Here is a 230,686-nt window from a genome sequence, read left to right as displayed (position 1 = left end):
CGTTGTCGAGGTTGACCGAATTGGCCTTGTTGGTATACGGGTCATAGGCCGCTTGCGATGAGGTGGGACTACCCAGCGCCAGCATACTGCCCGTTCCGGTCACGCTGATGGGCGTACCATCCAGGGCCGTCAGCGACCCCACCGCCGACGAAGCCGTCACGGTTGTCCAGTTAACCAGATTGGCTCCGCTACAGCGGATGTCGGCCTGCGCCTGAGCGGTTGTGCCGTTGGCAAACAGCCCCATAACCACCCACACCCAGGCCCATACTATGGCCCGGATGCGGTTCATGAATGCATAGCTACCCCGGCCGGGAAGGCTACTCTTCATGGTGGTTATGTAGATGTTTACGTGCATGTTACGGTGTTTATTAGTGTTCACTCTTACTCCCTTCTTTTCGCCCCTTCGATAGACTTTTCCCAACCTCAAAAGGGGACCAAAAGCTGGCGCTTCCTGAACTCCTTTTAAGGTTGGGAGTATTCCCTTAGTTTTTGTTAATCGTTCCCGGCTTCACGTCGCAATCCACCGAACAGGCCGAGGCACTGGTGAGCGTGACAAACGGCGCGGAGTTTGCATCGGCGCAACTGCCACCCGCGTTCACCACCGCCCGGAACTGCTGATTATTCTGCGCGTTGGAGAAGCTGATTTGTGTCAGCCCCGCCGTGTTACCAATGTCAGTCCAGCTTGTGCCACCGTTGGTAGAGGTTTGCCACTTCACCACCGTGCCCGTCTGGCCCGATAGCGTGAGAACGCCCTGGTTACTCACCGAGCAGAGCGGCAACGTACCTACCAGGGTCAGCGAACCACCCACCGATGGGTTGGGGCAACAGGCCACCGTGGTGGCCGTTACCTGCGTCACCGCCGTACCGCTGAAGCAGTTGGCCGTGGCGTCGAAGAAGGCCGCGAAGTACGTTCCTGCCGTTACACTGGTGATGTTAGTGATCCGGTTAGCCGCTGTAGCGGGTGTACCCGTGTGCCAGGTCAGCGTCGTGCTGGCAGGCTGGTTGGTCGCCGTGATCGTGCTCAGGTCGACCGTCGTGGCCGGACAAGTGTTGGCCTTGCTGGTGGCCGACAGGGCCGGAGCCAGTGTAGCTGAACAGCAGACCGTCGTGGTGGCCGTCACCTGCGTCACCGCCGTACCGCTGAAGCAGTTGGCTGTCGCGTCAAAGAAGGCCGCGAAGTACGTACCTGCCGTTACGCTGGTGATGTTTGTGATCCGGTTGCTCGCCGTAGCCGGGCTACCCGTGTGCCAAGTCAGCGTACTGCTGGCAGGCTGGTTGGTCGCCGTGATTGTGCTCAGGTCGACCGTCGTGGCCGGACAAGTGTTGGCCTTCGTCGTGGCCGACAGGGCCGGAGCCAGTGTAGCTGAACAGCAGACCGTCGTGGTGGCCGTCACCTGGGTCACCGCCGTGCCGCTGAAGCAGTTGGCCGTGGCATCGAAGAAGGCCGCGAAGTATGTACCTGCCGTTACGCTGCTGATGTTAGTGATCCGGTTGCTCGCCGTAGCCGGGCTACCCGTGTGCCAGGTCAGCGTCGTGCTGGCAGGCTGGTTGGTGGCCGTGATCGTGCTCAGGTCGACCGTCGTGGCCGGACAGGCGTTGGCTTTGCTGCTGGCCGACAGAGCCGGAGCCAGCGTGGCCGAACAGCAGACTGTCGTGGTAGCCGTTACCTGGGTCACCGCCGTACCGCTGAAGCAGTTGGCTGTCGCGTCGAAGAAGGCTGCGAAGTACGTGCCCGCCGTTACGCTGGTGATGTTGGTAATCCGGTTGCTTGCCGTAGCTGGGCTGCTCGTATGCCAGGTCAGCGTACTGCTGGCAGGCTGGTTGGTCGCCGTGATTGTGCTCAGGTCGACCGTCGTGGCCGGACAAGTGTTGGCCTTCGTCGTGGCCGACAGGGCCGGAGCCAGTGTAGCTGAACAGCAGGCTGCTGTAACCGCCGTGACGGGCGTTGTGGCCGAACCGCTGTAACAATCGGTCGACGCGTCGTACAGAGCCGCGAAGTACGTACCTGCCGCAACGGCCGAGACTGACGTGATGCGGTTAGCGGCCGTAGCTGTTGCACTCGTATGCCAGGTCAGCGATGTGCTGGCGGGTGCATTGCTCACCGTGATCGTGCTCAGGTCGACCGTCGTGGCCGGGCAGGCGTTGGCCTTGCTGGTGGCCGATAGCGTAGGCGCAATACCGGTAACCAGACAGCAGGCTGGGTCTTTTGCCGACGAATTCTGGCTGGTACCTGTCGTCTGCCCTGTTCCGGCAATGGTAGGTACACCCATCGTAGCCGTGGTGCTGCCAACTGGTGTTGGCAGGTTTTTGGTCACGTTGGTACTGCCACCGGCCATGGTGCTGCTCACCAGATTGCTCGTGGTAAAGGCCGCGCCACCTTCAAGGGCGTCCGCACATCCGTCACCGTCCGAATCGAGATCTAGGCTGTTGACGATACCGTCGCCGTCCAGATCACAGGCTCCCGGAACAGAGACACCATTTATAATAAAATCAAACTGGGTCGCAACGGTCGATACATCGGTGAACCGTATGGTGGTCGACGTAGAGGTTGGCGTGAAATTAAGCGTCTCAATCGTCCAGGGAATTCCGAACGTTTTCGTGACTGTCTTCGTGGCTATGACCGTACTACCAGCCAATACATCCACTCGGACGCTCACGTTACCGGCCGTGTTTCCGCCCCATCCTACGGCGTTGAATTTCAGTTGTAAGCCCTGATTCGGAATCGTTGAAATCGTCTGGCTCAGTACGCCGGTTGGCGCAGAATCGCCGTAATTGAAGGAGAATTGAGGTAACAAATTGTAGAATACGTTGCCGGTTTTCGTCCAGCCGGTAAATCCATTGGCACCACTGCCATTAATGATTTTCTCGCAGTCACCTTCCTCAACCGTATCCAGAATACCGTCATTGTCGTCGTCCAGATCATCCAAATCCAGTACGCCGTCGCCATCGGTATCGATACAGCCATTAACCGCCCCGTTTTGACTGATTCCAATCGTTTGACCCATACCGGCAATCGTCGGCACACCCATCGTAGCAGTCGTACTGCCAACGGTATTACCTAAGTTTTGCGTAACCGGCACGGGAGACGTACCGTTGAAACCGGCACCGCTGTTACCACCCGACATCGTACTGCTCACCAGATTGCTGGTGATAAAGGCCGCGCCACCTTCAATGGCATCGGGGCAACCGTCACCATCTGAATCCAGATCCAGACTATTGATAATGCCGTCATTATCTGCATCCGCATTGACACAGGATAGCGATGATACCGATTGAATGGCAATATCATCCGCCAAGCCAGGAGAGGGACCACCCGTGAACAGGAGTTGGAACACACCCGACGGAGGCACGCCGGTCGGTAGCGTAATGACCAGGTTTGACTTAGCCGAGACAGCCCCGAGGATTACCCCAGGCAACGACGTGATGTTGACCGTCGCGCCATTATTACCCACGATTGTGGGTGAGTTGAGCAAGCCGGTATTGACCGTGGCATAGGTCACCCCATTGTACTTGACCTCCAGCACCGATTGGCCCGCAGGATCAGAAACAGACGAGGTATTTTGCCAGGCCAGTCCATTCAACATGATGGTCCCCCCCGGGTAAATGCCGGAAATCGGTTGAGAAATGAACGACGTAACGTTGTCGCGCAGGAAGTAGAGACCATCCGGCACAAAGGCCACCCTTCCGTAGGTCGACGGATAGTTTGCTGAATACGTACCACCGACTGTCCAGCCAGCCAGCACATCAACCGATCCACCCGTGGTGGGGAATACGCCGTTTTGAATGAGTTCTACACAAGATACCTCGGCCACATCCAGAATGCCATCGTTATCGTCGTCCAGATCGTTGATATCTGCAACGCCATCACCATCCGTATCGATACATTCGTTCAGCGACGAGTTCTGACTGTAGCCGACGGTCTGGCCGGTGCCCGCCGTGACGGGTACGCCCATCGTAGCCGTGCCGCTGCCGACAGGTGTGGGCAGGTTTTTGGTCACGTTGGTACTGCCACCGGCCATGGTACTGCTCACCAGATTCGACGTGGTAAAGGCCGCGCCACCTTCAAGGGCATCGGGGCAACCGTCACCATCCGAATCCAGATCCAGACTATTGATAATACCATCATTATCTGAATCAAGTCCACACGCACCAACCACCGATATGCCTGATATGATCGGGTCAAATTGGCTGGTAACCGTCGACAAATCCGTAAAACGAATGGTGGTTTGATTCGTCTTCGGTAAGAAACTCAGCGTTTCGTTGGTGAATGGATTACCAAACGTCTTCGTGACCGTTTTGGTGGCAATTACTGTGCTGCCCGTCAGCACATCCACTCTGAGGCTGGCGTTGCCAGCGGTATTCGACCCAAACCCTACCATATCAAACTTCACTTGTAAGGGTTGATTGGGAACCGTTGAAATCATCTGACTCAGTACGCCGGTGGCTGGAGTCTCGTTATTGTTAAAAATAATTTGCGGATTCGTGTTCGACACGACGTTGCCCGTAACCGTCCAGCCTGCCAGGTTATTCTGACCACTGCCGTTAGCTACTTTCTCACAGGCAGGATCTTCCACCGTATCCAGAATACCGTCGTTATCATCGTCCAGATCGGTGCTGTCGAGTACGCCATCACCATCATAGTCAGGTTGTGGGCAGGCCGCATCCTGAACGGCCCCATTCTGGCTGGTACCGACAGTCTGCCCTGTACCCGCCGTTACGGGCACACCCATCGTGGTGACGGTGTTACCCACTACGTTGCCCAGGTTGCTTGTCACATTAGAGGAACCACCCGCCATGGTGCTGCTCACCAGGTTGGCTACCGTGAAGTTGGCTCCCCCTTCAATGGCATCGGCGCAGCCATCACCGTCTGAATCCAGGTCAATGTGGTTAGGGATATTATCACCATCCGTATCACATTTAGCAACAGTTAAACTGAACGTAGATGTTTGACCAGCAAACGGACTTGCGATAAAATCTTCACTGGTTCCGAAATTCCCAGCAAATGTCTGCACACTCCACGTACCGGTCTTTGAATACCCCGCTCCTGCATTATCCACCACAACTGATGAAGTTCCGTTCGTAAACAAGAAGGCATCCGATAGTAAGAAGGCGTTATTTGCCCCTACAGAGGATATGGTTGCCGTGATTTTCCCGTTTGCATCTGGCATCACATTAGAGGCAATGGGTGTCCAGTTAAATCCTCCGTTATTAAATGTGCCAGCAATCGTCTGATTCCAGGTCACGGTCGATGAGGAAAACCCAGTGACTATGACTTGTACATTTGTCGCAAAAGTTGATGCTGTCCTGGCAAAAGCATATACATTCCAGGCACCCAGATTAGGACATTCAGCCGTATCCAGAATACCGTCGTTATCATCGTCGAGGTCGGACAAATCGACCACGCCGTCTGCATCGCTATCTGTACACTCGTTTAATGCTCCGTTTTGACTAATGCCAACAGTCTGACCCGTTCCCGCCGTGACGGGTACACCCATCGTGGTTGTCGTACTACCTACCACATCACCCAGGTTTTGTGACACGCTGGTCGAACCGCCGTCCATGTCGCTATCGACCAGATCGGTTACCCTGAACGACCCACCGCCTTCAACCGCGTCGGCGCAGCCATCGGCGTCCGAATCCAGATCCAGCGAGTTTGGAATGCCATCGTTGTCGGTATCACAATACAGAATCGATACGTTATCGAGCTGCACATCGATTCCCAATGTTGCCTGACTGATATCCGTGAACCGGATGCGGGTAGTGGTACCCGTAGCCACAAACCCCAACGCACCGTTTACAAGAGGTGTGTTGGCCGCGCGTTGTAGCGAGGTAGTAGCCAGCACCGAACCGGTAGAAACATCCAGTACATCGACCTGCACCCCTACCGAACCACTATTTCCCCCAGAAGCCAGCATCTCAAACGTCAGCGTAGCCCGTTGCCCAACCCGGGTCTGAATGACCTGTGACGCCACTCCATTGGGCGTCGTGTTGGAGCCGTTGAAATACAGTTTACTGTCTGTGCTAAAAACCCCTACGTTCCCTGTAAACGTCCAGCCCGCTGAGATGGAGCTGAAATCACCATTGTTCACCAGTTGGCAGGCCATTTCGGCCGTATCCAGGATGCCATCGTTGTCGTCATCCAGATCAACAACGTCGTCATAGCCGTCAGCATCCGAATCCGTACAGCCGTTCAGGCCAGGCGTTTGGCTGATACCCAGCGTTTGACCGGTACCGGCTACCGTTGGTATGCCGGTTGCGCCTACGGTGGTACCCAGATTTTGGTTGACCGGCGAGGGCGAAGAGCCGTTGAAGCCCGTGCCGCTATTGCCGCCAGCCATGGTACTGCTGACCAGGTCGGTCAGCTTAAATGGGCCTCCGCCTTCGACGGCATCCGGGCAACCCTCACCGTCGGAGTCCAGGTCCAGTTGGTTGGCAATCGCATCGCCATCGGTATCGGCCAAACAGGTTGCTAAAAAGCCGAAAGAATCAAAGATAGTTCCTCCCCCACCATACGGATAAACCCGCACAAAGTAGGTTGTTCCCCGAGCCAGTTTAAAGGGGTTGGGCAGGCTTACACTGAAAAAGTTCGAGTTGGCATTGTTGGGGTTAGCCCCGTCGTAGAGCAGCGTGCTGGTCGCAAACGTCGGGTCGCTCGAGATGCGAATACCTATTTTCTGGAACGGAGCGGTACTCTGGAACGATGCCCACTGGTCCAGGGTATAATCGACCGTAGCCGTGGCCGAGGTGGCCATTGTAAACTGCATGTAATCGTTGCCGGCTACTGCCCCGGCCAGATTGGTGGCGGTAGCACCACTGATAACCCAGGAATCTCCCGAAGATCCCAGTGTAATGCCCGGTCCAGTCGTGATCGAAGTTGTTTCCAAAACAACCGGGCTTAAGCTGTTGATCTGAAGGGTGCCGGGCAGTGGAATGCCATTGTTATCCCAGCTTAAGTGGGGCGTACCGGTTAACGGAAGCATGCAGGTGTTTTCGGCCGTGTCCAGAATGCCGTCGTTGTCGTCGTCGAGGTCCTCGATGTCGGCTACCGTATCGCTATCGCTGTCGGTACAGCCATTTAATCCTGCCAATTGGCTAACACCCACCGTTTGGCCAGTGCCTGCCACGGTTGGCACCCCGTTGGTTCCTACGGTAGTACCCAGATTCTGGGTGACTGGCGATGTCGACATACCTATGTAGCCAGTGCCACTGTTACCACCCGGCAAGATACTATTGACCAGATCGGCTACTTTGAACGACGCTCCGCCTTCGACGGCATCCGGGCAACCGTCACCATCGGAGTCCAGATCGAGCGAGTTGGCAATACCATCGTTGTCGGTATCGCAATAGAGAATCGATACATTATCAATCCTGGCATCGATTACTAACGTAGCCTGGCTAATGTCGGTGAACCGAATGCGGGTGCTGGTACCCGTAGCCGTAAAGGCCAGAGGAACAGTAACAGTAGGTGTATTGGCCGTCCGCAGCAGCGAGGTGGTGGCCAGTACCGTGCCCGTACTCACATCCAGTACATCGATTCGAACCCCGACCAAACCGGCCCCGGCTCCGGCTGCGACAAAGTCGAACGTCAGCATAGCCCGTTGCCCAGCCCGGGTCTGAATATCCTGCGTAGCAATCCCGTTTGGAGTGACATCGGAGCCATTGAAGAACAGAAAACCGCCGGTAATACCTACGTTATTCGTAAATGACCAGCCTGCGGTAGTAGACGCAAAATCACCGTTCTCTATCAGTTGGCAGTTCATTTCATCCGTGTCCAGAATGCCGTCGTTATCATCGTCGAGGTCCTCAACGTCGGCAACCGTATCGTCTTCACTGTCGATACAGCCGTTGAGTGATCTAAACTGGCTGAAACCAACCGTTTGGCCCGTACCAGCCACAGTAGGTATACCGGTTGCGCCTACGGAGATACCCAGATTCTGGGTAACCGGCGATGTCGATATGCCGTTATATCCCACACCGCTGTTGCCGCCAGCCATGGTGCTGTTAACCAGATTGGTCGATCTAAACGGCCCACCGCCTTCGATGGCATCGGCACAACCGTCGCCGTCGGAGTCCAGATCGAGTGAATCAGGAATACCGTCGTTATCGGTATCGCAATACAGGATCGATACGTTATCAATCGCTACGTCAATTGAGAGCGTAGCCTGGCTAATGTCGGTAAACCGAATACGAATGCTGCTCCCCGTAGCCGTAAAGGGAATGGAGATATTGGAACTGGGCGTGCCCGCTGTGCTGGTGAGCGATGTCGTTCCCAGTACCGTGCCAGTGCTTACGTCCAGTACATCAGCCGTAACACCTATCGTACCGGTACCTGCCCCGGCTGCGACAAAGTCGAACGTCAGCATAGCCCGTTTCCCCGCCCGGGTCTGAATATCCTGCGTGGCGATCCCGTCCGGCGTGGTATTAGTACCGTTAAAGAAAAGCGTGCCGCCGGTAATGCCCACGTTACCCGTAAACGACCAGCCCCCTGTGGTAGACGCAAAATCGCCGTTGGTCACCAGTTGGCAGGTCATTTCGGCCGTATCCAGAATACCGTCGTTATCGTCGTCGAGGTCAACGCTATCGTCTACATTGTCGCCGTCACTATCTAAGGCCAGCGCGCTTCTGGCGCGCATAAAGCTGGCGGTTGCCGGGCTTTTATGGCCAACCGGTTCCGGAGCCACTGTACCGGTGTAGCTCCGCACAGCCGTCAGTACAGCTGGTTTCCGTTCGGCCAGCGCAGGCCAGCCCATGTTCAGGAGCATGAACGCGCAGAGAACCACAAAGCGTATGACAGCAGGCTTCAGGCCAGGCCAGTCTAACGCACAAAGGGCACGAAGAAGCGTCCGCACCTGTAGTTTGCTGTATGTCTTGAAGGTAAAAAGATCCATTCCTGTTACGGTCTAAATGAATGTGGTAGGTAGTTCGACTTTATATATAGGCATGCATGTAGCGACATGCAGTCTGGCGATGAAGCTGTGGGGGATGGTCCGGCGCGTAATAACCTGGCTTAGGACTAACAGCATAGAAGCTGTCCCATCGATAAAAATCGGTACGGGCTTCAGCCAGATCAGCCCCATCAACAAGAGCAGGCAGCAGACCCGTAATGGCTGCATATAAGAAGCCGACTACATATAACCAGGTTCTGAAAACCCGAGCTGCGGCTTCTTCCTTAGTGTATCGAGCGACGGTAAATCTGGTCATGCACTCCTCCCTGTCTGCGTTTGTTTGCTGTTCCTTCTGTACGTCACCGAGTCTTTGTAAACCAGCGGTCCTTTTTATGCGGGGACACTGGTTTAAAAGAAGCCATCAACAGCCGGCAACACTCCCGGCTCCCAATCGCGGAACAGATGAACATTCCTGGGGTCGCCTACAGTATGCGCTGCTGCATCTGGCAAATCGATACGTATGTAAAATGATGTTGATAAACAGGGGTCGGTGAGTCATGCAACTCACCGACCCCTCGCATACTCAGGATAAGCCAAACTATTGCCAACCGGGACCAACGAACGCTCAAATCATACGTGTGTGCAGATTTTCTATCTGAATGATCTTTTTATATCATGAATGCCCATTTTCCTGATTCGAGTGAGCCATACTGTAGTGACTTAATTCTACCGAATAATGACATACGCTGACTTTAGGCCTTTTTTACACGAAATCAGCTTTTTTATATACGTACCTAAAAGTTTGTGATATGTATTTGAGTATTTTTACCCAGTTTTTTGATTATATGCCATGATTTTTGCTTATGCCTGTCAGGTATAAGCACAATGTGTTGTACCCGTAACTTGACTCATGTATGTTTTCCTGCCTAATCGTTGAAGACGATCCGTCGTTTTCTGATCAACTCACTACGTATCTGGCAAAAACAACGCTCTTCGATGCACCCCTGATTTGCCGCACGGCCAGGGAGGCTTTCTCGCTGCTCAATACCATCCCGATCAACCTCGTTTTACTGGATTACGACCTGCCGGATATGAACGGTCTCGATTTGCTGGCTTGCCTGCCGCAACCTCCTCAGGTTGTGATGACAACCGCGCATACCCAGCCAGCCGTGGCGTGTTTTGATATCGATGCAGTGGCGGATTTTCTTACCAAGCCTTATAGCTATCCCCGCTTCCTGCGTGCTGTTCGCCGGGCGCTCGGTAATCAGCTGCAGCCGGCCGAGAGCCAGCCAGCCAGCAAGGCGCCAGCCGCCCGCGAAGACAAGTACATCTATTTTAAGTCGGGCCGGAAACTGAACCGATTCGTGCTCGACGATATCGTCTATGCAGAAGCCTATGGGGCCTACACCAAGGTCCATACCCTGACGGGTTCAGTAGCTATCAACCAGCGGCTGGCTACACTCCAGAACGAATTACCCCGCAACCGATTCCTGCGCGTCCATAAGTCGTTTATTATCAATTCGTTGCACCTAAGCAATCTGGAAACAAACCGGTTGCATGTATTGTCGTACAAGATCCCGATCGGTATCACCTATCGGCCAGCCGTACTTCAGTTCATGCAGCAGGCAGGCATTACAGCTCCTATCAGCTGATCTGACCCGACAGATAACCTCTCCTCTCCCCTACCATGAAAATGTTACTTGCGGGCATCACTCTGCTCGTACTTCAGACAGCTCAGGCTCAGTCGTCCCGACTTGCTCAACTACGCCATCAGCTGACGAAAGCACAGCATGATACAGCACGCATACGACTCTATATAGAACTGGCTCAGCTTTACTCTAAACATGTAACGCCCGACAGCGCTTACTATATGGCAATGAAAGGCATCAGCCTGGCCCACAAACATGGGTTATCCCTTCAGGAAAGCGCGCTGTATCTGCATCTGGGTTATTACTACAAACGCAAAGCCAACTATCCAGAAGCACAGTCAGCTTTACAAACGGGCCTGCGCTTATCCGAAAAAAACAAACCCGACAGCCTGAGAATCAAGTTACTGTACCGGCTGTCCTGCATCTATGGCGATCAGGGGATGTATGAGAAAACGATAGAAGCCGCAACGGCAACCCTACGCCTGGCCACGCAACTCAAGGACACGGTGCAGATGTGCTATGCCAGCAATGTGCTTACCTCGGCTTATCTCGACACCAGGAACAAAGAAATGGCCCTGACGTATGCCCACTCATTTTATCAATTGGCTAGCCAGATTGATTCCCGAAACCCCAGGCGGCAGGCCCAACTCATCATGGCCGGGCTAACCATTGCCGATATTTATGAACAGACCGGGCAGTATGCTGAAGCGTACCCGTATATCGAACGCTCGTTTGCCCACACAGTTTCCCTGGGTGACTTCATTCAGACTTCTGAAATAGCTATTCGGCTTGGTAAGAATCTAGTAAAACAGCGTCGATCCGGAGAGGCTATTCGCCATATCGACAAAGCACTCCGTGAGAATCTCACAAACCCTGATGCTTCTGAACCCTACGAAACCTACGCACTGGCCTATCGGCAGCTTGGCCAGCTGAGTACAGCCCTGGCTCACGCCCGTAAAGCTCACCGGATTGCCTTGAAGAAAGGGCACCTCAAACAAATACAGTCGACTTTAGAAACGCTGGCCCTGTTGGAAGAAGACCAGCATATGTATGCCAGCGCAGTGACTCACCTGCGTCAGCTAAACACTATCAACGACAGTCTGTTTACCGTTCAGAAAGCCGAAGCCATTGCCCGGGTAGAAACCAGATATCAGGTAACTCAGCACGAACAAACCATTCAGCTTTTACAAAAAGACGCTTCTCTACGCCAGGTTTCGCTGGCCCGTAAACAGGCTGATTTATTGGCCCATCAGGAACGTCAGACGCTGCTGATACTGCTGACAATCTTTTTGCTGACGCTGGCGGGCGGGTTGCTCATTGTTTTCCTCCATGAGAAAAACGTTGCCCGGCTGCTCGCAGCCCAGAAAGCCGACATTGAGGATAAAGCCCGGCAGCTGGAAGAAGTCAATTCCATTAAAGACAATCTGTTCGCTATTCTCGGTCACGACTTGCGCAGCCCTATCGCCAACCTGAAAACTCAGCTCAACGGTATCAAGGAAGGGTTCATTTCTCCCAAAGAGTTCAGATCACGCATCGATGGGTTGCGCCAGAAAGTAGACAGCGTATATACTACGCTCGATAATCTGCTTCATTTCTCACTGCTCCAGCGAAAAGGCATGCGCTCTTTTCTGACACAGGTTGACCTGGCCGAAACCATAGAATCTGTCGTTCAGCTGTACGACGCCGATATTATGGCCAAGCGCCTGACCCTTCAAACAGCCTACAGTGCAACGCCGGTTTGGGCTGATGAGCATCAGCTGCATATTGTAGGACGCAATATTCTTCAAAACGCCATCAAGTTCACGCCCGTAGGGGGGTCTATCCATATTATTACCCAATACCAGAGCAACCGCTCCAAACTAATCATCAAAGACTCAGGGGTTGGTATGGAAATCAGTCACCAGCTCAATCCGACCGATCAGAACCTCAACAGGCGAGGTACGGCGGGTGAGCGCGGCACGGGTCTGGGGCTACAAATCTGCCGGGAGCTGGTTCAGCTGAACCAGGGGCAACTGCATATCGAAAGCCAACCCGGCCATGGCACAACGGTAACGGTCGAGTTTGGGGAGCGTCAGCAGACAACTTCGACAGTATCTGCTTTTTTACAGTAGTCAGCCTATACGTTTGGCCATATAAACGAATCCGCCTTTTCATCGTACTGGTTTTATCATGCTGATCCAGGAAACATCTCACGGGTGAATATTCGGGATGCTTCCTGCCGCACCGGTCAGCATGACAAAAAACAGCCGTGACAAAAATGAGCAGCACAAAAAAAACAGCAGAGCCGACAAAAATTGCGAACTAGAAAAATCAGCTATGCGAAAGGCTGGTATGGCGCTGGCTGAACGTTTAAACGCCCTTTACCCAAGCTGGATGCCGACCGCTGTTCGAGACAGGGGGCGGCTGCCTTTTTGCGTATATACCGGCCAATCCGTTTCAGATGAGTTACGTAATGGCACTGGTAACGTCTACTATACCTTAAACAACACCCCCCTGTCGGGAAAGGCGTTTACGTTACTCTTTGTACATGCAAAACCAACTCAATCAGGCAATGCCCTGGCCATTCAGACTTCCTCGACGGATGCTGCTGAACGGCAATTTTTCATCTTTATCTCCTGTCGACCAGCTCCGGCTGATAACCCTGCTGCATATCGGCTGGTACGGCATGGTACTGCTCGTACTGATCGTATCGGTCAGTATGGCAAACGGTCAGTATGATCGGGCTCAGTACAACCTGATTGCTGTTCCTGCCTTTCTGGTGCCTACGCTCTGGCTGGCCTACAAACACAAGGTACAGCTGGCTTCCTGGTACCTGCTCATCGCTATGTACGCTACTACCATCTGGGGTATCTATGTCCGGCTTCTGGATAAGGCCGACGTACACGTTGAGTTGCTCTTTATCATGATCGGTATCTTCTCTATCATACTGATCAATAGCAGAGCGTCACTCGCACTGTGCACCTTACTGGCTATCAGTTATTTAACGGCCAGGATAATTACATTTCAACAGCTACATCTCCACTTTGAAATGGGCCAGCTTATTACCGGTATGGCCACATTTATAGCGCTTACTTATGTTAGCTATACTGTCAAAAAAACGGCCATGCAGATTCAGCGAACCATAGCGGTCCAGAATCAGGCGCTCAGCGAGTTGAATACGATGAAAGACAACCTGTTCGCTATCATCGGTCATGACTTGCGAAGTCCGGTAGCGGGATTGAAAACGCAGCTCATGGCCGTAAAAGCAGGCTATACTTCGGCCGGTCAGTTTGAGCAACGTATCGATCAGCTGGCTCAATCCGTCGATGGTGTTTACCTTACCCTCGATAATCTGCTCCACTGGGCCATGCTACAGCGTGAACGGATCAAGCCCAACCCCATTTCGCTCGATCTGTCGAAAATAGCGGAACCCATATTGTTATTATATGTATCGGATATTCAGCGTAAGCAACTTACGGTAACCACCCACCTCGATACGGCTCCTGCTGCCGTTGACGAACATCAGCTGTCTATCGTTGTTCGGAACCTGATTCATAACGCCATTAAGTTCACCCCCCAGGGCGGTACTATTCGCCTATCAACCTCGTCCGATAAAGGACAGGCCCGGCTGACGGTTCAGGATTCAGGCATCGGCATGCCCGTCGCGAACCAGACGGAATCCCGCGAGTCAGCCGTTCAGAACCGCGGTACATCGGGCGAACGGGGAACCGGGCTGGGCCTGCAAATCTGTCGGGAATTCATGCGGCTCAACCAAGGAACCCTTCACATTCAGAGTGAACCCGGAAAAGGCTCAACCATAACGATTTCCTTTATGCTGGATAAAAGCAAAAAGTCTGCCAATCGATCAAATTCGATACCCAAACTTGACCCGGTAGAATCTACCTGACCGGAAACCCGGCCGAACGCCAGTGTCGCTGCCGTCCGTTCTTTACATCGATCCGGTACAGCTCGGCATCGGGAAACCGTTTCAGTAGCCGCCGACTCCGACGCAGCCCCGCTACACTGAATACTTTCGTGAGGGCATCGGCCCGCCAGCCGTCGGAGGCCAGCACGGTAGCCCGTACCGACTGCCGAAGGCCCAGCCCCGAACGCGGGTTCATGATGTGGGAGTAGCGCCGACCGTGGTAGTCGAAGTGGCGGTACAGATCGCCGGAGGTGGTTATGGCGGCCCGGTGCAACCGTATCGTTGTGGAGTCGAATCCAACCCGCCACGGCCCCTCACCCGCCAGCACGTCGCCCCCCAGATCGAGCAGGAAAGCGGGCAGGCCTAACCGACGCAGCAGCCCGGCGGCTTCGTCGATGGCAAACCCCTGCCCAATACCGCCCACATCGAGTCGCATACCGGATCGGGTCAGGCGCACCGCCCGACGTCCACTGTCCAGCTCCAGATACCGATATCCCACCGCCCGGCGCGCCCGCCGGCGTTCAGCCCGGTTCGGCAGCGCCCGTTGCCGCACGGCCCGTCGCCAGAGCTGCGACAGTGGCCCGATGGTAGGATCGTAGCGCCCGCCAGAGAGCCGGGCAATCTGCCGGGCTTTCCACAACACCCGAAACAGATCAGCCGATACGGTAACCCATTGGTTCGAGCCACTGGTGCCGGACAGCCGGTTGATCTCCGACCCGTCGAGGTAATCGCTCATCACCTGGTTGAGCGTATCCATCCGGGCACTCACGGCCGCGTTGGCGCGTTGTGCAGTCAGGCTGTCGGGCGCGTAGACCGTAAGCGTAAATTGCGTACCCATCAGCCCCCGCCGAAACGTAAACCGCTCCGAACGAACTGGCTGGGCCAGCGCAACATTAGCCAGACACAGAACAAGCAAACCAAACAACCGCACCGGGAAAACCATTATTTTTAACATGAGGTCGTAGGATGACGCTACGTTTACCTCTAATTATGATGCCGCATGATCACGATCCGCAATAAATTCATTCTACTGGCCGCCGGCTTCTGGCTGGTCGGCATTTTGCTGGTGTTACTGGGTGCCTACGGCAAAAGCGCGGGCTGGGAAGCCACCGGCCTCCTGCTCACGATCGGCGTTACGGCGCAGGCCATCGGGTTCGGCTTTCTGGGCTATGTGCTGATGCAGGCCGTTTTTTCCCGGAGAAAGTAACGCGCCCGCCCGGATTTTTTACACCCGGGCTGCTTTGTTGCGGAGCATCATGTCGGCCAGTACCAGCGCGGCCATCGACTCAACGATAGGAACCGCCCGCGGCACAACGCAGGGATCATGCCGACCTTTTCCGGATACCGTTACCGGCTGACCGTGTACATCGACGCTGTCCTGGTCCTGCATGATCGTGGCAACGGGTTTGAAGGCCGTCCTAAAGAAGATATCTTCGCCGTTGCTGATTCCGCCCTGAACCCCGCCCGAGTGGTTGGTTCGGGTCCGTACGGCGCCCTGGGCATCGGTATAAAATTCGTCGTTATGCTGCGAACCGTATAGCGCGGCCCCGGCAAATCCGCTGCCGTATTCAAAGCCTTTCACGGCGTTGATACTGAGCATGGCTTTTCCCAGTTCGGCATGGAGCTTGTCGAAGACCGGCTCGCCCCAGCCCGCCGGAACGCCCGTTACCACACAGTCGACCACGCCCCCGATCGAGTCGCCCCGCTTCCGGGTTTCGTCGATGTACTGAAACATCTGCTCCGCTACCGCCGGATCGGGGCAGCGCACCGCGTTCTCTTCGGCCAGCGCCAGCGTCAGTTCCTGATAGGGCGTATCGAGTTTCAGCGTACCGACCTGCGATACGTACGCCTGGATCTGCACGCCCTGCTGAGCGAGCAGCAGCTTGGCTACCGCACCGGCGGCTACACGGGCGGCCGTTTCGCGGGCCGACGACCGACCGCCCCCCCGATAATCGCGGGAGCCGTATTTGGTCTGGTAGGTGTAGTCGGCATGCGACGGCCGGAACTGTTCGGCAATATGCCCGTAGTCTTTACTCCGCTGGTCGGTATTGCGAATGATCAGCGCAATGGGCGTTCCCTGCGTCTGTCCGTCAAACACGCCCGACAGCACCTCGAACTCATCGGCCTCGCGCCGTTGGGTCGTGATGCGCGACTGCCCGGGTTTGCGCCGGTCCAGTTCGTGCTGAATGAAATCGGTGTCGAAAGGCAAACCAGCGGGGCAGCCGTCGATAACGACGCCGATGGCGGGTCCGTGCGATTCGCCGAAAGTAGAAATCTTAAATAGGGTTCCGTAGGTACTGCTCATTTTCTAAAAAAGACAAAAATCATTCCCAGGAGCATCAGCACAATCAACACGTTGGCGATGGCCCTGATCAACGCTGAGACCTGAATGGGTTGCTCTGTACTATCCAATGCATCGATGCCCGCGTATAACGACCGCCCACCGCTGGCATCCGTCGGCTGATCAGCCGGGAGGGTATCCGCAGCCGCATCGGCCGTCGTGTTCAGCGACGCCCGCCCGCCCACCAGCAACTGCAGTCGGGAGCGCAGGGTATCATAACGGGCCCGTTGCGGGTCGAAATATATCCATTGAAATCGGTTTGCCAGCGCAACGGACCCGTTTCGGTGGGGTACCAGAAAATACGAGAACGATTTTCGGCCCGTAATCCGGTCGCCGGTCCGGTTGATGACGTGCCGCGATTCGGGCGGAAACACCTCCAGCTCGGTCGGGTTACCAGTCGTTACCGGGTTGGGCAGGGTGGCTATGTTGCCTTCACCGGCTATGGCAAATGAATAGCGGACGCTCTGCCCCAGTCCAACCCGCTGTCGGCTCAGCTCTTCTTCGAGCCGAAACAGACCAACCGGCACGCGCCCCCGCAGCGGATGCACCGGCAACGCCCGCACGGCTACCGTAACGGGTCGGCTGGTAAAGGAAACCGGCTCGGGCTGGGTAGTGGCCGGGCGGGTCTGGGTGAGCTGGAGGGTAACGGCCGGAATCCGCAGCGGCCGAACGGCCAGCGGGAAAAACTCGGCCCGGTACAACTGATATTGCCGGTATTTTTTTCCGGCTATCAGCACGGGCGAGGGCTTCAGATCGGTTATGTTCCAGTTCTCTTCCCAGGCGTTAACGGGTCTGATCTGCTTGACGATTGTCTGGAGCTGCTTGTCGAGCGCGGTGAAGCTCAGTTCGTAGGGGTAATTATCGGCTACGAAAAACGACAGTGTCATGCCGACCCCTTCGCCCGCGTAGATCGCCGATTTGCTGGTCTGGAGCTGGAGGAAAGCCGCGTTGCCCGAAGGCACTACCGGCGCGGGTGGCGGGGTCTGGAGCGATGACGACACCACGAGTTCCGCCCCCTCCGATCGAACCGGCGTACCGTTTATGACAATCACAAACGGCGGCAGGCGATAGCGGCCGGGCGCACGGGCCTGGTAATTCTGGGTAATGATCTGATTGGTAACGGACTTACCCCCCACCTCGGTCGTGGTTACGCTGGCCGAGGTTCCTTTTTTTACAAAGCCCGCAATATCCGGAAACGCCAGTACCGGCCGGGTGTCGCTGTTGGGAATATTTACCGTAATGACAAATGGCCGTTCGATCGGAAAATTAGATTGGCCCAATTCTATAACTGCTCCATTATCAATTTGTTGCCCAAACGACACTATTTGTAAACAAAAATATAATCCAAGAAATTTGCGGAATATTGCAAAGAACATAGCTATTTTTGGGCAACAAATTCGCGAACAAGCCGTTCCATTTTTAGTTAGATACGCGTACCAAGAACCTACAAACCTCTTTTTTCATTCATCGGCTCCTCTAACCAGAAAACGTTCAAACGTATGCTTTCCATGCTCGAGTACATCAAGACTATCCTTCAGAAGGTGAGTTTTGACAAAGCCCTGTTCGAGAAAGAGTTGGCGAAGGCCATTCAGATGCTGATTCCAGATGAAGTAAAACAGCTCAAACGCTGGTGTTATGCCCAATTCGGCAAAGTTTATCGCGCCGTACTGAACCGTTGCTTCGCCCGGGTTCGCTTTACCTGACGACTCTTTCTTTTTCCTGACCGCTCTTAGCCCCCGGCCACCAGGCCGGGGGTTTTTTATGTCTACCCGGCGTCTTACAAATCGACTTTATCCATCATGTCGGGAATCTGCACGTCGGCAAATCCGGCGGCTTCGAGCTTTTCTTTCCAGACCAGCTGTTTGTCATACTCGCCATGGACCAGAAAAACGGTTTTGACCCGGGCCGGATCCTGGCAGCTCAGGAAGTCGAGCATCTCCCGGTAGTCGCCATGGGCCGAAAAGGAGTCCATCACCTCAACCCGCGCGTTTACGGGGTAGCGTTCGCCGAAGATCGTTACCTCAGCATCGCCCCGTTTCAACGCGCCACCCAGGCTGCTGGGCGATGCGTACCCCACCAGCAGAATGGTCGTGTTCGGGTTCTCAATGTTATTTTTGATGTGGTGTTTGATGCGCCCCGCTTCGGCCATGCCCGAGGGTGCAATGATGATACACGGCTCCCGCTGGTCGTTGATGGCTTTGGATTCGTTGACGTCCGACACGTAATGCAGGTTCGGAAACTCAAACGCATCGCCGTCTTTCTTGATGTAAGCCAGAATCTCGGGGTTGAAATCGTCTTCGTGATCACGCATGACCTCGGTTGCTTTTACCGACATGGGACTATCGATGTAGACCGGCAGCCGCGGCAGCAGGCCTTCGCTCGATAGCTGGTCGAGGGCGTAAATCAACTCCTGCGTCCGGTCAACGGCGAAGGCCGGAATCAGAAGTTTGCCCCGTTTTTTTACGCAGGTATCCTCTACAATACGCAGCAGATGGGCTTTCATGTCGGGTTCAGCTTCGTGAATCCGGTCGCCGTAGGTCGATTCGCAGAGGATGTAATCGGCCTGCGGAAACGGATCGGGCCGACGCAGGATTTTATCGTCAGGACGGCCAATGTCGCCACTGAAGAACAGGCGTTTTTCCGCGCCCTGCTCCCGGATGGTCAGGCTTACGGCCGCGCTGCCCAGCAGGTGGGCCGCATCGGTCAGTAAGCCCGTTACGGTATCGCCGATGGCAAAAGGCTGGCCGTACCGAACCGGCTGCATCTGGCTGAGGGCCTGCTCAACGTCCTGCTCGTCATAGAGGACGTCGAGTTCGGGCTCACCGCGCCGGGACCGACGTTTGTTGACCCGGTCCAGGTCGCGCTCCTGAATGCGGGCGCTGTCCATGAGCATCACGTTGCAGAGATCGATGGTAGAGGCCGTCGTATAGATCGGTCCCCGGAACCCCTGCTTAACGAGCCGGGGAATAAGGCCGGTATGATCGATGTGAGCGTGCGACAGGACCATATAATCGACGCGGGCCGGGTCGAAGCCAAAGGTCTGGTTCAGCTCGTCGGTATTGATACCCTGAAACAAGCCGCAGTCGAGCAGAATCTGCACGCCACGGTCGGTCGTAATGAGATGTTTGCTACCCGTCACGGTACGGGCGGCACCGAAAAATTGAATGGTCATTGGCAGAACAGCCGGGTTTAGGTATCTTTCTTCGTGAATATGTCAAGGCTTAACGAAGCAGATCGACGCCCTAAGTTACGCCGTTGGGTGCAGGAAACAGCAAGCCCCTGGCTGAAACGCATCGGCAAACCCACCTGGGTTCGGGTTGTGGCGGCTGGCGGACTGCTGGCTACCGGGCTCGACCTGGCCTTCCCGATCCGAACTACGGTCCCGTATGCCACCCTGGTTACGGCCCGCGACGGGCAGATTCTGCACGCGTTCCTGAGCCGCGATGACAAGTGGCGTATGTACGCCGAGCTGAACGACATCACGCCCGCCCTGCGCGACGCCATCCTGTTCAAGGAAGATACTTACTTCCGGTACCACCCGGGGTTCAACCCGGTATCCCTGCTGCGGGCGGCCGGGCGGAACCTCCTCAACGGCCGGCGCACCTCCGGAGCTTCGACCATCACGATGCAGACCGTACGGCTGCTCGAGCCCCGCCCGCGCACCTACGCCAGCAAGCTGATCGAGCTATTGAGGGCGGTGCAGCTGGAAATTCGTTTGTCGAAAGACGAGATTCTGCAACTGTACCTGAACCTGATTCCCTACGGCGGCAACATCGAAGGGCTCAAATCGGCCTCGCTGCTGTACTTCGGCAAGCCACCCGCGCTGCTGAGTCTGGCCGAACTGACTACACTGACCATCATTCCGAACCGCCCGTCGAGTTTGCGGCTCGGTCAGAATAACGCCCGGATCGTGCAGGAGCGCAACCGCTGGCTGGCCCGCTTCCGGTCGGCGGGTCTGTACGATGACGCGACCATTGCCGACGCCCTGGCCGAACCCCTTACGGCCTACCGGCGAGCCGCGCCCCAGCTGGCTCCGCATCTGGCGCGACGGCTCCGGGCCGAGTATCCGGAAGTTCCTATCATTCGATCGAGCCTCCATCCGGCGGCCCAGGCCACGGCGGAGCGGCTCGTGCAGAACTACGCCAACCGAATCCGGGCGCTGAATATTCATAACGCGGCCGTGCTGGTACTCGACAACCGAACCCACGAAACGGTAGCCTACATCGGCTCGGCCGACTTCGCCAACACCCTCGACGGGGGGCAGGTCGATGGGGTGCGGGCAGTACGTTCGCCGGGAAGCGCCCTCAAGCCGCTCCTGTACGGACTGGCCTTCGACGGGGGGCAGATCACACCCAAAACCAAACTGGCCGACGTGCCGACCAACTTTGGCGGGTATGCCCCCAGCAACTACGACCAGCGGTTCAACGGCCCCGTTACGGCCGAGTTTGCGCTGGCCAATTCGCTCAACATACCGGCCGTGGCGCTGCTGAACGACATCGGCACATCGACGCTGGTAGCAACCATGCGCAAAGCAGGCTTCTCGACGGTGAAGAAGCAGGCCCGCGACCTTGGCCTGTCGATGATTCTGGGCGGCTGTGGCGTTACCCTCGATGAAATGACCCGGTTATATGCGGGTTTCGCCAACGGGGGTGTAGTTACCGACGGGCGGCTCACCCCGGCCGCTGCGGGTCAGCAAACGGCCGGATCGCGGATTCTCTCGGCCGAAGCAGCTTACCTGATTGGCCACACGCTCACCCAGATCACCCGGCCCGACCTGCCCAATAACTTCGACAACAGCTACCATCTGCCGCGGATTGCCTGGAAAACCGGCACCAGCTACGGCCGGCGCGACGCCTGGAGTATCGGCTACAACCAGCGGTATACGATCGGCGTGTGGGTCGGTAACTTCTCGGGGGTGGGCGTTGCTGAACTGAGCGGGGCCAACACCGCCACTCCGCTGCTGTTTCAGCTCTTCAACGCCCTGGACTACAACGCCCCGAGCGGCTGGATACGCCCACCGCGTACGCTGGCCATGCGGCTGATCTGCCCCGAAACCGGCGATATTCCCGGCGACTCCTGCCTGAACCCCATTACCGACTATTACCTCATGGGGGTGTCGCGGCACCGGTATTGCCAGCACCGCAAGCCCATCTGGACCAACCAGACAGGTACGCTGGCCTACTGTGCCCACTGCCGCCCCGACAGCGGAGCCGTTCGCCGGATGTATCCCAACCTGGCTCCGAACGTACTGGCTTTCTACCAGGCCCAGCGCATACCGGTGGCCCGTATACCACCCCACAATCCGGCCTGCGAGCGGGTGTTCGGGTCGGGTGGTCCGCTGATTACCAGCCCCAGCGAAGGCAGTGAGTATTATATCAACCCCCGCCAGCCCGCCGAACTCGAGCTAAGCTGTCAGGCCCCCAACGATGTGGAAACCGTTTTCTGGTACCTGAATGATAAACTGTACCGCAAAGCCAGTCCGCAGGAAGCCGTGTTTTTCAAACCCCGGCCGGGTGCGCTGAAAATTTCCTGCGCCGACGACCGCGGCCGACATACCGACCTGCGCATCCTGGTCAGGGCCGAGTGAGGATTTGTTCATTTTGCGTTTCCACAAATTCTTCACACTTTTCCACCTTAAAAGCCAACATACTCCTATGAAACCCCTTTTATCCGTTCTACTGGCGCTGCTACTGACAAGCGCTGCCTTTGCCCAGACCACCCCTACCGACCCCTCGCAGGACCCAACAGCCCTGACCAACGCGTTCTTCAAAGCCATGCTCGACGAAGATGGTACCATCAGCAAATACATGACGTCCGATTTTACCATTACCAGCTTCGACGGCGCAACGGTAGACGGCGATCTGCTGGCCCAGGGCGTGGGCGGGGGGTATGTCATCATCGAAACCGGTACGCTATCCAACGCCCGGACCCGCCAGTACAACAGCGACGCGGCCGTAACGACCGGCAGCTGGAAAGCCAAAGGCAGCATTCAGGGGCAGAACTTCGAGAATACTGTCTCTTTCTCGGTCATGAGCGTGAAGCAGGGATCGACCTGGAAAATTGCCAACGTTCAGTTTACGGCCACCAAATAGCGACTATCTCTGGTTGCCGATCACTCAATACCTGCGGCAACTTCTTTGAATTCAGTACCCACTCCGCGTAGTTAGAGTGGGTTTTTTCGTTCCCTATCGTACTCCTGTCCTGACCCCATGAAAATCCGTCGGTTACTCCCCGTTCCTTTCTTCTGTCTTCTTCTTTTCCAGTGCGCCCGGCTTTCGTTCAACGAGGTCAGCGTAGTGGGCCGCAACTTCGACGATGAAGTACAGCAGACGCAGAACCTGACGTTTACCTTCAATAAAAACGTTGGTCCCGCGGCCGCGCTCGACGAATGGGACTCGACCCAGTACGTACGGTTCATTCCGGCCGTTCGGGGTAAGTTCAAGTGGGTGGCTCCCAACGAACTGATCTTCTCACCCGCTACCGCCTTCGATGCGGCCACCGACTACCGGGCCGAACTGACCGACCAACTGCTGAACCAGGCAACCGACAGGGACATGAAGGTTTCGAGCGAAGAAATCGCTTTTCACACGCCCTATCTGCAACTGACCAGCACCGAAACCTGGTGGGCCAAAGCGCGCGAAACCGGACAGCCCGTTGCCCGTACCCGGCTGAACTTCAACTACCCCATCAGTGCGGGCGAAGTAGCCGGTAAAGTAACCGTCAGCACCGACGACAAAGGCCTCCCGACGCAGCTCAGCGCCAGCGAGGCCGGCAGCAGCGTTGTTATGACCCTCATGAACGCGCCCGCCGTCCGGAACGAGCAGCCGCTTCAACTGAAAATCGACAAGGGGCTGAAAGTAGCCAACACGGCTTATGTCAGTAAGGATGTTATTGACGAAACGGCCTCGTTACCTGCCCAGACCAGCGTTGACGTGGTAGATGTTCAGACGCGTTTCGAAGCCAGCCGAACGGGCGGCCCAGCGGGGGTTGTTCGGGTTATCACCACCCAGGAGCTGCAACCGGCCGATGCGGGCTCGGGCGGGCTGAGCCAGTACTACACCATTCAGCCACAGGTCGAAACAACGGCCGAACTGACCGAGAACGGCTTCATCATCCGGGGTAATTTTACCGAAACCGACACCTATGTACTGACGCTGACCGATCAGATCCGCGGTACCCTGGGCACCCGACTCAGCGAGCCCGTTACCAAAGATCTGTTTTTCGGGAAGATGCCCGCCAGCATTGCGTTCGCCAGTCAGAAAGCCCTGTATTTATCCTCGAAAGGGTCGCGAAACGTTGGGCTGAACATCGTCAACGTGCCGAAGGTGCAGGTCAAAATTGCCAAACTGTACGAGAATAACCTGCTCAACTATTTCCGGTCGTACCGCTACGAACAGTACGCCGAGAAAGGCGATGGCTCCTGGGGCCCAACCGGCAGCTACAGCTACAACGGCGATGACGAAAACGACCTCAGCCAGGTGCTGGTCAGCAAAACCGTCGACACCGAAGACCTGCCTAAGGTGCGGGGCGTTTCGGCGCTCAACATTGCCCTGCCCGATCAGAACAACAACTTCAAGGGTGTTTATCTGGTATCGGTCGGCTCCAAAGACGAAGCCTATCTGCAAAGCACGCAGCTGGTTTCGGTATCGGATATTGGCCTGGTCGCTCACCAGACCGATACCGACGTGCTGGTCTGGGCCAACTCCATCCGAACGGCCGAACCGCTGCAGAATGTAGAAGTAACCCTCGTCAGCAGCAACAACCAGTCGGTCTATACACTCACCACCGACGGCAGCGGCTTTGCCCGCTTCGAGAAAGTATACGAGAAAGCCCCCGGCTTCACGATCCGGATGATCACCGCCCGAACCGACAGCAAAGCAACCGACGGGGGCGACTTCAATTTCCTCTTCCTGCCCGACGCCCAGGTAGAAACATCACGCTTCGAAGTAGAAGGCAAACGTGATAACCCCTCGGGTTTCGACGCCTTCGTCTACGGCGACCGCGACATCTACCGCCCCGGCGAAACGATTCATATCAATACCCTGGTTCGGTCGCTGGCGTGGCAGAGCGTGGGCGAGATTCCGGTGCTGATCCGGCTGCTGGCGCCCAATGGCCGCGAGGTACGGGCGTTCCGCAAAACAACCAATGCCCAGGGCGCGGTGTCGACCGACATCCCCCTCGACCCGGCCGCCGTTACGGGCAGCTATACCATCGAAATCCTGAACGCCAACAACGTACTGCTGACCGCCCAGCCCATCAGCGTCGAAGAGTTTGTACCCGACCGCATCAAAGTCGACGTGCTGACCGACCGCACCAGGTATCAATCGGGCCAGACCATCACCCTGTCGGCCACGGCTATGAACCTGTTTGGCCCGCCCGCCAGCGACCGGTCGTACGAAATGGAATTTCAGCTCAAACGAAAAACCTTCGCGCCCAAAGGCTTCGAGGACTATTCGTTTGCCATTCCCAGCGGGCAGGCGGGGGCGCCCGGCACCTTTCCGAAAGAGGTACGGCAGGGCAAAACCAACGCCAACGGGCAGGCCACCGAACGCTTCCAGATTCCGGCCACCTACCAGGACATTGGCCTGCTGGAGGGTAAGCTCTTCGTAACGGTATTCGACGAAAACGGGCGACCCGTAAACCGGCTTCGGCGTTTCGAGGTACAGACCCAGCCGGTTCTCTTCGGCATACGCCTGGCCGACTCGTACGTAACGACCAACTCTCCCCTGGCCGCCGAACTGGTAGCGGTCGATGCCAGCGGTTCGCTGCGCCCGTCGGCATCGGCCAGCGTGGAGGTCGTTCGGTTCGACTACCAGACCGTAATCGAAAAACAGGAAAACGACCAGATCAAATACACGACCAAAAAGCGCGAGAAAACGGTCTATACCAACACCCTGCTCTTCAAAGGGGGCAAAGCCTCGTTCCGCTACGTGCCAACGGTATCGGGCGAGTACGAAATCCGGGTCCGGCGCCCGGGTGCGTCGGCCAGCGGGTACGCAGCCACGCCGGTCTACGCCTACGGTTACGGCAGCACCTCGGCTTCGTCGTTTGAGGTCAGTCAGGAAGGGCAGGTGCTGATGACCCTCGACAAACCCGCCTACCAGACCGGCGACAAAGCCAAAATTCTGTTCAAAGCCCCCTTCGACGGGAAGCTGCTGGTAACCATCGAGCGCAACCGGGTCATGGAGCAGCAGTGGCTGACGACCAACAACAAGTCGGCCGAGTGGAGCTTCGCGGTTGGTGCCGACCACCTCCCGAATGTGTACGTAACGGCCACGCTGATCCGGGCCATGGACAACACGAACCTACCGCTCACCGTAGCCCACGGTTTTGCGCCGATACCCGTAACGGACAACAGCACCCAGCTGCCTGTTGCGATTACGGCCGCTACCCAGTCGCGCTCCAAAACGAAGCAGACCATCCGCATCAAAACAGCCCGCAACGCACAGGTAACGGTCGCCGTTGTGGACGAAGGCATCCTGCAGCTGAAAAACTTCAAAACCCCCGATCCGCACGGGTTCTTCTACCAGAAACGCGCCCTCGAAGTCAGCAGCCACGACCTGTACGCCCTGCTCTACCCTGAACTATCGCTGCGCTCGGCATCGAGCGTAGGGGGCGATGGTTACGATCTCGAACGGCGGGTCAACCCGCTCAGCAACGGCAGGGTCAGGCTGGTAGCGCTCTGGAGCGGCATTCTGGAAACCGGCCTCGACGGCGAAGCCGAGTTTACGGTCGATGTCCCCCAGTTTTCGGGCGATCTGCGGGTAATGGCCGTAGCGTACAAAGACAACGCCTTTGGCTCGGCCAACACGAATATGAAAGTGGCCGACCCGATCGTTATCAGCACCGGCTTACCGCGCTTTCTGACCCCCGGCGATCAGCTCGACCTGTCGGTCAACCTCAGCAACACGACCACGCAGGCCGCCGTCGTAACGGCCCGGCTCGGCCTGAGCGGCCCACTCTCAGCCGACAGCCTCACCACCCGAAAACTAACCATTGCGCCGGGTCGCGAGAGCCGGCTGACGTTCGGAATCGCGGCCAAACAAGCCATAGGTGCCGGAGCCGTAACGATTACCGTTACGGGTGTGGGGGCGTCGTTGCGCGGAGAAACCTTTACCGAGAAAACCGACATCACCGTGCGGCCGGGCGCTTCTCTGCAAAAAACTACTGCTTCGGGTGCCGTAGCGGCCGGGAAATCAGCCACCATCAACCTAGCAGGCAATGGTTTTCTGCCCGGTACCGCCCGGGCCAGCCTGACCCTCAGCCGATCGCCGGTGGCGCAGTACGGCCGTGAGCTATCGTTCCTGCTAGGCTACCCACACGGTTGTCTGGAGCAAACCATTTCAAAAGCGTTTCCGCAGCTTTACTTCGCTGACCTGACCAGGCAGGTGGCAACCAACACCTATTTTGTCCGCACCGGCGACAGCGACCTGAACCCGGCCACCAACGTGCAGCAGGCCATCCAGAAGATTGGGAGTTTACAGGCCGCCAGCGGTGGGTTTTCGATGTGGCCCGGGATGGAAGGCACCAGCGTAGACGCCTGGGCTACGGCCTACGCGCTGCATTTTCTGGTCGAAGCAAGTCAGGCGGGTTACGAAGTTTCGCCGGCAGTGACCAGTAAAGCGATCGACTACCTCACCAACCTGGCCAACCAGCCGGCCAAAGAAGAGCAGGTAGCCTACGATGAAACCGGCGGCCGGACGGTTCGGTCGGTGACCAGCCGAACCAGTTTGTACAGCCTGTACGTACTGGCGCTGGCTGGCAAGCCCAACCGGTCGGCCATGAACTACCATAAACAGAATGCAGCTGCCCTTACCACCGACAGCCGTTACCTGCTGGCTTCGGCCTTCGTTCGTACCGGCGACACCCGATCGGCTGCGGCTCTGTTGCCCAAACGCTATACGGATACCATGACCGGCCGCGAAACCGGTGGCAGTTACGCATCACCCCTGCGCAATCTGGCCCTGTCGCTCGATGCCCTCGTAGCTACGGATCGGGATAACCTTCAGATTCCGGCCCTGGCCCGGCAGCTGACAACGGCCCTCCGCCAGAGTCAGTATCTGAATACTCAGGAAGCGGCCTTTGCTTTTCTGGCGCTCGGCAAGCTGGCCCGGCAGAACGCGGGCAGTACCGCCACGGCTACCGTATCGGCAGGGGGTAACTCGCTGGGCACGTTGGCTGCCGACTACCTGAACCTCAAACGGGTACCGGTTGGTCAGCCGATCAGCCTGAACGCCAAAGGTACCGGCAACGTATACTACTTCGCGGCCAGCGAAGGCGTACCGGCCTCGGGGCAGGTAACCGAAGAAGATAACGGCCTGCGGGTTCGGCGGACCTATCTGAACCGCGACGGCGCCCCCATCAGCGAAGCCCGGCAGAACGATCTGGTTGTTGTGCGGGTATCGGTAGCGAGTACCAGCGGGCTGGCCGTCGACAATGTAGTTGTGACCGACCTGCTGCCGGCCGGGCTGGAGGTAGAAAACCCGCGTTTGACCGAACAGCGCGATCTGAGCTGGGTCAAAGGAGCCAGCACCCCGCAGCATTTCGACCTGCGCGACGACCGCATCAACTTTTACACAAAAGCAACCGGTACCGAACAGGTTTTCTACTACCTCGCCCGCGCCGTGTCGAAAGGTCGGTTTGTGGTGGGTCCGGTTTCGGCAGATGCCATGTATAACCACGAGTATCGGAGCTATAACGGGGCGGGTACAATAACAATCAGGTAAGCGCTTTCCAGTTGACGGAACCCTTGTTTGTATCCTGATCCGGGGGCTACCGAACACAACCGGCATCCCCCGGGTACGTGTGATGCCACGGGACTATACTCTACGGTTACCGTAGAGAAAAATCCTAACATTTACGTATGTGTCAGGGTTTATAGGTCTGCAAGCGGGTTGGTATGTTTTTTGACCTGTGCAGACTGATCTTACCAACAAAACTCAACGCAACGATATGAAACGAAGGACATGGGTAGTTGCCTCCCTGCTGGCTGCTACCGTAGGTTTATCTTCCTGCGCCACCGTAGAAGGGTGGCTCTATGGCGACTCGAACGCCAGCCGGCAGGAAATGGTACGCAATGACCGCAACGCCCGCGGCCGAACCGCCGACTACCGTCGGGATGAGGACGATCGCAACGATCGGCAAACCTCGTATAACGACCGCAACCGTTCCAGCCGCGACCGCGACAATGATCGCGACAGCGAGCGGGGCGAAGGTATCTTTAGCCGCAACCGGAACAACCGGAACGACGAGCGGCTGAGCCAGAACGACTTCCGCAACAGCCGCTCGTACAACAACCGGTACCGCGATGCTGACAGTGACTACGACCGCCCGAGCCGTATGTCGGGGGGCAGTTCGTATAATAACCGCTATTCCTCAGATGATCGGGACGACCGCGACAGTCAGTATGACGACCGCGACGATGACCGGTACAGCCGGTACGACGATCGCAACGACAGCCGCTACAGCGACCGGGACGACCGCGACCGCTACAGCAGCCGTTCAGATTACGACAGCTATCGCTCGCGTGATGACCGGGATTCGTACAGCGACCGCGATCGCAGCCGGTATGACGACCGGAACCGGGATCAGTACAGCGACCGCCGTTCAGACGACCGCTACGACGACCAGCGCAGTCGCGACCGCTACGATGACCGGGATAACCGTCGCGACGACCGCGACAACGATCGTTACAGCCGACGGGATGACCGAAACGACGATCGTGACAGCAGCCGAAACGATGACCGCGACAACCGCCGGGAAGATCGCCGGAACGACGACCAGGATAACCGCCGGAACGACGACCGCGATAGTCGCGACGATCGGGATAACAGAAGTGGCATAGCCGGTATCTTCAACAGCCGTAACGACCGCAACGAGGCCGGCGATCGCGACGACAGCCGGACCAACAACCGCCGGGACGACCGGAATGACCGCGACCGGATGGACGATCGGTCAGACCGGGATAACGACCGGAACAGCCGTCGAAACCGCGACAACGACAGCGATTTTGAACGCGACCGGCGCGACCTGGCCGACCGCATCGACGAGCAGATGGACAAACTGGACGACCAGCTCGACGAAGCCAAAGAAGAAGTAAAAGGTGAAAGCAAGAAAGCCCGCAAGGAGCGCGAAGACCGTGTTAAAGACCTTGAAGACAAGCGTCGTCAACTGACCGATTCGTACTATAAAGTGCAGCGGGCGGGTGAAGATGACTTCAAGAAAGTAAAACGCGAAGTGAACCGCTCCGTCGACGACGTTGAAGAAGCGCTCGAAAAACTGGTCGATAAGATGAAGAAGTAATCAGCCAGAAACAACTCCGGAAGAAGCCGGCTCGCAGGAGTCGGCTTTTTTCATTACAGGAACTACCTTTGCCGCATGGCTTTGATTAAACCTGTACGCGGCATAGAGCCGCAGGTCGGCAATAACTGCTGGTTTGCCGACAACGCCACCCTGGTTGGTGACGTAACTATGGGAGATGACTGTACGGTCTGGTTCAACGCCGTTGTGCGGGGCGATGTCAACCGCATCCGCATCGGCAACCGGACCAATATTCAGGACGGAGCCGTTATTCACTGCACCTACCAGAAATACGCCACGACCATTGGTAACTCGGTCAGTATTGCCCATAATGCCGTTGTACACGGCTGCACGATCGAAGATCGGGTGCTGATCGGCATGGGGGCTATCGTCATGGACGGCGCGGTGGTCGGAACAGGCAGCATCATTGCGGCTGGCGCCATCGTCACCCAGCATACGGTCGTTCCGCCCGGCTCCATTTATGCCGGCAACCCAGCCCGTTTCCTGAAAGCGGTTTCTCCGGAACAGGCCGAGATTTTTGATCGCACCGCCAATAATTACGTCATGTACGCCGAGTGGTTTAAGTAAGTATGGACGAGTTTTTCATCTACCTGCGCCTGGGTTTCGACCACATCACCGATCCCGGTGGTTACGACCATATTCTGTTCGTGATAGCGCTCTGTACGGTCTATACCCTCCAGCAATGGCGGCAGGTACTGGTGCTGGTCACTGCCTTTACCATTGGTCACTCCATCACGCTGGCCCTGGCTACCTTACAACTGATCGACTACAGCACGGCGCTCATCGAGCTGCTGATTCCGGTTACGATCCTGATCACGGCCATAACCAACCTGTTTTATCAGGAACCCCGCTCCCGGCTGCAATCCACCACCCCGTCGCCCAATCGCTACTGGCGGTACGGCCTGGCTCTGGTCTTCGGGCTGATCCACGGCATGGGCTTCTCCAACTACCTGCGCAGCCTGCTCGGCCGCGAAGTCAGCATTGTTCAGCCGCTGCTGGCGTTTAACATCGGGCTGGAGCTGGGGCAGCTGCTCATTGTAACGCTGGTTCTGGCCATTGCCTTCGTGGTGCTGGATATCCTTCGGCGGAGCCGGCTCCGGTGGGTACTGGTCGTTTCAGGAATCGTGGCCGGCATGGCTATTTCCCTGATTCTGAACAATGAGTTAGTAGCGGGCAAGTAGCTACGCGGTTCATGAACCCGATGATTATATGCGGCTATATAGAAAAAGCGCAATGGGCATATTACGCTTTTTCTATAATTTTACTCTCCTAATCCAAATTCTGACAAACTCACTTCATGCAAAAGATAATTTTGCTGGCGATCGGTGTTTCCATCGGATTCACAACGGCGCAGGCACAGGCGCCATCAGCGCCAACTCAGAAGGCCAACACCCGTTTTGAGCAACTCGGGCCTATGCTGCCCACCCCCAATACCTTCCGTACCGCTTCAGGCGCTCCCGGCAAAGACTATTTCCAGAACCGCGCCGACTATGACATCAAAGCCGAACTCGACGATACCAAACAACGGATAACGGCTTCGGAGAACATCACATACCAGAACAACTCATCCGACGCCCTTCGCTACCTCTGGCTCCAGCTCGACCAGAACCTCTTTAAGCCCGATGCCGACGGCAATACCACCGAAACCAACAGCATCAACGCCGAACGGGGCGCGTCGCCCGGCCAGCTGGACCCCAGCGCTGCGCTGCGGAACAAGGAGTACGGCTATACAATCACATCGGTACGCGATGCGGCTGGTAAAGCGCTGAAGTACACGATTAACCAGACCATGATGCGCATCGACCTGCCCACGCCCCTGGCGCCCGGCAAGTCGGTTTCGTTTGCGATCGACTGGAATTTTAATATCGTCGACGCCAAATCCGTTGGGGCTCGTTCGGGCTACGAGTTCTTCCCGAAAGACGGCAACTACGTATACGAGATAGCGCAGTGGTTTCCGCGGCTTTGCGCCTATGACGATGCAAATGGCTGGCAGAACAAACAGTTTCTGGGGCAGGGTGAGTTTACCCTTATCTTCGGCAATTACAAAGTGGCCATCACCGTTCCGAACGACCACGTAGTAGGCGCCAGCGGTGAACTTCAGAACCCGTCGCAGGTGCTGACCGCTGCGCAGCTGACCCGCTGGAACAGCGCCAAAGCCAAAGGTGACAAACCCGGCGAAAATCCGGTACAGATCGTAACCCCGGCCGAAGCCGAAGCCGCCGAAAAAGCCAAGCCGACCGGCAAGAAAACCTGGATCTACAAAGCCAATAACGTACGCGATTTCGCCTTCGCAACCAGCCGTAAGTTTATCTGGGACGCCCTCCAGCCCAACGTAGGTGGCAAGCGCGTATGGGCCATGTCGCTCTACCCCAAAGAAGCCAATCCGCTCTGGGGCCAGTACTCGACCCGGCTGGTGGCGCATACCCTGCGTTCCTACTCGCGCCGTACGTTCGACTATCCCTATCCCGTAGCCTACTCCGTACACGGCCCCATTGGCGGTATGGAGTACCCCATGATCTCGTTCAACGGCGCCCGTCCGCTGGCCGATGGTACCTATTCGCAGGGAACCAAGAACTTCCTGATTTCGGTGGTGATCCACGAAGTAGGGCACAACTTCTTCCCCATGATCGTCAACTCCGACGAGCGCCAGTGGTCCTGGATGGACGAAGGCCTGAACAGCTTCCTCGAAGGGCTGGCCTGCCTGGAGTGGGATCCCGATTTTCCGGCCCGGGGTATCGAACCGCAGTACATTGTCCCCTACATGCAGCTCGACTCTACGCAGCAGGTGCCCATCATGAGCAGTTCCGACAATATTCTGCCCAACACCTTTGGTCCCAACGCCTACAGCAAACCTGCCACGGCGCTCAACATCCTGCGCGAGACGGTGATGGGCCGCGAACTCTTCGATTACGCCTTCAAGGAATATTCCCGCCGGTGGATGTTCAAGTCGCCCACGCCCGCCGATTTTTTCCGGACCATGGAAGATGCCTCGGGTGTTGACCTCGACTGGTTCTGGAAAGGCTGGTTCTACGGTGTTCAGCCCGTCGATCAGTCGCTGGTAAAGGTAGACTGGTTTCAACCCGCCAGCCAGAACCCCGAAGTAACGAAGGCCGAAGCACGGGCGGCTGCCCAGCGCCGGGCTAATACCATCAGCAAACAGCGCGATGCGGCTACCAAAGATCAGAGCGTGGTGGCTCAGGACAGCACCATGAAGGACTTCTACAACTCCTACGACCCCTACGCCGTTACCGACGAAGACAAGAAGAAGTATCAGGACTACCTGGCCACCCTCACCCCCGACGAGCGGAAACTGGCCGAAGCGGGCACCAACTTCTATACCTTGTCGCTGAAAAACAAAGGCGGGATACCCATGCCCGTGATCGTACGGATGCAGTTCGAAGACGGCACTGACTCGGTAGCCCGCTTCCCGGCCGAAATCTGGCGCTTCAACGATGTTCAGATTCGGAAAGTCATTACCACCAGCAAGAAAGTGACCCAATGGACGCTTGACCCCTACCGGGAAATTGCGGATATCAATACCGACGACAACAGCTTCCCGGCCCTGGCCGAGCCAAGCCGTTTCCAGCTGTTCAAGCAGCAGCGGGGGGGCGGAGCAACCGCGCCGAACCCCATGCAGCAGCAACGCCAAAGCCAGTCGACACCCCCGCGTCCTGCCGTTCAGGGAAGCGGTCGAAACTAGAACCAAACAACCTGCAGCAAACTATGAGAAAAATCCTTCTTTCCTGCCTGGCCCTCTGGTCGGCAACCGTACTGGCGCAGCAACCCGCTCCAACGCAGAACGCCAACTCGCGTTTTGAGCAGCTCGGGCCCATGCTCCCAACGCCCAACACCTTCCGTACGGCCGCGGGCGCTCCCGGCAAAGATTACTTCCAGAACCGCGCCGACTACGACATCAAGGTCGAACTCGACGATGCCAACCAGAAGATCATCGGTTCTGAAACGGTCACCTACCACAACAACTCGACCGACGTACTGCCTTACATCTGGCTCCAGCTCGACCAGAACCTGTTTGCCAAAGGCTCGACCGGCAGCGTAACCCGCACCGGTGGCGTGAGCGAAAACGGCATGAGTTTCGCCCAGTTGCAGAACCTGACCTCGGTTCGTGAGCGGAGCAACACCCAGGCTACCGACAAGTACGGCTACAAGATCACGGCCGTTACCGATGCCAAATCGCGCACGCCCCTGAAGTACACCATCAACCAGACTATGATGCGTATCGACCTGCCGGCCCCCCTCAAGCCAGGCACCAGTTACTCATTCAACATTGACTGGAACTACTTCATTACGGAGTACTACGGCCGCAGTGGCTACGAGTTTTTCCCGAAAGACGGTAACTCCAACTACTTCATTGCCCACTGGTTTCCGCGTTTGTGCGCCTATAGCGACGTAAATGGCTGGCAGAACAAGCAGTTTCTGGGGCAGGGTGAGTTTACCCTCATTTTCGGCAACTACAAAGTGGCCATCACTGCCCCTGCCGACCACATCGTCGGTTCTACCGGCGAATGTCAGAACTACAAGCAGGTGCTCACGGCGGCTCAGCAAAAACGCATGGCTCAGGCCGCGAACTCAAAAACGCCGGTCGTCATCGTAACCCAGGCCGAAGCCGAAGCCGCCGAAAAAGCCAAGCCAACCGACGTAAAAGCGAAGAAGACCTGGATTTACAAAGCCGACAACGTACGTGATTTTGCGTTCGCCAGCAGCCGTAAATTCATCTGGGACGCCATGCAAACCGACGTATACGGCGACGGTCGTAAGATCTGGAGCATGTCGTTCTATTCGAAAGAAGGCAACCCGCTCTGGGGCCAGTACTCGACCCGCGTCGTAGAACACACGCTCAAATCGTACGGCAATCGTACCATCAAGTACCCGTATCCGGTGGCAATCTCGTGTCATGCTACGGCAGGTGGCGGCATGGAATACCCCATGATCTCGTTCAACGGCGGTCGGCCCGAGCCCGATGGCACGTACTCCGAGCGCACCAAAGCCGGTATGATCGGCGTAATTATCCACGAAGTAGGGCACAACTTCTTCCCCATGATCGTCAACTCCGACGAGCGCCAGTGGACCTGGATGGACGAAGGGCTGAACACGTTCTGTCAGTATCTGGCCGAAAAAGAATGGGATTATAACTTCCCGACAAGCCGGGGTGAGCCGCAACAGATTGTCGACTACATGAAGTCTGACAAGTCGGTACTGTCGCCCATCATGACCAGCTCCGACAACGTTATCAGCCTCGGTCCCAACGCCTATGCCAAGCCCGCCACGGCGCTCAACATCCTGCGCGAAACGGTCATGGGCCGCGAACTCTTCGACTACGCCTTTAAGGAATACGCGCGCCGGTGGGCCTTCAAGAGCCCCGAGCCAGCCGACTTCTTCCGGACGCTGGAAGATGCCTCGGGCGTTGACCTCGACTGGTTCTGGAAAGGCTGGTTCTACGGCGTTGAGCCCGTTGATCAGGATTTGGTAGAGGTAGACTGGTTCCAGGTCGACAACCAGGATCCGGTTGTGGCCAAAGCAGCCGCTCGTGAAGCCGCCCAGCGCCGGGCCAATACCATCAGCAAACAGCGCGATGCGGCTACCAAAGACAAAAGCGTGGTGGCTCAGGACAGCACCATGAAGGACTTCTACAACGCCTACGATCCTTACGCCGTTACCGACGCCGATAAGAAGAAGTATCAGGATTACCTGGCTACGCTGAGCGAAGAAGAGCGCAAAACGCTGGAAACAAACACGAAGACTAACTTCTACACCCTCTCGCTGAAGAACAAGGGGGGCGTACCGATGCCTGTCATTGTACGGATGCAGTTTGAAGATGGCACCGACTCGGTGGCCCGCTTCCCGGCCGAAATCTGGCGCTTCAACGACGTTCAAATCCGGAAAGTCGTTGCCACCAGCAAGAAAGTAACCCAGTGGACGCTGGACCCCTATCAGGAAATCGCCGACATCGACACCGAGAACAACTCGTTTCCGCGTTCGTCGCAACCGACCCGCTTTCAGCTGTTTAAGCAGCAGCAACGGGGTGGTGGAGCCCCCCCGAACCCCATGCAGCAGCAACGGCGCACTACGCCCCCGCCCGCCGTACAGGGTACCGGCCGGAATGAGTAGAGGCTGACCAAAGCCAAATGCGCAATGGATATTGATGAGTATCGCTCAATATCCATTGCGCATTTGGCTTTATTAATTACCTTTGCAGACCTCATTCGGGATGTGGCGCAGCCTGGTAGCGTGCTTGCATGGGGTGCAAGAGGTCGTGGGTTCGAATCCCGCCATCCCGACTTAGTTGAAAAGCCAATCGATCCGATTGGCTTTTTTTGTATCCATACCGCAGGGATTTGTCTGGGTGGCCTCGGTTACTACGACCTGTCAGGCCAACAAAAAAGGCACCCGTAGGTGCCTCTCTCACAATCTATAGAAACTTGACCAAGCCTATTCTGTACGTCCTGCCTGCACCGGTTCGTAATCGATCAGGTCGGTAGCCAGATTGGTTCCCTGCCACAACGACAACGCGGCATGAGCGACCAGCACAACCGACAGAAATACGGCCACCAGTTTACCAATCAACGGCATAGATAGCCCCGGCAGTAATACTAAACCCATCAAGCCGGCAAAAACAATAAAAACAGTAATGGTGGTGGTACGGTAGCTGCTCATGGTCGTTTCCAGTGAATGGTTTGGGAATGATGGAGGGAGTGAAACTCCTGTTTCTTTTGACGATACAAACATCTCGTTACCGGATTAAGATGACGTTTAGTTCGGGTTAAAGTAGGGTTAAAGTTGTTAGACTGCGCCGTTTGCAATTCGTCATCTGAGCCGGAGAGAATATCCAGGTTTTACAGTCGCAAACCTGCCCCTGGGCCATTATGCCCATTACAGGCAACGCTTCTGCGAAAAAATATAGGGTACATCGTGTGGATTCTGATACTGGTACGCATCTAAAAGGCATAGCTCTGGCTGGACAAACGAGTAGGGAGCATCAACCTTAACAATTATTTTATGAAGAGAGCCCCGCCCAAACCCGTTGAATGTAGCTCACTCATAGCCATACAATTGTACTTCGGACGGTTGAAAAACAAGGCTTTACCGCAGGAGAGGGTCATTCAGGAGCATTTGTAGTCAGTCGAATATATCCAAGTATTTGTTGATGGATTGCCATTAGAATGAAAATTTTGGATAATAGGGATGCGTTGTATTCATCGGAAAAACTATAGTTTTGTGGAGGTTTCGATCGCTTGCGGTCAAATTTTTGACTGACAAAACCCAAACAATCTAAAATTTTCACTTTTTTTACCGGGCAAACCAACTTTTAATTTTAACCCTACAGTCCAGTTCCAATGAAAACACAAACACCCTCTCCAGCACCAGCCAAAGCAGCTGCACCTAAGAAGAAGTCGGGCGGTCTGAATCCAGCACTCGTGATTCCGGTTCTGCTGTTGATCGGTATCCTGACGTACATGTTTGTCTTCGGCGATGGTAGCCACTTCCAGGAAGGCGACAATACGAAAGAGCCGCTCCCAGGCGATTACTTCGGGACTGTGTACAAGGGCGGTTTTATCGTGCCGATCCTGTTCACATGTTTCCTGACGGTGTTGGTGTTCTCGATTGAGCGCTTCATTACCATCGGCCGCGCCAATGGCTCAGGTTCGATTGATGACTTCGTTCGGAAGGTGAAGAGCCAACTCGACCGCAACGACGTATCGGGCGCTATTGCCGAGTGCGATCGTCAGAAAGGTTCGATCGGTAACGTAGTAAAGACCGCCCTGCTGAAATACCAGCAGCTGTCGACCGACACCGAACTGAACAAAGAACAGAAACTGGTTGCGCTGCAGAAAGAAGTAGAAGAAGCGACGACGCTTGAACTGCCAATGCTCGAGAAGAACCTGACGATCATTGCTACGCTGGCTTCGGTTTCGACGCTGATCGCCCTGCTCGGTACGGTACTTGGTATGATCCGGGCTTTCGCAGCTATGGGTGCTACTGGCCAGCCTGATACGGCTGCTCTGTCGACGGGTATCTCGGAGGCCCTTGTAAACACGGCTCTGGGTATCGGTACGGCTGCTATCGCTACGATCATGTACTCGTACTTCACCAGCCGGATCGACGTACTGACGTACAACATCGACGAAATCGGTCTGAGCATCCAACAGAATTTCGCAGCTCACTACTAGGCCATACGCGCTTAGGTGACGTTTTCATTAGCCAGTCTGCCCAGCAGATTCGCAGAAACAGATTAAAATATGCCAGCAGTTAAAATCAAACGTGCTAGTTCTTCGGTGGACATGACGGCGATGACTGATGTGGCGTTCCTGTTGCTGACGTTCTTTATTCTGACGGCCCAGTTCCGGGCCCAGGATGCCGCCAGCATTGAAACCCCTTCGTCGATCTCCGGGATCAAAGTCCCTGATAAGAATATCATGACCATCGGCCTGGGTAAAGACGGCAAGGTTTATTTCGGTATCGACAACCAGCAGGAACGCATGGAAATGCTGGAAAATGTCGCGGCAGCAAAAGGCATTACCTTCTCGCCAAACGAGAAAAAAGAGTTTGCTCTGATGTCAAACTTCGGTATGCCCATCGCGCAGTTGAAGCAGTATCTGAACCTGTCGAAAGAACAGCAGGGGAAGATCAAGCAGCCAGGTATTCCGACCGATTCGACCGGTGCCGGTGCGAACAATGAACTGAAAGATTGGGTGTTCAACTCAAGAAAGGCCAATAACGACCTGCGGATCGCTCTGAAGGGGGATAACCTCGCCAAGTTTCCGGAGTTCAAGAACGTGTTGGCTACGCTCCAGGCGCAGAATATCAACAAATTCAACCTGATCACGGGCACGGAAGCGCCCCCGGCTGGTTGGAAGGCAGACTAACAACGTCTACAGCTTACGGTACCTGGCACATCGGTAGCCAGGGCCGTAAGCTGTAAACCGAAAACCAAACAAGCCATGGCAGAAATTAACACTGGCGGTGGTGGTGGACATGATGGTGGTAAGGTACGGTCCAAGAAACAGTCGACCCGCGTTGATATGACGCCGATGGTTGACCTGGGCTTCCTGCTGATCACATTCTTCATCCTGGCTACCACCCTGAGCAAGCCATCTTCGATGACGCTCAACGTGCCAGATAAAACCAAACAAGAGGAAACGGAGCCTATCAAGGCCTCTAACGTAATGACCGTTTTCCTGGGTAAAGACAACAAGGCGCATTACATTTTCGGTAAGGCGGCTAACGAAGACCCAGAGCTGAAGACGGTTGGCTACGGGTATGAATTCCGGCAGGCCATTCAGGAAAACGCCCGCAAAGTAGGCAGTGACAAATTTGTCGTGGTTATCAAGCCAACCAAAGAGTCGACCTACAAGAACATGGTCGACGTGCTGGATGAGATGGCCATTACGAAAACCAAACGGTACGCGCTGGTTGACCAGTTGACCGCGGATGAGAAAACCCTTCTCAAAGACAAAGTTAAAATAGACGCATAACACCATGGCAGAAACTCCCAAAAACGCAACACTGGATGATATAGTGTTTGCCAACCGGAACCAGGCGTATGGTGCGTACGATCTGCGGAAAGCGTATCCAAAGACCGTTACCCGTGCGTTAATCATCGGTGGTGTGCTGTTTACGCTTGGCGTACTGGCCCCAACGATCATTACAGCCCTGACTCCGGAAGTTGAAGAACAGGCAATGGTTGAGGTGGACCTTATGAAGCTCCCCCCCCCGCCAATTGACCCCAACGAACCACCGCCACCGCCACCACCGCCGGTAGAAGTACCGAAGGTGAATACGGTTAAATTCCTTCCGCCGGAAGTTAAGCCCGACGAGGAAGTACCCGAAGAAACACCACCGCCGGCCGTTGAAGAGCTGAAAGAAGCCGTCGCTGCCGAAAAAACCCAGGAAGGTGACCCTAACGCTGAAGAGGTAATTGCTGCCCCCGAAGCGAGTGCCGGCCCAACCAAGGTAGAGGTAGCCGTTGAAGCAGCTCCCAAAGAAGAAGAAATCTTTACGGTGGTTGAACAGCAGCCCGAATTCCAGGGTGGTATGGCCGCACTTGGTCAGTTCCTGCAGAAAAACCTGCGTTATCCGGCTGCGGCTCAGCGTGCAAACGTATCGGGCCGGGTATTTGTAAGCTTCGTTGTTAATACCGACGGTAGTATCCAGGATGTTCAGGTTCTGAAAGGACTGGGCTTCGGCACCGACGAAGAAGCAACCCGCGTGGTAAAAAGCATGCCGAAATGGCGTCCCGGTAAACAGTCGGGCCGTCCGGTTCGGGTAAAGTATAACCTACCGATCAACTTCACGCTGGAATAAACCAACATGCGCGGACGAAATCGTGGTCTGGCGCAGCTAACACTGTACATCGCAGTGCTGGCTTCGCTGGCATACATGGGAGGAGGCATCGCACTGATAGCCTCCTCTCAGTCTTTTGGCGTGTTCCCTGAACCGGGACCTCTCCGGTACGGAATGGCCACACTATTGCTTATTTATGGTATTTTCAGGGCCTATCGCGCCTATCAACGTTTTCAGGGACATGATTAAGCACCTTCTTTGGCTGGGCGGATTCCTGACGATGCTGTTCGGCTGTACGAACGAAGCCACCAAGCTCGACAATCCGGCACGGGGCACCATTACCGTGGCGGCTGACGAATCGTTTCGCCCACTGGTTACGCAGCTGACCTCCGCCTACGCCGGAATCTACCCCGACGCGCATTTCAAAATCGTTTTCAGACCAGAACAGGAAGCCATCAACATGATGCTCCGCGACAGCGCCCGGATTGCTTTTACCACCCGGACGCTAAAACCAAACGAGCGGGGCGTACTCAATCAACTGAAGATCAAAGGCAGTACGACCAAGATTGCCACTGACGGCGTAGCGCTGATCATCAACCGGGCCAATACCGATAGCCTGATGACTATGAACGAACTGCAGCGCCTTTTCCTGGGTCAGATAAAAGACTGGTCGCAGCTGAAAGGCGGAAACCAGTCCAGCCCGATTACGCTGGTGTTCGACAACAACAACTCCAGTAACCTGGCATCGATACTGACTAAATTCAACATAAGCGACGTAAGTAAACTACGCATCTTCACGACCCGATCGAACCGGGAGGTCATCGATTTTGTTCGTAAAAATCCGTCGGCCCTCGGTTTTATCGGTGTGAACTGGATCAGCGATGGCGACGAACCCCTTACGGCTGAATTGTCGCGCGATCTGCGGGTTGTGGGAGTCTCTGACAAGCCCAACCCTACGCAGCGGTCTGATTATTATCAGCCGTTTCAGGAAGATCTTGGTATGTTGCGCTACCCACTCCGTCGGCCGGTTTACGTACTTAGCCGGGAAGCCCATCCGGGTTTGGGCGGAGGCCTGATAAACTATGTGGCGCGGGATGCCGGTTCGCTGATCATTTACAAACTTGGACTTTGGCCTACGATCCCGTATAACCGCGAGATTAATCTGAAAAAGTCATAGTCGGAGAGCCTCAGGATGGATGGCCCCAGGGGCCCCAAGTTGTAGGTTGACGGATCGGCTTCTGGCGGGTCGATGTGGAAAATCACCCTTTTTATCATCAGCTGGAATACTAGGTTTCTCGAAAATGGAGCCAGTAGAAAGCCAGCTGACCGGCACATCGGCTCTTACTTAAAAAGTGGATTTCTGGCTTCTGAGGCTATTGTTCTTGACGTTTAATCGGTAAGTCAAACCTTTTGCTCGGAAAACAGTCTATTGTTTGGCAACTCAACTAAATAGACAAACTAAGTCTAAGTTTTTCGGTTTGTGTGCAATTTTTTAGTTTTGCCTTATGTTAACTAAACACGAAGTACTTTTTCCCATTACCAACCTGAAATACATGATGAACACCCCAAAAAAACTGCTGTTCACCATCTTGTTCGCAGGAGCGTCCTTAACTGCTCCGGTGGTAGCGCAGGATGTTCAGACAGCGCTAAAGGACATAGAAGCTGACCGTTTCCCGAAAGCGGAGCAAACGCTGACCCAACTGGCATCGAGTGCCCCTACGGCCGACAACCAGTTCTACCTCGGCTATTTCTACCTGCGTACCGGTCAGATTGATAAAGCAAAGGCTGCTTTCGAGAAAGGCGCAGCGGCCGACGGTAAAAACCAGCTCAATAATGTTGGTCTGGCCGGGGTTGCGCTGGCGAAGAAAGACCGTGCGACGGCTAAAACCCTGATCGACAATGCTGTTTCACAAACTAAAAGCAAGAACCAGGATGTTCTGATTCGTGCTGGTGAAATGTATACGCTTTCTGAAACCAATGATCCGGCCGAGGCTCTGCGTCTGCTGACCATTGCTGACGAGAAAGACAAGAAGAATGAGAACGCCGAGATCGAAATGTTGCTGGGCGACGCGTATTTCCTGAAAAATGACGGTGGTAACGCCATCACGAAATACGAGAACGCGCTGGCCGTTAGCCCGAACCTGGCTGAAGCTAATTACAAAATTGGTCGGCTTTACCTGCGTGGTAAAAACTATACCAAAGCGCAGGAGTACTTTAAGCTGGCTATCCAGAATGATCCTGAGTTTGCTCCGACCTATCTGGCTTACGCCGATGCGCTGGCTAACTCACGGGCCTATAAGAGTGCAGCCCAGAACTATGAGCTGTACGTACAGAAAAGCGGCACGAACGACCCTGAGCGCCTGCTCGACGTAGCTCGTTATCGCTTCCTGGCCCAGGATTATCAGGGGGCTACCACCTACCTCGATCAGCTGAAAGGTAAGGTGAACAACCCGATCGCTGACCGGATGTACGGTTGGGCTTACTATGGCCTGAACCAGCCCCAGCAGTCGGTAGACGCGCTGAACCGGTTTATCTCGTCGGCTCCCAACAAGGTAATCTATGACGATTACAAGTATCTGGGCCGTTCGTACGGCTTGTTGAACACCCCGGAAGCAGACTCGCTGAGCATTGTGAACCTGGAAAAAGCAGCTACGCAGGATACGACCGAGAACCTGTATCGCGATATCGCTAAGAAATACTACGATATGAAGCGGTACGACAAGGCGGCTGCCTACTACACCAAAACGATCCAGAACGACAAAAAACCGCAGAACAATGACTACCTGTGGCTGGGTCTGGCTAACTACCAGTATGCTCCGCGTGTAGGTCGGGATAGCCTGGCCGCTCCGGTCGATTCGGCTTCGATTCCGCAGGTGAAGCAATCGTACTACCTGCGTGCCGATTCAGCCTTCGCGCAGATGTCGCAGAAGATCGAAGCAGACGGCAAGAAGTATCCGCTGGCTTATTACTACCGCGCTCAGTCGATTTACTACGCCAACGCTACCGATCCGATCAAGGCTGGCGAAGCAGCTACGCCGATTTACCAGAAGTTCATTGAGCAGGCCACCGCACCTGATTCAACGGACAAAACGGATTATAAGCGTTACCTGATCACTGCCTACAAGGCACTGGCAGGCTTCAACATAGCCAAGAAGGATGATGCCAAAGCGAAAGAATATTTCGACAAGGTACTGGAGCTGAATCCGAATGATGCAGACGTGAAGAAGGCGCTGGAAGGACCTAAGGTAGCTCCGACGCCAACGACCCGACCGGGTGCAAAACCGGCTACGAAAGCACCAGCCAAGAAGAGTTCGGCCAGTAAGTAGTCCGCTTACATACATAAAGAAAAAGGCGCAGGCAAGTTGTCTGCGCCTTTTTCTTTATCCAGAAAATAAATACCCTTGGCGCTGAAGCGTGTAGGTTATTATTTTCTAAGGGGCTATCGTAACTTTGCGGGCGCAATTTTTTACAGAACGACACTACCCCGTAAGGCCGTATGCTTAACCTTGTACTGTTTGGCCCACCGGGTGCCGGAAAAGGTACCCAAAGTGAAAAGTTAATTCAGAAATACAACTTAGTACATCTGTCTACAGGAGATCTTCTCCGCTCGCAGATTGCAGCCGGTACGGAGCTGGGCATGCGGGCTAAGCAGTTGATGGACCAGGGCCTGTTGGTACCAGACGAAGTGGTGATCGGCATGATCGACTATAAACTCCGGGAGAATCAGGATGCCGCCGGCTTTATTTTCGACGGTTTTCCGAGAACAGTGCCGCAGGCGCAGGCGCTCGATCGGCTACTGGCTCAGTACAATACGCAGATCACCACCATGATTGCGCTGGTTGTTGATGATGCCGAACTGATTCGCCGACTACTGAAACGGGGAGAAACCTCAGGCAGACCCGACGATCGGGACGAAACAACGGCCCGCCGACGCGTTAGCGTATACAACAGCGAAACCGCGCCCGTAGCCGATTACTATAACCAGCAACAGAAATACATAGCCGTTGATGGCATTGGTGAGATCAGCGAAATTTTTGAACTGATCTGCCAGAATATTGAAACAGCTGTTGCAAAAACAGCGTGACCCCGCTAACCTGATCGGTCTTAAGTTCAGGAAAGCAACTCGTATGGCTTCATCAAACTTCATTGACTACGTTAAAATAAACTGCCGTTCGGGAGCAGGCGGTGCAGGTTCGGTTCACTTTCGGCGCGAAAAGCACGTTCCTAAAGGTGGTCCTGACGGGGGCGATGGGGGCCGTGGCGGGCACATTATCCTAAAAGGCAATGCCCAACTCTGGACATTGCTCCACCTTAAATACCGGAAACACGTCAAAGCCGAGAACGGTACAGCCGGCGAAGGTGGCCGTCGGAGCGGCCAGCAGGGCGAAGATGTTTTTCTGGAAGTACCGCTGGGAACCATTGCCCGCGATCCGGACACCGGCGAAAAGTTGGCCGAGATAACCGAAGAGGGTCAGGAACTGATTCTGCTGCCGGGCGGCCGGGGCGGGTTGGGTAACGACCACTTTAAATCAGCCACCCAGCAGGCTCCGCACTATGCCCAGCCGGGCGAGGCCGGGCAGGAAGCCTGGGTGGTTCTGGAACTGAAACTACTGGCCGACGTAGGGCTGGTGGGCTTTCCCAACGCCGGTAAGTCTACCCTTTTGTCAGCTGTTTCGGCAGCCCGGCCCGAAATTGCCGACTATCCATTTACAACGCTTGTCCCCAATTTAGGGGTCGTAGCATACAGAGACTTCAAATCATTCGTAATGGCCGACATTCCGGGTATTATTGAAGGAGCCTCACAGGGTAAAGGGCTGGGACTGCGTTTCCTGCGTCATATCGAGCGAAACTCGATCCTGCTATTTCTGGTACCGGCTACCAGCGACAACATTCGACAGGAGTATAATACGCTGCTCGATGAGCTACACGCCTACAATCCGGAGTTGATGGATAAAAAGCGGCTGCTGGCCATTACCAAGATTGACTTATTGGAAAATGAAGAAGCCCTGGCGCTTCTGAAAGAAGATTTACCAAAAAAAGTGCCGGTCACGTTTATATCCTCGGTTAGCCAGCGCGGCCTCACAGAGTTGAAAGATCTTATCTGGCAAAATCTGACAACAACAGCTGAAGCAACCTGATTTACTCTCAATCAATATGGCTGGCTGCCAACCTGCCATTTTAACTACTTATGAAAAACCTATCCGTAGCGTTTGTTCTGACGGTTTGCCTGTTTATTCCGCTTGCAACGATAGCTCAGATTCAGATTTCGTTCCCGACCACACGGGCGGTGTTTCAGCGTAATAACGCGAACCAGGCTACCATTCGGGTCTCCGGCTATTATACCACTCCCATCACACGGGTAGAAGCCCGGCTCATTGCGCGGGATGGCGTTGGCAGCTCTACCGACTGGCGTACCATTCAGGGAAACCCGACGGGTGGCGTTTTTGCCGGTGATCTGGCCGGACAGGGTGGCTGGTATAACCTGGAAGTCCGCGGCATGAGTGGCGATCAACAGGTAGGTACTGCGCAGGTCGAACGGGTAGGTATTGGAGAAGTATTTGTCATTGCGGGCCAGTCAAACGCGCAGGGGGTTCACCAGAGCGCCCCAAACCCCGGTAATGATCTCGTCAACTGCGTCAATTACCGCTATCCGGACAATGGATTTCCGAACGACCCGCCCAAACCCGAATTTACGCGGCTGGATAACTCGCCGGGTTTTACCATTGCTCCGCGTGGTACGGGCAGCTGGTGCTGGGGCCAGCTCGGCGATATTCTTGTGAAGCGGCTCCGGGTGCCGGTCATGTTCTTCAATGCAGCCTTTACCGGAACCGCCGTGCAGAACTGGAGCCAGAGCGCTCCCGATGGTGGTATCGCCTACGGCGTTTATAACGGCGACCCTTACCCAGCCCGTCAGCCGTATATCAACCTGAAAATTGCGCTTCAGTACTACGCCAATACCCTGGGTTGCCGGGCTGTACTGTGGCATCAGGGCGAAGCCGATAACCTGATCAAGTCGCAGCAGAGCTTCTACGTAAGTCAGCTACAGATCGTAATCAGTCAGAGCCGTCAGGATTTTGGCCGAAACGTACCCTGGATGGTGGCCCGGGCTACGTATGGCGATTACATCGGCCTGAGCAATCCAACCATCATTGCGGCTCAGAATCAGGTGATCGCATCAACAGCCAACGTATTCGCCGGCCCCAATACGGATAACATCCAGGTACCCCGTCTGCGCCCTCCGCTCAACGACATCGAAGGCGTTCACTTCGACAACGACGGCCTGGTTGAGGTAGCCAATGCCTGGAACAATAGCATGACCGATGCGTTCTTTCAGCAGGCCAACCCCATTGGACCGGCCGCAGCCCCGACCCTGTCGGTAGCCTGCGCGTCGAACAATAACCTGACCGTTACGGTCAACGGCGATTTCCCAACCGTTCAGTGGACGTCGGGCGAAACCGGGCGTAGCATTACCCGGGGTGCGGGCCTGTATCAGGCAAAAATTAAAGATGCCCTGGGCAACACATACTTCTCCGGACAGGTGCGCATATCCGATGCTCCCGTCGCAGCCGTTGCGGATAACCGACCGCCGTCTATCTGCATTGGCAGTAGTCTGGCGCTGACTGCCAATTACGACAATGTTAGCTGGTTCAGAGGTGGCGACAATACCGGAACCACCAGCCGCACCTTCAGCACATCGACGGCCGGGGCCTACTCGGTTCGCTATGCCGACGTGAGTGGCTGTACCTTCACCTCAAATACCATCAACCTGTCGGTCAACCCGCTCCCGGCCACCCCCACCGTGGCGAACGAACGACCCACTACGTTCTGTCAGGGCGACAATACCGTATTACGGGCCAGCAGCGATAATGTTCAGTACAACTGGAGCTCCGGCCAGCGGGATAAAGCCATTACGGTGGGCACATCGGGCAACTATTTCCTGACCGTTACCGACCAGAACGGTTGTACATCCTTCGCGTCGAATACCATTGCGGTAACCGCCAATCCGGTACCCGCCAAACCGACCGTTACGACCAACGGCCCGACCACATTCTGCGCCGACCGAAACGTAACGCTGACGTCTCAGGAAAATACCGCCTACACCTGGAGCAACGGCCAGACAACCCGCGCCATTACGGTAAACCAGTCCGGCAATTACTCGCTACAGGTACGCAATCAGTTTGGCTGTGCTTCGGTCAACTCAGATATAATCACCGTATCGGTCAACCCGCTGCCGCCCACCCCCACGGTTACGGCGGCTGGCCCAACTACCTTCTGCGAAGGCAACCGGGTGACGCTGAACTCGACCAGCCCCTTTGAGGTGGTTTGGGCCAGCGGCCAGACCGACAAGTCGATCACGGTTAGCTCAAGCGGCAACTATGCCGTACAGGCCCGCGATCAGAACGGTTGCCTGTCGCCCTATTCACCCATTATCGTTGTACGGGCCAACCCATTACCCGCTACACCAACCATCCTGACCAATAAGCCATCAACCATCTGCGAAGGCGACCGGATCACCCTGCGCGTCGATGGTCCCTTCACCGTTTTCTGGAGCACCGGCGATTCTACAGCCAGCATCACGACCGGCCAGCCCGGTGGTTATTCGGCACGCGTACGGGACGTAAACGGCTGTATATCGGCTCAGGCCGGTAGTCTGACCGTGGCAACCCGTCCGTTACCGCCGGCACCATCCATCAATCAGATTGGTACCTATACCCTCGAAGCCGTAAGCTCGACCAATGGCACCGAGTTCCGCTGGCGCCGGGATGCTGATTCGCTGGCCGTACAGACGGGCATCATCAAGGCCAATCAGGCCGGCAACTATACTGCGCGGGCGTCGATCGTCTACTCAAACTCGCTAACCTGTTTCTCCCTGCCGTCGGCTCCGCTATCGTTTACGATCGACCTTAGCAACGGGGGCGTCAGTATTTATCCTAACCCCAGCCCTGACAAGAGAGTGGTACTCGAAACGCTGGAAAACCACTCCAATGTGTCAGTAACGCTGTACTCGCTGACGGGACAACTTATCTCAACGTATAGGGTTCCCCTGTTCGATGAGCGGAAGCAGCTCGAATTAACGGGTGTTCCATCGGGTAGTTACGTATTACGCCTGCAGGCAGCCGACCTCGACGTTTCAAAACGAATTATTCTAGGCTTGTAATATTATTGCCAAACTGACCGTTCAATCATTGAAATTAGCCTTATTTTTGCATTTTACCGGGATACGCATTTCCCGGAAGGCCATAGATTGAACAGGGTCTGATTTTTGCTGTGAATTGGCTGGTAAGTATATAGTCTAGCAGGTGAACAGCAGAAATGGCCGCTTACAGGCATCGAATGAATAAGCATTATTTTCTACAGAGAGTACTGGTAACGGGCAGTTTGATGCTGGCACTGGTGGGGTTACAGTGGATACCCACCTTTGGGCAGAGTATCAAAATCACCTATCCCGAGAGCCGGGCCGTTTTTCAGCGGGAGAACGACAATACAAGCACTATTTTTCTGTCGGGTAACTATTACCAGCCCGTCGACAGCGTTCAGGCGCGGGTTCAGGCCGAAGCGGCCGGGCAAGGGGTAAACACCGACTGGGTAACGATTCAGCGAAACGTTCAGGGAGGTCTGTTTCAGGGCGCTATCCGGGTGCGGGGCGGCTGGTATCGGCTCGAAGCGCAGGCTTTCTACAAAGGGGTACTAGTTGGCTCCGACGTAGTTCGGAAGGTCGGCGTAGGCGAGGTGTTTATCATCACCGGCCAATCCAACGCGCAGGGCTTCCAGAACTTTGGCGCTACCGGCGCTTCAGACGACCGGGTCAACTGCGTTACCTACGACAACACAACGGCCAACTCGCTCAACGATCCGCCAGCGCCGACCTTTCAGCAACTGAGCGCCACCTCCCTCATTGGGCCCCGCGGCCAAAGCGCCTGGTGCTGGGGCGTACTCGGCGACCTGATTGCCCGACAGTACCAGGTTCCGGTGCTGTTCATCAATACCGCCTGGCAGGCTACCGTCATCAAAAACTGGCGCGAAAGTGCCGACGGGCAGATCACTAAAAACATTTTTGCGCTCGGAACGCCCAACGAAAATTTCCCGCCGGGTATGCCTTATGCCAACCTGGTAATTGCCCTTCGTTATTACTGTTCGTTACAGGGCCTGCGGGCCGTGCTCTGGCAGCAGGGCGAAAACGACAACGTGCCGCTTAACTCGACCCGGCAGGCCTACGGTCGCGACATGCAGTATCTGGTCAACAAGACCCGCTCCGATACCGAGCGTTATCCGGCCTGGGTACTGGCGCGGTCTTCGTACAATACCGGCAAAGTCAGTCAGGACATTATCCAGGCGCAGAACGACGTTATCAACACCTTCAACAACAACGTATTTGCCGGTCCTTTTACGGATAATATCCAGGTACCCCGCTACGAGGGTGAAGTACACTTCGGGGGCGATGGGCTGCGGCAACTGGGCCAGGCCTGGTTTGAAAGTCTGAACTCCGCATTCTTCGCCAGTTCGAGACCCCTCCCGCCACTGCCTCCGCCGGCCGCTACGGTAACCTGCGCCAGCGGCAACAACGCCCTGACCGTAACGCTGCCCAACCTCTACCAGTCGTACAGCTGGAATACCGGACAAACCGGCCGAACCATCAATGTGACGCAGCCGGGTCTCTATCGGGCAACGCTCAAAGACCGCAACGGGAATACGTACCTCTCGCCGGTTATCGATGTGCAGGGAACCATTCAGCCGACTACCCCAACCATCTCGGTGTCGGGGCAGGAAGGGCGGCCCGCCAGCAGTCAGCTGCAGGTCTGTTCCGACTCGTCGTTAACACTCGTGGCCAATACCGCTACCAATAGCATGGCCGTCTGGAGCAACGGAGCCACCACCCCGAATATCCGTCTGACTCAGGCCGGCAACTATTCACTACAGGCCGTCAACGTGTACGGCTGCCGCTCCGGCCAGTCGTCGTCCGTCAGCCTGACCGTACGGCAGAAGCCGGCCGTGCCTACCATCGAGCAAGTGGGGGCCTATACCCTGCAGGCGGTATTACCAGCACCCACGGGAGGCCAGTCAGATCTGTTCGACTGGCGACGGGCCAACCAGCTTCTCCCGCAGAATACGGCAACCGTTAAAGTCGTTGTGTCGGCCGACTATGCTGTGCGGGCCCGGACCAACTACGTTCTGGGAACCAGTAATCTGACCTGCACTTCGGATTTCAGCGCGCCCAAGCCTTTTGTATTCGACCTGTCGAACGGCGGGCTGACCGTTTACCCGAACCCATCGAGCGACGGTAAGGTAACGATCGAAACGGCCGAAAACCTGCGTAATGCCGATGTTCAGGTGTTCTCGCTGATGGGCCGTCGAATCTTCGGAACGGTTGTTCCCATACTCGACGAACGCAAATCCGTCGACTTATCGAGCCTGTCGCAGGGTGTTTATATCATCCGGGTCCGATCGGCGGGTTTCGACGTGTCGCAGCGGGTAATCATCAATCGCTAAGCCGATCCTGTACAAATGCCGAAACGCCTTCCCTAACCGGAGGGCGTTTCGTGTTTCTTCACCGATCAGCGGGGCGCTGTAATTGCGTAAACAGCGCTGGTGTCGTATCTTTGGAAGACTATTCGCTGCGTTTGTTGGCGGTTGTGAAGCACAACGCTTAATAGTTTTATCACTACCTTTGCAGGGTTCTCTATCAATAAATTATATGGATACAACCTACGTGCCTGCCGACTATCTGCCGGTGCTGATTCAGCTGGGCTTAGCCTTGGGATTTATCGTTACAACGATGATTGTAACGCACTCGATCGGCCCCAAGCGGAACAGTGTGAAAAAGGACGATCCGTTCGAGTGTGGTATTCCTGTTCAGGGAGATGCCCGCACGCCGATTTCCATCAAGTATTTCCTGATTGCCATCCTGTTCGTTCTGTTCGACGTGGAGGTAATTTTCCTGTACCCATGGGCCGTTAACTTCAAAGGGCTGGGCATGACCGGCTTTATTGAAATGGTTCTCTTTATGGGACTGTTGCTGGCTGGTTTCTACTACATCATCCGTAAGGGTGTATTGAAGTGGGAATAAGGCCAATAAATGAATTTTCAAACATATTTATTCGTTGTTACAGTAACTAACTGCAACGTAATGTATGGCAACTGACATCAAATTGGCCGAGGCTCCGGCGAGTTACGACGGACCTGGATTTTCGGCTACTTCGTTCGATAAAATCATTGGTCTGGCCCGCGCCAATTCGCTCTGGCCGTTGCCGTTTGCGACCTCCTGCTGTGGCATCGAGTTCATGTCGACCATGGCTTCGCATTATGACCTGGCCCGGTTCGGTTCGGAGCGGCCCAGCTTCTCGCCACGCCAGGCCGATATGCTGCTGGTAGCCGGCACGATTGCCAAGAAAATGGCGCCCGTGGTGAAGCAGGTCTATCTGCAGATGGCCGAACCACGCTGGGTCATTGCCATCGGTGCCTGTGCGTCGAGCGGTGGTATTTTTGATACCTACAGCGTATTGCAGGGTATTGACCGGATTATTCCCGTCGACGTGTACGTACCGGGCTGCCCACCTCGCCCCGAACAGATTCTGGACGGCGTCATGCAGGTGCAGGAGCTGGCCAAGAACGAATCGTTGCGCCGGCGAAATACCGAAGAGTACCAGAAGTTGCTCAATTCGTATAGCATTCAATAAACAGCGCCCGATCGGGCTGTCGAGCGGCTCCGTGTGGTCCTATCACGCGCCGACTCAGCCTCCCAGCCCGGTTTTTCGCTCATTCACCCACTGCCAGAAATGCTGACCAACGAAGAAGTTGCGCAGACCATCATCAATCAATTTGGAGAAGCCGTCGGTGAGTTCGACGATCCGTTCGACCTGTTAACCTTCACCGCCAGCCGCGACCAGATCGTTCCGTTGGTTCGGTTCCTGAACGAGCATACGACCTACCAGTTTAGCTTTCTGACCGACATCACGGCTATACATTATCCTGACTCGGCCGGTCGGGAGTTTTGCGTTGTGTACCACCTGCACAGCCTCGTCAACAACTTCCGGCTGCGAATCAAGGTGTATCTGGCCGCAGAGGACATTCATATTCCCACGCTGACGCCCCTGTTTGCGAGCGCCAACTGGATGGAGCGCGAAACCTTCGACCTGTTCGGCGTCATCTTCGATGGGCACCCCGACCTGCGCCGGATCCTGAACATGGAGGAGATGGATTATCACCCCATGCGCAAGGAGTACCCGCTCGAAGACGCCACGCGCGAGGACAAGATTGACGCTTTGTTTGGACGATAACTACTGAGTGATTGAGTGATTGAGTGTGGAGTCGCGTTTGCCTCTCACTCAATCACTCAATCGCCCACTCACTCAATTACCCATGGTTTCTGAAGAACTAGATATAGCCAAGAAGAACCTGCCTGCCGAACAGGGACCGGTTCAGTACGTCAATGAGTTGACGACGCTCAACCTCGGCCCAACGCACCCCGCCACCCACGGCATCTTCCAGAACGTGCTGCAGATGGACGGGGAGAAAATCGTATCGGGCGAGCAGACGATCGGGTACATTCACCGGGCGTTCGAGAAAATTGCCGAACGGCGACCTTTCTATCAGATTACGACCCTGACCGACCGGATGAACTACTGCTCGTCGCCCATCAACAACATGGGCTGGCACATGACGGTGGAGAAACTGCTTGGCGTTGACGTACCCAAGCGGGCTCAGTACATCCGGGTCATCATGATGGAGCTGGCCCGTCTGGCCGACCACCTGATCTGTAATGGTATTCTGGGCGTTGATACGGGTGCCTTTACGGGCTTCCTGTACATCTACCAGGAGCGCGAAAATATCTACGAAATTTACGAAGAAGTCTGCGGAGCCCGCCTGACCACCAATATGGGTCGCATCGGCGGTATGGAGCGCGACCTGTCGCCTACCGCCATCCGTAAAATCAAAGAACTGATTCCGCGATTCCGGAAAGTCTTGACCGAGTTCGAAAACCTCTTCAACCGCAACCGGATCTTTATGGACCGTGTGGTGGGCGTAGGCGGTATTACGGCCGAGCGGGCACTGAGCTACGGCTTCACGGGTCCGAACCTCCGGGCAGCCGGTGTGGACTACGACGTGCGGGTCATGAATCCGTATTCGTCGTATCAGGACTTCGAATTCGATATTCCCGTTGGCCAGAGTGGTGATACTTACGACCGGTTTATGGTCCGTAATGAAGAAATGTGGCAGAGTCTGCGGATTATAGAGCAGGCCATCAACAACCTGCCCGAAGGACCCCATTTTGCCGACGCTCCGCAGTACTACCTGCCGCCCAAGCAGGAGGTTTACAAAAACATGGAAGCGCTCATCTATCACTTCAAGATTGTGATGGGCGAAATTGATGCACCGATAGGTGAAGTGTATCACGCCGTAGAAGGCGGCAACGGGGAGCTGGGCTTCTACCTCATCAGCGATGGGGGCCGCGCACCGTACCGGCTGCACTTCCGCCGTCCGTGTTTCATTTATTACCAGGCCTATCCTGAGATGTGTAAAGGCCTTACTCTTTCCGACGCCATCGTAATCATGAGTAGCATGAACGTGATTGCGGGCGAGTTAGACGCTTAATTTACGGATACCTATGACAACCGAGAGCAAACCCACCATACAATTCACACCGGAGCGGCTGGCCAAGGTGCAGGAAATCATTGCCCGTTATCCCGAAGGAAAACAGAAGTCAGCGCTGCTTCCCCTGCTGCATCTGCTGCAGGAGCAGGAAGGCTGGACCAGCCCCGAAGGCATGGATTACGTGGCGAGTCTGCTCAACATCGAACCCATCGAAGTATACGAGGTGGCGTCGTTCTATACGATGTACCACCTCCAGCCGGTTGGCAAGCACGTGATCGAATACTGCCGGACGGGCCCGTGCTGCCTGATGGGGGGCGAAGAGGTATACGCTCACCTGAAGCAACGGCTGGGCATCGATACCGGTCAGACAACCGTCGACGGGCAGTTTACCCTAAAAGAAGTAGAATGTCTGGCGGCCTGTGGCATGGGGCCGGTATTCCAGATCCGGGAAAAATATTACATGCACCTGACTAACGAGCGCGTGGACGAAATCATTGACGAACTGTCGAAATAAAACCCACACATGGCTACCAAGATATTAACTGAACATATCAACGTTCCCGGCATCGAAACCTTCGATGTATACCGGAAGCAGGGCGGCTATACGGCCGTTGAAAAAGCGCTGAAAACGATGACGCCAGAGGCCGTTGTCGAGGAAGTGAAAAAGGCGGGGGTTCGGGGTCGGGGCGGTGCAGGCTTCCCGATGGGCATGAAGTGGAGCTTCCTGGCGAAGCCGGAGGGCGTTCCGCGTTATCTCGTCTGCAACGCCGATGAGTCGGAGCCGGGTACGTTCAAGGATCACTACCTGATGAAAAACATCCCGCACCTGCTCATCGAGGGAATGATTATTTCGTCGTTTGCGCTCGGTGCCAACAAGTCATTCATCTACGTACGCGGAGAGCTGATGTACGTCATTCATATCCTCGAAAAAGCCATCGCCGAAGCAAAAGCGAAGGGATTCCTGGGTAAAAATATTCTGGGTAGTGGCTACGACCTCGAGCTGGTTGTTCAGCCCGGTGGCGGAGCTTACATCTGTGGTGAAGAAACGGCCCTGCTCGAATCACTCGAAGGGAAACGGGGTAATCCACGGAACAAGCCGCCTTTCCCGGCCGTAAAAGGCTTGTATCAATCCCCAACGGTGGTTAACAACGTTGAGTCGATTGCAACTACAGCCTGGATCGTTAACAATGGGGGCGATGCCTACGCGGGTATTGGCATTGGCCGCAGCACGGGCACCAAACTGATTTCGGCGTCGGGTCACATCAACAAGCCGGGCGTGTACGAAATCGAGCTGGGCGTTCCGGTCGAAGATTTTATCTATGCCGACGAATGGTGTGGCGGTATCCGGCCGGGCCATAAGTTTAAAGCCCTCGTGGCGGGTGGCTCATCCGTGCCGATTCTGCCCGCTAACCTCGCGCTGACCCTGGCCAACGGCGAAAAACGACTGATGTCGTATGAGTCGCTGTCGGACGGTGGGTTTGCTACAGGTACTATGCTGGGCTCGGGCGGATTCATCGTGTTCGACGAAACGTCCTGTATCGTGCGCAACACCTGGAATTTCTCCCGGTTCTACCACCACGAGTCGTGTGGCCAGTGCAGCCCCTGCCGCGAAGGCACCGGCTGGATGGAAAAGGTGCTGCACCGGATCGAACACGGCCACGGCCACCAGCACGACATCGACCTGCTGGTCGACGTCGCCAGAAAGATCGAAGGCAACACGATCTGTCCCCTCGGCGATGCAGCGGCCTGGCCGGTAGCCAGCGCTATCCGTCACTTCCGTGACGAATTTATGTGGCATATCACCAATCCGCAGGAGGCCACCCAGCCAGGTGCCGTTTATCGCGGAGAAATGGCCTTAGTTTAATAGAATACGGCAGCTAAGCCGTACTGTACTGATTGACCTGCGGCTTCAGGGCCGCATTACGATACATGGAAGAGACAAAGCCGCAACTGCTGAGAGTTACCATCGACGGTATTCAGGTCGAGGTAGAGCCGGGAACAACGATATTACAGGCCGCCCGCAAAATCGGCCCGGAGGTAGCGCCCCCCGCCATGTGCTATTACCAGCCGCTAAAAGGAAGTGGCGGTAAATGCCGCGCCTGTCTGGTACGGGTAGCGGCCGGCTCGGAGAAAGATCCGCGGCCAATGCCCAAACTTGTTGCCTCCTGCCTGACCCCCGTTCAGGATGGTATGATTGTCGAAAACAAAACGAACCCGCAGGTCATTGACGCCCGGAATGGGGTAGTCGAGTTCCTGCTGCTGAACCACCCGCTCGACTGCCCGGTCTGCGATCAGGCGGGCGAATGCGATCTGCAGAATTTTGCGTTCGACCACGGCAAGGCAACCACCCGCTACGAAGAAGACCGGCGGACGTTCGAAAAAAACGACCTGGGCCCGTATATCCAGCTGCACATGACGCGCTGCATCCTGTGCTACCGCTGCGTCTATACAGCCGATCAGATTACCAACAAGCGCGTACATGGAGTACTGAACCGGGGCGATGCATCGGAAATCAGCACCTATATCGAGAAAGCCATAGACAACGACTTCTCCGGTAACGTAATCGACGTTTGTCCGGTAGGGGCGCTGACCGATAAAACGTACCGGTTTAAGAACCGGGTTTGGTTCACAAAGCCCGTTGACGCCCACCGCGATTGCCCGACCTGTTCGGGTAAGGTGACGCTCTGGTACCGGGGCGACGAGGTAATCCGGGTAACGGCCCGCAAAAACGAGTGGAGCGAAGTAACCGAGTTCATCTGCAACACCTGCCGGTTCGAAACCAAGAAAACCAGCGACTGGACCATTGAAGGCCCAACGAAAGTATCGCGGGCATCGGTGATTTCGGCCAATAAGTACCGCGCTGATGCCATTAAACCCAGCTTTGGCCAGCGTCTGGCAGCCGCCGAATACAAACCGATCCATGACGAGCGCGACACTACGCAGCTAAGCATTCAGCAGCTGCCGCCCGAGCGTTTCGCCAAGCTGCCATCCGCAGAGAGCTAACCTGTCAGAAAACTAACCAGATTGGGATTACGGGTATGGCCTTCCGTACAAACCGAGCCGACACGTAAACCAACTATTGAAACCTACTAAACATGGATTTAACCATATTATCGGCCAAAGGGATCATTATCCTGGCCGTATTTGGGATAACGCTCCTCATTGCCATGTACTCGACCTATGCCGAGCGCAAGGTAGCGGCATTTCTGCAGGATCGGATCGGACCGAATCGGGCGGGGCCGTGGGGGCTGCTGCAACCGGTTGCCGATGCCGGTAAAATGTTCTTCAAAGAAGACTTTATCCCGTCGCAGGCCAGCAAGTGGCTGTTTATTCTGGGCCCCTGTCTGGCTATCCTGACGGCGCTGATGTCGAGCGCGGTTATTCCGTTTGGCGATACGATCCGGTTCAGCTGGGACAGTAAGAACTATGAAGTAGCGGTGCAGGCCATAGAAATCAACATTGGTGTGCTGTACATCTTCGGGGTTGTATCGCTGGGCGTGTATGGCATCATGGTCGGTGGCTGGGCCTCGAACAACAAATTTTCCCTGCTGGGCGCTATCCGGGCAGCTTCGCAGAATATCAGCTACGAAATTGCGCTGGGTCTGTCGCTGATCGCCATCCTGATGATGACGGGTTCGCTGTCGCTGCGGGCCATTATCGACGAGCAGGCTTCTTTCTTCGAGTGGAACGTGTTTACCCAGCCGCTGGGGTTCATTATTTTCCTGACCTGCGCCTTTGCCGAGTGTAACCGTACGCCGTTCGACCTGCCCGAGTGCGAAACCGAGCTGGTCGGTGGCTACCATACCGAATACAGCTCCATGAAACTGGGTTTTTATCTGTTCTCGGAGTACATCAACATGTTCGTATCGTCGGCCTTTATTTCGGCCCTGTATTTCGGCGGCTTCCACTACCCGTTCATGGATCTGGTGGGCGGAGCGCTCGAAAACTCACTGGGCGCGGTAGCGGGCCATAACGTAGCTACCCTGATCGGCGTCGTGGTGTTCTTCGCCAAGATTTTCTTCTTTATTTTCTTCTTTATGTGGGTTCGGTGGACGCTGCCGCGTTTCCGCTACGACCAGCTGATGAATCTGGGTTGGAAAACCTTTATTCCGCTGTCGATTCTGAACGTGGTCATCACGGGCGCCGGTCTGCTGTTCAACTTCAAATACTCGACCTGGCTTATTGCCATTGTCATGATCGTGCTGGCGGTGATGTCTTCTGCCCGCGCTCCCAAACGGACTGTTGTACCACAACAAACAGTTTAAACGATGCAACTCACGAATCGCTCCAAACAAGTCAGCAATAAAGAAATGACGCTGGCGGAAAAGATGTACCTACCTGCCGTTATTGGCGGGCTGGCCATCACGATCCGGCACTTCTTTCGCAAAAAGCCGACCATACAATACCCGGAGGTTAAGAAGTACCTCGGCCCCATTTACCGGGGTCACCACGTGCTGAAGCGCGACGAGCAGGGCCGCGAGCGCTGCACGGCCTGTGGCCTCTGCGCGGTAGCCTGCCCGGCCGAAGCCATTTCGATGGTAGCCGCCGAGCGTAAAAAAGGCGAAGAATCGCTGTACCGGGAAGAAAAATACGCGGCCGTTTACGAGATCAACATGCTGCGCTGCATCTTCTGCGGTCTCTGCGAAGAAGCCTGCCCCAAACAGGCCGTCTACCTGCGCCACGATCGTATGGTGCCGGTTTTTCAGGAGCGCGACGAGGTTATCTACGGCAAAGATCGGCTGGTTGAGAAAATGGATGATCGATACGTTCGTATTGCCAGTTCAGAAGTGCAGGCCACCCCAACCGAGCCGAGCCTGACCCGGGCCGCTACCTAGCGTTTGTCCGCGAGGGTCATGCGTAGTCTGGTTGTGCTAACGTAAAAAGCAGGCTACGCATGACGATCTCCGATGACAATCTCCGACCATTAATGACTACACGTCCATGACTGAGACTATTACTTTTTTCAAGACACTTACGCCAACAGGCTACCTGTTTCTGGCGTTGACCGCCCTGACCCTGTTGAGTGCTATCAGCGTGGTAACGGCCCGTAACCCGATCTACAGCGTACTGGGACTGATTGCAACGTTCTTCTGTCTGTCGGGGCATTACATTCTGCTGAATGCTCAGTTTCTGGCAGCCGTCAACATCATCGTATACGCCGGGGCTATCATGGTTCTGTTCCTGTTTACGATTATGTTTCTGAACCTGCGGAAGGAAGATGAAGAATCGAAAACGAATCTAACCAAAATGGCGTCCGTTGTGGTGGGTGGCATACTCATGGTCATGCTCATTACCATCTTCAGAGCCAAAAGTGCGCAGGTGCCGGTCGTGAACGCAACCACCTTCGACGCCAAAACGGGTCTGGTCGAAAATCTCGGCAACCTGCTCTACAGCGATTATATTCTGCCCTTCGAGCTGGCGTCAGTCCTGTTCCTGGTGGCTATGGTCGGCGCCGTTATGCTGGGCAAACGCGAAGCCGGCGACCGCCATTTTTAAACGATTAGGCTTTTCATAAGCGCTAAGCCACTCTTTAGGGAGTGGCTTTTTTTATGCCCGCCCCACCGCCAGACCGGCATCTGATCGAAACCTGGCATAAACCGTATGCTTGCATAACAATTTTGTGTAGGTTTGTAATTATTCCCCCAGGCAATTAGTTAACAGACTAGATGCCTGCTTAACCAGTAATCTAGACAAACATGGACGCATACATTGTTGCCGGATATCGCACAGCTGTGGGCAAAGCTCCGCGTGGTGGTCTCCGCTTAACTCGCCCCGATGACATGGCGGCCGAGGTTATCAAACATTTGCTGAGCCAGGTCCCCAATCTGGATCCGGCCCGCGTAGAAGACCTTATTGTTGGTAATGCCGTACCGGAAGCCGAGCAGGGCATGCAGATTGCGCGGTACATTGCGCTGTTGTCGTTACCGAAAAGTGTGCCCGGCTTTACGATAAACCGCTACTGCGGCTCAGGGCTGGAGGCCATCGCGATTGCCTCTGCCAAGATCCACGCGGGTCTGGCCGACTGCATCATTGCGGGGGGTACGGAGTCGATGTCGCTAGTGCCGGTGATGGGCTGGAAAACCGCCCTCAACTACGAAATAGCCAAGCAGAACCCTGACTACTATATCGGCATGGGCCTAACGGCTGAGCAGGTTGCGCAGCAGTTTGGGATCAGCCGCGACGCTCAGGACGAATTTGCCTATGAGTCGCATCAGAAAGCGCTCGCAGCCCAGGCCGCTGGCAAATTCACCGATGAGATCGTACCCATCAAGGTCAGCGAAACCTATTTCGACGCCGACAGTAACAAAAAGAAGACCCGCGAGTGGACGGTAGCGCAGGACGAAGGTCCCCGTAAAGATACCAGCGCCGAAGGGCTGGCTAAGCTAAAGCCCGTTTTCGCGGCTGGCGGGTCTGTTACGGCCGGCAATTCCTCGCAAACCTCCGACGGAGCCGCTTTTGTGCTGGTCATGTCCGAAAAGCTGGTGAATGAACTAGGCCTGAAACCGGTTGCGCGCATGATGTCGTACGCATCGGCCGGGGTCGAACCCAAAATTATGGGTATCGGTCCGGTAGCGGCTATCCCCATTGCGCTGAAAAAAGCCGGCCTTAAGCAGGACGACATTGAACTGATCGAGCTGAACGAAGCCTTCGCGGCTCAGTCGCTGGCCGTTATTCAGGAGCTTGACCTCGACCGTAGCCGGATCAATCCAAACGGAGGAGCTATTGCGCTCGGCCATGCCCTCGGCTCAACCGGGGCCCGGCTATCCGTGCAGCTGCTAAACGAGATGCGCCGTCAGGATCAAACCTACGGCATGGTTTCGGCCTGCGTGGGTGGCGGACAGGGAGTGGCCGGTATTTTTGAGCGACTCAACTAAGTTGGCCCGACCGCGGTATACGCACTGGAAACGAGTTTTACAGAAGTCGGGGCGCGGGGGGGGGGTGTTGAAAAAAAACCCCGCCCCCCCGGGTGTGTGTTTTTTTTTGCTTCTAAACCCCCGTCCCCCCGACTTCTGTATGCCAGCGTATTACTGTTTCTTCCGGATAATGAGCCGCTGGCCTACTTCTATAGAGTAATTCTTCAGGTTGTTCCAGCGCATGAGGTCGGGAATGGTTACGTTGTTGATCAGAGCCACCCGGTACACCGTCTGCCCGGGCTTCACGACGTGGTACGTCACTTTATCGGGCCGTTCTACAACGTAGGTGTTCACGATGCGCTCCGGCGCGGGCCGGGGCGCCGGTGGCGTAACCGACGGACTTGCGCCCCGGACGGGGGGTACCGCCACGGCCAACTCCTGCCCGATCTCGAGCGGAATCTTTTCAGAGAGGTTATTCCAAAAGTACAATTGCTGGGGCGTCACTTTGTACAGCTTTGCAATGCTATAGTACGTCTGGCCCGCTTTCACGACGTGTATCCGAACCTTGTCCTGTGGCTGTTTGATAACGGGAGCCACCGTAGTCAGCACTGGCGTTGGTGTCCTGGCTATCGGTGCGGCCACCCGTGGTGCACCCGCTGTATCGACAGCTGGTTGACTACGGGGTACCTGCGTTACCGTGGGCGCTACCAGCCTGGGCGGCTGAGCGGTTGTGTCCACACGCGGGGGCTCTTTTTTGGCCATCAGCGTATCGGCCACAGGGGCTGGCTCTGGTTCGGGTACGGGAAGCGGCAGCGCCTGGTACTCGACCGGCTGGTTACTGGGTCGCTTTTTTTGCAGCCATAGAATTCGACCGGCCCGCACCCGCTGCCTGGGTTCGAGCCGGTTGAACCGCAGCAACGAACTCAGCCGCACCCCGTACATGTTCGACACATCGCGCAGGGTCTGGTTCCTCTGTACAACGTGGAACGGTACTTTGGCCCGCTTTGCCTTCCGTTCCAGGTAATAAACCTGACCCGGCCAGATTACGTCCTGCTCGGCCAACTCGTTGTAATCCAGAAATTTTTTCACCGACAGGTCGCCGTAGTAAGCCAGCGTGATTGCGTTCTCACACGGTTGGGCCTGAACGCCCCGCATGTCGTTGATTTTGTAGAAAACGGCCGACGATCGCAGCCCTTCTTCCCGGTAGGGCATTTTGAGCAACAGCGGGAATCCCACGTCTCTAAGCCCCCCCACCTGGCTGGCCGCCCCCGCCATCGACGCAGCCCGCACCAGCGGAAACTCGTCGGTCGTTAACCGGATCAGCACCGGATAGTCGTCGCCCACGGGTACGGTCTGCTCTTTCAGCCATCTGTTATAGGGCGAAAACCGGTCAATCCTGAGTTCCAGCTGTTTGGCGATGGTTACCAGCGACTTCCCCCCGCTGTTCCGATACGGATAAACGACAAACGAAGCCGCCGGTTTATAGATGGGCTCCTCATGCTCGACGGCTATCTTTCGGGCCAGAATTTTCCAGAGCAGCGGAGGACTGCCTGGCTCAACCAGCAGCGTAGTATTGTTGTCGGGAACGGGCTCGCTGGTCGAAGCACGAACGTACCGCAGCAGCAGCTGAACGGCATCGCCCCGACTCCGCTCCTGCAGCCGCTTGATGTAGGTAGCAACGGCCTCGGTAGCCAGCATCGGGTGCAATCGGGTATCGACAGCGTTGTCGATGCGCAGGCCCAGCCGCCAGGCCTGCGCCGGCGATAGCGACCAGTAGGCAGGTTCGGCAGGGCTAAAGGGCAGGGCCGCGTAGCGAAAATCGACGGCCAGATCGGCATCGTCCAGATACGGTTGCAGCAGCGGAGTCAGCTGCCGGAGGGCATCAACATCCTGCTCCAGCTGGCTTCGATTGGCGTAGATCTGCCGGATTTCCTGCTGAATCTGGTAACGGACCGGTTCGCTTACGTAGATGGTAGCGCCACCAAAGCGAATCTCAGCAGGCACTTCGGGTAATGACTGGGCAACCACTAATTCACTACATGTAGCTACGGCAAGAAAAACTCTTAATACTTTACTTACTGCCCAGTGTTTAATCATAAAAAAGTTGATTAGGCGCTAATACCTAAAAACTGTGGTAACATACTACTAGCCCTATCACTCAAATGTAATCAGTTTCACTATATCTTACCTGCATGTTAAAGAGGCTACATAGGAGTATTTATTGAAAGGCCGTTACCTTCTTTTGGTAGCAGACCCAGATTTTGCAGGACTTTTTTGCGGCTTTTTTTGTTATTAGTATGCTTGCATACCATTAACAAACTTCTTTTCTTTGTACTAGATTAGTATGCAAGCATAACAACCCTATTAACTATGATTGCGACAGAGCCCAAAGCCTCCATCAAGGGTGGTGAGTTTTTGATTAAAGAAACCGATGCTGCCCAGGTATTCATTCCTGAAGAGTTTACCGAAGAGCAACAGATGATTGCGGCAACCTGCCACGAATTTCTGGAGCGCGAAATCTGGCCGCGGCTGAACGAGATCGATACCGCCAAATCGCCGGAGTTGATTTCTTCGCTGATGGACAAAGCCGGTGAGTTGGGCTTGCTCGGTACGGGTGTACCGGAAGAGTACGGCGGTTTCGGTATGAACTTCAACACCTCCATGCTGGTAGCTGAAGTAACCGGCGCGGGCCACTCGTTCTCGGTTGCCCTGTCGGCCCATACCGGTATTGGTACCCTCCCCATTGTCTACTACGGCAACGACGACCAGAAGTCGAAATACCTGCCCAAACTGGCAACCGGCGAGTGGAAAGCCGCTTACTGCCTGACCGAGCCCGACTCAGGTTCAGATGCCAACTCGGGTAAGACCCGCGCGGTACTGAGCGAAGACGGCAAACACTATATCCTGAATGGCCAGAAAATGTGGATTACCAACGGCGGTTTTGCCGACGTCTACATCGTATTTGCCAAAATAGACGACGGCAGCGGGCAGCCCGACAAAAACCTGTCGGCTTTCATCGTTGAAAAGTCATTCGAGGGAATTACCATGAATGAGCCGGAGCACAAGATGGGAATCAAAGGCTCCGATACGCGCCAGATCTTCTTCAACGACACCAAAGTACCGGTAGAGAACCTGCTGTCTGAGCGTGGAAACGGGTTCAAGATCGCCGTAAATATCCTCAACATCGGCCGGATCAAGCTGGGCGTTGCCGCTATTGGCGGGTCGAAAGAAGTGATCAACAACGCCATCCGCTACTCGAACGAGCGGAAGCAGTTTAAAACGCCCATCTCGCAGTTTGGTGCCATCAAGCATAAACTCGCCGAGATGGCCATCAAAGTATACGCGTCCGAAACGGCCAGCTACCGCGCCGGTCAGAACATCGACGACCTGATCGAGGATCTGAAAGAACAGGGTATGGACGATGCGTCGGCCAAGCTGAAGGCGCTGGAGCAGTTTGCGATCGAATGTGCCATCATGAAAGTGCACGGCTCGGAAGTGCTCGACTACGTGGTAGACGAAGGTGTACAGGTATACGGTGGTATGGGCTACTCGGCCGACGCGCCGATGGACCGCAGCTACCGCGACGCCCGCATCAACCGAATCTTCGAAGGCACGAACGAGATCAACCGGATGCTGGTGGTCGATATGCTGCTGAAACGGGCCATGAAAGGTGAGCTCGACCTGATGGGCCCGGCTATGGCCGTTGCCAAAGAGATCATGTCGATTCCGGATTTCAACGCCGAGGAAGAAGAAGGGCTGTTCATTGCCGAGAAGAAAGTACTTCGGAACCTCAAGAAAGCAGCCCTGATGGTAGCCGGTGCCGCCGTGCAGAAATTCATGGCCAACCTCTCCAACGAGCAGGAAATCCTGATGAACGTAGCGGACATGGCCATCGAAATCTACGTAGCCGAGTCGGTGCTGCTACGGATCGAGAAGCTGATTGGCACCAAAGGAGAAGCCGCCGTTGACCTTCAGAAACAAATGGCGCTGGTCTACCTCCACGAAGCCGTTGAGAAAGTAAACAACGCCGGCCGGGCCGCCATTACGTCCTTCGCCGAAGGAGACGAGCTGCGCGGTATGCTGATGGGACTGAAACGGTTCACCAAAATCGAGCCGATGAATCTCAAAGATGCCCGCCGTCAGATTGCCGACGCCATGATTACCGAGAACAAGTATATATTTTAATCCTGAGAGGTTTTTTTCTGAACTTTCAGTTGGAGGTTGCCGCCAGAAAGTCGCTTTCCAGTTTGGGAAGCGACTTTTTTTTGTTCGGCGCTGACCCTGCTGACATAGGGCTGTCACTAGTCAGGCTGATCTTTGTTGTAGTTATTTACTAAACACAAATACACATGACAACTGACGTACTTATTCCCGAAAAAGCCCTCGCCGAAAGTAATGTTGTCCCGTTCACCGCCCTCACCGTTGGGTTACGCGCCACCCTGCTCACAGCGGCCGATCGGGGCGGGGCAGCTACCCAGCAGTTGCTGTCTGAAGCCGCCCGGCTGGGTCTCGACATGACCCAGCCCGTTCAGTGGATGTACACCGGCGTCACTGGCGACGAAACCAACGAATTCGATCTGGAGATTGCCCTGCCCATCGGGTCAGCGGCTCCAGTTCTGCCAAACCATCCGTTTCAGGTCAAAACGTTCCCCGCTTTTCACTGCCTGCATTATACCTACACCGGCCCCTGGAGCGAGTTTATGCCGGTTTATGACGCACTCTTCGCGCAGGTAGAGGCCGGAAATTACCGCCACAATCAGTGCGTTCGGGAGGTCTACAGCGTCGTAAATCTGGAAGCGCCTGACCAGTGCGTTACCGATATTCAGATCGGCCTGACTAAGTAACCGGTCGGCCCGATGCCTGTTGATAGAAAAGAGCTGTATACGCGGGTAAAGTACCCGTATACAGCTCTTTTTGCAGTATGAAAACACCGACTCCACTCTCGCGCCGAACCTTCCTCAACACCCTGGGCGCATCGGCCATTACCCTTCCCGCTCTGACCGACGTCCTGGGTCGGCCCATCACGACCGCGGGCAATCAGGATCGCAAACTGGGTATTGCCCTGGTTGGCCTGGGCAGTTATAGCAAAAACCAGCTCGCCCCGGCGTTGCAGCAGACCAAACACTGCCGCCTGGCCGGTATTGTGACGGGTACGCCCGCCAAAGCCGAGGAATGGATGCAGAAATACAACATTCCGAAGGCCAACGTGTACGAATACAAAACCTTCGACCGGATTGCCGATAACAAAGATATCGACGTCATCTACGTCGTACTGCCCAACTCGATGCACGCCGAGTTTGTGATTCGGGCAGCCCAGGCCGGTAAGCACGTCATCTGCGAAAAGCCCATGGCCATCACCGAGAAAGATTGCCAGTCGATGATCGATGCCTGCAAAAAAGCTAATAAACAACTGGCCATCGGCTACCGCCTGCATTACGAGCCCTTCACGAAAGAGGTGATGCGGCTAGGCCAGGAGAAAGTATTCGGCCAGGTCAAGTTCATCGAGAGCAGCGATGCGTTCCGGATTGGCGACCCCACCCAGTGGCGGATGAAAAAATCGATGGCGGGTGGCGGGCCACTGATGGACGTAGGTATTTACGCCGTTCAGGGCGCGCGCTACGTAACGGGCGAAGAACCGGTTTCGGTTACGGCCCAGTTCTCCCCGAAAACCGAACCGCAAAAGTTCAAGGACGTGGAAGAGACCCTGTTCTGGCAATTCCGGTTTCCCAGCGGGGCCGTCAGCAACTCGACAACCAGCTACACGGCGGGTGTGGAGCGGCTCTACGCATCCTGCGAAAAAGGCTGGTTCGAACTGTCGCCCGCCTTCGGCTACGGTCCCCTCAAAGGCCGCACCAGCAAAGGCCCCATCGAACAGCCCGTTGTGAACCACCAGGCCATGCACATGGACGGCGTCTGCAAAGACCTGCTCGACGGTAAGACCCTGCCCGGCCACATCACGGGCGAAGAGGGCAAACGCGACGTTCGGCTGCTCCAGGCCATCTACCGCGCGGCCGAAACCGGCAAAACGATCTCCCTGTAAGGCCTATATGAGCTGATTTCCCGCCGTCGACGTAGAAGCGGGTCAGACCGAAAGCCGTATCTTTGTAGCCTTGTATCTCCGGTAGCAGGATGCTGCCGGAGATAAGGCTCTTATGACAGACGTAGTAATTATTGGGGGCGGCATTGTGGGGCTGGCTACCGCCCTGCAAATCAAACAGCAGCGACCCGGTCTGAGCGTTGTTCTCATCGAAAAAGAACCCGCCGTAGCCCGTCACCAGACCGGCCATAACTCGGGCGTCATTCATTCCGGGCTGTACTACAAGCCCGGCTCGCTCAAAGCGACCAACTGCATCCGTGGGTATCAGATGCTGCTCGACTTCTGCCAGGCCGAAGGTGTACCCTACGAGCTGTGCGGCAAGATTGTAGTAGCTACCAAACCCGACGAGTTACCACAGCTCGATATTCTGTTCGAACGGGGCCAGCTGAACGGGCTGACCAACATCCGTAAGATCTCCGCCGGAGAAATGCGCGACATTGAGCCGCACGTAGCCGGCATAGCGGGCATTGCCGTGCCGTATACCGGCATTATCGACTACACCCAGGTTTGCGAAAAATTGGCCCAAAAGTTTCAGCAGCTCGGGGGCGAGTTGCGCCTGAACGAGCGCGTTGAGCAGGTAACACCCGGCACCAGCCTGAGCATTGTGGTGACCAACCGTAGCCGGTACGAAACCAAACTCGTTGTGAACTGCGCCGGTCTCTACTCCGACAAAATTGCCCAGCTGACGCAGCGCGACCCTGTCGATGTTCGGATTGTGCCCTTCCGGGGTGAGTACTTCAAACTCAAACCGCACAAGGAACACCTGGTCAAACATCTGATTTACCCGGTTCCCGACCCGAATTTCCCGTTTCTGGGCGTTCACTTTACCCGCATGGTTCACGGGGGCGTTGAAGCCGGTCCGAATGCGGTACTGGCGTTCCGGCGCGAGGGCTATACCAAGTCCGATGTGAATCTGAAGGAGTTGTACGAAACCCTGTCGTGGCCCGGTTTTCAGAAAGTAGCCGCCAAATACTGGCAAACGGGCCTGGGCGAAATGTACCGCTCGTTCTCGAAGGCGGCTTTCACCAAAGCGCTTCAGGCGCTGATTCCGGCCATCCAGGAAGACGACCTCGAAGAAGGGGGTGCGGGCGTACGCGCGCAGGCCTGCGACCGTACCGGCGGGCTGCTCGACGATTTCGCGATTCTGGAGACCGACAAGGCCATCAACGTGGTCAATGCCCCGTCGCCGGCAGCCACCTCGTCGCTCTCGATCGGGCAGACCGTGTCGGAAAAAGTGTTGAGCCGATTCTGAGCAAACAATAGCCGCCGGGCGGTGTTTTCTGGTTGTACCTTTCACGAAACTAGACGTACTCATGAACGCCATCAATCCCATCGAAGCCCTCGAAACACCGTCTGATCTGGCCGAATCAGGCCGGGAGAAGGTTGCCGAAGCGCTCAACCGGCTGGTAGCCGATTCGTTTGCACTGTATATCAAAACCAAAAACTACCACTGGCACGTATCGGGTCGCCATTTCCGCGATTATCACCTGCTGCTCGATGAACAGGCCGACCAGATTTTCGCCACGATCGACCCGCTGGCCGAGCGCGTCCGCAAGATCGGCGCCAATACCATCCGCTCAGTAGCTCATATTGCCCAGCTCCAGCGCGTCAAGGACAATGACGATGATTTCGTTGCGCCGAAAGATATGCTGCTCGACCTCATTGCCGAAAACAAAAAAATGGCCGGCAACATGCGCGATACCCACAAACTGGCCGACGAAGCCGAGGATGTAGCCACGGCCAGCCTGCTCGAGAACTTTATCGACGAAACCGAACGACGGACGTGGTTCCTCTTCGAAACCACCCGCGACCTGAACTAATTTATCGTTGTCCTGGTCGGTTTACGGGCTGGCGCGTATATTGGCCAGCCCGTAAACTGACCATTTATTTCGCATATCCCCACCATGAAAGTTCGTCCTTCTGCTTTGATCTGGCGATATTTCGAGAACCAGACCGAAGTCCTGCTCATGCGCTACCAATACGGCGGGCAGGATGTTTTTGCGCTGCCCGGCGGCAACTGCGACCGGGGCGAAACCCTGCCCGAAACCGTTACCCGCGAACTCCGCGAAGAACTGGGTGTCTCTGTCGATATTGGCGAGATGATTCTGGCGGGCGAGATGCTGCTGACCGAGCGTAACGATGATGTGCTACACGTCGTTTTTGCGGCCCGAAACCTGCAGGGCGAACCCACGCTCAACCCCGCCGAAACTACCGCGCTCGAGCTGGTCTGGGCGCCCGTTGTCGGTCTCGATCAGCTGAACCTATACCCCAATATCGGCGCCAAAATTCAGCCCTGGTTTAGTACCGCAACGTATCTGGGCTATGTGGGTCGGATTGAGCAGAAGTATTTCGGATGAAGCTCCCTCCTGCCATAGCTACGGTGCTGGCCAGCAATCCCCACATCATGGGCGAGTAGTCGGTCTCGAGCCAGATACAACCCAGCCAAACCACCAAGCCGGCCGCCATTGACCACAGGCAGCCGGTCAGGTTGGCGCGTTTCCAGTAAATACCGGCCGTAAGCGGCACGAACAAAGACACCAGACTAAACGCCGACGACTCACCGACGAGATCGAAAATGTTGGTATCGCGGGCGGTGCTCATGATGACGCAGATAAGGGTAATCACCACAATAGCCCAGCGAATGACACGCAACAGCGCCTGATCGGGCAGGTCGGGCCGAAAAAACTTGACAATATTTTCGCCGAAGACGGTAGCCGGCGCCAGGATAGCCCCGCTCGACACGCTCAGGATGGCCGACGATACCGCCCCGAAAAACAGAATCTGTAACGGCAGGCTTCCGTGCTGCATCACCATGTTCGGGATAATCAGCTGACCGTCGCCGGGCAGGTTCGGGTGCAAAATCCTGGCGCTCAGCGCGATGAACAGCGGGAGCATTGCAATGGTCAGGTACAGGCCCGACGCCAGGTACGACGCCCGAACGGACGTATCTTCTGTTTTTGCGGCCATAACCCGCTGAAAAATATCCTGCTGCGGAATACTGCCCAAGCCGATGGTGAACCAGGCCGCCAGGTACTCGACCCAGCCTTTCAGCGTCGGATGAGGCAGAAACCGAAAAAAGCCCGGCCGGGTCCGTTGCTGAATGGTTGCCCAGCCACCAACCTCCTGCCACAGAATGACGCCCAGCACGGCCAGCGCCACCACGATGATCAGGTTGTGGAAAAAGTCGGTTATCGAGATGGACCACATACCGCCCAGCAGCGTGTAGATCATGACCACCAGCGCACTGAACAGAATACAATACTCGCGGGGCACGTCGGTAACCACACTCAGCACAATACCGATGGCAATCAGCTGGGCCGCAATCCAGCTGAAGTAGGACGGAATCATCATAACAGCCGATAACAGCTCGGCCGATCGCCCGAACCGAATCCGGAAGTAGTCGCAGAAGGTGGTAATCCCCATCCGGTAGAGCGGCCGCGTAAAGAAAGCGCCCACCAGAAACAGACACAGGGCCGACCCGAACGGCTCTTCGATAACGGCCTGAACGCCCCCCTCTACAAACATGGCCGGAGCACCCATGAGCGTCTCGGACCCGAACCAGGTGGCAAACGTTACCGAAGCCGCCAGCACCAGCGGCAACCGCCGACCGGCCAGCACAAAATCCTGCGAGGTCGTTACGCGCCGGGATGCCCATACACCAACGCCAATATTAGAGAGCAGGTAGAGCGCAATACAAAGCAGCAGCATTGGCTAAGGGAGTAACTATAAAAACACAGCCTGCACAAGGTAAAGACCTCTGTGCAGGCTGTGCTTATCAATACATATTGGCAATCAGAGCTTAAGCGTAGCGGGCAGGTACTTGGCAATCAGATCTTCGTAGTACGGTTTCAGCTCGCTGACAACGGGTGGCTTCGGGCTTTTCGAGTACAGATCATACGGGTTGAACTTCCGCACCCACTCAAACATCTTGTGATCGTGCTCGTCCATGAGGTGGCTATACGCTTCTTCGCGGTGCTGCGCGTAGAACGAGTGGTAACGCATCATATACAGCGCAGGCTCGGGCATATAGTTCTTCATCATCTGATACAGGTACTCGTCATGGCCCCACGACATATGCACGTTACGCAGGCCGCAGTTGGGCTCGTATACGCCATATTTGGTATTGTAGCGCTCGTCGCGGCTGTCAGGATTGTTGGCAAAGTATTCGGGGTAAACGACCCGGTCGGAATGAGCGCAGCCCACCGGGAACGTATCGCCCACCACGGCCCACTGCGGTTCGCCAAACAGGCAAAGTACCTTACCCATGTCGTGCAGGAAGCCCGTCAGCACAAACCAGTCGGGATGTCCGTCGGCCCGGATGGCTTCGGCAGTCTGGAGCAGGTGTTGCAGCTGATCGAGGTCGGTATCGGGATCGGAATCATCGACAAGCGTATTCAGAAACTCCATGGCTCCCCAGACCGGCAGCTCTTTTTTATCGAACGACAGAAATTCCCGTTCTTTCTCCAGTACGAAATCGTACGTCTGGTACGTATGATTAAGCCGGTAGAACTCCCGCACCGTATCCCGCTCAGGATTGTCGTAGTTGCGGTAGTCTTCTTTGGCCTTATGTTCCGGTTCAGGATAGCGTGTCAGCAGGTCGTCTTCCCACTGATCGAGGCTGGCAAGGGGGCTCGGGTTGGCGTCGTTAAGAGCTGTCATGGCAAACGAGTTGATTTACAGCCGTGAATGTACAAAAAAATGCTATGCAGCAGAAAGCCCGCGTCGGCTCATCCCGGAAAATCTATGGGATGAGCCGACGTGGGCTTTCTGCTGGGTACTTACTTTATCGTACTGAAGTCGAACGTGTCGAGGAAAGCCGTTGTGAACTGACCGGATTTAAAGCCGGGATCGTCCATCAGCTTGATATGGAACGGAATGGTTGTCTTGATGCCTTCGATCACAAACTCCTGCAACGCCCGTTTCATCCGGGTAATCACTTCCTCACGCGACTGGCCCGAAACGATGAGCTTCGCGATCATCGAGTCGTAGTTTGGCGGAATGGTATAGCCAGCGTACACGTGACTGTCGACGCGGACACCGTGGCCGCCCGGCAGGTGCAACACCGTAATCTTACCCGGCGACGGGCGAAACCCGTTGGCGGGATCTTCGGCGTTGATGCGGCACTCCATGGCGTAGAGCTTCGGCGTATAGTTCCGGCCCGAAATTTCGGCGCCGGCCGCTACCTTGATCTGTTCTTTGATCAGGTCGAAGTCCGTTACTTCTTCCGTAATCGGGTGCTCGACCTGAATGCGGGTGTTCATCTCCATGAAGTAGAACTTCCCGTACTTGTCGACCAGGAACTCGATGGTACCGGCGCCTTCGTAGCCAATGGCCTGCGCGCCCTTGATGGCCGCTTCGCCCATTTCCTGACGCAGCGCATCCGATACAATCGGCGACGGCGTTTCTTCGACCAGCTTCTGGTGCCGGCGCTGGATCGAACAATCGCGCTCCGACAGGTGGCAAACGGTACCGTACTGGTCACCAACGATCTGGATTTCGATGTGGCGTGGTTCTTCTACGAACTTCTCCAGGTACAGCCCGTCGTTGCCAAAGGCAGCACCGGCTTCCGTACGGGCGTCGTTCCACGCTTTTTCGAACTCGTCTTCCGACCGGATGATCCGCATACCACGCCCACCACCACCGGCGGTTGCTTTGATAATAACCGGATATCCCATGTCGGCCGACAGGGTTTTACCTTCTTCGATGGATTCGAGCAGGCCTTCCGAGCCCGGAATAACCGGCACACCGGCTGCGCGCATGGTGGCTTTAGCCGTGGCTTTATCGCCCATGCCGTTGATCTGCTCGGCCGTAGCCCCGATAAACTTGATGCCGTAATCGGCGCAGATCTGAGAGAATTCGGCGTTTTCGGACAGGAATCCGTAGCCGGGGTGAATGGCGTCGGCGCCGGTTACTTCGGCCGCCGATATAATACTTGGAATGCTGAGGTATGACTGCCGACTGGGGGGCGGGCCGATGCATACAGCCTCATCGGCAAAGCGCACGTGCAGGCTGTCACGGTCGGCCGTCGAGTAAACGGCTACTGTCCGGATGCCCATTTCGCGGCAGGTCCGGATGATCCGCAACGCAATCTCGCCCCGGTTGGCAATGAGTATTTTCTTAAACATATAAATTGAGTGACTGAGTGATTGAGTGATTGAGTGATACGACGATACAAAGTTTCACTCAACCACTCAATCACCCAATCACTAATTAAATGGGTTCGACAAGGAACAGCGGCTGGTCGTACTCGACCGGCGTGGCATTTTCGACCAGTACCTTCACGATCCGGCCCGATACTTCAGACTCGATTTCGTTGAAGAGCTTCATGGCCTCGATGATACAGACCACCTTACCCTCCGAAACGTTATCGCCGACTTCAACAAATGAGGGCGTTTCGGGGCTCGACGACCGGTAGAACGTACCGATCATGGGCGACTTGATGGTCACATAGTTCGACGTGCTGGCCGGTGCTGCGCTGGGCTGGCTGGCAGCTACCGCAGGCGCAGGCGCTGACACCGACGGTGCCGCAACAGGCACCGGAGCCGGAACCGGCGCTACGGTAGTGGGCGATAGCTGCGCAACGGGCGAGGCCGTGCCATAGCGTTTCACGCTGATTTTCAGATCAGTCGTTTCGATGTTAACCTCGTCTAAACCCGACTGCGAGATGAAGTCGATTAGTTGCTGAATGTCCTGGGTGCTCATGCTAGTAATGATGAATGATGAACGATGAGTGATGAGTGAGTTATCGAAACAACGACGAACAGGGAAAAGCCCGAACCATCGGTGGTCATTCACCATTCATCTTTCCAAACCTTATTTCACTCGTTCTACGTAATCTCTCGTGCGTGTGTCGACCCGAATTTTCTGCCCCGAATCGATAAACAGCGGCACCATGATTTTAGCGCCCGACTCGACCTCAACCCGTTTTTTAGGGCTGTTGGCCGTATCGCCTTTGATACCGGGTTCGGCATAGGTTACTTCCAGTTCAACGAACGGGGGCAGTTCGCACGACAGCGGAGTTTCCGTATCGGCATTGATTACGATTTCCACTTCCTGCCCTTCTTTCATCAGATCGGCTCCATCAACCAGTTTTTCGTCCAGGTTGATCTGGTCGAACGTTTCCTGGTCCATGAAGTTGAAGCCGGCTTCGTCTTTGTAAAGGTACTGGAACTTCCGGCGTTCTACCCGAACCGGATAGATGGTAACGCCCGAGTTGAAGGTATTATCGATAACCCGGCCCGTTGTCAGGCTTTTGAGCTTGGTGCGCACAAACGCTGCGCCCTTACCCGGCTTGACGTGCTGGAATTCAGTTATCTGAAAGAGATCGTTGTTGTAGTTGATGACCAATCCGTTGCGGATATCTGCAGTTGTTGCCATTACTCACTTATGGTTTTCTATGTACAGGGTTCGGTTTTCGATAGAGGTGCGTCTGCACGTTAAACCGAAAACCGAAAACTCTTTACTCACTTAATACGCCCACTTTACGTAAGCGGCTCCCCAGGTAAAGCCACCGCCAAAGGCCGCCAGCACCAGGTTATCGCCTTTTTTGAGCTGCGATTCGTAATCGTGCAGGCACAGCGGAATGGTAGCCGCGGTTGTATTGCCGTACTTGTGAATATTCATCATGACCCGGTCGGCTTCGATACCCATCCGGTTTGCGGTAGCGTCGATGATGCGTTTGTTGGCCTGATGCGGCACCAGCCAGGCCACGTCGGAGCCCGCCAGGTGGTTCCGCTCCATGATTTCGGCTGATACGTCGGCCATGTTTTTCACGGCAAACTTAAACACCGACGGACCGTCCTGGTATACGTAGTGCCAGCGTTTCTCAACGGTTTCGTGGGTGGGTGGGTAACGGCTGCCGCCGGCTTTCTGGAACAGGTGGTTCTGCCCCACGCCGTCGGACCGGATAATGGAATCGAGGACGCCGAAGCCATCGGCATTGGGTTCCAGCAAAACCGCGCCGGCTCCATCGCCGAAGAGGATACAGGTTGTTCGATCGGTATAGTCGGTAATTGCCGACATCTTATCCGCCCCTACAATGACGACCTTTTTGTATTTGCCGGTTTCGATAAACTGCGTGCCGATGGTCAGCGCGTAGAGGAAGCCCGAGCAGGCGGCCTGTATGTCGAAACTACCTACGTTCCGGATACCAACCATGTCGCAGATCAGGTTGGCCGTACACGGAAATACGTAGTCGGGGGTGGTGGTAGCGCAGATCAGCAAGTCGATCTCTTCGGGTCGGGTGTTTGTCTTCTCGAGCAGGCCTGCCACCGCTTTGGCTCCCATATGCGACGAGCCCATGCCCTCCCCTTTCAGGATATGCCGTTCTTTAATGCCCGTACGGCTGGTGATCCACTCGTCGTTGGTATCCACCATACGCTCCAACTCAGCGTTGGTCAGCACGTAGTCAGGAACGTAACCGTGAATTCCAGTGATGGCAGCTTTAGTCATAAGTTGGTGGTAATTCGGAGCAGTAGTCGGTTAGGCGGATCTCGTTTGACGGAGGCCCCGCTTAACAAACGGCTGTCAACTCAGTGCTTGTGCAATTTTGGTGTACGCATCAGACTCAACCTGCCGGATTGCCAGTCCAATCATATTTTTGATGGCCAGGGGCGACGAGATGCCGTGGGCGATGATCACGTTGCCGTTTACGCCCAGGATGGGGCTACCCCCTACGGACTCGTAATTGGTTTTATCGATAAACTCATCGCTGATACCGCGCTGGGCAGCCATCGAGTAAAACGACTCACCCAGCTTAAACATGGTATTGCCCGTGAAGCCATCGGTTACGATAACGTCGGTTTTACCCGCGAAGAAATCGCCCCCTTCCATATTACCGATAAAATTGATCCGGCGGTTGTCTTTCAGGAGTTGGTGGGCGGCCTGGGCAACCAGAGAGCCTTTTTGCTCTTCGTGGCCGATGTTCATCAGCGCCACCCGGGGCCGGTCGATACCGAACGTATGCTGCGCGTAAAGCGACCCGATTTCGCCGAACTGAGCCAGCATTTCGGGCTTGCAGTCGGCGTTGGCGCCAATGTCCAGAATAACGGCATGACCACCGGTTATCTGGGGCACGAAGCCGGCAATACAGGGCCGCAATACGCCTTCTATCGCTTTGATACTGAACAGGGCACCAACGTGCATGGCGCCCGTATTGCCGGCGCTGCAGAAAGCCTGTACCTGTTTGTCTTTCAAAAGCTTAAACCCAATCCCGATGCTGGAATTGGGTTTCTGGGAGAGCGCCTTGGTGGGGTGCTCACTCATTTCGATTACGTCGTCGGCATTGACCAATTCGATTCGGGCACGGGCGCCAGCGGTGCCCTTATGCACTAACGGTTCCAGTACGGCTTGCTTGCCAATCAGGACAATAGCAACGCTTTCCGGCAATTCAGCAGCGGCTAGCAACACTCCATCCACAATCGCTTCCGGAGCGAAATCGCCACCCATTGCGTCCACTGCAATTTTCATTGACTCGGTCTGTTCAATAACTTACCCAGCTACGCCGGTTAAAAAAAATACGCGTAAAAATAGGCAGGCTACGGGCAATAAAAAAGTATTTCGCGTTCATCTTCAGGAAGACGTCAACGAAATACTTTCTATAAGATGCTGATAATTAAGCCGTTTTGGCGTAATTCTCGATGATCATCTGCCCTTTGTAAAACAGGTTACCCTCGAAAACGTGAGCGTGGTGACGCTCATGAACTTCGCCAGTCTGGGCGTCGGTCGAGAGGGTTACGGCCGTAGCCTTGTAGTGCGTTCTGCGCTTATCGCGCCGGGTGCTGGAGTGGCGTCGTTTGGGATGTGCCATGTTTTCTGAATTCTACGTTCTAAAGTTGTCTGGTCGTATTTTGTCGAGTTGGCAGCGCCGGAGACAACCAGTATACCCGGAGCGCCCTGCACTCTGTACTTCGTTAATTGTCGCTCAGCTTGCGCAAGGCAGCCCAGCGGGGGTCAATCGTATCGGGCTGATCGTCCTGATTAGCCTCGGGCTCTGCGTCTGACCGATAAACGAGTTTACCCGTCGATTCATCGTCCTCATCGTCTTCGTTCCGAAACCGGGGGTGAAGGCGTTTCATGGGCAATGAAAGACTCAGAAAATCAAATATGTACCGGGCCACGTTGATGGTCGCCGTGTTCCGTTCAATCAGTTCAATTTCATCGCTCAGCTCCTCGTTATGGTCGCCGAACTTAAGCAGCATCGTTTGCCGGGCATCGACCGGCTGATCATATTCATCGAGGCTACGGTCGCAAAGCTGCTCGACCGTGCCGGTAATATGAAAATCGAGACGGATCATCGTTTCCGACTTATCCAGAACCAGATGCGTCTGTATACTGCCTTTCTCGATCAAATCCTGCTCCAGCGCAGCAAAAAACGCGTTGTCCGACGTGAAGTCGTACTCGTGCCGTTTGTTTTCCAATCCAGCAATATGGATATCGTATGCGCGTAATGCGTTCACCTTTCTCTCTCCTCTTAAAACAGGACCGCAAAGGTACGAAACGTTTGTCAATCAGGAAAGTGCTAGCCAAAAAAGTAAAACAGGCTGATTTTTATTCACTTAATTCCCCGCCCGAACCAGCCCCGGCGCGGTCATTTCTGGCTCGTGACTGGCTGTTGCACACGCAGATTGTAGAACAGCGCGCTCAAATGCTAGTTTATCTGGAAACAGTGCTAACTTTAACCAGTACGATTATGGCCCAGTACCAGCTTGTCGAAAAACACGACATCGAACACCACAACGAATATTTTGAAGTGCGGACTACGCAGACCGACAATCCGCGCAGCCTGTTTTTTATTACCAACGAAGAAAATCTGGAAGATACGGCCGCCAGCATCATCACGGACCACCTGCCCGATGCCAAACACTGGACCGTTATCCCCCACCGCAAAGACCGCGACAACTTAATGTACGATATACAGTAGTGAGTGATGAGTTAGGAGCGATGAGCGATGAGTAATAAACCAGCCTGGCTCTCCACCACTCATCGCTCATCGCTCCTAACTCATCATTCAGAACACTACTCTTTCCTGCCCGCCCGATGGAACCTTTATTTGCTACTGACCAGACGAAAGCGCTGGTGCCCCGCATCCGGGAGTTCGTGCTGAACGAGCTGGTACCGCTCGAAACGAGTGAACACCTGACCGGAAATTTCTCAAAAGTAGCCGCTATTCTCGATCAGAAGCGGGAGCTGGTTCGTAAAGCCGATCTGTGGGGGCTGCAACACAGCCTCGACGAAGGCGGGCTGGGGTTGTCGCTCTGCGAGTTTGGCCAGGTCAGTGAGGCCCTGGCCTGGTCGCCGTTTGGGCATTACACCTTCAACTGCCAGGCGCCCGACATCGGCAACATGGAGCTGATGCACAAGTACGCGCCCGAGCCGCTGAAACGCCGGTACCTCGAACCCCTGCGCGATGGGCATATCCGCTCGTGTTTTTCGATGACCGAACCGGAGTTTGCCGGGTCGAACCCCACCCGCATGGGAACAACGGCCGTTCGGGTGGGCGACGACTGGGTCATCAACGGGCATAAGTGGTTTACCAGCTCGGCCGATGGGTCGGCGTTTGCGGTGGTGATGGCCGTTACCAACCCCGACGCGGCTCCGCACCGCCGGGCCAGCATGATTCTGGTCCCGACCGATACGCCGGGGTTTGAGCTGGTTCGTAATATCAGCATTATGGGCGACGGCTCCGACCACTGGGGCAGCCATGCCGAAGTGCGCTACACCGACGTGCGGGTGCCGGCAACCAACCTGATCGGGGGCGAGGGCATGGGCTTCGTGCTGGCGCAGGAACGGCTGGGACCGGGCCGCATTCACCACTGCATGCGCTGGATCGGTATCAGCGAGCGCTGCTTCGACCTGATGTGTCGACGGGCCGCTACCCGCGAGATGGAAGACGGTGTCATGCTGGGCGAAAAGCAGTTTGTTCAGGGCTGGATTGCCGAAAGTCGCGCGCAGATCGACGCGGCCCGGCTCATGGTGCTGCGAACGGCGCAGAACATCGACCAGTTTGGAGCGGCTGCGGTGCGTAACCAGATATCGGAAATCAAATTCTTCGTAGCCGACATCATGCTGAACGTGGTTGACCGGGCCATACAGACCTACGGCGCCATGGGCATCACCGATGATGTGCTGCTTCCCTGGTATTATCGCCACGAACGCGGAGCCCGGATTTACGACGGGGCCGACGAAGTACATAAAACCGCTCTGGCCCGGAGTATCCTGAAAGAGTATGGCCTCGACACCAAACGCAACAAACCCGCAGACCTGGCAGCCGCCCGCGCCTAGCGTACCGTTTTTTTCTGCATGACGATCATCCAACCCGATACGCCGACCCGTACCCGCCCCGGCGAAGAACTAGACCGGGCGGCTCTGCAGGCTTACCTGTCTGACCAGATCCCCGCCCTCGGTGCCATTACCAACATTGCCCAGTTTCCCGGCGGCTACTCGAACCTGACCTACCTGCTAACCACCAGCAACCGGGAGTACATTCTCCGGCGCCCGCCCTTTGGGGCCAAAGACATCAAGGGCGGCCACGACATGGGCCGCGAATATCGGGTGCTCACTATTCTGCAACAGTCGGGCTACAAACCGATTCCTGAGCCCGTCGTTTTCTGCGACGACGAGTCGATCCTGGGCTGTTCGTTTTACATCATGGAACGGGTGCAGGGGGTGATTCTCCGCGCCCAGACGGCTCCGAAACTCGGTATTCCGGCCGATGTGATGCAGCAGCTGTCTCTGGCTCTGGTCGATAGCCTCGTCGACCTGCATGCAATCTCCCTTCACTCGACGGATCCGACGCGGCTGGGCCTCATTCAGCTGGGCAAACCCGAAGGCTACGTACAGCGGCAGGTGGCGGGCTGGCACAGGCGCTACGGGGCCGCTCAAACCGACGTGATTCCGGACATGGACGCGCTGGCCCGCTACCTGACCGACCAGCTCCCGCCCGACAACCCGAACCCGACCCTGCTCCACAACGATTTCAAATACGATAACGTAGTCCTGAACCCCGACAACCTGCCCGACATCCGCGCCGTACTCGACTGGGAGATGTGTACCGTGGGCGACCCGCTGATGGACGTAGGCACGTCGCTTTCCTACTGGGCCGAACCGACCGACGATCCGTTCCGCAAAACGTTCAACCTGACCTGGCTACCCGGCAATCTGACCCGCCAGGCATTTGCCGAGCGGTATGCCGAGCGGAGCGGTCGAAACATCGACAACCTGCTCTATTATTACGTATTCGGCCTGTTCAAAAACGCGGTCGTTATTCAGCAGATCTACGGTCGCTACCGGAAAGGACTGACGCAGGACCCGCGCTTTGCGGGTTTGCTGGCGGGTGTACAGGCGCTGGCCCGGGCGGGCGTACAGGCGCTGGAAGCCGGCCTCATCTAGTGTGCTGCGCTCTCCACGGTTTACCCGCGCGTAGGGCTGTTTCTTAAACCGGCATAGTTCTTGCAATAATCCTGATTACTCTCAAAATCAGATTAGTATGAAGACCGTGCGGTTTATTGTCAATCTCGTGGTGGCCATTCTGCACATCACCCTAACGCTGGTACTGGCCATCGGCTTTCTAGCGTTCATCATTCCCGGTGTCCTGGCCCAGCAGTCGCTGAAATCGTAGTATTTTGCTACCACCGTGGTCCGTGTCCTCACGGACCACTTACCCGGCAGGTTTTGTTGCTGACGCATATGAGACGCAAGGGATTGCGTCTCTACCGGCGGACGGCGCTTTCGGTGACTTTGGTGGAACGGGTGCGGACGGCTGAAGCGATGAAGAATCCGGTGGCCTGGCGGCCGTTCGGGTTGGTGTTCACAATATTGGTCGGTACGTTGGCGGGCGGGGTGGCAAACAGGCCGCCGTTGGTAATCTGCTGGCTGAACTGCTGCCAGAAATCATACGCTTCGACCGTCAGCGACTGTAGCTCGACCTTGACCGAGTCGTTCAGCGCGTAGAGGCTATCCGGGTTGATCGACTGCCGGAACGGGCGGATGAATACCAGCCCGTCGGTATCGGCGCTACCCGAGAACGACGCGTCCTTCAGGGTAATAATGTCGCTGGGTTTGTTGGCCAGCACGCCGTTTCGGTAGTATTTCACCCGATAGTAGTCCGTAGCGCCCCGAAAATCGCGGGCAAAAAACTCGGCCTGGTACCCTTCTGTGGCTGACAGGGGGTTAATCTTCTCTTTCCGGAAAATAATCGAATCGATTGCTGGCACCCGGTTCATGCGTGAGCTGGCTGTGTAGGTGTCGCCCTGATAGGTAATCGACAGCCGGTACGTTCGACCGATGCGGCCCAGCGTGTCTTTGGCGGCCGGTGTCCAGGTGTAGTACCCGTCATTGTCCGAATCGGTAAAGGCGTAGGTCTTGCCGGTATTGTCGGTTACGACCACCGTTGCGCCCGCGGCTACCGGCGGAGCGCTGTTATCGAAATAACCGGCCGTTTGGGTAAGCCGGATGGTTTGCGGGCCGGGCTGGTCGGTCAGTGTGCCGTCTACAGACAGCTGGGCCGGACCCGTATCGAGCCGGGCATCAATAACCGTTTCGCAGCTGGCCAGCGTGATACCGGCCAGTATCGTGAGGACGTAGTAACGTGTGTGTTTCATAAGCAAACGCCAGTTTCGGAGAGCTGGCCGGGAAAACGCGTTATTGCCGAACCTGCCGGAGCGGTTCGGCACCACCCTAGAATTTGAAGTTATAGGTCACCGACGGAATGGCCGTGGCAAATACCGAATACCGGATAGCCTGCGTCAGGCGCGGGTTATCGGCATCGGGCTGGAAGAACACCGAAAATGGATTCTTGCGGGCGTAGACGTTATAGACCGAGAAAACCCAGTTGTCGGTTTTTCGTTTGCCGGGCCGTTGCCGCCCCTGTAGGGTAGCCGCCAGATCGAGCCGGTGGTAGGGCGGAATACGGTAGTTGTTACGGCCCGAAATGACCTGCCCCGTAAAGCCACCAAACTCGAACCGGTTGGTCGGGAAGGTAGCGGGCGTTCCGCTGGCCAGGGTAAACGTAGCCGAGAAATTCCAGCGTTTGGCCTGGGGCGGATCGACAAGCAGTACCGTTGTGAGCGTGTGGGGCTTATCGAAACGGGTCGGGAACCAGCCGCCACCGTTAATACCGGCCACCTGCCGTTCGGTACGGGCCAGCGTGTAACTTACCCAGCCGTTTACCGTTCCGCGGTTGCGCTTGATATAGAACTCGGCCCCGTAGGCCCGGCCTTTTCCGCTGAGCAGATCACCTTCCAGAAACTTGTTCAGAATCAGGTTCGCCCCGTCGATGTAATCGATCTGGTTTTGCAGCCATTTGTAATACACCTCTACCGACGCTTCGAATTCACTACCCGATCCGTTCGAGCGGCCAAAGTTTTTAAAGAATCCACCCGCAATCTGGTCGCCGATCTGCGGTTTGATGTTGTTGGTCGATGGCGTCCAGATGTCGAGCGGGGTCGAGGCCGTCGTGTTCGAGATCAGGTGAATGTACTGCGCCAGCCGGTTGTAGCTGAGTTTGAGCGAGCTGTTGTTACCCAGTTCGTACTTGGCCGAAAAACGCGGTTCCCAGTTGCCGTAGGTCTGAATGGTTTCGCCCCGTTTGTACTGTATGGTCGTAATGGGGAAGCGGCTCGTGCCCAGCGGTACGTCGGTCGTGAACGCATAGGCATCGCCGGGTCCGACGTAGTTGAAGAGCGAGTACCGGAGGCCGTACTGCAGCTGAAGTTTGGGCGAAACCTGCTGCTCGTTGCCGATATAGACCGCATTCTCGAGCGCGTACTTGCTGGTAAGCCCGAAAGTACGAACGTCGCCCGAGCTGGCGGCCGTAGCCGTTCCGGGCTGGAAATCGTGCAGAATACTCTGCCCACCGAACGTAATGGTGCTCTTGCCCAGAAACAGCGTAAAATCGGGTTTGATGCTGTAGTCGACGATGCGCGAGTCGGTCCGGAAATAGTCGTTGGCGTTTTCGGGACGGCGTTTCAGGTCGGAGTCGAGCGAGTAGTCGTAGTTGCTGTAATAGGCCGTCGTATTGAGGAATAACTTGTCGCTGAAGACGTGGTTCCAGCGGGCCGAGGCTGTGGTATTGCCCCAGTTGAACCCGAAATCGGCCCCGAACACATCGCGTCCGAAATAGCCCGACAAAAACACCGTGTTCTTGTCGTTGAAGCGGTAGTTGGCCTTGGCCGTAAGGTCGTAGAAATAAAACTTGGCGCCTTTCAGATCATTGTTCAGGAACGGCTGGGCCAGAATATCGGCGTACGACCGGCGCCCCGCCACGATAAACGACCCTTTGCCTTTGAAGAGGGGCCGCTCATACGATAACCGGCTGAAGATAAGCCCGATGCCGCCGTTTAGCTCCGGTTTCTTGGCGTTTCCTTCTTTGAGCCTGACGTCGAGAATAGACGACACACGACCGCCGTACAGGGCCGGTATGCCGCCTTTTACGAGTTTCACATCTTTCACCGCGTCGGGGTTGAAGACCGAGAAGAAGCCGAACAGGTGGCTGGAGTTATAGACCGGCGCTTCGTCGAGCAACACCAGGTTCTGGTCGATACTACCTCCGCGCACGTTGAAGCCCGTAGCGCCTTCGCCCACGGTCGACACGCCGGGCAGCAGCTGAATGCTCCGCACCACATCGACTTCGCCCAGCAGCGCCGGAATCCGCTGGAGGGTTTTCACATCGATGCGGTTGACGCTCATCTCGATGTTTTTGACGTTGTCATCGTCGCGTTTGGTCGACACGACAACTTCCTGCAGCTGCCGGCCTTCTTCTTTCAGCTCCAGGTCGAGCCGGATGTTCTGGTCGGTCAGGGTCAGGGTTTTGTTTTGTTTCTCGTAGCCAACGTAGGTGATGACCAGGTTGTAGGTACCGGCCGGCACCGTAACGGCGTAGAAGCCGTAGCTGTTGGTTACGGCCCCCGTGGCGGTTTCTTTGACGTAGACCGATACGCCAATCAGGCCTTCTCCATTCGATGCATCTTTTATATACCCGCTGATGGTAAACTTGTCCTGGCTGGCCGCTCGTGGGCTGGCGTTCTGATCAGCCTGGGCCTGCGCATATACAGTGGGCATGAGCAGAACAGTCAGGCATAACAGCCTGATTAATACAGTTTGTTTCATGGTGGTCGTGAGACTGGCCTACCTACAGGTTGGCAGGCTGGGCGTATCCGTTGATGACAACGCAAAAGTAGACCCCTATAAGTTCGGACTAACCGAAAAATAGACAAAGCCGTCTTTTTAGAGGGTGAACGGCACGCTGGTCTGTATGAAGCATCTGTATATATACTCAGCCCGCCATCAGTTACCGGCGTCCTGTTTCTCGATTTTGCGGATCAGAACAGCAGCTTCTTTGGCGGTTTCCTGCGGAAATTCGGTCGGCAGGTTCTCCAGCAGGTCGGCCACAATATGTCCGATGATGATCTGCTGATTGAGCCGGTCGTCGCTGGGTATTACGTACCAGGGATTGTTGCGGGTAGCGGTCGCGTTGATGGTATCGGCATAGGCGCGTTCGTAGTCGGGCCAGAACTGGCGCTCTTCCAGGTCGTTCTCCGAGAATTTCCATTGCTTTTCGGGATCCTTCAGCCGCGCAATGAGCCGCTGGCCCTGCTCTTCTTTCGACACGTGCAGATACAGCTTCACGATTGGGAATCCATTCCGAAACAGGTAGTCCTCGAAATGTACGATGTCGGCAAACCGCTGTTTCCAGAGATCGGTGTCGCTTTTGGGCAGCAGGTTAGCCGGAATGTATCCTTCGCGCAGCCGCTCGGGATGCACCCGCATGGCCAGCACCTCTTCGTAATAAGACCGGTTAAAGACCCCGATATAGCCCCGCTCGGGCAGCTCCTGCCAGAACCGCCACAAAAAGTCGTGCTTCATATCCTCTTCGGCCGGTTTCTTGAAGGGAGCGATCTTGAACCGCGATGGGTTCACCCCCCGAAACACCCGCCGGATACTGCTGTCTTTACCCGCTGCGTCCATAGCCTGGAAAACAACCAGCAGGCCATATTGGCCGTGGGCGTGCATTCGGTTCTGGGCCTGGTCGATGCGCTCGGCCAGGCGGGCCAGCTGCTCATCGCGGTCGGCCTCGTCGGTATAGAGCGGGTCGGTTCGGGTAGGAACGTCTGGGGAGAATGTCTGGCGACCGTCGTAGCGGAACCGCCTGATGTTGAGTTTTTTCATGGCTGCTGGCGGCTCCTCCGGTTGGTAGTAGCCGCATTTTACTGACCCCGAATAACGGGGATCAGTTTCTGTAATTCCTCAAACCGCTTTTTGTCGGGCTTGGGCTCTTTGATGGGTAATTTTTTCAGTTCTTCGATGATGATCCGGCCTACGAGCAGCCGCATATTTTTCTTATCATCGGCCGGAATAACGAACCAGGGCGCGTATTTGGTAGCCGTTTCGTTGATCGCTTCTTCGTAGGCCTGCTGGTATTCATCCCAGTAGCCGCGCTCTTTTACATCGCCTTCGTCGAACTTCCAGTTTTTGTCGGCGTCTTCGATGCGGGCAATGAGTCGGTCGGCCTGTTCGTCTTTCGACACGTGCAGGTAAAATTTGAGCGTAACGAAGCCATTGTGATGCAGGAACTTCTCTACGTCGCGGATGCCTTCGTAGCGGTTTTTGAAGAGTTTATCGAGGTCTTCGGTTTCCGATTCGGGCAGGCGCTGGCTCTCGGTCAGGATCTCGGGGTGGACCTTCGTCACGAGCACTTCTTCGTAGTAAGACCGGTTGAAGATGCCGATCGTACCGCGCTCGGGCAGCTCGCGCCAGCTGCGCCACAGCCAGTCGTGATCGAGTTCCTGTTCGGTAGGCCGTTTGAACGAGTAGACCCGTACGCCCGTTGGGTTAGTACCGGTAAATACGTGCTGAATGGTTCCGTCTTTTCCGGCCGCATCCAGCGCCTGGAAAACCACGACCAGACCATACTGGTTATGGGCGTACATCTTTTCCTGCCACGAGTCGATCTCGGCGGCCTGTTCGCTCCGCCTGCTTTCGTAATAGTCTTTGTCGGCGTACAGATCGTCAACTTTGGTAGGGGCTTTTTTGATCCTGAACGGCTGGGAGCCATCGTAGCGGAAACGGTCGAGGTCGAAGTCTTTCACGGCAAACTTTACGGGAAGCAGTTACGTTATGGAGATGGTGCTGACAAACTCAGCCTACTTCAATAACCTCTATTCAACCGAATGGTTGCGATCTCCCTTTGTCGGCGCCTGACTGCCTTCTCGATAGCCTTGCTTTCGGCCACCGGACTATCGGCGCAGGCGCAACCGGCCGTTGCGAAAAAATCGACTGTTATGACCACAAGCCAATCAGCAAACGTTGAAAAAGCAACCTTCGGAACAGGCTGCTTCTGGTGTACCGAGGCCCTGTACGAATCGCTCGACGGCGTCTATGACGCGGTATCGGGCTACGAAGGCGGCCAGAAACCCAACCCGACCTATAAAGAGGTATGTACCGGTACAACGGGTCATGCCGAATGCGTTGAGGTCACCTACGACCCGGCCAAAATTACGTACCAGGAGCTGCTCGAAGTTTTTTTCCGCAGCCACGACCCAACTACGCTCAACCGCCAGGGCGCTGACGTAGGCACGCAGTACCGGTCGGTTATTTTTTACCACAACGAGGAGCAGAAACGCCTGGCCGAAACGGCTAAAGACGAGCTCAACAAAGCGGGCGCCTACAACAACCCCATTGTGACGGAGATCAGCCCGGCCACGACTTTCTACGAAGCCGAAGCTTATCACCAGAGTTATTTTGCCAACAACCCCGAGCAGGGCTACTGCGCGTTCGTTATCGCGCCCAAGCTTGACAAGTTCAGAAAAGTATTCAAGGAGAAACTGAAAACAGAAGCTGCTCACTAAGCGCCTTCGTCTCCTCCAGAAAAGGCCCCGAATCCGGGGCTTTTTTTATAGGCGTACTTAAGTAAAAATACGCACACAGCCGATATAGACCGGGCAGTCAACAAAAAAGCAGACTAACATAATCAGCCTGCTTTCCAATTCTATCCACACCATTGGGGTATGAAGACCCCTTTGATACTGTACACAAGCGATTATTTGTCAAAATTGTTCGACATTGACTCGATTAGCTCTATAAAAGTGCAATATTGACTCACTTAAGGCTCAGGCCTAAGTTCTTATCCACTGAGTAATAAGTAAGTATGCGTGCATCCGTAGCGGCACCGATCAGGCGGGCAGGTACACGTGGAATGTCGATCCTACGCCCGGCTGGCTGCTGGCGGTTATGTAGCCGCCGTGGTTGGTGACCACTTTCTGGCAGATGGCCAGCCCGACCCCCGTACCTGCATAATCCTGCTTGCTGTGGAGCCGCTGAAATACCTGGAAGATGCGGTCGGTATACTTGTCGTCGAAGCCAATGCCATTGTCAGAAATGGTAATCCAGCAGTACACGTCCGACGCCCGGGCCGGGTGAACCGGGGGAGGCAGCTCGGTTGCCTGTACAGACCGGGCGGCAATAGACACCTCCGGGCGGACCGCCGGGCGCCGGAACTTGAGCGCATTGCTGAGCAGATTCTGAAACAGCTGCCCCAGCTGCGTTTCGTCGCCTTCTACTATGGGCAAATCGCCTACCCGAATCTGCGCTTTACTTTCTTCGATGGTGATCGATAGCGTATCCAGCGTTTGCCGGACAATTTCCTGAAGCGACACCCGATTGAGCGTAGCCTGCCGGGTAGCTATCCGCGAAAAGCTCAGCAAATCCCGAATCAGCCGGGACATCCGGTCGCCCGAGCGGGTGAGCCGCTCCAGCAGGTCGACCCCGTCGTCGCCCAGCCTGTCGCCGTAGCGCTCCTGCAGGATAGACGAGAAAGACTGGATCTTACGCAGCGGTTCCTGCAAATCGTGCGATGCGATATAGGCAAACTGTTCCAGGTTTTCGTTCGACCGGCTCAGGTCCTGATTGGCTTCGTTAAGGGCGCGGGTGCGCTGCTTTACCCGCTCGTCCAGTTCCTGAGACAGGGCCCGGTAGCGCTCCTGCCCCCGCTCAATGACCTGGCGGGCCAGCACCTGATCCGTTACGTCGATAACGACCCCCATAACGCCGGTAATTTCGCCGTCGACCTCCCGAAGCGGATAATACAGATAGTCGAAGTATAACGACTGCCGCTGCCCACCGCGCACCAGCTCGACGGGGGCGGCCCGCTGCACATACGGTACCCCCGTGGTGGCCACCTGCTCGAGCAGTTTATCGAATCCCTGTCCTTCTATGTCGGGCAGGGCGGTGAGCAGGGGTTTGCCGACGATCTGATCGAGCGGCCGATCGACCAGGGCCGCAAAAGCCTCGTTGGCCATGCGGTACACAAAATCGGGTTCGCGCCCTACGATCGACAACACAACCGGCGCCTGTTCGAATATTTGCTGCAGGCGTTTTTCGTTGGCCTCCAGCTGCTGGCGCGCCCAGATTGTCTCGCTGACATCCTGAACGATACCGGCAAACCGAATAATGCGCCCCATCGAATCGGTAACGGTTCTACCTTTGGCCTGTACCCATCGGTACCCACCGGTTTCGGTTTGCGTCCGGAAGGTAATGTTATGCTCACCGGTACCCTGCGGATCGAGCGCCTGTTTGTTGGCCAGCCGAACCGACTCCCGATCGGCCGGATGAACGCGCTTCAGCAGGGTATCGGCCGTTATGGTTGCCTCGGGAGGCAGGCCGAATAGCTGCTTGCATATACCCGACCACTGGGCCTGGTGCGTGTTGAAGTTATAATCCCAGGTACCAACCTGGGCGGCTTCCAGAGCCGCTCTCAACTGCTCGATTTCCAGGGCATTTTCAGGCTCTAATGGTTGGCTCTCGCTACTCATATCCCCACCGGCTCATTCCATCCGGCTCATCTGACGGCTAATGTAACACAATCAGAGCGAGCGATTCTATAGTTAAAAGGTATTTTAACTATACGACTAATGTCCAACCGTATCGTAGCGGATTATACCGGCAGAAAAACGCTGAAGGTAGCGCCCTGGCCGGGCTCACTGGCAGCCGTAATAGCCCCGCCATGGTTGACCGCCACTTTTTCGCAGATGGCCAGTCCGATGCCCGTACCGGCGTAGTCGCGCTTGTTATGCAGCCGCTGGAATACCTGAAAAATACGATCCAGGTACTTCTCATCGAACCCAATGCCGTTATCGACCACATCGATCCGGTAGTAGCTGCTGGCCAGCCGCGCCGGTTTGACGGAGGGTGGCAGCCTGAACGCCGACAGCGTTTCCAGCCGAACGTCGATCTGGGGTACGCGCCCGGGCTGGGTAAACTTGAGCGCGTTGCTGAGCAGGTTCTGAAACAGCTGTTCGAGTTGCGACTGATCGCCCTCAATGACCGGAAGCGGCTCAACCCGCACCACCGCGCCCTTTTCCTGAATAACCAGTTCGAGGTCCGTCAGCACCGTATTGACTACGTCGGTCAGCGGTACCGATTCGACCATTTCCTGCCGCATGGACACCCGCGAGAAATTCAGCAGATCGCGGATCAGGGTAGACATCCGGTTGGCGGCAGCCTGCATACGCTCTACATACAGCCGCCCCTCGCCCAGCTGCTGGCTGTATTCGGCCTGCAGCAGATCGCCAAACTGCTGCACCTTCCGGAGGGGCTCCTGCAGATCGTGCGACGCGATGTAGGCAAACTGTTCCAGATTCTGGTTCGACCGGCTGAAGAGTTCATTGGCCTCGCCCAGTTCGTCGTTGAGCCGGGCGTATTCGTCGTTGGTCGAGGCCAGCTCCTCGTTGGTGGCCGCCAGCTCTTCGTTGGCGGCCATCAGCTCTTCGGTTCGGCGCTGTACTTCCTGCTCCAGCTCACCCGACAGGGTTCGGTAGCGCTCTTCGCTGTCTTCGATCTTACGGCGGACCATCACCTGCTGCGTCACGTCGGTAGCCACCACCAGTATTTCTGAAACAATTCCCTTTATATCGATTCGGGGCTGGTACAGAAGATCAACGTAAATCCGGTCGAGCCGGTCGTTGCGGACCAGATCAACCGCAACTTCGTTGGCACTGAAGGGAACACCGGTCTCGATCACCTCCCGCAGCAGCAGGTCGAAACCCTGTCCGGCCAGCTCCGGCAGGGCTTCAAGCAGCGGCTTACCAACAAGCTGCTCAGGCCGGCGCCCTACCAGAGCCCCATAAAAGGGATTGGCCATCTGGTAAGTCAGGTTCTCTTCGCTGATGATAGCAATACCCACCGGCGACTGTTCGAACAGCGACAGCAGTTGCACCTGGCTTTCTTTGACGAGCTGCTGGGCCAGCACCTGGTCGGTCACATCGACCGCCATATTCATAACCCCGTATACCTGTTCCTGTTCGTCGAATATGGGCTGGTAGGTGAAGTTGAAATAAAACGTACGCAACTCCCCGTCGATGATCAGTTCACACCGATCCGCAACGGCCTGGTAGGGATTACCCGTTGTATATACGTTGTCCAGAATAGTCAGGAAGGGTTGTTCGCGGAGTTCGGGCAGTACCTCGGCCAGTGGCTTACCCAGCACCCCGCTGCCTTTGCCCCAGAACTGCAGCATGGGCTCGTTAGCGATGGAAATAACCAGGTCGCGCCCGACAAACAGGCTGGTAGCAACGGGGGCCTGCTCAATCAGCGACTGAAATCGCCGTTCGCGTTCTTCTACCTGCTGACGGGCCAGTACCTGTTCCGTAACGTCCTGCGCCACACCGGCCAGCCGGTAGGCTTTACCCTCCTCGCCAAAGTAGGCCTGCCCCCAAAAACGCACCCAGCGTAGCTGATTATCTTCGGCTCCCAGGGTTCGGTGGGTAATATCGTAACGCCCGTCGGCCTGGGCTGTCAGGGCGTGTTGTACCGCTTCTTGCACCCTACCCAGATCGTCGGGATGGATATGACGAACGGCCTGTTCGTACGATAGTGAATCCGTATTTGTTACGCCAAACAGACGCTGACACCGGTCATCCCAGTCTACCTGGTTCGTCTGGGGGTCCAGCTCCCAGACGCCCAGCCCAGCGGCCTGCAGTACAAAATTAAGGTCAAGGCGCTCAGTCAGGGATTTGAGGCCCAATGGATTAACGTCACCATTCATTGAGTAAGTGGGAAGGCTTGTCAGCTAACCTAATAATAGATTAACGAAATATATTAACCAGATAACGACGTCAGGTATCCTGCTGTTTTGGCAGATTACCTACCGATCAGGATACACTCGTTCAGAGGCCGTTTTCAAACCCGGCTTTTCTCATTTTATCGTGATCCTATCGACAAAGACGACTTACAAGAATAACAAGATTACTGATTATCAATATTTTAATTGGCAATTAATTTGCTTATTATAATTTACGTACACATTTGCGTAACTAAACATACCTGCCATGAATCACTTTGCAACCTCTAAGCCTTCTGCGGATTTTTATGATTTACTGGCCACCTACGTGGAACAGGTGCGTCTGTCTTATCAACTTCCCAAACAATCGGCTCTACTGGCTTCCCTAAAGGCCCGAAATCAATCAGGTAGGCCGTTGAATTTCAGACACAAGTAGATCAAATCCCTTATCAGCGACACGTTTATGGTCTAGCTTTACAGCCTGCACATTGGCCTGGCCGGACCAAATAGCAAACGGTAAAGCTGTACGGTCCATCGTAGCAAGATCAGTTTCTAACAATAGTCATACCGTTTACTAGTATAACCACCAGGTTACCCACCGTTCAGTTAATTTACTAATCTGGTAATCCCAACAGGCAGCGACCTTAGCGATCAACAAAACCAGCCCCGATTGTAGTCGATTGTACAAATCATTTACAAATCGACCAGTCAGGCTGCTAACTCGCTGCTGGTATGAATGGGTTGCTGAAAACGACGGGGTTCCGGTACATAAGCTGTTTGATAGCTATACACGTTGGGTACTGGCAGGGAACCACGCCCCAAACGGACCGGCACAAACCCGTTTTGCGACCGGCTACCGCTACGGCAACCGTACTGATCTGCGAAAGTCGCAGCGCCTATGCCTACCATAGTCACGAGTGCCACGGCCTGGCCCGCTGCCGATCAACCATAAGCCGCGTCAGTACGGGCAGTGCCCGCAGCCTTGGTTACAAACCCTGCCGGATTTGCTACTGATCGGTCGGGCTTTCAGACCGGGAGGTACAGGCTGAACGTAGCGCCCTGGCCGGGTTTGCTGGTGGCGGTAAGGGCTCCCCCGTGGTTTTCGGCCACCTGCTGGCAAATGGCCAGTCCAACGCCCGTACCCGGAAATTCGCTCTTGCTGTGGAGCCGCTGAAACACCTGAAAAATACGATCCAGGTACTTCTCGTCGAACCCGATACCCTGGTCAGCCACGCTGATCCGATGAAACTGCCCGGCTTCGCTGGCTACGCTGATCGTGGCCGGTAGTTCGCTCACCTCACAAATGCCGTATGTTACCTGTACGCTGGGCGCCCGATTAATGGGGGTGAACTTGAGCGCATTACTGAGCAGGTTCTGGAACAGTTGTTCCAGCTGCGACTGATCGCCGTTGATGATCGGCAGCGGCTCGATCTGGATGCTGGCATTTCGCTCGTCGACGATTACCTGTAGGGTATTGAGTACTGTGCTGATGACCTCGTTCAGCGAAACCGTTTCCAACACCCGCTTGCGGGTTGTAACGCGTGAGTAGGTCAGCAGATCGTGGATCAGGGTAGACATACGCGAACCGGCCGCAGCCATCCGCTGAAGCAGGTCCTTTACCTCGTCGCTCAGCCCGGTCTGGTAGTGTTCGGTCAGCAACGACGAAAACGACTGAATCTTGCGGAGCGGCTCCTGCAGGTCGTGGCTGGCTACGTAGGCAAACTGCTGGAGGTTATCGTTCGAGCGTTTCAGCTCCTGGTTAATCTGGCGTAACTCCTGGGTCCGTTCCTGCACGCGCACCTCCAGCTCACCCGCCAGGTTCCGGTAGCGGCTTTCGCTCTGCTCAATCTGCTGGCGGGCCATCACGCGTTCCGTTACATCGACCGCCATATTCAGAATGGCATAAACCCGGCCATCGAGGTCGGTCAGCGGCTGGTAAACGAAGTTGAACCAGAACGTCTGTAGCTGGCCACCAACAATCAGGTTGGCCGGCTGCTCGTTGGTACGGTATAGCTGACCGGTCTGGAAAACGTTATTCAGCAGCGGAATAAATGGCTGGCCTTCCAGCTCAGGCAACGCTGTAGCCAGTTTCTGCCCGATTACAGCCGGAGTTTTGCCCCAGATCCGGATCATCGACTCGTTGGCAACCGATATGATCAGGTCTTCGGACTCATAGACCGCTACCGCAAAAGGCGCCAGCTCAACGATGTTTCGAAAACGGGCCTCGCTGTCTTCCAGCCGGCGCCGGTCCTGCAACTGCTGCGTAATCTCCTGACTGAAATCAACGATGCTGACGCTGCCGTCGGGCTCCTGAACCGGTTCAAAACTGGCGTAGAAATAAGCCGTCTCCAGCTGCCCGTTACGTTCGAGCATGACCGGCAACTCCGGCGCCACAAACCGCTGCCCCGTCTGGCGCACGGTATCGAAAATAGCCTTCAGCCCCTGCTCCGACAGTTCTGGCAATGCTTCGAGCAAAGGTCTGTTTTTCAGCTGGCTCGATGGGCGACCCGCCATCCGGGCCAGCTGCTCGTTAACCAGCTCGAACGTTAAGTCGGGGCCGCTCAGTAGTCCCAGGCCGATAGGCGCGTGCTTCAGAATGGTCTGCAACCGGTCTTCGCTTCGTTGCAGGGCCTCCCGATCCAGCATCTGCGAGGTTACGTCCTGAACGATACCACTCACCCGGTAAGCGACCTGTTCGGCGTTGAAATAAGCCTTTCCCTGACAGTGAAGCCAGCGTAGCTGACCATCGTTGGCCGCTACAGTACGAAACCGGACATCGTACTGCCCCCCCGAGTCGGGGTTTACGGCCCGCGTCAGCGCGTCACGAAGTCGGGGCAGATCATCGGGGTGAACCTGATCGATCACATGCTCGTACGGCACCAGATCGTCGCCTGAGAAGCCGTAGAGAGCTTTGCATCGTGCATCCCACCGAACCCGTTCGCGGATCGGGTCCCAGTCCCAGGTACCTACACCAGCAGCCTGCAAGGCAAAGCTCAATCGCTCATTCTCAGTTAGTGAATCAGGATTAAAAAATTCAGTCTCGCCGGCCATAACGTGTAGATATACTAATCGCTAAATTATACAGATTTAGTCATATAACTAAGGCCAGACTCGTGTTTGCCCTGGCCCGAAGCGGTTTGGGGCTTCATCTATCGAACCAGATTCAGGCCGAAGAGTTCGGATACGATCAATAGCGAGCCGATTGGGGCAGAAACGCATTGACCGGGGACTCGGTTAGCCAGGCTGATTGCTTCTGGCCAACGGTCTTTGTCCGGTTTTGCAGTGCCTGAATTAGTGCTTTTGGTGAAGGCAGCCACTAACCTATCGGCAAACGACTGCCTCGTAAACGACTTCTTATCGATATAGTTCAGCCGATCAGTACCCTGTGCATAACTGCCCCGTATTTTCCCGCTATCGGCCGGGTATTTTCCGGCTGGGTTCCGACCGGATTAACCCGGAATTATTCATATGGCCCAAATTACTTTCTACAGGGGGCGTAAGGGCCTCTGATCGCATCGTCAGGAAACGAGCATAACCTAACCCACTGATTAAAAGCTATTTCATATATCGCTCTGTTCGTCTATCTGTTTACTCGACACCGTTTGTGCTTAGGGTACACATTTCGGCAGCGTACCGATAAATAAGTGGCCTGCAGGCTGGTTTGTTAGCTGATAGAAATGCCCATTACTTTGCCCTCAAATTCTACTTAAAATCAGATTTGTGACATGAAAAAATTCAACTTATTAATGCTGCTGGTCATTGGCTTGCTGGCAGGTACCCAGTCGTACGCACAGATGGCCATTGATAAAGGAACCAAACTTTTGAACGCGGGTATTGGCGTTGGTGGAGGCTACGGGTACGGCGGGCTTGGCGGATTCGGGGGTTACAACAGAGGTATCTTACTCGGCGCTTCGTTCGAAGTTGGCTTGATGAAAAATATTACGGTCGGTGGGTTTGCCGATTATCGTCGTCTCAGTTTCAACGGTATTGGGGTAGATTACGGTGTCAACTACATCTATTTTGGCGCTCGTGGTTCTTATCACTTTAATGAACTTCTCAGCGTACCTGACAACATTGACCTGTATGCCGGCATAGGACTGGGGTATCTAAGCGCGAACTACGACGATGCTTATTTCGGAGGTTACAATGCAGGGGGCGTCTTTCTTCCCGTACATGTTGGCGGTCGTTATTTGTTCACGGAGAAAGTTGGAGGATTTGCGGAGATAGGATCGGGTGGAGCCCCGCTGAAACTCGGCGTTACCTTCAAGCTGTAGCAGAAGACCGAAGCAGGTAGCTATATCACTGGCGTAGGGCTGGTAAAACAATCCCGGTTGTCGTACGATGACCGGGATTGTTTATTTTTGGAACCATCTGATACCCACCTACCCATGAAAGTTAGTCTAGTCCTGCTTATCCCTGCGTTCCTGTGCCTGTCTCCCCAGACCATTAACCGACTGTCAGCTACGGTCACTACCCGACAGGTTCAGCAGGGGAAGTCCATTACCATCAAAGGAGAAGTGTTTTACCAGCGGAATGGCAACATGGTTACCCATTTCTCGTTTCCGCGCCGGGTGGTTATTCTGGCCAACAAGCTCGGCGAAACCAGCATTTACGATCCTGTCCGAAACGCGGTCATTCGCTACCAGAACGAAGCCTTCAGCACCCAAACGACCCAGATTTCTTTTTTCCTGAACGGTACTACGTCCGATATGGGGCTGATTCAGGCCGGCTTCGTACAGGCTAAAACCACCAATACGGGCAAACTGCTGGTTACGGACTGGCGGCTTAAAACCCCGAACAAAAAAGCACCTGTACAACACGTCAGAATCGTATACGACCGGGCCAACCCGATCTACATGCACTACGAAGACGGCGCCGGGAAGGTAATCCGGAAGGTCTATTTTTACAACTACCAGCCTCTGGAAGGTCGCCCTTTCCCGACTACAACCACCGAAATCGTTTACCAGAACCGCGATTCAACCGTTTCTAAAACGGTTTATTCAGATTTCCGGCTGAACAGCGCGGCTTCCAGTCCTTATTTCGATTATTCTATTCCGGCTAACGCTACCGTTGAGCAATGAACCGCTGGCTTTCAGGGCTCGTAGTTGCACTGGGTGTAACTATCGGCAGCCGGGCGCAGACACCGGTTTCAGATCTACAGCTGCTGGCTGATCGTGATTTTCAGAACAGTGCCGTGTTTGCCCAGTACCGCCGGGCCGGCAATTCGCAGCGACCGGTGCAGTATCGCCAACGGAGCTGGGTAGCACGCTACAATCCGGTTTCGCTGGTGCTGAAAGGTTCTCTGCTGGGGTATCAGCGGCTCATGTCGCAGCAGCTGGCCCGAAACTGCCCCTATCAGATCACCTGCTCCAACTTCAGCAAACTGGCCATTGAACGATACGGCCTCGTCAAAGGCGTGTTTATGAGCGCCGACCGGATTATGCGCTGTAACCGCATAGGCTTACTCGATGTGCCAGCCGTTGATCTCAACCCGGCCGATGGCACGATCATTGACTCACTGAGCCGCTACCAATGACGACATCTGTTTACTGGATACTGCTGGCCGGTTGGTTGCTGGCAGGCCGGGCCTGCGCTCAGCCATCGGTGTTTAGCCAGGAGTGGCAGTTTGCCCACTACCTGGCCGATAAGGAAGAGGTAGACGAAGCCTCGTTTGTCTTACAATCGATCGATACACGCCAGCTGAGCAGACCTCAGCTGGATTCGCTGGCTTACCTGACCGGCTGGCTCGCCTACAGCGGAAAATCGCTCGAACTTGCCAGCCAGCACCTGCTGTCCGTATCGTCGGGCTCGCCTTTTTACATCAAATCGCAGTATTTTGGCGCTTATTGTTTAACCTTCCAGCAGAAGCTGGATGCGGCTTCGGCGGTGGCCCGGCAGTTACCGGCACCGGATTCAACACTCCGCGAGCTTAGGGCTTTCGAGGAGGCTGGCATCGCCCTGCTGCAACGTCAGTTTCAGCGCTACGACACGCTGCGCCAACAGTTTCGGTATTCGTCCTATGCGTTGAGCGCGGAAGAAAAACACCTGGATAGCTACCGGGCTGGCTTGCAGGCGCAGAAACGCCGTTCGCCCGCAGTAGCCGGTCTGTTGAGTGCCGTTGTGCCGGGCCTGGGCAAACTGTACGCGGGGAAACCAAAGCAGGGTATTGCGGCTTTCTTACCCGTTCTCACTTTGGGGCTGCTCACCTGGGAGGGCTACCGGAAAGATGGGCCCAAGAGCCTGCGGTTTCTGGGGTTCGGCTCTCTCTTCACTCTCTTCTACGGGGGCGCCATCTGGGGAAGCACCCTGGCCGTACACGTGCAGCGCGATCAATTTAACCGGACTTATGATAACAAGATTCTGTTTGATATGCACATTCCTTTGCGTAACCTGCTTAACCGGTAGGGCGCAGAGCCGGCTTCAGACGGCCGATTCACTCTATACATCGGGGCAGTTTCTGGCGGCCCGGGTGGCCTACGAGCGCGCCATCTTCATGAGTTCGGACCCCGGCGAGCAGTTCACGGCCGCTTTGGGGAAGGTGCAGTGTCTGAAGCAGCAGGGTCTTTATGCCGCATCGGTACCCTTTCTGAACAGCCAGCTGCAGCTTCTTTACCCCGACAGTCTGCTGTACCGGCTCCGGTACGAACAGATCCTGTGTGCTTACCTGGCCGGGCAGTTCGAGAATACCCTATCGCTCCTCGATCGTTTACCCTACTTACACCCGACCGTTCGGGCAACGCCCCTGCTGTTGGCCATCCGGATTCTGGCCCTCAATGAACTTCAGCGCTGGCAAGAGGCTCAACTACACTTTCGGGAACTGCTATCGGCGCTGCCCGACTCCGCCACGACCCGGCAGGACCCTTACCAACATCTGCCCCAATTGAAGAACGCCAAAAAAGCGCAGTGGCTCGCTACGTTTATTCCGGGCGCCGGCCAGTTGTACGCGGGCAAACCGGGCGAGGCTGCCTTATCGATTCTGGTTCAGTCGGCGGGTTTGTATTTTGGGCTTACGAGCTTCCTGCAAGGGTATTACCTGTCGGCCTGGGGGATCGGAGCCGGCCTGTTTGGTTCGTTCCAGGCAGGGGGCGTTCGCCGAACCGACGTGCTGATTCGGGAAGTCAACACCCGGCGGGCCAACGCGTTTAACACGCAGGTACGCCAGCAGATACTGACCCTGGTCCGGTAAAAAAAAGCGCCTGCCTTCTCGATGAAGGCAGGCGCTGGATCGATCAGACAGGCCCGACTAGTTTTTGGCCCACATGAAAAACTTCGGATTGTCGATATAAGGCGACAGGTTATCGTGGTTAACAATCAGGACAACGAAGTCCACCAGGGGTACAATCCCGAAAATACCACCGCAGGTAAGAATGTAGCCCACCCAGGTCAGCGTTTCGGTACCTAAGTAAAACCGGTGAATACCTAGTCCTCCCAGAAAGAAGTTCAGCAGCAAAGCCGGTACAAACTCTTTACCACCGGCTTTTACCCGGGCCGCGCCCGTCAGGTCGGCGGTCAGTTGCTGGCTCTGTAAGAGGTTAGTACTAACGGTGGCCAGGCTAACGTCTTCGCTTTGAGCAAATAGCTGCTCAACCTGCTGATCATCAACTAGGTAAGCGTCTACCGACAGATCAGCAGCGCGAGTGGTGAGGGTTGCTACGGTGAGCAGGCAAAAAACAAGTAACTTTTTCATGGTACGTATGGTATAGTGGGACTTTTGTAAACAGCCAAAAATAAGGCTTATTCCCAGACATCAAACGCACCTCTCCAAAAAGCAGCCTGTTTAAGTATTTATACCCAACTTACCCTATCGACCTGCCACCTCTTTCAGCGTTGTTATGCCCATATTCCAGAGGATGAACGAATAGATATCGGCCGTCGTCTCGATGTTCTTCTTGGTATTGCTGGCCCCGTGCCCGGAGTTGACATCGACCCGGATCAGCACCGGGTTGGTGCCTTTATATACCTCCTGCAGGGTAGCCGCGTATTTGAACGAATGGGCCGGTACAACCCGGTCGTCGTGATCGGCGGTGGTGATCAGGGTCGCGGGGTAGTTAAGGCCCGGCTTCAGGTTATGCAGGGGCGAGTAGGCATACAGTGCCTTGAACTCGTCGGCATTGTCGGCGCTGCCGTAGTCGGCAATCCAGTTCCAGCCAATGGTGAACTTATGGAAACGAAGCATATCCATAACGCCTACCTGCGGAATAGCCACCCGGAACAGCTCGGGCCGCTGGTTCATAACGGCGCCGACCAGCAAACCGCCGTTCGAGCCGCCCTGGATGGCCAGCCGGGCCGGGCTGGTGTATTTCTGGGCAATCAGGTACTCGGCCGCGCCGATGAAATCGTCGAATACGTTCTGTTTCTTCAGCTTCATCCCCTGCTCGTGCCAGGTTTCGCCGTATTCGGAGCCGCCCCGCAGGTTAACCTGCACGTAAATACCGCCCTGCTCTAGAAACGGAATCCGGAGCGGGTTAAAACCGGGAGGCAGGCTGATGTTGAACCCACCGTAGCCGTATAACAGCGTCGGGTTGGTACCGTCCAGCTGCAGGCCTTTGCGGTAAGTCAGGAACATCGGCACCCGTGTACCGTCTTTGCTGGTGAAAAACACCTGTTTGGTTTCGTAATCGGTTGGTTTGAAATCTACCTCCGGCGCCCGGAACACCGTACTTTTCCGGCTGGCCAGATCGTAGCGGTAGATCGTGGGCGGGAAGGTAAACGACGTAAAGGTGTAGAATACGAACTTGTCGTCTTTCTCGCCCCCGAACCCATCGGCCGAGCCGAGCGTAGGCAGCTTGATCTCGTTTTCGAGTTTGCCCTGGTAGCTGTATACGTATACCCGCGAAGTGACGTCCTTCGAATATTCGGCGAAGAGTTTGCCGCCAGCCGTACGGGCGCTGACGAGCGGTTCGGGCTTTTCGGGCAGCACCGGCGTCCATTTCTTCGATGCGGTGCTGTAGCGCATGATTTTGTTGTTGGGCGCGTCGGCGTTGGTTTCTATGAGCAGGTCGGCCCCGTCGTTGTCGAGTACGCTGTAGGTGAAGTTGGTCACCTCCCCAATCACCGGCACGAAGCCCGTGGTTTTGGCCCGGGCGTCCATCACCAGGAGCGCGTTGCCGTCTTTTCCTTTGCCGCGGTCGCTGATCGTCAGCAGTGCAAATCGCTCGTCGTCGGTGGTGCCGACGATATGAAACCGCTGCGGATTGGCGGCATCTTCGTAGACCAGCCGGTCGGCGCTCTGGGGCGTGTTGATCGTGTGGAAGAAGACCTGGTGGTTTTCGTTTTTAGCCGCCAGCGCCGATCCTTCGGGTTTGGGATAGCGGCTGTAGTAGAAGCCGTTACCCTGCCAGGCCGCCCCCGATACCTTTACCCACTCGAGGGTTTCGGGCAGATACGTCTTGGTAGCCAGGTCCATAATACGGTACTCCTGCCAGTCGGAGCCACCCTTCGACGTGCCGACAACGGCGTAGGCGCCATCTTTCGAGAGCGAGAACGCGCCCAGCCGGGTTGTGCCGTCGGTCGAGAGTTTGTTGGGGTCGATGACTACTTCGGGCTTACCGTCGAGCCCCCGCTGCCGGTACAGCACCGACTGATTCTGCAGGCCGTCGTTCTTGGAAAAGTAGTACCAGTCGCCCTTGCGGCTAGGGGCCGAATATTTGGGGTAGTTGTAGACCTGTTCGAGACGGGTCTGAAACTGACGGCGGTACGGAATCTGGGCCAGGTAGTCGAAGGTGACCTTGTTCTGGGCAGTCACCCAGGCCGCTGTTTCTGCCGAGCGGTCGTCTTCGAGCCACCGGTACGGGTCGGCTACCGATGTGCCGTGATACGTATCGACCTGGTCGATTTTTTGGGTAGCCGGATACGATAAGGACGGATTGGTCTGGGCCTGAGCGGCCGATGAACTGAGCATAAGCAATACGGAAAGCGAAGCAGGAAGGCGCATGATGAAGTATTGATAAATACCGGGAGCAAATATAACCCATAAGTTCGGGCTGGCGCTTCGGAAAGGCAAGGCCGTCGGTACATTCGTTTTTGTTTGTAGCCGCTTGCAATTACGATAAATACTTATCTCATTTACAAATAATTACTCATTCCTTCCTTCCTCATGTTACGACTCCCGGCTGGCATTCTGATTGGCCTGATGTACCTATGGTGCATCCTGACGGGTCAGGTGTCGGCGCAGTCGGCAGGCGGAACCAACCAGGTTCATTTTCGAGTCGATCACATCAGTGTCGACGACGGGCTAACCCAGGGCTCGGTTTATTACATGCTCAAGGACAGCCGGGGGTTTTTATGGCTCGGCACCCAGGACGGCCTCAACCGCTACGACGGGCACCGCTTCCGAACCTACCGGCCTGCCCTCGATGAGCGCGGCACCCCGCTGCCCGGCACCCTGCGCGGGGTCAATATCTTCGGCATCATCGAAGCGCCCAACGGCGATCTGTGGGTCGGTACCGAAGCCGGCCTGAACCGGTACGACCGGCGTTGCGACCGGTTCGAGTTCATGAATTCGCCGGGCAAACAGCTCATCGCCAGCCGTACCCTGCCTTTCTTTGTCGACACCACCAGCCTGTTGTACCTCAGCGACCGCGAGGGACTCGTGCATTTCGATTACCAGACCCGACAGCGAACGGTGCTGGACCCCAGCCTGCATCCGACCAAAGAGTACGACCTGCAAAGCTCAACCGTTCGCACACCCGAAGGCGACATCTGGCTGCACGAACCTAAAGGCCTGCTCCGCTACAACCTGCGCACCCGTTCGTATGTGCGCTATTTCAGCGACCGGCCCGGCAATAAACTCGGGTCGGTCCAGGCCGTTTTCTCCTTTCTGATCGACAAAGACAGCGTGGCCTGGATCGGAACCGCCCAGGGGCTGATTCGGCTCGACTACCGGCATAATACGTTCCAGACCTACGAAACGGCAGGCGCCAAGCCGATCAGTGCCATCTACAGCATCAGCGCCGATCAGCGGGGGCGGCTCTGGCTCGGTACCCAGCGCGATGGTGTGCTGTATTTCGACAAGCGGTCGCGGTTGTTTGGCCGGGTCAACGGTTCGCTCGACAACGCCCGCCCGCTCACCGATTTCAAGATCACCAAACTGTACGTCGACGATCTCGGCATCGTCTGGGCCAACGTCGACCCCGACGGGCTGGCGCGTATCGTTCCCGATGCGTTTCAGTTCAACGGCATGATCAAACGGCTGGCCGTACCTACCCTCCCCCCCGACCAGACCCTGAGCAACTACACCATCCGGGGTTTTCTGGAAGAGCGCTTCGACCGGCTCTGGATCGCTACCGAAAACGGCATCGACGTACTCAATCCACAAACCAACCGGATCGTTCAGCGCTATCTGACCAATATAGGCCGGAACGATCTGCCGGTAAACACCTTCGTAAAATGCCTCTACCGCGACCCGCAGCGCCGGATCTGGGTAGGCACCACCGGTGGGGTGATGGTTTACCAACCCCAGACCCAGACCTTTGACCCGATCCGGTTCGAGCCCACAACGAGCCTGGTGGCCGGCAACTACACCCGAAACCTGGTCAGCCTAGCCGACTCCCTGCTGATTGCTGCTACCGAAGACGGCATGTACGCGCTCAACACCATCCGGAAACGCTGGAGCCGGGTAACGCACCTGGCCGGGCAAAATATCTTCAGCTTCTGGTACGATGCGCCAGCGCGCCAGCTCTGGATCGGTACGTACCTGAACGGTTATTTCTGCTACCAGCTCCCGTCAGCCAGGCCCGGTGCCGGACCGGTCAATCCGCTGGCCTGGCGGCTGATCCGGACCGGCCTAAACGGCTATACTATTCTGCACATCCGGCCCGGTCCGAACGGCAAAACCCTCTGGCTGGCGTCTGACCGGGGGCTGGTCGCGCTCAAACCCCATACGGGCCGCTTCCAGCTGTACGCCGAACCGCAGGGGCTGGCCAATTCATTCGTGTATGGCTCCCTGACCGATGTTCAGAACCATATCTGGCTCAGCACCAATCGGGGCCTGTCGCGGATCGATCCGGTTACGCAGACCGTCAAGAACTTTACGCCCGCCGACGGCATTCAGGGCTACGAGTTCAACGGAAACGCATTCGTACGCGTGGCCAACGGCGACATGTACTTTGGCGGGGTCAACGGCTTCAACCGCTTTCAGCCCGACCTGTTCCGCAGCAGTTTTTTCAATCCGCAGGTTCATATTTATTCGTTCTCGGTCAACGAGATGCCGCTGGCTGCCTACGCCTATGTCGATGAGGTAAACCAGATTGACCTGACCCACGATCAGAACACCCTCTCGCTGGAGTTTGCCGCGCTCGATTACGTCAGCAACGGCCGCAACACCTACCAGTACCAGCTGAGCGGGTACGATGAGAAATGGGTATCGGCGGGCGAGCGGAACTACGTCCGGTACGCCAACCTGCCCCCCGGCAACTATACTTTTCAGGTCAAAGCCGCCAACCGCGACGGCCACTGGAGCAACCACGTCCGGAAACTGGCCATTCATATCAGCCCCCCTTTCTGGCTGCGGTGGCCCTTCGTGCTGCTGATGAGCCTGCTGGCCGCGCTGCTGATACTGGGCTGGATACGCCGGCGCGAAAACGCCATCCGCACCCAGCAGGCCGAACGGCTCCGGCTGGCGTACGACATTCAGGAACAGGTTAAGAAAGATATTGCCCGCGACCTGCACGACGAGATCGGCACCCGGCTGGCGACCATCAAACTGTATACGACCCAGCTAACGCAGCAGGTAGGCGAAACGCCGGGTATCTTATCCCTGAAAACCACCATTTTCAGCCTGATCAACGACACCATCGGCGACATCAGGAACCTGCTCCGCAAGCTGAACCCCAAAACGCTGGAGCAGCATGGCTACCTGCCCGCCATCGAGGAACTGATCAACCGGATCAACGCCAGTGGTATCGTACAGGCGCAGCTCCTGCTCGATCAGTCGATGGAAGACAACCGCCCCAATACGGTGCTGACCAACCGGTTACCGACCGACGTAGAAGTGATGCTGTACCGGATTACGCAGGAACTGCTGAGCAACTCGCTCAAGCACGCCAACGCCCGCTACATTGCCCTCCGGGTGCACCAGTCGCAGCACATGGTGACGCTGGTTTATACCGACGACGGCAACGGGTTCGATTACGAGGTCATCCAGCAGAAAGGAAACGGCCTGGGTTTGGGTAGCATTGAGTCGAGGGTGGCGCTTCTGAACGGGAAGATAGACTGGCAGACGCAGCCCGGCAAAGGACTCAGCGTCACGATCGACATCCCGATCGGGGCCTTACCCGGCCGACGGCTCTACCAGGCGCTGATTAATTTATCGGGGCTGGAAAATTAAGCTTGCTTCACCCGCGAAACAACGTTGAACTGCCTATCCTTAATTACGGCCTCATAAACAGTTGCCTATATACGCTGCGGCCTAACTCAGCCACTCACGCGTTACGGCATTAAACCAACCAGCACCCGACGGCATCGGTGCTATGACTGCGAACGCATGTTCGTCTAAACCTAATACGCTAAACCTGCGATCCCAGCGTCTAAAAGCAGGTTGTACTGATGATACTTAACGGAACAGTTATTTGTGATGCTTCTCGTATGCTTGGCATCAATCGCAATACCGTCATCGCCACAATTCTCTAATATTTAGTTGGCAGTTAAATCTATTTTGTTTATGGACATAAAACCTGATACACATACAGAACAAGGATTAGTTATGGCTCTGTTGAAGGTGTGAAGATTGTCACTGGCTTGAATCGTTTATGCAACAATCTATCTTATATTTATTTTATTTTAATATATATATACATATATTTCGACCAATCATTCACTTAATCAAGCTTCTGATATGAAAAAGAAAATGTAACGTGCGTTACGTATCCTGGGCTGTATCACGCTGTTTACGGGGGTTACATATGCAGATACAAATGAAACCTTCAGCAGTGAAGAATTAGGCATTCTTGGCAGATTCTGGGGAACAAGTTGTACAACTATATTTGAGTATAGTACAATTAATGCTGGGCAATGTGTAAGTGCAAAATCGTGTACCAAATATAGACTCTTCTTTAAGATGGGCACTACAGTTCAGTGGGAAAGTGTCGGCCCTTGCGGACCTGCCAACTAATCTGAACTGTGGGACTAGTTTATTAAAAGTAAACTAGTCCCACAGTTTCTCTGTTTCTTATTAGGAATAAGTATTGCCCCGGATTTTGTCAATGCAAAACAGAAAACAGACTGAAGTAATTAGCTTCCTGATTTATTTTTTAGCTTCTGTCTCGGCGCTTGCTCAAAAAACGTTGACAGGCCATGTCATAGACCAAAAAGGTAGCCCTGTACCTTACGCTAATGTTCATAATGTGAGCAGATCTCACGGAGTTATAGCAGATTCTTCTGGCGCATTCGTATATTATAATAAAGAAAACAGCGATACGTTAATTGTGAGTGCTTTAGGTTATACATCTGAGAGAATAGTTATAGGGAGCGATACTACTTCAAAGATAGTTTTAAAAGAAAAATCTATTGCTATTAATGAAGTCAAAGTGAGTAATAGAAGAGTGTATAAAGTAAATACGTTTGGTATAAATAAGAATAAGCCAGACGGTAAACATTCGAATTGTACACAAAATAATCTTGAGTTATCTTTTTTAGTCAAAAGTGAACCTGTTTCCGATAATTCTTATATTGATAAAGTCGTTTTTTTTATAGAAAATGACAGGTTTTATAATACACCTTTTAGAGTGAAGGTCTATAGTAATAAATCAAATTTACCCAATGAACTAGTTATACATGACAATATAGTAGTGCATGCTTTAAATCCGGGATGGGCGGTAGTAGACCTAAGACCTTATGCTATAAAAACGCCATCAGACGGGTTTCATATAGCTATGGAGTGGTTATACGCTGATTCCGATGATTTAAAAGATGTACAGGGAAATAAAATATGTTTTGGGCAAAGTATAGGGATGGCAAAAGGTCTTAAAGAAATCCTTTCCTGTACTCGAGTCAATGGTGGTTCCTGGTCCCCATGCTCATTTTACCAACTTCCCAATGGAGATATTTATAACCCGATGATCAGGGTTGTCGTTAATTCTTATGAATAAGGAGTTTACGGTATGGTAAGTGGACTATTCAACAAGCCGTTACTCGTTGGCAGCCAACCGTATTGAGCCATTCCTATTTACTTCACCCGCGGAATAAGCCCGTTTTTGTCGTGCTGAAGCAGCATCTCGAACAGCAGTACGGTAGCGGCTGCATCGCCCTGGGCGCGGTGGCGGCCGTTGAGCGGAATCTCCAGCGCCTGACAGAGTTTGCCGAGGCTGTAGGAAGCATGACCGGGAATGAGCTTGCGGCTGGTTCGAACGGTGCAGAGCGTGCGCCGGAAATAATCGTACCCCAGCCAGTTCAGTTCTTTCTTGATGAAATTGAAATCGAAGGAGACATTGTGAGCTACAAATACGGCGTCCTGCGTGATGCGGAGCACGTCGGCAGCCACGTCGGCAAAGACCGGGGCGTCGGCAACCATTTCGTCCGAAATACCGGTCAGGTGACGAATAAACGGCGGAATCGGGCAGCCGGGGTTCAGCAGCGAGTGAAATGAATCAACTACCTGCTGGCCATCGTGGCGAAAGATCGCGATTTCAGTAAGTCGGGACGGTCCGTTTATACCCCCGGTGGTTTCAACGTCGACAATGCAATACACGGGTTAAAGATAAGCTTTTTTCGCGAGATAGGCGCTCCTCCAGTCACCCGTGTCCGTGTCCCCACGGACACCTACCCGGATGGTTTTGCTGACGCATAAGTGTCCGTGAGGACACGGACACAGGTGAACGTACTGGAGAGGGCGGCTTATTGCGTCCGTGTCTTTACCGCGAGGCCTGTAGAGGGCGGGTTTTGAGAGCGGGCTTGTCGAGGCCGGGGCGGACAACGACGCCATCGCGGATCAGCCGGAGGGTGTAGTCGAGGATATAATCCCGGTTGGTCATCAGGTCGTCGTAGGAGCGGGTCACTACGAAATCGGGCTCTACGGTAAAGCCATTGGCCCGGCCGGGGTCTACGGCATGGTACAGCTTTTTGAGCGGAATACGAACCTGTATGCGTGAATTGGGTAGCGTAACGGTTTTGAAATGACCCGCAAAATCACCCCAGTAGGCGCTGCCGCTGGCTTCCCCAACGAACGTACCCAGACCGGCATCCAGCGTTTTGGCCAGCACCGAGGTCGTGGCCGAGAACGACGCGCCGTTCATCAGGAAATACAGGTTGCCGCGGAAAGCCAGCCGCTGGCGGGGTCGGAACCGCTTATGACCCGACCGGCTGGCAAAACCACCCCGCTTGTCCTGGCGGTAGTGCAGGCTGAAGTTCAGGGCCGACAGCGGATTCCAGCGGGTAACGAGTTCGGCGCGGGCCGCCCGCTTCATTTCTTCGTGCTGCATGATGGTAAACGGCTTCGGCATCCAGTAGCGCAGCAGCCGAGCCGAGTTCAGCACGATGCCTCCGCCGTTGCCCTGCATGTCGACGATCAGATTCTGCACATTATCTTTTCGCAGCTGCCGGAAGGCTTTTTTCAGCTCGCGGTTAAAGGCCAGTTGCAGCGGGTCCGTTTTCTTCAGGCCCATGAACGTCGATACGCGCAGTACGGCCGTCTGGGTCAGGGTATCAACGATCCGGACCGACAGGTTGGGCCGGTTGCTGATCTCGTGGCGGTAGCGTTTGTGGAGTACGGCCCGGAATCCATTCAGCGTGGGGCAGCGCAGGCTGGTATGCCGGATCAGGGTATCGTCGGGAAAGCGGTAGGTGATCCGAATGGAATCGGCCGAACCGTACCAGGCCGCGTAATAATCGGCAAACTGCACCAGACTCCACTGCCGGCGACCGGTCAGGTTATCGCCGTCGGAGCCGGAATGGTCGGCGTTCATCAGCTCCCGGTGCAGATCAGCCACGGGGCGGCCGTTGATGGTGAGCAGTTCCGTACCGCGCCGAAGCGTGGTATCGGGCGATACGTTATGGCTGATGAAATACTGATCGCCAACGGGCCGGATGTAGAACGGAATGAACCGGGTGGTGCGGCCAATGTAAGATTTGCGGTGGTTGAGGTTGGTATGCCCGTCTTTGATGGCCGTGACGAGCGGACTGACGTGCCGGTAGAACGCCAGATAGTCCATGGGGTCGGTCAGGCGGTTGTAGAGCGAATCGTACAACTGCTCCATGCGGGCTTCGGACGTGTAATACCCCATGCCGGGATGCAGCATGTCGAGCTTCCGTTTCAGAAACGTCAGGTCAGCGTGGGTTTGCGCGGGGGTAAGTAGCTGGGCAGGGGCCGTCAGGCGGCCAAACACAACAAGTACGCTTACAATCAGAATAACTCGGCCAATCTTCATCACTCGCAGTCACGGTATAAACTGACCCTCACAAGCCAGGCGTTATTTGTAAGGTGAAGATAAAATCAACCGTAACTAATTGCAAGTATTTTTGTTTAAAACCCTATTAAAATTTCGTATCCGATGGATTAGGCAGAAATAAACGCAGCAGTCCGTACAGCAGGAGCCCGATCGGCCCGAGCAAAAAACAGAAAAACAGGCAGGGAATCAGCCACCCGTGCGCAATGCCCCGCTCCTGCCCGTCGCGCAGCACGTAGCTCCCCGCCACCAGATCGAAAGCCAGGTAGTGTATCCAGCCGGCCAGTACAGCCTCTTTAGCGCCCGTAAACAACGACTGCACCCCGGCCAGCGTCGAAAACGCCTGCAGATCGAAGCCCGGTCCCTCACCAGCCGCGGGTGAGCTGTTGAACAGCCAGTAGATATACATGACCCCGAGCGTCATCGGAATGGGCAGCATGCGCGCCAGCATCTGGGTAACGCGCCAGCGGGGCGCAACGATCATCAGCATCCACTGGGGCAGTACCAGCAAATTCGCATATTGAAAAGCGGCATCGGGGGTCATAAACGGGCTTGGTTTTGGTTGAGTGAAGCTAAACAAATTAGCCGTACAGATGCTTGTATCAAGCCTGGCAGTATGAATAATAAACCAGCCATCAACGTCCTCTGGCTCAAGCGCGACCTGCGCCTGCGCGACCACGCTCCGCTGGCGGCCGCCCTCTCGGCCAACCGCCCGCTGCTGGTGCTGTACTGCTTTGAGCCAACGGTAATGGCCGACCCCAACTACGACGAGCGCCACTGGCGGTTTGTCGCTGAATGCCTGACCGACCTGAATCAGCAGCTACGGACCTGGCAGCCCGCCCCAGCGGCTCCACTCGTTCACGAATGGCTGCCCTTCACGTTCGAGGATGAACCGGCCGAACCCCGGGAAGCCGGCCAGCCCCAGCTCTGGATTTTCGTGCGTGACGCTCCCGATGTACTGCGGGCGTTGCTGACCCAGTGTCGGATCGAGACGCTTTTTTCGCACGAGGAAACCGGCCTGCGAGTCACCTACGAGCGCGACAAAGCCGTTACGGCGCTGTGTGGGCAGCACGGCATCCGCTGGCAGGAGTTTCCCAGCAATGGCGTTATCCGTCCCCTGCGCAACCGCGAAAGCTGGGCCGACGACTGGCAGCGAACCATGCGCGCGCCCCAGCAACAGCCCGACCTCAGCCGCTGGCAACCGGCCCGGATTCCGGCCGACTGGTACGAAGCCGAGCGGGGCCCGGCTCTGCCCGATGCCTGGCGTCGGCCCAATCCGCTGTTCCAGCCCGGTGGTGAACATAACGCGCACCGCTACCTGAACAGCTTCCTCAACGACCGGATTACCCAATACGCCCGCTCCATCTCGAAACCCCTCGACAGCCGTCGGGGCTGCAGTCGACTGTCGCCGTATATAGCCTGGGGTTGTCTGAGTATCAGGCAGGTATTTCAGGCGCAGCTGGCAGCCGCCAAACAGCCACCGGCGCCCGGCCTGGGCCGACAGTACGGGGCGTTTGCGTCGCGGCTCCGGTGGCACTGTCATTTTATTCAGAAGTTCGAAAGCGAGGACCGAATCGAGTTCGAAAACGTGAACCGGGCGTTCGATGCCATCCAGAAGAACAGTAACCCGGCGCATTACGCAGCCTGGCGCGACGGCCAAACGGGCTACCCACTGGTTGATGCCTGCATGCGGTGCCTGGCCGCTACGGGCTATATCAATTTCCGGATGCGGGCCATGCTGACGTCGTTTCTGACTCATCATCTGCTGCAGCACTGGCAGGAAGGCGGCTGGCACCTGGCCCGGCTCTACACCGACTTCGAGCCAGGTATTCACTATGCCCAGATTCAGATGCAGGCGGGTATGACCGGCACCAATACGGTTCGGATTTACAACCCCGTCAAACAGTCGCAGGATCACGACCCGGAGGGGGTGTTCATTAAACAATGGGTACCCGAGCTGGCCAACTGCCCGGTGGCCTACATCCACGAACCCTGGACCATGCCGTTGCTGGAGCAGACGATGTACCATTTCCAGGTCGGCGTCGATTACCCCGCTCCGATCGTCAACATCGCCGAAACCGCCCGCCATGCCCGCACCGAGTTGCACCAGCCTCGCCAGACCGACATGGGTAAAGCCGAGCAGGCCCGCATCCTGAAAACCCACACCATGCCGAAACCACCGGCCGCGCCGAAGCCCCGAAAGCCCCGCTCCTCCGCTGGTAAACCAACCGGTAAACCATCGGCCCAGCCGAATGCGCCCGGCCTTCTCAGCGAAGCAGCGCCTGCACCGTCGGCCGATACCGGGGCGTCTGGATACAGTTGATCAGAAAGGTATTCAGATTCTTCTGCAGCAGCACGTTTTCGCTGGTTGTCAGGTTATTGAAGAACACGACCAGCTCCGACCGGTTACCGGCTTTATCGGTAGCATAGAGCGCATTGGTCAGCACAAAAGCCGTGGAGCCTCCCTTCATGCCAATATGTTCGTAGACCTGCCGGTTACCGGGGTTAACTGCAAACGGCCATTCCATAATCTGATCGAGCAGGGTCTGCACCGCGGGCTCAAAATAGACCCGGCGATTGAGCTTCTGCATAATGGAGGTGTACTCGCGGGCGGTCGAGGCCGTGAGCCGGTCAGACCAGACCTTCTGCAACTCCAGATCGGGAAAGATAAACTGCTTCCGGAGCGAGCTGTCGGCATCGACTTTGAGTTGCGCGTGCAGGGCCATACTTTGCGCTTCGTAGTCGCGGCTGTTCATGGCGCGCAGCCGCGCCAGCGTAGCGGCCTTATCGGTGGTGGAGTACAGCAGCAGCGGGGCTACCACCGGCAGAACCGGCTCATGTTTAGGCAGCTTCAGGCTGCGCCGGTTGGCGTTGACGGCCCTGAAGCCGAGCCGGTCGGTGAGGTACTCGGTATTGGCGTTACTGCTGTACCGAATCATGCCTTTGGCCACGTCGAGCAGCGTGACCCGGCCGTTCTGTATGGCCTGTCGGGCGGTCAGTTCTGCTTTCCAGGCGGGTTGAGCGCCCCCGTCGGTGTTGGGCAGGTAGTACCGGTCGATGTCGCTCAGCAGAACCAACTCATCGGCGCGTATTTTTCCGGCGGCTGCCTGCCGGGAAAACTCGATGGCCACCATGATTTTGACGGTGCTGGCTAGCGGAAAGAGCTGATCGGCCCGCAGGCTTACCAGTGTGGTATCGTTGCGCACCAGCATCACCGCCGACCGCTCCGGATTGGCCCGGATAAACGCCACCACCGGGTCGTCGGGTTTGGGCTGGGCGGTCGGGTAGCTGCCGAACAGCCAGACGAGCGATACAAGTAAACTGATCATGGTAAACGCGGGAGACGGGGTTTGTACCGGGTAAAGATACCAGCCCCACCTGTCAACTCTTCTCCCATCGGATAACCGGTGTCAGGTCAGGATCTACGGAAAAAGCCAGGCTACAGGCGCTTACTCCCCCCATACGAACGGGCGGGCTGTAACACTCGTACCCGGTAAAACCAACCTGACGAAGGGCAGGCAGGCTAACCGGCTTGCCCTTTTTTTGTTACTTTGACGTATGAATTACATAGAACTGCAACTGACGGTTTCGCCCGACTATACCGACATCCTGACCGCCGAGCTGGCCGAGCTGGGATACGAATCATTCGTAGAAACCGACGAGGGGCTGAACGCCTACATTACCGAAGATGACTTTGCCGAAACACCGGTTGGGGAAATAGTCACAAAATACGCCGACCAAACGGCAATAGCTTATACGTTCAGTTCGTTAGAAAAACGAAACTGGAACGCCGAGTGGGAGCGCGATTACGAGCCGATAGAAGTTGCTGACCAGGTTCGGGTCCGGGCGTCCTTTCATTCATTGGACGCCCGGTTTCGTTACGACATCGTGATCAACCCCAAAATGTCGTTCGGAACGGGCCATCACGAAACCACGGCCATGATGCTCCAGCAGCAGCTCAGCCTTGATTTTGTCGAAAAAACTGTCCTCGATGTCGGCAGCGGCACGGGCATTCTGGCTATTCTGGCGGCCAAAATGGGCGCCCGGTCGGCCCTGGCGTTCGACATTGAAGAATGGGCCGTAGAAAACGCCCGCGAAAATGCCCAGCTGAACGACTGTCGGCAGGTTTCCGTGTTTCAGGGAACCATTGCCGACGTTGACCCCACCCATCGCTTCGAGATCATTTTAGCCAACATCAACCGCAATGTGCTGCTGGCTGAAATACCGACCTACGTACAGTTGCTAACCCCCGGCGGACACCTGCTGGTCAGCGGTTTCTACGAACACGACGCCCCTGATATCGAGCAGAAAGCCCATGAAACGAATTTAATCACAAAAGATCGGCTCGTTAAAAATCAATGGACCTGTCTGTCGTTTTTATAAACAGTAAAGCAACGGTAAGGTCGTGCTGAATGAGGACACGGACCATGTGGTGTAGAGAAGCAATCGCTCCTTCACCGTGGTTCGTGTCCTCACGGACCACCTGACCGGATGGTGTGGCTGACGCCTGTCCGGATGGTCCCGTGGCCTGCCGTAAAGAACAGAATTATAAAGATATCGATACACAGTACGCTGACCGGCACCGGTCTTATAGATGATGAAACGCTGCGTTTACCTTATCCTGCTTCTGACCGCACCCCTGGCTACGTTTGCCCAGGCCGTGCGTATTTCCGATAAGCCCGATCAGTTCATGGCCGACGTACAGAAGCTGATGGCTACGGGCGGACCGGCAGCCGTACGCGCGGGCACGAACCTGCAGACGCTCTGGTCCGAAAACCGGCTGTCGGCGGGGCAGCAGGACCGGGTGATGGCCCTCAGCCGCCGGATGAACCAGAAACGACTACAGGCGGCCACCCACTTCGGACCGTTCTACGACGCGCTCTATCACGCCGTTTATACCCAGCAGCCCGCCCTGTCGGCCAGCGGAATCGACGGCCTGCTGACGGTGGTCGAAAAACTGTTCGAGACAACCGATCCCCGCACCCTGGCCCGTACGCTCGAAACCACCCGCCGGTTTCTGGAACGGCGCGAACTCTATAGCGGCAACGTCAATAAACTGGCTACCCAGGGCGGCACCTTTCAGTTTCGCTACGTAGATAACGCTCCGGTCAGCACCACCTCGGGCGCTCCAGCCACACCGGCCGACTCGCTGGCCCTGGCCCAGGCAGCCGCCGAGCGGTCAAGGTTCGACGGTTGGGACGACCCTGTCTCGCCCGATTCTACCCAGCCGCGTCAGCTGGGGCCGCGGTATATTCCGCAGCGCCGGCCTATTCCGACCGTTTCGGGGGCGGTTATTACCCTCACGGGTGCGTCGCTGGCGATGGTGGCCAACGGCGACTCGGCGGTGCTGGCCAACACCAGTGGCGACCTGCTGCTGAAAGAAGGCATTTTTGTGGGCAAGGGGGGCAAATTCAGCTGGGAAACGGCCGGGCGCCCCGACATCTTCGTCACCCTGGCCGACTATTCACTGGTAGCCATGAACCCGCGCCTGCAGGCCGACGATGTAACGCTGACCTACGAGCAGGCCAAGCCCATCAAAGGCACCTTCGAGTACGTCAGCAAGAAACGCAGCGGCCCGGCGGTGTACCCGCGTTTTCTGTCGTGGGAGAACAACGTGACCATTCCCGGCCTCGGCACCGACATCGACTACCGGGGCGGGCTGGCACTGGCCGGGGCACAGATGGTCGGCTCGTCGGCCAGCGGACAACCGGCGCTGCTGATCGTGAAACACAACGGCAAACCCGCCTTCAAAGCCAGCAGCCGCCGGTTCGACTTCCGCGACTCGACCATTACGGCCCAGGCCGCGGCTTTTGTAGGTTACATCGAGACCGATTCCATCACGCACCCGGCCGTCCAGTTTCGTTTCGACAAAACGCAGCGGGTGGCCTGGCTGAACCGGCCCGACCGTACCGAATACATGCGCGTTCCCTACGCCGACTCCTACCACAAATTTTATATCCAGCCCGAGGTGATGCGCTGGGATGTGCCGCGCCGGAAAGTCGACTTCTACCAGGTCGGGGCCAAACGCGAGGTGCCCGTCCGGTTCGAGTCGTTCGATTACTTTCAGCCCCAGCGCTATGCCGACCTGACCCTCGACTACGGCTTTCACCCGCTGCAGATCGTGGCGAACTACGTATCGACCAAAAAGCAGCAGAGCTTCTTCGACGACGATATCGTTCAGTTTGCCAAAGGGAACCCCAAGGCCAGTCCGACGGCCCTGCGGGGAGCGCTGAACCGCATGGTGCTGGAAGGCTACCTCGACCGCGACGCCAGCGGTATGCTCCGGCTGAGCCGGAAGGGCGTGCTATACGTTCTGGCCTACACCAACAAACGCGACTACGACAACTTCCAGATCCAGTCGACCTTTGCCTCGAACGACAGCACCAAAAACGCCACCATCAACCTCGACGACAAGATCATGACCATTCGGGGGGTTGACCGCTTCACCCTGTCCGACTCGCTGAAGATTTTCGGGGTCCCGTCCGACAAAACCATCCGCGTGGGCAAAGGCCGGGCCTTTACGCTCAACGGCCAGCTCAAAGCCGGTACCCTGCGCTACGCCGGCCGCGATATGCAGTTCGACTACGACAAGTTTGCGATGAACCTCAACAAGATCGACTCCATCACATTCTCGTCGCAGAAACTGGCGGCTCAGGGCAAAGACGGCGAAGTAGGGGGCGATATCAAGTACGAGAATCCGGGTACGGTATTCCTGGGCAGCGCCGATAACAAGTCGGGCAAGATCAACGGCAAGAAAACCACCCAGCGACTCGTGATGCCGCAGGGTATGACGGTCTATTTCGATCAGCCGGTGCGGGGCAATCTGGTCTATAACCGGAAGGTCTATTTCAAAATACCGGCCATCGACAACGACAGCATCGGCAAGGGCGATATTTCCTTCATGGGTACGTTCTACTCCGACGGCATCTTTCCGCCCTTCAAAGCCGAGTTGAAAACCATGCCCGACAATACGCTGGGCTTCGTTCAGAAACCACCCGCCACGGGCTACCCGGTCTACGGCAGTAAATCGACCGTAAAGCTCACCAGCGATATCGTCATGGACAAGAGCGGGCTCCGCGCCGAGGGCGTACTCAACCACCTGACAGCCAGCCTCAACACCCAGGGCATTCTGTTCATGACCGACTCGCTGCTGGCGTCGGGCGAGAAAGGCGAGGTTAAGGAAGGGCTGGTTGGGAAGGCTTACTTTCCGCAGGTGCAGCTCAACAACTTCAGCCTCAAATGGTGGCCCAAAGCCGACAGCATGGTCATCACGACCCAGAAGAACAACTTCAATTTCTACGGCGCCACCACCAACCTGGACGGTAGCCTGGTGATGCGGTCGGTGGGTCTGTTCGGCAACGGCACCCTGCGCCGGAAAGACTCCGAAGCCATCTCGAACAGCATCAAATTCAACAAAGAAGGGTTCATTGCCGACAACGCCAAATTCACGATCACCTCAGACAAGGAAGGCAACAAACCCATTCTGGTCGGCAACAGCGTCGATGTGGATTTCAACCAGACCAAGGGTATCGTTGGGCTGGCCATCAACAAACAGCAACAGAGCATCAGCGACACGCTCGGCTCGAGCATCGAGTTTCCGTTTGCGGCCTACAAGACCAGCATCAACAAGGCCCAGTGGAACATCAACGCCAAAACCATTGCCATGAAAGCTGGCCCCACGGCCGGCGACGTGAAAAGCTCGGTCTTTACCGCCACCGGCGACGAGCAGGAAGGGCTGACCTTCAACGGTGCCGCGGCCCTCTACGACGTAGAAAAGATGGTCCTCAACATCAGCGGGGTTCCGTACGTTACCTCGGCCGACGCCCGTATTTACCCCGACAAAGGGCTGGTCACCATCCGGCGCAACGGCGAAATGCTGGCCCTCAAAAACGCCCGGCTCGAGCTGGATACGGTTAGCCTGTTCCACAAACTGAAGAATGGCAATATACAGATCGTGTCGCGAACGCGCTTTGCGGGCGATGCCAGCTACCAGTTTGCTACCATGAAGGGCGATACGGCCATCATCAAGATGCAAAGCTTCGAGCTGAAAGAGGCCCCGGCCGTGGCCGGTGCTTCGCTGACGGCCGACACCAAAAAGCCGGCGCGGGGTAAACGAAACGCAGCCAGCACCAAAGCGGCTACTACCTATTTTACGGTAGCGCGCGCCGAAGTAGACGAAGACGACAACCTGCAGCTGGCCCCCAAAATGCTGTACAAGGGGCTCATAACGATGCAGGCCCCCGAAAAAGACCTGGCGCTGGATGGCTATATCAAACCGGCCCTCAAAAAGCGAAAAAACCTGGTGGGCGACTGGCTGCCCTTCAAGGAAAAAGTAGCCGAGCGACTGGAGATCAAAGTCGATAAAAACCTGAAGAACGAAGGCGGGCAGCCGCTCGTGGCCGGTATTCATTTCAGCGTGGGCGGCACCCTCTACCCCACCTTCCTTTCGCCCAAGGAAGACAACCGCGACCAGGATCTGTTTGCCGCCACCGGGGTGATGCGCTATGACGAAAAAGACAAGCTTTACCGGATTACCTCGGGAAGCCCTGACGAAGCCCAGGCCGTTGCCGACAGCACCAGCGACGAGGTAGAGAACGCCTTTACCTTCAACGATACCCGTGGCCTGATGACCTACAAAGGCAAGCTGAACCTGCTCACCACCAGCCCGGCGCCCTACCTGCTGGCGGCCGGGTCGGCGCGGGTCAACATCGACAGTGCGCTCTATCGGTTCAACACGCTGCTGGCATTCACTTTTCCCGTTCCCGAAACCGTGAGCAGCTCCATTGCCAGTAAGCTGATCACGACCAACCAGGACGAGAAAAACGACGAGGCCGCCGACGACGACCTGAACCGACTGTCGGACAAGCTGCTGCCGCTCATTGGCCAGCCCGCCGTCGATGCCTACCGGACCAAAGCCCAGAACCAGCACGTGCCGCTCAACCAGGCCTCGCCCAAACTGAACGCCATGCTCGTGCTGGCTAACGCCAACCTGCGCTGGTCCGACAAGTTCAATGCATTCTACAGCATCGGCCGACTGGGCGTGTCGAACATGATGAGCGCCGACATTAACGCTCAGATGGACGGGTTTGTCGAAATCCGCAAGGGAGCCGCCGGCGACGAAGCCAGTATCTACCTCGAAGCCTCGCCCGACGTCTGGGTCTTCTACGACTTCAAACCCGGCAACAGCCCATCGGCACCGGGTCAGCTGGCCATCGTAACGTCGGAGCAGGAGATCAACGACCGGCTGCTGGCGGGTTCAAAAAACAGCAGCAAGGCCGCCCTGGAGCTGGTTCCGGCTACTGTCGATGAGAAAGAGCTGTTCGTTGACCGCTACCTCGACCAGTACAAGACCCGGCCCAAAGCAGCCCCCCGCCCGAAAACCCAGCCGAAAGCGGCCACCCCGACCGTTGCCGCCACGCCCGCCGTTGACCCGAACGACGAAACGGTAGAGCCCGCAGCCGAACCGGAAGCTGCACCGGCCGCTACCAAGCCCGGCACAAAAGCGAAGGCGACATCGAAAAAAGGAAAAGCCGGGGCCTTACCCCCCGCAGCCAAGCCTGCTCCCAAAGTGGCGAAAGAGACGCCGAAGCCTGCCGAGAAGAAGAAAGACAAGGAAGACGAACGCGAAGGTTTCTAACAGCAACAGCCCATCTGCACCGTGCGGATGGGCTGTCTGGTTAAGGGAGAGGAAGGTAAGGGATAAACTAAGATCGGTTACCCGGCCGGGCCGGTTGGGTTACTCTCGTTAGTTCATGGCGATCCGGCGAGTGGTTTCGGCGGGCTGGGCCGTGGCAATCGTCAAAGCGTGGGTCGTCGTCTCTACCCCGTTGCTGATCAGCAAGCTGTACGAGCCGTCGGGCAAACTGCTCACGTCCAGCCGCAAACGAACCTGCTGCTGGCGCTTGCCTACCTGCTCCTGGTAGACCTCCTGACCCTGGCTGTTGACCAGCCGGATACTGACTTTGCCTCCCGGCTGCTTGTCCAGACCGATCTGCACTTTGCCTTCGGCCGTGGTGTAGACCCCGCTCTGGTAGCTGGCCACGTTGGCGGGGCGGGCAGGGCGGGTGATGGGGTTGGCGCTGGCAGGAGCGACATTGGCAACGGTGAGAGACAGGGCAACGACGAAGGCGGTGATGAGCGTTTTCATGACTGGTAGTGTTTATGCGGGTTGGTGATTTATGTCCGTTTTGATGAATCAAAGGTCGGCACCCACCCGCCCCCGCCCTGTCACAAATGGGTCAATCCCTGCCACTTTTGAGAAAACCACCCCAATAGCCCTACTTCGAGTCGATTCGCTCACCCTCCTCTTATCTGGAGGAGACACATCCCTGCCCGATAGTTAGCCTAATCTGATTCAGAAAACAGTTGTAAAAAGCAAGAGGCTTACCGCAATGAAGATATGTCTTGGTACGAAAAACCGTTTCACCCCCCAGCCCCCTATAGGGGGAGCTGTCCGCGCTGAGTCAGGAGCCTGGCTTATAGTATAGCCAGGCGATGCTACTGGCTGATTTAGCAGATACATCAGCGCTATTCCCGCTCGACGAACGGGAGGAATATCGCCCGGCCGGTCAATGCCGGCAGGTCGGTATTAACCGTATGTGAGGTGTATAGGTGTGTTGGTTGTTATGGAGTGGTGATTACGGTCAAGAGGTTGTCCGAATGATAGGGGCTGGCGTAGCAGGTATGTTTGTGCCCACCTCCACAAATAATTTCACTAAGGGCTGATTGATGTAGTAATTGCAACGCCCGATTTTCTGTTTATGTACAAAGCCCTGCTCTGTCAGCAAGTCCAGGTAGCGGGTAGCCGTCAGACGCGTTACCCGCAGATCGTCAACCAGAAAATCGATCTTGGTGTAGGGATGGCGAAACAGATTATTGAGCAAGTCCTGACTGTATAGCTTGGGTAACTGGAGCCGCAGCGTGTGCTTGTACTGCTGCATCAGGTCCCGGATGGCCTGCACCAGCACAATGGTCTGACGAGCCGTTTGTTCTACACCATCCAGCATATACAAAAGCCACCCTTCCCAATCCTGTTGGTCGCGCACGGCTTGTAAGCGTTCGTAATAGCCGCTCTTGTGCTGAATAATGTAGCGGCTCATGTAAAGAATCGGCAGATGAAGCAGGTCTTTCTGCACCAGATACAGCATATTGATGATCCGGCCGGTACGTCCATTGCCGTCGTAGAACGGGTGGATGCTTTCGAACTGGTAGTGTACAATGGCCATTTTCACCAATGGGTCAACATCAAGTAAGGTGTCGTCATTGATGAACTGCTCCAGGTTGACCATCAGGCTTACTACCCGATCGGCCTCCTGCGGGGGTATATACACGACCTCACCGGTTTGGCCGTTGCGGAGTGTTGTGCCGGGCACTCGCCGAAACCCGGCGCTATTCTGCTCTAGTTCCTGCTGAATAGCCAGAATATGCCGCAATGTGAGGAGCTTTTGCTGACGCACTAACTCAAACCCCTTTTTTAGCGCATTGGCGTATCGTTGTACTTCTTTCGTTGCCGGGCTGATAAACGTATCTGTCAAAAGTTCAGCTCTAAACAGGTCATCATGCGTGGTTATTATATTTTCAACGGCCGATGAGTCCTTGGCTTCCTGTAGCGCCAGGGTGTTGATGAGGATCGACTCATTCGGAATAGTGGCCGCCACGCCTTTCAACTCGGCCAGATACCGGTGGGCTGCTGCTGCTTTGCGTAAAACAGCGCGGCTTTCTAAATCAACGGGGGGCGGTAAGGGCGTTAAAATAAATGACATAGAAGCGGTGTCAACAAAGAGTACTCGATACAAGTGTATAAGAAACAGGCCTTTTCTATGTGTGTTGAACGCAATATATATAGAGAACAGGCCTTTTCTATATATATGTTACCTGCCAATACCGCCTAGGCCTGACTTGATCCGGCGCGAGCCCATCAGGAAAAGTAGCCTTTAGCTGCGGGTAAACCGGGATTAGCCATACGGTCTACACAGCAACAGCCCATCTGCACGGTGCAGATGGGCTGTCTGGTTAAGGGAGAGGAAGGTAAGGGATAAACTAAGATCGGTTACCCGCCGGGCCGGCTGGGTTCATCTGGTTAGTTCATGGCGATCCGGCGAGTGGTTTCGGCGGGCTGGGCCGTGGCAATCGTCAAAGCGTGGCTCGTCGTCTCTACCCCGTTGCTGATTAGCAAGGTGTATGAGCCGTCGGGCAGACCGCTCACGTCCAGCCGACGACGTACCTGCTGCTGGCGCTTGCCTACCTGCTCCTGGTAGACCTCCTGACCCTGGCTGTTGACCAGCCGGATACTGACCTTGCCCCCCGGCTGCTTGTCCAGACCGATCTGCACTTTGCCTTCGGCCGTGGTGTAGACCCCGCTCTGGTAGCTGGCCACGCTGGCAGGACGGGTAGGGCGGGTGATGGGGTTGGCGCTGGCAGGTACGACGCTGGCGATGGCAAGAGAAACAGAAAGGGTGAAGGCGGTGATGAGCGTTTTCATGACTGGTGGTGTTTATGAGGGTTGGTGATTTGTGTCCGTTTTGATGAATCAAAGGTCGCTATCACCCCGCCCCGGCTCTGTCACAAATGGGTCAATCCCTGCCACTTTTGAGAAATGACCGAAAATCACAGCCGAATTGCCGGTTCAATACCCGTCTCAGCCTTACTCCGGCGGCTCACTTAACCCCACCAATACCAACTTACTATCAGCTACTTACCCACCCTTCGCTGATTGAATTGGTAGCCAATCATAGCGCGCACGCCTTCATACCCCGTGTTAAACCGAAACGACTGGTTCTGATCAGCTATAGCCCGATTGAGAGAGGTCATAGTTTGCTCCCATGTCGTTGTCAGACTCCAGCGATCGAGCCGTATAGCCATCCCGGCCGCATAGGCCAGCGAAAACCGGTTCAAACTTTCGAAAACAGCCCTGCGGTACGGATCAGCAACGTTTTGATTCCGCGAACCATACCAATTCAACGAAGGCGTAAGCCCACCAAAAACGTCCAGGTGCAGAGCCGACCTGTCGCCTACCCGAAACCCGGCGTAGACCGGCAGCTCTAGCTGACGAAGCGCCAGCCCGACCCCCGGCACCGCTTCGTCGGGAGCAGGCAAATCAGGACGTGTATCCGTAAACTGAACGCCTATAGGCTGGTTTGAGAACCGTAAACCGGCCTGCCCGAAGAAAGCGCCAGCCGTTGAAATCCGGGCATTTGTTCCGATCGAAAAACCCGTAGGATCTACCGGTTTCAAGACGGTCAGCTTATACCGTTGTAGCTGACTGCTACCGTACTGTCTGTAGCCAAACCCGCCAACCTCGGCCGCTATGGCAATACGCTGTGCCCGGGCGAATACGGGTAGCAGGAGCAACAAAATCAACCCCAATCGAGTCATAACAGTTGGGTAATCAGGCTGGGTCCCGGATTCTGCACACTTGCGCCCGTAAGCTGTACCGTTGTCGTATCGATATAATCGCCCTTGTCCAGAAAATACCGGATGTTCGTAAGTACGTACCGATGCGGGGTAGACGCGCCGGGAACAACCGGTTCGGGGCTGGTGCAGCTACTCAGCAGAGCGGCAACGACCAATACCAAAAGCGGGTAGCAGCGCTGATGCATTTGAGTCGACCCAATAACCATGTATGTCTATTGAATTGATGAAGTTAATTAAGCGCACTAATCATACTTTATACTGGCTTTATCGGATTTTCAGGAAGTAGAAAATGCCTTTCGTTTGGCCGCACCCATCAAAAAAAGCGGTGCCAGCTTTCATTGACACCGCCTGGGTAAGTTGATGAGTACGTAATCAAACCGCCCGCTTAGTTCATGGCGATCCGGCGGGTGCTTTCCGAAGGCTGGGCCGTGGCAATCGTCAAAGCGTGGCTCGTCGTCTCTACCCCGTTGCTGATCTCGACCGTGTACGAGCCGTCGGGCAGGCTGCTCACGTCCAGCCGCAAACGAACCTGCTGCTGGCGCTTGCCCACCTGCTCCTGGTACAATTCTTTGCCCTGGCTGTTGACCAGCCGGATGCTGACTTTGCCTCCCAGCTGCTTGTCCAGACCGATCTGCACTTTGCCTTCGGCCGTGGTGTAGACCCCGCTCTGGTAGCTGGCCACGCTGGCGGGGCGGGTAGGGCGGGTGATGGGGTTGGCGCTGGCAGGAGCCACGCTGGCAACGGTGAGAGACAGGGCAACAACGAAGGCGGTGATAAGCGTTTTCATGACTAGTGGTGTTTATGAGGGTTGGTGATTTGTGTCCGTTTTGATGAATCAAAGGTCGCCACCACCCCGCCCCCGCTCTGTCACAAATGGGTCAATCCCTGCCACTTTTGGGAAATGCAGACCATACAGGCCCGTTTCGGGTTGATTCGCCGGTTTTTTTACCGCCATTTTACGTCTATGTGACTACGGTTCAGTCAATGGCTGCTGCCAAAAAAAGGCCTGCACTTTTGACAAGCACAGGCCTTTTTCCGTTTCAGATACATTATTTCAGCTTAGTTTGCCAGGAGTCGGGTGCGGCAGGGGCTTGATGAAGATGGTCAGCCAGGTCCGGCGCGCCATACGGAAGAAATAAGGAGTCAGTATAATCAGCGTAGGCACCAGCCCGACGAGGTAGTAGTTCAGATCGACCTTCAACCCGATGACGACAATAAAAAAGGTCAGCAGGGTCCAGATCGTGAAGAACGCGTAACTCACAAACATGGAAGCCCAGTAGAACCCCGGCTCCGGCATGAAATTCGTTCCGCAGTGCGGACAGTGATCGTGCATCTGGTCAAAATGCCGGCTGAAGGCGCTCTTGGTCACGAAGAAATCGCCCTCATGGCACCGCGGACATTTGTTGAACAAAATACTGGTTAATCGGCTATCGGAAGACATGGCTATTGGCGTAATTAGCGAGGCTGCCAGAGCGGTTACGTGCTCTTAATCAACCCCTATTTTATAAGACAAAGGTACACCCGCCCCTGGCCCCATGCCATGACAAATTAGCCCGGCTATGGTACAAATCAACGATACTGACGTACCGCCTGCCTGAACTCGGCGGGGGTCAGTCCGGCCTGCTTCCGGAAGAACCGGACGAAATACGACCCATCGTCGAAGCCGAGCTGGTAACCGATTTCCTTGACCGACCGGGTCGTATGCGTCAGCAGACGCTGGGCTTCGATCAGCAGGCGGTCGTGAAGCAGCTGGCTGGCCGTTTTGTTCAGTACCTTTTTACAGATATGGTTGAGGTAATTGGGACTAACTCCCATCTGATCGGCATAGGCGCTGACTGCGCGGGTGCGGACAAACTGCGCTTCCAGCAGCTCTTCGTACTGCCGGATTCGGTCGTAGAGGTGTCCTTCCGTTCCGCTCAGCTGCTGGCCGTAGAGCCGGTTGGCCGACTCCAGCAGGATATGAACAAACGACAGAAACACCTCGGCCTGATGGGTCCGGCGCTGTTCGTATTCCTCATAGGCGTAGGCAAACAAATCACCGAACAGAGCCGCCTGCTGACCAACCTCCAGCAGGGGGAGGTGCTGATGCGAGTGATAAAACGGGTACTGATAGAGCCGGTTTCCGAAGCGGGCCCGGAAAAAGCCCGGCTCAAAAAACAGGTTGAAACCCCGAATATCGGCCGACAGCTGCCAGCTATGCACCTGCCCCGGCGTCAGGAAGTACAGCTGGTGTCCGGTAACGGGGTAGGTTTTGAAGTCGATCGTATGGGTGCCGCTGCCCTGGCTGATCCACATCAGCAGGTAGAACGTATGCGAGTGGGGCTTGTCGATGCCTTTGAACTCCTGAACCAGTTTTTCGAGCCGGGTCATGTAGAAGAGCGTGTCGGGCTCATGACGCGGAAACGACTGGAGTTGATAAACAGGTACCGATGCAGACATGACAGACCGGGCGGGCCGGGGGTTACTGACCGTAGTAAAACTGGTACTCTACCGTCCAGGGATCGTTGGGCGTCAGGCGAATAGAGCGGGCAGCGATCCGGCCAGCGGCATCGTAGTCCAGTTTGTATTCACGCCGGTAAACTCCAAACTGCCCTTTGGTTTCGATCAGGTTACTGGCATAGCCCATATTAGACGGATCGAGACCCGGAAAGTACAGCCCCGCGTAGGGATTGCGCTTATCGTCGTAGGTATACTCGGTAGCGTCGTCGAGCGTGCCCTGCCGGCTGAAGCGTTTGGTGCTGGCTGGTTTTCCCTGACTCCAGGTGGTAATCTGATAGCTGCTGTCGGCCAGGGTTGTCCGGCGATTGGTCGCTACGCTGCCCGCTGCATCGTACTGGTATTCGTCGACCTGTACAAGCCGGTACTGGCCTTCGCCGTCTTTCAGCCGCTGGTAGTGCAGCACCTGACCGATCTGGTTCTCGCCGTTGTAGCGGTACCGGATCACGTTCTGCGAATAGCTGGCGGGGCTAAGAGCCGATTGATTGGTGGCCCAATAGACCTGAACCAGCCGGTTTTGCTGGTATACGCCCAGGTAGTACTCATAGCCGAAGACCGTGGGTTCCAGGCTGGCCAACAGCCGCCCCTGCGCGTCGTAGGTGAATGTTTTCCGGGTCGGCTGGGTTCCGCGGCTTACTGCAATGGGTTTGTTGGCCGGGCCGCGGCCGTTGACGGCAATCTGGGTCACGTCGGGGCGCTCGAACCGGGCCAGGGTGTCGGGGTTGGTGGTCAGTTCGGTGGCAAGAACGAGGGACTGATCGGCCTCGGGTTCGGGTACAGAACAGTTGATCAAACCCAGTAGAAGCAGAGACCATAGGAGCCCCTTACGGATTGTTGGTTGCATAGGAACGTTGAGTCTGGAAACGATAAAGCGGTATTGAGTAGAACCCTGTGTTACTAAAATCGAAATAGTAGTTCTATCTACTAAACAGCAAAGAAAGCGAATCGGTTGGCTTTTCCCGATTTCTGCGCGGTAGTTTATAAAACAGATCAGCCCCAGACACAGCCGTTGCGTTGGCTATATCCGGGGCTGACCCCGTGTTCAGGAAGGTGGATGGTAGAAGCGGAGCCGCGTCTGTTGTTTAATTCATGGCGATCCGGCGGGTGCTTTCCGAGGGCTGGGCCGTGGCAATCGTCAGGGCGTGGCTCGTCGTCTCTACCCCGTTGCTGATTAGCAAGGTGTATGAGCCGTCGGGCAGACTGCTTACGTCCAGCCGACGACGTACCTGCTGCTGGCGCTTGCCTACCTGCTCCTGGTAGATCTCCTGACCCTGGCTGTTGACCAGCCGGATACTGACTTTGCCCCCCGACTGCTTGTCCAGACCGATCTGCACTTTGCCTTCGGCCGTGGTGTAGACCCCGCTCTGGTAGCTGGCCACGCTGGCGGGGCGGGTAGGGCGGGTGATGGGGTTGGCGCTGGCAGGAGCCACGCTGGCAACGGTGAGAGAGAGGGCAACAACGAAGGTGGTGATGAGCGTTTTCATGACTGGTGGTGTTTATGAGGGCTGGTGATTTGTGTCTGTTTTGATGAATCAAAGGTCGGCACCACCCCGCCCCCACCCTGTCACAAATGGGTCAATCCCTGCCACTTTTGAGAAAACCACCCCAATAGCCACCATAAAGTGGCTTATTTCTTTTTCCGGCAGCTGTCAGGGAAAAAACAATCAATCGTTTATCAACCAGTCAGCGGGAAATTGCCTGACCCGTTAACTTATATAGTAGTAGTGTAATAAGATTATGTTTACATGTATATATTCGTAAGTACATAAGCTTGTGTAGAAACAAGTCTATCCCAGCGTTTATGGTGCTTTCTTACACACCCGTTTACCGGCTCAACGCTATGAAACTAAGCCTTCTTGCCTGCCTGTGTTTAGTGCCCCTGATGAGTCTTGCTCAGGAAAAAACCTACGATGTGGCAGTAAGCTACGGAGCCTACACGAGCCCCAGCTTTAAACAGCATAAAGCGAGAGAATACTTTGCGGCTGATTTTGACTATCACCTTGCCGGACGCTGGACGATATCGTCTGGATTTATGACAGGTCGTTTTGATTACTTCGACGACATTCGTTCCAATGACCCGATGAGCCTTTTTAATCCCCAGGATGGTACCAATGCCCGGGGTTATCAGCTGTATGGCTATGGAATGGCTAAGTATTCACTTATCCGAACGGGCGGGTTTACGCTACAGGCAGGAGCCGGGATTGGCTTTTTCAATCAGCGACTGGAGTATCCTTATCGGGTAAACAACAGCACCGGTGGTGCCACGTACTATGCACAATCGTCTTTTACGGATCTGGCCCTTCCGGTGAGTCTGGAGGCCTACTATATAATCAGTCAACGGGTTGGTATAGGCCTGAAAACAGGGGGCTATATCGAACCGGATTTCCCTGTGGTTGGCCTACACATCGGCCCCCAACTCAGGATACGTCTGTAAAATATTCCATCGAAAAAACGGTAACGGCTTTCTCCGATACCGCCCCGGGTATATCGATGAGCAGGTAATCAAACCGCCCGCTTAGTTCGTGGTGATCCGGCGGGTGCCCTTTGCCAGTTAGGTTGTGGTCGCTACTTCGTTGCTAATCATGCCCATACAAGACCCGTTGACCGATTCAGCGCAGTATGTGTTTAGAAACAGATTTGCGGAACGGGCGCCGGCTGCTGTGCTACACGGCTATACTGCCTATTAGTTTATACAACAACCGGTGCAGCTGCTGCGCTTCCTCCAGCGAAATACCCAGGTTGCTCGTCAGTCGGCTGAGCACTTTGGGGGCTTCGGTGGCCAGTTGTTGCCCTTTCGGCGTAAGCGAAATAATTACGCTCCGTTCGTCTTCCTGAGAGCGAACCCGATCAATCAGGCCCATGGTCTGCATCCGCTTGAGCAGCGGGGTCAAGGTGTTGGACTGCAAATGCAGTTTTTCTGACAATACTTTCAGATTGACCCGGTCCGTTTCCCACAGGATCAGCAGAACCAGGTACTGCGGATAGGTCAGTCCCAGCTCGTCCAGAACCGGCTGGTAGCACTGGGTCACGAGCCGGGATGCTGCGTAGAGGGGAAAACACAGCTGGTTTTCCAGTTTGAGCGATTCATTGATCGTCATGGGTACAGCGCTGGATTTATGTTTGTTACCGGTGGGCCATCTGGTTTGATCTCCCGCCATGGGCTGTCTTTTTTCGGCGGACCGCCGTCACTTCGCAGCTGGCGATTGTCGATGCCGCCAGTAGGTAAGGCCGCCCGTTGACCACAGCGCCCATAAAATTAACACCGGCTGGAAGAAAAGCCGAATGAGCCGGGCCTGGTCGGAGTTGAGGTTGAACGCATTCGTGCCGTTCACGTATTGGGCAATATTGCCCGGGAAAATCAGCACGTAGAAGAGCGCCAGCGCCAAACCTACACTGACCTTCTGCCGGGTCCAGAAAACCATCGCCAGGCCGAGCGTCAGTTCGACCAGCCCCGACAACAGCACGACACTGTCTTTGCTGAAGGGGAGCCAGTCGGGCACCTGCGCCTGAAACTCGGCCCGCTGAAACGTCAGATGACCAATACCGGCCAGCAACATAAAAACTCCCAGCAGGATTCGGAAGCCATTTTGCAGCGCACTCGTCTTCGTTGTTTTCATGGTGGTAGGGGTAGGCAGTAAGCGTCCCGCATCAGCTACGGGACGCTGGTTATGATTAGATGACCTGCAACTGAACGTCGATATTGCCCCGCGTAGCGTTCGAATAAGGGCAAACCAGGTGCGTCTTTTCGACCAGTTGCCGGGCCTGCTCTTTATCGATGCCCGGAATCGTAACGGCCAGTGCCACCTGTAAACCATATCCACCCTGACCATTCGGAATCAGGCCCACTGTTGCCTTTACGCTGGACGGAGCCTCCGGTTTCACCTTAGCCTGCCCCATGACCAGGTTCAGGGCACTGTCGAAACAGGCCGCGTAGCCGGCTGCAAACAGCTGCTCGGGGTTGGTATGTCCACCGGCTCCGCCCAATTCCTTTGGCGTACGAACCTGCAGATCAAGAATGCCATCTTCACTTTGTACGTGCCCGTTCCGACCGCCGGATACGTTTACGCTCGTTTCATATAACGCGTTCATAATTTATATCGTTAAAGATTATATCGTTTACGATACAAATGTAGCAACGGCAGCCTTCCAATCCAAACCTGTTTTTTTACGGTTCATGCTGATGTACCTGTAGCATCGGCTCAACCTGCTGATCTGCTGCGTATTTTTGGGACGAACTGCCCTCTTCCCGCTCCTGTGAAAGCCCTCTGGCACGACCTGCGCCACTACCTCCGCACCGACTACCGGCCCGATCTGTACGGCGCTACGGCGGCCTGGCTACTGCTGCTGCTCGCCGTCAACTACTCCCTCGATCTCGAAGACTCGTACATCGACATCTACCAGGGACGACCCATCTGGCCGGTGCTCTACGCTGGCCTCTACGCGCTCTGCTATTACGGGAGTGTCTGGCTCTGGACCCATTTTCACCAACGCGCCGACCTCTGGCAAAGCCGCGATTTCTGGCTACGCAGCAGCACGGCACTGGTCTGCTACTCGATCTATTCGGGTTTCTACGGGCACGTGGCGCTGAGCCGGCAGCTGTTCGGGGGCGAGGTATTCGTCTTTCTGTACTACTGCCTGCACAACCTGCAATCGGTGCTGACCATCGTGCTGCCGCTGTACGTCTTTTACCGGCTGGTCGACCAGCGCCTGAACCCGTCGGCTTTCTACGGCATGGCGCCCAAGCGGAAAGGGCTGGCTCTGTACGCGCTGCTGCTGGCGCTGATGGTACCGCTAATCACGCTGGCGTCGTTCCAGCCCGACTTTCTGGCCTCCTACCCAACCTACCACGACACCGGCGCCAACGCGTTTTTCGGGGTTCCGGAATGGGTTACGGCGCTCGTGTACGAGTTCTGCTACGGCTGGGACTTCGTACCGACCGAGTTGTTGTTCCGCGGGTTTCTGGTCATCGGCATGAGCCGGGTCATGCGCGGGCCCGTACTGCCGATGGTGGTCTGGTACTGCGCCATTCACTTCGGCCGGCCGCTGGGCGAAGCGGTTTCGTCCGTCTTCGGGGGCTACCTGCTGGGCGTACTGGCGCTGAGCACCCGCAGCATCTGGGGGGGGCTGCTGATCCATATCGGCATTGCCTGGGGTATGGAACTGGCCGCTTTTCTGCAAAAGGCCGGGCGCTGACCCTACGGGGGCGGCTACCGCAGCAAGGGAGAAACGCGGGTGCCGATCAGGTCGATAGCGTTCATGAGCTGCTGGTGGCTCAGCCCGGCATTGTCCATCTGGAACGTAACCCGCGAGATACCCCCCAGCGCTTCGCTGTGCCGGAGAATCTTCTGCGCCACCTCTTCCGGACCGCCTACCAGCAGTGCCCCGCGTTCGCTGTTCATGGCGTCGAAATGGGCACGGGTAACGGGTGGCCAGCCACGCTCTTTGCCGATGCGGGTAAAGGTTTCGGCATAGCCCGGGTAAAAGTCGGCGATGGCTTCCTGGGTCGTGTTGCCTACGTACCCGATCGAATGGAGCCCCACCTGCAACTGCTCCGGCGCATGACCCGCCCGCCGTCCGGCTTCGCGGTACAGGTCGACCAGGGGCCGGAACCGATGCGTTTCGCCACCAATAACGGCTACCATGAGCGGCAGGCCCAGCACCCCCGCCCGAACAAACGACTGGGGTGTGCCGCCCACGCCGATCCAGATCGGGAGCGGCTTCTGTAACGGCCGGGGGTAAATGCCCTGTCCGGTCAGGGCGGGTCGGTACTGGCCCGACCAGTGTACGGCTTCGTTGTCGCGGATGGTGAGCAGCAGGTCGAGTTTTTCGGAGAAGAGCGCGTCGTAGTCGTGCAGGTTGAGGCCGAAGAGCGGAAACGATTCGGTAAAGGAACCCCGCCCCACAACGAGTTCGGCGCGTCCTCGGGAGATCAGATCGAGGGTAGCGAACTGCTGAAACACCCGCACCGGGTCGGCTGCGCTCAGGACCGTTACTGCGCTCGTCAGCCGGATCTGGCGGGTACGGGCAGCCGCAGCCGCCAGGATGAGCGTAGGCGCCGAGTCGAGAAACTCCGGCCGGTGGTGCTCGCCGATACCGAACACGTCCAGCCCAGCCTGATCGGCCTGTTCGATTCGGTCAATCAACTGATTCAGAGCCTCCGAATCATTGGATACGGGGCGGTTACCGGCCTGCTGAAACGCGGCCGCAAAACTATCTATACCTACCTGCATACGACAGATTGAAAATAAGCTGTTACTTTCAGCCTGTCTGGGTAATGCTTTCGCCGGGTTTGTAGTTCATTCGGCAGGAGGGTATACTGTCTGTTCGTTACTTTTTACGCCCATGTTAGATCTGATCATTGACGCCCGACCCGCTTCGCTCGGAAATGGATTTACCGTAAAACGCATTTTGCCCTACCGCCTGCGCCGTATGCTGGGCCCGTTTATCTTCATGGATCATGGCGGGCCGGTCAGCTTCAGCCCCGAGCAGGCACCCAGCATGGACGTGCTGCCCCATCCGCACATCGGTTTGTCGACGGTCAGCTACCTCTTCGACGGGCAGGTTACCCACCGCGACAGTCTGGGTGTACAGCAGATTATCCGGCCGGGCGAGGTTAACTGGATGACGGCGGGCCGGGGCATTGCCCATTCCGAACGGTTCGAAGACCCGGCCACGCTGGCGGGTGGCTCGCTCGAGATGATACAGACCTGGGTGGCCCTGCCCGAAGCCGACGAAGAAAGCGCGCCCACGTTCGAGAACTACCAGCCCGACCAGCTGCCGGTCTTTACCGACACGGGCGTCTGGCTGCGTCTCATTGCGGGCGATGCCTTCGGGCTGAAAAACGGGGTCAAAACCCACTCGCCCCTGTTTTACGCCCACGTTGTTCTGCAGCCGGGGGCGCGTTTTGGCCTGCCGGTGGGTTTTCCTGAGCGGGGCGCTTACGTAGCGAAGGGAAGCGTGGAGGTAAACGGCCATACGTACAGCGCCGGGCAGCTGCTGGTGTTTACCCGCGGCATCGACCCGATTCTGGTGGCTAAAGAAACCTGCACGCTCATGCTGCTTGGGGGCGAACCCCTGGGCGAGCGCTACATCTGGTGGAACTTCGTCTCGTCGCGGCTCGACCGGATCGAGCAGGCCAAAGCCGACTGGCAGGCGGGTCGTATTGCGCTGCCTCCCAACGACAATGCCGAGTTTGTACCGCTGCCCCAGGACAAGTCAAGGCCCGCCGGTACGCCCCCTCCGCAACCGCTATCCTGAGTTTACGGCTTTGTAGCCACCGAAAACCGTATAACGACCCGAACCTACGGCTGCGCCAGCCCCAGGTCGAGCAGGGTTCGCTTGATGGCCGCAATCCGCTGCTGGCGCTGCAGCACGTTGGGCGGGGCTACCCGTTCCAGACAGTCGGTCAGGCGGCAGCGCTCGCAGGATTCGTTCACCTCCCGCCGGTTCAGGGCCGGGTCGTTCAGGAACCGGATGCGCGCCCGCGAACTTTCATCGACCAGCACACCCAGCGCCACGCTATGGTTCAGGTGCCGGATGGGGGTCAGCGGCCGCGTAAACGACATAATCAGGTAGGTATTCTGCGAATCGATGTAATCTGACAGCTGCGCCCGTACCAGCGGGGTCTGGTAGGCCCTGGCCCGCAGCACCTCTTCCAGCTCGTGCAGACTCGTCAGCGACACCCAGCGCCGGCAGTAATGCTCGTCGGTAGTGCCGTGCGGATTGTGCAGCCGCGACAGGTGGATTTCGCGGGTCAGGTTCACCACGGGGCTGCTGGTCTCCTGCTCGAACCGCAGAAACACCAGCTGATCGACCCCGAAGTAATGCGGCAGCAGGTTGCTCATCCGCAGCAGGAGCGTTTCGGGCGTGGCCTGAAACTGGTCGAGCATAGCCGTCAGAGCCGCCGAAGCCTCCTTCCAGGTCGACAGATTGAGTAACTCATCCAGCCGGGCGCGCAGAGCCTCCCGCCGAATCAGAATGGCCCCGGCAAAGTACGACGCCTGAAAGTTGTTCAGCACCTGCTCAAACGAGCTCACCTCCACCCAGGTCGACGTGAGGGGGCGGGCGGTCAGGTTCATGTACTGAAACGCCAGCTCGCGGCCCAGCGTAAACGCCCGCTGATCGGTAGTGAGGGTCTGGTTCAGCAGCAACCGCTTTTCGTGGGGTATATAGACCGACCGGAGCCGCGTCAGGGCGGGCTGGGTTTTCTCGTTGAACAGCTCGATATGATAGCCGTAGTGGTCGCTGAGGTAGTCGCTCAGGAACGTATCGCTCACAATAACCTCTGTCGGCAACCCGCTCTCGCGCAGAAAGGCATCGGCCGCTTCTTCGATGTCGGCGAAGTAATTATCATGCATCTCCTGGTAGGTCCGCATGACGGTGAAGTAAAAATGGGGCAGGTCTACGTTGTAGTTCCGGGCCATTTCGACTACGGTGCTGATGAAGGCACTCAGCTTGACGGGGGCCTCCGATAGCAGCTCCAGCAGATCGCCCGGCTCAATGCCGAACATGTTCAGGGGTAGCTCGGTCAGCAGATTGGAGCGGAGCAACTGGTAAATAGGCTCCATTTTTTTGTTGAGCTGAAGCGATACCAGCGACTCATAGGTCGTATCCATCGCTTTGGCCAGCCCGATGATCTTCTCGGTCTTGGGATATTTCTTCCCTTTTTCGATCTCGTTGATATAAGACTGAGATACGCCTGCCCGCTCAGCCAATTCAAACTGCGTCAGCGATTTATCGAGCCGCATCTGCCGGAGTTTCAGCCCGAAAAGCAACCGTATGTTGCTGGAATTAAGGTCCATTCGCTCAAAAGTTGAAGGAATAAAGGTACGGATTTGCTGATTTATAGCAAGTTTTCAAGATTTAGCGATAAATCGCTTGTTTAATGTATTATCGCAAAATATCTTTGAAACACTTCATCACATTGTCTCAAAACATCACCAAAAACCAGTCATCTATGGAAGCTTTACTCGTGCCCCCAGTAGCGTTTGCCAGTGATCGTTCATGGCTCCGATTGCCTACCGATGTTCACCTGCTCGAGGATCTCGCTCCCGATGACCTGGTTGCCGAAATTCTGGCCAACGGCGAAGGCCAGCTGGCCGACACCGGCGCGCTGGTTTGCCAGACCGGCCGTTTTACCGGCCGGACTCCCAAAGATCGGTACATTGTCCGCGACGCGCAGACGACAGATACCATCGACTGGGGCGACGTGAACCAACCGTTCTGCGCCGACGCTTTCGATCAGTTGGAGGAGCGGATGCTGGCCAGCCTGAGCGGTCGCAAGGTGTATACCCGCTACGCCCGGGCCGGTGCCCTGCCCGAATACAGCGTTCGGCTGCGCATCATTACTACACTGGCCTGGCACAATCTGTTCAGTTATAATATGTTTCTGCGGCCAGACGCCACCGAACCGACCAACGGCCCCGTTGACTTCACGATTATTGTGGACCCGGCGTTTACAGCCAGTCCGGCCATCGACGGCACCCGCAACGCCAACTTCACCATCCTGAACCTGTCGAAAGGGGTTATCCTGATTGGCGGTACGGGCTATGCCGGCGAGATCAAGAAAAGCGTTTTTTCGGCACTCAACTACAGCCTGCCCCTCCAGCACGGCGTACTGCCGATGCACTGCGCGGCCAATAGTGGCAAAGATGGCGATACGGCCCTGTTCTTCGGCCTGTCGGGAACGGGAAAAACAACCCTTTCGGCCGACCCCACCCGCCACCTCATCGGCGACGATGAACACGGCTGGGCCGATAACGGACCAGACGAACCGGCCATCTTTAACTTCGAAGGCGGCTGCTACGCCAAGGTCATTAACCTGACCCGCGAGAACGAACCCGAGATTTATGACGCCATCGGGCCGGGGGCTATCCTGGAAAATATCCGCTTTGTTCCCGGCACTAACACCGTTAACTACGCCGACGGCTCGGTTACCGAGAATACGCGCTGCTCATACCCGATCGATCACATCCGCAACGCCCGGCAGCCCGCGGTCGGACCGGCCCCCAAACATATATTCTTCCTGTCGGCCGACGCGTTTGGGGTGTTGCCTCCGCTGTCGCGGTTAACGTCCCAGCAGGCGCTCGACTTCTTCCTGCTGGGTTATACGGCGAAAGTGGCCGGTACCGAACAGGGGGTCAGCAGCCCTACGGCGACCTTCTCACCCTGTTTTGGGGCCGCTTTTCTGCCCCTGCCCGCCCGGCAGTACGCAACGCTCCTGAAGCAGCGCATCGAACAGTACGGTACGCAGGTCTGGCTGGTCAATACGGGCTGGAAAGGGGGCGGCTTCGGCGTTGGAAAACGGATGGCCCTGTCTCATACCCGCGCCATGATCCAGGCAGCCCTGACCGGCGCGCTCGACGATGTTCCGTTCGGTCAACATGCCGAATTTGGCCTGTCTATTCCCAAGCGCTGCCCCGGCGTGCCGATGGAGCTGCTTAACCCGATCGATACCTGGCAGTACAAAGGCATGTACACGGCCGCAGCCAGACGACTCGCCAATGCCTTCGCCGAGAAACTGAAAGAAATCTAGCCGTTCGCGGTATGGATGCCGTGGCCGTCTCAGCCCCGGCATCCATACCGCACCTACGACTGTCTGATGGCTATCAAAAGATCTTGCCGCCCGATTCGTACAGGCGTACCGGTCGGGATGCCAAGTCGATGTCCATCAGTAACCTGGTTCCGGCATTCATACCCTTTCCCCGTTGACCGTAACGAAACCTTCCTGGTAACAGACGCATAAACCATTCTTAACATGACGGTTCAACACACGCTTAACGGCTCGGATACAGCCGCGTTTGGGTTACCCATTGGCATTACCCTCGACCGGTTCATCAAACGGCAGCAAAGCCAGTTTCCATCGGCCGTGGGCGACCTCTCCCAACTCCTGCGCGACATTGCGCTGGCCAGCAAGATCGTAAACCGCGAAATAAACCGGGCGGGGCTGTCGGGGCTGGCCGGTACAGCAGGCAGTACCAACGTGCAGGGTGAGATGCAGCAAAAGCTCGACCTGGCAGCCCATATCCGGTTCGTACGGGCCTTCAACAACGGGGGCGAAGTGGCGGGCATTGTTTCGGAAGAAGAGGAAGAGATCATCTATACCGAGTACCCGACCGGCAAATACGTGGTGGCGCTCGACCCGCTCGATGGCTCCTCGAACTTCGACACCAATGTATCGGTCGGTACTATTTTTTCGGTCTACCGGCGTGTATCGCCCGTTGGCAGCCAGCCCACCGAAGCCGATTTCCTGCAGGGCGGTCGGCGGCAGGTAGCGGCCGGGTACGTGCTTTACGGCCCCTCTACCATGCTGGTATTCACGACCGGCAACGGCGTCAATGGCTTTACCTACGATCCGTCGCTGGGCGAGTTCATGCTGTCGCACCCCCTCATCCAGTGCCCGGCCGAGGGACGAATCTATTCCTGCAACGAAGGCTATTTTTCGACCTACGACGAGTCGGTACGCGCTTACCTGAACCAATGTCGGGACCGGGGCTGCTCGGCGCGTTACATCGGCGCGTTCGTGGCCGACTTTCACCGCAACCTGCTCAAGGGTGGTATTTATCTGTACCCCGGCACCAGTACCCAGCCCGACGGCAAAATCCGGCTTTTGTACGAAGCCTACCCGATGGCCTGGCTGGCTGAACAGGCGAACGGGCAGGCCATTTCGACCAGCCAGCCCATCCTCGACGTTCGGCCCGACGCGCTGCACGCCCGTACGCCCGTTTTTGCGGGGTCTACGCAGATGGTAACCGAGCTGGCCGGGTTAGTGAGCAATCAGAATCTGTCGGGTCAGCACCGCATCGCCCAGGTTGAGCTGTAGCCGGTAAAGGCCGGTCGTCAGCGAGCTCAGGTCGATCTGTCGGTTGAATGATGTACCGGATACGGGCAGCGTAGTATGCCATACCAGCCGGCCGGTCAGGTCGGTGACGCGCAGCTCGGCCCGGCCAATGGGTTTGTGATAATCGGCCCGTACAGTAAGGAGGCCACTGGTGAGGGGGTTCGGAAAAACCGTAACCGAGGCCGCGCTGACGGGTTCGTTCCCCAGCACGATGGGCGGGGGCGGCACCTGAATCCGCAGGTTGTCGATGGCCCAGCCCCAGCCGAAGTTGATCCGATCGATAAACAGCCTGAACCGGATCAGGATCGTCTCTCCCGCCCGGAACCCGCCCGCCCCGATGAGCGGAATGGTCCGGCGTTTGTAGAGCGCGGGCAACCCGACCGTGTTCGAGTTTCGCTCGCCGATCTGGGTGCCGTCTACCAGATTACGGTTATAAGCCGCCAGCCAGTCGGTCTGGTCGAGTGCGTTGTAGCCATCTACCAGGGGCCGCCAGCTGCGACCGTTATCGTTCGAGCCCTCAACGATGCCGTAGTCGTTAAAGCCCGGTTCGCCAAAACGGGTGCCATACTCAGCGGGCTGAATCAACGCAATCTCATCGAAGCGGATCACCGCACTGTCGGGGTTGGCGGCAATGCGAATCGGGACCAGCAGCGTGGCTTCGGCCTGGGTCCGGCCCAGGTAATCGGCTCCGTTGCGGTAGGGGTGATCGGAGTGCAGCGCCGGATCGCTAAATCCCGAAGGCTGGTTCAGGTTCAGGCCCGCCGTGGCGAAATCGCTGGCTACCGTAGCCGCTTCCTGAAAAGACGTCACGTACCGATCCCGAGCTGGCTGCGGAGCCACTACCCGTAGCTCATACGTACCCGAGGCCGGACTGTAGGCCAGATTTCGGTTGCGGGAGCCATCGCGGGCTACAATCCGGTAGGTGATTCGGTCGCCAGCTTTGAGCGAATTGGCCGGGAAGCTGATCCGGCTCATGTAGAGGCTATCGTATCTAACACCGTTAATCGTGGCTGGCTGACGGGGCAGCGGCAGGTTGGGCTGCGCAACCCCATTGATCTGATACTCGACAAATGCCGATTCGACCCCCGTAATACGATCGTCGGCAATCAGGGCGCTGATGGGCAGGCTATCGACCACGGCGACATTCAGAATCAGATTCTTAGCCGGACTGTAGCGGATCGTGGGTGGCACCAGGTCGGGACCAGCCAGCACCCGATAGAGGGCCTGCGCGCCCGCCGGTAATTTGCCGGGATTGGTAAACGTACGGCCCGACACATCCTGCGCTGAGAGGTAGTACCAGACTTCGCCCTGGGCCTGGGCGGCCGGGAGCGTGGCTCTGAACTCGCCCGTTGTGCCAACCTGCGTCATGGGTACGGCTATAACGGCCGTGTCGCCGGTCGCCGGCTGGGATTTCCGGTAGAACAGCCGTACGGAATTGGGCGCGTAGGCCGTGTCGCTGACAATACGGGCGCTGAAGACCAGATCTTTAGGATCTTCGCTGTTCTCGAGCGGAGTGTGCAGCACCGAGGTCGTTTTCCACTCCAGATCGGCCAGCGTGGTGAGGGTAATCTGACCCGGGCTATGGGTAGCCTCGCCCAGCTTCAGCCGGGGCCGCATGAGCCGGTTGAGGCTATCGTTGCTGTAGCTGTCTTCGTTCAGATGGTACAGGCTGACGGCGCGGTCGAACGGGCGCAGGGCCGACAGCCGCGGCAGCCGACGGCCAAACTGACGAACCAGCAGCGGTCCGTTCAGAAACAGGTTGTTGTTGGTCAGAAACGAACCCAGCGCGACCGACCCGCCCGGCATCGAACTCATGTCGGCCACCGGTCGTACGGCCGGGCCATTGTCGATCCCGTTTATGATCAGGTGATCGTAGACCGAAGGCAGACCCGCCGAGTAGTACCCTACGCTGTTAACAACGTCGAAGAAACCAATGAATCCCAGCCCATGCGCTATTTCGTGCAGCGCAGCCGTAACGAGATCGGGCTGGTTGGGGGGTGTTTTGCCGTCGGTACCGTAATACCACTCGTTGTTACGGTTGAACTGCGCTACGATATCGGGTTCGCTATCACTGTTAAGCGCCCGGCGGGCCACTTTTTCGGCCAGCGCCACGGGGTAATAGCCGTATCCTTTCTGCACCCCATCAGCACCAGCCCGGTAGCTGGATGGGCCGGCCGCGCCCAGCACACCCGGCTCCTGACTGATCCAGCTGGCCTGAATCCGGATCGGTACGGGCGAGGCAATCTGCGTAGCCCAGATGTCGACGGCGTACTGAAACGCCCGTTGGGCTTCGGGGGTAAAATTTCGATAATCGACGATAAACTGCGCCGTTGGAGCCGCCTGCCGACCGTTCGACGCTTGGCGGGTGCGGAGAAAAGCCTCGGGGGGCGGCACCGAGCCAGACCCGTTCTGACCCGACAGGTAACAAACCACCCGGGGACCTGGAACCGCGCTGGCGCCCGACGTCCGCAGCTGCCGCACAAACGCCTGGTACGGGATAGACGGATCGGGCGGAGTAGCGCGTACCGGCTGTGCCGACGCCCGGAACGGACAGAGTAAACCAATCAGCAACAGAGCGCCGACAGGCGCGGTTGCTGGTTTCCATTGGAACATAAGCGTGAGTAGAGGGAGCACAAAGCGGGTTGAATATAGCGGACAAATCCCGCAAAGCAGGCATCAGCCCCTCTACTCCGCCGTTTACCTTATCTTACGACACCTCGGCCGAGCGCTTCAGTACCAGCGCCACCGAGTTCAGACAGTAGCGCATGCCCGTTGGCGGAGGCCCGTCGTTGAAGACGTGTCCCAAGTGCGCATCGCACACATTACAAAGCACTTCGACCCGGATCATGCCGTGGCTGAAGTCTTTCTCCAGCCGGATGCGATCGGCCTCGATGGGCTCGGTAAAACTGGGCCAGCCCGTGCCCGACTCGAACTTGGTGGTCGACTCAAACAACTCCGTACCGCAGCAGACGCAGGCATACAGGCCGGGGTCGTGGGCTTCGCAGTACTCGCCCGTAAACGGCCGTTCGGTGCCTTTGGTACGGGTAACCCGGTATTGCTCCGGCGTCAGTTGCTGCCGCCATTCGTCGTCGGTCTTGATGACTTTCTGGATCATGTTTGCTCTCGTTTGTTGAACTATGGGTACAAACCAATAACCGAAAGGGGTCTGATTTGTGTTCATACGGTCGTAAATTTGCGGCATCACTCGCATGACGACCCGCCAGATACTTCAGCAATTTTGGGGATACGACACCTTCCGGCCGTTGCAGGAAGAGGTTGTCGGCGCCGTGCTGGCCCGGCAGGACTCGCTGGTCCTGATGCCGACCGGGGGTGGCAAATCGATCTGTTTCCAGGTGCCGACGCTGGCTATGAAAGGCGTTTGTATTGTGGTCACGCCCCTGATTGCGCTCATGAAAGACCAGGTCGAGCAGTTGCGCCGACGGGGTATTCCGGCCGCGGCCATCTATTCGGGCATGCATTACCGCGAGATCGATACGGTGCTGGACAACTGCATCTACGGCAATACCAAGTTTTTGTACCTGTCGCCCGAGCGGCTCCGGACGGAGATCGTGATCGAGCGCGCCAAACAGATGACGGTCTGCCTGCTGGCGGTCGACGAAGCCCACTGCATATCGGCCTGGGGCTACGACTTCCGGCCGCCCTACCTGCAAATTGCCGAGTTCCGCGACCTGCTGCCCGACACGCCCATCATTGCCCTGACGGCATCGGCTACGCCCGACGTGCAGACCGATATTGTCGAGAAACTTGCCCTGCGCGAGCCCCGCGTGTTTCGGCAAACCTTTGCGCGGCCCAACCTGTCGTACTCGGCCCTGTCTGAAGAAAACAAGGAAGACCGGCTAATTCGGGTGCTGGAGCGGGTGCCGGGCTGCGCCATCGTCTACGTCAGAAGCCGGCGGCAAACCCAGCAGATTGCACAGCTGCTGCAACGCCAGAACATCTCCGCCGATTTCTACCATGCCGGGCTGACCACCCAGCAACGGACCGACAGGCAGGATGCCTGGATTCAGGACCGGACCCGGGTCATGGTGGCGACCAACGCGTTCGGGATGGGCATCGATAAACCGAACGTTCGGCTGGTGGTTCACCTCGACGTGCCCGACTCGCTCGAAGCCTACTACCAGGAAGCGGGTCGCGCCGGACGCGATGGGCAAAAAGCCTACGCGCTGATGCTCTACACCCAGAACGATCTGGAAAGCCTGCGCTTTCGTACCGAACAGCTGTATCAGCCGGTCGAGATGCTGCGCCGGGTGTATCAGGCGCTGGCCAATTATACGGCCGTGCCGGTTGGCGGGGGCGAGTTTGCCAGCTACGATTTCGACCTGGCTACCTTTACCAACACGTTCAGCCTCCCCCCGCAGGAAACCCATTATGCGCTCAAGCAGCTCCAGCTAGAAGGGTTCATTCAGCTGAACGAAAACTATTTCCATCCGTCGCGGCTAACGCTGTCGCTGGATAACCGGCAGCTGTACGAGTTTCAGGTGCTGAATCCCCGGTTCGATTCGTTTATCAAACTGCTGCTTCGGCTGTATGGGGGCGAGCTGTTTACGGATTTCATCACGATTTCGGAAACAACCCTGGCCCGCGCTTTCCTGATCGACCAGCGCGAGATCGAGGCCCTGCTGACCCAGCTCGACCAGCGGGGGGTAGTTATTTACGAGAAGCAGAAAGATAAGCCCCAGCTTACATTCCTGACGCCCCGCCACCACGCCCCCGACCTGCCGGTCAATGTACCCGAGCTGAACCGGCGCAAAGAGCTGGCGCTCCGCAAAGTACAGGCCGCTACGATCTACGCCGAACACCCGACCCAGTGCCGCACACGCCTGCTGCAGGCCTACTTCGGCGAAAAAACCGGCGAAGCCTGCGGCATCTGCGACAACTGCATCCGGAAGAAAAAGAAAGCCGACCCCGCCACCACTGCCGTCCGTGACCAGGTCCGCGACTACGTAGCACTGGCCAACGGACCGGGTATCTCGCCTAAGCAGCTGGCCCACCATTTCGCCCAGACCGACGCCGACACCCTGGCCCAGACCATCCGGCAGATGCTGGCCGAAGAAGAAATTGCCTACACCAAAAGCGGCAACCTAACGCTCAGAATTCAGTAACCCCCGCCATCGCCCACTCCTGACCCGCGCAAAATTACCGAGGTCCGCGTTTCACCAAACTACGCGCCTGGTCACCCTGGTCCGTGCGGTCGGCGCTCCACCGTGGTCCTCCACCGTCCACCGTGGTCCGTGTCCCCACGGACCACTCATGCGTCAGCAACTGTCTGCTACCGACAAAACTATCCGAACAAGTGGTCCGTGTCCTCACGGACCACTCATGCGTCAGCAACTGTCTGCTACCGACAAAACCGTCCGGACAAGTGGTCCGTGGGGACACGGACCACGGTGGGGGCGCCGACCGCACGGACCACGGCAGCCAATAGATCATAGTGGAGGGAACAGAGGCTTCATCTTAACCAAATCGCTCGGCGTAGTGGGTCAAAAAGCCAAACTCATCCTCGTTCGTCTCGTAGAAGCGAGCGGATGACCACTTGTAGGCATCGGGCCGGGTGGCCAGGTTCCAATGCGCCTGCAATGGATTATTGTGAATGTAATCAATCTTTTGCAGCACTTTGGCAGGCGTATCCATATGTATAGCCAACGCGTCGCGTTGCCAGAAACCATAGGTTCGCTTACCCTCCTGGGCGAGGAAATAGGGTAATACCTGCGGATGATGAACTTTAAGATCGGCGAGAAACTGATGGCTTGTAAATTTATTGAAGCTGGCATGCGGCATTTCTTTGCCATTCGGCTCCCGCAACTCCCAGATGACATGCAGATGGTTAGGCATAATCACAAAGGCATAGACAGTGATCTTGCCCCGATCAACTAACTCACCCCAGCAGTCGATGATCACCTGCTTATACTTATCCTGAGTCAGCAGACGCTTCCAGTTATGAATGGTATTTGTCCAGAAATACACCCGTTCCAGCTCCATTTGCGAGTTACGGGGTGCGTTAAATAAAGGATTGTCTGCCATCGCCGAGCTAGTTTGTGATGGCTGACGCAGGAAATACTCGAAAGACACAATTTTTGACCAGCCGAGTGTCCTGCGGTCGGCGCTCCCCCTCCACCCTGGTCCGTGTCCCCACGGACCACTCATGCGTCAGCAACCGTCTGCTACCGACAAAACCATCCGGACAAGTGGTCCGTGGGGATCGGAGCGCCGACCGCACGGACCACGGTAGCCAATAGATCATAGTGAAGTGAACAGGGGCTTCACCTTAACCAAATCGCTCTCCACCCTCCACCCTGGTCCGTGTCCCCACGGACCATTCATGCGTCAGCAACTGTCTGCTACCGACAAAACCATCCGGACAAGTGGTCCGTGAGGATCGGAGCGCCGACCGCACGGACCACGGTAGCCAATAGACCGTAGTGAAGTGAACAGAGGCTTCACCTGGGCTTCACCGTGGTCCATGTCCTCACGGACCACTCATGCGTCAGCAACCGTCTGCTACCGATAAAACCATCCGGACAAGTGGTCCGTGAGGATCGGAGCGCCGACCGCACGGACCACGGTGGGGCAGTGTCCACGCAGTTGACACGAACCACAACAAGCTTCACCGTGATCCGTGTCCCTTCACTGTGGTCCGTGTCTTAACGGACCACTCATGCGTCAGCAACAAGCATTATTAATAAAACCATCCGGACAAGTGGTCCGTGTCCCCACGGACCACGGTGAAGACCACGGCCGCAGGCATTACCAAACCGGCTTACTAATCACACCCACGCCACATAAACAGCCATAAACAGCCTTATTTGGCCGGTTCTCTTTGCTATTCGTCCCAGCCTGGTGCGGTTCGTCCCTTTAGTTTGGTAACCAGACAGCCAGCGCTGTAGGTTTGTATCGTCGGCCAACAAAGGCCCGACGATAAACCAGCTCCCGCGATGAAAACCCTGGCTACCCTTTTCTTTTTAATGCTATCGATGCTCACCAGCCCGTTCGCTTTTGCCCAGACCACCGACTCGACCGCCAGGACCTACACGGTGACGGTAGTCGTTCCCAACGTAACCCATCGCAGCGGTACCATCCGCGTCGGCGTGGCCAATAGCGAGGCTACCTTCAACGGCGAATCGTTTAAAACATCCGTGGTCAACGTACCCGCTTCGGGCGAGGTGCAGGTCACGCTGACGGGCCTGCCGGCGGGGCGCTACGCCGTACGGCTCATGCAGGACCTCAACGGCAACGAAAAGATGGATTACAACGGCCAGATGCCCGCCGAGCCATTCGGATTTTCGAACGTGACGATGCTGATGGGACCGCCCAGCTTTGGCCAGTGCGCGTTCGATCTCAACGAAAATAAACAGATCCGGGTGGGCCTTATGGAAATGTAGCCGATCAGTAGGAGCCCGACAGGGCGCTAAACCTTTTGTAGGGTTATCTAGTCAATAGGTTAACTGCCAGCGATCGTTGATCAGGCAGATGACTAACGAAACAGACAATCACATGATACGAATAGCGCTTATAACCTTGTCTTTGAGTAGCGTATCAGCAGCCACACTGGCTCAGGGCAACTCTTCACTGGTACAGGCAGGTATGGAACTGATCAGTGCGTACACCCTCAACGACGCCCAGGTAGCCTCGGTGGCCAAACAGGCGGTTCAGCAGATGGATGCCAAATATCCGGTGGCAGCCGCTAACGATCCGTACACCCTACGGCTGAACCGCATCGTGGCCCGGCACCAGAAGGTAGGCAACCTGCCCATCAACTATAAAGTCTATAAAACCGCCGATGTCAACGCGTTTGCGACGGCCGACGGCAGCGTGCGCGTCTTTAAGGGGCTCATGGATCTGATGACCGACAACGAGGTGCTGGCCGTTATCGGTCACGAAATTGGCCACGTCGCCAACCGCGACTCGCGCGATGCGATGAAAGCCGCGCTCAAACGCTCGGCCATCCGTAACGTAGGGGCTTCGCAGTCGGGCGTAATTGGTCAGCTCTCGCGGTCGCAGCTGGCCGGCATGACTGACTACATTGTCGGGGCTTCGTTCAGCCGCAAACAGGAAACCGAAGCCGACGACTACAGCTACGCGTTTTTGAAACGAAACGGCTACAGCGTCATGCCGCTGGCTTCGTCGTTCGAGAAGCTGGCCCAGCAGGGCGGCAGCGGAGGCCCAGCCTTCCTGTCGACTCACCCCGATAGCAAAGCCCGCGCCCAGCGCATCCGCGACCGGGCCCGCAGCGAGGGGATTGCCCGCTAGGCATTTCTGCCAATTCATAAAGCCCGCTCGTTTGTGGCCCCTGCTGAACCCCGCGGTTCGGCAGGGGCCTTATTTTTTGTGTCTGACTGGCTCAACAAAATATTGGCACATTCAGTTACTTACCCGTGCCACAGCGGCATTTCTACTCAACGACTTATGGAAACAACCGAATTCCGGCCCACATCGGAGGAAATTCCAGGCCAAAAATTACCCTATCCGGCTCGTCAGTCCGACATGGCCCCGGCGCCCGACTCCGACCTGTCAAACTACAAACCCGCTGGTAAACTCACCGATCAGGTGGCCCTCATTACGGGTGCCGACTCTGGCATTGGCCGGGCCGTGGCCCTGGCTTTCGCGATGGAGGGCGCCAGCGTGGCGATCGTCTACAACGAAAACACCGACGACGCGAAGTACACCCAGCGGCTGGTCGAAAGTAAAGGCCGCCCCTGCCTGGTCATTCAGGCCGACGTGCGCCAGAAAGCCGCCTGTGAAGATGCCGTACGGCAAACGGTCGAGCGCTTCGGCAAACTGAACGTACTGGTCAACAACGCGGCCTACCAGATGGCGCAGCAGAAACTGACCGACATCAGCGAAGAGCAGCTCCGCCGTACGTTCGACACCAATATTCTGGCCTATTTCTTCATGGCCCAGGCCGCCCTGCCGCACCTCCAGAAGGGCGATGCGATCATCAACACCGGCAGTATTGTCGGCATCGTCGGCAATAAAATCCTGGTCGATTATACCGCTACGAAAGCCGCTATTCATGCGTTTACCAAATCACTGGCGCTGCAACTCGGCGACCAGGGTATCCGCGTCAACTGCGTAGCCCCCGGCCCCGTCTGGACGCCCAACATTCCGGGCACGATGCCCGTGGAGGAGGTCAACAATTTCGGTCACGAAGTGGCCCTGGCCCGGCCCGGTCAGCCCGAAGAGCTGGCACCGGCCTATGTGCTGCTGGCTTCGTCGGATGGCTCGTTCATGACCGGCAGCATCGTTGAAGTTACGGGCGGAAAGCTCGGCTAATCCACTCAAAACCAAACGCTCCCATGTTCCACCCAGCCAACACCATTCGATCGTTGTTACAAACCGACCTGGTCACTGCACCAACCCGAGAGGCACTGAACAGCCGGTTGAACGCACCACCGCGCCAACCCACGTTTTTCTCCGCCGACGAGTTCGCCCTGCTGCAGGCCGTATGTGATCGACTGGTTCCGCAAGAGGGGCGGGAGCCGTCGCAACGCATCGACATCGCCAGCGGTATCGACCTGCGGTTGTCCGAGAACAAGTCGAACGGCTGGCGGTACGACGACATGCCGCCCGACGGCGAAGCGTATCGGCTGGGGTTGCGCGGGTTCGACGAAAGTGCGCAGGCCTGGTTCGGGCAGCCCTTCCGGAATCTCTCGCCCGAACAGCAGGACGAGGTGCTGGCCGCGGTACAGGCGCTGGAAGCTCCCGGCTCTACCTGGGATATCCTGCCCGCCGATCATTTTTTCGAGGAGTTGCTGGCCGAAGCCGTCGAGAATTACTACAGCCATCCCCTGGCCCAGGAAGAGATCGGGTATGTCGGTATGGCCGACGCCCCCGGCTGGCAACGGATCGGGCTCAACAACCTCGAAGACCGCGAAAAGAAAGCCAATTCCCCGACCTGACCGACCCGCGACCCGGTTACCGTGGTCCGTGTCCTCACGGACCACTCGCGCGTCAGCCATCCATCGGTTTTTGCGGGTCAGTTGCTGTCGCATAAGTTGTCCGTGAGGACACGGACCATGGCAACAATGACCCAAGAGACACCGCTCAAACAACTGTAAATCAACCACAAACGCATACCCCTGCAGGAAACACACTAGCCACTACATGACCACTACCCATGATATTGTCGACGCCGTTGTGATTGGAACCGGGGCGGGTGGCGCTCCGTTGCTGGCCCGGCTTGCCAGGGCTGGCCTGCGTGTCGTTGCGCTCGAAGCGGGCCGACACTGGAACCCGAAACTGGATTTTGCGACCGACGAGCGGGCGCAGGATAAGCTCTTCTGGAACGACGAGCGACTGAGTGCCGGTCAGGACGCGCTGGCGTTCGGTAATAACAACTCCGGTACCGGCGTAGGCGGCTCAACGCTGCATTATACGGCCTACACCCCCCGCGCCCAGCCCGACGACCTCCGCATCCGAACCGAGTTTGGCGTGGGCGAAGACTGGCCCATCGAGTTTGATGACCTGGCCTCGTATTACGAGGAGGTTGAACAGTTTCTGGGCGTGTCGGGCCCGTCGCCTTACCCGTGGGGCCCCGCCCGCAACCGGGGCTACGCCCTCGGACCACTGCCCGTCAACGGCGCCGGTCAGCTGATGGAGCGGGGATGCCGGACGCTGGGCATCCGAACCTCGCCGGCGGCCAATGCAGCGCTTTCGGCCGGCTATTACCAGGAAGGCGTTGGGCACCGGCCGGGCTGTACGAACCGGGGTTTCTGCCAGGCGGGCTGTACTGTAGGAGCCAAGGCGAGTATGGACGTGACCTATATTCCGCTGGCTCTCCACTACGGGGCCGAGGTAAGGCCGGAGTGTTTCGTGACCCAGCTTGTCCGGAACGCATCGGGCCGGATCAGCGAGGTAGTTTATATCCGGAACGGGCAGGAAGAACGGCAGCGGTGCCATAACGTGTTCCTCTGCGCCGGTGCCATCGAGACGCCCCGGCTGTTGTTGCTCAACGGCATCGGAAACAGCAGCGGGCAGGTTGGCCGCAACCTGATGGCCCATACCGCCCTGCAGCTCTGGGGCGAGTTCGACGAAGATATCCGGCCCTACAAAGGCATTCCCGGCGCCATCATCTCCGAAGATACCCACCGCCCCACCAACGCCGACTTCGTGGGCGGCTACCTCCTCCAGTCGATCGGTGTCATGCCCCTGACCTACCTCAGCCAGATGGCGCGGGGACGCGGGCTATGGGGTCCGGCGCTGAAACAGGCCGCTTCGGCATATAACCACGTAGCGGGCATCAACATCCTGGGCGACTGCCTGCCGTACGAGCACAACTACCTCGAGCTATCCGACGAAACCGACAGCCGAGGCCTGCCCAAACCGCGCATATTTTTCTCGAACGGCGAAAGCGAAGAACGCATGACGGCCCATGCCGACCAGCTTATGCGGCAAATCTGGGACGCGGCCGGCGCCTGTAACGTCTGGACATTCCCGCGCAATGCGCACATCATCGGCACCTGTCGGATGGGCAATAACCCCGATACCGCCGTGGTAAATGCCGACGGCCGGTCGTTCGACATTCCGAATCTGTACATCAGCGATAATTCTACATTCCCGAGCGCGCTCAGCGTCAACCCGGCTTTGACGATCATGTCGCTGGCCCTGCGCACCGCCGATAAATTTTTAACGAGCCAGCGAGGAACGGCCTGATCGGTCGGTCGATGCCTGCTCTCTTATTCTTTGTACCTATGAATTTTCTGGATAACATAAAAAAGCGCTTCGGCGACGGTAACTACGACGGTGATGAGTTCGGCGGAGCGGGTGGCCACGATGGCAGCGGACTTCCTGACGGGAACCCGGGCAACTTCATGTTCGCGACCGGCATTGAATGTTCATATCCGACTATCAAAAACGGCACCGTTCGGCGCGACCAGCTGCGCGAGTGCGGCCACTACGACCGGTACAAAGAAGACCTGGGGCTGGTGAAAGAAATGGGGCTGAACGTACTGCGCTACGGGCTGCCTTATTACAGCATGCACAAAGGCCCCGGCCAGTTCGACTGGGAGTTTGCCGATCTGGCCATGGCCGAAATCAAACAGCTCGGTATCACGCCGATTCTGGACCTGATGCACTTCGGCGTTCCGGACTGGATCGGCGATTTTCAGAATCCCGAGCTTCCGGTTCATTTCTCCGATTTCTGCGCGGCCGTTGCCGAACGCTACCCCTGGGTACGCTACTATACGCCCGTCAATGAAATCTACGTAACGGCCCGGATCAGCGGTAAAGACGGTGTCTGGAACGAACAGTTGAAAACCGACCGGGGCTTCGTTACGGCGCTGAAGCACTGCGTAGCCGCCAGCATCATGGGCAACCAGCAGATTGCCAAGCGCCGAAACGACTGCGTCATTGTGCAGAGCGAAAGCGCCGAATACATCCACGAACTCTGCGCCACGCCCTCGGCCGCTACGCAGCTGGATAACGAACTGCGGTTCCTGTCGCTGGATCTGCTCTACGCCAATCCGCCCTCGACCACCGTGGGTATGTACATGATGGACAACGGCCTCACCCGCGAGGAATATAACTGGTTCATGGCTGGCAAACCGCCGGGCTACCAGATCATGGGCAACGACTACTACGGCCGTAATGAGCGCATCAAACTGCCCGACGGCCGGGTCGAGACGTCGATGGACGTACTGGGCTGGTACGAAATCACCCGCGACTACTACGAGCGATACCACATGCCCGTGATGCATACCGAAACCAACGTATTCGAAGCGGATCAGGCGCCCATATGGCTTTACAAACAGTGGGTCAGCATCATGCGCATGCGTCGCGACGGGGTTCCGGTGCTCGGCTTTACCTGGTACAGCCTCATCGATCAGATCGACTGGGATTCGCAGCTGGGCGAGCTGAATAACCACGTCAACGAGTGTGGCCTGTTCGATCTTGACCGGAAGCCCCGCCCCGTTGCAGAAGCCTATAAGAGCCTGCTAAAAGAGTTTGGCCAGATCACCATCGTTCCCTACGGCGAGATTCTGGAGGTGACCGATCGACCCGCCCGCTTAAAAGTATCTGTCTGATGCGCCATCCTGCCAATTCTATCTACCTGAACGTTCGCGAGCAGGGTCAGGGCAGCCTGACCCTGCTGTTCATGCACTATTTCGGCGGCTCGTCGATGGAGTGGCAGCGGGTCATGAATCAGCTGGCCGACCGTTACCACTGCGTAGCCCTCGACCTGCGCGGCCACGGTTACTCCGACGGGCCCGAAACGGGGTATTCGGTAGACGACATGGCCGACGATGTGGAGGAGCTCGTCAAAACAATGGGCATCGGGCCCTACGCACTGGTCGGGCATTCGATGAGTGGTAAGGTAGCCCTGGCCGTAGCCGCCCGGCAGCCTGCCAGCCTGCGTCAGCTGATACTGGTATCGCCCTCGCCCCCCAGCCCCGAACCCATTCCTGACGACGAGCGGCAGAAACTCCTGACCGGACACGGCCAGCGGGCATCGGCCGAGAAGACGCTCAAGAACATTACCGAAGTAGCCGTTTCGGGCGATGCGAGCGAGCAGATCATTACCGACGACCTCCGCACCGCCAAACCCGCCTGGGACGCCTGGCTGCAACACGGCAGCAACGAAGACATTACGGACCGGATGAGCCGCATCACGGTTCCGGTCGCCATCATCGTCGGGTCGGAAGACCGCGCGCTCCCGCCCGATGTGCAGGAAACCATGGTGAAGCCGTTCCTGCCGCGGGCCACCATCACCCGCTGCAACGGGGCCGGCCACCTCTTGCCCTGGGAAATACCCGACCAGTTAGCGGCTTTTATCGCAAAAAAAGTTGCCGAATAATTTCCGCAAGAGTAGGTAATGTATTTACCTTTGTGGCCCATTCGGGGTGTAGCGCAGCCTGGTAGCGCGCTACGTTCGGGACGTAGAGGTCGTGGGTTCGAATCCCGCCACCCCGACAAATAAACGAAGCGTAGCCTGATGGCGCGCGACGAAAACGACATAACGATTGTGAACAAGGCATCTGTAAGCATGATTTGGTGGTGGCACTCTTCCTATCCGGGATGAGGGTTGCCCCTATGCTGTTCATAAACGAACATACACAAGGCTCACCGTCATCCCGGTGAGCCTTATTTTTTTGTCCTAATCGCTAACGAATCACTCTTAACAACGCTACAATGACCCTTTCTGCCCCGCCAGTAACCACCTACCGTGTAGTAACCCGACACAAGCGGATGCTGGCCGACATCATTACCCCCGTCAGCATCTACCTCCGTATCCGCGATCGGTTCCTGAACAGCATCCTGCTCGAAAGCTCCGACTACCACGGCAACGACAACTCCTTCTCCTACATCGCCTTCGACCCGGTAGCGCGGTTCTCGTACGAAGGGCAGCAGCTGACGGTTCGGCTCCCCGGCCAGTCGGAGCAGGTTCGTACGGTCGAGTCGTCCGACATGCTCACGGCCCTGCAGCAGTTCAAAGACAGCTTTCAGCACGAGAAGCTGCCGTTTTCATTCATCACCAACGGGCTGTTCGGCTACTTCGGCTACCCGGCCGTACAAAGTTTCGAAGACATCCGGCTGCAGGCCCCCGTTCCGGCCGAAAACCAGATCCCGGCGGCCGTTTTTGCGGTGTATCGCTACGTTATCGCCATCAACCATTTCAAAGACGAGCTGTATCTTTTCGAGCACAGCTACCTGCAGGCTGGCGAAGCAGAACCCGAGACCTCTACCCTCAACGACATCGGCGACCTGATTACGGGCCGCAACTACCCCACCTATTCGTTTAGCCCGGCCGGTCCCGAACAGTCTAACTTTACGGACGATGAGTTTCGGGGTGTGGTGCAGAAAGGGAAAGACCACTGCCAGCGGGGCGACGTGTTTCAGATCGTGCTGTCGCGCCGGTTCGAGATGCCGTTCGTGGGCGACGAGTTCAACGTGTACCGGTCGCTGCGGTCGCTCAACCCCTCACCGTATCTGTTTTACTTCGACTACGGCAACTATAAGCTCTTTGGCTCATCGCCCGAGTCGCAGATTGTGGTGAAAGACCGGAAAGCCACGATTTACCCCATTGCCGGTACCTTCCGGCGCACCGGCGACGATGCGCACGATGCCGAGCTGGCCCAGAAGCTCTACGACGACCCCAAAGAATCGGCCGAGCACGTGATGCTGGTCGACCTGGCCCGCAACGACCTCAGCCGCAACTGCGACGTGGTAAAAGTTGAAACCTTCAAGGAGGTTCAGTACTACTCCCACGTCATCCACCTCGTCTCGAAGGTAGTCGGCGACCTGACCGAAACGGCCGATCCGCTACAGATCGTAGCCGAAACCTTCCCCGCCGGTACGCTGTCGGGCGCGCCGAAACACATGGCCATGCGGCTCATCGACCGCTACGAAAACCTGAGCCGGTCGTTCTATTCGGGCAGCATCGGCTACATGGGTTTCGACGGTGAGTTCAACCATTGCATCATGATCCGCACGTTCATGAGCAAAGACAACACGCTCTATTACCAGGCGGGTGCCGGTGTGGTGGCCAAGTCGGTCGTAGAGAGCGAAGTGCAGGAAGTACACAACAAACTGGCTGCCCTCCGGATGGCCATCGAACAGGCAAAATCCTTATGAAACTCTTAGTTCTGGATAATTACGACTCGTTCACCTACAACCTGGTCTATATCCTGCGGGAACTGGGGTACCGGCCCGATGTGGTCAGGAACGACAAACTGACCGTTGAGGATGCCGGCCAGTACGACAAAATCATGCTCTCGCCGGGGCCGGGTATCCCGTCAGAAGCGGGTATCATGCAGGACCTGGTTCGGGAACATGGCCCTACGAAGAGCATACTGGGCATCTGCCTGGGCCACCAGGGCATCGGTGAAGTGTATGGCGCTACGCTCGAAAACCTGGGCGACGTGCTGCATGGCGTGGCGCATCGGGCTACCGTGACCGACACCGCCGAACGACTCTTTACCGGCATCCCCGCCGAGCTGACCGTTGGCCGCTACCATTCCTGGACGGTCGTTCCGGAGTCGATGCCCGCCGACCTCCGCACTACTGCCGTCGACGAAAGCGGGCGGGTTATGGCTCTGGCTCACACACGCTACGACGTACGGGGTCTACAGTTCCACCCCGAATCGGTACTGACCGAAAACGGCGTAAAAATGATTCAGAACTGGCTAACCCATTGAGCGAATGAGCAATTGAGTGAATGGGCGAATAAACCAGCGGCCAAACACTCATTCGCTCATTCACTCATTCACTAATTGAAAAATGAAAGCAATTCTTAATCACCTGTTCGAATACAAAACGCTCTCGAAAGATCAGGCCCGGCAAACCCTGATCGGCATCAGCCGGGGCGACTACAATACGGCCCAGATAGCCTCCTTTCTGACGGTTTACATGATGCGAAGCCTGCGCGTGGAAGAACTGGAAGGCTTCCGCGACGCCATGCTGGAACTCTGCCTGCCGGTCGACCTGGCGGCCTATGACCCCATGGACCTCTGCGGCACCGGGGGCGACGGTAAGGACACCTTCAACATCTCGACCCTGTCGGCTTTCGTGGTGGCCGGAGCCGGGCAGCGGGTAGCCAAACACGGGAACCACGGCGTTTCGTCGCTGGTCGGATCGTCGACCGTATTGGAGCGGCTGGGTTACCGGTTTACCAACGATGTTGGGGAGCTGGAACGGAAGATCGAAACCGCCGGTATCTGCTTCCTGCACGCTCCGCTGTTTCACCCCGCCATGAAAAACGTAGGCCCCATCCGGAAAGATCTGGGCGTAAAAACCTTTTTCAACGTGCTCGGTCCGATGGTGAACCCGGCCAAACCCCAAAAACAGCTCGTAGGGGTGTTCAGTCTTGAATTGGCTCGACTTTATGCGTACCTTTATCAGCAATCGGGCAAGCAGTTTACGATCCTTCACGCCCTCGACGGGTACGACGAGATTTCGCTGACGGGAGCGTTTAAGATGATAAGTAACCATGCCGAGCAGGTACTGGAGCCCGAACACCTGGGAATGAGCACCTTAACCCCGGAATCGCTGGCGGGCGGACAAACCCTCGATGCATCGGCGCAGATCTTTCTGGATGTGCTCGACAACAAAGGAACAGCGGCTCAGAATCAGGCCGTTCTGGCCAATTCGGCGATAGCACTGCTCACCGCCGGTAAGGCCAGCTCCCGCGAGGAGGGCGTCCTGATGGCCCGCGAATCGCTGGAGAGTGGCCGGGCCCGGCAGGCGTTTGACCGGCTGATTGCATAGACACCAGGCATAGATGCGCGGAGCCGGGAGGTTTCCACGATGACCAGATCGTTTTCGATAGCAGAACCAGAATAGTGATACGAACGAATTACTTAGCCTAGCGGCTGGACAGACCGGGAGGTCTGCCTGTTTATGAGATGACAATTCTTGACGAAATCATTGCCCAGAAACGAATCGAAGTAGCCCAGCGGCAGGCCGAAACACCCCGGTCGGCGCTGGAACAGATGCCTGACTTCAAACGCCCGACGCTGTCGGCACGCGATGCGGTACAGGACTTTCGATCAACCGGCATCATTGCCGAGTTCAAACGCCGGTCTCCTTCCAAAGGCCTCATCAACGGTACTGCCGACGTGGCCACGACCACCCGGGGCTATGTACAGGCGGGCGCAGCGGTACTGAGCGTACTGACCGACGAGCCGTTTTTTGGCGGTACGCCCGCCGACCTGCAGGCCGCCCGGGCCGCCAACCCCGGTACGCCCATTCTCCGCAAAGACTTTATTGTCGATACCTACCAGCTCCTCGAAGCCAAAGCCTGGGGAGCCGACCTGGTTCTGCTGATCGCGGCCTGCCTGACGCCCGACGAGGTATCTACGCTCAGCATGCAGGCGCAGGATCTGGGTTTACAGGTATTGCTGGAAGTACACGACGAAGGCGAGCTGGATCGTTCGCTGACGCATACCGTCGATCTGGTGGGCGTCAACAACCGAAACCTGAAAACCTTCGAGACCTCGGTCGAAACCTCGCTGCGGCTCGTGGAGCGGATTCCGGATACGTTCGCCAAAATCACCGAAAGTGGTCTGCACGATGCCCAAACCATGCGGACACTGTTCCGGGCCGGGTTCGACGGATTCCTGATCGGCGAAGCTTTTATGAAAACTACGGACCCGGCGGCTGCGCTGGCCACACTCATTCATCAATATACGTTAACGTCTGCTGTACCCATCTAACTCGTTTCTACCATGAAAATCAAAGTGTGCGGTCTGCGTGATGCCGACAATCTCCGTGAGGTTGCCGCCCTTGGTCCCGACTTTATCGGGTTTATTTTCTACGATCAGTCGCCCCGCTTCGTGGGCGATACGCTGGACGAGACGGTGGTGAAAGAACTGCCCCGCTCAATCCGGAAAGTAGGCGTCTTTGTCAACGCCAGTCCGGACTTCATTCTGCGAACGGTTAAGAAATACGATTTCCAGTACGTACAGCTCCACGGCAACGAAACGCCGGAGTACTGCCGGAGCCTGCGCAACCGGGGTATCAGCCTGATCAAGGCGTTTCGGGTCGATGGGTCGTTTAACTTCTCGATGCTGAACAACTACAAAGCCCAGTGCGACTTTTTTCTGTTCGATGCCAAAGGCGATCAGCCCGGCGGCAACGGACATACCTTCGACTGGAGCATCCTGAGCCGCTACGATAACGAAAAGCCGTTTTTCATCAGCGGAGGCATCGGCCTGCACAACCTCGACCAGCTGGATGCGCTGAAAGGCATGAAACTGTACGGCGTTGATGTCAACAGCCAGGTTGAAATTGCCCCCGGTATCAAAGACGTGGCGCAGGTAAAAGAGCTGATCGACCGGCTACGCCCGGTTGAGGAAGAAGTCTAGCGATACACAATGCCGACAAAAGTATATTTGCCGGCATGAACGAACCCGCTTATCCGTTACGAAGCAGCCCAGACCGACAAACGTTCGCCTTTCTGAGCGTAAGCCCAGCTCGCATCATCGCCAAACAGGTTCTCTACGATCCCATCGATGAGCAAGTCGTTAACCTTGCTCTGGTCGATGTCATGCCGGACGGTCGGTTAGCCGATGACGTTGTCAGTGACAACCAGGATATGCCGACCGTGATTGCTACCGTAGTACGAACCATGTTCCTATTCTGGGACGCTTACCCCGAAAAGCTCATCTACATACAGGGACGAGATACCGCCCGTACGCGCTTTTACCGAATTTTGATCAGCAGAGAACTGGACCGGGCGCAGGAACTGTTTTGGATATATGGTAAACGACCTGATGGCCAGTACGAGCGTTTTGTCCCCGATCAATTATATACAGGATTTGCCTTTCAACTAAAGTCGCAATCAGTATGAGAACTGCAAGTAAGACAAATAAGAAGTTGGTTGACCTGGTACCCGATCTATTACTGACACGCCACCCCACCGTACAGGCCTTTGTCGACAAAAAGGTGGAGCAGGCCCGGGAAAGTTTGAAAGACGCTGACCTGTCGGTTATTCTTCGCAACCGCAAAGGCAACTAACAGCAAGAGAACATAAGCCACTTACGGCCTCCTGAACCGCCTAGACCACGTGGTCGACTCTCGGCCTTCACCCGCAGGAGCCCGCTAATTTTAGTCAACGATGCAATCTACCCTCGAACCGCAAACCTCGTTTGCCGTTACTGATAAAGGTTTTTACGGCCGCTTCGGCGGGGCGTTCATTCCGGAAATGCTCTACCCGAACGTTGAAGAACTGCGGCAGAGCTACCTCCAGATCATGGCCGATCCTGCATTTCAGGCCGAGTTTCAGCAGTTACTGGAAGATTACGTGGGTCGCCCAACGCCCCTGTTCCTGGCCAGGCGGCTGTCGGAGCAAGTCGGCGCTACGGTCTACCTCAAACGCGAAGATCTTTGCCATACGGGTGCTCACAAGATCAACAATACCATCGGGCAGATCCTGGTGGCGCAGCGGCTCGGCAAAAAACGGATCGTGGCCGAAACCGGAGCCGGTCAGCATGGCGTGGCAACGGCAACGGTCTGCGCGCTGATGGGGCTGGAATGCATCGTTTACATGGGCAGCATCGACATGGAGCGGCAAAAACCGAACGTTGACCGGATGCGGATGCTGGGCGCCGAAGTACGGCCTGCTACCTCGGGGAGCCAGACGCTCAAAGATGCGACCAACGAGGCCATGCGCCACTGGATCAACAACCCCGTCGATACCCATTACATCATCGGCTCGGTCGTTGGACCGCATCCATACCCCGACATGGTGGCGCGTTTCCAGTCAGTTATCTCGGAGGAGATCCGGAAGCAGCTTTTTGCCAAAACAGGTCGTGAGAATCCCGATTACGTAGTGGCCTGCGTAGGGGGCGGCAGCAATGCGGCCGGCGCGTTCTACCACTTCCTGAACGAACCTTCCGTACGGCTGGTAGCTACCGAAGCCGCCGGGCTGGGCGTATCGTCGGGCCATTCGGCCGCTACTACGGCGCTCGGCAAACCGGGCGTGCTGCACGGCAGCCGGACCATTCTGATGCAAACCGAAGACGGTCAGGTTACCGAACCCTATTCCATTTCGGCGGGTCTCGACTATCCCGGTATCGGCCCGCTCCACGCCCACCTGTTCGACACGGGCCGGGGCGATTTCTACGCCATTACCGACGATGACGCCATCCAGGCTGGCTTTAACCTCAGCAAACTCGAAGGCATCATTCCCGCCATCGAAACCGCCCACGCGCTGGCTGCCCTCCCCAAAATGGGCCTCACCCCCACCGACGTCGTCGTCGTGTGCCTGTCGGGCCGGGGCGACAAAGACTTGAGCACCTACTCGAAATATTTGTGAGTGGTTGTCGGCTCCCCGAACCCTGTCCGTGGTCGTAGACCCGGACCGTGGTTCGGGGAGCCGACAACCACTACCACAACGGAGCGAAAACCACTGCCCGGGTCTACGACCACGGGCAGGGAAAAGCCCGGCTACTGATGACTGTTTAACGACTTGCCATGACCAGTTCCATTACCCAAAACCGGATAACCGACCTCTTTGCCCAGAAAAGCGACCGACTGCTGAACGTTTATTTTACCGCTGGCTTCCCCAACCTCGACGATACCCTGACTGTGTTGCGCGGCTTACAGGCTGCCGGCGTCGATCTGGTTGAGATCGGTATGCCCTACTCCGACCCCGTCGCCGATGGCGAAACCATCCAGCAGAGCAACGGAAAAGCGCTTGAGAACGGCATGTCGCTCAAGACGCTGTTCGCGCAGCTGGCCAGCTGCCGCCAGGAAATTACGGTGCCGATTCTGCTCATGGGCTACGTTAACCCGGTGCTTCAGTTCGGGGTCGAGAACTTCTGCCAGCAGTGCCGCGCGGTAGGCGTCGATGGCGTTATCCTGCCCGACCTGCCGCTCGACCTGTTTCTGGCCGAGTATGCCGACATCTTCCGCGCCTACGGTATTCTGAACGTGAACCTGATTACGCCCCAGACCTCGGACGAGCGCATCCGGCACATCGACGCCGAATCTGACGGGTTTATCTACATGGTCTCCTCGGCCAGCATCACGGGCTCGACCAAAGGCATCAGCGAGCCGATGCGGGCGTATTTCGACCGAATTCGTGCCATGCAGCTGCGGAACCCGCGCCTGATCGGATTCGGGATCAACGACCACGAGACCTTCGATACAGCTTGCCAGTACGCCAACGGCGCCATTGTGGGGAGTGCCTTTATTCGCCATCTACAGGATCATGGCACCTCACCCGAGAGCATCCGTGCCTTTGTAGGGACGATTCGATCCTAAGACCCTACCTTTGCAGTATGAATTCCGACATTAACTTCGACAAATCGACCGATGGGCTGGTTCCGGCCGTGATTCAGGATGCCGATACGGGTAACGTACTCATGCTGGGCTACATGAACCGCGAGGCTTACGAAAAAACCCGGGCCGAGCAGGTCGTTACGTTTTTCAGCCGCAGCAAACAACGGCTCTGGACCAAAGGCGAAACGTCGAATAATTTTCTGCATGTGCGGGAGATCCGGATCGACTGCGACGGCGATACGCTCCTGATCAAAGTTCACCCCGCCGGGCCAACCTGCCACACGGGTGCCGATACCTGCTTCGACGAAGTCAACAAAGGGCAGGGCCAGTTTCTCAATTACCTGCAGCAGATCATCCATGACCGGAAAGTCAATCCGGCCGATGGGTCGTATACGGCTTCGCTGTTCAAAAAAGGCGTCAACAAGATTGCGCAGAAGGTAGGCGAAGAGGCTGTAGAACTGGTTATTGAAGCCAAAGACAACAACGACCACCTCTTCAAGGGCGAAGCGGCCGATCTGCTCTTCCATTTTCTGGTGCTGCTGGAGCAGAAAAACATAGACCTCGACGATATCATTGCCGTGCTGCAAAGTCGTCACGTTAAACAATAGTTTTCCGTTGTCGGTTAGAATTTGCAGTTTCGACTTTCCGAAACGTATAATCGATCACTGAAAACTTTCCACTATGGGTCTCATCATTCGCATCCTCATCAGCGCCGTAGCTGTTTACGTCGCCAGTATGTTCATTCCGGGCATCACCGTATCGGGCGGGCCAGTTACCTACCTGATCGTAGCCATTGTACTGGGTTTCCTGAACGCCTTTATCAAGCCGATTCTGACGGTTCTTACCATTCCGATTACGATTCTGACGCTGGGCCTGTTTCTGCTGGTGCTGAACGTACTGATGGTTTATCTGACGGCCTACCTGGTTCCGGGCTTTGCCGTGAGTGGTTTCATAGCCGCGTTGCTGTTCAGTATTGTCGTCTCCATCATTACGGCCCTCATCGACGCCATCGTATAAACCGACCGGCGGGTCGATTGTCAACCAGTCATCCCGCCGACGCCAATTCACGTACTATCCTGATCGCCCCTGCCAGCACCCAAGCCCGGCAGGGGCGATTTTTCTATCAGCCAGCATCAATGTGCCCCGCATCCAGCCCCGATAAGGCTAGGCGCGATTTCTTTACCGGGGTTTTTGTGTAGGTTAGGGTACGATTCCTGAACCAACCATGACCGATGATAAAAAGCCGTACGACGTACTTGTCGTGGGAGCGGGTTATGCGGGCCTGACCGCTGCCTATGAACTCATCAAAGCCGGCAGAACCGTACTGCTGCTCGAAGCCCGCGACCGGGTGGGAGGCCGGGTACATACACAACGCTTCGACGATGGTTCGTATGTTGACCTGGGCGGGGCCTGGGTTGGTCCAACGCAGGATCGGCTGTATGCGCTGGCCCGCGCGTTCGGAGTCGACACGTTCCCTACTTACGATACCGGCAAAAGCACCCAGTATTTTCGGGGCAGGGTAAAGCGGTACAAAGGCCTCATTCCACCCCTGCCGCTGTTTTCGCTGCTCAGTCTGGACGCGGCCATCAGGCGGATCAATAAACTCTCAAAAACGGTTGACCTCGCCGAACCCTGGAACACGCCCAACGCCCGGCAACTCGACACCCTGACGCTGGCCGACTGGATGAACGGGCAGATGAGCTACGAAACCGCCCGCCAGTTCTTCACCATCGCCGTAGGCGCCATCTGGGCGGCCGACCCGGCCGACTTCTCGCTACTACATGCGCTGTTCTACACCCGGTCGGGTCGGGATCTGGATACGCTCATGAACGTAAAAAACGGCGCGCAGGCCGATCGGTTTGTGGGGGGTGCGCAAACCATTGCCGACCGGATGGCCGCTACCTTCGCCGACCGGATCGTGTTCAACGCCCCCGTACGAACCATCACTCAGACCGACGCGCAGGTGGAGGTTACGACCGATACGACTACCTATACGGCCAGCCGGGTTGTCGTTGCCATTCCGCCCGCTTTACAGGCCGACATCCGGTTCGAGCCCGCCCTACCGCCCCAGCGACAGCAGCTGATGACGCAGCTGCCGATGGGCGCCGTCTGGAAATGTTACGCCATCTACGACCGGCCGTTCTGGCGCGACCAGGGCCTGAACGGCCTGGCCGCTACCCCCGACGGACCCATCACCGTTACTTTCGATAACTCGCCCAGAGATGGCAGCCAGGGTATTCTGATGGGGTTTGTACTGGGCAGTAAGGCCCGGGACTTCTCGCGGCTGTCGGACAACGAACGGCGGGCATCGGCTCTGCAGTCGTTTGCGACGTTTTTCGGACCGGAAGCCGCCCGCCCACGCCGGTACCTCGACCATTCGTTTCTGAACGAAGCCTGGAGCAAAGGATGCTACGCGGCCGTGCCGCAGCCCGGTTTCTGGACCAGCGCGGGCCCGGCCCTGCGGCAACCCGTCGGGCGAATCCACTGGGCCGGCACCGAAACGTCTGATGTCTGGAACGGCTATATCGAGGGGGCCGTACGCTCCGGCGAACGCGTAGCCCGCGAGGTTACGGGCTGACGGCTTTTACGAACCGGGCTCAGTCAGGGATAAACGTAAACTCCGGATAGCCGTACAGCTCGCTTTTCACATTCTGTACAGCGTCGGGAAACAAAGCCGGGGCCGTTAGCCGGTAGCAGGCATTATAAACCAAGATACTGCCTTTTGTAAACGGCATGAACTCGCCACCCCCCGTTTTGTAAGCCGCTCCGTATTTCTTATTGGTCCCGCCCGACTGGCTGTTGATGCTGATTATATACTTCTTGTTGGCAACCAGAGCCAGCGATTCGATATCGGCCATGGTCAGTTTGTCGGGGGCGGTTTGCTCAACAGTCTTTTGCCGTACCGATTGTTTGGTGTCAAAATCCCAGATGATGACGCGGTACGTGCCGGGCTCGGGCATTTTGCTACCTACCTGGGTAAGCTTACCCGCCACCGTCGAGCTGAATACAACGCCCAGCTCCCACGGCCCGGACGTACGTACGCTGGGGGTCAGGGTACTCTCAGCACTCATAAAGCTGGTCAGTGCCTGTTCAGATGGCTTTACCGTTTCTTTGTCGCCACAGTTGGTCAGGCCCGCTGCCATCAGCAACGCCAGCCCGGTAGTCAGTATAGTTTTCATAGTTCAGATATGTTAATCTGAACCCTTAGTCGCAACCACCCCGCCCGGGCTAACAGCCGAAATGGACCATTGAGCGAACGGTCATCTGCCGCGGCCCTAGTCGCCGAACAGGGTTAGCTGACCGCTGCCCGTGGTTTCTTCCGTATTCAGTCCCGACAGCGACACGCCCAGCAACCGAATTCCCTGGCTAACGGGCAGAACACTCTGCAACAGCTCACCCGCCACCTGCGCCAGCACCACCTGCGACGTAACGGCCGATAACAGCGTACGGCTGCGGGTAATCTGCCGGAAGTCGGCAAACTTGATCTTGACGGTTACGGTGCGCCCCCGGATACCCCGGCCCTGGCAGTACTGCCAGACCTCATCGGCCAGGGGGTGCAGGCCGTCCAGCAGCTCGGGTAGCTCGTGCAGATCGGTCTCGAAGGTATTCTCGGAACCGACCGACTTCCGGACGCGGTCGGGGTTGACGGGCCGATCGTCGATGCCGCGCGCAATATGGTAGTAGTACTGGCCCGCCTTGCCGAAGTGGCGCTGCAAAAACGCAACCGACTGCTGGCGGAGGTCGAGCCCGGTGAAGATCCCCAGCGCGTTCATCTTTTGCGCCGTCACGCGACCGATCCCGTGAAACTGCCCGACCAGCAGGGTCTCGACAAAACGGGGACCATCGGCGGGTTTGATCACGAACAGCCCGTCGGGTTTCTGATGATCGGATGCCAGCTTGGCCAGGAACTTGTTATACGACACCCCAGCCGAGGCCGTCAGTCCGGTGGCTTCGCGGATTTTTGCTTTGATCTGCCGGGCCATATCCGTAGCCGACGGCAGGCCAGCCCGATTTTCGGTTACGTCGAGGTAGGCTTCATCGAGCGAGAGCGGTTCGATCAGGGGGGTGTAGTCGGCAAACACGGCCCGGATCTGGGCCGATACGGCCTTATACACATCGAACCGGGGTTTGACGAAGATCAGCTCCGGACACTGCCGGATGGCCGTCACCGATGCCATGGCCGACCTGACCCCGTATACGCGGGCTTCGTAACTGGCCGCGGCCACCACGCCCCGCGCCCGCGAACCCCCTACCGCCACCGGCTTACCCCGCAATTCGGGGTTGTCGCGCTGCTCGACCGACGCGTAGAAGGCATCCATGTCGATATGGATAATCCGGCGAATGGCGGGCTGTTCGGGTTGAGCAGGCATCCGACAAATTTACAAATTTTACCGCGCAGAATCCCGCCCCAGGCCCGGCAACATCCGCCCTAGAATGGCCTGAGCAGCCGTTGAACGCTGTTAACCGCCTGCTCAGGCCACCACTCCTCAACGCCCGGCGGGAGCCGGTACATGCACGCGCGTACCGACCGAGCGGGCCGAGAACTCGGGGGCGTAGAAACACTGGATCGTAGCAACCCCACTCGCATAATCGCCGGTATGTACCACCCGCAGGCCATATTCGAACACGTGGGTGCCGGTTGGCAGGCGGTCCAGGTAGAAGTCCGTGCTGGCGTCGCGGGGGGCTTCGTAGTAACCCAGTCCATTCTGATACCGGTAGCCCGACAAAACGGCCCTGGCGCCGTCGGCGGCTGGTTCGAAACCCGACGCGCGGCTGTCTTTCAGGTGTACATACTGCATATCCCGATCGGTACGCACTTCGAGCCGAACCCGTAGCCGATCGCCGGGTTTCAGGGCGGTCTTGTCGGTAATGAGCGTGCTGACGGGGCCGGCCGGGCTGTCGCGTTCCAGAAACAGCTGCTTCGTTACGGTCAGGTTGCCCATGGCGGCTTTGATGGCCGACGAAGGCGTTACGCGGTCGAGAGGTTCGAAGTGCTGGTAATAGATACCGCCCCAGGCTGGGCCGCTGCCGGTTTTGCTCACGGTGATTACGCCCAGCTCCGGTTTGATCTCGGCAGGCGGGTACGTTACTTTCTGGTAACCCACCGGCCCCGCTGCGGCCACATCAACCGGCCGGCCACCCACCCGCAGCTCGGTGGTGGCCTGGGTGTTCAGCCAGTCGTCGCCGTTGAGCAGCAGGGCATAGATGGCCTCGGTGGTGGCTTTGGTGCTTGGCCAGGCCTGCGTCCGCTTCTGGCTCAGCAGCCATTGTTTCATGGCATTCACCGATTGGGTATCGTTCAGAATCTCCTGAAACGCTTCGATCAGCAATGCCTGCGTTTCGATGGGTGCCTGCTGCCAGGCATAGCCCGGTTTGTTGGCGGGCCAGTACATACCCAGCTCGTCGGACTGCGCAGCCCGTTCGCCGAGTGATTTCAGGATAGCTACCGGGGTTTTGCTATCGCCCAGCCGGTGCAGGGCCAGCGCCGTCAGGGCCTGCTCCTGAATACCCATTGTCGGCCAGTTTTTCGTGATGTGGTTCTGCATGTACTCCCGAACGGCCTTGTCGGCCATGGGTTGAGCCGGGTAGAACGACCGGGCATATAGGTACTGAACAGCCCAGAACGTATCATAAGCAGCCTGTTTCCTCTGTTTGTGCATCTGCACCCACTGCCAGGCGGTTTCGTCGACAAAGGGCAGGGCCCGCGTTTGCAGACCGGTAGCCAGCTGCTGCTGACTTTCGGGCAGGGTAACCCCCAGCCGGGCCAGGTGACCGAAACCCGCCAGCAGATGCAGCGAAACGGTTCGGTCGATGGGCATACCCGCAAACCAGACGAAGCCGCCGTTCGTGGCCTGCAACAGCTGGAGTTTTCGCAGGGCCTGTTCCTGTCCGGCCAGCAGATTATCTGCCTGCAAAAACCGGCCGATCTGCGCCTGTTGGCGGGTCTGGTCGCGGGCGTCGCGTCGCCAGGGGGTTTCGTCGAGGGTGACGCTTTTCAGCTCGGGGTTCGTTTCGAGCGGGTTGGCCGGGGCTTTTTTGGCCCAGGCGTCGGCTACGGCCCGGATATCGGGGCGGGCGCTGACGATGTGGCTGGCCAGCGCATTGGCGTAGAACCGGCTGAACAGCTGCTCGGCACACTCGTAGGGAAACTCGTTCAGGTACGGCAAACTTTGCAGGGCGGTCCAGACCGGATTGCTGGTCAGCTCGACCGTCAGCCGCTCGGCCGACAGCGGCAACTCGGGCGAGTGGCTGGCCAGCGCATTCAGCCGCACCTCTTTTTTACCTCCTCCGTTCACGTAGAACGGCTGGCTGTCCAGCACGAGCATCCGGTTGGGCAGCACGGGAACGGTTCGCTCTTCGGCATCGGCAAAGTCGCCGGCCGAGGCCGATACGCGAAAAGTTATATTCTCCAGCCCCGGCGGCACGATGACCGTCCAGGCTACGGCTGCGCTCAGTCCTTCGGCGGCCGTAAACGCCTGATCGGGCGAGACCCGGCCCGGCCCGAAGAGGACGGTGGTGAGCAACTGGCCGGTAACGGGGTCGACGGCGTCGATACGGGCCGTGCCGCTGAGCACTTTGTCGGACAGGTTGTTGATGCGGGCGGTTAGCCGGAGCGTGTCGGCCTCGCGCAGAAAGCGGGGCAGGTTACCCATGATCATTAGCTCTTTCTGCGTCACGACGGTACGCTCGATCGAGCCGGTTTTCAGGTCGGGCGTATGCGCAAACGCCAGCAGTCGCCAGCGCGTGAGGGCTTCGGGCATGGTGAAGCTGAGCAGCACCCGGCCCTGCGCATCAGTCTGTAGTTTCGGGAAGAAGAACGCCGTTTCGCTGAAGTTACGGCGCGGTGAAACCGACGGACTGGTGGTAGTCGATGTCGGCGTTTCGGCGGCTACCGCTTCGCGTAACTCCACCACATTATCACTGGCCGCTTCCATCGTCGCTACCTTAGCCACGGCTCCGCTTAACGACTTGCGGGGTGCCGCTGCCCGGCCGTATCCTACAGAAACACTTTGCTGCAACGCTCGCGACGACGAGAACCCATATACGCCGAAGCCAGCCAGCGCGTCGTACCGGCGTCCGCTTGGCTGCCGGTCCCGGTAGTTGTACCAGAACAGATTGCTAGTAACAGTCTTGAAATTGGCTGGCAACCACTGTAGCCCGCCTTCGTGGAAAAGGATCGGGCTTTCCGGACCGCTGGGCCAGTTGAGCGGCACGAACGCATCCAGCGATGCATCATACAGGGTAGCCACCAGTTCTGACAGCACCTGTTCGTTACCCGGTCCGCTGATCCGGAGCGTCCATTGCTCGGCCTGGCCGGGTTTGAGCAAATCGCGGAACGTCAGGGTTTCGATCCGCAGCCTTCGGTCGGGTTTCGACAGGGTGATGGATTTGTCTACATCCAGCTTGCGGCCGTTCTGCACCCTGGTGAACCATACGGAAATTCCGTTCTGGTAGTCGCTGGTGATGGGTACCTCAACCCGGGTGGGTTCGTCGGTCAGTTTGAGCCAGCGCTCCTCCCGAATTACCCCCCTGTTTGCTACCCGCATCAGCACCGGGCCGGGGCCGCCCCCCAGCAGAAAAGCTACTGACTGGCCGGGTTTGCCTTCGGTGTTCAGCGCCTTCACCCAGCCGTCGGGCCGGGCCATAACGAACGGCTGGGCCTTGGTCGTAATGGTAACGTACTGCGTCAGGGTGGCGCTCTCACCAGCCGCATCGGTTACGCGAAGATCGGCGGCATAAATACCGGCCGGGTAGCGGCTCAGGGTCAGCTTCAGCGTGTCGGTCTGGTTGATCGACACCGTTTCGACTGCAGCGCCTTTGGGCCAGTTGGTCAGCTTGTCCTCATCGGCATAGACATCAGCTGGAAACAGTTTTTTGAAGGCCTCCCGACTCAGCGCATATCGGTCGGGGGCTTCCCACAGGCGTTTGCGCAGGGGTTGCCGGGGCGGAGTCAGGGGCGACAGGGTTAGCTGACCGCTTACGGGTACGCGCTCGCCCCCGGCGTTGGTCACGCGGATCGATACGGACTGGTCGCGGTTGTCGAGCTGCGGGGGCAGGTTGAGCGTAGCCGTCAGGGCCGAGTATCCAATCGAGAGCCTTTGCTGGGTCGAACGGGTTTCGCCGGTCGCGTCGGTGACGTCGATGGTGACGACGAAGTTGAACGTCGGGTTGGTCTGTCGACCGATGAGCGAGTCGGGCTGGGCCACGAACGTAAGCGACACCGCGCCAGTGGCATCGGTCGTAAGCGTACCGTTGGCAATTTCGGTTTCAGGCCCGACTGGCAGGCTCTGGCGGCCGTCCGGCAGGTAGTTGCTCCACTCCCACCAGATCCAGCGCGGTTTAAGTTGCCGCGTAACCCGGTAGCGTACCGAAGCGCCATCGACGACTGCTCCTGCAAAGGTTTTAGCCGTAGCCGTTACCGCTACCGGCTGCCCCAGTTTGTAGCTGCCTTTGAGCGGGGCGGCTTTTACCTCGAATGTCGGGCGTTTGTATTCTTCGACCCGAACGCTGGTCTGGCTGTTTTCGACCCGGATGCTCATGTCGCCCGTCAGCCGACCGGTTGGTGCCGTAAACTGCCCGTCTACCGTACCGAAGGCGTTGCTGGTCAGCGTCAGTGAGGATACCGTTTCGCCATTTACATCGACCAGCGTGGCCTGTGTCTGCGTGCCTGCCGCTACCCGATAGTCATCGGTTTTGCCTTTGTACAGTACGCCCTTGAAAAAGATCGGCTGTCCGGGTCGGTAGATGGATCGGTCGGTGAAGAGCAGCGCCCGGATCTCGTCCTCGCCGGTGCTCGATTCGGTTCGCTGGTAGCCGGGCCAGTATACGGGTTCGGTATCGATGGTATCGAGTCGGGTAACGATCCGGAACCGGTAACTACGGTCGCCCGCTGCAACCTTGTCGGGTATGACCAGCCCGCCCGCAGCGTCGGTGCGCATGGTATTGAGCCGCCGATGCTCTTGGTAATTGTTGACATACACCTGCTCGAACAGTTCGACCCGCGCGTTAGGCAGGGGCTGGCCCGTTTGCCGGTTCAGCACGTACAGCTTGGGATCACGCGTGTAATGATTGTCGACATCGTCGAACTGGCCCGACCTGCTTGGTTTGAACGGCACCGGCCGATACCCGATCAGGTACCCGATATTGGTTACGTGAAGCCGCGTGTAGGTCAGCAGCTCACTGGCCTCCGACATATCGGGTTTATTGGCAACTAGCACCACATAATGCCCCAGCGACAGGGCAGGCAGGGCTATTTCGGTCCGGTGCGACTGCAGATCGCCATCGTCGGGCAGGCTGACCGAGCCCTGGTGCAGAACGGGCCGTTTCAGGTACTGCCGCGCCAGCCCTTTACCGTCGTCGGGATTGCGCCGGCGGTCCACCCGGTTCTGATCATCGACACTGGTTTGAACCAGGCGATAATAGAGGGTTGGCACGTTCTGGTACGTCACCGACGCCCGGATGGGTTGGTTAGGCGCGTTACCTTCTTCGACCTGCATACTGACCAGCGGGGTTCTGAGCTGGTCGAGCAGCAGCCGCAGATTGTTGGTTTCGGGCGTAGTCTGGGGGAATCGTTTGAGCAGATCGGCCGACAGTTCGGCCGCCCGCCGTCGCCAGCCACCGGTCGGGCGCTGGTTGCTCAGCTCGCTCCATAACGTAACCAGCGCCAGCCCGTAGAACGGCTCGGCCGGCTGGTTACGAACGGTTTTGATCCGCTGCTCCAGCGCCTGCTGGTAGCGAAGGTCTTTGTTGGGTAGGGTGCTGTACTGATGCACGAACGCCAGCCGGGCGGCATCGACTACCGCCAGCGGCAACGGATTGGCATCGGCCTCATGAAACGCCATCAGGCGCTGGTAGCCCTGCAAGGCCCGGAATCGCAGCGAGAGCGTATCGGAGCTGGTGAGCGGTGTTTTCAGAAACGTGGCCGCATCGGCCAGATAAGCCGGTTGGTCCAGCGTGAACCGGTTGGCCGGCCGGATGATATCGGGTTCTGTGTTCCGGTAAAAGGCCAGCGCCCGATGCGCCAGAAAGTCGTAAAGCGTTGGCCGCAGCAACCGCGACTCCGCATCGCCTTTCTCAATGACCAGATCGAAAGCCGAAACGGGTGTTTTCCGGAGCAGATCGAGCGGCTTCAGCGACGCTTCGTAGGCCGTAACGGATTCGGCCACCAGCCGACGCAGATCCCAGGTGCGGGGGTCGGCCGACGCCTGATCGTCGGTTCGGCGGTTCTGAAACTTCCAGCGGTTTCGCTCATAGTACTGCCAGTACGTTTCGGCCAGAATCGATTGCAGCACATTCCGGGCAGGCGCGGGCGAATCGGCCACGTCGCGCCGGAGCGACTCGATCAGTTCGGCATGGACATCCTCGGTCGAGTAGGGCTGGTGGGACAGCCGGTACATGGCCGCTTTCACCACCTGCGGGTGGTTTCGGTCGGCTCTGGCGCGGGTATAAATCCGGTTAACGATCTCGAGTGCCGATTTGGGCAGGCCTTTTTTCAGGAGTGAATCGGCCTGTTTCCAATCCTGGGCAAAGGTCGGATCGGGTCTATTTTTCTGGGCCGTGGCCGATAAGGCGCTCAGGAACAGCAGTACGGTGAAGAAACGGTTCATAGTTTGTTGGCCTGTGGGATTCGTACCCGATGAGATGAAGGTACGCGGACATTTCCACACGCGGTGTAGCTAGGATACCGTTTCGAGCTAAAGGGTTTAATTGCCTACTGCTTTACCACCCGCCGAACCTCCGTCCGGTCGCCCACCCGAATCCGGAGCAGGTAAACCCCCGTCGGGAACGGACTTAGATCGACCTCGCGTGCGAAAGCCCCAAACGAACGCCCCGCCGACTCGTCCAGCACTGGTCGTCCCGACGCGTCGATCAGCTGGAGCGTTACGGCCGAACCGCCTTCCCACTGGCCACTGATGCGCAGGTAGCTGCTGGTTGGGTTGGGATAAACCGATACCGAGAGCGGAAGCACCGGTTCGCTGGCGGTCAGGATGGTTACCGTAATGACAGCCGTGCCGCTGGCGATACCCGTACCACACTGGCCGTTCGAAACCCCCGCCAGCCGGTACGTAACCGTGGTATCGGGCCGAATCCGAATGCGGTAGGGCGACTGGCCGGTCGTAACGGTCTGGCTGCCGCCCGGCCCGCTCACCGTAAAACTCCAGGGGGCGCTGCCGGTCAGGGCCACGCTTACCCCCGCCGAATCCCCCTTGATGATACTGGCCGTACCGGTCAGCGATGCGGTAGGCAGGGCCCTTACTACCAGCCTGGGGCCGCTGTTGACCAGCGTCAGGGCCGGCGACGTCGCTTCGACGTGCAGGGAGTACGAGCCCGCTTTCTGCACCTTCGGAACCGGCAGCGTCAGCTGGCCCTGAACGGCCGTTGTTTCGGTGAGCCGGGTCAGCTGGCCGGTGCTGTCGCGCAGGGAGAACACAAACCGGTTGTCGGCCGCCAGCTCCCCCACCCGCTCGTAACCAACGGTCCAGGAACTACCAGCGCACAGCAGGCTGTCGGTAGCGGTCAGTCCGCGCAGCCCGGGTTTGTAGCTCACCCGCACCTGCCCCGAAGCCGTACCGTACCCGCAAACGTTGTATACGCGCTGAATAGTAAACATACTGGCGGCCGTGGTGCTGGCGGGCGCCACGAACAGGCTCCCGTTGGCAAACCCATCGAGCAGCTGATTATCGCTCAGCCGCACCGAAAACACATCGCGGGCCAGACTGGCCACCTTCAGCTCGGCGCTGGTCTGATTAGGTTCCAGCTGAACGGCGGTCTGGCCATCGGGCGTGGTCAGGGTAACGTTGGGCGCGCTTCGCACGGTTATCGGGTTGGCCGTAGGCAGGCTGGTCAGGGTCAGGCTGCTGGTTCTGGCAACCACCCGCAGAAACAGGTTTTTCCCGATCATAGCCGTATCTACCGTTACCCGCAGGCCGGGCAGCACACCGGCGGTTGGCAGGTCGCGGTAGGTTCCGGTGGCGCTGTCGGTAGCGGCCTGTACAACCAGCGTGGCGCTGTCCGGAACGCGTCCTGCCGTTACGATCGGGACAGGTAGTTCGTTGCCAAGGCAGGCGTAACTGTTTACCGTTCCAATCTGCATCAGGAACGGCTGTACGGTCAGAGCTACGGTATTGCTGGCTGGTGCCGTGCTACAACCGTCGGTCAGGGTTTTCAGGTAATATGTGGCCGATGTCTGCGGAAACCGCTTCAGCGATACGAAAGTGGCGTTGGTCTGGCCTTTGGTGCCGTCGGAGAGTTCGTAGCGGAACGGCGGCTGCCCCTGAAAGCCAAGCACCAGCTCGGCCGATGCGCCCGGCAGGACTACGGTCGTAACGCCGTCGGTATAACCCGCCCGTCGATCGTCGGGGGTGATGGCCAGGGTTGCTTTCGGGGCAAACTCGGATACGTAGAAGCCCGTCTCGTTGCTGACCACGCCCGAGTCGGTAGCCACCAGCCGCAGCTTGTAGAAACTGGCCTCCTGCGGCACCCGGAACTGAAGCGTATCGGCCGCCGTACGAACCGTATCGACATAATTGCCGTAGAATGTACCAAGACCGTCAGACAGTTCGAGCCGGAACCGGTTGGCGGCCGTATAGGTACCCGACAGACCGAAACTTACCCGCAGCAGGCTACCCGGGCAATAAAGGCTGTCGGGTCGTTTCAGGTACAGCACCCGCTCATCGGGCTGGCGAACGTTGATCGTTACCTGCCCCTCGGTGGTGCCGACGCCACAGCTGTTGCGAACAGACCGAACGGTATAGGTCGTGGTTTTGTCGACAAACAGGTCGAAGCGAGCCACCTGGGTGTAGAAATCCTCGTCGGTTTTTACGCGTCGGGTGGTACTGTCAGACAGGGTAATCTCGTAATCGCGCCCGCCCGTTACCGTAACCTGGAAGTTAATGCCCTGAGGTTTGTCCAGCTCGGTACTGAAATTAGCCGGCAAGATGGCTCTGGGCACCGTACCGACATGAACCAGCCGGTTATGCACGACGCCAAACTGCGCCTGTTCGGCCCCGTCGGGGTAGCGAACCTGCACCGCATAAACGCCCGAATAAATATCGCCCTGCCCGGGGCCGGGCAGCACAACCGTCATCACCCGGTTTCGGATGCTGAGGACCGTACCGTAGCCGGTATACGAGCCCAGGTTACCGGTGGCGCTGGTGGGTGGTCCGATCAGAAACGCCCAGGCCGCCGGACTGGCCCCCAGCGCGGCCGAGTCGACCGACAGATACGCCCGGATGGTATCGCCCCCGCAAAATCGGTAGCTCGACAGCGAGTCGATCCGCACACTGGGCTGCACCGTAACCACCGCCGAGCCGCTGATGGTCCCCGCCGTGCCGCAGCCCGACGTCAGTCCGGTAACCCGGTAGGTGGTGGTGGTGTCAGGAAACAGGCTGACCGGTCGGAATATGGTCCGTTCCAGCCCCTCGGTCGGGACCTGACTTCCATCGCTCAGGTTGATGGAGATCGGGCCAATGCCGGTTACATCGAGCGTAACAACGGCTGGTTCGCCCCGGCGGATAGTGGTTGACCCGCGCAGGTTGACAATCGGTACCGGGTTGATGTTGATGGCCCCAGCGTAGGTACCGACTGCGCCTGCCGTCCGTAGCCGCAGCCGGTACGAACCCGGCACCAGCGTATCCGGTACGGTTAGCCGGAGGGGGCTGGCGGTGCCGCTTACGGGAATGCTCACAACGGCCGCGCTAACCCGGTTGATGAGGTCAGCCGTAACGACGCCGGTAGCCGAGAGCGGTTTTTCGGCCGAGAAATAAATCTGTAAGGAACCGCCGGGGCAGAGCGCCTGGGTCGATAGCTGGGTGATTAACAGGCCGGTTGTGTCGGCAGCTGGCTTGACAAGACTGTCCTGTGGCACAGCTATGGTCGGGAGTTTGACCATGCCAATCGCTTGTATCGAGAGGTTTACTCGTTGCAGCCCGGGCGCCAAAGCCGCCGGATGAGCCTGTGTGGTAACACACAGTAACCCAACCAGCAACCACAGTCCGCTGCAAACTTGTAAAAAATTTTTCATTTTGAATAAAGCGAATACCTGTAAAAGGAATTTACACCAAATATTACACCAAAAAGTAACTTGGGGCAATATATTATGATAAAATCTCTATTAAGGTAACACCCTACTCAAAATCGATACGCTATTCCGAAATGTACCTGAGTAAGCGGCAGCCCGACTGTACAGCCCGGTCGGTCCGGACATGCCAGACCGGCCGGACTGCAACGGCTATTGCCTGAGCAGAAAGGCCGTCAGATCAGCCAGTTGCTGGCCGGAAAGGCCCATCGCTTTGGGGTCGGGCATGAGGCTTGTCTTGTACTGTCGACGCGAATAAACCTGATCGGTCGGAACCGTATGCTTTTGTCCCGTCACCCCTTTCACGACGACCGACTGCTCTCCATCGCTGACCAGGAACCCGTAGTAAGTCTGCCCTTTTTTAGTTGTAATGAGCCAGGGCTCGTAGCCAAACGCAATCCCGGCGCTGGGGTTCACAATGGCGTCGAGCAGGGCGTTTTTGTCGAATTTCTGATGAATCTGGGTGAGTTCGGGCCCCACATCGTTGCCCTGCTGTTTGTAACGATGGCAGGTCGAGCAGTTGTTTTTGAAGACCGTCAGCCCGGATCTGGCGTCGCCGGTCAGCATGGCGATCTGGGTAATCGATTCGCTACTGGCCGGACTGGCCGACGGCGCACTGGCTACCGACGAAACCGGGCTGGCGGTCTCTACGGGGGCGGCTGGTTTGGGCGCAGACCGGCGGCTGAAGTATTCCTTCGCCATGGTTCGTACGCTCTGGTCGGGGTTTTTCAGGATGGCGTCGGCTACGTAGGTACGTAGGTTGTCGGGCAGTTTTTTGTCAGCGGCCAGACCGACTAGTATCTGCCCACCGGCCGCCGTACGGGCCATTTCCATCGCTACTTTCCGCTTTTCGGCGTCACTCCTGTACTCATCCAGCAGGATTTGCCGCTTGGCCAGCATCTTCTGCTCATCGGCCGATTGTTTCACCGGCATCACCTCGTCCCAGTTCAGCAGCGAGGCCCAGTCGTTACCGCGCCGGAAGCCCGTCCAGTACCGGGCCTGGTCGGCTACGTCTTTCTCCGGCGATTTGGTCAGCTCAACCATGGTCAGGGCCGCCGACTTGTCGTTAATGAACCCGAGTGCCGTAATGGCCTGCCGTCGGGCGTCGGCGGTAAGGGTCTGGGCTTCGGCGCGTTTTTTCAGCAGGGGAACCGCCGAGGCCGGATGCAGCTCCCAGACCAGGCTGGCTACGCGCTGATCCCACCGGGTAGGGTCCTGGGGCAGGGTCGGACGCAGATCGGCGAACAGGGCTTCTTCTTTTCCGCCAGCGGCTATACCGAGGGCATGCAGATAGTAACGATCCTGCCCGTCGTAGCCTTTGACCAGGTTCAGGAGTATGAAGCGGCAATCGGTGTAGGGTACATCCCGGATGGCGATGGCCACCTCGCGCCGAACAGCCGCGCTGGGGTCGAGCGCCAGGTTACCCAGCAACGGCAGCAACGCCCGCTGCGAGGTAGTCAGGCCCGGGTTGGACCTGGAATTTTCGGGGGTGATGCTGCGCAGGGCCCGGATGGCGGCTATCCGCATGGGTGCATCGGCCGCTTTCAGAAGCCGTTCGACTTCAAACTGTCCTTCGGAGCCCAGGTGCGCCATCATAAAAATAGCCCGCGCCCGATGGTACGGATTGCCCGACGACAGCAGGGCTTTTACCGGTTCGATCACGTCGTCGCCCTGTTGTTTGAGCGCTTCGAAACCAAGCACCCGTACGTTCACGGCCGGGCTGAGCAGCGCGGCAATCTGCCCCTGGGTGGTGCGTAAATCGAGCCGGGGCGCTCTCAGCCGACGCCCGCGCGGAGTTATCCGGTAGATACGCCCGTAGCCCTGCTGGTCCTGCATCTGGTGACCACCCACAACGGGGTCGTACCAGTCGGCAATGTAAAGAGCTCCGTCGGTACCCACGGCTATATCGCTGGGGCGGAACCACTTGCGGGTATCGCTGGTCTTATCGTTCCATTTGTAGTTCTCGTCTACCTTCGGAAAGGTGCTGATGAAGTCGGTGCGGGGCAGGCGGTACCCGGCTCCCCAGATGTCGGGTTTGTAGCTGAATATTACGTTCCGGCCCGCTTCGGCGCTTAGCAGCATGCCCCGGTAGGCAGGGCCCAGTTCGTCGCCTTCGTACACGACTACCCCCGTGGGCGAGCCCGCGCCGGTAATGTCGCCCACGGGCATCACGCCGGGGTCGTCCTGGTGCCAGTGGGCGGTCTGAATCGACTGATCGGGTCGCTGGTCGCCCTGCCAGTAGCGGGTGCCGTCGCTGCTGAAGTAGCCCGCATTGCCTCCTTCCATCAGCCAGCTCGTTCGGCAGGCCACCACCTGGTCGTCGTTATCGTTCTGCCACATGTTGCCGTACGAGTCGAGGGCGGTTTCGTAGTTGTTGCGAAAGTTGTGCCCCATCACCTTCAGGCCCGAGCCATCGGGGTTGATGCGCAGGGCCAGCCCGCCCACCCAGACGCGACCATCGTCGCTAACCTGATTGCCGTGGTTGATTTTGTTATAAGGCGTGCCACCAACGTAGAGGCTTCCCGAGCGGAGTGTCCAGCCGTCTTTGTCGGTGACTACGTGGGGGCCGGCATTTCCCGTGTTGAAGTAATACTTGCCATCGGGGCCGGCCACCAGGGCGTGGAGCGCATGGTCATGGTCGAGGCCGCCGAAGCCGGTCAGCAGCACCTCTTTGCGGTCGGGTTTATCGTCGCCGTTTTCGTCGGTGTATACCACCAGGCTGGGCGCGCAGGAGACAATAACCTTATTGCCGATGATCGCAATGCCGAGGGGCGACACCAGGTCCGGATCGGTCACGAACACCTTACTCGCGTCGGCCTTGCCGTCGCCATTGGTATCTTCCAGGATGATGACACGCTCACCTTCGGGGTGGTTCAGGCGCTGGTCGGCCTTGTTGTTAAACTTCCGGTAGTTGACCGCTTCGGTAACCCACACCCGGCCCCGGGCGTCGATATCCATGTTGGTCGGGTTATAAAACATCGGCGATTCGGCCCACAGCGTCGCTTCGAGGTCGTCGGGCAGGTACAGTCGGCTCGAATCGTCGCCCACCACAACGCTATGCTGCCGGCTGGGTTCGGCCGACGGAACCACAGTCGTTGTCAATTTCGGCTGAACAACCGGCGTCGCTACGGTCAGAAAACCCGCGACCAGCACAACCGGAAAAAGAGATTCGGAAAACGTTATTTTCATACGTACGTTAAGATTCAAATCAAAGAACCGCGACCGCCCGACAGGCGCATCTCAGGCGCATCGCCCTAAACCATCGCGCAGACAACGTAACCATCCGGATAGGTAGAGACGCGATCGCACCGGCGCCCCGGCCATCGCGTCTCATACGCGTCAGCAACAATTCCTTCCCCGGTAGGCAACACAATACCATCCGGACAGGTAGAGACGCGATCGCACCGGCGCCCCGGCCATCGCGTCTCATACGCGTCAGCAACAATTCCTTCCCCGGTATACCATCCGGACAAGAGACGCGAAGGCCGGGGCGCCGGTGCGGTCGCGTCTCTACTAGCCGAACAGGATTCGGACGGTTCGGTTGTTTTCGATGTAGCTGGCCAGGATCGGCTGCCCTTTCGGGATGGCTCCTTCGATCTGAAGCCAGCCCGTGTAGCCGATCTCGTCGAGTGTCTGGCGAACCTTCACCAGATCGATTTTGCCTTTGCCCAGCAGGAAGCCGTTCTCTTTCAGGTGTACTTCGCAGATCAGGTCGGTACCCAGCTCGCGCATCTCCCTGAAAATGTCGTAGCCCTCTACCGTTGCGTTGCAGACATCATAATACACTTTTACCGCCGGTGACCCCACAGCGTCGATCAGCGCCCGATGATCCGGCGCCGATAGCCACGACTCGATGCCCAGCGTTACGCCGGCTTTCTCCGCTTTGGGAGCTACTGCTTTCAGTTTATCGATAACTACCTGTTGACCTTTTTTGTCATTACGCAGATCATTATTCGAGAAAAAAGCCAATAATACGTTTTTGACCCCCAACGCCCGGGCCACGTCGATACTATCCTGCACCCAGGCATCGGTTCGGGGATCTGACTTGTACGGAATGGTGTTCAGTAGACCAATGGCCAGCCCACCGAAGCCAACGCCGGCCTGCCGGGCGGCTTCTTTATACGCTTGCAGAACCTCGGGTTTGCGGAGATGATCGTGGTCGGCGACCGTGTTGAGGCTAACCTGCACGCCGTCGAGACCGATCTGACGAGCCACGGCGAAGGCGTCGATAGCCCCTGCCGAACCGATCGACCAGTCGCAGGCACCAATGTTGAAGCGGCTGGTCGTTGCCAGCGCAGGACAGGCCAGCGCGGCTACGCCAAGGCCCAGAGAATAACGCAGCGCATCACGACGATTCATGAAGAAAAAATCATATAGGGTAAGGGATATCAAATATACGTAGTTCCGCCAATCTGCCTGACAGCCAGACAATGCCCTCAGGCGCGATAATTGTATAAGAGAGCAGGGCGGCTAACTTACCGCTTTGAAAGGGGTACAAAAAATTTTATCTGACTTCCAACCGTTTGCTAAAGCAGCGGGTCTTTGGAATTGTCAGCGTTGATATGCAGGATGAATATGCATTAGTCGAAGGGTGCCGTCGGCAGGACCGGATTGTACAGCGACAGCTCTATGAGCGGTTTGCCGGGAAGCTCTTTGTCGTATGCAAACGGTACATTAAGGACCCTGACGAGGCCGAAGACGTGTTGCAGGATGCGTTCGTGAAAGTGTTTCGGCACATCGACTCGTTCCGGTTCGAGTGTCCGCTGGAGGCCTGGCTGAAGCGGATCGTTATCAATACGGCGCTTAAGCACATCCGGAAACAAAAACCCTGGGAGCATGCGGCCGACGTGCAGGAGCTGGCTCCTGTTCTACCCCAGGCCGACCAGAGTCTGCCGACGCTGAACTATAAATACCTGCTGGAACTGATTCAGGAATTACCGCCGGGCTGCCGGGCGGTATTTAATCTATATGCCATTGAGGGTTACAACCATCCGGAAATTGCCGACATGCTCGACATTGCCGAGGGCACCTCAAAATCACAGTACGCCCGGGCCCGGAGCCTTCTTCAACAGAAACTACAACAGGATGGCCGAACTGCCGAAGGCCGGCCAATCTGAATGAACAACAACATAGATAATGAGTGACGAACGAAACATACCGGACGATCTGTGGCGGAAGGTCTTCGACGAGGCCGACGACGCACCCCCACCCCGCGTGTGGGATGCTATCGAACGGCGTTTGGACGAGTCCGACAAAACCGGCATCGTCCCGCTCTGGGGGGCAGGACCGGTCCTGTCGCGGCCGTTTGGCTGGGCCGCTGGCCTGGCAGCCGCCGTGGCGCTGCTACTAGTGGGCTGGTGGGTCATGCCTACCGAACAAAGCCGCCAGTCTGTCGCCACCCGGCAGTCGGCGGCTCCGGCTAACCCGACTACGCAGCCCGACCGCCAGCAACCAGGTCAGCCGTCTGTTGTCGGTTCGGCAACGGATGGTATGGCATCGACCAGCGCGCCCGCCAGTTCGCCCGTTGGGGCCGAGCAGCCTTCGTTGTCAGCCGCGTCTGAACCGAGCCCAACGGGATCGGTCAGCGGTCGTCGATTGTCCCGTCAGATGCCGACGCTGGCGTTGAACAGACCGCAGCGATCCACTCAATCTGCCCGGTCGGCCTCGGCCGTTTCCGCTACAGAAACGACTAATCCAGAGTCGGCGGCAGGTCCAGTGGCTACCGGCGCTACCCCACCGACTCTGGCCCTGACAGCGAGTCCGATGCCCGCCAACGCGTTTGACCGTCAGTCGACCATCCTGTCCGCCAACTCCGCAACGGCTGACCAGCTGACTTCGGCCAACTACGATCGGCTCGAAGGCCGGGGGCTGAAGCTTCGCGGTCCGGGCGCGATTCAGCGGATTGTCTGGTTCCGGCCCGCCGACCCGGCTGACGACATGCCGCTCGAGCAAACCACGAAACGGTCGGAGCGGTCGTTATGGGCGTCGGTCAGTGTGATGCCGGGCGCCTTCGACCCGGCCGTATCGACGCAGATCCCATCGGTCGTGCGGATGTCGGGCGTGGCTGCCAGCGCGACCTCGCCAACGGTATCGAGCCGGGCCAACTTCTCGATAGCCTACCAGGCTGCGGCCGGGGTTCAGCTCACCGAACACTGGTCGCTGGAGTCGGGCGTCGGGTACCTGGCCGGCCGGTCGACGGTCGACAGCCCCCGTCCGGCTAACGTCTACAGTTTGCAGATGGTCAACAATACCAGCAGTGCGGCCACCGTGGCCGGTACCAGTTCGCTCTATACCGATCTGCTGCGGAGCCAGCTGGGCCAGCCCTCGGTCACCAAAAACGGCAGCACCGCTCAGTTCGCCTACGACAACCTGATGAGCGCCAACCGGGCGGCCGATCCGAACAACTACGATATCCGCAACAGCCAGGCCGTTACCAACGACTATCAGTACATTCAGGTACCGATGCAGGTCGGTTACCAGCTCCGGCCGCGCAAGCGGCTGAGTATGGCCCTGCTGGGTGGTCTGCTCACTAACATCTTTGTCCGGAACACCGTAGCCGACGAACTGGTTATAACAGCAAAAGACGGTCTATACCGCCCCGTGTCGCTGGCGGCCACGATGGGAGCCCGGTTCCGCTACCGCCCGTCGCAGCGCTGGTCGGCCTCGGTAGCGGGGGTTTATCAGCCCTCGCTGAGTCCCGGTACGCCGGTCGACTCGCCCATACAGACCCGGCCAACCTCGACCGGTATGACGTTTGGTGTCGATTATCATTTCTGAACTGAGCCATGATCAAGCTACTTATAACCGCGTTTATGTCGGCGCTCCTGTTCGGTCAGTGTTCGAGCGTAGCGGAGCAGCCGCTTACCGATACGGCCCCGATCACAATCCGGACAGGCACCTCGTTTGGCATGTGCGTAGGCAACAGCTGCCGTAAAGATTATGTCTTCAACGGCACCAGCGTTACCCTTACCCAGGGTGGTACCCGTACGCAAACCCAGACGCCCGACAAGACCTGCGAACGAACCATCAGCGCGGCCGACTGGACTACCCTGCGCGCAGCCGCGGCCGACCTCGATGCGTTTCGCAAACAGCCGAACGTGATCGGCTGCCCCGATTGTGCCGACGGTGGGGCCGAATACATCGAGCTGGAACAAAACGACAGTCGCCATCGCGTTACCTTTCCGTTTGGCAAGACTATTCCGGGGTTCGAGCCGCTGGTCAACGCCCTCCGGCAGCAACGCGAGGCTTTCAGCGACTGTCCGTAAGTGTGAACCTGGCCGGTATCGGGTTGATCAGTACCCAATCGGATGCCTGCCCCTGACCCCTGTTAGCTATGAAAACGACCTCATTCTCAACACTTGCCCTGGCCATGGCTGGCTTTGTGCTGCTGGGGATTGGCTGTACCGATTCAACGCTGGCCCCCGATACCCAGACTCAGACGGGCCAGCTGAAAGTACCGGCCGCCTTTGCGGATCAAACAAACCGCTTTGCCTTCGATTTTGCCAAACGCGTAAGCCAGAAAGAAGGAACCGCCACGAATACGTTCGTATCGCCCCTGAGCCTGCACATGGCCCTGGGTATGATTCTGAACGGCGCCAACGGACAAACGGCTCAGGAGATCCAGAAAACGCTGAACCTCGATGCGCAGACGCTCAGCGAGGCCAACGCTACCTACCAGAACTTGATGGAAAACCTGCCTACCGTTGACCCTAAGGTGACGCTGGCGCTGGCCAACTCGGTCTGGAGCCGCAACACGTTTCCCGTCGAACCCTCGTTCCAGGCCCTGCTGAAGCAGTCGTTCAGGGCTGAGATACAGGCCGAGGACTTTACCAGTCCGGCTACCGTGGGCAAGATCAACGGCTGGGCCAGTCAGAAAACCAACGACCGGATTCCGAAGGTGATCGACCAGATTTCGGATCAGGATGTGCTGTTTCTGATGAATGCGCTGTACTTCAAAGGCGACTGGAAAACGGAGTTCAAGCCGGGCCAGACCATCGATGCGCCCTTTACGCTGACATCGGGCGGTCAGCGTACCGTTCGGATGATGCGGCTTAACACCACCCTGCGCCGGGCCTTCAAACCAACCTATACGGCGTTTGAGCTGCCCTACGGCGCCGGCAATTACGCCATGACGGTTTTGCTACCCAGCCAGAACACCTCCGCCGATGCCCTGATTCAGTCGCTGAACGGCGCCAGCTGGACCAGCCTCCAGAGCGAACTGACCAGCGGCACTATCGACATTGGCCTGCCCAAGTTCACCCTCAGCTACGAAATCAAGCTGAACGATGTCTTGACGGCGATGGGTATGCCAACCGCCTTTACGGATCGGGCCGACTTTACGAAGATAAACGCCAACGGCGGGCTGCTGCTGAGCTTTGTTAAACAGAATACGTTTGTGGCAGTTGATGAAAAAGGCACGGAAGCCGCAGCCGTCACGACCGGTGGCATCTCGGTCACGTCTGCGCCCCTATCGTATCTTTGCGACCGGCCGTTCGTATTCGTCATTCACGAGAAAACGAGCGGCACCGTACTCTTCGTCGGTAAAATAGCCGACCCGACCCAAACGGCTCCCTAACCGGGGGCATACCGCATGAAATCGCTTCTCCTTCTGTCGTTAACCTGGCTGCTGATCGGCGCCTGCCAACGGGGTGAACACGTACTGCCCGAGAACGTGGCCCAACTGGTAGGCACCTGGCAACTCCGCGAACCGGCGTCGCCCTATCCGGTAACGTTACAGCTGGCGCTCGATACCGCCAACCCACCCGACGACGTGACGCCCTTTCTGACGAGCGGTAAGTCGGCGGTGAATACCTACTCGGGCCGGATGTCGGCTGCGCTGGACGGGATGATGATCGTTACGCGGCTGAGTACTACCGAGATGGCGGGGTCGACCGATGCCATGCAGTTTGAAGACGTTTATTTCAAGAACCTGAAGTCCGTAGTTCGTTTCGACATCACCAGCACCAACCGGCTCCGGCTGTACTTCGGTACTCCGCAGCCGGGCGTGCTGGAGTTTGACAAAACACAATAGCCATGAAAGCGCTGGTATTGGTATGCCTCGCAGCTCTGACCATGTCATTTTCGGGCTGTGAGCGCAACACAGACACCGTAGTCCCCGCCAACGCGGAACAGCTGACCGGCAACTGGACGCTGCTTGAGGCCGACTATCCGGTAACGCTCCTGATCGAGCGCGGCATGCAAACCTGGGAACGGGAACCCGACAAGGCATTCCGGCTGTCGGGCGAGTCGTCGGTCAACCTGTATACGACAACTCTGACGTACAAAGACCCCGCTGCTGCCGACATAACGATAGGTCCCGTTTCCAGCACCAAACGCGCCGGACCGCCCGAAGCGCTGGCGTTCGAGCTGACCTATTTCAATCGCCTGCAGGCGGTTACGCGCTACGAACTGACCAGCCAAAACCGGCTGCGGCTGTTCTATACGCAGGATAACGAACGTGGGGTACTGGTGTACGAAAAACGCTGATCGGTATGAAACTGACACGCCTGAGTTTGTTCATGCTCGGTACGCTTTTGGCCTGTACGCAGACGAAGAGTACCGACCCGATTGACAGCCAGCTGCCGGGTACCTGGGCGCTGGTTCGGACCACCTATGGCTTAACCCAGTTGAGCGTTACTCCTGCGCAGACCGGCCGCTCCGAAACGCTGACCTTCACTGCCGATGGCACATACCGGCGGGTAATCAGCGGCACCAGTCCGCAACCCGATCAGAGTGGTCGGTATTATACGGGTAACAACCCCGGCAGCACCGCCGAGAAGCAAGCCATTTTTTACCCGGACGAACAGACCGCCCAGCCCTATTCTTTCCGGGATGGCCATCTGTTTCTGTACGAACGACAGCCGATAGGCGCAACCATAGCCGACGGCTCGACCTACGAGTTTAAACGACAATGATTTCTGTACTTTTTGTGTAAGATTACGATTGCCCGGCCGTAGTAAAGACAGCCGGGCAATTTATTTTTCAGTCGGTTCCAACGGTTCTATCGGGTTCAGAGTCATGGGGTTTATTAACCTGATATCCATCCTTCTATGAAACCGAAACCTTTACTCTTCCTGCTGGTACTGCCCTGGCTGGCCATTACCAGCTGCACCGACAACTGCCGCGAGACCCGCACCTACCGGCGTTACACACCCGTTTCGTTTACCGGCACCCAGATTCGGCAGGGCGTTGGCGTCGAAGCAGCCCGCGCGCTGGTCAAGCCCGGCAAAATCTACACGAAAGATGGCTACCTGTTCATCAACGAACTGAAAGAGGGTATCCACCTCATCGACAACCGGAACCCGTCGGCTCCCAAAACCGTCGCGTTTCTGCGCGTGCCGGGCAACGGCGACATCGCCATCCGGGACAACATTCTCTACGCCGACAGCTACATGGACCTGGTCACGTTCGACATCAGCGACCTGGCGGCCATCCGGCCCGTCAAACGCCTGGCCAATGTGTTTCCGAGCGGCATGTTTGAGGGCGGTTACTGGTCGTATAACAGCCAGAACGATATGGTCTACGATCAGCGAGTAGACTACGTAACCGAAACCATTTCGACCAACTGCGAAGAAGCGCCCGCTCCCAATGGATTCTGGCGCGGAGGGTTTATGATGTTTGCGCAGACCGCCAACTTCGATGCCACCAAAGCGACCAACACCACCAACGGCGTGGCCGGCTCAATGGCGCGGTTTGCCCTCTACGACAACTACCTGTATGCGGTCAGCAACTCCGATATGCAGCTGTTCAATATCCAGAATCCGGCCGAGCCAAAACTGGGCAATAAAATTCAGATGGGCTGGGGTATCGAAACCATCTTCCCCTACAAAGACAAACTGTTCATTGGCTCGCAGTCGGGCATGTACATCTACGACAATGCCAATCCCGAAAAGCCGGTTCAGCTGTCGGTCTTTCAGCACGCCCGCGTCTGTGATCCGGTGGTCGTGAACGATAACATTGCCTACGTGACGCTACGATCGGGCACCACCTGCCAGGGGTTCACCAACCAGCTCGACGTTGTAGATATCTCGAACCTGAGCAGCCCGCGGCTGATCAAAAGTTACCCCATGCGCAATCCGCACGGGCTGGGTATCGATTACCCGAACCTGTTCATCTGCGAAGGTGCCTACGGCCTCAAATCGTTCAACGCCAGCGATCCGCTCGCCATTGACCGCAACCAGCTACAGCACCTCGAGGGTATGAACGCCTACGACGTGATTCCGATGGGCGGGGTGTCGGCCAGCAAATCGCTGCTGATGATCGGTAAAGACGGCTTCTATCAGTACGACTACAGCAACCCGCGTCAGCTGCGGCTGCTGAGCCGGATTCCGGTTAGCGCTCCCTCCTATTACTAACCCCTTCCCACCATGAAGTTCATCACTGGTATAGGCCTGGCAGTCCTGATCGGGCTGCTGGGTACCCCGGCTACGGCCCAGATCGATCTACCTCGCCGACCGTTCGTCAATTATACCGAGCTGGGCGGCCTGTTTGGGCGGGTGGCCTACACCCAGACAGCTACCGGACCCGACGTAACGGTCGAGAATAAAGTCAGCTTCACGGCGCAGACGTTCAACGGCGTTCAGCTGACCAGGCAGCTGGCCGTTGGTGGCGTGGTTGGCATCGACTGGTACCGGGCAGCGCTGCTGATGCCCGTCGGGGCCGGCATCCGGTTCGATTTTGTCCGGCATCCGCGCAAAAACGTCCGTCTGTTTGGTATGGCCGATGCGGGCTACGGCTTCGCGTGGCTTCACCAGGGGTCTACCGGTTACGAAACCAACGGGGGGCTGATGCTCAATCCCGGCCTGGGTCTGCGCCTGGGCCGACCAGCCAGTTCGGCCTTTATTTTGACCGTTGGCTATAAACGTCAGTATGTTTTTGTGCAGAAGCCGATTAGCGGTGACGTAATCAGCCGGAATGAGTCCAGATTGTATAACCGCCTGACCATTCGGGCCGGTGTGTCATTTTAAAGAAACAATATCTGTAACTATGCGTTGCTTTACATAGTTGCCAGCAACTAGCATCACTACTCGACAAATATGAAAAAGTTTATAATGGCAGTATGTGGCCTCGCGCTTTTCGCTACAGGTTATCAGTATACGCGCCGACAGGCGGCTTTTATGGCCGCTCACACCAATCCGATTCAGGCTACGTATAATGACGTTAGTTCGACAACGGCCCCACCTGAACAGTTACGAAATACGCTGACGTTCCGGCTCATCAAACCATCCTGATTGGTTGAAGTAGCCGGTATATCCCCGACCCTCTAAGAGCTTGTTTAGGGAAGACACGTACTGATTATAGTAGGCTCGAAGGGCATCCCTTTTACCCCCAGCCGTCTCTTTTGAGCTTGTTTGGAGAGGATATTTGCGGACGTTAATCGGCTCCAATGGCGGCTGAGTTACACCCCATAATTAGCTGCATAAAAAAAGGGAGAACCGCTGTGGTTCTCCCTTTTTTTATAGGAATGGCTTGATGACTTAGGCCATGGCAAACTTGTTCTGATTCCGTTTGCGCTCGTTCTCGTCTAGGAAGATCTTGCGAATCCGCATCGACTTCGGTGTCACTTCCAGGTACTCATCTTTCTGGATGTACTCCATCGATTCTTCCAGCGACAGGGCGATTTTCGGCGCGATCTTCACGTTCGTGTCCGAACCCGACGCGCGCATGTTGGTCAGCTGCTTGGCGGTTTGTACGTTCACCACGATATCGTTCTGGCGGTTGTGTTCGCCGATAACCATACCGGTGTAGACTTCGTCGCCCGGCTCGATGAAGAACACACCCCGATCCTGGAGTTTGTCGATCGAATAAGCCGTGGCGGTACCGCTGGTCATGGAAATCAGCGAGCCGTTGATCCGCTCGGGGATAGGCCCTTTAAACTCCTGATATTCCTTGAACCGGTGCGACATAACGGCTTCCCCGTAGGTAGCGGTCAGCACGTTGGAACGCAGCCCGATCAGCCCCCGCGATGGGATGTCGAACTCCAGGTGTTGCAGGTCGCCTTTCGGCTCCATGATCAGCAGTTCGCCTTTCCGTTGCGTAGCCAGCTCGATTACTTTACCGGCGGTTTCTTCGGGAACATCAACGACCAGCGTCTCGATCGGCTCCAGTTTCTGACCGTTTTCGTCTTCTTTGTACAGCACCTGTGGCTGACCGACCTGTAGTTCGTACCCTTCGCGACGCATGGTCTCGATCAGGACTGACAGGTGAAGAATACCCCGACCATAGACCAGGAAGCGGTCTTCGCTGTCGGTGGGTTCAACGCGCAGGGCCAGGTTCTTCTCGATCTCCTTGTACAGGCGGTCGCGCAGGTGACGCGAGGTCACGAACTTACCTTCCTTACCGAAGAAGGGCGAGTTATTGATCGTGAAGAGCATGTTCATCGTCGGCTCATCGACCGAGATACGAGTCAGTGCTTCGGGGTTTTCGATATCGGTCAGCGTATCGCCAATCTCGAACTCTTCCAGACCCGTTACAGCGCAGATGTCTCCGCAGGCTACTTCCGTAGCTTTCAGTTTACCAAGTCCTTCAAACGTCTGAAGTTCTTTGATTTTCACTTTCTTGATCGTACCATCTGCTTTTGCCAGGGCCATGTTGGCGCCTTCTTTCAGCGTACCGCGATGCACCCGGCCGATGGCAATCCGACCTACGAAGGCCGAATAGTCGAGCGAGGTAATCTGCATCTGGGGCAGACCTTCGTTCATCGGTGCTGCCGGAATGGTGTCAACGATGGTATCGAGCAGGTAGGTAATGTTGTCGGTCGGCGTTTTCCAGTCCGGTCCCATCCACCCCTGTTTCGACGAGCCGTAAACGGTCGGGAAGTCGAGCTGGTCTTCGGTAGCGCCCAGGTTGAACATCAGGTCGAACACCTGCTCGTGAACCTCGTCGGGCCGGCAGTTTTCTTTGTCGACTTTGTTAACGATCACGATTGGTTTGAGACCAAGCGCCAGCGCCTTGCCCAGTACGAAGCGCGTTTGCGGCATCGGCCCTTCAAAGGCATCGACCAGCAGACAAACGCCGTCGGCCATTTTCAGCACGCGCTCTACCTCACCGCCGAAGTCGCTGTGGCCCGGGGTATCGATGATGTTGATCTTAACGTCTTTGTACCGCACCGATACGTTCTTGGAAACGATGGTGATACCCCGTTCGCGTTCGAGGTCGTTGTTATCGAGAATCAGGTCGCCAAATTCCTGATTGTCCCGAAAGAGCTTCGACGCGTGAATAATTTTGTCGACCAGTGTCGTTTTGCCGTGGTCAACGTGGGCAATGATGGCTATATTGCGGATGGATTGCATACTCCTCTATTTCAAACCGCAAAGATACGAAAAAGTAAGCTGATAAACAGATTTTTACAATTTATTAATGTCATTTGAGCGAATAAGGGCCTGTCTCTCTTTTTATTGTTCTATTTTACTATTTTTATAGATTATACCAGTACGTCAGCTCCGGGCAGGTGAACCAGTCTCATCACTCTGGCACCAGCCGATCTCGTTTCAGCTGCCCCAAAAAGCCAATTGCATCAACAAGTTCCACCAGACCAGGGCGGCCAGCCGCTCGTTGACTCTCAACACCCGGAATTTACGGAACAGGCGCGGTAATCTCGATAAGCTTTTCACGAAGCAGATCATCCAGAAACTGCACTAACTCCTGCTGACACACCACGGCGTCGACCTCGAACTCATCGAGCAGTTTTTGCCGAATCTGCCCGACTGTCATTCCCTTGTTGGCCTGAAGCAGCGACCAGATAAACCCACCCATTTCGTTCAGCTCGTAATACATACCGGCCTCGTACTGCAAAACGATGGTTTCTTCGCCAAGAACAGACGATGACTGGTTCGACACGAGTTGAACAGGGGTATCCGGATGTAAGAACATTTTCGTAAGAAAGAGGAAAAGTCCAGGTGGGTGCGGCCGGTAGTACGGTTATCCAAATGAGCCGAACCCATCGACATTGGACCCTACTTTCAGGGTTAGTTTTTTGACGTTTCCCAGTGTTTTCAGCTTGGGTGTTTTGTACGCTTTTTTGGGCGACCCGCCGGGCGGCCTGGTTTCTTTTGGATGCATATAACTATAAGTGGCTGACAGACTGCTGCCTGGGTGCTCGTTTTCCAGACTCGTCCAGCGCGCCGGTGATGACGTACAGCGCCGACAAGCGTTGTTGCAACCGGATCATTCGGACTATCCAGAAAGCGATCAGCTTCGGCAGTCGGGTAGGCGTATATCGTGTCGATCCAGACGCAACAGCACTGAGACGGCCAGATGAGCGGTAAGTTTCCCGTTGAGCTCAGTTTCTGTTAACCGATAGGGGATGAATTCGCCGGCGGGTTGCAGGTTCGTAAGGCTTGCCCCATCTAACCCAAGGCGGCTACCGGGTCGGAGTGGGCCGGCGTTTGACAGGCGACGCAAGCGGGGCAAATTGCTTTATCGGTCGGCAAAAGCAGGAAACATAGGGCTCTGAATTGAGTTTAGCTTACTAAGTTTGTCCCGTCAACGGACTGGTGGCACCGATAAACCGGGTTAAAAAACGGCCCATACCACCCGTAATCTGATAGTTGTCTGCTCCACAACAGGCTTAGTTAGCCTGACTAGTAATGATTTATAACCGAGTGCTAATGACCTTTCTTCTTTCGTTCACTTGTCTTCTCCCGCTTCGTTATGGCAAGTGAGCTTTTTAACCGCCGGGATGTTCTAGCGTATTTTATTGTGGCGGCTATTGGAGCCACGGTGCAGCTGCTGGCGGGCAGTTTATTGCAGGAGTGGTTTCGGGTCAGTTACCGGGAGGCCCTGTTTATTGGCTATATCGTCGCTTTTCTGGTCGGGTTTGTGCTCACCAAGCTGTTTGCCTTCAACGCCCGCAACTCGGCCCAGACCCAGCGCGAAGCCATCAAGTTCACGATGGTTTCTATCGTTTCCTGCCTGATTACCGTCTACGGGGCGTCCTGGCTTTACGACTTTTCGGTCAGCCGGGCGGAGCCGTTCACCCTCCTGATTCCATTTTCGGTGAAGGCCGTCAACCTGAACAAACTGGGTTCGCAGGTCTTTGGGATGGGGCTTAGCTTTATCAGCAACTACATCCTGCACAAGCGATTTACGTTTCGCGACACGGGCTTTTACGATAAGCTGAAAGCGCTGCTGAATCTGTAATCAGCACGAATTAGACGTTCATTATCAGCGATTTGACGCACCACTCGCTATTTTTATTTTATCTGCCCCACATACAGCGACAGATTCAGCCCGACCAATGCCCCGCCAACCGTATAGTTTCTATTCATAACGCGAATAAAATCTATTATTCTACAAGAGTAAGATTTCTTCGGTGGTTTCAACCCCGGTTGTCGTCAGGATACGGTAGCCGACTGTCGGGGCTGCCCGAATTTGTAGTGGCTGTCGTAGCCCAGGCCCAGGCCAACGCTGGAGAGTTTGTTCTGATCGGCAATGTCGGCCTTCGGAAACAGCTGGCTGAAAGCTGCCTGCACCGACCGTACTTCGGTAGAGCCGCCAGTGAGAATAACCAGATCGATATCGGCCGCTCCCACACCGGCCTGCTGCAAACACGCCCGGGCCGAATCCATAATCTGCTCAACCTGCTCGTCGATAGCTTCTTCGAACAACTGTCGGCCAATGGGTAATACAAAATCCGGCTCGATGAAATCGAAGATGGCCTGATGAGACGGCTCATCTGACAGGGCAATTTTAGCGTCTTCGGCGGCCGCCAGCAGCATATGTCCCGTTTCCTGCTCAAGTACCGATACCAGCCGCCGGTAGCGTGGCTTATCGTGCGACTCGTGGAGCAGCTGCCGCGTCTGCATCAGCACCTTGGGCGTATAGAGGAAGTTTACCTTACTCCACTCGGCCAGGTCATGAAAAGGCTTGAGCGGCACCTCGAGGTGTTTGGCGCCATAGGTAGTCCGGTAGCCCAGCTCGGGCATAATTCCCGCCAGGCTCAGCGCTTTATCAAAATCATTTCCGCCGATCCGAACGCCGGTATTGGCCAGAATATCGGACGACCGGTCGGGCTTATGAATGTACTGCTTCGATAGCCGGATCACCGTAAAGTCAGACGTACCTCCGCCCAGGTCGGCAACGATGGCTAGTTTCTCTCCACTGATCCGGGCTTCGTGGGCAAAGGCAGCCGCAATTGGTTCGTACTGAAAATCAATGTGTTTAAATCCGATCCGGCGAGCAATTACCTCCAGTTCGGCCTGCGCCTGGGTATCGGCCGAGGGGTCGTTATCGACAAAATGAACAGGTCGGCCCATCACCACATTTTCGATACTGCTGCCCGCCTGGGCGTCGGCCTTATCTTTCAGATGCCGGAGAAAAGCGGTGATGATGATGCTGAAATTCATGGGTGTGCCGTTGACCTGCGTACCCTGTTTCATGAGTGACGTGCCCAGCACCCGTTTCAGACTTCGCATAAACCGGCCATCCTGCCGGTCGAAGAAGGCGTTGACAGCGGCCCGCCCGTACAGCGCCCGGTTGTCGGTGCGCCGAAAAAAAATAGCACTCGGAATGGTTACGTGTGATTCTTCGACCGGTACCAGACTGATTGTACCGGCCTGGTCGATGGCGATGGTTGAGTTGGAGGTACCAAAATCGATTCCGCAGGAAATTGCTGTCATTCGTTTACGCTAAACGCCCTTTTCAGATAACTGGCCCGTTTTGTTCTGCTTACCCGATTGGGCAAGCTTAAAATTAACCACTACGCGCTAAAGTCAGCGCGCTGGTCAGAAGAATTACCACGGGCCAGTGGTTCAGCGCAGCCCCTACTGCCTGAGACCCGGCATCTTAGGCAAAGCGGCTGAGACGTGCGGCTTCGGATACCTACGCCCTAAGAGTTTTTTGGGGAAGATGCTGCGGACTTTAGTCGGCTCTATGGGCTGCCGTTTCACCCCCCAGCCCCCTAAAGGGGGAGCTCATTCGGCGGAGCTAACTCCCCCTTTAGGGGGCTGGGGGGTGAAACGGTAGCCATTCGGGCAAGTGGAATTCACATCAATTCATTCCCCAAAACAACCTCTAACGGGCAATGGACGTGCCGGAAGCCGACAAGTGGGGAGAAGGGCTTATCGAAACAGACAGAAAAAGGAACGGACGCAGCGTATTCTATATGCATCCCGATAAAACTGAGTGATCTTCGGAGCCTGTTATCCTAGATACGACTAGTGGTTAGGGCAGCCGCAGGGGTTTTTCTTGCGAAACAGACCGGTATTGAACAGGCCACCCCGTTTGGGTTTGTAACCTTTGCGCTTGCGTTTGAAGATAGCCGCTTCGGTAGGGGCCTTACCAGCCGAGGCCCTGGTTTCGAGCGGGACCTCCACCAAAATGACCGAAGCCACCAGGGCTATCAGTAACGTTGTCTTCTTCATAGTATCAACCTGTTTTGTCAGTAACGAAATTAGGAGCATATTAGTCCTGAATGGTAACGTAAATTTATGATTCACAAGACACATGGATCCAACTTATCTGTTCGTCTACGGCACGTTGCGCCCTGGTTTCAACAACCCGTTTGCCCAGCTCCTGCGCGCATCGGCCCAATACATCGGTGATGGCACCCTGCCCGGACGGCTCTTCGACCTCGGTCAGTACCCGGGCGTTGTTCACGATCCCAGCGGCCCAGCGCTTGTTCGGGGCTCTGTCTATGACTTCGGCAAAAATAAGACCATACTCGACCAGCTCGACCATTATGAGGGCGTCAGCAACCCACCCGACCCGACCGATGAGTACAGGCGGGGCGTTGTCACGGTGGTCTGCAACGGTACCCTTCTCGACTGCTGGGTGTATCTGTACAACTGGCCCGTTGACAAGGCTCGTCTGGTTGCGTCAGGAACCTACAACATAAACGAATAAAACAGGCAGTGAGCCAGCTGACGCAGTACGGGGGCCGTCTGAGCCTGCGCTACCGGGTGTTTCTGGCTAAGCTGGTACCAGAACGGCGGCAGGCAACTGGCACGCGCATTCATCCCATCATCGGGCCCGGTTGTTACGTAACGCGTATCGACGCCCGCTATCGACACCCGAACGAAGCACATGGGGCAGGGTTCGGCAGAGGTGTAGAGCCGAAGCTGCTCGGTGTAGATGGTAGTACCGCCCCCGGTAAAATTTCCCTTCGACTGGTATTTTCGGAACTGGGGCAGGGTTTCGAAATCGGTCAGTAGCGCCATCTCCCCGTGCAGGTCTGACCGACCGGTCTGGCGTTGGCGGTTGTAGGCGCCATGCAGAATCTGCCCCCGGCCGTCGACCAGTACCGCCCCGATGCCGTACCCGCCCGCCAAAACGCCTTTTAGGGCCCAGTCGACGGCGGCTTTGGCATAGCGGTCTTCCGGATAAGCCGCGTCGGGCTGGTAGCGATCGAGGTAGTTTTTGATTTTCCGGAAGATGGCAGCTTTGGTATCGGCAGGGGTGATGCCGCAGGGGAGGGCCGTCAGTTCCTCCATCAGGGCGGCCCGGTTGGGCGGGGTTGCGTTTTCGATGCGCCCGGTATCGGCCCTGGCCCGGGGAGTTTGGGGGTAGCCAGCCAGCGCCACATCGGCCCGCACCCACATAAGCAGTTGACATACAGCCGTAACCAGAAGAAGGTATTTGTGTTTCATGGGTCTGAAACTACAAAAAAATACCGACCCCCGCAGGGATCGGTACCGGCCATTGTCAGGCACTATCTATGCTTACCTGGGTCCGCGTGAGCGACCGTATGCGTTTCCGTTGCTCCGGTAGCCATTGTTGCCCCGATAGCCGTTGTTGCTCCGGGCGTTTGGGCTGTATGAGGGACGGCTGTTGTAATACCGGCCGCGAGGCACTACGTAGGTCCGGCGTTGTACGATCACCGGCGGACGGCGGTAGTAGCCGGGCGGGTAGGGGCGAACCCCGTAATAAGGCCCGTACCCATAGCCATAGGCGGGAGCAGGAGCCGTGCGAACGCCAACATACGAGGGACCACAGCTAGCCATCACCACGACCAGCATCAGGGCCGTCAGGAGTGGCATGGGTTTTATCGTGTTCATAGTCGAGTGCGTTTAGTGTTCAACCTTTACCTGTTAGACAATCGAACCGGCGAAAGGTTTACTGTATCCATAAAAAACAAACCCCGGGGATGTTTAGTGCCCCGGGGTTTGCATAGATGAGTTACAGCCTCTTAGGCCTTCAGTTTATCTTTCAGGTAGCCAAGGGCCAGCTTATAGGCATCGGCGGTGGCTTCTTTGTCGTAGACGGGGTTGCTGGGGTTGGCAAAGCCGTGGCCCGCGTCGTACATCTTAACGGTTACTTTTTCGCCAGCCTTCTGCATGTTCTCTTCGAACTGTTTTACCGACTCGGGCGAGATGCCTTTGTCGCGGCTGCCGAAAATACCCAGTACGTCGGTCTGGAGGGTTTTGAGCTTCTCTACATCCTGTTCTGGCCGACCGTAGTACATGACGCACCCTTTGGCCTGTTTGCCTTCCAGCATGGCCGACTGCAGCGACAGCATACCACCGAAGCACCAGCCCACCGACGCAAATTCAGCTTTTGGACCGGCATACGCAATAGCCCCTTTCATGATGCTCGTCAGCCGGTTTTTGTCGGCCCCCTGCATCAGTTTACCGGCCTCAGCCGGCTCGGTGGCCACTTTCCCGTCGTACATATCTACGGCCAGTACGTTCACATCGCTCAGGTCGTTGTAGAATTTTTCGGCTTCCTGTTTGATGTTGTCGTTCAGGCCCCACCACTCCTGATAAACCAGCAGCCATTTGTTCGAGGCTTTCTTTGATTTGAGCAGGAATCCATTGGCCGACTGGCCATCGGGCGTCGAGAATTTGATCATCTCCCCCGCACCGGTATAGGTAAAGGGTAGGGGAGCCTTATGGAGTTGCTGGAAAGCCGGATCGGCCGCCATAGCCGACATGTCGTTGCCGCCATGGCAAACCGGAATTCGGGTTTCTTCGCGCTTCGTTGGCGACAGCATCGAGAAGAAAGAGGTCAACAGCGTGATGCCGGTAATGATAATTGTTTTCATGGAGTGTTTTGATTGGGATGAATCAGGAACGTAACGAAACGAGCAAGGTTGTGGTTTTAGCCATCAGGCTTTGGTAAGCTCAAAAATGGTGATTTCGGGCAAAATACCGACCCGGCCGGGGTAACCAATGTAGCCGAAGCCCCGGTTGACATACAGCCGCTGATTGCCTTCCTGATACAGACCGGCCCACTGCTTGTAAAAATACTGCGCCGGACTCCACCGTACGTCGCCAAGGTCAACACCGAACTGCGCACCGTGGGTATGGCCGCTGAACTGCACGTCGATATCGGGATACTGGGGCCGTACCTGCGCATCCCAGTGCGTCGGGTCGTGGGAGAGGAGCAGTTTAACCGGTGCATCGGCGGTACCCTGGTACGCTTTGGCCAGGTTGCCCGCCCGCAGTGCGGCTGGCCCAAATCCCAGGTTCTGCACCCCGATGAGCGCCAGCTGATCGCCGTTCTGTTCGAGCATCCGGTGTTCGTCCAGCAGGATGTCCCAGCCCATCTGTTTATGAGCAGCAATGACGTTAAGTACGTTCTGGCGTTCGGCCTGCGCACTCGGCCACTGCACGTACTTGCCGTAATCGTGGTTACCCAGGGTCGAGTAAACACCCAGCGGGGCTTTTACCTTGTCGAAAATCGTAATGAACTCGTTGACTTCGTCGGCATGGCTATTGACCAGATCGCCCGTGAAGAATACGACGTCCGGCTTTTCGCGCAGCAGCATATCGACCCCACCCCGAACGGCCGTCCGGTTAAAGAAACTTCCCGAGTGGATATCGGACAGTTGGGCAATGGTCATGCCGTGGAAGCCCGACGGCAGGTTTTTGAGCGGCAATTTCACCCGTCGGATGCGGTAATCGTGCGCGCCGGACAGGATTCCCCACGAGAAGCCCACCAGCGGTACCGCGCCAACCACGAGGGCCGTTTTCATCAAAAAATCGGACCGTGAAATAGCGTCGGTAGGCGGTATGGTCTGGCGGGTAGGATCTACGACCGTTTCGCGTACTTCCGGCTTGTAGAACAGCGACACCACCCAGCGAAAGAACCGCCCGATATCGTCGATGAACAGAATCAGGACGGCGAAGATTTTGGAAAAGTACGGAATAGCGATGGTAGCCCAGAGAAACGTGCGCGTGTTCTTGCCGAACGAGTCGGGGGGCAGGTACTGCATGGCTACGTAAATCAACAGCGACAGGCCCGTGAAGCCCCAGTACGCGATGGCAATGATACGCTGTGTGTTCTCAGTCGTTGATCGGCTGAGGGTTTTGACAGCCTGCCAGACATACCAGTCGATCAGCAGCATTATGGCAGGCAGAACAAAAAAGAAGGCGGTGCGATTCATGAAGAAAACCAGTGAGGGATTGCCTTTGGCTAACGGAATCGGGGTCTGTAAAGTTTTACATCCATTTATCTGATGTCGTGATGCATTCGGGTATGCCCCGGCCGATCGGTATATACGATGCCCCGGCATAAATGCCGGGCCTATTCATTGGTCGCCGTTGATTCGACCACCCCACCTATTCCGCCAATGAATAGCACCGGCCTTCAGGCCGGGGAAAACCAGGGATCCGGGAAATACCGTACACCCCGACCGAACCCTGATCCCCCGGCATAAATGCCGGGGCTATTCATTGGTCGCCGTTGATTCGACCACCTCATTCATTCTGACCATGAATAGGCCCGGCCTTCAGGCCGGGGAAAACCGTACGCCCGACCGACCGTTCCTCAATCCCCGGTTTGAAAACCGGGCCTATTCATTGGTCGCCGTTGATTCGACCACCCCACCTATTCCGCCAATGAATAGCACCGGCCTTCAGGCCGGGGAAAACCAGGGAATCGGGGAATACCGTATCCCGGCCCTATTTCACGAATTCGATGATATGTTCCGATTTGTATTCGCTCTTTTCGGGCCTGATATTTTTCACGAACAGGCGGGCGCGCTGGCCCAGGCGCAGGCAGGTGTGTTTGTTGGCAACATCGTCGGGGGTGTTCATGGGCTGGAGAGACGGGTACCAGAGGAAATAGCCGGGTTTGTCGAGCAGCAGTTTGGGCTTCGACCAGGCCTGCGATTGCATGGCTTCGCCCAGGTCTTTGTGCGGATTGAACGAAATATGGATGCTGCTCCCCGCCCAGGATGAGCCCGTTACCTTACCCATCAGCATGACCCAGCCATTGAGGTAGGTATTCCAGCTTACCGACGGTCCCCAGTAGAAACCACCCGTTGGCGAAGAGGCCGCCCCGCCACCCGCTTCGCGCGGGATCTGCAGAGCCGCAATAGGCGCTCCAACACCGTTATGGGGGGCGTTAAACCCCTTGCCGTCCCAGCGTCGGGCTTTACCAACCGGATTATCGAGATCGCTCAGCCGAATACGGGCCACGCTGATGCACTGGCCACTCCATTCTTTTTGCGCGTCGTAGGCTTTCTCTTCGTACTGACCAGGATAGCCGTACTCGCCGTAGAACAGGTACAGATAGTCTCCGCTGGCCACCGCCGACGGGTCGCCGACGCCCCCCGCAAACGTTTTGGAGGTGTTGTGGGGCTTCATGATCAGGCGCGGTTGCAGATCTTCGATGAATATCCCTTTGTTCTCCCAGGCTTTACCTCCGTTTGTCGATTTCATAATGCCAATCCGGCAAACCGCGGCCGGCGAGGTGGGTCCCGTCAGGCCCTGCGGCCATTTTTTGTCGATGTACCCTTCGCCCGTTGCGGAATCGTAGGGAAGGGTAGCGGGGTAGTTTTCGTTGTGGTAAACGGCGTAGAGCGTCTTGCCCGACTTGTCGGTTGGGTCCTGGTAGACCGTCTCGAACCAGACTGCCCCGTGCAGACCGGGCGTACCGACGGGTACGTTTTTAGGCATGACAGGCTCGGTAAAATCACTGGCTTTACTCGCAAAAGCCTCTTCGGCATGTTTTCCGTCGGCGTATTTCAGATCGCGGGCGTTGCCCCAGAGCGGATCTTCGCCGTACTTACCCGGAAAAATCCGGAATGTATCGCCTACCCAGGCTTCGGCCATGTTGCAGTCAACGAACGAGTTGAACAGGACTTTTTTGGCGGGTATCAGCTTATACGTGGGCGGGGCAACAGCGGTGTCGGCCGTTTCCTGGTTGCCCGAGCAACCGATCAGGCTCAAACTGGTTAATGCCAGCAGGCCCAGCGTGGTAGTTAGGTGGTTTGTTGTTCTCATACTGGCTGATAAAGAGTCGGTTGGTAACTTCTCTACTTTTCAGCCCATACAAAAGCCGCGCCCGGGTTGGGCGCGGCTTCATAAATAAATAGTCAGATAAGTCGGCTCAGTCCTGAAGCGCCAGTTCCGGCACTTCGTGTTCGACCAGCATCTCTGTTTTCGGGTTGGTCGTTTGTTGTTCGTCGAAAGGCAGGAGCAGGTACCGGCGGAAGTAACGGCTCATCCGGCGAAGCGCCAGTAATGCGTCCAGGCGGATATAGGTCAGGCCGGTGTTGACCACGTTGTCGTCCTCATCATCGCCGTCTTTTATGGCCACCCCACCTTCGCGCAGGCACTGGACCAGCAAGGGAACAGACGGCAGGAAAGGCGCCTTGAACGTTGCCGGATACCGTACAGCCAGCGTCTTGGCAACCCGCTGATAATACTCCTGCAGCAGCAGCACCACCCCCGCCGTTACGGGCGACGCCTGGCTGGTGCCGTGCTGAATGGAAAACGCCGTATCGGAGGTGATCCCCGACGAAGTAATCGGCGCTCCCGGCGCGAAAATGTCCGTACGGCAGGCTGCGTGACTGGTTTCGTGCAGACGCTGGGTAAACGGCGTCAGGCGACCCGGGCCCGTCGAAAACGCCTTGGCCCCGCTGAGGTAGCTGAAAGCCCCTTCGTTAGCGTCATAAACGGCCCCAACGCTGATGGCTTCGCGGCAGATACCGGGGTAGCCCATGCCCTGCTTGCTGTTATGCCTGAAGAAATCGTTGCCAGCGGCAATCACAACAGCCACCCGTTTGGCCGACAGTTTCTTGATCAGATCCCGAACGCCATCGGCCGCAAAAGCATCGTCGTTCGGGTAGTTGCCCGAATCGCCCAGCGATAGGTTTACCACCGATATTTTATGCGCTACGTGGTTATTCAGCACTCACTGGAGCGCATCTCTCACCGCCGTAAACGAACCGCCACCGGTGTTGGATAAGACCTTGAGCGGCACAATGTTCGCACCAGGGGCAATCCCGATATTGATCTTATTGGCTACGATGATGCCGCCTACGTTGGTACCGTGTCCGTTGCCATCGCTAGCGTTGTTGACGTTGCCCCCGTTATCGGTCGTGAAGTTCCGCTGGGCTACAACCTTGCCGGCAAAATCGACATGGGTAGTGCGAAGACCGGTATCCAGTACGGCGGCCGTCAGGTTTTTACCACTGACGTTGAACGTACTGCGCGCCGTGGTAGCCTGAATGAATGAGCTGGTCTGTATCAGTTCCAGCATAACATCGACCTGCTGAGGCCGTTCAACCGGGACGATGGGTTGTGGGTGGTGTTGTTCGTTTAATGGGTTCATTGGTTTATGAGGGTTTAGAACGTGATTATTGCGGCAAAACGCAGCGGAGATACTCAACCGTCCGAAGCGGGTCGGTTGGTTCAGTCGATTTGTCGGAAAAAGCGTCGGGCCCGGAAACAGGCAACCTGATTTTTTGTCAACTTGAGCGCTCCAACCCGCACAGCCAGTCTTATGCAGCCCTTTTCTGCCAAAAAAATTTCGGATACCATCCTGGTCGATGGCGATCTGAGCAAAGCCGTCTGGCAAAACGCCACCTGGAGCCCTCGCTTTGTCGATATGGTAACGGGAGGTCAGACGCTGTACAACACGCAGGCCTCTATCCTCTGGAACGACACACACCTGTACATCGCCTTCCGGGCCGAAGAGCCGAACGTAGAAGCTCACCTGACCGAACGCGACTCGATCATTTTCCTCGAAAGCGACCTCGAACTCTTCATCGACGGGGGCGACTGCTATTATGAGCTGGAGGTAAACGCCCGCAATACGATCTACGAAGTGTTTTTTATCTGGAAAGATGCCTACCAGCGCGGCAGCCGGTTCGACGTACCGCAGTTTGATGTTTTCCACCCGCAGGCCCTGACGTTTGGGGGCGATTATGACCGCAGTGGCGCATCGTTCTGGTACGGCACCCACCCGCGCGGCCTGCGGTGGGCTTTCCTGAATTACGACCTGCCAGGCCTCGAAACGGCCGTACAGATCGACGGTACGCTGAACGATGCCAGTGATATAGATCAGGGCTGGAGCCTCGAAATTGCCATTCCGTGGGCAAGTCTGACCTGGCTGGCCAACGGCCGGAGTCTGCCGCCCCGCCCCGGCGACCTTTGGCGTATGTTTCTGGGCCGATTTCAGAAAATTATGGTTTCGGGTACCGAGCTACAGCCACACCCGGCCATGGTTATGAGTCCACACGGCCAGTACGACACCCACCAGCCCGACAAATGGAGCCAGATTGTATTTGAGGAGTAAGGCAGGTGCAGATTGATTGACTTTGGCCTTCCGGGTTATCTGCTATCCAGGTTTTATTTGTCTGCCATTGACTCAACCGCCCCTTAAAAGCCTGTATTGAAAGGACATAACTCAGGTTGCGTTTTACCTCACTTTTGTCAATATTCACTTTTCGAACAAAAACAGTCCTTAACTATGCCCGCTACGACCAACTATTCAACCTTTACCGCAGACGAACTGCTAGCCGAGAACGCAAAAATCAAGAAGCAACGACTGTTTTGGGCCTTTGTTCTGGGTGCGTTTCTGGGTGTCCTCTTTTGGGCAGCTATAAGCGGGGCTTCTCTGATCAAGCTGCTGGTGTTGTTTGTCGCCTTTGGCATTCTGGGCAGCGGTGGTAAAAAGAATGAAGATAACTACAAGGCCATCCAGGCCGAACTGAGTAGCCGTAACATCCAGCCATAACTATGGGTCGATGTTAACCGGATCAACAGTCTTGCAGGTAAAAGATTGTTTGGGAAGCCGGATTTTACCCCCCAGCCCCTAAAGGGGGAGCCCATTCGGCGGGGCTAACTCCCCCTTTAGGGGGCTGGGGGGTAAAAAAGGCAGCCTTTCGAGCCGACTAAGGTCAACATGTATCTTCTCCAGGCAACCCATAAACGTATCGGACCTGCCTGTGTCTTTCCTGGTTTTCAGCGTCAATCATCTCCGCGAACGTAGGGCGGCTTTGGTAGCATAAAATGAAGAATGGACGCCGGTTGCTCAGCGTCCATTCTTCATTTTATGCATTAGAAAACGGTATAACAACGGCTTACGACACCAGCTCTTCGGCTGGCTTCTGTTGCTGCTGCATCTCCAGCGCGGGGTCTTTCTTGCCGAACCACTTCATCCGGATGCGCTCGTTGACCCAGTACATACAAGGCACAATGACCAGCGTCAGAATCGTTGAGAACGTGAGTCCGTAAATGATCGTCCAGGCCAGGATGTTCCAGAACACGGCGCTGTCGCCACCGATAATGACGTTCGGTGCCAGGTCGCGGAACAGACCCACAAAATCAACGGTAAGACCGGTTGCCAGCGGAATCAGACCCAGTACAGCCGCCGATGCCGTCAGCAGTACCGGCGTCAGACGCGTGGCTCCGCCCTCGATGATAGCTTCCCGCAGCGGTACGCCCCGGCCTCGCAATTCATCGATAAACTCGATGAGCAGAATCCCGTTTTTTACCACGATACCCGCCAGCGCAATAATCCCTACGCCCGACATGATCACCGAGAAGGTTTTGCCCGTAGCCATGAAACCCAGCAGTACCCCAATCAGCGACAGCAGAATGGTGAAAAAGATGATCAGCGGTTTCACGACCGAGTTGAACTGCGTGGAAAGAATCAGATAGATCAGCAGAATAGCCACGCCAAAAGCCGTAACGAGGAACGTAGCCGACTCCTGCTGGTCTTCCTGCTCACCACCCAGCTTCACCGAATACCCGTTCGGAATCTCCATCTGGTTGATTACCTGCTGAATCTGCCCGTTAATGACGTTGGCATTGGCGCCCGGTACCACATCGGAACTCAGCGTAACGAGCCGCTCCTGATTTTTCCGGTTGATCTGGCTGAACGTGGTCGAGTAGCTGATGTCGGCTACAGCGGAGATCGGCACCTGACGCAGCTGACCGCCCAGGTTCATATCGCGGTAAACGATGTTCAGACTCAGCAGCTGCTCAATCTGGCTCCGGTCGTTCTGTTTCAGCCGGACCATAATCGGGTACTCGTCTTTGGCATCGCGGAACTTCGATATTTCCGAGCCGAACAGGGCCGTACGGATAGAAAACGCCACCTGCTGGGCCGAAATACCTTCGCGCTGGGCCTTTTCCTTGTTGATGTTGATAACGATCTCGGGCTTGTTGGTGATCAGGTCCGATTTCAGTTGGTCAATGCCTTCAATACCGGCCTGCTGAATATTTTGACGAACCGCTTTCTCCAGTTTGGTGAGTTCGGCAAACTCCTCGCCCGCAATCTCGATCGATATGGCTTTACCCGTTGGCGGGCCGTTGGCTTCGCGCTCGACCGATATTTCGGTACCCGGAATACCCTGCACGGCCGCCCGTATCTTTTCCAGAATCTCGGCCGACGAGCGACCACCCCGATCCTGCCCCTTTACGAAGGCCACCGTTACTTTCGACTTCTGGGGCGTGGCGTTCCGGTCAGGGTTGAACGGGTCACCCGCGTTCTTACCCACGTTGGCAATGACCGAGTTCACCATGTTTTCTGCTTTCTCATCCTTGAGAACTTTGAACACCCGCTGCTCAATGACCCGGGTTACCGAGTCGGTTACGCGGGCGTCGGTCCCTACCGGCATCACGTTATATACATAGGCGTAGTCGGGATCACCACTGGGGAAGAAGATCACCTTCGGCTGCACGATGCCCATCAGCACGAACGTTACGATCAGCAGTACGAACATGCTGCCGATGGCAACTACCGGCCGCCAGCCTGTCAGCACCCACGAGATCAGCCGGCGATACCCGCGCATCAGCTTGGGCAGCCATTTGTTCTGGAAGGGCACGATGATGCGGGGCGTCAGCACGTAGTGGTTGAACACGTACAGAATGATGAACAGCACGAACAGGTTACCGATACCCCGGTCAATGACGTAGCCTACGCCAGCCAGCGCGGTCATGATCATCAGCGGACGCTTGATCGTGTCGAAGCTGGTATCGCTTTCGTCGCCATGTTCCTCGTCGTGACGCTTCATGAACGACACCGCAAAGACGGGGTTCATGACGTAAGCCACAAACAGCGACGCAAACAGGGTCAGAATCAGCGTCAGGGGCAGAAACTTCATGAACTCACCCACAATACCGGGCCAGAACAGCAGCGGGAAAAACGGCGCAATGGTGGTCAGCGTACCCGACAGTACGGGCACGAATACTTCGCCGGCTGCGGCTTTTACGGCCTGTTTAATATCCCAGTCCTTATGCTGGTTGAACAGCCGGTGGGTGTTTTCGATCACCACAATGGCATCATCCACGACCAGACCCAGACCCAGCAGGAAGGCGAACAGCACAATGGTGTTCAGCGTAAACGCAGCGCCCACGACCGGCCCAACGACCGGCATCAGTACAAAGGCTACCAGCGCCGACAGCGGCACCGACAAGCCCACGAAAATGGCGTCGCGGATGCCCATGAAGAACATCAGGACCAGCACCACAAAAATGAACCCGAGAACAACGGTGTTGACCAGGTCATTGATTTCGGCCCGGGTCCGCTCCGACTGGTCGGCGGTAACGGTTACGTCGAGCCCCGGCGGGAAACGGTCTTCCTCGAACTCATCGATCGTGGCTTCGATCCGGTCCGAAGCCGCAATCAGGTTGGCCCCCGCCCGTTTGATAACGTTCAGCGTTACGACCGATTTGCCGCTCAGCCGGGCAAAATCCTGCTGCTCTTCGAACGAGTCGCGCACGTCGGCTACGTCGCCCAGGCGGATGGTAGCACCTGTGGCAGTCCGGATTTGCAGGTTCTGCAGCGCCTGAACGTCAGAAAACTCGCCTTTTACGCGCAGCGTCCGCCGAACCCCTTCCAGGTTCAGCTCCCCGCCCGATACGTTTACGTTTTCACCCTGTACGGCCTGCTGAATATCGGTAAAGGCCAGACCCGCCGACTGCATCCGAGGCAGATCGACGTTGATCTGAATCTCACGCTTCAGGGCACCGACAATGTCGACCCGGCTAATTTCGGGCATGGCCTCGATGGCATCCTGCATGTCTTCGGCATAGGTCTTCAGCTGGTTCAGCGAGAAGTTACCGGCCAGGTTGATATTCATGATCGGAAACTCCGAAAAGTTCACATCCTGCGCCGTTGGGCCGTCGTCCATCTTCTGGGGCAGGTCGCGCCGGGCTTTGTCGATGGCGTCGCGCACCCGCTGCAGCGCTTCGGCCGTTTCAACGTCGGGGTTGAACTCTACCGTTATCAGCGAAAAATCCTGCAAGGCATTCGATTTCAGGCGTTTTACCCCCGAAATGGACTTAATCTGCTTCTCGATCGGTTTATTGATCGTATTCTCGATATCGGCCGGTGCCGTTCCGAAGTAGGCCGTCGTTACGATGATCGTCGGCACTTTAATATCCGGAAACTGCTCCTTGGGCAGGTTATTGTATACCAGCAAGCCGCCCAGGGTAATGATGACGGTGAAGATGTAGATGGCCGTTCGGTTCTCTACGCACCAGTTCGTGAAACCGAGTGTTTTTATGTGTTCTGCTTTCATCAAGAAATCAGTTTTTGGTTTTTCCGGCAGCCATATGGGCAATATGATGTGCGTTAGCCCGTACCGATGCCCGAAAATCCATTAGTAGTTGATCGGTGTGCCGTCGGTCAGTTCCTGGTAGCCCTGGGTAACCAACTGGTCGCCGGGTTTCAGGCCTGCGATAATTTCAATCTGCCCGCCGTAGCTCTGCCCCGGCGTAATTTTCCGCGACTTGGCCACTTTCTTGCCGCCTTCGTTCACGGCCACGTAGACCAGCTGACCCGATTCGGTGTTCTGAATCAGGTTTTGATTGATGACCAGCGCATTGGACTTGTTTACGTCATTGATCTTGATCTGCGCCAGCATGTTCGGTTTCAGCGACCGGTCCGATGGCAGCGGAGCCTCAATGGTAAACGTCCGACTCAGCGGATCAACCGTTGTCGACACGAAATTCACGCGGGTTTTCAACTCCCGGTTCACGTCGGGGAAGCGTACAATGACCTCATCTCCCTTCTTCACACTACCCGCATAGGTGTCGGCCACGTTGGCTTTTACCTTCAGCTGCGACAGGTTTACGATCTGAAACATGGGTACGCCCGGCGCTGCCGATGACCCTACCTTAGCTAGCACTTTATCGACAACCCCCGAGATGGGAGCCGTTACGTTCGACTGACTCAGCTGCGAGTTCAGGGTAGCCAGCCGACGCTCGAGCGACTCTTTGTTGTTTTTGGCCTGCAGGTACTGGATCTCGGTTCCGATCTGCTGTTTCCAAAGGTTGGCCTGTTTTTCGAAAACCGTATTAGCCAGCGACAACTGGGTTTTTATCTCTTCGAGCGAGGTCCTGAGAATCTGGTCGTCGAGTCGCGCCAGCAGCTGGCCCGCCCGCACTGATGACCCTTCTACCACGTAAACCGCCGTTACCGCCCCGCCCGACTTGGGCGACACCTGTACGTTGTTTTTGGCATCGATCGTACCCTGCAGCTCTACATACCGCCGGAACGTACTGGCCGTTATCGGCGATACCACGACGTCTTTTACCCGGGCTTCTTCTTTCTTCTTCGGATCGAGTTTGGCCACTTCGCCTTCCAGCGTTTTGATCTGGGTGTTCAGTTCGGCCTGCTTGGCTTTCAGCTCGCTCAGCTCGGCGCGTTTGCCTTCCAGGTCGTTTTTCTTTTCTCCCCCACAAGCCATCAGCAAACTCGTGGTCAGGGCAATAGCGTAATATGCTTTCATGATTCGGTGTTGTTTGTCTTTAATTGCCTGTATACAGCTTACCCGTTGCTTTGTCGTAGTCAACTTTGGCCAGCATGAAATCCAGCAGCGATGCGAAGTAGTTGGTCTGCGCTTCGCGCGATGACGATTCAGCGTTCAGCACCTCAATATTCGACCCAACGCCTTCTTTGTACTTGATTCGGGTAACGCGCAGAATTTCCTGGGCCAGATCGAGGTTCCGTTTCTGCGTCCGCAGGGTCTGCAGGCTGTTCTGAATCGTAATCTGCGACTGCCGGATCTGCAGGTCGATCGAGTTTTTCAGCAGGTTGCTCCCCAGGCGGGCCTTATCGAGGGCGATCTTCCTCTGCTGGGCTGCGTAGCGTTTCTGAAATCCGTCAAATACCGGCACCTGAATCTGCAGGTTGATAGCCGCCGAGTTGAACCAGGTCGTTGTAAAAAAATCGCCCAGGTTATTCCGACCGTTGTTGTGACCATACGTCGCCGACGCCACCACCCGCGGAAAATACTGCTTGGCAATGCTCTGGTAATCGAGGTCGGCCAGCGTGATCTGACTTTGCAGCACCGAGAATTCGACCCGCTGGCTGTAGTCGAACTCCGGCGTAAACGCAACCGACCGTTCGAGCTGGTCGGGGTTGAGGTCCTGAATTTTGTCGGTCAGCACCACCACGTCGTTCGTACCCAGGCCCATCTGAAATTTGAGCAGGTAATAGCTCAGCCCGATCAGGTTCTGAACATTCTGCCGCTCGGCTTTCAGGTTATTCGACTGCACTTCCAGACGGTCGACGTCGATCTTTTCCACGAATCCCTGCCTATTGAGGGCCTGCGTTTCCTTGTATAGCGAGTCGATCCGGCTGATGTTGTAATCGAGCAGTTTGATCCGCTCTTCGCTGACCAGTACGTTATAATAAGCTTTAGCCACCTGCTCGGCCACGTTGATTTTGGAGGCCGTCACGTTTTTCTGGCTCAGCTCCCGGAGGGTAGCCGCTGCTTTCAGACCAATTTTATACGAGGCATCGAACAGCAGCTGGTTGACCGTTGCCTGTACGTTGCCCTGAAAGTTTACCCCGAACGGGATGGCCGTTACGGCTGCATTATCGGGTTGGGTACCACTGCCGGCCGTTGTCGACGAGGGTCCCCCAAAACCACCCGCCGGTAAGATAAAGCGCTGGATAATGGCGTTGTAGGTCAACAGGCTACCCAGGCTGACCTGCGGCAACGTGGTCGATTTTACTTCTTTGATCCGGGCTTCGGCAGACGCGGCATCCAGACGCGACGTTTGCACATTGATGTTGGCCGAGGTGGCAAACTGAATGGCTTCCTGTAGCGAAAATTCCTGTCGCTGGGGCTGTTGGGCCCATAACAGGCTGGTACTACTCAGCAGAGAGAGTAGCCAGACCGCTAGTATCCGCCTTGTTTTCCTGAACGTCATGATTGTATAAATTGACATACTGATTGTAGATGGTGAAGCCCTGTTCGGTAAGCATCCCCCTGACGAAGTGATGGATCAGCTCCCGCTGCACATCGATCATGGAATACTCACTGGTTGGAAAAAAATCGTTGTTGAACGCCAGCTCGATTTGCTCAACCCGCATCCGGGCCAGAATAGCCGGATTGATATCGGGCCGGTATAAACCGAGCGAAATTCCTTTTTGTATATTTTCAAGAAGCGATTTCAATATATGCCGATCCATGTGCTCACGGAACAGCGTAAACGCCTGCGGGTAATGACGCTTTACGTCCATCACCAGATTAGGACTAAGCTGATCCTGGTGTTTCTGCATCATTTCCAGCACAATCAACATTTCTTCTATCGGATTGCTAGTTTCTGAGACTACGCACTGCATTTCCGTAACGTCGGTACTGATTTTGTCCTGAATAACCTGGTACAGAATCTGCTCTTTATCACTGAAATGCTGATAGATCGTCTTTTTGGAGATACCCAGCTGCCGGGCAATGTCGTCCATTGTTACCGAGCGCACGCCGTATCGCCAGAATAGCCGTTCTGCCTCCGATAAAATCCGTTCCTTCATATTGGAATTGTACTTTATCGGGTAAAACCGCGGAAACTCCGCAAAGGTTCGGAGTTTCCATTATATATTTTTAGATAAAATGATGAACGGCCAAAATACGCGTGCGAACCAACGTAAACGCCCGACGAAACCGAAATTTCGCCGGGCGTTAGTGGCTTACCTTGACTGACTTACTGCACCCCGTCGAGCACCAGCACCCAGTCCTGGCCGTAGCCGGAGGTGGGGGGTGTAAACGATTGCTGGCCCGTGTTGGCTAGGGTACTGTGCTCTTTTGTTTCACCGGTGCGCGGGTTCAGCCAAGCCGTTTTCACCTTCGAGCCGCTGATTTTGCCCAGGTTGACCGTAACTGGTTTTCCGGCTGCGGTATACACGAATGCATAAGTCCGGCCCCGCGTGGCCTGTATCCGCTCGGCAGGCGGGTAGTTATTCTCGACAATCAGCGACTGATCGGGCACGCGCTCCAGCATTGGCCGCGACTCCATCAGCTGCCGGACAAATTTCATCTGGTTGGCAGCGGGCAGTTCGAGGGCCTCTGACCAGGGCATACGCGCTCCGTTGACCGACTCCCGCCCCGGCGCGTACATCTGCCAGATATCGTGGCAACCGTACGTATGGCCGTGGGCCCCGGCAAACAAATCGAGGTAAGCGTATTTCCGGACGTCGTAGGCGTTGGACAAACCGAGGTCTTTGGCGTTGAAACAGACCGGATGATCTTCGTAGATGGGTTCGGCGTCCATCGTGGGCCGAATGGGGGTTTTGTTGTACGACACGCTGATGTGATCGTACATGGGCGTGTCGCGGCAGTGTCCGTTCTGGTGCATGTTGACATCCAGCCAGGCGTCGTTGCTGAACCATTCGATGGCTCCGCCTTTCAGTCCGTTCGGCTGCGGGTGGTAGCTGATTAGGGCTTTGTCGGCCCCACCGACCCCAGTTTCGATACCGCCGGCCATGGCCTGCCAGACCGCCACATCCTGCGAGTTGGGTCGGGGGTTGCGGTCGCCCCCTATGATCCAGATGATGTTTGGCCGGTTTTTGTACCGGTTGCCAATCCACTGCCCGTAGGTTCTGGCGTTGCCGACCGTAAAGATTTCGGGTCCTTTACCCCAACTGCTTTTAAAGAGTTTGTCGCCCCAGGTAGGCAGAAGGCCAATAACAATACCGTACTCGGCGGCTTTGTCGATAATGTAGTCAACGTGTTTAAAGTACGCTTCGTTTGGCTTGGTAGGGTCGTTGTTAAGAAGTGGCTTATCACCGTTGGCATTGGGCGTATCCAGACCGTCCAGCTCAGCCAGCGCAACGGCCTGAACGACGGTAAAGCCCTGCTCGGCCCGGCGTTTCAGGTACTGGTCCGCTTCGGCGCGGTTAAGCCGGTGAAACAACTCCCAGGCGGTATCGCCCAGGTAAAAGAACGGTTTACCATCCGCATGGACCAGGTAACGCCGGTTCTCCGACACCCTGAGCGGTCCACCCGAGAAGGGTTGCTGACCAAAGGCCAGCCCGCTAACCAACAGTACGACAATAAGAGTAAGGGCTCTTTTCATGAAAAGTAATAATTACGGGTTTAGGCTACACGCAGCTGGCTGGCCCGGCAATAACAAGGCATTGCCTGCCACCGCATCGCAACTCCGCTTCGGGATCGATGCAGCCAGACTGCGTAGGGTAAAAGGAGGGTTTCAGACCAACTTACTATCGGTCTGTTCTGCCAGAGTCAGCAGCAGGGTAGCCGGTGGGGAGAAGTATCAGAGTGGGCTGGTGTCGCCTGTTTCGAAGAACCGGACCTCGGCCTTTACCTCACTTAATAAATCGCGGGTTCGTTCGGCGCGGGCGTCGGTAACGAAGATCTGACCAAACGCACCTTCGTCCATCCGGGCAATCAGTTTGCCGATGCGCTGGTCGTCGAGTTTGTCGAAAATATCATCCAGCAGCAGGATAGGCTTGATGTTTTTGACCGATTCGAGCCAGTCGAACTGAGCCAGTTTCAGCGCAATCACGAAGGTCTTCTGCTGCCCCTGCGAACCGAACTTTTTCAGCGGTACCTCGCCGATCAGGAAGTTATAGTCATCTTTATGGACGCCCATTGTAGTCCGTTGCAGCACCGTATCGCGCCGTCGAAAGTGGCGAAACTCCTCGGCAAAGCCCGGATTGCTCACCTCCGATTCGTAGACGATATTGACCACTTCGCGCTCGTTGCTGAGGTAGGCATAATGCGACTGGAAAAAGGGGAGGTACTCGGCTATAAACTGCTGCCGCCGGTCATGAATCCGCTGACCGATAACAAGCAGCGGTTCGTCATACGTATCCAGCATGTCGTTGTCGACCTGATTCCGTTCGGCAAACAGTTTGAGCAGGCTGTTGCGCTGTTTGAGTACGTGCTGGTAGGTCAGGTAATCCTGCAGGTAATCGGCGTCGAGCTGCGACAGAACCCCGTCGAAAAAATGGCGCCGATCTTCGGAGTGTTCGCGCACCAGGTCGGTATCGTTCGGCGCAATTAGAACGACCGGAAAACGGCCGATGTGGTCACTGATTCGTTCATAAGGCTTTTTGTCGGCCATGACTACCTTTCGCTGGCCGCGTTGCAAACTGATCGTGATCTGGGCGTGGTGATGTTCGGTTTCCTGGAAAACCCCGTCGATAATGAAATAGTCGGCCCCGTGCAGGATACTAAAAGCGTCCTGATTCTGGAAGGCACTTTTGCTCAGCGACAGAAAATAGACCGCATCGAGCAGATTCGTTTTTCCGCTGCCGTTCGGCCCAACAATTACGTTTACCTGCCGCCCAAACGCATATCGCCCGTCTTCATAATTCTTAAAATTGGTCAGGCTCAGCTTTTCGAGGTGCATAGGTGGTGTATAACGAGGGAATGCGTAATTTCGCGGTCAATTGTCGGTTTAACGCATAACTGTAAGCCGTCGATATTGGCAACAAAGATACGGTCGCTTTGTTAGGTTAATAAACCCAGAGTGAGCCGCTACCTGCGTCTGCCCATTCCAATAGAACTCATTTCTCATGGCAAGCGTAAAAGACAAAAACCCAGCCGCAGCCAGTCAGCCCAAGAATGGGAAGGCCCCGGCCCCGGCCAAAACGCAGCATCCTAAGGAGCGTTACCTGTATTGGTACGAGTCTATGCAGCTGCAACGCAAGTTTGAAGAAAAAGCCGGGCAGCTCTACGGGCAGCAGAAAATCCGGGGTTTTTGCCACTTATACATTGGGCAGGAAGCCGGATCGTCGGGCTCATACACGGCGCTTACAAAAGACGACAAATGGATCACGGCCTACCGCGATCACGGTATCCCGCTGGCTCTTGGCTCTGATCCAAAGGCCGTCATGGCCGAGCTGTTTGCCAAACAAACAGGCTCTTCGAAAGGAAAAGGCGGCTCGATGCACATCTTCGATAAATCGGTCAACTTCATGGGTGGCCACGGGATCGTCGGTGCGCAGGTGCCGATGGGTGCCGGTATCGCCTTTGCCGAAAAGTACAACAAGACGTCTAACCTCTGCATCTGTTTCATGGGCGACGGCGCCGTTCGGCAGGGAGCACTGCACGAAGCGTTCAACATGGCTATGCTCTGGAAACTACCCGTCATCTTCGTGGTAGAAAACAACGGCTATGCTATGGGTACCTCCGTAGCCCGCACCTCGAACGTAACGGAGCTGTACACCCTCGGCGAATCGTATGACATGCCCGCTGAACCGGTCGACGCGATGGACGTTGAAGCCGTTCATGACGCCGTTAGCCGCGCGGCTGACCGCGCCCGGTCGGGAGAAGGACCTACCTTCCTCGAGTTCCGGACCTATCGCTACCGGGGCCACTCGATGTCCGATCCGCAGAAGTACCGCTCTAAAGAAGAAGTAGAACAGTACAAACAGCGCGATCCGATCGAAATGGTCAAGAGCCGTATCCTTGAGCAGAAACTGGCAACGGAAGATGATCTGGCCGCTATCGATCAAAAAATCAAAGGTATTGTCGATGAGTCGGTTAAGTTTGCCGAAGAGTCGCCGTACCCCCCGGCCGAAGAAGCTTACAAAGACGTTTACGTTCAGAAAGATTACCCATTCATCATGGAGTAATCCACACTGATTTTCATCTGAAGCCCGGCTTTTACAAGTCGGGCTTTTTTTATTGAACAAATTTTAAAAATTAAATGTATATACATCAAATACATCTACACGTATTGAACAAAGACGCTCACAAATAACTTTTTGCACTATGGAAACCCTTATCAATGGCCTGCACCACGTAACCACACTGGCTGGCGACACGCAACGCAACGTTGATTTTTATACCGACATCATGGGCCTGCGGCTGATCAAAAAAACGGTCAACTTCGATGCGCCTGATGTGTATCATCTCTATTACGGGGACGAAGCCGGATCGCCCGGTACCATTCTGACGTTTTTCCCCTACGGCGGTGGTCTGCCCCGTGGCCGGAAAGGCGTAGGTCAGCTGACGTATACCGCGTTTTCGGTGCCCACCGCTTCGCTGCAGTACTGGATGGATCGGCTCAACGAGCGCAGTATTCCGTACGCGGGTCCTTACAAACGCTTTTCCGAATCCGTTCTTCGGTTCGAAGATGGCGACGGAGCGGGTATCGAACTCGTTTTCAACAACGAAGACCAACGCCCGGGCTGGGACAATAAACACATCCCGGCCGAGTACGCCGTTCGCGGTTTTCATACCGTTACGCTAAACGAGCAGAATCCCGACCGGACCATCAAACTGCTGACCGATACTATGCAGCATACGCTGGTAGGGGAGGAGCAGGGTCGCTTCCGGTTCAAAGCCGGTACTGGCGGCCCCGGCAACTATGTCGACGTGCAGGTTTCGCCGGGCGATGTCAGGGCGTTGCAGGGTGCCGGTTCGGTTCACCACGTAGCCTTCTCGACCGATACGGACGAGACCCAGCTGGCTATCCGCGATGAGTTGATGCGGGCCGGTTTTCAGCCGACTACGGTGCTGGACCGGAATTACTTTCACAGCATTTACTTCCGCGAGCCGGGCGGTATCCTGTTCGAGATTGCGACTAACCCGCCGGGCTTCACCGTTGACGAACCCCTGGCCGAGCTGGGTCAAAATCTGAAACTGCCCGCCCAGTACGAAGCCCGCCGGGCCACCCTGGAGCAGGCGTTGCCCCCCATTGTTGTCCGGTAAATGTCAGACCCCGATCACAGCCGCTCATCGAATGAGCGGCTGTGATCGGGCCCCTAAACAGGTTTCTTTATGATACACAACCCGAATAATATAGTGACGGCTGGTAAGCCGCTTGAAGAAGCCAGCAAAGTGATGATCATGGTACACGGTCGGGGCGGCTCAGCGCGGGATATACTGTCGTTGTCGGAGTACATCAAGGCCGATGATTTTGCGTTCGTTGCGCCCGAGGCTAACGGCCGCACCTGGTACCCGTACTCCTTCCTGCGGCCTATGTCGGAGAACGAACCTTACCTGTCGTCGGCGCTCGATGTGCTGACAAGTTTGCGTGCCCGGCTTCAGTCTGATTTCAATTTCAAGCTTCCGCAGATTTACTGGTTTGGCTTCTCCCAGGGGGCTTGTCTCATGCTGGAATATGTTGCCCGAAACGCGACCGAATACGGAGGTATTTTTGGTCTGAGCGGTGGGCTGATCGGCCCCGACGGCACGCCCCGGCAGTACGAAGGATCGTTTGGCAATACGCCCGTTTTTCTGGGTTGCAGCGATACCGATTCGCACGTTCCGAAAGAGCGGGTGCTCGAAAGCGAACGTGTTTTTTCGGAGATGGGGGCGTCTGTCACGGCCAGGCTGTATCCGAATTTTGCGCACTCGATCAACGAAGATGAGCTAAACTTTGTTAATTTGCTTATAACCGGGGGCGCATAAGTGGCCCATCCCACAAACCGGTTTGCAATTAACAGCAATGCTTATGAGCCAGTATATGGTTGAATTTGACCTCCCGGCTGTTATGGATGAAGAGTTTACAAACCGGATTCCAGCTCAGCGGCTTAAGGTAGAAGAATTAATGGAGCGAGGCTTTCTGTTGTCTTACTCGCTCTCGGTCGATCGCCAAAAACTCTGGTGCATTTTTAAGGCCGACTCCGAGCTGGAAGTGATGGAATCAATCTCCGAATTTCCGCTCGTCAAGTACATGACTCCTATGATTACCGAGCTCATGTTTCATAACATGGTGGCGGCCCGAATCCCGCTTTTTTCGCTGAACTAAACCGTGAAAAACCCTCTCGCCAAGAGGGTTTTTTTATGCATTAAAATTGTACTTTTGCGGGTACGCTACACACAAATATGCATAAGTAACCAGGGTTTAACTGGTTACATACGTTTATAACTTGCTGATTTTCAATTTTCACGTGGAACAGTTTCTATAGACTAACCACCCCTTATTTTTAGCAGTATTACATGAGTCCGAACATACTAATCAGCCAGTCAGAAGCCGACCTAAAGACCCGTTTTGGGAGCGATTTTATCGCCCATATTGATGGAGCAAAAACGCTTACCCTGAGACAGTTTTACGAGGCCATAGCCCACGTACTGGAGATACCCGATTTCGGTTTCAGCCTCGATGATCTGAGCGATTCGCTGAACGATTTACACTGGCTGGAAGACGACCGGATTGTGCTCTACATCACCGATACAAATAGCTTTATCAGCAAAGAACGTGACCCCGCCAAAATGGCCAGTGTTCTAAATATGCTTGATGCAACGGCCGAGGATTGGAAGTGGGTCGATGATGAAGAAATTGACGACAAGAAGGAAATCATCGTCGTTTTTGAGGACAGTGAGCGTATTCAGAAACTGCTGCAAAAAGAGCAGATCGACTACAAAAAGATAGCCGACTTAAACTAGGTTCCGCCTGCAACAAATCGCCGAAACGTGCTGTTATGCTACCGTGCCGCCGGAACGTTCTTCCAGCGGCTTTTCGTGTTTGACAATACAACCTGCTGGTACGTTTGAAACCTAACGAATTGCTCGGTTTATACGCCGACGATAGCTTCATAAAATTGCTGGCCGAACCGTTTGGCCGGAAACCCGATGGCGAACCCCAACGTCTTCAAATTAAAGGAATGGCGGGTAGTCTGGACGCTGTATTGGCCTCCACTATGTTCAGATCGGTGGGCGGTAATCACCTGTACATTCTGACCGATCGCGACGAAGCGGCTTACTTTTTCAACGACATTCAGAACCTGCTCGAGCGCGATGTGCTCCTGTTACCGATGTCGTATAAAAAGCCGTACCAGTACGAGGAGATTGAAAACGCCAACGTACTGATGCGGGCCGAGGTCCTGAACAAGCTGAACCCGGCTCCAAAAGATGGGCTGCTGATGGTAACGTATCCCGAAGCGTTGTTTGAAAAAGTAATCAACAAACGATCGTTACAGGCCAATACACTGACCATTCGGGTGGGGGAGAAGCTGGACACCAGTTTCGTTGCTGAACTGCTTCAGAATTACGAATTCGAGAAAACAGATTTTGTCTACGAAGCGGGGCAGTTTTCGGTACGGGGTGGTATCATCGACGTATTCTCGTTTGCCAGCGAGTTTCCCTATCGCATCGATCTGTTTGGCGACGAGGTGGAGAGCATCCGGCAGTTTAACCCCGAAACGCAGCTCTCAACCGAGGCCGTTGAGTTCATCAATATTATCCCGAACATCCAGACCAAACTCGTTGAAGAAACGCGCGAGCCTTTCTTCAACTTCCTGCCCGCAGCCACAACCGTTTGGGCTAAAGACATCGAGTTTACCCTCGACATCGTCGACAAGTGCTACGAAAAAGCCGAACAAAGTTTTGAGTCGACGGTGGCCAGCAGTGGCGGCATTCAGATCGTGTCCGACCCGGGCGAACTGTTCGAAACCCGGCGGTCGTTTCTGAACGAGCTGAAGCGGTTTCGGACGGTTGAATTTGGCCGTAAATTTTACTTCAAAACCGAAGGCCGGCAGCAGTACCCCTCCAAGCCGCAGCCATCGTTCAACAAAGATTTCAAACGATTGGTCGATACCCTGGGCGATAACCAGGCCAAGGGGTATACCAACGTTATCGCGGCTGAGTCGTTCAAGCAACTCGACCGGCTCCGCACCATATTCGAAGAGTTGGATCCGTTTGTTAAGTTTCAACCGCTGAACATTGGGCTGCGCGAAGGCTTCCTGGACGACGCGCTGAAGATTGCGGTCTTCACCGACCACCAGATCTTTGACCGGTATTATAAGTACCGGGTGCAGGACAAATTCTCAAAGTCGAAGGCGCTGACCCTCCGCGAACTGAAAACGCTGCAGCCTGGCGACTACGTAACTCACGTTGACCACGGCATCGGTCGGTTTGCCGGTTTGGAGAAGGTCGACAACGCAGGAAACGAACAGGAGGCCATACGTTTGATTTACCGCGATAACGACATGCTGCTGGTCAGTATCCACAGTTTGCACAAGATCGCCAAATACAGCGGCCGTGAGGGCACTCCACCGACCATGAGCAAGCTGGGCTCGCAGGAATGGGAGCAGAAGAAGTCCCGCATCCGTAAGCAGGTCAAGGATATTGCGCGCGAGCTGATTGCCCTCTACGCCAAACGCCGGACCGCGCCGGGATACGCCTACAGCCGCGATAGTTTCCTGCAGGCCGAACTGGAATCGTCGTTCCTCTATGAAGACACGCCCGATCAGGCTAAAGCCACCAACGACGTTAAAGACGATATGGAACGGCCGCACCCAATGGACCGGCTCGTTTGTGGCGACGTGGGTTTCGGCAAAACGGAGATAGCGATTCGGGCGGCATTCAAGGCCGTTACCGACAACAAACAGGTAGCCGTGCTGGTCCCGACCACGATCCTGGCGATGCAGCATTTCAAGACCTTCAGCGAACGCATGGCCGACTTCCCCGTCAAGATCGAGTACATTAACCGCTTTCGGTCGGCGGCCAAGGTGAAGGAGATTCTGAAAGATGTAGCCGCAGGCGAGATCGGCATTCTGATCGGCACCCATCGGATCGTTAACAAGGATATCAAGTTCAAGGATCTGGGTCTGCTGGTTATCGACGAAGAGCAGAAATTTGGCGTAAAAACCAAAGACCGGCTCAAGGAAATGCGGGTGGAGGTCGACGTACTGACGCTGACGGCAACGCCCATTCCCCGAACCCTGCACTTCTCACTGATGGGCGCCCGTGACCTGTCGGTCATCGCTACGCCCCCGCCAAACCGACAGCCCGTAACCACCGAAGTACATGCTTTCAACGAAGCTACTATTCGCGATGCGGTCAGTTACGAGATCCGGCGGGGCGGGCAGGTGTTCTTCGTCCATAACAGGGTCAACGACATTGAGTCGATCGGAAACCTGATCATGCGGCTCGTTCCCGAAGCGCGGATCGGCGTGGCACATGGCCAGATGGAAGGCGACAAACTGGAGCGGGTTATGACCCGGTTCATCGAAGGGGAGTACGACGTGCTCGTATCGACCAACATCATCGAATCGGGACTCGACATATCGAACGCCAATACGATTCTGATCAACAATGCGCATTACTTCGGCTTATCGGACCTCCACCAGATGCGGGGTCGCGTGGGTCGGTCCAACCGGAAAGCGTTCTGTTATCTGCTGACTCCACCTCCTTCGGTGCTCACCGCCGATGCCCGGAAACGGCTTCAGACGCTGGAGGACTTCTCAGATCTGGGCGAAGGCTTCAAGATTGCCATGCGCGATCTCGACATCCGCGGAGCCGGTAACCTTCTGGGAGCCGAGCAGAGCGGCTTCGTAAACGATCTGGGTTTCGAGATGTACCATAAAGTACTGGACGAAGCCGTACAGGAGCTGCGCGAGAACGAATTCCGGGACCTGTTCGAGACCAAACCCGGCGACTTCAAGCTGGCCCTGCCCGACACCGTCATAGAAACCGACCTGACCGTCGTTATACCCGAACGGTACGTTCAAAACATATCGGAGCGGCTTGCGTTGTACACCCGGCTGGATACTCTTCAGAACCCGGATGAACTCCTGGCGTTCCGTCAGGAAATACTCGATCGGTTTGGGCCATTACCTGAAGAAGTCGAGAACCTGATCAAGATGGTGAACGTACGGTGGAAAGCCGAGCGCTTGTACCTTGAAAAACTGACGCTTAAGAATACTATTCTGAAAGGATACTTCGTTTCTAACGGGAATGATGCCTTCTTTACCGGCGACCAATTTGGCAAGGTAATTGACTACATCAAGCGAAACCCAGCCCAATGTTCCCTAAAGGAGTCAAAAGGCCGCCCTATTTTTACCCATACGGACGTTCACTCGGTCGAACAGCTGGATGAAATTTTAGGGGCAATGTCGATTTAATACCCAACTTTGTATCTACGTTTTACACAAAATACAGCAATGATTCAGAAGTATCACCTGCAACGAGTGGCTTACGTGCTACTGGCAACGGCGGCACTGGCATCCTGTAAGTCCAAGCATCCGACCAGCGTACAACCCGGCAAGAAAAGTACGGCGACAGGAATTGCTTACAACCAGAAGGATGGCTTCCAGGTAAAGAAATTTGCGGGACAGAAAGCAGGCCCGAACCTCGTCTTCATTGAAGGCGGCCGGTTCACGATGGGGGCGCTGGAAGAAGACGTGATGAACACGCGCGATAACCGCGAGCGTACGGTATCGATCCAGTCGTTTTATATGGATGAAACCGAGATTGCCAACGTTCACTACCTCGAGTACCTGAACGCCATCTCGCGCGACTCGTCAGAAGAAGTAGTACGGGCTGCCTTGCCAGATACAACGGTCTGGGCCAATCCGCTTTCGTTTAACGACTCGTACGTTACCCAGTACCTGCGCTACCCGGCTTTCCGATACTACCCGGTCGTTGGTGTTTCCTGGGTTCAGGCCAGTGACTACGCCCGGTGGCGGACCGACGCGGTGAACAATGAGTTAGCCAAAGGCGGTGGTGATAAAAAGAAAAAAGGGGGTGGCTTCTCGCTCAAGCGTAAATCGAAGAAAGAAGCCGCCGAACCCGCTCTGGCCGAAGCAACCTCAGCTGCTCCGACCAAACCAAGTCTGGAAAGTGGCATGATCCTGCCCGATTACCGGCTGCCAACAGAGGCCGAGTGGGAATATGCCGCCAAAGCGCTCATCGGCACCCAGTATATGGACGAGAACCAGATCAACCAGCGTATTTACCCCTGGGACGGTTCGTCGGTGCGGAACCCCAAGAAAGGTCGTAAACAGGGTCAGATGCTGGCTAACTTCAAACGCGGTCGGGGTGACTACGCTGGTATTGCCGGTCGTTCAAACGATGGCGCCATCATCACCGCCGAGATCTATGCGTATCCAGCCAACGATTTTGGTCTGTATAACATGGCCGGTAACGTTAACGAGTGGGTGTATGACGTATACCGCCCACTGTCGTACGAAGACGTAAATGACCTGAACCCCATCCGGCGGAACGGGTACCTCGACGACGCTAAAAACTACGACAGAAAAGGCAACAACAGCCTGATCGATGATAAGCTTCGGGTTTACAAAGGCGGCTCCTGGAACGACGTAGCGTACTGGCTCTCGCCTGGTACGCGCCGGTTCCTGGATCAGGATTCAGCCACGGCTATGATTGGTTTCCGCTGCGCCATGATCGGCGTTGGTCGTAACAAATAAGCCACCCGCATCACATTCCGGAAGCGGCTACTCCAGCGGGGTAGCCGCTTTTTTTGTTAGCGTGTAGCCGCCAGCGTTAGCACACTAACCGACGAACAACCCGCCTGTAGCAACGCAACGGCGCAGGCCTCCAGCGTGGCCCCCGTAGTCAGCACATCGTCGACAAGTGCCACCCGAAGCCCCTGAATGACGTCGGCCTGCCGAACAACAAATTCGTTTTTCACATTCTCCCATCGTTCGATCCGGTTCTTTCGGGTTTGCGAGCTACGGAACCGTTTCCTGACCAGTATATCCGCCTGCATCGGTACAGCCAGCGCTTCGGAGAGGCCGGCGGCAATCCATTCGGCCTGGTTGAACCCCCGCTGTTGCAACCGCGCTTTTGACATCGGCACGCTGATCAGCAGGTCGAGTTCGGGCAGCTTACTTCCTTCCCGTTTCAGCAAATCACCGTACCAGAGCGCCATTTCTCGGGCCGCTTCTTTTTGGCCTTTGTATTTGATACGATGGATTAGTTTTTGCACGATTCCACCCTTAGAGAAGTGCAGGTAAGAGGCCACGAACTGGATAGGCACTTTACCGGCAAACTTATTCAGGATGTGATCATCGTCGGCCCGGCGGTGTTGCCCCGTCTCCGGCAGGTTGATCCGGCAGCGCGTGCAAAGGATTTTTTCGTTGGCCGTCAACGATCGCGTACAGCCCAGACACAGGGTTGGAAAAAGCAGGTCGGCGAAGTCGGAAAGGGCTATGCGAATAAACCTAAACACAGTGACTGTTCGTTAGTTAGCTAAAAATAGTGTAATTTAGAGAGAACAATAAACAGGCAAGTCCCGTGAATGAAAAAGATGTAGATAAGCAGTGGGAAGGCTTGCTCGATCAGCTGCAGCAACTCGTTGGCAAACGGCCTGCAGACCTGAATGCGGTGTTATTTCTGATCGGCGTACAGGAGTTGGGAAAAGGCCCTATTCGTTTCTCCAAGGAAGCCAAACAAGACCTGATGCACATTGCGGTTTGTAAAGTGCTAAGCCAGTCTGGATACTATACGTTTGACGGGCTGGACAAAGATGGCTGGCCCCAGTGGATCCTGGCCAAGCCCGTTCCCCCCGGCGACTTGTTGACCCAGGAAACGTTTTTAAAGGAACACGTTATTGAATACTTCCAGTCAGCGCTGGTATAACGACTCAACATGTATTCATATGCAATCGATAAACGCTTACACCACGCTGATTCAGCGCATTGATGAGTACAAGAAACGCTATTTTCTGAATCAGCTGGTTAAGGGGAGTTTACTCTTCGTAGCGCTGATAGGGAGTGGCTACCTTCTGATCAACACCGCCGAGTTCATTGGCCGGTTCAACTCCGTGGGTCGGGGCGCCTTGTTCTTCGGCTTCATCCTGATGGCTTTGGTCAGTCTGTACCTACTGATTGTGCGGCCTTTGATGAGCCTTTATGGACTTAACAAACCGCTCAGCAACGACGAAGCCGCCCGGCAGATCGGCACCTTTTTTCCGGAGGTAGGGGATAAGTTGCTGAACACGCTGCAGCTTCAGCGAATCTCGTCCGACCAGAGTGATCTTCTGCAGGCCAGCCTGAACCAGCGTTCTCAACAGCTGCTGATAAACCGTTTTGCGAATGCCATTCAGATCAGTCGTAACCGGCAGTTTCTGAAATATGCCATTCCGCCACTGGCGTTGATTCTGCTGATTCTGATTGTGAATCCGGCTTTCTTTACGAAGTCATCGACCCGGCTGGTCAACTATAATAAAGAGTTTGTCGAAGAGGCTCCGTTCCAGTTTGTCGTCGAAAACAAATCGCTGAAAGCCTTCCGTAATGAAGATTTTCCGTTATCTGTCAAACTTACCGGCAGCGCCATTCCCCAGGCTGTTTACGTAGTGGCGAACGGCACCCGCTTCAAGCTCGACCAGTCGGGCGACCGGTTTACCTATACCTTCGATAACCTCCAACGTGATCTTGACTTTCATCTGGAAGCCGCTGGCTACAATTCTTCGGCTTATACGGTTGCCCTGGTAGATCGGCCGGCTGTGTTGTCGTTTAATGTAAAGCTTGATTATCCGGCTTATCTGAACAAGCCTAGCGAACAGCTCGCCAATGTAGGAAACCTGCTCGTTCCGCAGGGGACGGTAGTCAACTGGAAGTTTATCGCTGACCATACTGACTCGCTACAGTTACGGTTTAACACTGATAAACAACCGATACCGACCCGTCTAATCGACGAAAATACCTTTGTCGTCAACCGGCGGCTGATGCAGAATACGGTCTACACCGTTTCCTTACGAAACAGTCAGATTTCGACCCCTTCGTCAATCCAGTATAACGTACAGGTAATCCCGGACCGCTTCCCTCAAATCTCCGTCGACCGGATTCAGGACACGGTAACCTACAATTACATTGCTCTGTCCGGGTTGGTTTCAGACGATTACGGATTCTCGAAACTGAAGCTGAACTACACCATCAAACGTGGCGATAAAACGTCGCCTACGTACACCAAAGACATCCCGATCAATCGGTCCACCACTTCGCAGAACTTTGTCTACAACTGGTCTCTAGACAGCTTAAAACTGGGACAGGAAGACCGACTGGAGTACTTTGTTCAGGTATGGGATAATGATGGCGTAAACGGTCCTAAATCAAGCCGTTCCAATCAGCTGAATTTTGTTATTCCATCGCAGGCTGAGATTCAGAAGCAGGTTGACAAATCGGCCGAGAAAACCGAGTCTGATATCAACAACGCGCTCAGCAAAACCCAGGCTATCAAGAAAGAGCTGAGCCAGATGGAAGAGCGAATGCGCACTAAAAAATCGTCTGATTTTCAGGATAAAAAGCAACTCCAGGATGTACTCCAAAAGCGGGAAGAGTTGCTGCGGGAAGTTCAGAAATTACAGGAGCAGTTCCAGAAAACGAATGAAACCCAGCAGCGATTCGCCGAAAAAAATGAAGCTGTTCAGGAAAAATTAGACCAACTTCAGAAGCTATTTAATGAGTTGCTCGACCCGGAATCGAAGCAACTTTATGAACAGCTCAAGCAACTGCTCGAGCGCAAACAGGACGAGAAAGCGTCTGAACTACTCGACCGGTTAAGCCGAAAAGAGCGGAACATGGAGCGTGATCTGGACCGAGCGTTGAAGCTGTTCAAGCAGATGCAGCTCGAACAGAAAGTCAACAACGTAGCCGAAAATCTGGAGAAACAAGCCGAGCAACTAGAGAAGCAGGCCCAGGAAGACGCGAAGAAAGACGAAACCACGCAGGAGCAGCAGAAGGAGTTGGAGAAGTCGCAGGAGGACTTCAAAAACACGGAAGAGCAACTGAAAGAGATTCAGAAACAGGCCGAAAAAGATGAGCTTACTAAGCCTGAGATGTCTGAACAGGAGCAGAAAGAGATTGAAAAAGCCTTGGAAGAAGCGATGAAACAGATGAAACAGAATCAGGGCAAGAAGTCGGCTTCATCAAAAAGTAAGGCGGCTAAGTCTATGCGTTCCATGAGCAAGAACATGAAAGAGTCGATGGAATCGGCTGAGATGGAACAGCTTCAGGAGAACATGGACGACCTGCGTAACATCCTCGAAAACCTCATCACGCTCTCTTTCGGTCAGGAGCGGGTGATGAAAGATTTCAAGGGAATGAGCTTACAGGACCCTCGCGTTACCAAGCTATCTCAGGAACAACTGAAGCTGCAGGACGATGCCAAAATCATTGAAGATAGCCTTAACGCGCTGGCTAGTCGGGTTGTCCAAATTCAGTCGTTTGTTACGCGAGAGCTGACCAACATGAAATTTTATATGGACGAAAGCACGCAGCAACTGAAGGAACGCCGGTTAAGTATGGCCGCTTCTAAACAGCAGTTTGCGATGACGTCTATCAACAATCTGGCGTTGATGCTCAGCGATGTGTTGAAAAACATGCAGCAGCAGATGAACGCCATGGCCATGCCTGGGTCAGGTTCGGGTGGTAAAAAAGGCAAAAACCCGAAAGACGGTGAAGGTATGAGCGAGATGCAGCGAAAGCTCAATGACCAGATGAAACAACTCCAGAAAGGCGGTCAGTCGGGTAGGGGACTCTCTGAAGAGTTATCGAGAATGGCCGCTCAGCAGGCCATTATTCGGAGTATGTTGAAAAAAATGGAGGAGAACGCAAAAGGAACTGAAGTTGGTAAACAACAGCAAAAACAGGTTAATGAGTTGATGGAGAAAATGGATGAAACTGAAACAGATCTGGTTAATAAACGGATCAATCAGAATACCATTAACCGTCAGAACGAAATAATGACCCGTTTGCTTGAGTCCGAAAAAGCGCTGAAACAGCAGGAAGAAGACCCGAAACGTCAGGCAGAAACGGCAAAATCAACTAAAAAAAGTACACCGTCTTTCTTCGATACTACCTCATTACAGACGAAAGCGAAGCAGGTAGAAGTGTTGCGTTCGGTTTCTCCTAATTATAATCTCTTTTACAAGAAAGAAGCAAACCAGTATCTGCAACGAGTTAATAAGTAAATTTTCAACCAATTATATTCAACCGTACCTGTGGCACAAACAGGTACGGTTTTTTGTTACCCACTCATCCGTATAATTTTGGTGTAAAAATTGGGCACCAGTCAATTTTGTGAAAAGTTTCCACGTGAAACATTTTTTAAAATCTAATAAAGAATGCACGCTTCGTACGATGTTATAGTTGTGGGCGCTGGACATGCCGGTTGTGAAGCAGCACATGCTGCGGCTACGATGGGTTCACGTGTGTTGCTGATCACTATGAATATGCAGACCATCGCTCAAATGTCCTGCAATCCGGCCATGGGCGGAGTTGCCAAAGGGCAAATTGTGCGCGAAGTGGATGCGCTCGGTGGTATGTCGGGCATCATCAGCGACAAAAGCATGATTCAGTTCAGAATGCTGAATCGCTCAAAAGGCCCCGCTATGTGGAGTCCACGCTGCCAGAGCGATCGGAATATGTTTGCCTGGGAGTGGCGAAAAACGCTCGAAAGCAATACAAATATTGATTTTTGGCAAGACATGGTGAATGAAGTTCTTGTCAAAGACAACCGAATTGTAGGCGTAAAAACTGGACTGGGCGTCGAATTTACGGCCAAATCGGTGGTTCTGACAAACGGTACATTCCTGAATGGACGGATGTTCATTGGCGAGAAAGTGTTCGGTGGAGGCAGAACAGCTGAACGTTCAGCAACCGGGCTTACGGAGCAATTGACTCAACTGGGCTTCGAAGCGGGTCGAATGAAAACCGGAACACCACCCCGGGTCGACGGCAGAAGCCTGAATTATGATTTGATGGAAGAACAACTTGGCGATGAAAAGCCAGGCAAATTTTCCTATACGTCAACGCCCGCATTAACCACGCAACGAAGCTGCTGGATCACGTACACGAATCAGGATGTGCATGACGAATTGAAAACAGGCTTTGAAAAATCGCCTATGTTCACCGGTCGGATCAAAGGACTAGGCCCCCGCTATTGCCCCTCCATAGAAGACAAAATCAACCGGTTTGCTGATAAAGATCGGCATCAGATTTTCGTAGAACCGGAAGGCTGGGATACTGTGGAGGTGTACGTGAATGGATTCTCGACATCATTACCGGAAACAGTACAGTATGATGCCCTGCGAAAAATTCCGGGTTTTGAAAACGTGCGCATGTTCAGGCCAGGCTACGCTGTTGAATACGACTACTTTCCGCCGACACAATTAAAGCCAACGCTCGAAACGCGGCTTGTCCAAAACCTCTTTTTCGCCGGCCAGATTAATGGGACAACAGGCTACGAAGAAGCGGCTTGTCAGGGCCTTATGGCAGGCATAAATGCACATAGAAATGCGCACGAAGAAGCCGAATTTACCATCAAACGCTCTGAAGGATATATCGGGGTGCTGATCGATGACCTGATTACGAAGGGGACGGAAGAACCATATCGTATGTTTACATCACGGGCCGAGTACCGAACGCTGCTTCGGCAGGATAACGCCGACATTCGCCTGACTGAAAAAGGATATGCGATCGGACTGGCCTCGCAGGATCGTTATGACTCGATGGTTGCCAAACGGACGGAGGTAGCTACGCTCACAGAAGCCATACGTAAAGTAAAGCTTAAACCTGAAGACATAAATGATTGGCTGGAGACGAAAGGCAGCTCACCCCTGCGGGAAAAAAGTAGCCTGTACACCTTACTAAAGCGCCCCGAAATTGAGCAGGAAGATGTTATTTCCTTGTTTTCTCAAATCCCCGACCTGCCCGGGGTAGGGGAGGAGTCGCTGGAACAGACCGTCATCGAGATTAAGTATGAGGATTACCTGAGCCGGGAAAAACAGAATGCCGAGAAACTCGATAAATGGGAAAATCTGTCAATCAACCCTGCTTTCGACTACGATCAGCTAAAAGCGCTGTCGTTTGAAGGAAAGGAAAAATTGAAGCGTTTACGGCCATCTACTATTGGACAGGCATCGCGCATCAGCGGAGTGAGTCCATCCGATGTATCTATATTACTGGTCTATATGGGCCGATAATAACCAGAGGCTCCGGGTATATCATATATTCGGAGCCTTATTGTATCTACTATTTTCTGTTCATCATTTTGGAGACTGTAACTACCTGCCCCATCTGTGGCAATTCTCAGTTTGAGCCTTTTCTGGTTTGTAAAGATTATCTGGTAAGCCAGCAGGAGTTTACCATTCAGCAGTGCCAGTCGTGTAATTTCCGCTTTACAAGCCCGCGCCCGGATCAGCAATCGATCGGAGCCTATTATAAATCGGATCAGTACGTGTCCCATAATGATCAGGGAGGAGGTTTGATTAATTCGGTATATCGCTTTGTCCGAACAATTACGTTAAAACAAAAGCTTCAACTGATCACAACATTGACTGGAGGTACCGGAAAACTGCTGGACATCGGTTGTGGTACGGGTGCTTTTCTGGAGGTGAGTCAACAGGCAGGCTGGGCGATTAAAGGGGTGGAGCCCGACCCGGATGCACGCGCTATAGCCAGCCAGAAAACAAAAATTTCCATCCAGCCCGACCTGACGGCAATCGACCAGGAGCAGGTAGACATGATTACGATGTGGCATGTCCTCGAACATGTACCCACGTTAAACGAGACAATAGAGCAGATCCATTCCCGACTGGCACCCAACGGTACATTACTTATCGCTGTACCGAACAGCGACTCCTATGACGCCAATTATTATAAGCAATACTGGGCTGCCTATGATGTACCCCGACATTTGTACCATTTCACACCCGATACTATAGAGAAGCTATTCGACAAGCACGGATTTAAACTGGCTGATAAACGCCCTATGGTCTTCGATGCCTTTTACATTGCCATGTTGAGCAGCCGGTATAGAAGCGGCCAGACAAATTTTGTGGAGAGTCTACGGATTGGCCTTGCCTCCAATATAAAGGGAGGACAGAAGGGTCACTCGTCTAGTCAGATATACGTATTCAAAAAGGCATAATAGTTGTTGGTAGGGTCATCACAAGCTGGTCTATCCACGGGGGTGGAAAACAGGTCTATTCTAAATTAAAAAAGTGAAACTTTTCTGTGCATATCTGTGTGCATAACTCCACCCGATATGTGGGAAATGGGTTGATAAGGAACTGAAGCCGTGTGGACTACTTAACTAGTAATTCACATTAGAAAATTGGGCGGCTGCAAATGTGGAAATACGGCAACATATCTACCACCTATGACTCATCTTTTCCTCACTCTATCCTGTGCATAAGAATTATGCACAAATTCACAAAGGGATTTCAAACATTTTGTGGATAAAATGTTATTTACTTATTAATCAATGGATTTAATGTTGATAACTGAAAAGTGATAGGTGGATTACCTATCTTTCTTATCCACACCGGAACGGGCGGTAAGTGGACAAATTATTTATACACTTATCAACACCCTTAATAAGAGTAATAACGTTTTCTTAAAAAGACTTTTTATATAAAATGTTAATAAGGTCTAACGTTGTTGTGCTGATTTGGCTGCTGGCTGTGTGCGTGGCTAAAGGACAGGGGGGAGGCACGCTAGCTGATGAGTACTTCAAAGCCGGCGAGTTCGAGAAAGCGGCCAACGAGTATGGCAAGCTGTTGAAGAATGATGTGAGCTGGTCTCGCCTGTCGCGTTATGTGTACAGCCTGCAGAAAAGCAACAAAGCAGATGAAGCACTGAAGTTCATGCGTAAGCAACAGCGAAGCGATGAAGCTAACCGGTCTTACTACGATCTGCTGATCGGCCAAGCGGCCGCCCAGCAGGGCGACACGGTACAGGCCGCCAAACAATACACCGCGGCCCTCCAATCAAGCAAAGGGTCAACTATCAAGCTGGAAAAACTGGCAACTGCCTTCTCAGAGGCCGGAGAGACCCGCTGGGCGCTTCGTTCGCTCGAAACGGCCCGGGAGGTCAGCAAAGACCCAACGGCATACAGCGAAGAACTTATAGCCCTTTACCGGGCAACGGGGCAAACCGAAAAAACCGTAGAGGAAATTATTACGACCAGCAAACAGCCCGAGAAGAAAGAAATGGTGCTGGCGGCTTTGCAGCCCTACCTGAACACCAAAGAAGAGCCAACCATAGAAAAAGCGCTCTACAGCCGGATTCAGCAGGAACCCAACGAACTGGCCTATAACGAACTTTTGATCTGGTACTTTGTCCAGAAACAGAAATTCAGTCGGGCTCTGCTTCAGGAAAAAGCTACCGATAAACGAATGAAGCTGAACGGTAGCCGGGTTTATGATCTGGGAATGCTGGCGCTGAATAATAAAGAATATAAATCAGCGGCCGATGCGTTTGAGTACATCACCCAGACCTATCCACAGGGGCAGCTCTACCCGTTTGCCCGTCGATTGGTGATCAACGCCCGCGAAGAGCAGGTGAAAAATACATACCCGATCGATAAAGCTGAAATTCGAAAGCTGATTGGCGACTACCAGCGGATGCTCCAGGAAATCGGCACCAATGTAAAAACGCTCGAAGCCCTGCGAAGCACCGCCAACCTGTACGGAAACTACCTGGACAGTAAAGACACTGCCCTGACAGTGCTTGACCTGGCTATCGATTTGGGGAAAACTGACCGGAATTTTGTGGATAAGTGCAAGCTGGACAAGGGCGATATTTATTTGCTGAAAGGAGAACCCTGGGAGTCTACCTTATTATACTCGCAGGTGGAGAAGTCGCAGAAAGAAGAACTGCTCGGGTACGAAGCCAAGCTTAAAAATGCCAAGCTACACTATTACAAAGGTGATTTTGCCGTATCGAAAGATATTCTGGACGTGTTGAAACTGGCCACATCCCGCGAGATAGCCAATGACGCAGAACAACTTAGCCTGTTGATTGTGGATAACACGGGTATGGATAGCACAGAAGCCGCCATGCGTGAGTATGCCGCTGTGGACTTGTTATTGTTCCAGAACAAAACCGACGAAGCTGTGGATAAACTCAACCAGATGTGGAAAAAATATGAACAACACAGCCTGGCCGATGAAGTACTCTGGCTCCGTGCCAATACCTATCTGAAACAGGGTAAACATACCGAAGCACTGGACGATCTGAAGAAAATAACCGCTTCGTTTTCGACGGATATTCTTGGTGATGACGCCTTGTATACCCAGGGAAAAATCTACGAAGAGCGGCTGAAAGACAAGCAGGCCGCTATGGAAGCATACCAGAAGCTGCTGACTCAGTATCCCGGAAGCATCTACGGAGCAGACTCCCGTAAACGATTCCGGCTACTGCGTGGCGATGTGATCAACTAGTAGGTTTGAAGAAGCGACTCTTTGAAGGCGTCGTATTCGGCCGGGATGCGGATGCTCTGCTTAGGGCGGTCAGCCAGAACTGCCAGACGGTCGGGTACTTCTACTGACTTACCCAGTACTTCCTCGACAAGAGGCTTAAATTTTGCGGGATGAGCCGTTGCCAGCGCAATGCCGTAAACGTCTTTTTTCGAATCTGCCAGGTAAGCCTCAAGGCCCATAATGCCGATCGCTGTGTGTGGGCAAGCCACATAGCCATATGTATCGTCGATTCGTTTCATACCGGCCTGGGTCTCTGCGTCATCGTAGAAGTAACCGGATACGTTATCCACAAACCGGTCGTAGTTATCCCCATATAAATGAGCCAAGCGGGGGAAGTTACTGGGGTTTCCCACATCCATGGCGTTCGATAGCGTAGCTACCGATGGTTTGGGGCTGTAGGCTCCGGTTTTGAGGTAGGTCGGTACGATATGGTTTAGGTTGGTTGCCGCAACGAAATGGTCGACGGGCAAGCCCATCTGTTGCACCATAGCACCGGCGCTAAGATTCCCAAAGTTGCCACTGGGCGTAGAAAAAATGATTGATTTGTTGGACTTGCACACCTGGCCATACGCACTAACGTAATAAAAGCCCTGGGGTATTAATCTAAATATATTGATAGAATTAGCCGACGACAACGAAAGGCTTGCATTGAGCTCGGCGTCCACAAACGCTTGTTTGACGATAGCCTGGCAATCGTCAAACGAACCATCTACTTCAAAAGCCTGAATATTACCGCCCAGAGTAGTCAACTGTTTTTCCTGCAAATCACTAACGCGTCCGCTCGGGTACAGTATAGACACCCGAACACCAGGAACATTGTGAAAGCCCATCGCGACGGCGCCACCAGTGTCACCAGAGGTGGCCACGAGAATATTCACTTCCTGCTCGTTCCGATCGGAATAATAAGACATCAAAGCCGCCATATAGCGGGCACCAACATCTTTGAAGGCCAGGGAAGGACCATGAAAAAGCTCAAGCACGGATACTTTACCGGGCTCCAGGTCAACTACAGGAGTCTCGAACGGGAACGCTTTATGAGTTAACTCTTCCAGGTCAGCCTTACTGATTTCGTCGCCGAAAAGGGCTTTGCTGAGGGCAAAACCAATGTCGGCTAACGACTCTCCGGCTATAGTATCAAAAAACGATTTACCCAGAACAGGCAGGGGAGTTGGCATATACAGCCCCCGATCAGCGGGCATGCTGTTGAAAAGAGCCTGTTCGGCTGTCACAGTAACCTGTGGACTATTGGTGCTGTAGAAACGCATACGAAATAAGGATACCGAAAGACAAAGTACGGTAAATCAGTTCAATGAAAGGAGAAGGTGAACTTGAAATGTGGAAAACTGGCGTTCGTTGTGGATAAGTTTGGGTTTTTGTAGTTTTGCAACCTGTAAAACGCTTCAAAACAAACCGGTAGACCTATTTTTTGTGTTCAACACGTCTACCAGAACTCATGCATACATATGTCTTTCGGACAGTCAAATGTGCCAATGCCGACAAATGAGCCGGTAAAAGAATATCGTCCGGGATCGCCCGAGCGGAACGCGGTAATACAGGCGATTGCCGACTTCCGCGCTCAGGAAACGGATATTCCCATGTATATAGGCGGGCAGGAGGTTCGTACAAACCGTACGATACGGGTTGCTCCGCCCCATGACCATAAGCATACGCTGGGCTATTTTCACGAAGGTGATGCCGAACATGTGCATCAGGCCATCGAGGCAGCGTTAACGGCCAAAGAGGCCTGGGCGAACCTGAGTTGGGAACAGCGGTCCAGTATCTTCTTAAAAGCAGCGGAGCTAATTGCCGGGCCATACCGGGCTCGCATCAATGCTGCCACCATGCTTGGTCAATCGAAAAACGCGTACCAGGCAGAAATAGATTCAGCCTGTGAATTGATTGACTTTCTGCGGTTTAACGTGCACTATGCTGAAGGAATTTACCGGCAGCAGCCAAACTCATCAGCTGGTGTCTGGAACAGGCTCGAGTACCGTCCGTTAGAAGGGTTTGTCTTTGCACTGACTCCCTTTAATTTCACCGCCATCGCTGGCAACCTACCCACTTCGGCAGCCTTGATGGGCAATACGGTAGTGTGGAAACCAGCCTACACACAGGTGCTATCGGCAAAAGTGATCATGGAAGTGCTGGAAGAAGCCGGTCTGCCTGCAGGGGTGATCAACCTGATTTACGTAGATGGACCTGTAGCCGGAGAGATCATTTTCAGCCACCCTGACTTTGCCGGTATCCATTTCACGGGAAGCACCGCCGTGTTTCAGCAAATCTGGAAGACGATTGGTGAGAACATCAGTAAATACAAATCATACCCGCGCATAGTGGGCGAAACAGGCGGAAAAGATTTTGTACTGGTACATGAGTCGGCTCATGTCGATGAGGTAGCCACGGGGCTGGTCAGGGGTGCTTTCGAGTATCAGGGACAAAAATGTTCAGCAGCCTCCAGAGCTTACATTCCGTCTTCACTCTGGCCAGCAGTTGAAGCGAAAATTAAATCGTTTCTAGGGGAGATGAAGATGGGCGGTACAGAAGATTTCGGCAACTTCATCAACGCCGTGATCGACGAGCGGTCTTTCAGGAAGATTACAGCCTATATCGAAGAAGCAAAGCAAAACGCCCAGGTGTCTGTAGTAGCAGGTGGCACGTATGATGATTCAATAGGTTATTTCATAGAGCCAACTGTATTGCGTGTCGATGACCCGAATTACCGAACCATGTGCGAGGAAATATTCGGTCCCGTACTATCCATATATGTGTATGAACCGGCTGACTTCGATGAAATCGTCAAGCTCGTTGATCGTACCTCACCTTACGCGTTGACCGGATCTATTTTCGCTAAAGACAAATACGTGGTTGAGCGGGTCGCCCAGGCGCTGCAAAACGCAGCAGGTAACTTTTATATCAACGACAAGCCAACAGGAGCGGTAGTGGGTCAACAACCTTTCGGAGGAGCCCGCGCATCAGGAACAAATGACAAAGCCGGATCAGCTTTAAATTTATTTCGATGGGTATCGGCACGCACGATTAAGGAAACCTACGTGAGTCCCAGGCACTTCGGGTATCCGTTTCTGGAGAGCTGAAAAAAAACAGAAAAAAGTTTGAAGCAGGTCTTGCGTAACGCAAATCAAACTGCTACCTTTGCAGTCCCAAATCAATAAGGAAGGCCGACAACGGTTGGCCTCAATCACCCCCGAAAGGGATGTGAGACAGTTCTTTGACGTATTGATATCAATAGGTTAGCACCAAATAAGGCTAATGACAACGTATCTGATTTATCAGGTACACAATTATTTACGATGGAGAGTTTGATCCTGGCTCAGGATGAACGCTAGCGGCAGGCCTAATACATGCAAGTCGAGCGGGTCGCAAGACCAGCGGCAAACGGGTGCGTAACGCGTAAGCAACCTG

General features: G+C 56.0%; 181 protein-coding genes, 2 tRNA genes, 1 rRNA gene and 1 pseudogene (1 of these 185 cut by a window edge). 112 read left to right on the top strand and 73 right to left on the bottom strand.

The window, feature by feature from the left end:
• Together EQG79_RS18875 and EQG79_RS18870 are read right to left on the bottom strand one after the other, a co-directional pair.
• Nucleotides 1-355, bottom strand: partial view of an Ig-like domain-containing protein gene (locus EQG79_RS18875; protein WP_206445599.1) — the 5' end (the start) only. 2,660 nt of this gene lie to the left of the window's left edge; only the first 355 of its 3,015 coding nucleotides appear in the window; its start codon is at nt 353-355; its stop codon lies off the left edge, out of view.
• A 127-nt stretch (nt 356-482) separates the two neighbouring features.
• Nucleotides 483-8,888 carry a hypothetical protein gene (locus EQG79_RS18870; RefSeq protein ID WP_129603190.1) on the bottom strand — a complete coding sequence of 2,802 codons (8,406 nt, stop codon included), beginning with the start codon at nt 8,886-8,888 and terminating at the stop codon, nt 483-485.
• 911 nt (nt 8,889-9,799) lie between these two features.
• On the opposite strand from EQG79_RS18870, the gene EQG79_RS18865 reads away from it, so the two are divergent.
• From EQG79_RS18865 to EQG79_RS18855, 4 genes are all read left to right on the top strand, one after another.
• Nucleotides 9,800-10,537, top strand: coding sequence for a LytR/AlgR family response regulator transcription factor (locus EQG79_RS18865; protein ID WP_077923093.1), 738 nt, complete (start codon nt 9,800-9,802; stop codon nt 10,535-10,537).
• A gap of 35 nt (nt 10,538-10,572) precedes the next feature.
• The gene (locus EQG79_RS18860; protein WP_077923092.1) at nt 10,573-12,645 is read left to right on the top strand and encodes an ATP-binding protein; all 2,073 of its coding nucleotides are present in this window, start codon (nt 10,573-10,575) and stop codon (nt 12,643-12,645) included.
• A 97-nt stretch (nt 12,646-12,742) separates the two neighbouring features.
• A complete protein-coding gene (locus EQG79_RS31060) occupies nt 12,743-13,252 on the top strand; it encodes a hypothetical protein (RefSeq protein ID WP_165358925.1) in 510 nt (169 codons plus the stop codon).
• The gene (locus EQG79_RS18855) at nt 13,200-14,420 is read left to right on the top strand and encodes a sensor histidine kinase (RefSeq protein WP_165358924.1); all 1,221 of its coding nucleotides are present in this window, start codon (nt 13,200-13,202) and stop codon (nt 14,418-14,420) included. The genes EQG79_RS31060 and EQG79_RS18855 overlap by 53 nt, the downstream gene beginning before the upstream one ends.
• On the opposite strand, the gene EQG79_RS18850 is transcribed toward EQG79_RS18855, so the two are convergent.
• On the bottom strand, nt 14,413-15,393 hold the full coding sequence (locus EQG79_RS18850; RefSeq protein ID WP_240699391.1) for an FAD:protein FMN transferase: 981 nt from the start codon (nt 15,391-15,393) through the stop codon (nt 14,413-14,415). The genes EQG79_RS18855 and EQG79_RS18850 overlap by 8 nt on opposite strands.
• A gap of 45 nt (nt 15,394-15,438) precedes the next feature.
• On the opposite strand from EQG79_RS18850, the gene EQG79_RS18845 reads away from it, so the two are divergent.
• On the top strand, nt 15,439-15,645 hold the full coding sequence (locus EQG79_RS18845; RefSeq protein WP_077923090.1) for a hypothetical protein: 207 nt from the start codon (nt 15,439-15,441) through the stop codon (nt 15,643-15,645).
• Between the two features lie 18 nt (nt 15,646-15,663).
• Here EQG79_RS18845 and aroC read toward each other — a convergent pair whose 3' ends face one another.
• Nucleotides 15,664-16,743: a chorismate synthase gene (gene aroC / locus EQG79_RS18840; protein ID WP_077923089.1), complete on the bottom strand. Its 1,080-nt coding sequence runs from the start codon at nt 16,741-16,743 to the stop codon at nt 15,664-15,666.
• On the bottom strand, nt 16,740-18,059 hold the full coding sequence (locus EQG79_RS18835) for a BatD family protein (protein WP_236648863.1): 1,320 nt from the start codon (nt 18,057-18,059) through the stop codon (nt 16,740-16,742). Before EQG79_RS18835 ends, aroC begins: the two co-directional genes overlap by 4 nt.
• A 219-nt stretch (nt 18,060-18,278) precedes the next feature.
• Here EQG79_RS18835 and EQG79_RS18830 point away from each other — a divergent pair, with 219 nt between their 5' ends.
• Complete coding sequence (locus EQG79_RS18830) at nt 18,279-18,482, top strand: hypothetical protein (RefSeq protein WP_077923087.1); 204 nt, start codon at nt 18,279-18,281, stop codon at nt 18,480-18,482.
• Between the two features lie 74 nt (nt 18,483-18,556).
• Here EQG79_RS18830 and EQG79_RS18825 read toward each other — a convergent pair whose 3' ends face one another.
• On the bottom strand, nt 18,557-19,951 hold the full coding sequence (locus tag EQG79_RS18825) for an MBL fold metallo-hydrolase RNA specificity domain-containing protein (protein WP_129603187.1): 1,395 nt from the start codon (nt 19,949-19,951) through the stop codon (nt 18,557-18,559).
• Between the two features lie 39 nt (nt 19,952-19,990).
• Here EQG79_RS18825 and pbpC point away from each other — a divergent pair, with 39 nt between their 5' ends.
• The 9 genes from pbpC to EQG79_RS18780 all read left to right on the top strand — a co-directional run bounded on the left by pbpC (nt 19,991) and on the right by EQG79_RS18780 (nt 36,395).
• Entirely contained in the window at nt 19,991-22,366 is a 2,376-nt protein-coding gene (pbpC, locus tag EQG79_RS18820; protein ID WP_129603185.1) for a penicillin-binding protein 1C, read from the top strand.
• A 67-nt stretch (nt 22,367-22,433) separates the two neighbouring features.
• Nucleotides 22,434-22,871 carry a nuclear transport factor 2 family protein gene (locus tag EQG79_RS18815; protein WP_077923084.1) on the top strand — a complete coding sequence of 146 codons (438 nt, stop codon included), beginning with the start codon at nt 22,434-22,436 and terminating at the stop codon, nt 22,869-22,871.
• Nucleotides 22,872-22,988: 117 nt separating this feature from the next.
• On the top strand, nt 22,989-28,505 hold the full coding sequence (locus EQG79_RS18810) for an alpha-2-macroglobulin family protein (RefSeq protein ID WP_129603183.1): 5,517 nt from the start codon (nt 22,989-22,991) through the stop codon (nt 28,503-28,505).
• A gap of 226 nt (nt 28,506-28,731) precedes the next feature.
• Nucleotides 28,732-30,081, top strand: a complete 1,350-nt coding sequence (locus tag EQG79_RS18805) for a sll1863 family stress response protein (protein ID WP_129603181.1) — start codon at nt 28,732-28,734, stop codon at nt 30,079-30,081.
• Nucleotides 30,082-30,156: 75 nt separating this feature from the next.
• Complete coding sequence (locus tag EQG79_RS18800) at nt 30,157-30,666, top strand: gamma carbonic anhydrase family protein (RefSeq protein WP_077923081.1); 510 nt, start codon at nt 30,157-30,159, stop codon at nt 30,664-30,666.
• A 2-nt stretch (nt 30,667-30,668) separates the two neighbouring features.
• Nucleotides 30,669-31,280: a HupE/UreJ family protein gene (locus EQG79_RS18795; RefSeq protein WP_077923080.1), complete on the top strand. Its 612-nt coding sequence runs from the start codon at nt 30,669-30,671 to the stop codon at nt 31,278-31,280.
• A gap of 116 nt (nt 31,281-31,396) precedes the next feature.
• Nucleotides 31,397-33,799 carry a M1 family metallopeptidase gene (locus EQG79_RS18790; RefSeq protein WP_129603179.1) on the top strand — a complete coding sequence of 801 codons (2,403 nt, stop codon included), beginning with the start codon at nt 31,397-31,399 and terminating at the stop codon, nt 33,797-33,799.
• 23 nt (nt 33,800-33,822) lie between these two features.
• Nucleotides 33,823-36,225: a M1 family metallopeptidase gene (locus EQG79_RS18785; RefSeq protein WP_077923078.1), complete on the top strand. Its 2,403-nt coding sequence runs from the start codon at nt 33,823-33,825 to the stop codon at nt 36,223-36,225.
• A 96-nt stretch (nt 36,226-36,321) separates the two neighbouring features.
• Nucleotides 36,322-36,395, top strand: a tRNA-Pro gene (locus EQG79_RS18780).
• Nucleotides 36,396-36,546: 151 nt separating this feature from the next.
• Here the strand turns inward: EQG79_RS18780 and EQG79_RS18775 are convergent.
• Nucleotides 36,547-36,843, bottom strand: a complete 297-nt coding sequence (locus tag EQG79_RS18775) for a hypothetical protein (RefSeq protein WP_129603177.1) — start codon at nt 36,841-36,843, stop codon at nt 36,547-36,549.
• Between the two features lie 608 nt (nt 36,844-37,451).
• Between EQG79_RS18775 and EQG79_RS18770 the strand changes: the two genes are divergently transcribed.
• The 21 genes from EQG79_RS18770 to EQG79_RS18665 all read left to right on the top strand — a co-directional run bounded on the left by EQG79_RS18770 (nt 37,452) and on the right by EQG79_RS18665 (nt 60,863).
• Nucleotides 37,452-38,285: a MotA/TolQ/ExbB proton channel family protein gene (locus EQG79_RS18770; RefSeq protein WP_077923076.1), complete on the top strand. Its 834-nt coding sequence runs from the start codon at nt 37,452-37,454 to the stop codon at nt 38,283-38,285.
• 69 nt (nt 38,286-38,354) lie between these two features.
• Nucleotides 38,355-38,981, top strand: coding sequence for an ExbD/TolR family protein (locus tag EQG79_RS18765; protein WP_077923075.1), 627 nt, complete (start codon nt 38,355-38,357; stop codon nt 38,979-38,981).
• 75 nt (nt 38,982-39,056) lie between these two features.
• Nucleotides 39,057-39,590: an ExbD/TolR family protein gene (locus EQG79_RS18760; protein ID WP_077923074.1), complete on the top strand. Its 534-nt coding sequence runs from the start codon at nt 39,057-39,059 to the stop codon at nt 39,588-39,590.
• A 4-nt stretch (nt 39,591-39,594) separates the two neighbouring features.
• Nucleotides 39,595-40,419, top strand: coding sequence for an energy transducer TonB (locus EQG79_RS18755; RefSeq protein ID WP_077923073.1), 825 nt, complete (start codon nt 39,595-39,597; stop codon nt 40,417-40,419).
• A 220-nt stretch (nt 40,420-40,639) separates the two neighbouring features.
• Nucleotides 40,640-41,575: a PstS family phosphate ABC transporter substrate-binding protein gene (locus EQG79_RS18745; protein ID WP_077923071.1), complete on the top strand. Its 936-nt coding sequence runs from the start codon at nt 40,640-40,642 to the stop codon at nt 41,573-41,575.
• A gap of 376 nt (nt 41,576-41,951) precedes the next feature.
• A complete protein-coding gene (locus EQG79_RS18740; protein WP_077923098.1) occupies nt 41,952-43,724 on the top strand; it encodes a tetratricopeptide repeat protein in 1,773 nt (590 codons plus the stop codon).
• Nucleotides 43,725-43,894: 170 nt separating this feature from the next.
• Nucleotides 43,895-44,482, top strand: coding sequence for an adenylate kinase (locus EQG79_RS18735; RefSeq protein ID WP_077923070.1), 588 nt, complete (start codon nt 43,895-43,897; stop codon nt 44,480-44,482).
• 43 nt (nt 44,483-44,525) lie between these two features.
• Nucleotides 44,526-45,536 carry a GTPase ObgE gene (gene obgE, locus EQG79_RS18730; protein WP_077923069.1) on the top strand — a complete coding sequence of 337 codons (1,011 nt, stop codon included), beginning with the start codon at nt 44,526-44,528 and terminating at the stop codon, nt 45,534-45,536.
• Nucleotides 45,537-45,586: 50 nt separating this feature from the next.
• Nucleotides 45,587-48,556 (top strand): T9SS type A sorting domain-containing protein, encoded by a 2,970-nt coding sequence (locus tag EQG79_RS18725; RefSeq protein WP_077923068.1) that lies wholly within the window; start codon nt 45,587-45,589, stop codon nt 48,554-48,556.
• A gap of 176 nt (nt 48,557-48,732) precedes the next feature.
• Nucleotides 48,733-50,886 carry a T9SS type A sorting domain-containing protein gene (locus EQG79_RS18720; protein WP_129603175.1) on the top strand — a complete coding sequence of 718 codons (2,154 nt, stop codon included), beginning with the start codon at nt 48,733-48,735 and terminating at the stop codon, nt 50,884-50,886.
• A 205-nt stretch (nt 50,887-51,091) separates the two neighbouring features.
• On the top strand, nt 51,092-51,463 hold the full coding sequence (locus tag EQG79_RS18715; protein ID WP_077923066.1) for an NADH-quinone oxidoreductase subunit A: 372 nt from the start codon (nt 51,092-51,094) through the stop codon (nt 51,461-51,463).
• A 64-nt stretch (nt 51,464-51,527) separates the two neighbouring features.
• A complete protein-coding gene (locus EQG79_RS18710; protein WP_077923065.1) occupies nt 51,528-52,073 on the top strand; it encodes an NADH-quinone oxidoreductase subunit B in 546 nt (181 codons plus the stop codon).
• A 99-nt stretch (nt 52,074-52,172) separates the two neighbouring features.
• Entirely contained in the window at nt 52,173-52,673 is a 501-nt protein-coding gene (locus EQG79_RS18705) for an NADH-quinone oxidoreductase subunit C (RefSeq protein WP_129603538.1), read from the top strand.
• Nucleotides 52,674-52,755: 82 nt separating this feature from the next.
• Entirely contained in the window at nt 52,756-53,988 is a 1,233-nt protein-coding gene (gene nuoD, locus EQG79_RS18700) for an NADH dehydrogenase (quinone) subunit D (RefSeq protein ID WP_077923063.1), read from the top strand.
• 13 nt (nt 53,989-54,001) lie between these two features.
• Nucleotides 54,002-54,502, top strand: coding sequence for an NADH-quinone oxidoreductase subunit NuoE (nuoE, locus tag EQG79_RS18695; RefSeq protein WP_129603173.1), 501 nt, complete (start codon nt 54,002-54,004; stop codon nt 54,500-54,502).
• A gap of 9 nt (nt 54,503-54,511) precedes the next feature.
• Complete coding sequence (gene nuoF / locus EQG79_RS18690; RefSeq protein ID WP_077923061.1) at nt 54,512-55,852, top strand: NADH-quinone oxidoreductase subunit NuoF; 1,341 nt, start codon at nt 54,512-54,514, stop codon at nt 55,850-55,852.
• A 65-nt stretch (nt 55,853-55,917) separates the two neighbouring features.
• A complete protein-coding gene (locus tag EQG79_RS18685) occupies nt 55,918-56,991 on the top strand; it encodes a 2Fe-2S iron-sulfur cluster-binding protein (protein WP_077923060.1) in 1,074 nt (357 codons plus the stop codon).
• Nucleotides 56,992-57,083: 92 nt separating this feature from the next.
• A complete protein-coding gene (gene nuoH, locus EQG79_RS18680; RefSeq protein WP_077923059.1) occupies nt 57,084-58,253 on the top strand; it encodes an NADH-quinone oxidoreductase subunit NuoH in 1,170 nt (389 codons plus the stop codon).
• 3 nt (nt 58,254-58,256) lie between these two features.
• Nucleotides 58,257-58,823 carry a NuoI/complex I 23 kDa subunit family protein gene (locus EQG79_RS18675; protein WP_077923058.1) on the top strand — a complete coding sequence of 189 codons (567 nt, stop codon included), beginning with the start codon at nt 58,257-58,259 and terminating at the stop codon, nt 58,821-58,823.
• A 106-nt stretch (nt 58,824-58,929) separates the two neighbouring features.
• On the top strand, nt 58,930-59,484 hold the full coding sequence (locus EQG79_RS18670) for an NADH-quinone oxidoreductase subunit J family protein (RefSeq protein WP_077923057.1): 555 nt from the start codon (nt 58,930-58,932) through the stop codon (nt 59,482-59,484).
• Between the two features lie 200 nt (nt 59,485-59,684).
• Complete coding sequence (locus EQG79_RS18665; RefSeq protein WP_077923056.1) at nt 59,685-60,863, top strand: acetyl-CoA C-acyltransferase; 1,179 nt, start codon at nt 59,685-59,687, stop codon at nt 60,861-60,863.
• 150 nt (nt 60,864-61,013) lie between these two features.
• Here the strand turns inward: EQG79_RS18665 and EQG79_RS18660 are convergent, their stop codons facing one another.
• On the bottom strand, nt 61,014-62,846 hold the full coding sequence (locus tag EQG79_RS18660) for a LysM peptidoglycan-binding domain-containing protein (protein ID WP_161492796.1): 1,833 nt from the start codon (nt 62,844-62,846) through the stop codon (nt 61,014-61,016).
• Nucleotides 62,847-63,212: 366 nt separating this feature from the next.
• Here EQG79_RS18660 and EQG79_RS18655 point away from each other — a divergent pair, with 366 nt between their 5' ends.
• From EQG79_RS18655 to EQG79_RS18630, 6 genes are all read left to right on the top strand, one after another.
• Nucleotides 63,213-65,027, top strand: coding sequence for an acyl-CoA dehydrogenase family protein (locus EQG79_RS18655; protein WP_129603169.1), 1,815 nt, complete (start codon nt 63,213-63,215; stop codon nt 65,025-65,027).
• A 164-nt stretch (nt 65,028-65,191) separates the two neighbouring features.
• Nucleotides 65,192-65,686, top strand: a complete 495-nt coding sequence (locus tag EQG79_RS18650; RefSeq protein WP_129603167.1) for a GyrI-like domain-containing protein — start codon at nt 65,192-65,194, stop codon at nt 65,684-65,686.
• A gap of 77 nt (nt 65,687-65,763) precedes the next feature.
• Nucleotides 65,764-66,882 (top strand): Gfo/Idh/MocA family protein, encoded by a 1,119-nt coding sequence (locus EQG79_RS18645; RefSeq protein WP_129603164.1) that lies wholly within the window; start codon nt 65,764-65,766, stop codon nt 66,880-66,882.
• Nucleotides 66,883-66,994: 112 nt separating this feature from the next.
• On the top strand, nt 66,995-68,191 hold the full coding sequence (gene lhgO, locus EQG79_RS18640) for an L-2-hydroxyglutarate oxidase (protein WP_077923052.1): 1,197 nt from the start codon (nt 66,995-66,997) through the stop codon (nt 68,189-68,191).
• A 61-nt stretch (nt 68,192-68,252) separates the two neighbouring features.
• The gene (locus EQG79_RS18635) at nt 68,253-68,759 is read left to right on the top strand and encodes a Dps family protein (protein ID WP_077923051.1); all 507 of its coding nucleotides are present in this window, start codon (nt 68,253-68,255) and stop codon (nt 68,757-68,759) included.
• An 84-nt stretch (nt 68,760-68,843) separates the two neighbouring features.
• Nucleotides 68,844-69,296, top strand: a complete 453-nt coding sequence (locus EQG79_RS18630; protein ID WP_077923050.1) for an NUDIX hydrolase — start codon at nt 68,844-68,846, stop codon at nt 69,294-69,296.
• Here EQG79_RS18630 and EQG79_RS18625 read toward each other — a convergent pair.
• The 9 genes from EQG79_RS18625 to EQG79_RS18585 form a co-directional block, all read right to left on the bottom strand.
• On the bottom strand, nt 69,238-70,647 hold the full coding sequence (locus tag EQG79_RS18625; RefSeq protein ID WP_129603162.1) for a sodium:solute symporter family protein: 1,410 nt from the start codon (nt 70,645-70,647) through the stop codon (nt 69,238-69,240). The genes EQG79_RS18630 and EQG79_RS18625 overlap by 59 nt on opposite strands.
• 84 nt (nt 70,648-70,731) lie before the next feature.
• The gene (locus EQG79_RS18620) at nt 70,732-71,598 is read right to left on the bottom strand and encodes an inositol oxygenase family protein (protein WP_077923048.1); all 867 of its coding nucleotides are present in this window, start codon (nt 71,596-71,598) and stop codon (nt 70,732-70,734) included.
• A 119-nt stretch (nt 71,599-71,717) separates the two neighbouring features.
• Nucleotides 71,718-73,064, bottom strand: coding sequence for an acetyl-CoA carboxylase biotin carboxylase subunit (gene accC, locus EQG79_RS18615; RefSeq protein WP_077923047.1), 1,347 nt, complete (start codon nt 73,062-73,064; stop codon nt 71,718-71,720).
• A gap of 85 nt (nt 73,065-73,149) precedes the next feature.
• Complete coding sequence (gene accB / locus EQG79_RS18610) at nt 73,150-73,641, bottom strand: acetyl-CoA carboxylase biotin carboxyl carrier protein (RefSeq protein ID WP_129603160.1); 492 nt, start codon at nt 73,639-73,641, stop codon at nt 73,150-73,152.
• A 111-nt stretch (nt 73,642-73,752) separates the two neighbouring features.
• The gene (gene efp, locus EQG79_RS18605) at nt 73,753-74,316 is read right to left on the bottom strand and encodes an elongation factor P (RefSeq protein ID WP_077923045.1); all 564 of its coding nucleotides are present in this window, start codon (nt 74,314-74,316) and stop codon (nt 73,753-73,755) included.
• A 90-nt stretch (nt 74,317-74,406) separates the two neighbouring features.
• Complete coding sequence (locus EQG79_RS18600; protein WP_077923044.1) at nt 74,407-75,390, bottom strand: beta-ketoacyl-ACP synthase III; 984 nt, start codon at nt 75,388-75,390, stop codon at nt 74,407-74,409.
• Between the two features lie 75 nt (nt 75,391-75,465).
• A complete protein-coding gene (gene plsX / locus EQG79_RS18595) occupies nt 75,466-76,407 on the bottom strand; it encodes a phosphate acyltransferase PlsX (RefSeq protein ID WP_077923043.1) in 942 nt (313 codons plus the stop codon).
• Nucleotides 76,408-76,552: 145 nt separating this feature from the next.
• Nucleotides 76,553-76,747, bottom strand: coding sequence for a 50S ribosomal protein L32 (gene rpmF / locus EQG79_RS18590; protein WP_077923042.1), 195 nt, complete (start codon nt 76,745-76,747; stop codon nt 76,553-76,555).
• Between the two features lie 103 nt (nt 76,748-76,850).
• A complete protein-coding gene (locus tag EQG79_RS18585; RefSeq protein WP_077923041.1) occupies nt 76,851-77,396 on the bottom strand; it encodes a YceD family protein in 546 nt (181 codons plus the stop codon).
• 233 nt (nt 77,397-77,629) lie between these two features.
• On the opposite strand from EQG79_RS18585, the gene EQG79_RS18580 reads away from it, so the two are divergent.
• From EQG79_RS18580 to EQG79_RS31480, 4 genes are all read left to right on the top strand, one after another.
• Nucleotides 77,630-77,860 (top strand): hypothetical protein, encoded by a 231-nt coding sequence (locus EQG79_RS18580; protein WP_077923096.1) that lies wholly within the window; start codon nt 77,630-77,632, stop codon nt 77,858-77,860.
• Between the two features lie 116 nt (nt 77,861-77,976).
• Nucleotides 77,977-79,221 (top strand): acyl-CoA dehydrogenase family protein, encoded by a 1,245-nt coding sequence (locus tag EQG79_RS18575; RefSeq protein WP_129603158.1) that lies wholly within the window; start codon nt 77,977-77,979, stop codon nt 79,219-79,221.
• An 18-nt stretch (nt 79,222-79,239) separates the two neighbouring features.
• Nucleotides 79,240-80,328: a phosphotransferase family protein gene (locus tag EQG79_RS18570; RefSeq protein WP_129603156.1), complete on the top strand. Its 1,089-nt coding sequence runs from the start codon at nt 79,240-79,242 to the stop codon at nt 80,326-80,328.
• A gap of 97 nt (nt 80,329-80,425) precedes the next feature.
• Nucleotides 80,426-80,557 (top strand): hypothetical protein, encoded by a 132-nt coding sequence (locus EQG79_RS31480; protein WP_255376582.1) that lies wholly within the window; start codon nt 80,426-80,428, stop codon nt 80,555-80,557.
• Nucleotides 80,558-80,648: 91 nt separating this feature from the next.
• Here EQG79_RS31480 and EQG79_RS18565 read toward each other — a convergent pair whose 3' ends face one another.
• The 4 genes from EQG79_RS18565 to EQG79_RS18550 form a co-directional block, all read right to left on the bottom strand.
• A complete protein-coding gene (locus tag EQG79_RS18565) occupies nt 80,649-81,539 on the bottom strand; it encodes a DUF4249 domain-containing protein (RefSeq protein ID WP_077923038.1) in 891 nt (296 codons plus the stop codon).
• Nucleotides 81,540-81,615: 76 nt separating this feature from the next.
• Nucleotides 81,616-83,997, bottom strand: a complete 2,382-nt coding sequence (locus EQG79_RS18560; RefSeq protein ID WP_236648862.1) for a TonB-dependent receptor — start codon at nt 83,995-83,997, stop codon at nt 81,616-81,618.
• A 225-nt stretch (nt 83,998-84,222) separates the two neighbouring features.
• Nucleotides 84,223-85,104: a PPK2 family polyphosphate kinase gene (locus EQG79_RS18555; RefSeq protein WP_129603154.1), complete on the bottom strand. Its 882-nt coding sequence runs from the start codon at nt 85,102-85,104 to the stop codon at nt 84,223-84,225.
• A gap of 38 nt (nt 85,105-85,142) precedes the next feature.
• The gene (locus tag EQG79_RS18550) at nt 85,143-86,024 is read right to left on the bottom strand and encodes a PPK2 family polyphosphate kinase (protein ID WP_129603151.1); all 882 of its coding nucleotides are present in this window, start codon (nt 86,022-86,024) and stop codon (nt 85,143-85,145) included.
• A 192-nt stretch (nt 86,025-86,216) separates the two neighbouring features.
• Here EQG79_RS18550 and msrA point away from each other — a divergent pair, with 192 nt between their 5' ends.
• Nucleotides 86,217-86,783 (top strand): peptide-methionine (S)-S-oxide reductase MsrA, encoded by a 567-nt coding sequence (gene msrA / locus EQG79_RS18545; protein WP_129603536.1) that lies wholly within the window; start codon nt 86,217-86,219, stop codon nt 86,781-86,783.
• Between the two features lie 324 nt (nt 86,784-87,107).
• Here the strand turns inward: msrA and EQG79_RS18540 are convergent, their stop codons facing one another.
• Nucleotides 87,108-88,745, bottom strand: coding sequence for an ATP-binding protein (locus EQG79_RS18540; RefSeq protein WP_129603149.1), 1,638 nt, complete (start codon nt 88,743-88,745; stop codon nt 87,108-87,110).
• A 122-nt stretch (nt 88,746-88,867) separates the two neighbouring features.
• Nucleotides 88,868-90,976 carry a PAS domain-containing sensor histidine kinase gene (locus EQG79_RS18535; RefSeq protein ID WP_129603147.1) on the bottom strand — a complete coding sequence of 703 codons (2,109 nt, stop codon included), beginning with the start codon at nt 90,974-90,976 and terminating at the stop codon, nt 88,868-88,870.
• A 747-nt stretch (nt 90,977-91,723) separates the two neighbouring features.
• On the opposite strand from EQG79_RS18535, the gene EQG79_RS18530 reads away from it, so the two are divergent.
• Nucleotides 91,724-92,005 (top strand): hypothetical protein, encoded by a 282-nt coding sequence (locus EQG79_RS18530; protein WP_129603145.1) that lies wholly within the window; start codon nt 91,724-91,726, stop codon nt 92,003-92,005.
• Between the two features lie 12 nt (nt 92,006-92,017).
• Here the strand turns inward: EQG79_RS18530 and EQG79_RS18525 are convergent, their stop codons facing one another.
• Nucleotides 92,018-93,988: a PAS domain-containing sensor histidine kinase gene (locus EQG79_RS18525; protein WP_165358923.1), complete on the bottom strand. Its 1,971-nt coding sequence runs from the start codon at nt 93,986-93,988 to the stop codon at nt 92,018-92,020.
• A 728-nt stretch (nt 93,989-94,716) separates the two neighbouring features.
• On the opposite strand from EQG79_RS18525, the gene EQG79_RS18520 reads away from it, so the two are divergent.
• The 5 genes from EQG79_RS18520 (at nt 94,717) to EQG79_RS18500 (ending at nt 98,177) form a co-directional block, all read left to right on the top strand.
• Nucleotides 94,717-95,265 carry a hypothetical protein gene (locus tag EQG79_RS18520; protein ID WP_129603141.1) on the top strand — a complete coding sequence of 183 codons (549 nt, stop codon included), beginning with the start codon at nt 94,717-94,719 and terminating at the stop codon, nt 95,263-95,265.
• 114 nt (nt 95,266-95,379) lie between these two features.
• Entirely contained in the window at nt 95,380-96,072 is a 693-nt protein-coding gene (locus tag EQG79_RS18515) for a LolA family protein (protein WP_129603139.1), read from the top strand.
• Nucleotides 96,069-96,527, top strand: a complete 459-nt coding sequence (gene yidD / locus EQG79_RS18510; RefSeq protein ID WP_077923028.1) for a membrane protein insertion efficiency factor YidD — start codon at nt 96,069-96,071, stop codon at nt 96,525-96,527. Before EQG79_RS18515 ends, yidD begins: the two co-directional genes overlap by 4 nt.
• Entirely contained in the window at nt 96,524-97,396 is an 873-nt protein-coding gene (locus EQG79_RS18505; protein ID WP_129603137.1) for a hypothetical protein, read from the top strand. Before yidD ends, EQG79_RS18505 begins: the two co-directional genes overlap by 4 nt.
• On the top strand, nt 97,356-98,177 hold the full coding sequence (locus EQG79_RS18500; protein WP_240699390.1) for a tetratricopeptide repeat protein: 822 nt from the start codon (nt 97,356-97,358) through the stop codon (nt 98,175-98,177). Before EQG79_RS18505 ends, EQG79_RS18500 begins: the two co-directional genes overlap by 41 nt.
• Nucleotides 98,178-98,234: 57 nt before the next feature.
• Here EQG79_RS18500 and EQG79_RS18495 read toward each other — a convergent pair whose 3' ends face one another.
• Nucleotides 98,235-98,678 (bottom strand): NINE protein, encoded by a 444-nt coding sequence (locus tag EQG79_RS18495; protein WP_129603133.1) that lies wholly within the window; start codon nt 98,676-98,678, stop codon nt 98,235-98,237.
• A 114-nt stretch (nt 98,679-98,792) separates the two neighbouring features.
• Entirely contained in the window at nt 98,793-100,925 is a 2,133-nt protein-coding gene (locus tag EQG79_RS18490) for a prolyl oligopeptidase family serine peptidase (protein WP_129603131.1), read from the bottom strand.
• A 162-nt stretch (nt 100,926-101,087) separates the two neighbouring features.
• Here EQG79_RS18490 and EQG79_RS18485 point away from each other — a divergent pair, with 162 nt between their 5' ends.
• Together EQG79_RS18485 and EQG79_RS18480 are read left to right on the top strand one after the other, a co-directional pair.
• Nucleotides 101,088-104,318, top strand: coding sequence for a sensor histidine kinase (locus EQG79_RS18485; RefSeq protein ID WP_129603129.1), 3,231 nt, complete (start codon nt 101,088-101,090; stop codon nt 104,316-104,318).
• A gap of 874 nt (nt 104,319-105,192) precedes the next feature.
• On the top strand, nt 105,193-106,077 hold the full coding sequence (locus EQG79_RS18480; RefSeq protein WP_077923022.1) for a carboxypeptidase-like regulatory domain-containing protein: 885 nt from the start codon (nt 105,193-105,195) through the stop codon (nt 106,075-106,077).
• A 77-nt stretch (nt 106,078-106,154) separates the two neighbouring features.
• Here EQG79_RS18480 and EQG79_RS18475 read toward each other — a convergent pair whose 3' ends face one another.
• From EQG79_RS18475 to EQG79_RS18465, 3 genes are all read right to left on the bottom strand, one after another.
• The gene (locus EQG79_RS18475) at nt 106,155-106,676 is read right to left on the bottom strand and encodes a 3'-5' exonuclease (RefSeq protein ID WP_077923021.1); all 522 of its coding nucleotides are present in this window, start codon (nt 106,674-106,676) and stop codon (nt 106,155-106,157) included.
• Nucleotides 106,677-106,839: 163 nt separating this feature from the next.
• Nucleotides 106,840-108,351, bottom strand: a complete 1,512-nt coding sequence (locus EQG79_RS18470) for a S41 family peptidase (protein ID WP_129603127.1) — start codon at nt 108,349-108,351, stop codon at nt 106,840-106,842.
• Between the two features lie 106 nt (nt 108,352-108,457).
• Nucleotides 108,458-108,913 carry an ABA4-like family protein gene (locus tag EQG79_RS18465; protein ID WP_077923019.1) on the bottom strand — a complete coding sequence of 152 codons (456 nt, stop codon included), beginning with the start codon at nt 108,911-108,913 and terminating at the stop codon, nt 108,458-108,460.
• A 72-nt stretch (nt 108,914-108,985) separates the two neighbouring features.
• Here EQG79_RS18465 and EQG79_RS18460 point away from each other — a divergent pair, with 72 nt between their 5' ends.
• On the top strand, nt 108,986-110,692 hold the full coding sequence (locus EQG79_RS18460) for an FAD-binding domain-containing protein (RefSeq protein WP_129603125.1): 1,707 nt from the start codon (nt 108,986-108,988) through the stop codon (nt 110,690-110,692).
• On the opposite strand, the gene EQG79_RS18455 is transcribed toward EQG79_RS18460, so the two are convergent.
• A complete protein-coding gene (locus tag EQG79_RS18455) occupies nt 110,637-111,698 on the bottom strand; it encodes a serine hydrolase (protein ID WP_129603123.1) in 1,062 nt (353 codons plus the stop codon). The genes EQG79_RS18460 and EQG79_RS18455 overlap by 56 nt on opposite strands.
• Nucleotides 111,699-111,927: 229 nt before the next feature.
• Here EQG79_RS18455 and prmA point away from each other — a divergent pair, with 229 nt between their 5' ends.
• Together prmA and EQG79_RS18445 are read left to right on the top strand one after the other, a co-directional pair.
• Complete coding sequence (prmA, locus tag EQG79_RS18450) at nt 111,928-112,752, top strand: 50S ribosomal protein L11 methyltransferase (protein ID WP_129603120.1); 825 nt, start codon at nt 111,928-111,930, stop codon at nt 112,750-112,752.
• Nucleotides 112,753-112,966: 214 nt separating this feature from the next.
• A complete protein-coding gene (locus EQG79_RS18445; protein ID WP_165358930.1) occupies nt 112,967-118,006 on the top strand; it encodes a hypothetical protein in 5,040 nt (1,679 codons plus the stop codon).
• Between the two features lie 108 nt (nt 118,007-118,114).
• Here EQG79_RS18445 and EQG79_RS18440 read toward each other — a convergent pair whose 3' ends face one another.
• The 10 genes from EQG79_RS18440 to EQG79_RS18395 all read right to left on the bottom strand — a co-directional run bounded on the left by EQG79_RS18440 (nt 118,115) and on the right by EQG79_RS18395 (nt 125,762).
• Complete coding sequence (locus EQG79_RS18440; protein WP_129603115.1) at nt 118,115-118,516, bottom strand: T9SS type A sorting domain-containing protein; 402 nt, start codon at nt 118,514-118,516, stop codon at nt 118,115-118,117.
• Between the two features lie 496 nt (nt 118,517-119,012).
• Complete coding sequence (locus EQG79_RS18435; RefSeq protein ID WP_129603113.1) at nt 119,013-120,131, bottom strand: Fic family protein; 1,119 nt, start codon at nt 120,129-120,131, stop codon at nt 119,013-119,015.
• Between the two features lie 317 nt (nt 120,132-120,448).
• The gene (locus EQG79_RS18430; protein WP_129603111.1) at nt 120,449-120,850 is read right to left on the bottom strand and encodes a T9SS type A sorting domain-containing protein; all 402 of its coding nucleotides are present in this window, start codon (nt 120,848-120,850) and stop codon (nt 120,449-120,451) included.
• 209 nt (nt 120,851-121,059) lie between these two features.
• Nucleotides 121,060-121,743, bottom strand: coding sequence for an outer membrane beta-barrel protein (locus EQG79_RS18425; protein ID WP_129603109.1), 684 nt, complete (start codon nt 121,741-121,743; stop codon nt 121,060-121,062).
• Nucleotides 121,740-121,967: a hypothetical protein gene (locus EQG79_RS18420; RefSeq protein WP_077924518.1), complete on the bottom strand. Its 228-nt coding sequence runs from the start codon at nt 121,965-121,967 to the stop codon at nt 121,740-121,742. The genes EQG79_RS18425 and EQG79_RS18420 overlap by 4 nt, the downstream gene beginning before the upstream one ends.
• 200 nt (nt 121,968-122,167) lie before the next feature.
• Nucleotides 122,168-122,569: a T9SS type A sorting domain-containing protein gene (locus tag EQG79_RS18415; RefSeq protein ID WP_129603107.1), complete on the bottom strand. Its 402-nt coding sequence runs from the start codon at nt 122,567-122,569 to the stop codon at nt 122,168-122,170.
• A gap of 267 nt (nt 122,570-122,836) precedes the next feature.
• Nucleotides 122,837-123,223, bottom strand: a complete 387-nt coding sequence (locus EQG79_RS18410) for a DUF983 domain-containing protein (RefSeq protein WP_129603105.1) — start codon at nt 123,221-123,223, stop codon at nt 122,837-122,839.
• Nucleotides 123,224-123,351: 128 nt separating this feature from the next.
• Entirely contained in the window at nt 123,352-124,221 is an 870-nt protein-coding gene (locus tag EQG79_RS18405) for a helix-turn-helix domain-containing protein (protein WP_129603103.1), read from the bottom strand.
• Nucleotides 124,222-124,243: 22 nt separating this feature from the next.
• Nucleotides 124,244-125,071, bottom strand: a complete 828-nt coding sequence (locus EQG79_RS18400; protein WP_129603102.1) for a hypothetical protein — start codon at nt 125,069-125,071, stop codon at nt 124,244-124,246.
• A gap of 289 nt (nt 125,072-125,360) precedes the next feature.
• On the bottom strand, nt 125,361-125,762 hold the full coding sequence (locus tag EQG79_RS18395; protein ID WP_129603100.1) for a T9SS type A sorting domain-containing protein: 402 nt from the start codon (nt 125,760-125,762) through the stop codon (nt 125,361-125,363).
• A gap of 356 nt (nt 125,763-126,118) precedes the next feature.
• Here EQG79_RS18395 and EQG79_RS18390 point away from each other — a divergent pair, with 356 nt between their 5' ends.
• Nucleotides 126,119-126,712, top strand: coding sequence for a hypothetical protein (locus tag EQG79_RS18390; RefSeq protein ID WP_077924226.1), 594 nt, complete (start codon nt 126,119-126,121; stop codon nt 126,710-126,712).
• Nucleotides 126,713-126,941: 229 nt separating this feature from the next.
• Here the strand turns inward: EQG79_RS18390 and EQG79_RS18385 are convergent, their stop codons facing one another.
• The 3 genes from EQG79_RS18385 to EQG79_RS18375 form a co-directional block, all read right to left on the bottom strand.
• Nucleotides 126,942-127,376, bottom strand: a complete 435-nt coding sequence (locus EQG79_RS18385) for a MarR family winged helix-turn-helix transcriptional regulator (protein WP_170315658.1) — start codon at nt 127,374-127,376, stop codon at nt 126,942-126,944.
• An 87-nt stretch (nt 127,377-127,463) separates the two neighbouring features.
• Entirely contained in the window at nt 127,464-127,895 is a 432-nt protein-coding gene (locus EQG79_RS18380; RefSeq protein ID WP_129603098.1) for a DoxX family protein, read from the bottom strand.
• A gap of 55 nt (nt 127,896-127,950) precedes the next feature.
• A complete protein-coding gene (locus EQG79_RS18375; RefSeq protein WP_129603096.1) occupies nt 127,951-128,367 on the bottom strand; it encodes an organic hydroperoxide resistance protein in 417 nt (138 codons plus the stop codon).
• A 165-nt stretch (nt 128,368-128,532) separates the two neighbouring features.
• Here EQG79_RS18375 and EQG79_RS18370 point away from each other — a divergent pair, with 165 nt between their 5' ends.
• Nucleotides 128,533-129,471 (top strand): CPBP family intramembrane glutamic endopeptidase, encoded by a 939-nt coding sequence (locus EQG79_RS18370; protein ID WP_129603094.1) that lies wholly within the window; start codon nt 128,533-128,535, stop codon nt 129,469-129,471.
• Between the two features lie 14 nt (nt 129,472-129,485).
• Here the strand turns inward: EQG79_RS18370 and EQG79_RS18365 are convergent, their stop codons facing one another.
• On the bottom strand, nt 129,486-130,508 hold the full coding sequence (locus EQG79_RS18365; RefSeq protein ID WP_077924154.1) for an LLM class flavin-dependent oxidoreductase: 1,023 nt from the start codon (nt 130,506-130,508) through the stop codon (nt 129,486-129,488).
• Nucleotides 130,509-130,620: 112 nt separating this feature from the next.
• Between EQG79_RS18365 and EQG79_RS18360 the strand changes: the two genes are divergently transcribed.
• Nucleotides 130,621-131,535, top strand: a complete 915-nt coding sequence (locus EQG79_RS18360; protein ID WP_077924155.1) for a pirin family protein — start codon at nt 130,621-130,623, stop codon at nt 131,533-131,535.
• A 44-nt stretch (nt 131,536-131,579) separates the two neighbouring features.
• Here EQG79_RS18360 and EQG79_RS18355 read toward each other — a convergent pair whose 3' ends face one another.
• Nucleotides 131,580-133,079: a helix-turn-helix domain-containing protein gene (locus tag EQG79_RS18355; RefSeq protein WP_077924156.1), complete on the bottom strand. Its 1,500-nt coding sequence runs from the start codon at nt 133,077-133,079 to the stop codon at nt 131,580-131,582.
• Nucleotides 133,080-133,234: 155 nt separating this feature from the next.
• On the opposite strand from EQG79_RS18355, the gene pckA reads away from it, so the two are divergent.
• Both pckA and fbp read left to right on the top strand, forming a co-directional pair.
• Complete coding sequence (gene pckA / locus EQG79_RS18350) at nt 133,235-134,812, top strand: phosphoenolpyruvate carboxykinase (ATP) (protein ID WP_129603092.1); 1,578 nt, start codon at nt 133,235-133,237, stop codon at nt 134,810-134,812.
• Nucleotides 134,813-135,034: 222 nt separating this feature from the next.
• Entirely contained in the window at nt 135,035-136,099 is a 1,065-nt protein-coding gene (gene fbp / locus EQG79_RS18345; RefSeq protein WP_077924158.1) for a class 1 fructose-bisphosphatase, read from the top strand.
• Here fbp and EQG79_RS18340 read toward each other — a convergent pair.
• Both EQG79_RS18340 and msrB read right to left on the bottom strand, forming a co-directional pair.
• On the bottom strand, nt 136,043-138,751 hold the full coding sequence (locus tag EQG79_RS18340; protein WP_165358922.1) for a T9SS type A sorting domain-containing protein: 2,709 nt from the start codon (nt 138,749-138,751) through the stop codon (nt 136,043-136,045). The genes fbp and EQG79_RS18340 overlap by 57 nt on opposite strands.
• 73 nt (nt 138,752-138,824) lie before the next feature.
• On the bottom strand, nt 138,825-139,232 hold the full coding sequence (msrB, locus tag EQG79_RS18335; protein WP_077924160.1) for a peptide-methionine (R)-S-oxide reductase MsrB: 408 nt from the start codon (nt 139,230-139,232) through the stop codon (nt 138,825-138,827).
• Nucleotides 139,233-139,326: 94 nt separating this feature from the next.
• Between msrB and EQG79_RS18330 the strand changes: the two genes are divergently transcribed.
• Complete coding sequence (locus EQG79_RS18330; RefSeq protein WP_129603088.1) at nt 139,327-141,240, top strand: RecQ family ATP-dependent DNA helicase; 1,914 nt, start codon at nt 139,327-139,329, stop codon at nt 141,238-141,240.
• Between the two features lie 352 nt (nt 141,241-141,592).
• On the opposite strand, the gene EQG79_RS18325 is transcribed toward EQG79_RS18330, so the two are convergent.
• Nucleotides 141,593-142,159 (bottom strand): transposase, encoded by a 567-nt coding sequence (locus EQG79_RS18325; RefSeq protein WP_240699389.1) that lies wholly within the window; start codon nt 142,157-142,159, stop codon nt 141,593-141,595.
• Between the two features lie 911 nt (nt 142,160-143,070).
• On the opposite strand from EQG79_RS18325, the gene EQG79_RS18320 reads away from it, so the two are divergent.
• The 20 genes from EQG79_RS18320 (at nt 143,071) to EQG79_RS18230 (ending at nt 160,433) form a co-directional block, all read left to right on the top strand.
• On the top strand, nt 143,071-143,517 hold the full coding sequence (locus EQG79_RS18320; RefSeq protein WP_129603086.1) for a DUF2141 domain-containing protein: 447 nt from the start codon (nt 143,071-143,073) through the stop codon (nt 143,515-143,517).
• Nucleotides 143,518-143,659: 142 nt separating this feature from the next.
• A complete protein-coding gene (locus EQG79_RS18315) occupies nt 143,660-144,385 on the top strand; it encodes a M48 family metallopeptidase (protein WP_317126257.1) in 726 nt (241 codons plus the stop codon).
• A gap of 156 nt (nt 144,386-144,541) precedes the next feature.
• Nucleotides 144,542-145,408: an SDR family oxidoreductase gene (locus EQG79_RS18310; protein ID WP_129603084.1), complete on the top strand. Its 867-nt coding sequence runs from the start codon at nt 144,542-144,544 to the stop codon at nt 145,406-145,408.
• A gap of 23 nt (nt 145,409-145,431) precedes the next feature.
• Nucleotides 145,432-146,034, top strand: coding sequence for a gluconate 2-dehydrogenase subunit 3 family protein (locus tag EQG79_RS18305; protein WP_129603082.1), 603 nt, complete (start codon nt 145,432-145,434; stop codon nt 146,032-146,034).
• Between the two features lie 205 nt (nt 146,035-146,239).
• Complete coding sequence (locus EQG79_RS18300; protein WP_129603080.1) at nt 146,240-147,787, top strand: GMC family oxidoreductase; 1,548 nt, start codon at nt 146,240-146,242, stop codon at nt 147,785-147,787.
• Nucleotides 147,788-147,825: 38 nt separating this feature from the next.
• Entirely contained in the window at nt 147,826-149,157 is a 1,332-nt protein-coding gene (locus EQG79_RS18295) for a family 1 glycosylhydrolase (protein ID WP_129603078.1), read from the top strand.
• Nucleotides 149,157-149,927, top strand: coding sequence for an alpha/beta fold hydrolase (locus EQG79_RS18290; RefSeq protein ID WP_129603076.1), 771 nt, complete (start codon nt 149,157-149,159; stop codon nt 149,925-149,927). The genes EQG79_RS18295 and EQG79_RS18290 overlap by 1 nt, the downstream gene beginning before the upstream one ends.
• A gap of 42 nt (nt 149,928-149,969) precedes the next feature.
• Nucleotides 149,970-150,043, top strand: a tRNA-Pro gene (locus tag EQG79_RS18285).
• A 219-nt stretch (nt 150,044-150,262) separates the two neighbouring features.
• Entirely contained in the window at nt 150,263-151,705 is a 1,443-nt protein-coding gene (locus EQG79_RS18280; RefSeq protein ID WP_129603074.1) for an anthranilate synthase component I family protein, read from the top strand.
• Nucleotides 151,702-152,268: an anthranilate synthase component II gene (locus EQG79_RS18275; protein ID WP_129603072.1), complete on the top strand. Its 567-nt coding sequence runs from the start codon at nt 151,702-151,704 to the stop codon at nt 152,266-152,268. Before EQG79_RS18280 ends, EQG79_RS18275 begins: the two co-directional genes overlap by 4 nt.
• Before the next feature lie 82 nt (nt 152,269-152,350).
• Nucleotides 152,351-153,337, top strand: coding sequence for an anthranilate phosphoribosyltransferase (trpD, locus tag EQG79_RS18270; protein ID WP_077924170.1), 987 nt, complete (start codon nt 152,351-152,353; stop codon nt 153,335-153,337).
• A 137-nt stretch (nt 153,338-153,474) separates the two neighbouring features.
• Nucleotides 153,475-154,284: an indole-3-glycerol phosphate synthase TrpC gene (gene trpC / locus EQG79_RS18265; protein WP_129603070.1), complete on the top strand. Its 810-nt coding sequence runs from the start codon at nt 153,475-153,477 to the stop codon at nt 154,282-154,284.
• A 12-nt stretch (nt 154,285-154,296) separates the two neighbouring features.
• Nucleotides 154,297-154,935 (top strand): phosphoribosylanthranilate isomerase, encoded by a 639-nt coding sequence (locus EQG79_RS18260; RefSeq protein WP_077924172.1) that lies wholly within the window; start codon nt 154,297-154,299, stop codon nt 154,933-154,935.
• 35 nt (nt 154,936-154,970) lie between these two features.
• A complete protein-coding gene (locus tag EQG79_RS18255; RefSeq protein WP_077924173.1) occupies nt 154,971-155,420 on the top strand; it encodes a DUF6934 family protein in 450 nt (149 codons plus the stop codon).
• A complete protein-coding gene (locus EQG79_RS31055) occupies nt 155,417-155,587 on the top strand; it encodes a hypothetical protein (protein WP_161492822.1) in 171 nt (56 codons plus the stop codon). The genes EQG79_RS18255 and EQG79_RS31055 overlap by 4 nt, the downstream gene beginning before the upstream one ends.
• Before the next feature lie 100 nt (nt 155,588-155,687).
• Nucleotides 155,688-156,887, top strand: a complete 1,200-nt coding sequence (gene trpB, locus EQG79_RS18250) for a tryptophan synthase subunit beta (protein ID WP_077924174.1) — start codon at nt 155,688-155,690, stop codon at nt 156,885-156,887.
• Nucleotides 156,888-157,045: 158 nt separating this feature from the next.
• Nucleotides 157,046-157,837 carry a tryptophan synthase subunit alpha gene (gene trpA, locus EQG79_RS18245; RefSeq protein ID WP_077924175.1) on the top strand — a complete coding sequence of 264 codons (792 nt, stop codon included), beginning with the start codon at nt 157,046-157,048 and terminating at the stop codon, nt 157,835-157,837.
• 17 nt (nt 157,838-157,854) lie between these two features.
• A complete protein-coding gene (gene hisIE / locus EQG79_RS18240; protein ID WP_077924176.1) occupies nt 157,855-158,463 on the top strand; it encodes a bifunctional phosphoribosyl-AMP cyclohydrolase/phosphoribosyl-ATP diphosphatase HisIE in 609 nt (202 codons plus the stop codon).
• A 73-nt stretch (nt 158,464-158,536) separates the two neighbouring features.
• Nucleotides 158,537-158,872 (top strand): phage holin family protein, encoded by a 336-nt coding sequence (locus EQG79_RS18235; protein ID WP_077924177.1) that lies wholly within the window; start codon nt 158,537-158,539, stop codon nt 158,870-158,872.
• 208 nt (nt 158,873-159,080) lie between these two features.
• On the top strand, nt 159,081-160,433 hold the full coding sequence (locus EQG79_RS18230) for a flavin monoamine oxidase family protein (protein ID WP_129603068.1): 1,353 nt from the start codon (nt 159,081-159,083) through the stop codon (nt 160,431-160,433).
• 19 nt (nt 160,434-160,452) lie between these two features.
• Here EQG79_RS18230 and EQG79_RS18225 read toward each other — a convergent pair whose 3' ends face one another.
• The 6 genes from EQG79_RS18225 to EQG79_RS18200 all read right to left on the bottom strand — a co-directional run bounded on the left by EQG79_RS18225 (nt 160,453) and on the right by EQG79_RS18200 (nt 176,291).
• Nucleotides 160,453-161,034, bottom strand: coding sequence for a DUF4082 domain-containing protein (locus tag EQG79_RS18225; protein ID WP_077924179.1), 582 nt, complete (start codon nt 161,032-161,034; stop codon nt 160,453-160,455).
• Between the two features lie 96 nt (nt 161,035-161,130).
• Nucleotides 161,131-162,225 carry a DNA polymerase IV gene (gene dinB / locus EQG79_RS18220; protein ID WP_129603066.1) on the bottom strand — a complete coding sequence of 365 codons (1,095 nt, stop codon included), beginning with the start codon at nt 162,223-162,225 and terminating at the stop codon, nt 161,131-161,133.
• 117 nt (nt 162,226-162,342) lie between these two features.
• Complete coding sequence (locus tag EQG79_RS18215; RefSeq protein WP_129603064.1) at nt 162,343-168,462, bottom strand: alpha-2-macroglobulin family protein; 6,120 nt, start codon at nt 168,460-168,462, stop codon at nt 162,343-162,345.
• A gap of 104 nt (nt 168,463-168,566) precedes the next feature.
• The gene (locus EQG79_RS18210; RefSeq protein ID WP_165358921.1) at nt 168,567-171,746 is read right to left on the bottom strand and encodes a T9SS type A sorting domain-containing protein; all 3,180 of its coding nucleotides are present in this window, start codon (nt 171,744-171,746) and stop codon (nt 168,567-168,569) included.
• A gap of 339 nt (nt 171,747-172,085) precedes the next feature.
• Nucleotides 172,086-175,121 carry a PVC-type heme-binding CxxCH protein gene (locus EQG79_RS18205; RefSeq protein ID WP_129603060.1) on the bottom strand — a complete coding sequence of 1,012 codons (3,036 nt, stop codon included), beginning with the start codon at nt 175,119-175,121 and terminating at the stop codon, nt 172,086-172,088.
• A gap of 324 nt (nt 175,122-175,445) precedes the next feature.
• Nucleotides 175,446-176,291 (bottom strand): sugar phosphate isomerase/epimerase family protein, encoded by an 846-nt coding sequence (locus EQG79_RS18200; protein ID WP_129603057.1) that lies wholly within the window; start codon nt 176,289-176,291, stop codon nt 175,446-175,448.
• A 203-nt stretch (nt 176,292-176,494) separates the two neighbouring features.
• On the opposite strand from EQG79_RS18200, the gene EQG79_RS18195 reads away from it, so the two are divergent.
• The 10 genes from EQG79_RS18195 (at nt 176,495) to EQG79_RS18150 (ending at nt 184,162) form a co-directional block, all read left to right on the top strand.
• On the top strand, nt 176,495-177,049 hold the full coding sequence (locus EQG79_RS18195) for an RNA polymerase sigma factor (RefSeq protein ID WP_077924229.1): 555 nt from the start codon (nt 176,495-176,497) through the stop codon (nt 177,047-177,049).
• A 19-nt stretch (nt 177,050-177,068) separates the two neighbouring features.
• The gene (locus EQG79_RS18190; RefSeq protein WP_077924185.1) at nt 177,069-178,709 is read left to right on the top strand and encodes a hypothetical protein; all 1,641 of its coding nucleotides are present in this window, start codon (nt 177,069-177,071) and stop codon (nt 178,707-178,709) included.
• An 8-nt stretch (nt 178,710-178,717) separates the two neighbouring features.
• The gene (locus tag EQG79_RS18185; RefSeq protein ID WP_240699388.1) at nt 178,718-179,197 is read left to right on the top strand and encodes a hypothetical protein; all 480 of its coding nucleotides are present in this window, start codon (nt 178,718-178,720) and stop codon (nt 179,195-179,197) included.
• Between the two features lie 68 nt (nt 179,198-179,265).
• Nucleotides 179,266-180,507, top strand: a complete 1,242-nt coding sequence (locus EQG79_RS18180) for a serpin family protein (protein ID WP_129603055.1) — start codon at nt 179,266-179,268, stop codon at nt 180,505-180,507.
• 15 nt (nt 180,508-180,522) lie between these two features.
• Nucleotides 180,523-180,963, top strand: a complete 441-nt coding sequence (locus EQG79_RS18175; protein ID WP_077924187.1) for an META domain-containing protein — start codon at nt 180,523-180,525, stop codon at nt 180,961-180,963.
• 2 nt (nt 180,964-180,965) lie between these two features.
• Nucleotides 180,966-181,418, top strand: coding sequence for an META domain-containing protein (locus tag EQG79_RS18170; protein WP_077924188.1), 453 nt, complete (start codon nt 180,966-180,968; stop codon nt 181,416-181,418).
• A gap of 5 nt (nt 181,419-181,423) precedes the next feature.
• Nucleotides 181,424-181,846 (top strand): hypothetical protein, encoded by a 423-nt coding sequence (locus EQG79_RS18165; protein WP_129603053.1) that lies wholly within the window; start codon nt 181,424-181,426, stop codon nt 181,844-181,846.
• Between the two features lie 135 nt (nt 181,847-181,981).
• A complete protein-coding gene (locus EQG79_RS18160) occupies nt 181,982-183,286 on the top strand; it encodes an LVIVD repeat-containing protein (protein WP_129603051.1) in 1,305 nt (434 codons plus the stop codon).
• Between the two features lie 12 nt (nt 183,287-183,298).
• Entirely contained in the window at nt 183,299-183,898 is a 600-nt protein-coding gene (locus EQG79_RS18155) for a hypothetical protein (RefSeq protein WP_077924191.1), read from the top strand.
• Between the two features lie 69 nt (nt 183,899-183,967).
• Nucleotides 183,968-184,162 carry a hypothetical protein gene (locus tag EQG79_RS18150; RefSeq protein ID WP_129603049.1) on the top strand — a complete coding sequence of 65 codons (195 nt, stop codon included), beginning with the start codon at nt 183,968-183,970 and terminating at the stop codon, nt 184,160-184,162.
• A gap of 246 nt (nt 184,163-184,408) precedes the next feature.
• On the opposite strand, the gene typA is transcribed toward EQG79_RS18150, so the two are convergent.
• The 3 genes from typA to EQG79_RS31050 form a co-directional block, all read right to left on the bottom strand.
• Entirely contained in the window at nt 184,409-186,223 is a 1,815-nt protein-coding gene (typA, locus tag EQG79_RS18145; protein ID WP_077924192.1) for a translational GTPase TypA, read from the bottom strand.
• A 283-nt stretch (nt 186,224-186,506) separates the two neighbouring features.
• Complete coding sequence (locus EQG79_RS18140; RefSeq protein ID WP_129603047.1) at nt 186,507-186,803, bottom strand: PqqD family peptide modification chaperone; 297 nt, start codon at nt 186,801-186,803, stop codon at nt 186,507-186,509.
• A 48-nt stretch (nt 186,804-186,851) separates the two neighbouring features.
• On the bottom strand, nt 186,852-186,992 hold the full coding sequence (locus tag EQG79_RS31050; RefSeq protein ID WP_165358920.1) for a hypothetical protein: 141 nt from the start codon (nt 186,990-186,992) through the stop codon (nt 186,852-186,854).
• 591 nt (nt 186,993-187,583) lie between these two features.
• Here EQG79_RS31050 and EQG79_RS18135 point away from each other — a divergent pair.
• On the top strand, nt 187,584-188,072 hold the full coding sequence (locus EQG79_RS18135; protein WP_077924194.1) for a GtrA family protein: 489 nt from the start codon (nt 187,584-187,586) through the stop codon (nt 188,070-188,072).
• 194 nt (nt 188,073-188,266) lie between these two features.
• Here EQG79_RS18135 and EQG79_RS18130 read toward each other — a convergent pair whose 3' ends face one another.
• Both EQG79_RS18130 and EQG79_RS18125 read right to left on the bottom strand, forming a co-directional pair.
• Complete coding sequence (locus EQG79_RS18130) at nt 188,267-189,550, bottom strand: Hsp70 family protein (protein ID WP_129603045.1); 1,284 nt, start codon at nt 189,548-189,550, stop codon at nt 188,267-188,269.
• A 537-nt stretch (nt 189,551-190,087) separates the two neighbouring features.
• Nucleotides 190,088-190,294: a hypothetical protein gene (locus EQG79_RS18125; RefSeq protein WP_077924197.1), complete on the bottom strand. Its 207-nt coding sequence runs from the start codon at nt 190,292-190,294 to the stop codon at nt 190,088-190,090.
• An 82-nt stretch (nt 190,295-190,376) separates the two neighbouring features.
• Here EQG79_RS18125 and EQG79_RS18120 point away from each other — a divergent pair, with 82 nt between their 5' ends.
• The gene (locus EQG79_RS18120; RefSeq protein ID WP_129603042.1) at nt 190,377-190,775 is read left to right on the top strand and encodes a gamma-glutamylcyclotransferase family protein; all 399 of its coding nucleotides are present in this window, start codon (nt 190,377-190,379) and stop codon (nt 190,773-190,775) included.
• On the opposite strand, the gene EQG79_RS18115 is transcribed toward EQG79_RS18120, so the two are convergent.
• The 6 genes and pseudogenes from EQG79_RS18115 to EQG79_RS18090 all read right to left on the bottom strand — a co-directional run bounded on the left by EQG79_RS18115 (nt 190,757) and on the right by EQG79_RS18090 (nt 197,360).
• A complete protein-coding gene (locus tag EQG79_RS18115) occupies nt 190,757-191,518 on the bottom strand; it encodes a cytidine/deoxycytidylate deaminase family protein (RefSeq protein WP_129603040.1) in 762 nt (253 codons plus the stop codon). The genes EQG79_RS18120 and EQG79_RS18115 overlap by 19 nt on opposite strands.
• Before the next feature lie 72 nt (nt 191,519-191,590).
• Nucleotides 191,591-191,926: a hypothetical protein gene (locus EQG79_RS18110; protein ID WP_129603037.1), complete on the bottom strand. Its 336-nt coding sequence runs from the start codon at nt 191,924-191,926 to the stop codon at nt 191,591-191,593.
• A gap of 131 nt (nt 191,927-192,057) precedes the next feature.
• Nucleotides 192,058-192,912 carry a dienelactone hydrolase family protein gene (locus EQG79_RS18105; RefSeq protein WP_129603035.1) on the bottom strand — a complete coding sequence of 285 codons (855 nt, stop codon included), beginning with the start codon at nt 192,910-192,912 and terminating at the stop codon, nt 192,058-192,060.
• Nucleotides 192,913-192,975: 63 nt separating this feature from the next.
• Entirely contained in the window at nt 192,976-194,256 is a 1,281-nt protein-coding gene (locus EQG79_RS18100) for a metallophosphoesterase (RefSeq protein ID WP_129603033.1), read from the bottom strand.
• A 517-nt stretch (nt 194,257-194,773) separates the two neighbouring features.
• Nucleotides 194,774-196,099 carry a hypothetical protein gene (locus EQG79_RS18095; protein ID WP_129603031.1) on the bottom strand — a complete coding sequence of 442 codons (1,326 nt, stop codon included), beginning with the start codon at nt 196,097-196,099 and terminating at the stop codon, nt 194,774-194,776.
• 106 nt (nt 196,100-196,205) lie between these two features.
• Nucleotides 196,206-197,360 (bottom strand): annotated as a pseudogene (locus EQG79_RS18090) (S8 family peptidase).
• 243 nt (nt 197,361-197,603) lie between these two features.
• Here EQG79_RS18090 and EQG79_RS18080 point away from each other — a divergent pair.
• Nucleotides 197,604-198,398 carry a carbohydrate-binding family 9-like protein gene (locus tag EQG79_RS18080; RefSeq protein ID WP_129603025.1) on the top strand — a complete coding sequence of 265 codons (795 nt, stop codon included), beginning with the start codon at nt 197,604-197,606 and terminating at the stop codon, nt 198,396-198,398.
• A 174-nt stretch (nt 198,399-198,572) separates the two neighbouring features.
• A complete protein-coding gene (locus EQG79_RS18075; RefSeq protein WP_129603023.1) occupies nt 198,573-198,839 on the top strand; it encodes a hypothetical protein in 267 nt (88 codons plus the stop codon).
• Between the two features lie 346 nt (nt 198,840-199,185).
• Here EQG79_RS18075 and EQG79_RS18070 read toward each other — a convergent pair whose 3' ends face one another.
• The 6 genes from EQG79_RS18070 to recF all read right to left on the bottom strand — a co-directional run bounded on the left by EQG79_RS18070 (nt 199,186) and on the right by recF (nt 208,714).
• Complete coding sequence (locus tag EQG79_RS18070; protein WP_077924206.1) at nt 199,186-202,632, bottom strand: efflux RND transporter permease subunit; 3,447 nt, start codon at nt 202,630-202,632, stop codon at nt 199,186-199,188.
• An 81-nt stretch (nt 202,633-202,713) separates the two neighbouring features.
• Nucleotides 202,714-203,844 (bottom strand): efflux RND transporter periplasmic adaptor subunit, encoded by a 1,131-nt coding sequence (locus EQG79_RS18065; protein WP_129603021.1) that lies wholly within the window; start codon nt 203,842-203,844, stop codon nt 202,714-202,716.
• A gap of 19 nt (nt 203,845-203,863) precedes the next feature.
• A complete protein-coding gene (locus tag EQG79_RS18060; RefSeq protein ID WP_236648934.1) occupies nt 203,864-205,291 on the bottom strand; it encodes a TolC family protein in 1,428 nt (475 codons plus the stop codon).
• A complete protein-coding gene (locus tag EQG79_RS18055; RefSeq protein WP_077924209.1) occupies nt 205,215-205,874 on the bottom strand; it encodes a TetR/AcrR family transcriptional regulator in 660 nt (219 codons plus the stop codon). Before EQG79_RS18055 ends, EQG79_RS18060 begins: the two co-directional genes overlap by 77 nt.
• Nucleotides 205,875-206,044: 170 nt before the next feature.
• Complete coding sequence (locus EQG79_RS18050) at nt 206,045-207,415, bottom strand: glycoside hydrolase family 140 protein (protein WP_129603019.1); 1,371 nt, start codon at nt 207,413-207,415, stop codon at nt 206,045-206,047.
• Between the two features lie 198 nt (nt 207,416-207,613).
• Complete coding sequence (gene recF / locus EQG79_RS18045) at nt 207,614-208,714, bottom strand: DNA replication/repair protein RecF (RefSeq protein WP_077924211.1); 1,101 nt, start codon at nt 208,712-208,714, stop codon at nt 207,614-207,616.
• Between the two features lie 166 nt (nt 208,715-208,880).
• On the opposite strand from recF, the gene pdhA reads away from it, so the two are divergent.
• From pdhA to EQG79_RS18010, 7 genes are all read left to right on the top strand, one after another.
• A complete protein-coding gene (pdhA, locus tag EQG79_RS18040; RefSeq protein ID WP_077924212.1) occupies nt 208,881-209,942 on the top strand; it encodes a pyruvate dehydrogenase (acetyl-transferring) E1 component subunit alpha in 1,062 nt (353 codons plus the stop codon).
• A gap of 139 nt (nt 209,943-210,081) precedes the next feature.
• Complete coding sequence (locus EQG79_RS18035) at nt 210,082-211,023, top strand: ring-cleaving dioxygenase (protein WP_129603016.1); 942 nt, start codon at nt 210,082-210,084, stop codon at nt 211,021-211,023.
• A 69-nt stretch (nt 211,024-211,092) separates the two neighbouring features.
• On the top strand, nt 211,093-211,725 hold the full coding sequence (locus EQG79_RS18030) for an alpha/beta hydrolase (RefSeq protein ID WP_129603014.1): 633 nt from the start codon (nt 211,093-211,095) through the stop codon (nt 211,723-211,725).
• A 43-nt stretch (nt 211,726-211,768) separates the two neighbouring features.
• The gene (locus EQG79_RS18025; protein ID WP_129603012.1) at nt 211,769-212,065 is read left to right on the top strand and encodes a muconolactone Delta-isomerase family protein; all 297 of its coding nucleotides are present in this window, start codon (nt 211,769-211,771) and stop codon (nt 212,063-212,065) included.
• A 191-nt stretch (nt 212,066-212,256) separates the two neighbouring features.
• Nucleotides 212,257-212,703 (top strand): barstar family protein, encoded by a 447-nt coding sequence (locus EQG79_RS18020; protein ID WP_129603010.1) that lies wholly within the window; start codon nt 212,257-212,259, stop codon nt 212,701-212,703.
• Nucleotides 212,704-212,807: 104 nt separating this feature from the next.
• Nucleotides 212,808-216,161: a transcription-repair coupling factor gene (mfd, locus tag EQG79_RS18015; RefSeq protein WP_129603008.1), complete on the top strand. Its 3,354-nt coding sequence runs from the start codon at nt 212,808-212,810 to the stop codon at nt 216,159-216,161.
• A gap of 39 nt (nt 216,162-216,200) precedes the next feature.
• The gene (locus EQG79_RS18010) at nt 216,201-217,466 is read left to right on the top strand and encodes an SUMF1/EgtB/PvdO family nonheme iron enzyme (RefSeq protein WP_077924217.1); all 1,266 of its coding nucleotides are present in this window, start codon (nt 216,201-216,203) and stop codon (nt 217,464-217,466) included.
• 56 nt (nt 217,467-217,522) lie between these two features.
• Here EQG79_RS18010 and EQG79_RS18005 read toward each other — a convergent pair whose 3' ends face one another.
• On the bottom strand, nt 217,523-218,230 hold the full coding sequence (locus EQG79_RS18005; RefSeq protein ID WP_129603006.1) for a ComF family protein: 708 nt from the start codon (nt 218,228-218,230) through the stop codon (nt 217,523-217,525).
• Nucleotides 218,231-218,295: 65 nt separating this feature from the next.
• On the opposite strand from EQG79_RS18005, the gene EQG79_RS18000 reads away from it, so the two are divergent.
• The 5 genes from EQG79_RS18000 to EQG79_RS17980 all read left to right on the top strand — a co-directional run bounded on the left by EQG79_RS18000 (nt 218,296) and on the right by EQG79_RS17980 (nt 227,227).
• Nucleotides 218,296-218,640 carry a hypothetical protein gene (locus EQG79_RS18000; protein WP_077924219.1) on the top strand — a complete coding sequence of 115 codons (345 nt, stop codon included), beginning with the start codon at nt 218,296-218,298 and terminating at the stop codon, nt 218,638-218,640.
• A gap of 19 nt (nt 218,641-218,659) precedes the next feature.
• Entirely contained in the window at nt 218,660-221,971 is a 3,312-nt protein-coding gene (locus tag EQG79_RS17995; protein WP_129603004.1) for a DUF4175 family protein, read from the top strand.
• Between the two features lie 153 nt (nt 221,972-222,124).
• Nucleotides 222,125-223,984 (top strand): tRNA uridine-5-carboxymethylaminomethyl(34) synthesis enzyme MnmG, encoded by a 1,860-nt coding sequence (gene mnmG / locus EQG79_RS17990; RefSeq protein WP_129603002.1) that lies wholly within the window; start codon nt 222,125-222,127, stop codon nt 223,982-223,984.
• Nucleotides 223,985-224,238: 254 nt separating this feature from the next.
• Nucleotides 224,239-224,931 (top strand): class I SAM-dependent methyltransferase, encoded by a 693-nt coding sequence (locus EQG79_RS17985; protein WP_240699387.1) that lies wholly within the window; start codon nt 224,239-224,241, stop codon nt 224,929-224,931.
• A 514-nt stretch (nt 224,932-225,445) separates the two neighbouring features.
• Complete coding sequence (locus tag EQG79_RS17980; RefSeq protein WP_240699386.1) at nt 225,446-227,227, top strand: tetratricopeptide repeat protein; 1,782 nt, start codon at nt 225,446-225,448, stop codon at nt 227,225-227,227.
• Here EQG79_RS17980 and thrC read toward each other — a convergent pair.
• Nucleotides 227,224-228,531, bottom strand: coding sequence for a threonine synthase (gene thrC, locus EQG79_RS17975; RefSeq protein WP_077924224.1), 1,308 nt, complete (start codon nt 228,529-228,531; stop codon nt 227,224-227,226). The two genes, EQG79_RS17980 and thrC, sit on opposite strands and share 4 nt — an antisense overlap.
• A 198-nt stretch (nt 228,532-228,729) precedes the next feature.
• Between thrC and pruA the strand changes: the two genes are divergently transcribed.
• Both pruA and EQG79_RS17965 read left to right on the top strand, forming a co-directional pair.
• On the top strand, nt 228,730-230,358 hold the full coding sequence (gene pruA, locus EQG79_RS17970; RefSeq protein WP_129602995.1) for an L-glutamate gamma-semialdehyde dehydrogenase: 1,629 nt from the start codon (nt 228,730-228,732) through the stop codon (nt 230,356-230,358).
• 213 nt (nt 230,359-230,571) lie between these two features.
• Nucleotides 230,572-230,686: ribosomal RNA gene (locus EQG79_RS17965) — 16S ribosomal RNA — on the top strand; the annotation flags it as partial.

Origin of the sequence: Spirosoma sordidisoli, from assembly GCF_004138325.1 — a bacterium.
Classification (GTDB): Bacteria; Bacteroidota; Bacteroidia; order Cytophagales; family Spirosomataceae; genus Spirosoma; species Spirosoma sordidisoli.
Note: the sequence above shows the minus strand (reverse complement) of the source record. Positions and strands in the feature narration are given on the sequence as shown.

What these genes read in the sequence shown, in the direction of transcription:
- EQG79_RS18120 (WP_129603042.1), top strand. Translation starts at nt 190,377, where the DNA reads ATGGATCCAACTTATCTGTTCGTCTACGGCACGTTGCGCCCTGGTTTC.
- EQG79_RS18565 (WP_077923038.1), bottom strand. Translation starts at nt 81,539, where the DNA reads ATGAAACACACACGTTACTACGTCCTCACGATACTGGCCGGTATCACG.
- EQG79_RS18180 (WP_129603055.1), top strand. Translation starts at nt 179,266, where the DNA reads ATGAAAACGACCTCATTCTCAACACTTGCCCTGGCCATGGCTGGCTTT.
- EQG79_RS18790 (WP_129603179.1), top strand. Translation starts at nt 31,397, where the DNA reads ATGCAAAAGATAATTTTGCTGGCGATCGGTGTTTCCATCGGATTCACA.
- EQG79_RS18360 (WP_077924155.1), top strand. Translation starts at nt 130,621, where the DNA reads ATGTTAGATCTGATCATTGACGCCCGACCCGCTTCGCTCGGAAATGGA.
- EQG79_RS18505 (WP_129603137.1), top strand. Translation starts at nt 96,524, where the DNA reads ATGACGACATCTGTTTACTGGATACTGCTGGCCGGTTGGTTGCTGGCA.
- pdhA (WP_077924212.1), top strand. Translation starts at nt 208,881, where the DNA reads ATGGCAAGCGTAAAAGACAAAAACCCAGCCGCAGCCAGTCAGCCCAAG.
- EQG79_RS18305 (WP_129603082.1), top strand. Translation starts at nt 145,432, where the DNA reads ATGTTCCACCCAGCCAACACCATTCGATCGTTGTTACAAACCGACCTG.
- EQG79_RS18555 (WP_129603154.1), bottom strand. Translation starts at nt 85,104, where the DNA reads ATGAAAAAACTCAACATCAGGCGGTTCCGCTACGACGGTCGCCAGACA.
- EQG79_RS18855 (WP_165358924.1), top strand. Translation starts at nt 13,200, where the DNA reads ATGGTACTGCTCGTACTGATCGTATCGGTCAGTATGGCAAACGGTCAG.
- EQG79_RS18635 (WP_077923051.1), top strand. Translation starts at nt 68,253, where the DNA reads ATGAACGCCATCAATCCCATCGAAGCCCTCGAAACACCGTCTGATCTG.
- EQG79_RS18165 (WP_129603053.1), top strand. Translation starts at nt 181,424, where the DNA reads ATGAAACTGACACGCCTGAGTTTGTTCATGCTCGGTACGCTTTTGGCC.
- EQG79_RS18125 (WP_077924197.1), bottom strand. Translation starts at nt 190,294, where the DNA reads ATGAAGAAGACAACGTTACTGATAGCCCTGGTGGCTTCGGTCATTTTG.
- EQG79_RS18460 (WP_129603125.1), top strand. Translation starts at nt 108,986, where the DNA reads ATGAATAATAAACCAGCCATCAACGTCCTCTGGCTCAAGCGCGACCTG.
- EQG79_RS18385 (WP_170315658.1), bottom strand. Translation starts at nt 127,376, where the DNA reads ATGACGATCAATGAATCGCTCAAACTGGAAAACCAGCTGTGTTTTCCC.
- EQG79_RS31060 (WP_165358925.1), top strand. Translation starts at nt 12,743, where the DNA reads ATGCTTCCTGCCGCACCGGTCAGCATGACAAAAAACAGCCGTGACAAA.
- EQG79_RS18330 (WP_129603088.1), top strand. Translation starts at nt 139,327, where the DNA reads ATGACGACCCGCCAGATACTTCAGCAATTTTGGGGATACGACACCTTC.
- efp (WP_077923045.1), bottom strand. Translation starts at nt 74,316, where the DNA reads ATGGCAACAACTGCAGATATCCGCAACGGATTGGTCATCAACTACAAC.
- EQG79_RS18655 (WP_129603169.1), top strand. Translation starts at nt 63,213, where the DNA reads ATGATTGCGACAGAGCCCAAAGCCTCCATCAAGGGTGGTGAGTTTTTG.
- EQG79_RS18035 (WP_129603016.1), top strand. Translation starts at nt 210,082, where the DNA reads ATGGAAACCCTTATCAATGGCCTGCACCACGTAACCACACTGGCTGGC.
- EQG79_RS18570 (WP_129603156.1), top strand. Translation starts at nt 79,240, where the DNA reads ATGACGATCATCCAACCCGATACGCCGACCCGTACCCGCCCCGGCGAA.
- EQG79_RS18070 (WP_077924206.1), bottom strand. Translation starts at nt 202,632, where the DNA reads ATGAAAGCAGAACACATAAAAACACTCGGTTTCACGAACTGGTGCGTA.
- EQG79_RS18630 (WP_077923050.1), top strand. Translation starts at nt 68,844, where the DNA reads ATGAAAGTTCGTCCTTCTGCTTTGATCTGGCGATATTTCGAGAACCAG.
- dinB (WP_129603066.1), bottom strand. Translation starts at nt 162,225, where the DNA reads ATGCCTGCTCAACCCGAACAGCCCGCCATTCGCCGGATTATCCATATC.
- EQG79_RS18025 (WP_129603012.1), top strand. Translation starts at nt 211,769, where the DNA reads ATGAGCCAGTATATGGTTGAATTTGACCTCCCGGCTGTTATGGATGAA.
- EQG79_RS18760 (WP_077923074.1), top strand. Translation starts at nt 39,057, where the DNA reads ATGGCAGAAATTAACACTGGCGGTGGTGGTGGACATGATGGTGGTAAG.
- EQG79_RS18375 (WP_129603096.1), bottom strand. Translation starts at nt 128,367, where the DNA reads ATGAACGCGTTATATGAAACGAGCGTAAACGTATCCGGCGGTCGGAAC.
- EQG79_RS18685 (WP_077923060.1), top strand. Translation starts at nt 55,918, where the DNA reads ATGGAAGAGACAAAGCCGCAACTGCTGAGAGTTACCATCGACGGTATT.
- EQG79_RS18825 (WP_129603187.1), bottom strand. Translation starts at nt 19,951, where the DNA reads ATGACCATTCAATTTTTCGGTGCCGCCCGTACCGTGACGGGTAGCAAA.
- EQG79_RS18050 (WP_129603019.1), bottom strand. Translation starts at nt 207,415, where the DNA reads ATGAAAAGAGCCCTTACTCTTATTGTCGTACTGTTGGTTAGCGGGCTG.
- EQG79_RS18095 (WP_129603031.1), bottom strand. Translation starts at nt 196,099, where the DNA reads ATGAGAACAACAAACCACCTAACTACCACGCTGGGCCTGCTGGCATTA.
- pbpC (WP_129603185.1), top strand. Translation starts at nt 19,991, where the DNA reads ATGTCAAGGCTTAACGAAGCAGATCGACGCCCTAAGTTACGCCGTTGG.
- EQG79_RS18805 (WP_129603181.1), top strand. Translation starts at nt 28,732, where the DNA reads ATGAAACGAAGGACATGGGTAGTTGCCTCCCTGCTGGCTGCTACCGTA.
- EQG79_RS18850 (WP_240699391.1), bottom strand. Translation starts at nt 15,393, where the DNA reads ATGTTAAAAATAATGGTTTTCCCGGTGCGGTTGTTTGGTTTGCTTGTT.
- EQG79_RS18435 (WP_129603113.1), bottom strand. Translation starts at nt 120,131, where the DNA reads ATGTCATTTATTTTAACGCCCTTACCGCCCCCCGTTGATTTAGAAAGC.
- hisIE (WP_077924176.1), top strand. Translation starts at nt 157,855, where the DNA reads ATGAATTCCGACATTAACTTCGACAAATCGACCGATGGGCTGGTTCCG.
- EQG79_RS18860 (WP_077923092.1), top strand. Translation starts at nt 10,573, where the DNA reads ATGAAAATGTTACTTGCGGGCATCACTCTGCTCGTACTTCAGACAGCT.
- EQG79_RS18465 (WP_077923019.1), bottom strand. Translation starts at nt 108,913, where the DNA reads ATGACCCCCGATGCCGCTTTTCAATATGCGAATTTGCTGGTACTGCCC.
- EQG79_RS18010 (WP_077924217.1), top strand. Translation starts at nt 216,201, where the DNA reads ATGATTCAGAAGTATCACCTGCAACGAGTGGCTTACGTGCTACTGGCA.
- EQG79_RS18205 (WP_129603060.1), bottom strand. Translation starts at nt 175,121, where the DNA reads ATGAAAATAACGTTTTCCGAATCTCTTTTTCCGGTTGTGCTGGTCGCG.
- EQG79_RS18115 (WP_129603040.1), bottom strand. Translation starts at nt 191,518, where the DNA reads ATGAAACACAAATACCTTCTTCTGGTTACGGCTGTATGTCAACTGCTT.
- trpB (WP_077924174.1), top strand. Translation starts at nt 155,688, where the DNA reads ATGCAATCTACCCTCGAACCGCAAACCTCGTTTGCCGTTACTGATAAA.
- msrA (WP_129603536.1), top strand. Translation starts at nt 86,217, where the DNA reads ATGACCACAAGCCAATCAGCAAACGTTGAAAAAGCAACCTTCGGAACA.
- mnmG (WP_129603002.1), top strand. Translation starts at nt 222,125, where the DNA reads ATGCACGCTTCGTACGATGTTATAGTTGTGGGCGCTGGACATGCCGGT.
- pckA (WP_129603092.1), top strand. Translation starts at nt 133,235, where the DNA reads ATGGAAGCTTTACTCGTGCCCCCAGTAGCGTTTGCCAGTGATCGTTCA.
- EQG79_RS18445 (WP_165358930.1), top strand. Translation starts at nt 112,967, where the DNA reads ATGAAACGCTGCGTTTACCTTATCCTGCTTCTGACCGCACCCCTGGCT.
- EQG79_RS18670 (WP_077923057.1), top strand. Translation starts at nt 58,930, where the DNA reads ATGACTGAGACTATTACTTTTTTCAAGACACTTACGCCAACAGGCTAC.
- msrB (WP_077924160.1), bottom strand. Translation starts at nt 139,232, where the DNA reads ATGATCCAGAAAGTCATCAAGACCGACGACGAATGGCGGCAGCAACTG.
- EQG79_RS18055 (WP_077924209.1), bottom strand. Translation starts at nt 205,874, where the DNA reads ATGAAGGAACGGATTTTATCGGAGGCAGAACGGCTATTCTGGCGATAC.
- EQG79_RS18075 (WP_129603023.1), top strand. Translation starts at nt 198,573, where the DNA reads ATGCCCGCTACGACCAACTATTCAACCTTTACCGCAGACGAACTGCTA.
- EQG79_RS18490 (WP_129603131.1), bottom strand. Translation starts at nt 100,925, where the DNA reads ATGCGCCTTCCTGCTTCGCTTTCCGTATTGCTTATGCTCAGTTCATCG.
- EQG79_RS18110 (WP_129603037.1), bottom strand. Translation starts at nt 191,926, where the DNA reads ATGAACACGATAAAACCCATGCCACTCCTGACGGCCCTGATGCTGGTC.
- nuoE (WP_129603173.1), top strand. Translation starts at nt 54,002, where the DNA reads ATGACAACCGAGAGCAAACCCACCATACAATTCACACCGGAGCGGCTG.
- lhgO (WP_077923052.1), top strand. Translation starts at nt 66,995, where the DNA reads ATGACAGACGTAGTAATTATTGGGGGCGGCATTGTGGGGCTGGCTACC.
- pruA (WP_129602995.1), top strand. Translation starts at nt 228,730, where the DNA reads ATGTCTTTCGGACAGTCAAATGTGCCAATGCCGACAAATGAGCCGGTA.
- EQG79_RS18150 (WP_129603049.1), top strand. Translation starts at nt 183,968, where the DNA reads ATGAAAAAGTTTATAATGGCAGTATGTGGCCTCGCGCTTTTCGCTACA.
- prmA (WP_129603120.1), top strand. Translation starts at nt 111,928, where the DNA reads ATGAATTACATAGAACTGCAACTGACGGTTTCGCCCGACTATACCGAC.
- EQG79_RS18410 (WP_129603105.1), bottom strand. Translation starts at nt 123,223, where the DNA reads ATGTCTTCCGATAGCCGATTAACCAGTATTTTGTTCAACAAATGTCCG.
- trpC (WP_129603070.1), top strand. Translation starts at nt 153,475, where the DNA reads ATGACAATTCTTGACGAAATCATTGCCCAGAAACGAATCGAAGTAGCC.
- nuoF (WP_077923061.1), top strand. Translation starts at nt 54,512, where the DNA reads ATGGCTACCAAGATATTAACTGAACATATCAACGTTCCCGGCATCGAA.
- EQG79_RS18160 (WP_129603051.1), top strand. Translation starts at nt 181,982, where the DNA reads ATGAAACCGAAACCTTTACTCTTCCTGCTGGTACTGCCCTGGCTGGCC.
- nuoD (WP_077923063.1), top strand. Translation starts at nt 52,756, where the DNA reads ATGGTTTCTGAAGAACTAGATATAGCCAAGAAGAACCTGCCTGCCGAA.
- EQG79_RS18830 (WP_077923087.1), top strand. Translation starts at nt 18,279, where the DNA reads ATGCTTTCCATGCTCGAGTACATCAAGACTATCCTTCAGAAGGTGAGT.
- EQG79_RS18185 (WP_240699388.1), top strand. Translation starts at nt 178,718, where the DNA reads ATGATCAAGCTACTTATAACCGCGTTTATGTCGGCGCTCCTGTTCGGT.
- aroC (WP_077923089.1), bottom strand. Translation starts at nt 16,743, where the DNA reads ATGAGCAGTACCTACGGAACCCTATTTAAGATTTCTACTTTCGGCGAA.
- EQG79_RS18300 (WP_129603080.1), top strand. Translation starts at nt 146,240, where the DNA reads ATGACCACTACCCATGATATTGTCGACGCCGTTGTGATTGGAACCGGG.
- EQG79_RS18575 (WP_129603158.1), top strand. Translation starts at nt 77,977, where the DNA reads ATGGAACCTTTATTTGCTACTGACCAGACGAAAGCGCTGGTGCCCCGC.
- EQG79_RS18440 (WP_129603115.1), bottom strand. Translation starts at nt 118,516, where the DNA reads ATGAAAACGCTCATCACCGCCTTCGTCGTTGCCCTGTCTCTCACCGTT.
- EQG79_RS18815 (WP_077923084.1), top strand. Translation starts at nt 22,434, where the DNA reads ATGAAACCCCTTTTATCCGTTCTACTGGCGCTGCTACTGACAAGCGCT.
- yidD (WP_077923028.1), top strand. Translation starts at nt 96,069, where the DNA reads ATGAACCGCTGGCTTTCAGGGCTCGTAGTTGCACTGGGTGTAACTATC.
- fbp (WP_077924158.1), top strand. Translation starts at nt 135,035, where the DNA reads ATGACGGTTCAACACACGCTTAACGGCTCGGATACAGCCGCGTTTGGG.
- EQG79_RS17995 (WP_129603004.1), top strand. Translation starts at nt 218,660, where the DNA reads ATGCAATCGATAAACGCTTACACCACGCTGATTCAGCGCATTGATGAG.
- EQG79_RS18130 (WP_129603045.1), bottom strand. Translation starts at nt 189,550, where the DNA reads ATGACAGCAATTTCCTGCGGAATCGATTTTGGTACCTCCAACTCAACC.
- accC (WP_077923047.1), bottom strand. Translation starts at nt 73,064, where the DNA reads ATGTTTAAGAAAATACTCATTGCCAACCGGGGCGAGATTGCGTTGCGG.
- EQG79_RS18030 (WP_129603014.1), top strand. Translation starts at nt 211,093, where the DNA reads ATGATACACAACCCGAATAATATAGTGACGGCTGGTAAGCCGCTTGAA.
- EQG79_RS18745 (WP_077923071.1), top strand. Translation starts at nt 40,640, where the DNA reads ATGATTAAGCACCTTCTTTGGCTGGGCGGATTCCTGACGATGCTGTTC.
- EQG79_RS18580 (WP_077923096.1), top strand. Translation starts at nt 77,630, where the DNA reads ATGGCCCAGTACCAGCTTGTCGAAAAACACGACATCGAACACCACAAC.
- EQG79_RS18710 (WP_077923065.1), top strand. Translation starts at nt 51,528, where the DNA reads ATGGCAACTGACATCAAATTGGCCGAGGCTCCGGCGAGTTACGACGGA.
- EQG79_RS18190 (WP_077924185.1), top strand. Translation starts at nt 177,069, where the DNA reads ATGAGTGACGAACGAAACATACCGGACGATCTGTGGCGGAAGGTCTTC.
- EQG79_RS18715 (WP_077923066.1), top strand. Translation starts at nt 51,092, where the DNA reads ATGGATACAACCTACGTGCCTGCCGACTATCTGCCGGTGCTGATTCAG.
- EQG79_RS18320 (WP_129603086.1), top strand. Translation starts at nt 143,071, where the DNA reads ATGAAAACCCTGGCTACCCTTTTCTTTTTAATGCTATCGATGCTCACC.
- EQG79_RS18430 (WP_129603111.1), bottom strand. Translation starts at nt 120,850, where the DNA reads ATGAAAACGCTCATCACCGCCTTCACCCTTTCTGTTTCTCTTGCCATC.
- EQG79_RS18775 (WP_129603177.1), bottom strand. Translation starts at nt 36,843, where the DNA reads ATGTTTGTATCGTCAAAAGAAACAGGAGTTTCACTCCCTCCATCATTC.
- EQG79_RS18720 (WP_129603175.1), top strand. Translation starts at nt 48,733, where the DNA reads ATGAATAAGCATTATTTTCTACAGAGAGTACTGGTAACGGGCAGTTTG.
- EQG79_RS18675 (WP_077923058.1), top strand. Translation starts at nt 58,257, where the DNA reads ATGCAACTCACGAATCGCTCCAAACAAGTCAGCAATAAAGAAATGACG.
- EQG79_RS18065 (WP_129603021.1), bottom strand. Translation starts at nt 203,844, where the DNA reads ATGAAAGCATATTACGCTATTGCCCTGACCACGAGTTTGCTGATGGCT.
- EQG79_RS18260 (WP_077924172.1), top strand. Translation starts at nt 154,297, where the DNA reads ATGAAAATCAAAGTGTGCGGTCTGCGTGATGCCGACAATCTCCGTGAG.
- EQG79_RS18740 (WP_077923098.1), top strand. Translation starts at nt 41,952, where the DNA reads ATGATGAACACCCCAAAAAAACTGCTGTTCACCATCTTGTTCGCAGGA.
- EQG79_RS18495 (WP_129603133.1), bottom strand. Translation starts at nt 98,678, where the DNA reads ATGAAAAAGTTACTTGTTTTTTGCCTGCTCACCGTAGCAACCCTCACC.
- EQG79_RS18235 (WP_077924177.1), top strand. Translation starts at nt 158,537, where the DNA reads ATGGGTCTCATCATTCGCATCCTCATCAGCGCCGTAGCTGTTTACGTC.
- EQG79_RS18135 (WP_077924194.1), top strand. Translation starts at nt 187,584, where the DNA reads ATGGCAAGTGAGCTTTTTAACCGCCGGGATGTTCTAGCGTATTTTATT.
- rpmF (WP_077923042.1), bottom strand. Translation starts at nt 76,747, where the DNA reads ATGGCACATCCCAAACGACGCCACTCCAGCACCCGGCGCGATAAGCGC.
- EQG79_RS18420 (WP_077924518.1), bottom strand. Translation starts at nt 121,967, where the DNA reads ATGCATCAGCGCTGCTACCCGCTTTTGGTATTGGTCGTTGCCGCTCTG.
- trpA (WP_077924175.1), top strand. Translation starts at nt 157,046, where the DNA reads ATGACCAGTTCCATTACCCAAAACCGGATAACCGACCTCTTTGCCCAG.
- EQG79_RS18515 (WP_129603139.1), top strand. Translation starts at nt 95,380, where the DNA reads ATGAAAGTTAGTCTAGTCCTGCTTATCCCTGCGTTCCTGTGCCTGTCT.
- EQG79_RS18170 (WP_077924188.1), top strand. Translation starts at nt 180,966, where the DNA reads ATGAAAGCGCTGGTATTGGTATGCCTCGCAGCTCTGACCATGTCATTT.
- EQG79_RS18810 (WP_129603183.1), top strand. Translation starts at nt 22,989, where the DNA reads ATGAAAATCCGTCGGTTACTCCCCGTTCCTTTCTTCTGTCTTCTTCTT.
- EQG79_RS18140 (WP_129603047.1), bottom strand. Translation starts at nt 186,803, where the DNA reads ATGTTCTTACATCCGGATACCCCTGTTCAACTCGTGTCGAACCAGTCA.
- EQG79_RS18455 (WP_129603123.1), bottom strand. Translation starts at nt 111,698, where the DNA reads ATGATCAGTTTACTTGTATCGCTCGTCTGGCTGTTCGGCAGCTACCCG.
- EQG79_RS18405 (WP_129603103.1), bottom strand. Translation starts at nt 124,221, where the DNA reads ATGTCTGCATCGGTACCTGTTTATCAACTCCAGTCGTTTCCGCGTCAT.
- typA (WP_077924192.1), bottom strand. Translation starts at nt 186,223, where the DNA reads ATGCAATCCATCCGCAATATAGCCATCATTGCCCACGTTGACCACGGC.
- EQG79_RS18470 (WP_129603127.1), bottom strand. Translation starts at nt 108,351, where the DNA reads ATGAAGATTGGCCGAGTTATTCTGATTGTAAGCGTACTTGTTGTGTTT.
- EQG79_RS18800 (WP_077923081.1), top strand. Translation starts at nt 30,157, where the DNA reads ATGGCTTTGATTAAACCTGTACGCGGCATAGAGCCGCAGGTCGGCAAT.
- EQG79_RS18480 (WP_077923022.1), top strand. Translation starts at nt 105,193, where the DNA reads ATGCAAAACAGAAAACAGACTGAAGTAATTAGCTTCCTGATTTATTTT.
- EQG79_RS18155 (WP_077924191.1), top strand. Translation starts at nt 183,299, where the DNA reads ATGAAGTTCATCACTGGTATAGGCCTGGCAGTCCTGATCGGGCTGCTG.
- EQG79_RS18650 (WP_129603167.1), top strand. Translation starts at nt 65,192, where the DNA reads ATGACAACTGACGTACTTATTCCCGAAAAAGCCCTCGCCGAAAGTAAT.
- EQG79_RS18210 (WP_165358921.1), bottom strand. Translation starts at nt 171,746, where the DNA reads ATGGTCAAACTCCCGACCATAGCTGTGCCACAGGACAGTCTTGTCAAG.
- EQG79_RS18645 (WP_129603164.1), top strand. Translation starts at nt 65,764, where the DNA reads ATGAAAACACCGACTCCACTCTCGCGCCGAACCTTCCTCAACACCCTG.
- obgE (WP_077923069.1), top strand. Translation starts at nt 44,526, where the DNA reads ATGGCTTCATCAAACTTCATTGACTACGTTAAAATAAACTGCCGTTCG.
- EQG79_RS18485 (WP_129603129.1), top strand. Translation starts at nt 101,088, where the DNA reads ATGTTACGACTCCCGGCTGGCATTCTGATTGGCCTGATGTACCTATGG.
- EQG79_RS18865 (WP_077923093.1), top strand. Translation starts at nt 9,800, where the DNA reads ATGTTTTCCTGCCTAATCGTTGAAGACGATCCGTCGTTTTCTGATCAA.
- EQG79_RS18560 (WP_236648862.1), bottom strand. Translation starts at nt 83,997, where the DNA reads ATGCCCACTGTATATGCGCAGGCCCAGGCTGATCAGAACGCCAGCCCA.
- EQG79_RS18255 (WP_077924173.1), top strand. Translation starts at nt 154,971, where the DNA reads ATGAACGAACCCGCTTATCCGTTACGAAGCAGCCCAGACCGACAAACG.
- trpD (WP_077924170.1), top strand. Translation starts at nt 152,351, where the DNA reads ATGAAAGCAATTCTTAATCACCTGTTCGAATACAAAACGCTCTCGAAA.
- EQG79_RS18870 (WP_129603190.1), bottom strand. Translation starts at nt 8,888, where the DNA reads ATGGATCTTTTTACCTTCAAGACATACAGCAAACTACAGGTGCGGACG.
- EQG79_RS18390 (WP_077924226.1), top strand. Translation starts at nt 126,119, where the DNA reads ATGAAACTAAGCCTTCTTGCCTGCCTGTGTTTAGTGCCCCTGATGAGT.
- EQG79_RS18195 (WP_077924229.1), top strand. Translation starts at nt 176,495, where the DNA reads ATGCAGGATGAATATGCATTAGTCGAAGGGTGCCGTCGGCAGGACCGG.
- EQG79_RS18665 (WP_077923056.1), top strand. Translation starts at nt 59,685, where the DNA reads ATGGACGCATACATTGTTGCCGGATATCGCACAGCTGTGGGCAAAGCT.
- accB (WP_129603160.1), bottom strand. Translation starts at nt 73,641, where the DNA reads ATGAGCACCCAGGACATTCAGCAACTAATCGACTTCATCTCGCAGTCG.
- EQG79_RS18755 (WP_077923073.1), top strand. Translation starts at nt 39,595, where the DNA reads ATGGCAGAAACTCCCAAAAACGCAACACTGGATGATATAGTGTTTGCC.
- EQG79_RS18725 (WP_077923068.1), top strand. Translation starts at nt 45,587, where the DNA reads ATGAAAAACCTATCCGTAGCGTTTGTTCTGACGGTTTGCCTGTTTATT.
- EQG79_RS18280 (WP_129603074.1), top strand. Translation starts at nt 150,263, where the DNA reads ATGACCCTTTCTGCCCCGCCAGTAACCACCTACCGTGTAGTAACCCGA.
- EQG79_RS18770 (WP_077923076.1), top strand. Translation starts at nt 37,452, where the DNA reads ATGAAAACACAAACACCCTCTCCAGCACCAGCCAAAGCAGCTGCACCT.
- EQG79_RS18215 (WP_129603064.1), bottom strand. Translation starts at nt 168,462, where the DNA reads ATGAACCGTTTCTTCACCGTACTGCTGTTCCTGAGCGCCTTATCGGCC.
- EQG79_RS18785 (WP_077923078.1), top strand. Translation starts at nt 33,823, where the DNA reads ATGAGAAAAATCCTTCTTTCCTGCCTGGCCCTCTGGTCGGCAACCGTA.
- EQG79_RS31480 (WP_255376582.1), top strand. Translation starts at nt 80,426, where the DNA reads ATGAAGACCGTGCGGTTTATTGTCAATCTCGTGGTGGCCATTCTGCAC.
- EQG79_RS18625 (WP_129603162.1), bottom strand. Translation starts at nt 70,647, where the DNA reads ATGCTGCTGCTTTGTATTGCGCTCTACCTGCTCTCTAATATTGGCGTT.
- EQG79_RS18295 (WP_129603078.1), top strand. Translation starts at nt 147,826, where the DNA reads ATGAATTTTCTGGATAACATAAAAAAGCGCTTCGGCGACGGTAACTAC.
- EQG79_RS31050 (WP_165358920.1), bottom strand. Translation starts at nt 186,992, where the DNA reads ATGCATCCAAAAGAAACCAGGCCGCCCGGCGGGTCGCCCAAAAAAGCG.
- EQG79_RS18020 (WP_129603010.1), top strand. Translation starts at nt 212,257, where the DNA reads ATGAGTCCGAACATACTAATCAGCCAGTCAGAAGCCGACCTAAAGACC.
- EQG79_RS18620 (WP_077923048.1), bottom strand. Translation starts at nt 71,598, where the DNA reads ATGACAGCTCTTAACGACGCCAACCCGAGCCCCCTTGCCAGCCTCGAT.
- EQG79_RS18395 (WP_129603100.1), bottom strand. Translation starts at nt 125,762, where the DNA reads ATGAAAACGCTCATCACCACCTTCGTTGTTGCCCTCTCTCTCACCGTT.
- nuoH (WP_077923059.1), top strand. Translation starts at nt 57,084, where the DNA reads ATGGATTTAACCATATTATCGGCCAAAGGGATCATTATCCTGGCCGTA.
- EQG79_RS18365 (WP_077924154.1), bottom strand. Translation starts at nt 130,508, where the DNA reads ATGCAGGTAGGTATAGATAGTTTTGCGGCCGCGTTTCAGCAGGCCGGT.
- EQG79_RS31055 (WP_161492822.1), top strand. Translation starts at nt 155,417, where the DNA reads ATGAGAACTGCAAGTAAGACAAATAAGAAGTTGGTTGACCTGGTACCC.
- EQG79_RS18325 (WP_240699389.1), bottom strand. Translation starts at nt 142,159, where the DNA reads ATGGCAGACAATCCTTTATTTAACGCACCCCGTAACTCGCAAATGGAG.
- EQG79_RS18520 (WP_129603141.1), top strand. Translation starts at nt 94,717, where the DNA reads ATGAAAAAATTCAACTTATTAATGCTGCTGGTCATTGGCTTGCTGGCA.
- EQG79_RS18600 (WP_077923044.1), bottom strand. Translation starts at nt 75,390, where the DNA reads ATGACTAAAGCTGCCATCACTGGAATTCACGGTTACGTTCCTGACTAC.
- EQG79_RS18535 (WP_129603147.1), bottom strand. Translation starts at nt 90,976, where the DNA reads ATGAATGGTGACGTTAATCCATTGGGCCTCAAATCCCTGACTGAGCGC.
- EQG79_RS18175 (WP_077924187.1), top strand. Translation starts at nt 180,523, where the DNA reads ATGAAATCGCTTCTCCTTCTGTCGTTAACCTGGCTGCTGATCGGCGCC.
- EQG79_RS18380 (WP_129603098.1), bottom strand. Translation starts at nt 127,895, where the DNA reads ATGAAAACAACGAAGACGAGTGCGCTGCAAAATGGCTTCCGAATCCTG.
- EQG79_RS18290 (WP_129603076.1), top strand. Translation starts at nt 149,157, where the DNA reads ATGCGCCATCCTGCCAATTCTATCTACCTGAACGTTCGCGAGCAGGGT.
- EQG79_RS18200 (WP_129603057.1), bottom strand. Translation starts at nt 176,291, where the DNA reads ATGAATCGTCGTGATGCGCTGCGTTATTCTCTGGGCCTTGGCGTAGCC.
- EQG79_RS18415 (WP_129603107.1), bottom strand. Translation starts at nt 122,569, where the DNA reads ATGAAAACGCTTATCACCGCCTTCGTTGTTGCCCTGTCTCTCACCGTT.
- EQG79_RS18100 (WP_129603033.1), bottom strand. Translation starts at nt 194,256, where the DNA reads ATGAATCGCACCGCCTTCTTTTTTGTTCTGCCTGCCATAATGCTGCTG.
- EQG79_RS18735 (WP_077923070.1), top strand. Translation starts at nt 43,895, where the DNA reads ATGCTTAACCTTGTACTGTTTGGCCCACCGGGTGCCGGAAAAGGTACC.
- EQG79_RS18795 (WP_077923080.1), top strand. Translation starts at nt 30,669, where the DNA reads ATGGACGAGTTTTTCATCTACCTGCGCCTGGGTTTCGACCACATCACC.
- EQG79_RS18765 (WP_077923075.1), top strand. Translation starts at nt 38,355, where the DNA reads ATGCCAGCAGTTAAAATCAAACGTGCTAGTTCTTCGGTGGACATGACG.
- EQG79_RS18425 (WP_129603109.1), bottom strand. Translation starts at nt 121,743, where the DNA reads ATGACTCGATTGGGGTTGATTTTGTTGCTCCTGCTACCCGTATTCGCC.
- EQG79_RS18355 (WP_077924156.1), bottom strand. Translation starts at nt 133,079, where the DNA reads ATGGACCTTAATTCCAGCAACATACGGTTGCTTTTCGGGCTGAAACTC.
- EQG79_RS18230 (WP_129603068.1), top strand. Translation starts at nt 159,081, where the DNA reads ATGACCGATGATAAAAAGCCGTACGACGTACTTGTCGTGGGAGCGGGT.
- EQG79_RS18540 (WP_129603149.1), bottom strand. Translation starts at nt 88,745, where the DNA reads ATGAGTAGCGAGAGCCAACCATTAGAGCCTGAAAATGCCCTGGAAATC.
- EQG79_RS18060 (WP_236648934.1), bottom strand. Translation starts at nt 205,291, where the DNA reads ATGTCAATTTATACAATCATGACGTTCAGGAAAACAAGGCGGATACTA.
- EQG79_RS18080 (WP_129603025.1), top strand. Translation starts at nt 197,604, where the DNA reads ATGCAGCCCTTTTCTGCCAAAAAAATTTCGGATACCATCCTGGTCGAT.
- EQG79_RS18225 (WP_077924179.1), bottom strand. Translation starts at nt 161,034, where the DNA reads ATGAAAACTATACTGACTACCGGGCTGGCGTTGCTGATGGCAGCGGGC.
- recF (WP_077924211.1), bottom strand. Translation starts at nt 208,714, where the DNA reads ATGCACCTCGAAAAGCTGAGCCTGACCAATTTTAAGAATTATGAAGAC.
- EQG79_RS18530 (WP_129603145.1), top strand. Translation starts at nt 91,724, where the DNA reads ATGAATGGGTTGCTGAAAACGACGGGGTTCCGGTACATAAGCTGTTTG.
- thrC (WP_077924224.1), bottom strand. Translation starts at nt 228,531, where the DNA reads ATGCGTTTCTACAGCACCAATAGTCCACAGGTTACTGTGACAGCCGAA.
- EQG79_RS18275 (WP_129603072.1), top strand. Translation starts at nt 151,702, where the DNA reads ATGAAACTCTTAGTTCTGGATAATTACGACTCGTTCACCTACAACCTG.
- EQG79_RS18105 (WP_129603035.1), bottom strand. Translation starts at nt 192,912, where the DNA reads ATGAAAACAATTATCATTACCGGCATCACGCTGTTGACCTCTTTCTTC.
- EQG79_RS18845 (WP_077923090.1), top strand. Translation starts at nt 15,439, where the DNA reads ATGATCACGATCCGCAATAAATTCATTCTACTGGCCGCCGGCTTCTGG.
- EQG79_RS18310 (WP_129603084.1), top strand. Translation starts at nt 144,542, where the DNA reads ATGGAAACAACCGAATTCCGGCCCACATCGGAGGAAATTCCAGGCCAA.
- EQG79_RS18705 (WP_129603538.1), top strand. Translation starts at nt 52,173, where the DNA reads ATGCTGACCAACGAAGAAGTTGCGCAGACCATCATCAATCAATTTGGA.
- plsX (WP_077923043.1), bottom strand. Translation starts at nt 76,407, where the DNA reads ATGAAAATTGCAGTGGACGCAATGGGTGGCGATTTCGCTCCGGAAGCG.